Raw genomic sequence first — 222,342 nt, forward strand, 5'->3', positions numbered from 1 at the left:
GGAGGTCCAGGACCTCAAGCCGTCCGTGGACCCGGGCGGGTTCCCGAGCGGCTTCGACGTCGACCCGACGCACGTCTGGTACACCTCGTACCTCATCCGGAACCATCAGACGGCGTTCGACAGGGCTCCCAGGAATCTTCTGGACACGCTGGACGGTCACAAGCACGTGTGCGGGGTCGGCTCGGGCCCGGAGGCGTTCGAGCGGGCGTACGACGAGATCTCGGGCCGCTACCTGGACGTGTGGGCCGTCTCGGTGGTCGCCGTCGGCGGTGTCTCGACCGGCCTGACCATCACCGCGAACAACTACGTCCGGGCCGAGTACGCCTCCAATCCGGCCCTGGGTACGCCCACCAGCCTGAAGCCGGTCCCCGAAGTCATCCGGATCCCGCCGGACTACGGGAAGGCGCCGTTCCTCGGCTGGCGGACCGGTGGCGGCGACAACTTCGCCGAGAAGATCATCAACGAGGCCCTCGGAGCCATCGGCAGCGCCATCCAGTGGCTGATCCGAGAGGTGATGGACAAGGCCCTCAAGCACGGCAAGGTCGGCCAGATCACTCCGGGCGGCGACGACGTCGAACTGCCGCTGGTGGCTGCGGCCTGGCGGAAGGTCGCGCAGGACGCCGAGAAGTCCGGCGCAGACCTGGACGCGGCGATCGGCTACCTGAGGAACCCCGACGCGTCCGCGGTGGAGTGGCAGTCGGCGATGAAGCAGTTCACGTCCAGCCTGTGGGGGACCGCCTCCTGGGGCAAGGGCGCCGGGTCCCCCGTCGCACAGGGCTACGACTGGAAGCACCCTCCGCTCCACATGACCCGGCAGCCGGTGCTCCGGATCCTGGTCGACATCGCGAACAAGATCGCGGCGATCCTCGACTCGTTCGCGACGGCGGTGCGGGACGTCCGCAAGGTGATCGAGCACGAGTACATCGAGGCGGGCAAGGAGCTCGTGCAGTCGGACAGCGTCAAGAACTTCCTGAAGGACCTCGGCTCCCTCTTCACGGGCCCGGCCGGACTCGCCGAGAACTTCCTGGACAACCTGAACGAGACCGCGCTCAACGCGGGCGTGGACCGGTACAACAACAGGACCCACGAACTCGCCCGGCAGCTGAAGGAGCTCCGGCCCGTCCTGGACGAGGCCCAGCGGACCGTTCCCACCTTCCAGGCCGAGGAGGCCCGCGCGCAGTCCGTGGGCGCCCGCTCCATCGAGGGGTACGGGACGGAGCACAACTGGACGGTCCCGGGCGACCAGGCGACCAATCACCGGTACCCGATCGACCTGGCCAACCAGGAGGACATGAAGGTCGACAACCAGACCGCGCACGGCATCGACCGCCACGTGGGGCTCACCGCGGAGCAGTTGCAGCGGCGCATGCGGGACGCGAACCCGACCCCGCCGGCCGCCTCCTCGTTCTACGACCTCAACACCGCCCAGCAGTTCGTCCAGTCGGCGATCGACCGGCAGCAGGCGTTCATCGCGCAGAAGATCCTGGACGACCCGAACGCCGCGCTCCAGCCCTTCAAGGTCGACTTCTGGCCGCAGGTCACGGGCATGAGCGTCACCACCCCGAACGGCACGCCGGTTCCCGTACACAATGTGAAGGTCCGTCTTCAGCTCACCGACGACGGACGCCAGCCCCCGTTCATCGTCGTCACCGCCTTCCCGGACTCGCCCTAGCCCTGTCAGGAATCGCCCGTGCACCAGGTCCACTTCCGCTACGCGGCCGCGCGCACCCTCCTCGCGCCGTTCCTCTCCCGCGCCGGCGCCGGCATCCCCGGCGATCCGGCCGCGCGGGAGGCCGCCCTCCAGGCTCCGCTGCGGGTCCTGTACGACCGGTCGGAGCGCGGCGGCGTGACGGTGTACGAGGCGGCGGAGGAGGTACGGGCGCTGGCGGCGGCCGTCGCCGCGGGCGCGGCCGGTGCCCCGCGGGTCCCGGACGATCTCTGGGAGCTGGCCGCCCGGTCCGGCCCCGCCGGGGAACCGCAGGCGCTCAGGGACATCGCCGCGTACGTGGACACGTGGCAGGCCGCCATGAACCCGAAGCTCGCCGCCGCCGTGCCGACCGCCTGGGAGCTGGCCCAGCGGTTCCCGCAGCTGACCGGCATGCTCGACCTGTACTTCGGCCAGGACGGCGTGGCCCTGGAGGACGAGGACCTGTCCGACGAGGACGGCATCGGCCTGTACGTCGCCTACTGGCACAAACGCGGGACCTGCGCCTGGCGCCTGCCCCCCGTCGTCGCCGAATGCGCCGAAGCCCTCGCCCTCTTCCAGGACGACGTCACCCTCCGCCGCTTCTTCGCCGACGAGCTCGGTCTCGGCTCCGGCTCCCACACGTCCTGGTCCGCCTGGCTGGCGCTGATCTCCGAGGTCCTGACCACCCATCTGCGCCAGGAGCACGGGCCGTGCTCCTGGATCTCCGGCCGAGAGGGGCACTCCCCGTGCTGACACGTTCCGCCGCCTACCCGGACCGGGAGACCGCGCACTGGGCCACCCAGGCCGTCGTCACGCAGAACGAGCAGTCCGTGCACCGCTGGCTGACCCGTTCGGACCGCGCCCGGCTCACCGTCGAGGCGTACTGGCCGTCCCGTCCCGAGCCGGTCGGGCAGGTGCTGCTCCAGGGGGAGATGCTGGCCGGTCACGGGCCGGTGGACGTGCGGGCCGCCCGCGTGATCCTGAAGCGCGACCCGGAGCATCCGCTCGGGTTCACCGTGCACGCCACCTTCCCGATCCACCCGTGACAGGAGACCGCCTCCCATGCCGCTGACCCCGCTCCAGCACGACCCCCGGTACGGGGAGATGGACCAGGTGCTCCGCGCGTACGCCGGCCAGCGGGCCGACGACACCGAGGAGAAGCCGAGCGTCGCGCTGACCGCGTACCTGCGCCACACCTGGCACAGCAGGCCGTGGGCGGTCGGGATCGCCGAGAGCCAGCTGCGCGAGTACGCCCGGAATCCTCCGGGGCCGCTGCTGCTGCGGCTGGGCGAGGTGTACCCGCTGCCCGACCCGGGGCTCGCCGGGGCCGAGATCCAGACCTGGCTGCTGACCGTCGCCGGGCATCTGCGGCGCTGCCTTGCGGAGGGCGACATGCCGCCGCCCGGGGCGCCGGAGACCCGCTGGGAGTGGCAGGCCCGGTTCCCCGAGCTCGGGCAGTTGCTGGGCGGCTGGTTCTCGCAGGACCACGGCGTGGAGTTCGCGGACCACGAGGAGGCCCTGCGGGACTACCTGGAGGTCACGGACCGGGCGCTGGCGGCCCGGCTGTGCGGGGAGGTGTACGAGCTGCTGGCCCTGAGGCTGGACGAGGCCGACTACGCGTACGGGCTGTCCCTGCTGGGTCTGGAGATCGACCCGCCCGTCCCGTACACCCACGGCGCCTGGCTGGGGATCATCGCCGAGGAGGTCCTGCGCGGCGCCTAGCCGTGCCCGTCCTCCCGCCCGTCCTCCCGCCCGGCCTCCCTCACCCCGCCGCCGGTGCGACGTTCTGCGTGTGGTGGAACACGTTGTCCGGGTCGTACGTCCGCTTCACCTCGGCCAGCCGGTCGTAGTGTCCGCGGTACGTGGCCCGGACGCGCGCGTCGGGTTCGTCGGCGCCGAGGAAGTTGACGTACGCGCCGCCCATCGAGTGCGGGTGCAGCGCCTCCCAGTAGCCGACGGCCCAGTCGCGGATGCGGTCCGCGTCGGCGGGGTCCGCGCTGATGCCGCCGATCACGCCGGACCAGACCGCGTCGCGGTAGGCCCAGGCCGTGTCCATGGGGTCGGGCCGGTGGGCGGCGCCGTCGACCGGGTACATGTGCATGGTGGAGAGCTCGGTCGGGAGGTTCTCCAGGAAGGTGCGGTGCACGTCGATCGCGCCGTCGGTGACGCGGTCGAAGAAGTCGCCGCGCCAGTACCACTGGAGGCCCTTCGGGATCAGGTCGTCGAACATGGCCTGGAGGGCCGGGTACGGGATCGGGGTCGCGAAGTGGAAGGCGGGCGGGGCCGCTTCGGCGACCCCGGCGAAGGTCCGGGTCAGTCCCTCCTCGTCCTGCGGGCCCGTGGAGCACCACACCACGCCGCACATCTTCTTCCCGTGGATCTCCTCCGGGAACGGCGGCCCGGGCGCCACCGTCAGGATCGCGAAGAAGCCGTTCAGCGTCTCGGGCGCGGCCGGCAGGAACTCCCGGTACCAGCGCAGCACCGCCCCGATGTGCTCCGGCTCCCACAGCGTGACCGCGAGGCCCACGGTGTCCACCGGGTGCAGCCCGTACGTGAAGGAGGTGACCGTCCCGAAGTTTCCGCCGCCGCCGCGCAACGCCCAGTACAGGTCGGGGTGTTCGTCGGCCGACGCCGTCACGAACGAGCCGTCCGCCAGGACCACGTCGGCCGCGAGGAGGCTGTCGATCGTCAGCCCGTACGCCCGGGTCAGGTGCCCGTGCCCGCCGCCGAGGGTCAACCCGCCGACGCCGGTCGTCGACATGATCCCGGCCGGGACGCCGAGCCCGAAGCCGTGCCCCTCGTGGTCCAGGTCGCCGAGCTGACTGCCGCCGCCGACCCGGGCGGTCCGGGCCTCGGGATCCACCCGTACCCAGCGCATCGCCGACAGGTCGAGCACCAGCGAACCGTCGGCCACGCACAGGCCGCCGCCGCTGTGGCCGCCGCCGCGTACCGCCAGGTCCATGCCGCTCTCGCGGGCGTACCGGACCACCGCCCGTACGTCCGTCACGTCCGCGCACCGGGCGATCACGGCGGGACGTCGGTCGATCATCGCGTTGTAGATCGCGCGGGCCTCGTCGTATCCGGGGTCCTGCGGGCCGGTCACCTCGCCGCGCAACGCCTCGCGCAGGGTCTCCACAGCCGTACCGCCCATGACCACTCCTTCAGGGCACCCCTGTCGGCCGGCCGTGCTACCCCTTCAGTCTCCCCCTCGGCGTGGCAGCCCGCCTCCCGGGCCGCCGTCTCGGCATCCTTGCGCCATGACCGACAGCGAGGAAGCCGTCCGGACCTCCGCCCGCGGCTGGCTGACGCTCCAGCTGGCGGCCCTCGGCTTCGTGGGGGTGTGCGGGGCGCTGAAGGCCGGCGGCGGCTCCGGGTCCCCGGCGCCCCGGGGCGTGGAGGCGGTCGCGGGCGTCCTGGTCCTGCTCGCCCTGCTGCTCGCCGTCCTCGCGGTCTATCTCGTGGGCCGCACGGCCTGGCCGCACACGGCGGGCCCCGACGACCCGGCCCGCGCCGCCCGCCGCCTGCGCATCGGCCTGGTCCTGACCTTCGCGACGGTCCTGCTGACCGCGGTCGCCGCCACGAGCTCCTGGTGGCCGGCCCCGGACGCGGCGACGGGCCCGGCCGCCCCGGCGGCGGTCGAGGTGGAGGTGGGCACCTCCAGCGGCAGCCTGTGCGGTGAACTCGGCCGGGGCGGCGGCGCGTTGACCCTGATCGTGCGGGGCAGTCCGGTCGACGTGCCGCTCAGCTCCGTGACGTCGGTGACCCCGGTCGCCGGCTGCGGGAGCGCATGACCGCCGCGACGGACCGCGAGGCCATCACGGACCACCGCGAGCGGTCGGACAGCAGCGAGCCGACGCTGAGGAACGAGCCGACCGAGCCGATCGAGAAGGCCGATCCGACGGACCCGATGGACATGAAGGACCCGACCGACCCGATCGACAGGAACGAGCCCTTCGACCAGAGCGAGAGGAACGAGCTGCTGCCGGTGCGTCCGTTGCTTTCCTGGCATCCCATGGTCCGATCGTACGAGTACGGGGGCCGCCACGACGTGTGTCGCGACGGCCCCCGTACACGGGTGGACCCGGGTGGGGACCCTGTCTACTTCAGGGCGGCGAGGGCCGCGTCGTAGTTCGGCTCCTCGGCGATCTCGTTGACGAGCTCCACGTGGAGGACCTTGTCGTTCTCGTCGAGGACGACGACGGCGCGGGCGGTCAGGCCGGCCAGCGGGCCGTCGGCGAGGTCCACGCCGTAGTTGGTGTGGAACTCGCGGCCGCGGAGGGTGGAGAGGTTCTTGACGTTCTCCAGGCCCTCGGCGCCGCAGAAGCGGGCCTGGGCGAAGGGGAGGTCCGCGGAGATGCAGAGCACCACGGTGTTGTCGAGGCCGGCCGCCACGCTGTTGAACTGGCGCACCGAGCTCGCGCAGGTCGGGGTGTCGACGCTCGGGAAGATGTTGAGGACCTTGCGCTGACCGGCGAAGTCCTTGAGCGAACGGTCCGCGAGGCCCTCGCCGACCAGGTTGAACTGCGGGGCGTCGCCGCCCACGGCGGGCAGGTCGCCGTTGACCTGTACGGGGTTGCCCTTGAGCGTGACCTGCGCCATGCCTGATCTCCTTCGACGGGTTAAGCGGGTGATGCGGACGACGGTCCCGATCGTACTGCGCGTGGAATCCGCATCTCGCTGAATGGAACGTACGAGGCTCGCCCGTCTGTTCCGGAGACGGCTCCGGGGACGGCTCCGGGGACGGCTCCGGGGCCGCGTCAGGGGCGCGCGTATCCGGCCAGGAAGAGGTCCACGCCCGCCGTGATCTGCCGGGTCAGTTCGGCCTCGTCGACCTCGGTGTCCGGCGCGAAGGTGTGGACGAGCTGGGGCACGCCGACCGTCGTCGCCACGAGCTGCTGCACGGCGAGGTCCGGGTCGGGCGCGTGCAGGGCCCCGCGGGCGTGCAGCGCGGTGACCGCCTCGATCAGCGGGCCGTTGTACATGTCGTACGTGACCCGGTACCAGAGCTGGCCGAGCTGCGGGAAGCGGTCGATCTCGCCGATCACCAGGCGCCGCAGCGCCATGATGTCGGGGCGCAGCAGCGTACGGGCCCAGTCGGTCGTGAGCCGGACGAGCGCGGCGCGCAGGTCGGGGGCGTCGGCCAGACCGGCACCGGCGGGCTCCACGTCGGCGTACGTCCGGGGCAGCACGCCGCCGATGACGGCGAGGAACAGACGTTCCTTGCTGCCGAAGTGCTTGTAGATGGTCGCCTTGGAGACGCCGGACCGCTGGGTGATCGCGTCCATGGACGCCGCCGAGTACCCCTCGGCCAGGAACTCCGTCAGCGCGGCGTCGATGATCGCCCGGCGCTTGCGGGCGGCGGCGGAGGCGGGGTCGGGGAGGACCGGGATGCCGTACGCGTCGAGCACGGCGTGGAGTGCGGTGGCCGGGTCGGTCGGATCGGCCGGGTTCGTGGCGCCCATGCGGGTCCTTCGCGGGGTGACGTGGCGGGGCGGGGGGTCGCCGCCAGTATAGGAAGGGCGTGAACTGAACCGTTCGGTTCCGGCGGGCGGCCGCTCGGCGGGGGCGCGGTGCGCGGTGCGCCGTGCGCGGCTCAGGCCGCCGTCGCCGCCAGGGCCGGGCCGATCGCCACGCCCGCCAGGAACGCCAGGTTGAACAGGCCGATCCCCGGGCCCCGCCGCTCCTCGCCGAGTCCCCGGGTCGCGGCGCCGGTCAGGACGCCCTGGCCGCCCGCCGTCGCGAGGGCGCTCAGGGCGGAGCCGAGCAGGACCGCCGGCGGCCACGGGGCGAGGGCCGCGAGCAGCAGGGCCGTCGCCGAACCGGCGGCCAGCAGCGTCCCGGTCCTGCGCGTTCCGAGCCGGGGCGCGAGGCGGATCAGGAGCCAGGAGAGCAGCGCCCCGGTCAGGGCGGCGAGCGCGGCGACCGCGCCGGTCTGGACGGGGCTCCAGCCGGTCAGCGCGGAGAAGCGGTGCGGGGCGCCGTACAGCAGAGCGAAGTTGACCGTGGACAGCGCCAGCATCAGCCCGGCGGCGGGCCGGAAGCCCGGGGCGCGGAGGAGGCCGAGGAGGCGCCCGCCGGCGGGCGCCGTGCCGGTGCGGGGGGTCGCGGGGCCGGCCGACCGCAGGACCGGGAGGAGGACGAGGAGGCTCAGCAGCGGCAGGACGAGCGCCGCCTGCCAGCCCGCCGCCCGGGCCACCGCCGCGCCCGCGAAGAGGCCGAGCGTGCCGCCGAAGGCGCTGCCGATGGCGACGATCCCCGACGTACGGCCCGTACCGTCCCGGCCCGCGAGCTGGAAGGCGGCGACCGTGACCCCGGCGGCCCCCACGGCCTCGACCGCCCGCCCGGCCACGGCGAGCGGCAGCGACCCGGCGAGGAGCACGAGGCCCGCGCCCAGGGCGAGGAGCACCCCGGCGGCCCGGACGATCCCGGCGGGGCCGCGCCGTCCCGCAGTGGCGGAGAGCAGGGGCGTGCCCACCGCCATGCCGACGCCGAACACGGTCATCAGCCAGGCCGCCGGCCCGGCGGAGACCCCGAGCTCCCGCGCGGCGTCGGGGAGGACGAGGCTCGGCCCCGACACGCCCATCGAGGCGGGTGCGACGAACAGGGCGGGGAGGAGGGCGCCCCGGAACGGGCGCCGGAGCGGGCGCCGGAGGGCGCGGCGGGGGGTGCGGCCGGGGGTGGCGGCAGCGGCCGGGGCAGTGCCGCCGCCCCCGCTGGTCGTCACAGTGGTCCTCGTCCGTGTCGTCATACCGGCATCCGCCCCATCAGCCCGTTCGCGAAGTCCTTCTCCGCCTGCCGGAGTTCGGCGGCCGTGTTCATCACGAAGGGGCCGCTGCGGGCGACGGGCTCGCCGATCGGCTCGCCCGCGAGGACCAGGACCTCGGCCGCCGCGCCGGGGGCCTCGACGGTGACATGCTCGCCGTCCCGGTCGAGGAGCGCGAGGTGGCCGTCGGCGACGGTCTCGCCGGCGACGGTGGCGGTGCCGGTCAGCACGTACACCATCGCGTTGTGTCCGGCGGGTGCGGTGAACTCGGCGCGCCCGCCCGCCGCGAGGCGCGCGTGGACGACGAGGACGGGGGTGTGCGTCCCGAAGGGTCCGGTCACGCCGTGGCTGGTGCCGGCGAGGACGGTGAGTTCGGCGCCGTCGGGGGTGGTGACGGGCGGCAGGTCGGCGGCCTCGGCGTTCTGGCTGCGGGGCGGCAGCGACTTGAGGCGGGCCGGGAGGTTCACCCAGATCTGGAGCATGTGCTGCCGCCCGCCCGCGGCGAGGAACTCCTCGGTGGGCAGCGCCTCGTGGACGATCCCGGAGCCCGCGGTGAGCCACTGCACCCCGCCGCCCCGGACGACGGCGCGGTGGCCGCGCGAGTCGGCGTTGGCGATGTCGCCGTCGAGGACGTACTGGATCGTCTCGAAGCCGCGGTGGGGGTGCGGGGGAGCGCCCTTGGCCTCGCCGGGGGCGAGGTCGACAGGGCCGACCTGATCGACCATCAGGAAGGGGTCGACGAAGGGGAGTTCGGCGGTGGGGAAGGGGCGGCGTACGGGGAAGCCGGCGCCCTCGTAGGTGTGGAAGGGGCGGGCGATGCGGGTGACGGTGCGCTCGGTGGGGGCCATGCCAAGAATGAACTACACCATTCAGTTCACTGTCAAGACTGAACCGTTTGGTTTGAAGAAATGAACCGATCGGTTTAGCTTGTGGCTCATGACGACACCGGTCACCGCCACCTACATCGGCACCGCCACCGTCCTCCTCCGCATCGGCGGCCTCACCGTCCTGACCGATCCGGCCTTCGACCCGGCGCCCGCCGACTACCCCGCCGCCCGCCCGCTCCACCGCACCGCCGGCCCCGCCCTCACCGCCGACCGGCTGCCGCCCGTCGACCTGGTGCTGCTCTCCCACGACCAGCACGCCGACAACCTCGACCGCACCGGCCGCGAGGTCCTCGCCCGCGCCGCCCGCACCCTCACCACCCCGGAGGGCGCCGCGCGCCTCGGCGGCCGGACGGAGGGGCTCGCGCCCTGGGAGAGCCGCGAGCTCGCCGCCGGCGGCACCTCCGTACGGATCACCGCCACGCCCGCCCGGCACGGCCCGGAGGGCACCGAGCAGGCCACCGGCCCGGTCACCGGCTTCGTCGTCGAATACGACGGCGGCGCCCTCTACCTCTCCGGCGACACCGTCCGCCACGACGCGCTCGACGCGATCGGCGCACGCTTGCGCCTCGACACCGCCTTCCTCCACTTCGGCGACGCCCACTTCCCGTCCACCGGCGCCCGCGCCTTCTCGCTCAGCGCAGCCGAGGGCGCGGCCTACGCCCGCACCCTCGGCGCCCGCACGGTCGTCCCCCTCCACTTCGACTCCTGGGACCACCTCGCCGAGGACCCGGCCGCCATCACCGCCGCCTTCGCCGCCGACCCCCGGCTCGCGGGGACGCTGCGCTGGCTGAAGCCGGGGGCGGCGGAGCGACTGGCGTGACGGCACCGGGCCCCGGGCCCCGGGAACGCCGAAGGGCCGGACCGCGAGCGCGGTCCGGCCCTCCGTGAGCGGAGCCGGCGGGATCAGCCGGCAGGGGTCTATGGACGGGCCGTGCGCGCGAGCCGCCAGGTCCGCAGCCCGTCGGCGTCCGGCCCGAGTTCGGTGAAGCCGAGGCGGGCGGCGACGGCGCCGCTGGCGTGGTTGGCGGCGTCGTGCACGATCCGCAGCTCGCCGATGCCGGCGAGCCGGAAGCCCACCTGGACCATGGCCGCCGCGGCCCGGGTGGCGATCCCGCGCCCGGTGGCGGCGGGATGCAGCCAGTACCCGATCTCGTACGCGCCCTCGGGAGTGTCCTCGTGCCGGAACAGCCCGCAGGTCCCGACGAGCGCCCCGTCCGCGGCCACCACGTACGAGAACTGCTCACCCGCCTCCCACAGGTCCGCCCGCGCGGCCAGGAACTCGGCCGTGTGCGCCCGCGAGTGCTCCGCCGCCCACGGCATCCAGGGCCGCAGGTGCTCCAGCGACTCGTCGATGACCCGCACCCAGGTGTCGAGGTCGGCCTCGGGGTCGAAGGGCCGCAGGACGAGGTCGTCGTCGATGCGGATCAGGTCGGCGGGGACGTACGTGGACGCGAGGGTGCCTGCGGGCTGCGGGAGTTCCATACGCCGAGGCTCGTACGCGAAGGGCCGTGCGGGCAACGTGATTTCGCCGCGGTCGCGCCCGCCGTCCCGCCCGCCGTCGCGCCCGGCTCCGCTCGCTCCGCCGCGCGGCGGAGGCGGATCGTCCGCGCGCACGAGGTCCCCGTGCCGGGGTCCGCCCAGCATGGAGCCATGGCGAACAGGATCTCGACGGACGGCCGGGGGCCCGGCGCCCCGAGCCGGGCACCCCTTTCCCGGACCAGCGGACGGGCGGGCGGACGGCCGGGCGGGTGGCCGGGACTCGCCGCCGCGGGGTGGGGGCTCCTGTTCGCCGTGCCGAGCCTCGTCTGGGCGACGGGCTCCTCGTTCGGCGCGCGGACGACCGTGGCGCCGTCCCTGGTGAAGCTGGCCGAGGACCGGGTGGCCTGGTTCGTGGCCGTGCTCTGGCTGACCGGTCTCCTCAAGATCCTCGGCGCCGTCGTCGGCATCGGTCTGACCCGGCGCCGCGGCCGGTGGACCGGGCGTCTCCTGGCCCTCTCCGGAGCCGGGGCGGCGGTGCTGCTCGGCTGGCACGGCGCCGCCTTCGTCGTCCACGGGACGCTGGTCGAGACCGGCGCCCGCACCGTCCCGCCCGACCTGGCCGGGCTGACGCGCTGGTACCTCTTCCTGTGGGGCCCGTGGTTCGTCGCCGGCGGACTGGCCTTCGCCGCCGCGACCCTCCGGTACGTCCGCCGACTCGACCCGCGCGCCGGGACCCGCCGCCCGGCCGCGCTGGGAGCGTCGGGCGCGGCGCTCCTGTCCCTGCTGTCGACGGTCACGGGGATCGGCTGACCTCCCCCTCCCCCCGCCGCGTCAGCGCACCACGTCGAAGACCTGCTTCTGCAGCCCGTTGGCGTACGCCTCGTGCTCGACCAGCTTGAGCTTCTGCACGTCCTTGTCCGTGGTGCTGAACAGGCGCTTGCCCGCGCCCAGCAGCAGCGGGAAGACGAGGAGGTGGTAGCGGTCGATCAGGCCCGCGTCCGACAGGGCCTGGTTCAGGGAGGCGCTGCCGTGCACGATGATCGGTCCGCCCTCGGTCTCCTTCAGCGCGGCGACCTCGTCGAGGGTGCGCAGGATCGTCGTCTCGCCCCAGTTCGACACCAGGTCGCCGTCGGTGAGCGTCGTCGACACGACGTACTTCGGCATCTCCTTGTAGTCGGCGAAGTCCGCCATGTCCGGCCACACCCCGCTGAACGCCTCGTAGCTGGTCCGCCCCAGCAGCATCGCCGAAGCCTCCTGCTGCTCCCGGCCCTTGATCTCGAACGCCTCGGGCAGGAACTCCGTGTGCTTGAACGTCCAGCCGGAGTTCCGGTACCCGGGCTCACCGCCGGGCGCCTCGACGACGCCGTCGAGGGAGATGAAGGCGGTGGTGATGAGAGTGCGCATGGGAGTTCCTTCGGTCTTGTTCCTTGTCACCGGTGCGCGGGCGCGCCAGCCATGATCTATGACCGGAGTTCCCGTGAGAACTCATCGGTGGCGGCGCGCCCGGTACGTTCGGGAGTATGACGCTGCGTTCGGTGAACCGGTGGATCTGCGCCACGAGCCGGTGGACGCCCTGCTGGACCGGGTCGAGCGGTCGTTGGGCACCGACGTGGACCGCGGGAGTGCGGTGCGCAAGCGTCGGTCGGTCGGAGCTCGTACGGGCCGTGGCACGTGGGTGCGGATCGAGCGGCGGGGGCTCGACCGGATCGGAGTCCAGGGCGGGGACGGTACCGCGTCGGCGGCGGCCCTGTCCGGGATCGCCAAGCCGGCCTGGCTGGCCGGGGTGGCGTGGCGGGACGACACCGAGCCGGTGGTGTGGCGGGCGGACGAGACGGAGCTGCTCCCGGGTGCGCCGGTGGGCACCGCCGTGATCACGAAGGACCCGCGCCTGCCGGAGGCTTGGTGGGCCGCGATGAACGGCTCGCTGGACGCCCTGGCCGCGCAGCGCACCCACAGGATCGCGAGCCCGGACACCGAGTCCCTCACGCGGGAACTCGTCACCGCGACGATCCACGGCGTCTTCCCGGGCGTCGACACGGCCCTCGGGGAGTGGTGCCCGGCCCACGCGGACTTCAACTGGACGCTCTTCGTGGCCGCGAAGATCCTCGGCCCGTACGCCGACCCGGAAGACCCTCGGCTGAGGGCCGCCCGGGAGACGGCGGAGCGAGTGGCCGAGGAGCTTCAGGCCCGCTGACGGCGCTCCAGGAGGAGCCGCCGGTATTCCGAGACGATCCGGGCTTCGACCTCGCGGGCGAGGGCGGCGACCAGCTCTCGCAGATGGCCGGCGTCGTCCGTGACTCGCTGCGGTCGTGCGCGGTCGCCAGTTCCTCCACGCCGATCAGAAGCGCGGGACTGGTCCCCGTCGCCGGAGTGGACGCTGTGCCATCCTGCACTCTCCCCTCAGTCGCTCCCGCCCGGTCATGGCGGTGCCGTTGTCGCTGGACCGTGACGAGGCCATGGCGCGGCCGGGACGGGGCGTCGGCGGTCGGCGCGCGCACGGGCGGAGCGTCTGTGCGCGCATGCTCCGCCGACGCCACGGCCCTGCGCCCCACCGGCAGGAGCCCTCCCCCCACTCCCCTCCCCGCACGCGCCCCTCGGAAAAGTCCAGCAGCGGCCCGGAGGGGCGGGCGTCCAGCCGGTGCGCCGCGGTCGACGGACTGCCCGGCACCGGCCCCTGGGTCACTCGGCCGGTGCGCGGGCCGAAGGGCCCGGTCGCTCAGGTTCCGCCGGGTTTGCCCGTCGAGACCAGCAGGAGGACGGACGAGCCCGGTGCCACCGGTTCTGCGCCGCCCCGGGGCTGACTGCTGATCACCTGCCCGGCGGGAGCGTTCCAGTCCGTGTGCCGCATGATCGTGCAGCTCAGTCCGAGTCCGCGCAGCAGGCTTCCGGCCTGTTCGACCGGCATGCCGGCCAGGTCCGGCAGCGCGATGCCCGCTCCCGCGGTCTGCTCCTGCTCCTGTGTCGGAGTCGCATCGGCGCTTCCGCTCTTGGGGGTGCCGGTGGCGAGCGGGGGGCACGCCCCGTTCGCCGGTGGGGACAGGGACGGGGAGGCGCCGGGCGCGGGCGACACGGGCTTCAGCGCGAAGAACCCCACCGTGGCGCACGCCAGCACGCAGCACGCCGCAGCGGTGCCGAGGAGCGCCCGGCGGGGGCGGCTGCGGCTGACGGCTCGCTCGATCGCGGCCGCGTCGACGACCGGCGCCGTCGGCCCGTCGGCGAAGGAGGCCACCGCGGCACGCAGCTCGGCTTCGAAGCCCGGCTCGAACGGGGCCGGTCCGGACGACGTGTTCCTCACTTCGTACCTCCGAAAGCGGCCGACGGCGTGTGCGGCGCCTGGGCGCCCGATACGGAATCGCGCAGCTTGGCCAGGCCGCGGGCGAGCTGGGACCTCACCGCACTCGAAGAGATGTCCAGGACGTCGGCGACCTGCCGGGCGTCCAGATCGTGCAGGTAGTACAGGACCACCACGCTGCGCATGCCCATCGGCAGCCCGAGCAGTGCCTCGATCAGTTCCGCGCGCAGATCCACCTGCCCGAACCGGTCCCGGGGGTCGGCCGTCTCGGGCACCCCCGACAGCCCGGGGCGCTCGCCCCGGCGCGACAGCCGCCGCCAGCGGTCGTTGGCCAGGTTGACCAGCACTTTGCGCACGTACGCCTCCGGCGAGTCCGCCACCGCGACCTTCCGCCACTGTCGGCACGCCCGCTCCAGCGTCTCCTGCACCAGATCCTCGGCCACGTGCACGTCACCGGTCAGCGCATACGCGGTGCGGAACAACGCTCCCGACCGCTGTGCGACGAACTCCGTGAATCCGATGCCCGGACCGCTCCTGCGAAACCTCACCCGCCGACCTCCTCTCCTCGTCCCGTCCCGATCACTGCCCCCATGACGGCGGAACGGGGCCGGGTGCTGCACCGAGCCGCCGGCAGTGACGTGAATCACAGCCGGGACGGAAGGGTGTCCCAGGACCTCGCGCCGCTGCCGCCCGGGGTGCGGGCGGGGCCCGGCGAAGCGGAGGGCCGCCGGGCGGGCGGCCCGCAGTCGGCCGAGAAGAACGGGGGCGCCTCTTGCCGGATACTACGTTCGCCGACGTCGGCGACGCGCTCGGCACCAGCCGACAGGCCGCCGAGCAGCGCTTCGGTCATGTCCGCCACGGCAAGAAGGTGGCCGCGGTGATCTCGCGGCGGGACCGGGTTCGGGAGGACCCCGCCGACCCGCGCGGCGAAGTCGGCGACGCCGGGCAGTACGCGAGCGACCGGGGGATCCGGCCCATTGGCAAGAGGGTCCGTGCTGAGGCCCAGTACGCGATCGTGGCCGTGGACGGCCTCGTGCGCCGCGTCCACGAACTCGACCCGGACGGCTGGAGCGAGGTCGAGTCCAGCAAGTGGGAGTTCACCGCCGTCGGAAACCGCGAGCTGACGAAGGACGAGATCGACGCCGCGTACGAGGCCGGGAACCTGCCGTTGCGGCCTGGAGACGACTGCCCCACCCGCGCGGGACCGCATCGACCACCTGACCGGACAGCTGACAGTCAGGCGGACGAAGATCGGGGCGCGGTGGCGGCGACCTCATTGGCCACGCAGAAACGCTCAGGCAACCCGCGTTCAGCAGTAGGCAGTGGGGCGGGAATCGGGCAGGCGGGTGGCCCGGGGCGGACCGGCTGCTCAGCCGTACGCCTTGACCGCCGCGACGAACGGCGCCCAGGCGGCGGCCGTGACGACGAGGACGGGGCCGTCGGGGCGCTTGGAGTCGCGGACGGGGACGAGGCCGGGGGTGTCGTCCCGGACTTCGAGGCAGTCGCCGCCGGAGGTGTTGCTGTAGCTGCTCTTGCGCCAGTGCGCGAAGCCCTCTGCTACTTCGACGCACTCGCCACCGCTGCCGTTGCTGTAGCTGCTCTTGCGCCAGACGGCGGCGGTCAGATCAAGTGCGTTGCTGGCCATGTCGGTAGTCCTCAACTGCTTGTTCGATCAGGACGAGGGACGCCTCCGGCGACAAAGCGGCGGCCCTCAGCCGATCGTATGCCTTGCGGTACTGCCTCAGGAGGGACGGATCGTCGATTGTCTGACCGTGGTACGGCCCCTCCGTGTACATCAGCGGCGGCTCGTCCTCGAACTCCATGAACATCATCGACAGCTCCATGAAGGGCTGCGTCGGTGCGTTCCACGGGAGGATCTGCAAAGACACTCGGCCCCGCCGCACCAGGGCTGCGATGTGGTCGAGTTGCTGAGCCATCTCCTCAGTCGAGATCGTGGATTCGCGCACCACCGATTCGTGCATGATGACCCAGTACTCGGGCTTCTTCGGGTCGTCGAAGAGCTTCGCCCGCTCCATTCGGGCGTCGATCCTCGCCTGGACCTCCTCTGGGGTGTCCAGCGGTTCCGTGAAGCGGACAACGGCCCTCGCGTACGCCGGGGTCTGGAGCAAGCCCGGAATCAGCGCGTTGCTCCACCGCTCGATCACCAGCGCCCGCTTCTCCGCCTCAGCGATCGCCGCGAAGTACGCGGCGTGGGCACCCTGCTTCGCCTTGCGTACATCCTCGCACCGGCGCTCGAAGAAGCCGTCCGTCCTGAGTACCCGGTCCACGTGCCGGGCCAGGTCCATCGGCATACGGCGCTTGCCGTGCTCGATCTCGCTCAGGTAGGTCACTCCGAAGAAACTGCCCTCGACCAAGCCCTCCAGCGTCAGCCCCGCCTCCTCCCTCTTGAAGCGGAGCTCCTTCCCGTAGAACTGCGGGACGCTCGCCGAGCCGTCGATCTCCTTGCGCGCAGCCACCGTTGAGGACCGCCTTTCGCACCTTGCGTCGTGGAGCGGGAAACCCTTCCACGGTAGGGCTCGGCGCGGCAGCGTGTGAGGGGTTCGTCACGGCACGCAACGAAAGGCGGAACCCGCATGACCGACGACATCAGGCCCGACGTCGAAGCCCTCCGTACCGCTCTCGCAGCTCACGGCGTCGTCCTGCCCTCCCTGGGGGTGGATCCGGTGACGCTCGCGGGGCGGACGGTCCGGCCTCCGCTGGTCGCTCTGGGCAACTGCAACGTGGCGACCGCGCGCCAGCTGACGGAGGCGCTGCGGAAGGCGGCCGGCGGGTGACGCTGCCGTTCGCGGTCGAGGTGATCGCGGTCCCGAAGGCGGTGCCGGAGGTGCGCCGGATGGTGGAGGGGGACGATCTGCGGCTCTGTGTCAGTGAGTTGCTGACGAACGTCATCGTGCACGTGGGGGAGGGGACCCCGGTCACCGTACGGGTGGAGGCGACGCGGGAGGGGCGGACGCGGGTCGCGGTGACGGATCCGGATCCGCGGGTGTGGCCCGTACTGCGGGAGGTCGTGGACGGGGCCGAGTCGGGGCGGGGGCTCGGGATCGTGGAGGCGGTGGCGCTGCGGTGGGGCGTGGAGCAGGGGCCGTACGGGAAGACGGTGTGGTGCGAGCTGCCCGGCGTCCGGGACGGCCCCCGTGCCGGGGAGCGGCGGGTCTAGCCGTCCAGCTCCTCCGCGTACACCCACCAGCCGTCGCGGCGGACGCGGCCCTCGGGGGCGAGGTCGCCCTCGGCGTACTCGCCGCTGCCGGTCCGCTCGCCGTTCGGGCCGCGGAAGTGGCTGGTGTGGTGCAAGGTCCCGTCACAGGCTGCGCGCGGTGATGTCGCCGTACCCGGTGGTGGCGCGGATGCGCAGTTCGGCGGCGGCGCCGGCGGTGTTGGCGAGGGCGTTGCTGACGCGGCCGTAGCCGGTGCCGGCGTCGAGGGTCGCGGAGGCGCCGCGGGCGGCGGTGACCTCGATGTCGCCCTTCTCGGTGCGGAGTTCGACGGCGCCGCGGACGGCGCCGGTGACCTTGATGTCGCCGCGCATGGTGCGGATCTCGGCGGGGCCGTCGAGGCGGCCGACCAGGACGTCCCCGTCCATGACGCTCACCCGGGCGCTGGCGGCCTCGTCCAGCTTGACCTGGCCCTGGGCGGCTTCGAGGGCGACGTCGCCGAGGCGTCCGACGCCGCGCAGGTCGGCGGCGGCGGCCTTGGCCTCCACGCGGGAGCCGGCCGGGAGCTGGACGGTCACCTCGACGGCGCCGGAGTTGCCGAAGAGCTTGTTCTCCGGCTCGGGGGACTGGATCCGCAGGACGCCGTCGGCGAAGGCGACCTGGACGCGCTCGGCGGCCTTCACGTCGCGGCCCTTGGTGGGGTTGGCGGGGCGGATGTCGACGGTGGCGTCCTGGCGGTCGGCGGCGATGAGCTGGACGCGGCCGGCGGGGATGTCGAGGACGGCGGTGATCGGGGCGGTGGTGGCGAAGTTCAGCATGGTTCCTGCTCCTCTGGAGTGGCGTTCCCGGTGTCTTTCTGACATGGGAAACGCTACGTTGCGTTCGAGGAGTGCGCAACGGCAACGTTGCGTGGAATGGGTGTTAGTGCACGTCAGAGTGCTTAAATCGTTGCAACGGGCATGCCGGTAACGCAACAGCTCCCTTGCGGTGCGTTGCAATGGATGACTGGTGAACGCCCTCCTGGGGCTACCCGTCCTCGCGCAGCCCCAGGACGTACGTCGCCGTCAGGGCGACCGCCCGGTCCTCGTCCCGCGACAGCTCCGCGAGGGCCCGGGAGGCCGCCGCGCCGGGGACGTCCGCCAGGGCCTGCGTGAGGCGCTGACGCGCGGCCGGGGAGGTCGCCGGGTGGGCGAGACGGGTGACCAGGGCGGCGGCGATCCGGTCGGCGGCGATCCGGGCGGCGTGGTCCATACGCGCCGCCCCGCCCGATCCCGACGCCAGGGTGCTCAGCGCGTCGGCCGCGTCCGCGTCGTTGCGCTCCTCCACCACCATGTCGACGAGGGTCGGGATCGCCTCCGGCACCCCGCGTGCGCCGAGCGCCAGGGCCGCGTAGGCCCGGACCTCCGGGTCCGGGCCGGTGAGGGCGTCACGGAGCAGGGCCGTCGCCCCGGCGTCCGGGAGTTCGGCCAGGGCGCGGACGGCCCGCTTCCGTACCGTGGCGCGGGGGGAGCCGAGGCCCGCCGCGAGCAGCGGTGCCGTGCCCTCGCCGGTCCGGGCCAGGGCCCAGTGGAGGGCGCCCGAGACGATCGGGTCGGGCTCGGCCAGGACGGCCTCGACGAGGGCCTCCACCGGTACGGGGGTCTCCGCGGCGGCGGGCGCCGACGACAGGGCCGCGCTCTGGCGGGTGTCGGGGCTCTTGGAGGCCAGCGCCTGGAGGAGGGCGGTGATCCGCAGGACCTCCTCCCAGGCGGCCGGTTCCGCCGCGTCGATCCGGCGCAGCCGCGTCAGCAGCTCGGTCTCCGCCGCGATGCGCTCCCGGGTCTGCCGTACGAGGTCGGCCACCAGCTCCGCCGGGGCGAAGCCCGGGTCGTCGAGCGCGCGCCCGACCTCGCGCAGCGACAGTCCGAGCGAGCGCAGGCTCTCGATGTGGAAGACGCGCCGGATGTTCTCGTCGGAGTACTCGCGGTACCCGGAGCCACTGCGTCCGGTCGGGCGGACCAGGCCGAGGGACTCGTAGTGCCGGAGCATCCGGGCGCTGACCCCGGACCGCCGCGCGACCTCTCCGATCAGCACCGCCTACCGTCCTCCCTGGCCCTCCCCGCCGAGGGCCACGACGCGCTTCGCCTCCTCGACCGCGAACTCGAAGCCGGCCTCCGGGTCCCGCCACAGGACCTCCGTGGCGAGCGCGTGCGCCCGCACCTCCGGGTCGGGGTGCGCCGCCGCCGTGCCCAGCGCCGGCAGCATGGCCTCGCCGAGCGCGATCAGCGCCCGGCTCAGGCTCAGGCGCGTCTCGCGCGGCCCGCGTCCGAGCTGCGTCGCCAACCCTACGGCCAGCGCGGGCTCCTCACCTTCCGGTACGAGGACGACCGCGGCCCGCCAGGCGCTCCGGGCCACCTCGTCGTCCGGGTCGGAGAGCAGGGCCGGGGTGATCGCCGGCCAGGCCCGCCGGTCGCCGATCTTGGAGAGGGTGTGCAGGGCCTGGCTCCGGGCCTGGGCGCGGTCCGAGCGGACCTCGTCGACCAGCGCCGGGACCGTCGCCGCGGGCGTGTGCCGGGTGAGCGCCCAGGTCAGCATCTCGCGCACGGAGAAGTCGGGCTCGACCGCGCAACGGTCGACGAGGGTGCCGACGTCGGACGGTTCCGGGTCCGTGCCGACCGCCAGGGCCGTACGGAGCCGGACCGAGGGGTCGTCGTGCGCCAGCCCGCGCAGGGTGCGTGTCGTGGTCATGGGGGCCACCTCCTCGGCCACAGTGAAGGGCTTGTCACCGTGTCAAGGTCAAGGCCAAAGGGAGGCGGCCGGCAGGGGACGGTGAGGGCCGCAGGGGCCCGGCAAGACCCGGGGCCGGCCGGGGTCGGTCGGGGCCCCCGGCCCCCGCCCCCGGCTCAGTCGATGTGGACGATCTGGAACGCCTCCGCCATCCGCCCCACCGGCAGCCCGCCCGCCCGCGCGTGTTCGCTCAGCCAGTCGCGCAGCAGCCCGGCCAGGTCGTCGAAGTGGGCGGTCTGGGAGGTGTGGATGCGCAGGGCCTCGACCTTGCGGTCGAAGACGGGGGTGACGTCCACGTACTGGTTCGGGGTCGGGCCCGTCATCAGCCAGAGCTCGTGGACCGTCCACGGCTCCAGGCCCTCCTCCTTGAGGAGTTGCCGGTGGGCGAAGGGGTTGCGGGCCTCGGGGTAGATCGCGCGCAGACAGGCGTCGCCGACGGCGCGGTGGTCGGGGTGCAGGTCGGCCACGCGGGCCCAGTTGATCTCGGGGGACGGGATGATCGCGCGCTGCGGGCGCACCTCGCGGATGACCCGGCACAGGTCGCGGCGCAGGTCGACGGAGGCTTCGACGAAGCTGTCGGGGTAGCCGAGGAAGCGGACGTCGGCGACGCCGCTGAGTTTCGCCGAGTGGACCTGCTCGGCCCGGCGCAGGTCCGCCATGGCCTGGCGGGGGAGCGCCTCGTCGTAACCGCCCGCGCCGCCGTCGGTGACGATGCAGTAGGTGACGCGGGTGCCGCGTTCGATCCACTGCATCACGGTGCCGCTGACGCAGAACTCGATGTCGTCCGGGTGTGCCGCCACCACCAGCAGGGATTCCGGTGCGCTGCGGACGGTCGGGTCGGTCGTCGCGAAGTCCTCCATGGGGCCAGCCTCTTGGTGCGGCGGGGGCGTCGCAAGGCCAAGTCGTGGCGTGAACAGGACATGGCACTTACGCGCCATTCAAAAAGTTGGTAGATTCAAATCATTGGGTGTTCCACGTGGACAGAGACTGGTAGAGAGAGCCAGAGAGATCCGGAGGCGACCGGCCATGTGCAGGATTCTCGGCACCATCGCCGCGGGTGCGGCGCGACCCGACCCCGCCGAGCTCGCGGCGGTCTCGGGCCGGCAGCGGCACGGCGGCCCCGACGAGCACCAGATCCTCAGCGGTCCCGGCTGGTCGCTCGGCTGCGACCGGCTCGCCGTCACCGACCCCTGCGGCGGGCGGCAGCCCTACCGGCTGCCCCACCTGCCCGGGATCCTCGCCGTGCTCAACGGCGAGATCTACAACCACACCGAGCTGCGCCGCCGCCTCGCCGCGCGCGGCCACCGCTTCCCCGACCGCTGCGACGGCACGCTGCTGCCCGCGCTGTACGCCGAGTACGGGGCCGCCTTCGCCGAGCACCTCGACGGCATGTTCGCCGTCGCGATCCTCGACCTGCGCCCCGGCACCGCCCAACTCGTCCTCGCCGTCGACGACATGGGCATGAAGCCCATCCACCTCCACCACGACCCGTACGACGGCTCCACCCGCTTCGCCTCCGAGATCCCCGCGCTGCTCGCCTTCGAGGGCGTCCGGATCGCCCCGCGCGAGGACGCCCTCGACACCGTCCTCGCCACCCGCACCTCCTTCTCCGCGCGCACCGCCCTCGACGGCATCGACGTCCTGCCGCCCGGCGCGACCGCGCTCGTCCGGCCCGGCTGCGCCCCCGTCGTACGGCGCCGCCCCGCGCACGCCGCCCAGCCGCTCGGCGACACGCAGGACGTGCTGCGGCACGAGGTGCGCCGGCTCGCCACCGCCGACGTGCCCGTCTGCGCGGTCACCAGCGGCGGGCTCGACTCCGGGCTGATCACCGCGCTCGCCGCCGAGCACGCCCGCGAGACGGACGCGCCGCCGCTGCACACCTTCCACCTCACCTACCGGGGCAAGTGGCCCGACTCCGAGGCCGCGTACGCGCGTTCCGTCGCGCGGCGGGCCCGGACCGTGCACCACGAGGTCGTCGTCGACCCGGACGAGATCCCCTCGCTCCTCACCCGTACCGTCCGCCACCTGGGGCAGCCCAACGCGGACCCCATCGCCCTCTCCACGTACGCGCTGTTCCGCGCCGTCCGCGAGAGCGGCTTCACCGTCGCGCTCACCGGCGACGGCGCCGACGAGCTCTTCGGCGGGTACGACCGGATGCGGGCCGCGCTCGCCGCGCCGCCCGGCATCGACTGGGCCGGGGCGTACGCCGACGCGCTCTCCGCCGCGCCCCGGCTCCTGCGGGAGCACCTGTACACGTCCTCGTACGCCGCGTACATCGCCGACCACGGCTCGGCGGCCGACCGCATCGAGCAGGAACTGCGCTCGGCCGACGCCGCCGGGGGCGACCGGGTCACCGCGCTCAGCGCCTTCGAGACGCGGTGGCGGCTGCCCGCGTACCACCTGCGGCGGGTGGACCACCTGTCGATGGCCTGGGCCGTGGAGGCGCGCATGCCGTTCTGCCAGCCCGGGGTCGTCACGCACGCCCGCGCGCTCCCGGCGGCGGCCCGGCACGGCAAGCCGGCACTGTACGAGGCGGGGGACGACCTCCTGCCCGCCGCCGTCCTCAACCGCCCCAAGCAGCCCTTCACCCTGCCCGTCGCCGCCATGCTCGCCCCCGGCGGCCCCCTCCTGGACACCGTCCGCGAACTCCTCTCCCCGGCCCGCCTGGTGCTCGGCGGCAAGATCCGCGCGGACCGCGTCCAGAAGCTCCTCGAACGGCACCTGGAACGCCCCAACCAGCTCGCGGCGATGGCCCTGTGGGGCCTGGCCGTGCACGAACTGTGGACGGAGGTCGTGCAGGGCATGCGCATCCCGGTGGGCTGTGCGGCCTGAGGTGCCCGGCCGCCCCTGCGGGAGTGGCGGAGGCGCGCCGCCGGGGCACGAGGGGGCGGCGCCGGAGCGCGCCCGCGCCCACCCCCGTACCGTCCCCGTCACCGTCGTCCGCGCCGACGACGCCCCCGGGCCCACCCTCGTCGTCCGGCTCGACCACCTCCCCCCGGGCGCCCTCGCCCTCGGGCACGAACTGGCGGCGCTGCGCCGGGGGCTGCGGGGGACCCCGTACGCGGAGGTCAACAAGATCGCGGTGTACGGGGTCTCGTCCCGCCGCGGGGTCGACCTCGACTACCGGTTCGTGCAGGCGCTGCCCGGCGGGCGGTTCGACTTCCGTACGGGGTGCGGGCATTCGCTGCTCGGGTGCGTCGTCGCGGAGGGGCGCGACGGGCCCGTCACCGTGCGGGCCGTGACGACGGGCGACACCGTGCGGGTGGAGGCGGAGGAGGGCGGCGGGCGGGCGCTGTACTTCCTGCGGGCGCCCACCGCCGCCGGGACCCTGCCCACCGGCCGGCCCGTGGACGTGCTGCTCGGCGTGCCCGTCTCCCTCGTCCGGTACGGCAACCCGTACGTCTTCGTCGACGCACGCCACCTGGGCGCCGAGGAGGGCGCGGAGGCGGTCCTGCTGCGGCTCCGGGCCGAGGCCGCGCGGCTGCTCGGGTACGCCCCGCACTCGCCGCTGCCGAAGATCGCCGCGTTCCGCGACGAGCCCGGCGGGCTCTTCGTGCGGGCCCTCACCGTCGGCGGCTGGCACCCCCGCCTCGCCCTCACCGGCGCCGCCGCCCTCGCCGCCGCCGCGGCCCTCGACGGCACTGTCGTGCCGGGCGGCGCGGGCGGTACGGTCAGGACGCCCGGCGGTGTCGTCACCGTCTCCACCGGGCCCGACCGGGTCGGCGTGCACCACAAGCGGGCCCGGGTCCTCGACCGGCTCGAACTCCCCTGGCGTGTCCACGCAACGGCGTGAACGCGCACCCCCGTTGACGCGCGGTCCCCCGCGAACCTCTGTCACGCTGAATGACGACCGGCAATCGGTGGCACGCCCTATCGGATTCGTGTCCGTGCCGTGGTCCGTGCGTATCCGTGGCGTATCCGTGGGGAGAGCAGACACACATGAAATTCGAGAATCTGCGTGTCGTCGTGACCGGCGCGTCCCGCTATTTCGGCCGCGCCCTCGCTGTCGGATTCGCCCATCTCGGCGCCGAGGTCTATGTGTCGGCGCGCACCGTGGAGGCGGCCGAGCGCACCCGCTCCGAGGTCATGGGCTCGGCCCGTGACCGCATCCACGCCTTCGGCTGCGACCTGAGCCGCCCCGCCGAGATCCGCGAGTTCGCGGCCCGGGTCGGCGAGCGCACCGACCGGGTCGACCTCCTGGTCAACAACGGGGCCCGGTGGCTGGACGGCATGGACCTGGAGGCGGCCAGCGACGCCGAGATCGTCGAGACGATCGAGTCGACGGCCGGCGGCACCGTCCTGATGGTGAAGCACTTCCTGCCGCTGCTGCGCGGCTCGCTGCGCCCCGACATCGTGAACATGGTCGCCGTGCGCGACGCCGAGGGCGCCTCCGCGGGCGCCGCCCACGAGGCTTTCTGGGCGGCGAAGAGCGCGCAGGCCGGATTCGCCGACATCCTCTCCCGCCGGCTGCGGCCGTCCGGGGTGCGGGTGTTCTCGCTCTTCCCGCCGGACTTCTCGACCTCCGACCCGCGCTTCGCGGAATGGGACGGCTCGAATCCCGACGGAATAGCCCCCGACGAGAAGCTGACCACCCAGGCGCTCTTCGAATGCATCGTGTACGCCGTCGAGCAGCCCCGTGACTGCTTCATCCGCTCGTTCCACTTCGAACCCCGCTGACCGAAACCGCCGATCGCGCACCAGCCGACCGCGGTACCGCCGACCCGAACTCGCTGAAGCTCACCGCCCCACAGCGTCAAGGAGGTCCCATGAGCACCCCTGTCTGGATCACCGCGACCCCTCCGGCCACCCATGGCGAACTGCACATCGGACACCTCGCCGGCCCCTACGTCGCGGCCGACGTCCTCACCCGCTACCTGCGGGCCGAGGGCGAGCCGGTCCGGTTCACCACCGGTACCGCCGACCACGCCAGCTCGGTGGAGGTCAGAGCGCTGCGCCACAACCGCAAGCCGGAGGAGGTCGCCGAGGGCTACCGCGCGGCGATCACCGCGGACTGGCTGCGGTCCGGCGTCGAGTTCGACCACATCGTGCGGCCGCGCCGCGACAAGGGCTACGCACGCTGGGTGCAGGAGCTCTTCAGCCGCCTGTACGCGCAAGGGGTCATCGCCCCGCGCACCCGGCTGCTGCCGTACTGCGAGCCGTGCGAGCGGTGGCTGCACGGGGCGCACGTCACCGGCAGCTGCCCGCACTGCGGGGCCACCAGCGACGGCGGCATGTGCCACGAGTGCGCCCGCCCCAACGACGGCGGCGACCTCATCTCGCCGCGCTGCTCGCTCTGCGACACCCCGGCGCAGGCCAAGCGCTGCCGGCGGCTCTACGTACCCCTGGAGCCGTTCCGCGAGACCCTCGCCGAGTACTGGGCGGAGGCCGGCCTGCCGCCGCGCCTGGCCGCGCTGTGCGAGTCGCTGGTCGAGGACGGGCTGCCGGACATCGCCGTCGGGCACCCCGCCGACTGGGGCCTGCCGGTGCCGGTCGAGGGCTTCCCCGAGCACCGCATCGACGGCTGTTTCGAGGCCGCCGCCATGCACCTGTTCGGCTACGACACCAAGGGCCCGCTGCCCCGCCGCACCATCCACTTCTGCGGGTTCGGGCACGCCTTCTGCCACGCGGTGCTGCTGCCGGTGCTGCTCCTCGCGCAGGACGTGAAGCTGCCGCAGGAGTTCAACGTCAACGAGTCGTACATCGTGGAGGAGGGCGTCCGCGAGGGCAACGTGTGGGCGCTCGACCTGCTCACCGAGTACGGCTCCGACACGCTGCGCCGCCATGTCCTCCAGGCCCGCCCGACCGGCCGCCGCACCGTCTTCCAGCGCGACCGGCTCGCCGCCGCCCGCCTGGAGCTCGACGAGAACTGGAACAGCTGGCTGGCCCGGCTGTTCGCGTCCGTCCGCGAGGAGTGCGACGGGCTCGCCCCGCAGGCCATGCCGGGCGGCACCGGCTGGGAGATCCTGGAGCGGCGGCTGCACCGGGGCGTGGACGACCTGCGCGAGGCGTACGGCCCCGACGCCTTCGACCCGCGCCGCGCGGTGGCCGTGCTCGACGAGATGGTCCGCTCGGTGGCCGACTTCGGCCACGTCAACGCCCACGAGCGCTGCCGGCCCAGCAACTCCTGCCGCCATCTGCCGTCGCTCGCCGCCCAGTTGGCGGTGGCCTCCGCGCTGTCCGCGTGGTCGCGGCCGGTGATGCCGGAGGGCGCGGACCGGCTGGCGTCGGCGCTCCAGGTGGCGCCGGGACGCCCGGTCGACTGGTCGGCCCTGATCGCCCCGCTGCCGGGGACGCGGCTCGCGCCGCCCTCCGGTCCGGTCTACGGGTTCTGACGGACTCGCACCGGATTCCTGCGCCCACGACTACTAATCAGCTAAGTAACTCAGTAAACGAGTACGTGAGAAACACGAGCAACGCAGTCCCCATCCCCGCCGCGTGACCGTGCGCGCGACGCGCAGGGGCACGCGGCCCTCCCCACAGGAGCCCCCCGTGTCCCTGCGCGTCGCCATGCTCAGCGTCCACACTTCCCCGCTCCACCAGCCCGGAACCGGGGACGCCGGCGGAATGAACGTCTACATGGTCGAACTCTCCCGGGCCCTCGCCGAACAGGGCGTGGAGGTAGACCTGTTCACCCGCTGTCGCGGCGAGGGCCGGCCCGGCCTGGAGGACCTCGCGCCCGGCGTCCGGGTCCGGCACCTGCACGCGGGGCCGCGCCGGCCGCTGCCCAAGGAGGCCATGCCCGACCTGGTGGTGCCGTTCTCGCTGGCCCTGCTCAAGGAGCGGCGGCGCTACGACCTGGTCCACTCGCACTACTGGCTGTCGGGGCAGGCCGGGCGGATCGCCTCGTTCGGCTGGGGGATACCGCTGGTGCACACCGCGCACACGCTGGCCCTGGTGAAGAACGCGCACCTCTCCGACGGCGACCACCCCGAGCCCGAGCTGCGGATCCGCGGCGAGCGGCAGGTGGTGGGCGACGCCGACCGGCTGATCGCCAACACCACCGACGAGGCGGAGGCGCTGCGCTCCCTGTACGGGGCGGCGCCGCCGCGCACCGAGGTGGTCCGGCCGGGGGTGGACCTGCGCACCTTCGGGCCGGGCGCGGGCCGGGCGGCGGCCCGGGTGCGGCTGGGGCTCCCGGCCGACGCCTTCGTCCCGCTGTACGCGGGGAGAATCCAGCCGCTGAAGGGGCCCGACGTCCTGGTGCGGGCCGTCGCCGAGCTGCTGCGGATGGCGCCCGAGCTGCGCCGGCGGCTGCTGGTGCCGGTGGTGGGCGGGCACTCGGGGGCGGGCCGGGAGGGCTCGATGTGGCGGCTCGCGGAGGAGCTGGGGGTCGCGGACGTGCTCCAGGCCTGCCCTCCCGTACCGCAGGAGCGGCTGGCCGAGTGGTACCGGGCGGCGGACGTGCTCGTGGTGCCCTCGCGCTCGGAGTCCTTCGGGCTGGTGGCGCTGGAGGCGCAGGCCTGCGGGACGCCGGTGCTCGCGGCGGCGGTGGGCGGGCTGCCGACGGCGGTGTGGGACGGGGTGACCGGGATGCTCGTACGGGGTCACGACCCGGTGGAGTACGCCCGCCGGCTGCGGTGGCTCGCGGCGCACCCGCAGGCGCGGGTGTCGATGGGGGAGGCCGCGGTGCGGCACGCGCAGGGGATGAGCTGGCGCACCTCCGCCGCGCGGACGGTCGACGTCTACGAGGACGCGCTGGCGGGTCTGTCGCACCGGGCGGGCGGGGTGGGGCAAGGGCGGCGGCACGCCCCTGCCCCGACGGCCCCTCTCTCCTGGAGGAACGAGAAGGCCGTAGTTCAAGTCTAGCATCTCTTTTGGTCCGACCAAAGGTTAGGGAAGCTCCGGATGCTCCAATTCCGTTGCCGGGGCGGCGCATTGACGCACTCACGCCATGGCGGGTGCACGCACAGAACAACTATGGATTCGCTTCCAGGGGCGGAACAGAATAGAGATGTCTTCAGGGAACGCCCGGCGGCACGGGCCCCCAGAAGGCGGAATTCACATTCTCACTCCTGGAGGAATCATGTCCGCTCAGCAGAACACCGGTGTGCGCAAGACGGTCCGCCAGTTCACCCTCGCCCTGGTCGCGTGTCTGGCCGTCGCCGGAGGTGCGGCCGTGGCCACCGCCGAGGACGGCGCCGCCGCCCCGCAGCAGAACGCCGGCGTGACCAACGAGTGGCCCTTCGTGGACCCGACGCCCACCCCCACCCCGACCAACTGAGCTTCTGCCGGACACAATTCGGCAGCGAAAAGGCCCCGCAATCGACCTGCCACGATTGCGGGGCCTTTCCGTGTCCCCCATGCGTTCCGTTTCGCGGAATGTTCTTCCCTGTCAGTCCAGCCAGCCGAGCCGCACCGCGCGCACGCCGGCCTCGAAGCGGCTCGACGCCCCCAATTCCTGCATGAGTTCGGACAGCATGCGGCTCACCGTGCGCAGCGAGACGCCGAGGTTCCGGGCGATCTTCTCGTCCTTCATTCCGGTCGCCAGCATCTGGAGCGCGGCTCGCTGCTGCTCGGACAGGCCGTCGCCGCCGCGTTCCACGGAGGTCTCGTCGCCGTAGGGGGCGGCCGTGTGCCAGCAGTGCTCGTAGAGGCCCAGGTAGGAGCGGACGAGGGCGGAGCCGCGGGCCAGGATGGCGCCCTCGCGCCCGTCCTCGGGGCGGATCGGCAGCAGCGCGTACTGCTGGTCGGCGATCACCATGTTCATCGGCACCGACCGCGCGACCTTGATCTCCACGCCCATCTCGATCCGCATGCGCAGCAGTTCGGCGACGTCCGGCAGGTCGGCGTGGGCCCGGGAGTAGATGGCGCGGACCCGCACGCCGTTCTCCAGCTGCCGCCGGTCCCGGTCCAGAGTCCGCGCCTGCGCCTGGCGGCTCGGGCCGCCGGGGTGCATCGAGGCGGAGCTCTCCTGGATGACGTCGGTGATGTCCTCCAGCGTCTGCTGGATCCTGCGGTAGTCGGTGAGCGCCTCGACCTCGACCTCGGAGCCCGCCAGGGCGCTCGCCCGCAGGAAGGTGCCGGCCAGGGTCTCCAGGGTGCTGAACGCCCGGTCGGCCTCGGCCAGGTGCTCTCTCAGCCGGACCCGTTCCCGGTCCAGGAGACGCAGCAGGGCGATCTCCGGGGCGACGGACGCCACCGTGTCGGCGTCCGGACGCCAGGCGGCGTTGCGTACGTCGGTGACGGTGGCGTGGGTGCTGTTGGTCGGCACGATCAGGCCCAGCGCGATCAGTTCGGCCCGACATCGCTCGTACTCCTCGGGCGCGAACCCTAACGCGGCCGCGGTCTCGGTGAAGTGGGACGCCCCTCGCCTGCGCAGTTCCTGATAGAGAGTCACCAGTTGGCCGGTCGTCGTGCGGCCCTCCGTGCCGTCGCCCGTCGTGACCATGGCGAACCACCCCCCTATCGTCGCGAATCGATCGTCCCGACCGTCCAGGCTACGCGGTGTGTTTGTGCGTCTCGCCGTCCAGGAGGCCGAGGCGGGCGGCCTTCACCCCCGCCTCGAAGCGGCTGGCGGCGTCCAGTTCCTGCATGACCTCGGAGATCAGCCGGCTCACGGTGCGCAGCGAGACGCCCAGGTTGCGCGCGACCTGCTCGTCCTTGATCCCGGAGGCGAGCATCCGCAGCGCGGCCCGCTGCTGCTCGGACAGTCCGTCGCCGCCGTGCTCGGCGGGTTCCTCGTGGCCGTACGGGGTGGCGGCGTGCCAGCAGTACCCGTACAGGGCGCGGTAGGAGCGGACCAGGCCGGGGCCGCGGGCCAGGATGGCGGCCGACTCGGGGTCGTGCGGATCGGTGGGCAGCAGGGCGAAGTTGTCGTCGGCGAGGACCATGTTCATGGGGACGACGGGGGAGAGGCGGACCTCGACGCCGAGCGCGGTGCGCTCGGCGAGGTGCTGCACCATCTCCGGTACGGCGCCGACGCGTTGGCTGTACATGGCGTGGACGCGCACCCCGCGCGCCACCCTGCGGCGGTCCCATTCCAACTCCAGTGCCATCTCCTCGCGCCGGACCGCGCCGGTCAGCATGGAGTGGACCGATTCGCGGACCGTGTCCGTCAGTTCGGCCAGCTCGCGGCGGACCTGGGCCGGGTCGTCGACGATCTCGACCTCGACCTCGGAGCCGGGTTCGAGGCCGGCCCGCAGAAACGGTCCCGCGAGGGTTTCCAGGGTGGTGTGGGCGCGGCTGGTCTCGGCCAGCCGGTTCTCCAGCCGGTCGCGTTCGTGCTGGAGCAGGTGGAGCAGGGCGATGTCGGGGGCGACGACGACGGGGGCGGGCCGCTCGGGGGTGATGCGCCCGTGGTCGAGCAGCCCGAGGGCGATCAGCTCGTCACGGCAGCGCTCGCGCTCGGTGTCGGTCAGTTCGAGGCGGCGTGCGACGGCTTCGAAGGGGTCGGCCGGGGTGGCACGAAGCGCCTGGTAGAGAGTGAGGGCCTGGTCGCTTCCCGCTCGCGCTCCGGCGGCGTTTTTGGACACGGCGCAGCAGACTCCCCTCGGATCGCGCGGATCCCGTTGAAACGCCCCGCTCGACCCTGCCACACATTCGAACGCGACGCACGGTGTTCAAGCGTTTTCAGCGCGAACGGTGCTCTTTGTCGCAGTCGGGGCAAACGCCCTTGAAGACCACCTCGGCGTCGCTCATCCGCCACTGCGGCAGACTGCCGCGCGGCGGGGCGGGGGCGGTCGCGTCCACGTTCTCCACCCGGCCGCACTCGACGCACAGGGCGTGCTGGTGCGGCGGGCCGGACACCTCGAAGACGGCCGGCAGCCCGGGGCGGTCGAACTTGCTGACCAGGCCCGTCTCCTGGAAGTGCCGCAGCATCTCATACACGGCCTGGCTGGTCAGGGTGCCGAGCCGCTCACGGGCGGTCCCGGTGATCGCCTCGACGTCGAGATGGCCGCCGGCGGCGAGCACGGTGAGCACCTCCAGGCGCGGTCCGGTGACCCGCAGACCGACGTCGCGCAGGCGCTGGATCACCGCCTCGCGGCCCGTCAGCTCTTCCACGACTGCCATCTTCTCCGCCCGCAACCTGGTCGGCCCAAACCTTTGTGGGCATCGTACCTCTTGGCCGTCCTTGTCGTCAGTGGGTCGCCCCCGGGCGTACCCGGGGGGCCCGGTCAGTCCTCGGTCCGGCAGACCAGCAGCACGCTCTCGGTCCGCTCGTCGATGCGGTGCCGCCGCCGGCCCTCGATGTGCAGACCGGCCGAGTGCAGCTCGGCCGCGAGGTGCTCGCCGTCGACGATCCACTTGTCGGTGGTCAGCACGACCCGCTCGGTGGACAGCTTGCCGGTGCGGGCCGAGTAGTACGTGATCCGCTCGCTCATCGAGCGCAGGTCGAAGACCTGCCGGGCCACCACCCACTCGTCGATCCCGTCGAACCGCGGCACCTGGAAGGCCCAGGTGCGCTGCGGTTCCGCGATCAGCCCCGGTGCCAGGTGGGCCGTGTAGTCGAGCGCGAGCGCTCCGCCCGCCCCCAGGTGCGAGGCGATCTCGCGCAGCAGCCGGGGCCGTGCGCGGGGCGGTACGGCGGAGACCATCGCGCCGGCGAGCAGCGCCAGCCGGTAGTCGCCGTCGAGCCGCAGCTCGGTGAGGTCGGCCCGGGTGGTCACGATCAGCTCGGCGACCTGCGGGCCGATGCGCCGGGCCCAGGACTCGAGGCGTTCCAGTGCGGGGCCGTCCCGGTCCACGGCTTCCACGGCGAAGCCGTGCCGGGCGAAGGGGACGGCGAGCCGTCCGGCGCCGGAGCCGAGATCGAGGACGGGGCCGCCGGTGGAGCGGGCGAGACTGAGGTACCGGACGATGTCGGCGCTGTGCGGGCCGAGGAGCGCGTCGTAGAGCCAGACCGAGTCCTCGTCGCCGGGGGAGACCGTTTCGAGTCCGGGAAGGGTGTCGGACTTGACGCGGATGCCGGCGCCGGGGGCGGGCAGTTCGAGGGCGTCGAGGGCGTCGAGCGTCTCGACGGAGATGCCGGGGTGGCCGTATCGGGACGGCAGGACCGGCGCGAGCGCTGCGGGCACAGCGGGCAGGGAAGTGCCGCTCGGTGTGTGCATCGCTCCTCCAGGGGCTCGCTCGGTCCATGCCGTCCGGGCGAAGCTCCCGTGCCGCCGGGGCCGCGCCGCTGTGCTCCATCCTGACCGGGGTCGGAGGGGCGATTCCAGCGGATCCGGGGGCGTGAACACGCGATGGCGTGTGTCTGCCACGAACGCGTGGCCGAATGCGGGGGAGGAGGGGGGCTGCTGCGGCGTACGGAGCCGTCAGAGGGTGCGGTTCAGGCGGGTGGGGCTGAGGGGGGCGAAGCCGAGCCGGTCGAAGAAGGGCAGGGAGGGGTCCTGCTCGCTGGGCAGGGTGACCCGCTGCTCGGTGGCGCCGAAGGAGGTCATCCGTTCGCCGGCCGCCGCCAGGAGCGCCGTGCCCACGCCGCCGCGCCGGGCACCGGGGACGACGGCGAGCGCGTAGATCTCGCCCTCGCCCGGCATCGGCACCCCGCCGGCCGCGACGCCGATCACCGTGCCGTCCGCGCCGGTCGCCACCAGCCAGCCGAGCCAGCCGGGCGCACCGCCGGGAATTTCAATTTCCGCACGGATACGGGGAAGTGCGCATTGTGTGGAGACAAGGCGCCCGGTCGGCATTTCTCCGAGAATTTCCGTATAGCTACCCCGAATGGACTCGGCAAGCAGCCTGGATATCGTCGTCGCGTCCGCGGCGCCCGCCGCCCGCACGTCACCCAGCTGCATTGGTTCGTACCCTTCGACGTGCCCAGCTGAACGTCAACATACCCACAATAGCGGGGAATTCAGACGGCTGTGACCGATGTGAAATCTACGAATTCGCTTAGTATTTAATTGGGGAAGGAGCAGCAGGCGATGATCAGAGGCGAGACGGCCAGTCCGGCGGTCGCGATCGTGAGCATCCCGCGCAGTACCGGGTGCCCGGCACTGTGCGGGGTGAGGATGCGGCGCATGCGCAGCGCGGCCGAAGGACCGCCCGCCGCGAATGCCTCGCGCGGCGCCTTGCCGGAGGCAAGTGCGTAGAGCGCGGTGGCGAGCGCGTCGCGCGAACATCGGCGCAACGCCCGGTCGTCCGCGGCCATTTCGAGCAGCAGGGGCACCGCCGTGGCGCCGTGCCGGGCGAGCGGCAGATACGGGAACGCGGCGGCGAACGACTCGGTCGCGGCGACCAGGATGTGGTGCCGCCCGGAGATGTGGGCCCGCTCGTGCGCGAGCGCGGCGGCGAGCTGCGGGGGCGTGAGGGTGCGCAGCGCGCCGGACGAGACCACCACCCGGCGGGAGCGGCCCGGCAGGCAGTAGACGGCGGGGTGTTCGTGCTCCAGGATGGTCGCCCGCAGCTCCGGGTCGTACCGTCCGACGAGCCGCAGCGTCGCCGCGTGCCGCAGCCGCAGCCGCCGGGCCCGCAGCAGGGCGCGGGCGAAGCCGGCGACGGGCACGGCGATCAGGGCGGCGGCGATCGCGGCGGCGACGTACTCGCGCTCGTCGAGGTGGAGCAGCCGCTCGGCGGGCGGCATCTGGAGCGCGAACAGCGCGTCGCTCAGCCGGTGTCCGGTCCGGCTCGGCAGCATCAGCTGGGCGGAGAGCAGGGCCACGCTGGAGGCGAAGAGCGCCCCGCTCGCGGCCCACACGGCGAGCGCGAGCCGCGGCACCTGCTGCGCCCAGCGGGCCCGCACCAGCAGCCACGGCACCAGGAGGCCCGTACAGAGGGCGAGCCCGAGCGGGGGGAGGGTGTGGTGGTTCATCCGTCCTCGCCGTGGGCGCGCCGGGCGGTGCGCAGTGCCGCGTCGAGGGCGGCCATGTCCTCGTCGGAGATGGTCTCCACGAAGCGCAGCAGCGCGGCGGGCCGGTCCTGGCTGTCGCCGAGCGCGTCCTGCATGAGGCCGGCGGTGTACTCCTCGCGGCTGCGGACGGGCTCGTACAGCCAGGCCCGGCCCGACTTCTCGCGCCGCAGCCAGCCCTTGCGGTGGAGTATGTCGGCGACCGTCATCACCGTGGTGTAGGCGACGCGGCGCCCCAGATTGATGTCCTCGACGACCTCGCGGACCGTCGCGGGCCGCTGCCAGGCCCACAGTCGGTCCATGATCTCGGCCTCCAGCTCTCCCAGCCGGCGCACGTGCATCCCCTCCCGTCACGGGCGGCTCATCGTACGGGCCGCCTCCCCCGCACAGATATACCCCCCAGGGGTACGATGGCGGGATGACTACTCCGATACGGAACCGCCCGTGCGCGAAGGTCTGCGGAATCGAAGTCCCCGGCTCGGCGGAACTGGTGCTCCTCCGTCAGGTGCTCGGCCTGTGTGTTCGGCTGAGCGTCCGACTGTCCACCGGCTGCCCTTCGCACAAGGGCGGTTGACTCTCTCTTTACTTGTCCTGACGCCGACTGCGTCAGGTCCGGTTCGACGAAACGCGGCGGGATTCCGGCCCTGAGGGCCAGGATTCCCGCCGCGCTCGTGTCCGGTTCAGGCCCGGATCAGGTCCGGATCAGGCGGGCGATCGCCTTCGACGCCTCGCCGACCTTCACCTTGGCCTGGTCGCCGCCGGCCTCGATGGCCTCCGTGACGCAGCAGCTGAGGTGCTCGTCCAGGAGGGCGACCGCGCAGGACTGGAGCGCCGCGTTGATCGCGGAGACCTGGGTGAGGACGTCGATGCAGTAGACGTCCTCGTCCACCATCCGCTGCACCCCCCGGACCTGGCCCTCGATGCGCCTCAGGCGTCTGATGATGTCTTCCTTGTGCTGTCCGTAACCGGCCACGGCGGCCTCCTCGTCACATCACGGGCCGACGGCTACTTGTCGGCGGCTTGGAAACCACGCAGGCGGAGGCTGTTGCCCACGACGAAGACCGAGGAGAAGGCCATCGCCGCTCCGGCGATCATCGGGTTGAGCAGTCCGGCCGCGGCGAGCGGCAGGGCGGCCACGTTGTAGGCGAAGGCCCAGAACAGGTTCGAGCGGATGGTGCCGAGGGTCTTGCGGGAGAGCCGGATCGCGTCCGCCGCCGCCCGCAGGTCGCCCCGTACGAGGGTCAGGTCGCCGGCCTCGATGGCGGCGTCGGTGCCGGTGCCCATCGCGAGGCCGAGGTCGGCCTGGGCGAGCGCGGCGGCGTCGTTGACGCCGTCGCCGACCATGGCGACCGAACGGCCCTCGGCCTGGAGGCGCTTGACGACGTCGACCTTGTCCTGCGGCATGACCTCGGCGATCACCTCGGCGATGCCGACCTCGGCGGCGACGGCCTCGGCGACCGCCTTGTTGTCGCCGGTGAGCAGGATCGGGGTGAGGCCGAGGGCCTTGAGCCGGCGGATGGCCTCCGGGCTGGTCTCCTTGACCGCGTCGGCGACTTCCAGGACCGCGCGGGCCTCGCCGTCCCAGGCGACCGCGATGGCGGTCTTGCCGGCCTTCTCGGCGGCGTCCTTGGCGGCCTTGAGGGACGGGCTGAGCTCCATCGCCCACTCTTCGAGCAGCTTCTCGCGGCCGACGAGGACGGCGTGGCCGTCGACGACGCCCTGGACGCCGAGTCCGGGGATGTTGGCGAAGTCCTCGGGGGTGGGCAGGGTGCCGACGCGGGCGGCGGCGCCGCCGGCGACGGCCTGGGCGATCGGGTGCTCGGAGGAGTGCTCCAGGGCGCCCGCGAGGCGCAGGACGTCGTTCTCGTCGGTGCCGGCGGCGGTGTGGACCTTGATGAGGGTCATCCGGCCGGTGGTGACGGTGCCGGTCTTGTCGAGGACGATGGTGTCGACCTTGCGGGTGGTCTCCAGGACCTCCGGGCCCTTGATCAGGATGCCGAGCTGGGCGCCGCGGCCGGTGCCGACCATGAGGGCGGTCGGGGTGGCCAGGCCGAGGGCGCAGGGGCAGGCGATGATCAGGACGGCGACGGCGGCGGTGAACGCGGCGGTGAGTCCCTGGCCGGTGCCGAGCCAGAAGCCGAGGGTGCCGAGGGCGAGCGCGATGACGATCGGCACGAAGACGGCGGAGATCTTGTCGGCGAGGCGCTGGGCGGCGGCCTTGCCGTTCTGGGCGTCCTCGACCAGCTTGGCCATGCGGGCCAGCTGGGTGTCGGAGCCGACCCGGGTGGCCTCGACGACCAGGCGTCCGCCGGCGTTCAGGGTGGCGCCGGTGACGGAGTCGCCGGCCGAGACCTCGACCGGGACGGACTCGCCGGTGAGCATGGAGGCGTCGACGGCGGAGGAGCCCTCGACCACGGTGCCGTCGGTGGCGATCTTCTCGCCGGGGCGGACCAGGAAGCGGTCGCCGACCTGGAGGTCGGCGGTCGGTACGGTGACCTCCTGACCGTTCTTGAGAACGGTCACCTCCTTGGCGCCCAGCTGCATCAGCGCCTTGAGCGCGGCGCCGGCCTTGCGCTTCGAGCGGGCCTCGAAGTAGCGCCCGGCCAGGATGAAGGCGGTGACGCCGGCCGCGGCCTCCAGGTAGATGTTCCCGGCGCCGTCGGTGCGGGCGATCGTGAACTCGAAGGCGTGGGTCATCCCCGGGGTGCCGGCGGTGCCGAAGAACAGCGCCCACAGGGACCACAGGAACGCGGCGATGGTGCCGACCGAGATCAGCGTGTCCATGGTCGCGGCGCCGTGCTTGGCGTTGGTCCAGGCGGCCTTGTGGAAGGGCCAGGCGGCGTAGACGACGACCGGCGCGGTGAGCGTGAGGCTCAGCCACTGCCAGTACTCGATCTGGAGGGCCGGGACCATCGCCATCGCGATGGTCGGCACGGCGAGCGCGACGGCGGTGATCAGGCGCTGCTTGAGCGGGCGGAGCTCGGCGTCGGCGATCTCCTCGTCGGAGGGGCCCTCCGGGCCGCCGGTGGCGGCCGGGCGCTCGGGCTCCGGCTCCTTGGCGGAGTAGCCGGTGGCCTCGACGGTGGCGATCAGCGCGGCGACGTCGATGTCGGCGTCGAAGGTGACCTTCGCCTTCTCGGTCGCGTAGTTGACGGTGGCCTCGACCCCGTCCATGCGGTTGAGCTTCTTCTCGATGCGGGCCGCGCACGAGGCGCAGGTCATGCCGCCGATGGCGAGCTCGACCTGGGCGGTGCCCGGAGTGGTCGTTGTCATGAAACTGCTCCTCGGTGTGGCGAGTTCGGGGGCCGGGGCCCGGGCGTGGTGGTCGAGCCCCGGCGGCCGTTGTCGGCGCTGGGGGCGCCGGTCAGGCGCGGCCGGTCAGCTCGTAGCCCGCGTCGTCGATCGCGGCGGCGATCGCGGCGTCGTCGGGCTCGCCGCCGGTGGTGACGGTCACCCGGCCGGCGGCGATGTCGACGTCCACGGTGATGACGCCGTCGAGCGCGCTGACGGAGTTGGTGATGGCGGTCTTGCAGTGGCCGCAGGTCATGCCGGAGACGGCGTAGACGGTGGCGGTGGTGTCGGCGACGGCGGTGGCCGTCGAGATCTCGACGGTGTTGGTCGAGCAGCTGCCGTCAGGGGTGCAGCAGGAACCCATGGCTTCCTCCAGTTGATCTTCAAGATCTTCTTGATCTTCAGTTCGTCGGGCGAGTCGTGCCCCGAGGGGTACCGAGATACCCTCGGGGGGTATCGCTCTCCCTCCATATATACCCCCCTTGGGTATCCGACGCAAGCGTGGGCCCGACTTGACTTGATACCCCCCAGGGGTATGGTGAAGTGCAATGAAGATGAGGCTCACGCGTCGGATCACGTCGATCGCGTCGATCACGTCAGATCACGGCAGGTCACGTCAGATCGGATCGGCGCCTGCTGGAGCCCACGCCGCCCATGCACGTACGGGAGAGCAGCCATGAACACCGGAGTGAAGATCACCGCCTTTGCCGCCGCGCTCGCCGCGACCTTCGGGACCGCGTACGGGGTGGGCAAGGGCGTCGGCCCGATCGGCGAGGCCGCGAAGCCCGGCCACGGGGAGCACGCGGCGACCGCGCCCGAGAAGCCGGAGTCGGGCGGCGGCGGGCACGCGGGCCACGAGGAGGGCGCCGCCGCGGGCGCGGCGAGCGCCCCCGCGGCGGGCGGCCTCCAGGTCTCCGAGGGCGGCTACACCCTCGCCCTGGACACCCCGTCCCCGGCGGTCGGCGCGAGCACCCTGCGCTTCTCGATCAAGGACGCGAACGGCCGGAAGGTCACCGCGTTCACCACGGAACACGGCAAGGAGCTGCACTTCATCGTCGCCTCGCGCGACCTGAACGTCTTCCGCCACCTGCACCCGGTCAAGGGCGCCGACGGCACCTGGACGGTCCGGGCGGACCTGCCGGCGGCCGGCGGCTACAAGGCGTTCGCCGACTTCAAGCCCGCGGTGAAGGGCGCGAAGGGCGTCACGCTCGGCGCGGACCTGTCCGTACCCGGCGCGTACGCCCCGCGCCCGATGCCGCCGGTCACGCCCACGGCGAACGTGGACGGCTACCAGGTGCGGCTCGCCGGGACGCTCGACCCGGGCAAGGCGGGTGAGCTGCGCCTCATCGTGACCAAGGCCGGCAAGCCCGTCACGAACCTGGAGCCCTACCTGGGGGCGTACGGCCACCTGGTCGCCCTCCGTGACGGCGACCTGGCCTACCTGCACGTACACCCGAACGAGGGCGGCCCGGGCCCCGACGTGTCCTTCACGGCGACGGCCCCGAGCTCGGGCACGTACCGCCTGTTCCTGGACTTCCAGCACGAGGGCAAGGTCCGCACGGCCGCCTTCACGGTCCGCGCGGGAGCGGCGTCCGCGCCGGCCTCGGCCCCGGCGGGCGCGACTCAGTCCCCGGCGCACGATGCGGGAGGCCACTCCCACGGCTAGTCTGGTCATTGGACTAGACCTGTAAGCCGTGGGATCCCAGGAGGAATGGGCTCGATGAGCAACCGTGCAGTGCTGGAGGTGATCGCCCTCGACGAGGAGGACGCGGTCGCTGCCCAGGCCGGTGGGGCGGACCGCCTCGAACTGGTCACCGACATGGCGGCGGACGGGCTCACCCCGTCCACGACCGGCTTCGCGGCGATCCGCGCCGCCGTGGACATCCCGCTGCGCGTGATGCTCAGACTCACCGACGGCTTCGCGGCCGGGGACGCCGAGCGGGTCGACGCCCTGGTGGCGCGCGCGACGGAGCTCCGCGCGGCGGGCGCCGACGAGTTCGTCCTGGGCTTCCTCACCCCGTCCGGCGACCCCGACCTGGTCGCCGTCGAGCGCCTGGTCGCCGTCCTGGACGGCTGCCGCTGGACCTTCCACCGGGCGATCGACCGCGCCGCCGACCGCGACGCCCTGCGCAAGCAGCTCGCGGACCTCCCGGGCCTCGACACCTACCTGACCGCGGGCGCGGCCACCGGCGTCGACGACGGCCTCGCCACCCTGAAGGCGGAGGCGGCCCGCGCCGGCGAACCCGGCTACGAGCCCCAGATCCTCGTCGGCGGCGGCCTCCGCCTCGACCACCTCCCGACCCTCCGGGCCGCCGGCCTCGACGCCTTCCACATCGGCGGCGCGGCCCGCCCGTCCGGCTGGACGGCCCCGGTCTCGGAGCAGGCGGTACGGGCCTGGCGCGAGGCGCTGGACCAGGCGTGACGCGGCGGGGGAGCCCCCGGACCCGGACCCGGGGCTCCCCCCGCCTACGCCGCCAGCCGCAAGGTGAACCCGCAGGGCAGCACCTGCGTGAACCGATCGGCCCCGCGGGCGTACGTGAACCGGCACGCGGAGGGCTCCCCGAGCACCTCACCCGTCACCCGGACCTTGACCGCCGGATAGACACGACTCACCTCGCCCGGCTCCAGCCGGACGGGCCGCCCCGACCGGTCGGCGTAGCGGCCGCTCGGAAACTCGGGGCCGCCGTCCCGCACCATCAGGAACGGCGCACCGGTCTCCTCGGCGTCGAACGCCGCGTACCGCTCGGCCCGCAGCCCGGCCGGCAGGTCGAGCACCCGGACATCGAGCACCTCGACGTCCGCACCCGACCGGTTCCGCACGACGGGCAACAGGACCCACCAGGCCTCACCGACCCGCGCGTGATCGAACCCGGCCTCGTGCACGGCCCCGTCGAGGGCGTTCCCTTCGAGCGGCCGAGAGCCGCCGTCGAGAGCGGAGTAGGAGCCGAACGTCAGCAGCAGAGCCAAAACGGACCTGCTGACGAGCGCCGAAGAGCCACGCACGATTCCCCCCACGGATTCGAGTAAAAGCCGCCAAGTTGCCTGGTCAGGGCAGCGATGACGCCATTACACGCAGACGCGGGGAGCCGGTCAACCCTCAGCCGGGGGAATCCCCCCGACTTGATCGACATCTGAGCTCGACGGAAGCGGGGCACCCCTGGCGCTTCCGGCGCAACACCTCAGGCCACGGCCGCGCCCCGCTCTCTGCACTCGGCGCACAGGGCATCGGGATCATGGCTGCGGACCGCCCGTTCGCACCCGTCGCAGGTGACCAGCGGCGGCGGGGCCGCCGGCCGTGGCGGGGCGACGGGCAGAGGCGGCGGGAGCATGGCGTCGAGCCGGTACGCGAGGAAGCGGGCCGGATGGTGGATGGGCACGTGCCCGGGCGGAAGCGCGGCGGTGAGCGTCCGCACGACCTGCTCGCCCCCGACTCCGCGCCCGAGCCACGTCTCGACCCCGGGCGCGAGCTCTTGGACGTCCCGCCAGGACAGCAACAGACGGCCGTCGACGGCCCGCAGCCGCGTGAGGAGCCCGACGGCGGGCGAGGAGGGATCGAGCGCCTCGGGCACGGCCGGAGCGGCCACCCGTTCCGCGACCACGGGCACGTCGTCCGCGCCCGCCTCCGGCGGCTTCACCGCCTCCGCGCGGGCCCCGGGCCGGTCGTACGCGATCACACGGGTGGCGAACCGCCCACCCCCGAGGGTCACCCGACGCCGCTCCAAGTACCCGGCCGCGACCAGCTCGTTGAGCGCCCGCCGCACCGTGATCTCGCCCTCGCGGAACCGCAGGGTGAGCCGCTTGACGGTGACGTCGGCCCCGTCGGGCAGCGACTGGATGTAGACGGCCAGCCCGACGGCGGCGGCGGACAGGTCCGGGTGCTGGGCGAGGTGGTTCCCCACGACGGTGAACCGCTCCCGGTGCCGGTGCCGCACATGGATCACCCCGGAGGGCGGCGCGTCGGCGGGGATCGCGAAGGGAACGGGATACGCGGAACGGGCCGCGTTAGACTGCGGGTCAGCCATCGGGAAGCGTCTTCTTCCAGATCGGTAGGCCCTCGTCAGGATTGCCGTCCTGCCGGGGGCCGAGTTGCATATGCCAGTTGTCGCGGCCGACCGTACCCCACCCGTCCGCCTTCCGGACACTTCTTCACCCGAACGTGTGGCGGGCCCAGTTGGGGGACGGAGGGGGCGGTTCGGAAGGTCCTTCCCGGAGTACTTACAGGGCGTCGAGCCCCGCCGGGGCGTGGCGGGGCGCGCCCCGGAGCGAGGGGGCGTCCGCCCGGCCAGGGGTGGCTTCCTGAGGAATCCCGGCCCCTGGTCGGTGTCGGTCCAGCAGAGTGGGAGCGTGCGACCGAGAGCAACCGACTCTACGGATGGAGTGGTCATGGCCTTACGGTTCGTCGGGAAAGATCCGGAGTCCGGGGATCACGGGTGTCCGGCCGTGTGGGTGGACGACGAGACGCACGACGTCGTCATTCAGGGGGCGAGCGCAGATCGGGCGACGCTCGCCCGGACGGCCGAGGACAGCCTGCTGCCTTCCCATGAAGGAGTGGTGCGATTGCCGGCGCGCATGATTCCGCTGCTGAGGGAGGCACTCGATGGCGCAAAGCCTCAGTAGCTTCGCCGACTTGATCAGGTCGGCGGCTCACTCGGCCGTACACCTCGAACTTCGGGACTCGTACTGGATCGACTACGAGGACGAGGCTCTCGCGAAGTGGCGGGAAGGCCACAGGCTCGACCCGGACGACCGCGCGTCGTGGTGGCGTCCCTGGCTCGACCTCGTCCAAGAGGTCACGGCCAAGGGCGTGGCCGTGCGCAGGGCGCGTGTCGTGTCGGAACCTCCGAGCGAGTACACCCGCTTCCTCCACTCGTTCACGTTCACCAACGTGGCGGCCGGTGAGGAGATCAGATGGCTCTCTCGGCGCGACGCCAGTGATCTCGCCTTGCCAGGCAACGATTTCTGGCTGTTCGACGGTCGGTTGGTCCAGTTCAACGTCTTCGACGGCGAGGGCAGATGGGTCCACACCGACGAGAGCGAGGCCGTTGACGTGACGCGGCTGTGCGGGGCCGCGTTCGACGCGGTCTGGGAGCGCGCCACCCCACACGGCTCATACGAACTCTGAGCGGACCCGGTACCCCGACCCATGCCCAGACCCATGCCCCGAACACCGCTCTCGACCGCTCGGGTCGCCCGCCAGGCCGTAGGAGCTCGTCGCGGTCGAGACGCTGACGGCGGAGATCAGCATCGAGTCGCCGGATGAAATCCGCACGTACCTCAGAGCGTTCCGTGAACTCGGGCGGCTGGCCGTGCACGGACCGGACGCACGAGCCCTGATCGACAAGGCGATCGACTCTTTCCGCTGATCGTGTGCAGCCACGTGCAACCGCGTGCAACCGCGTGGACCCGGCCTTCCCGGGCTCGAGACCGAGGTCACCGACCTCCACGCCATGGCCGACATCCTCCGCCGCCTCGGCCTCACCGAGGTCCGCTACCAGGAGAACTACCGCGAGGAGTGGCGCCTGGGCGAGGTCGCCTTCGACTTCGACACCTGGCCCGACCTCCCCACCTTCCTGGAGATCGAAGGCCCCGACGAGGCATCCGTCCGCCAGGCCGCCGACCTCCTCGACCTCGACGACACCGAAGCCCGCTTCGGCAGCGTCGACGAGATCTACAAGAGCGAGGCCGGCCGCGACATCCTCGCCGAGCCCACACTCCTCTTCCAGGCCGCCGAGAGGCCCTGACCCCCGCCCCGCGCATGCGATCTTCCCCCGCCCGGCGCAGGCTGAAGGTGTGGCGGGTGGGGTCCGCCCCGTTCCGCCGCGGCATCGTGACAGGGGAGTCAGGAGAGCCAGGAAGGGACGGTCCGGTGGTCATGGCGCATTCAACTACCTATCCGGCACCCGATATCGCTTCGCTGAACATCCGCATCGCCTACCGTGACGAGCACCCTTCCGAGGAGCTGCGCGAAGCGGCCGAGCGTACCGTCGGGGCGCTCGTCCTGCGGCACATGGAGGCGACGCGGCTCCGGCGGGAGGCCGAGGCCGTGATCGCCGAGGCGGCGGCCGCGTACGCCGCGCCCGCCGTGCGGCTCGTCGAGCCCGATCCCGCGGCGGCCGAAGTCCTGCGCAAGGTACGGCTCCTGGACGGGTCCATGGACTCGTTCGAGCGGTACGCCGCACCCGAGCCGAAGGTGCCCGAGGCCCCGGCCGGGGCCCGGCAGCTCCCGCCGTACCACTACACCTGGAGCTGGCACGACACGAACGGCTACGCCCCCTACGGCGTGCTCACCAACCTCAGCACCGGCGGGCTCGGCCTGGACGCCCGCTCCGGTTCCGCGCCCGGCGGCGCGAACGGGTTCGTCAACGCCCACGCCGGGTTCGGTCTCGGCATCGCCACCGACCACGACGTGATGGCGCGGGGCGTGTCCTTCCGCAGGATGCGGTACACGTACACGCTGGCCTCCCTCGGCGCCGGCGGCAACGCCACCTCCGAGGGCGGCATGGAGTTCACCGCCTTCGAGGACGGCAACCTCCTCCGCGCCACCGACCTCAACCTGGACAAGCTCTGGCGCAGCCGGGTGAGCTCCACCATCCTCGACCCGTACGAGTCGGACAGCGGGGGCGAGGGGCCCTACGCGGTCGACCGGCCCCTGGAGCTGTTCTTCCCGATGCGGCCCGGGCACGGCTACACGTTCAACGTCGGCGGCTGGGTCTCCAGCGACTACCACTCCGGCGCGGGCCAGGCCGGGGCGCAGGCGTTCATGCAAGGGGATGTGCTGGCTCTGACCGTGTGGAAGTAGGGAGTGGGGAAGTGGGAAGGGAGTAGGGGGAATTGCGTGGCGGGTCGGGGTGGGGCGTCGTTAGCCTCGCGTCATGTCCGACGCCAGTTCCGACGCCTCCTCCGACGCCACCTCCGATGCCAGTGCTGATGGCGGCCCCGGAGTCCTCCCCGACGCCGCCCTCGTGCGTCGCCTCGTCCGTGCGCAGTTCCCCCGGTGGGGCGGTCTGTCTGTGCGGCAGGTCGAGTCCGCCGGGACCGACAACGCGATGTTCCGGCTCGGGGACGGGCTCGTCGTGCGGCTGCCCAAGGCCGCTTGGGCGCGGGGGCAGGTCGAGAAGGAGCAGCGGTGGCTGCCGCGGCTCGCCGGGTGTCTGCCGTTGCCCGTGCCCGTGCCCGTCGGGCTCGGGGTGCCGGGGGAGGGGTTCGGGCAGCCCTGGTCCGTGTACGAGTGGCTCGACGGCGAGGACGCGTTCCGGGCGCCGATCGGTGATCTCGGGCACGCGGCCGTCGAGTTGGGGCGCTTCGGGTTCGCCCTGCGCGCGGTCGACGCCACGGGTGGGCCGCAGTCGTTCCGGGGCGGGCCGGTCACCGCGTGGGAGGACGGCGCCATGGGACCGGCGATCCGCGCGCTCGGGGCCGACGGCACCCTCGACGCCGGGGCCGTCTCCGCCGCCTGGGACGCGGTGCTGCGGCTGCCGCAGTGGGACCGCGCGCCCGTGTGGGTGCACGGCGACCTGCTCCCCGGCAACCTCCTCACCCGCGACGGGCGGCTCAGCGCCGTCATCGACTTCGGCGGGCTCGGGGTCGGCGACCCCGCCTGCGACATGATGGCCGCCTGGACGCTCCTCACCCCCGAGACGCGTCCGCTGTTCCGCGAGGCCGCCCGCGTCGACGACGCGACCTGGGCGCGAGGCCGGGGGTGGGCGCTGTGCTGGGGCGTGGTGACGGAGCAGTACTACCGGGTCACCAACCCCGTCCTCGCCGCCGTCGCCCGCCGGGCGTGGTCGCAGGCGCTGCCGGAGTTCGCCGGCTAGCCCTGGTCGGCCAACTGCTGCGGCAGGTGCGTCGCGTGAAGGATCGTCAGGCCGGACACCGCACGCGTCAGCGCCACGTACAGGCGGCGCAGGCCCGTGCGTTCGTCGGGCTCGCCGTCCACCACGGCCGACGGTTCGTCCAGGACCACGTAGTCGTACTCCAGGCCCTTCGCCAGCGACGCCGGGACCAGCGTCAGGCGCGAGTCGGCGGTGGTCTCCTCGCCGGGGGAGAGGTACGGGAGGCCCGCCGCCGTCAGGGCCTCGGCCAGCGGCGCGATGCGGGCGTCCGCCGCGATCAGGCCGATCGAGCCCTCGTGGGCCAGCGACGCGAGGCACGCCGCGACGACGGCCGCGTCCAGGTCGTCCGGCCCGTCCACCCGCCGGATCTCCAGCGAGCCGGGGTTCTCCCGTACGGACTCGACCGGGGCGAGCCCCGGCGACATGTGGGGGAGCAGCCGGGAGGCGTACGCGATGACCTCGCGCGGCACGCGGAAGCCGGCCGTCAGCTCCTCCACGTGCGCCTCCGGCTTGCCCAGGTGCTCCAGGGCCTGCGCCCAGCTCGCGGTGGCCCACGGGGTGGTGCCCTGCGCCAGGTCGCCGAGGACGGTCGCCGAACCGGTCGTGCAGCGGCGCCCCACCGCCCGGTACTGCATGGGGGACAGGTCCTGCGCCTCGTCGAGGACGACGTGGCCCAGCGAGTGGGTGCGCTCCACCAGGTCCCTCGCCTCGTCGATGAGGACCGCGTCCGCCGCCGACCACTTCGCCGACTTCACGCTGCGGGCGGGCTTCGCCCACAGCAGCAGCTTCTGCTCATCGTCGGTCAGGACGCCCTCGGCGTGCTCGGCCAGGAATTCCGGGTCGCCCAGCAGGCGCAGCACCAGCTTCGCCGGGTCGACCGCCGGCCAGCACTCCTTGACGACGGCCTTGACCGCCGGGGTGCGCGCGACGGTGTTCTGCACCCGGTCGTCGGGGGCCTCGCCGGCCTCCTCCATGCGGACCAGGACGGCGTGCGCGATGCGCTGCGGCAGGGCGTCGTGGGCCGCCCCGTACCGGATGTCCCGGTCGAGGAGCTCGCGGACCATCTCCGCCAGCTCGTACGCGGGCACCCGCCAGCGGCGCGAGCCGCGTACGACCATCAGCGGCTCGGTGGGGAGGGTGACGTGCGAGCGCACGGCGCGGCGCAGCACCTCGGCCATCCGGGCGTCGCCCTTGACGACGGCGGTCGCGGCCTCGTCCGTGCCGCGCACCTCGACGTGGGCGACGAGGTCGTCCACGGTCGCCTGCTGCACCTCCAGCTCGCCGAGGGCGGGCAGCACCTGCTCGATGTACTGGAGGAAGGAGCGGTTCGGCCCGATGACGAGGGTGCCGGTGCGGGCGAGGCGCTCCCGGTGCGCGTACAGCAGGTAGGCGACCCGGTGCAGGCCGACGGCGGTCTTTCCGGTGCCGGGGCCGCCCTGCACGCAGACCGTGCCGGACAGGTCGGAGCGGACGATCTCGTCCTGCTCGGGCTGGATCGTCGCGACGATGTCCCGCATCGGGCCGACGCGCGGGCGCTCGATCTCGGTCTGGAGCAGCCGGCTGGTGCGTTCGAGCTCCGCCGGGTCGGACAGGTGCTCGTCCTCGTACGCGGTGAGCTCGCCGCCCGTGTACCCGAAGCGGCGGCGCAGTCCGACGTCCTGCGGGTCCTTCTTGGACGCCTGGTAGTACGGCTGGGAGACCGGCGCGCGCCAGTCGATGACCATCGGGTCGCCGACGGCGTCGTGGACGTGGCGGCGGCCGATGTAGAAGCGCTGGCCCTCCTGCGTGGTGTGCAGGTAGTCGAGGCGGCCGAAGAAGAGCGGGGTGTCGGCGAGGTCGGCGAGGGCCTTGACGCGGTCCTCGATCTGCCGGGTCAGGATGACGGCGTTGACCCAGTTCGCGGTGACGTCCTTGATGTCGAGCGACTCCACGTCCTCGCGCATGGCGCGCAGCGCGGCGCGGGAGTCGGCGAGGTGGGAGCGTTCCCGGGAGAGCGGGTCGTCCACGGCGCGGGAGTCGTCTGTGGCGGACGTTACGGACACGGTGGAGCCTCCGGGTCGGATGCGCGGACACGCCGGCGCGCGCCGATGCGCGGGTGACGCATGGTGACGCGCGGTGACGCGCTTGCGCGGATGCACGGACACGTGGCCGCCGGTTTCCGACCGGACGGCGGCGCTCCCGGGGGGAGACGGGGAAGCTGGCGAGTGTACGCCTCCGTGGCGGTCCGGGGCGAATGGATTCTTTACCGGGATCCGACCTCGCGGGGGCTCTGTGGGGGACCCGTAGGAGCCCCGTGGGAGGCCCGTGGGGGACCCGTAGGGGATGGGGTCCGACTCGCGGGGGACCCCGGTTCCACCCCAGGGCCGATGTGTTCCTAATGTCCGGATTCCATCATGGATACATGACCGCCACGACCCTCACCCCCGCGCCCACCGCCCCCAGCCTGCACCGTGCCCGCCGCGCGGCCACCGCGCCGCTGCGCGCGATACGCGCCTTCGGCGGCGCGCTCGTCGCCGTCGTCGTGCTCGGGGTGCACGACGGGGAGGCGGGCGTCCGGGACCCCCGCCCCGCCCACCAGGCCTGAGCCGCCCCCGCCCCCCCCGGCCCCGTCGCGTCATCTCGGAGCGCCACGCGCCGAGATGATCTAATTGGCGCTCAAGGAGACACGGGGGGTGTGCTCCCCGCGAGGCGTCATCGGCCGGCGTGCGCGCTCCCCCACGACGTACACGACGTACGAAAAACGGGGGACATGTTGAGCTCGATACGACGCCGGCTGATCGGCGGACTCGCCCTGGCGTTCACCTTCCTCATCGGCATGGCGGCCACGCCGGCGTCGGCGGTGGACGTCCCGAGGCTCACCAACGGCTCCAGCGGCCTGTGCCTGGAGACCTACGGGGAGTCGAAGGGCAACGGCGCGCTCGCCACCCAGTGGGGATGCGGTGGCGGCGCGCACCAGGTCTGGTACTTCGACCAGCAGTTCCCCGAGAACCGCTGGCGGCTGATCAACAAGAACTCGGGCAAGTGCCTGGAGATCGCCGGCTGGCGCACGAACGACGGCGCCGCCGCCGGGCAGTGGGACTGCACCGGTGGTGACAACCAGCTGTGGTACGCGATCGACTACCCCGGTGACGGGACCGGGGCCATGGCCCTCGTCAACGTCAACAGCGGCAAGTGCCTGGAGATCGGCGGCTGGAGCTCGACGTGGGGCGCGACCGCGAACCAGTGGACCTGCCACAAGGGCGCCAACCAGCTCTGGGGCGGCGTCCCGCGCTGGTAGCGGACCGGGCGGACCCGCCGGACCTGCCGGACCTGCCGGACCCGGCAGACCCGCCGGAGTCGGCAGACCCGCCGGCCCCGCCGGACCCGCCGGACCCGCCGGCCCCGCCGGACCCGCCGGATCAGAAAGGGCGGCCCCGTTCCCGGGGCCGCCCTTTCCCGTTCCCCGACCCTCAGGGCGCCAGCAGCTCGCTCGCGTCGAGGATCCGGTACGCGTAGCCCTGCTCCGCGAGGAAGCGCTGTCGGTGCGCCGCGAAGTCCTGGTCGATCGTGTCGCGGGCGACGACCGAGTAGAAGTGCGCCTGGTGCCCGTCGGCCTTCGGGCGGAGCACCCGGCCGAGGCGCTGGGCCTCCTCCTGCCGGGAGCCGAACGTGCCCGAGACCTGGATGGCGACCGTCGCCTCCGGCAGGTCGATCGAGAAGTTCGCCACCTTCGACACCACGAGCACGCTGATCTCGCCGTTGCGGAACGCGTCGAACAGCTTCTCGCGCTGCGCGTTCGACGTCTCGCCCTTGATCACCGGGGCGTTCAGGTGCTCGCCGAGCTCGTCCAGCTGGTCGATGTACTGCCCGATGACGAGGATCTGCTGCCCGGCGAACTTCTTCACCAGCGCCTCGGTCACCTTCCGCTTCGTCGCCGTCGTCGCGCAGAAGCGGTACTTCTCCTCCGCCTCCGCCGTCGCGTACGCGAGCCGCTCCGCGTCGGTCAGGTCGACCCGGACCTCCACGCAGTCGGCGGGCGCGATGTAGCCCTGCGCCTCGATCTCCTTCCACGGCGCGTCGAAGCGCTTCGGCCCGATCAGCGAGAAGACGTCGGACTCGCGCCCGTCCTCGCGTACCAGCGTCGCGGTGAGACCCAGCCGCCGCCGGGCCTGGAGGTCGGCGGTGAACTTGAAGACGGGGGCCGGCAGCAGGTGCACCTCGTCGTAGACGATGAGGCCCCAGTCGCGGGAGTCGAAGAGCTCCAGGTGGGGGTAGACGCCCTTACGGCGGGTGGTGAGCACCTGGTACGTGGCGATGGTGACCGGCCGGATCTCCTTGCGGGTCCCGCTGTACTCGCCGATCTCGTCCTCGGTCAGCGAGGTCCGCTTCACCAGCTCGTGCTTCCACTGCCGGGCCGAGACCGTGTTCGTCACCAGGATCAGGGTGGTCGCCTTGGCCTTGGCCATGGCACCCGCTCCGACCAGCGTCTTTCCCGCCCCGCAGGGCAGTACGACGACGCCGGAGCCGCCGTGCCAGAAGCCCTCGACGGCCTGCTGCTGGTACGGGCGCAGCGCCCAGCCGTCCTCGGCGAGGTCGATCCGGTGCGCCTCGCCGTCGACGTAACCGGCGAGGTCCTCGGCGGGCCAGCCCAGCTTGAGCAGGGTCTGCTTGATCTGGCCGCGCTCGGAGGGGTGCACGGCCACCGTGTCGGGGTCGAGCCGCTCCCCGACCAGCGGCTGCACCTTCTTGGAGCGGAGGATCTCCTCCAGGACGGGCCGGTCGGTGGTGGTGAGCACCAGCCCGTGGGTGGGGTGCTTGGAGAGCGTGAGCCGCCCGTAGCGCGCCATGGTCTCGGCGATGTCGACGAGCAGCGCGTGCGGCACCGGGTACCGCGAGTACTCCACGAGCGCGTCCACGACCTGCTCGGCGTCGTGTCCGGCGGCCCGCGCGTTCCACAGCCCGAGGGGCGTCACCCGGTACGTGTGGATGTGCTCGGGCGCCCGCTCCAGCTCGGCGAACGGCGCGATGACCCGGCGGCAGGCCTCGGCCTGCTCGTGGTCGACCTCCAGCAAGAGCGTCTTGTCACTCTGGACGATGAGTGGACCGTTCACGTGTCGTCGTTCCCTTCCGAGCGGCCGAACGTGGCCAAACATCCAGTCTGCCCGACCGGCGCGGGAATGGTCAGCCCGCAGTAGTCCGGGCCAGCGCGTTGTTGCCGATCGAGTTGTGGACGGTGAAGCTCACCGCGTCCGGGCGGTAGCGGTCGTCGGACCATTCGACGGGGCGGCCGTCGTGGGTGGTGGTCACGCGGCGGACGCGCAGGAGGGGGCTCGTGCGGCGGACGGTGAGGAGGCCGGCGTCGTGGGCGCCGGCGGCGATGGCGTCGATGACGTGCTCGCCGTGGGCGAAGACCAGGCCCGTGTCCTCGTACAGGCGCTGGGTGACCGAGGCGCAGCCGGGGTCGATGGCCTCGACGGCGGGGGAGATCCAGTCGGCGTACACGCTCCGCTCGACGAGGACGGGCTCGCCGTCCAGGCCGCGGAGCCGGAGCACGTTGAGGAGCGGGGTGCCCTCGGGGAGGTGGAGGCGGCCGGCGTCCTCGGCGGTGGCGGGGCGGTACTCCTGGGTGACGACCCGGCCGGTCGCCGTGCGGCCCATGGCCTGGGCCCACTGGGCGAAGCTGCGCAGCTCGGCGAAGCTCTGGCTGCGGCGGCCAGCCAGGACGACCCGGCGGGCGCCCTGGCGGGAGCCGATCAGGCCCTCGGCGGTGAGGGCGGCGAGGGCCTGGCGGACGGTGCCGCGGGAGGCGTCGTAGCGGGCGGCGAGCTCGGCCTCCGTGGGGAGCCGGCCGCCGACCGCGTACTCCTCGCGGTCGATGGCCCGGCGCAGCTCCTCCGCGATCCGTTCGTGCCGTGTCGTCGGCATGGGTCCCCCTTCGCGCGTCGAGTGTGGTTCTCAGTGCGCAGCCGTACCAGCGTAGTTGAGCGGGTAAGTGGCTGGAAAACGCTGCCAATGTGCAGGGAATGGCGGGCGCCCGTTCCTCTTTTGTTCATGTTCACGACACGGACGACCGGCGTACTGGGGCCAACTTGTCCATACAAGTTGATCACCTCTCCCCTGGATCGACGCTCCCCTGGAGATGCCGTGCCCGTCCCCACGCCCTCGCTGAGCCTCCCGAGAACCGCCGCGCTCGGCGGCTCCCTCGCCCTCGTCGCCGCGCTCGCCCTCACCGCCTGCGGCGCGGCTCCCGAGAACGCCGCCACCCCCGACGGCAAGAACGCCGCCACCGCGACCTCCGCCGCCGACCTCGGCGGCCTGGACGCGCTGGTGAAGGCGGCCAAGAAGGAGGGCGCGCTGCACGCCATCGCGCTGCCCCGCGACTGGGCCAACTACGGCGCCCTCATCGACGGTTTCCAGCAGAAGTACGGCATCAAGGTCGAGGTCGAGAACCCGGACGCCTCCAGCCAGGACGAGGTCAACGCCGTCACCTCCCGCAAGGGCCAGGACCGCGCCCCCGACGTCCTGGACCTCGGCAGCTCCTTCGCGCTCAGCGCCGCCCAGCAGGGCCTCCTCGCCCCGTACAAGGTCGCCGCCTGGAACGACATCCCCGAGGGCCAGAAGGACCCGAAGGCCCGCTGGTACAACGACTACGGCGGCTACGTCTCCATCGGCTGCGACGCCAAGCGCGTGAAGAACTGCCCCACCACCTTCAAGGACCTCCTCAAGCCCGAGTACAAGGGTCAGGTCGCCCTCAACGGCAACCCCACCAAGTCCGGTTCCGCGTTCGGCGGCGTCTACGCGGCGGCCCTCGCCCAGGGCGGCTCCTTCGACGACATCCAGCCCGGCCTCGACTTCTTCGCCGCGCTGAAGAAGAACGGCAACTACACCCCCGTCGAGTCCACCCCGGCCACCGTCGAGAAGGGCGAGACGCCCATCAGCATCGACTGGGACTACCTCAACGCCGGCTACGCCGAGGAGTTCAAGTCCAAGGGCCCGGACTGGAAGGTCGCCGTCCCCACCGACGGCCGCTACGCCATGTACTACTCGCAGGCGATCAACAAGGACGCCCCGCACCCCGCCGCCGCCCGCCTGTGGCAGGAGTACCTCTACAGCGCCGAGGGCCAGAACCTCTGGCTCAAGGGCTTCGCCCGGCCCGTCCTGATGCCCGCCATGGACAAGGCCGGCACCCTCGACGCGCAGGCCGCCCTCAAGCTGCCCGCCGTCTCCGGCATCCCGTCCTTCCCGACCGAGACCCAGCAGGCCAAGGCCAAGACGGTCCTCGCCCAGGGCTGGGGCAAGGCCGTCTCCGGATGACGAGCACGCCGACCGAGTCCCCCGCTTCCCGGACCACCTCCGGGAAGCGGCGGGGCCGCACCCCCGGCGCCGGGCCCGCCGCCCGGCCGCGCCGCCGCCTCCGCGCCCCCGCCTGGCTCGCCGCCGTCCCGCTGCTCGCCTTCACCGCCCTCGCCTTCGGCGTCCCCGCGCTCGCCATGCTCGGCGGCGCGTTCACCGTCGACGACCCGGCCGGCGGCCCCGCCTCGTACGGCACGCAGAACCTGACCACCTCCCTCCAGGGCGCCTACCTCACCGCCCTGCTCGGCAGCGTCAAGCTCTCCGGCACCGCCGCCGTCCTCGCCGCCCTGCTCGGACTCCCGCTCGCCCAGGCCGTGGTGACCTCCCGCTCCCGCGCGCTGCGCGAGGCCGTCCTCACCGCCTCCGGCGTGCTCGCCAACTTCGGCGGCGTCCCGCTCGCCTTCGCCTTCGTCGCCACCCTCGGCAACGCGGGCGTCCTCACCCGCCGGTTCGGCCTCGCCGACCACGGGTGGAGCCTGTACAGCTTCTGGGGCCTGGTCCTCGTCTACCTGTACTTCCTCATCCCCCTGATGGTGCTCACCATCACCCCCGCCCTGGACGGCCTGCGCACCCAGTGGCGCGAGGCCGCCCGCAGCAACGGCGCCACCACCGCCCAGTACTGGCGCCACGTCGCCCTGCCGGTCCTGCTGCCCAGCCTGCTCGGCGGGTTCGTGCTGCTCTTCGGCAGCGCCTTCGCCGCGTACGCCACGGCCGCCGCGATGGTCGGCAGCGCCGTCCCGCTCGTCACCCTGCAGATCTCCGACGCCCTCTCCGGCAACGTCCTCGTCGGCCAGGAGAACGTGGCGCTCGCCCTCAGCCTCGACATGGTCGTCGTCGCCGGTCTCGTCATGGCCGTCTACCTGCCCCTGCAACGCCGGAGCTCCCGATGGCTCGCCTGAACCCCGCCCCCCACTGGCGCCGCTGGGTCCTCGGCCTCGCCGGGCTCTACTTCCTGGTGCCGCTGGCCGCCTCCGTCGTCTTCACCGTCGACGTACCCGGCCAGGGCTTCACCCTCGACGCCTACACGCAGATCATCGGCACCGAGGGCTTCACCACCAGCCTGCTGCTCTCCCTCGGCCTCGCCGCCGTCACCATCGCCGTCGTCCTGCTCCTCGTGGTGCCCGCCATGGTCGCCCTGCGGCTCGGCGCGCCCCGGCTGCGGCCGCTCGTCGAGACGGTCTGCTCGCTGCCCCTGGTCGTCCCGCCGATCGCCTTCGTCGCCGGCCTCGGCACCGTCCTGAAGTGGGGCCCCGAGCACCTCGCCCGCACCCCCCTCTTCCAGACCTTCGTCGCCCTGCAGAACCCGGACTTCCCCGTCGTCCTGGTCCTCGCGTACGTCGTGATGGCGCTGCCCTTCACCTACCGCGCCCTCGACGCGGGCCTGCGCGCCGTCGACGTCCGCACCCTCGTCGAGGCCGCCCGCAGCTGCGGCGCCGGCCCCGTCCGCGCCCTGGTCACCGCGGTGCTGCCGAACCTGCGCGGCGCGCTGATGAACGCGGCCTTCCTCGCCCTGGCCCTGGTCCTCGGCGAGTACACCGTCGCCCAGCTGCTCGGCTTCCGGCCCTTCGCCGTGTGGATCGTGAACATCTCCGGCTCCCAGGCCCAGATGTCCGTGGCCGTCTCCGTCCTCAGCCTCCTCGTCACCTGGGTGCTGCTCCTGGCCCTCGCCGGGGCCGGCGGCCGCGCGCCCGGCGCCCGCCGCACCCGTACCGCCAAGGGATAACCATGACCGTCACCCCCACCGACGCCACGCCCGCACCCGCGACGTCCGCCACCACCGAGGCCGCCACCGTCGAATTCCGGGGCCTGCGCAGGCAGTTCGGGCCGACCACCGCCCTCGACGGGCTCGACCTGACCGTGCGGCCCGGCGAACTGCTCGCCCTGCTCGGCCCCTCCGGCTGCGGCAAGACCACCGCCCTGCGCATGCTCGCCGGCTTCGAGACCCCCGACTCCGGCGCCGTCCTCGTCGACGGCCGGGACCTCACCCACGTGCCGGCCCACCGGCGCGACGCCGGCATGGTCTTCCAGTCGTACAGCCTCTTCCCCCACCTCGACTGCGTCGACAACGTGGCCTTCGGCCTCCGCATGCGCAAGACCGCCAAGGCCGAACGGCGCCGGCAGGCCGCCGAACTCCTCGAACTCGTCGGCCTCGGCGACAAGGGCGCCCGCTTCCCGCACCAGCTCTCCGGCGGCCAGCAGCAGCGCGTCGCCCTCGCCCGCGCCCTCGCGCTGCGCCCCCGCGTCCTGCTCCTCGACGAGCCGCTGTCCGCGCTCGACGCCAAGGTGCGGCTCACGCTCCGCGAGGAGATCCGCCGCATCCAGTCCGAACTCGGCATCACCACCCTCTTCGTGACGCACGACCAGGAGGAGGCGCTGTCCATGGCCGACCGGGTCGCCGTCATGCGAGCAGGCCGCCTCGAACAGTGCGCCGCCCCCGCCGAGCTGTACGGGCGCCCCGCGACCGCCTTCGTCGCCGAGTTCGTCGGCACCATGAGCCGCATCCCCGGCCGCCTCGACGGCACCACGGTCGAGGTCCTCGGCCGCCGCCTCCCCGTCGACGGCGAGGCGCCCGCGACGGCCGACGTCGACGTCCTCGTACGTCCCGAAGACCTCAAGGTCACCACGGACGGCGCCTGTTCGGCCCGGATCGTGGCGACGGCCTTCCTCGGCGCGACGACCCGGCTCACCGTCCGGCTCGCCGACGCCACCGAGGTCAAGGCCGACCTGCCCACCCACGAGGCCGCCGCCCTCGCCGCCGGGGACGCCGTCACCGTGACCCCGCGCGAGCGCCCCGTCCTCGTCGCGGCGCGCGCCGCCTGAGACCGCGGCCCGCGCGACAACTGGACCGGTGGCGCGGGCCGCCCCCCCCGTACGACGACGTGTGCGACGACGTGTACGACGACGTGTGCGACGCCGTGTACGACGTCGTGAAAGAGAAAGCAACCAGCGTGACCATCGAACACCCCCTGCACGCCGTCCTGTTCGACATGGACGGCACGCTCGTCGACACCGAGGGCCTGTGGTGGGAGGCGGTGGAACAGGTGGCGGGCCGCCCGCTGACCGACGCCGACCGCCCGGACGTCCTCGGCCGCCCGGTCGAGCACACGGCGGCCTGGCTGGCGGCCACCAACCCCGCCACCAACCCCGCCACCCCCGCCCCCGCCGACGCGCTCGCGGCCGAGCTGCACCGGGAGTTCGCCGAGCGGGTACGGGCCGGGGTCGAGCCCCGCCCCGGCGCCCTCGCGCTGCTCACCGCGCTCGCCCACGACGGGGTGCCGACCGCCCTGGTCACGGCCTCGCCCCGGACCGTCGCCGACACCGTGCTCGACGCCCTCGCGGCGCTCGGCGCCCCGGAGTTCGCCGTCTCGGTCACCGCGGACGACACCGAGCGCACCAAACCCGAACCCGAGCCGTACCTCGCCGCCTGCCACGCCCTCGGTGTCGCCCCCGCGCACTGCGTGGCCGTCGAGGACACCCCCACCGGCGTCGCCTCGGCGGAGGCCGCGGGCTGCCCGGTGCTCGCCGTCCCGTCGGTCGCCCCGATCGGACCGGCGCCCGGCCGGACGGTGCGGCACAGCCTGACGGGCGTGACACCGGAGCTGCTGCGGTCCCTCACGACCCCGATGCCGTAGGGCCGTGCCGGAAGGCCGACCCCCGGCCGACCCGCGGCCGACCCGCGGGTCCGAGGGGCTGTGGACACCCGCCGCGGCCTCAGGCCTCCCCGTCCTCCAGCTCCGCCACGCCCGTGATCCGGTGCAGCGGATACGTCCGCACCTCGTCGGCCGTGTGGTCGTACCCGGTCACGAAGCCGCCCTCGACCCGGACCGGCGCGATGACCCGCTGGCTGGCGGCGCCCTCCGCGTTGACGTAGCCGATCCACACGGCCGAGCCGGTGAGGGCGGCGGCCTGCACGGTGGCCAGGGTCTCGGCGGCCGAGGTGCGGGGGAGCGCGCCCGCCGCGAGCGGGGTGGACGGCTCCTTGCGGACCACCGTGGCGGCCCGGTCGCCCGCCCGGATGGCCCGTACCGCCGCCGTGAGCAGCGTCGCGTCCGGGGCGGGCGGGCCGTCCGGGACGGGCGCCGGGGCGGTGCGGGGCGGGGTGCGGTAGGCGTCGGCCCGGGTGATCAGGACGTCGCCCTCGGCGGACTCCGCCGCCGGCGCGTACCCCATCGCCCGCAGCCCCTCCAGGAGCGCCTTCGGATCGGCCTGGGCGGCCAGCACGGTCGGCGCGAGCCGGCGCAGCCGCAGCGGCGCCGAGCGCCGGTCCGCGAGGATCTCGCCGAGCACGGCGTCGTCGTCGCAGCGCACGTACGCGGAGGCGGCGCCGATCCGCAGGTGCCCGTGCTTCCGCGCCACGTCGTCGATCAGGTACGAGAGGGGCTGCGGCACCGGCGTGCGCGAGTGCGCGGTCAGGAAGTCCTGGAGGTCGGACGCGCTGCGCCCGGCGTCCAGCGCCCGCCGCACCGAGCCGGGCGTGAAGCGGTAGACGGTCGCGCCGCCCTTCGACTCCACGTCGGCGAGGACCGAGAGCACCTCCGCGAGCGGCCGGCGCAGCGGCCCGGGGGCGACGGCCGTCAGGTCGGCCTGGAGCAGCACGTGGTCGACGGCCTCGGGCAGCAGCGGCGCGAGCAGGGTCGCGGCCCGCGAGGCGGCGACGGACGGCTCGCAGTCGCCCGGGTGCGCGGTGTCGGGGGCGGCCTCGGCGAGCGGCAGGTTGAGCAGCGCGCGGGCGGGCGAGGCGAGCGCGCCCCGGCCGGTGACGCCGAGGAGTTCGGCCTCGTCCAGGGTCCATTCGGCGATCCGGGCGCGCAGGTCCGCGCCGGCGCCGCCCTCGGTGCCGGGCGCGGGCTCGGTGCCCGGTCCGCCGGAGCCGCCCCGCAGCGGCCGGTCCCAGCGCAGCCGGGCGAGCACCGAGGCGCGGTCGGCGGCGGCGCCCGGCGGGAGGGTCGCCTGGAGGTCGAGGACCCGGTGGCGGACCTCGGGGGCGGCGGCCCGGTCCAGGCCGGGGCCGAAGGTGGCGAGGGCGCGGCCCTTGCCGTCGAGGGTGCCGACGAGGCCGGAGGTGCGGGTGGCGGCCAGCCAGGGGACGACGAGCGCGACCCAGCGTTCGGCGGGCGGCAGGTCGAGCCAGTCGTCGTAGGCGGGGGTCGGCGCGTACCGCTCGTCGGCCTCGCCGTCCGAGGCGAGCAGCCCGGCCGCGTACAGCAGCTCCAGCCAGAACGCGGCGAGCGGTTCGGGAGTGTCGAGGGCGGTCGCGGTGCGCTTGAGGTCGCGCACGGCCAGGCCGCCGGCCCGCAGCACCGGGGGGCCGCCCTGGTCCCAGGACTTCAGCAGCTCCTCGGCGGTCGCGAGGGCGGTGTACGCCTGGCCGGCCGCCGCGCCGTCCACCACCTGTGGACGGTACTCGCGGGCCGTCGCCACCGCCGGCGCCACCGGCTCCGGCACCCGGTGCGCCCGCCCGCCGCGCAGGTGCAGCGCCGCCTCCCGGGGCAGCACCACCGTCCGCGTGGACACCGGCAGCAGCAGCCCCCGGTCGCGCAGCCAGCGCACCGGCGGCGTCGGGGTCGCCGTCACCTCGCCGTACGGCGGGCCCCACACCAGCCGGTCGAGCACCGTCAGGGCCTCGGGCGGCGCGGTGTCGAGCAGCGCCGCCATCCTCGTACGGTCCGTGAAGAGCCCGGCCAGCGCAGTGACGGCCGACACCGGGTCGTGCGTCGCGGGCAGCCCGGCCGCCGCGATGATCTCCTGGAGCCGCCCCGGCGACATGCCGGAGGTCGCCTCCGCGACCGTCGGGCCGAGCCCGGTCGGCGAGGGGTGCTGCGCCGACGGGGCGAGCAGCTCCCGCGCGGTCCGCACCAGCCGCAGCCGCTCGTCGTCGCCCCACACCAGGGCCTGTTCGCGCAGCACCCCGACCGCGCGGGGCAGCGCCGCCTCGATCTCCGGGTCGTCGGCGTCGCCGGTCAGCAGGGCGAGCAGCACGGGGTACGGGGCGGGGTCCGGCGCCACGGCCAGCGCCTCGGCGGTCTGGAGCGCGAACCGGTCGAGCCGCTCCAGGGCCCGGACCACGGATCCGCGGGTGCCGGCCCGGGTGGCCAGCTGCGTCAGGTCGTTGGGCACCGGCGCGAGTAGGTCGGGGCGGGCCCGCAGCAGTGCCGCGATCCCCCCGTCCGCACCGGCGCGCAGCGCCTCCGCGAGGGTGCGCGGCGCCGCGCCGACACCTGTTGCCTCGGGCACGTGCGCCTCCCGGTCCAGCTCACCGATCCCCATCCGCACCACGTTAGCCCCTGCGCAGGCGCTACCGTCATGCCGTGGGGATCGAGAACGACCAGTTGGTCTTCGACTATCTGAGCCGCGTCGGCGACCTGGCCCAGCAGCGCAGGATGCCGGCCGCGGAACGCCGCGAGCTGGTCACGGGCCTGCGCGACGAGATCGAACGCCGTCGCACGGTGAAGGGGGAGCCGGTGCGGGGGATCCTCGGCGACCTGGGCACCCCGGACGAGGTGGTCGGCGCGCCGCCGGGCCGCGTCCCCGGTCCGCGCGAGGGCGGCCCGGCCGACGCTCCGGCGAAGGAGCCGGCCGACACCGCCGTCCCGGGTCCCCGCGAGCCGGACTGGTGGCGCGGGGACGACGGCGCGGCGGGCGATGTCGTCGACGCCATGGACGCCCCGGCGGCCCTCGGCTTCTACGGCGGCGTGGAGATCCCGGAACTCCTGAAGCCACCGGTGGATGACGAGGACGGGGCCGACGACGACGAGGGCGGGGACGAAGCCGTCGCGGAGGAGCGGGGCACGCTCCGGCGTCGCCTCTCCTTCCGCCTCGGCAGCCCGCTCCTCCTGGTCGCCGCCCTCCTCCTGCTGGCCGGCGCGGCCGGCGGCTGGCTGCTCCCGCTCGCCGCGGGCTGGCTCCTCGCCTACTTCTCCCGCGAGCGGCGTGCCGCCGTCCTCGTCCTCCCGGGCCTGGCCGCGACCGGCGGCGCCGTCTGGCTGTGGGGGCGTCTCGCGGGCCGCTGGGGCGAGGCCGTCCCGGCGGGCGGCGAGGCGATGGGCGCGGCGCTCTCGGACACCTGGCCCTGGACGCTGCGGGCGGCGGCCGTCGCGTCGGGGGTGTATCTGCTGTGGCGGTCGCGACGCGGGTGACGGGTGCGACGGGTGCGACAGATGTGACCAGTGGACCGGCTCAGGGCGCGTCCGGGTGCACCACGGCGGCGAACGGGATCGCGGCGTCGGCCGTCACGGTGAACAGGTCGAACCTGCGGTTCTCCCGCTCCGTCTCGGCGTCACTGATGAACCCCTGCCCCTTGAACGTGGAGATGGACGCGTCGTAGTTGGAGTCGTCCGGGCCCAGTCCCCACCACGCGGTCACGTAGCGGGGCTTGCGGGTGACGTTGATCAGGTTGTTGGTGTAGCGCACCGGCGAGTGGTACGTCAGGAACTCCCCGCCGCAGTCCTTCGGATCGCAGTGGAGGAAGGCGTCCTTGTCCCAGGAGTGCTCCGCGACGCTGAAGGTGTCGAGGTCGATCCTCCCGCGGTCCATCCGCATGACCGTGATGTTCAGGTCGGCGTCGATCATGTCGAACGTCGACGCCTTCGGGATCTCGACCATCTTGTCCTCGCTGTACTCCTCGCCCGGCTCGTAGTAGCTGCCGGGCCCGGTGAAGGGGCCGACGCCGAGGGCGGTGTACGAGACGGAGCCGAGGTGCAGCGAGGCGTCGCCCTGCCGCTCCGACCCCGTCTCCAGCGCGTTCCTGCGGTCCCTCAGCTCCTTGCTCTTCTCGACGTACTTCCCGCTGCGCCCGTAGACGTTCCAGCCGTCGGCGAGGATGTAGAGCGGCACCGGTCCGGTGTTCTTCAGCCGGAGCGTCACCGGGAGCAGGTGGACCGGGTTGGTGAGGTCCGTCCGGGGCTCCCCGAACCGCACCCAGATCGTCAGGTTCGCCGGTGCGGCGGTGGGCTGGTAGACGGAGGAGTACGCCAGGTTCACCGCGGCGAGCAGCGCGGTGGCCGTCACGCCGGCCGCGATCTTCGTCGGGTGCGGGAGGCCGCGCCACACCTTCTCCCGGACGCACACCCACAGCGCCCACAGTGACCAGGCGAAGAGCGGGAAGAAGGCCATCACGTACGGCGTGTACTCCAGCTCCTGGAACCACAGGAAGACCAGCAGGGTGCTGACGGTCAGCGCGATGAGCACGCCCACCAGGACGAGCGCCCCGGAGACCTTCAGGCCGCGCTTGCCCCAGTAGTCCACGGCCGCGACGGCCGCCGCGACCTCGGTCACGCCCCCGAGGATGAACAGGAACCCGGAGATCCGCCCCGCGAAGGTCAGCGCGTCGAAGGCGTCCGGGATGCCAATGGAGGTGAGCAGCGCCCAGCCGCCCACCAGGCCCACCACCATCAGGCCCATCGTCGTCCGGCGGAGCCCGGTGCGGTCGGGCCACACCTCGCTCCCGCCGCCGTGCCAGCTCACGAGCGTCCGGTCGTCCAGGTCGACGTCCTCGGGATACCCGTGGCGGCGCAGCAGGCGCCGCAGTTCTCGCGGAGACCAGGCGCTGCCCGCCGTCTCACCGCCGATGCGCACCTCGCGCAGCCCTCGGGAGTTGGCCGGCTGCACCGTGACCTTGGTCCGGCGTTCCATACCCCCCAGCGTCCCGGCCGGCCGAGCCCTCCGCAGCCGGTGCTGGCCCGTTGGAGCGATTGCGGCTCGGGACGCCCCTTGTGGACCCGAACGGGTGGGAATGGCGGTTCGCCTGGCGAGCGGTGAGGCGTTCTGCCTAGGCTGCCTCGGCATGAAGGGGTGGCCGTCAGGGCCGCTTCGCGGTGATGGGGCGCGGGAGAACAACCGGTGGACCACTACGGCAACAAGTCCGGCAAATTGGTGCGGGACCGGATTCCGCAGATCATCCGCGAGGACGGGGCCGAGCCGGTCACGTACACCGCGGGGCCGCGGGAGTACCGCGACCGGCTGCGGGACAAGCTCTGCGAGGAGGCCGCCGAGGTTCTGGAGGCCGACGACGAGAAGGCGCCGGAGGAACTCGCGGACGTCCTGGAGGTCGTGCACGCGCTCGCCGCGGACCTGGGGATCGACACCGCCCAGCTGGAGAAGATCCGCGAGGCCAAGGCGAGTGAGCGCGGCGGCTTCGCGGAGCGCATCGTCTGGACCGGCAATCGCTGACCGCTTCGGCGAGAGGCCGGTACACGGTTTCGTGCACCACGTCGTACGCGACCGGGGACGTTGGATGGGTGCGCAACCTCGTGCACCACGTCGCGGACGGCCGGGGACGTTCGCCCGTACGTTCTTAGGCCGCCGGTTTGGTCAGGACCACATGGCAGACCCCCGGCAGCGGCAGCACCGGGGCTGCGTCGGCGGGCAGGAGCCCGGCCTGGCGGGCCAGCGCGGTGATCTCGCCGGGGGCGATGCCGCGCTGGAAGGTTCCCTTGGACCGGCTGGACCAGAACCCGTCGTGATGGACGCTCCAGCTGCCGTCCGCGGCGGCCTTGGTGATCTCTTCCGGTGAGCGGGTGACGACCACGAGATGCCCGCCGGGGCGCGCGAAGGACGCCGCGTCCTTGAGGGCCTGGATCCGCTGCCAGGGGTCTGGCAGCACGTTGAGGACGAACATCGAGGTGACCAGGTCGAAGCCGCTGTGTTCGGGGCGGGGCCAGCCGAAGTCCTCGTGCGGGTCGAAGCCCTCGGCGGCCAGGTTCACCGAGCGGTAGTGGGCGACGTCGGCGCCGCGGCCGCAGCCGTGGTCCAGGACGCTCTTGATGCCGAGCGGGCCGGTCAGGTGCCCGGTCACCGCCCGGGAGGCCGGGGAGGGCGCCTGGCGGCTCATCGCAGTCCTATGGGGCTGATACTCCCGCCGGGCCGGGTCGGCGGCCGGCCTGCCGCCGGTCAGGTCGCTCAGCGCGAAGAGCACGTCGTCCGGCTCGGCCGCCTGTAGGGACAGGGGCAGATCGATCAGCAGCGCGGAGTGGTCGGTGAACGCGGCCGGGCCGCTTCGCACCGAGGAGTCCACGGTGACGGTGGTGGTCCCCGTCAGATGGCCGCTGAGCAGGGCGAGATCGCAGCGGAAGCGGCTGGGCCGGCCGTTGAAGACCCGCTCGAAGGTGAAGACGGGCACCTTCCCGGCGGTGGTGTCGTCCAGGTTCGCGGCCTGCGTCAGCTGCTGCAGAGCGCGTCGTTCGGCCTCGGTGGTGAGGGTGCTGGTCTCCTCGCCGAACAGGCCGTCCTCGGGGCGGGGGGCGAGGTTGAAGTCCCCGCAGACCAGCAGGGGGCGCCCCTGCTCGGCGGTCGCCATTGCGGCGAGTCCGGCCAGCTGGGCGGCCCGGGAGGCACCGGCATAGGCATCGAGATGCACTTGGAGGACGGCAAGCCATTCCAGCTCGACCCGCTGGACCCACGGGGCCGGACAGGTCACGGCCGGCGGGGCCAGGTCCTCGCTGATCCAGGCGGCCAGATGCCCGTCCCCGCCGGCGAAGACGTAGCCGCCCAGTGTCGGTGGCGTCCGCTCGGCGGGCTTGAACGGCTCCTGGGCGAGCACGATCTTCACGCCGTGCTCGCGGAGCCAGGCGGCGAGGTTCGCGCGGGCGCCGGAGGCGCCGAGTCGCTTGTTGAGGTTGACCGAGGCCAGCAGCACGAGGGTCCTCCAGGGTCACAGGGGCAGGGGCCTGCCGGAGGCGGCCTCGTCGCGGAAGGCCTCCCACAGGATGTTCAGCGGGTGAGAGGCGTCGTACGTCTCGCGTTCGCCCTTGCGGGCGAAGACGCCGGAGACCAGCTGGAGCATGGGGTCGAAGTCGTCGGCGAAGTCGATGAGCCGGAACTCCTCGCTGGTGGGCAGGCGTCCGTCGACGGCGGCCTCGCCGAGGGAGCGGGCACACAGCATGCACCCATAGGTCATGCGGGACCGCAGCAGGGCGAGTCCGTAATAGATGTCGTCGATCTCGGCGGCGATCTGCAACTGCGAGCGGAAGTCCGGGCCGTACCAGCGCTCGACGAAGTCGGTGATCACCCCGTGTGAGGGGATGACCAGCGGCAGGCTCCGCAGCCGGTCGATCCCGACGGTCCGGGCGGCGAGTTCGCGCACCGGCAGGTTCGTCAGCAGGACCAGGCCCTCGCGATGCCACTCGAGGAAGTCGTACTCGGGGGCGACCCGGTCGGCGGCGGCGTCGGCAGCGAGTCCGCCGCACAGCAGGTCGACCTGGTTGGAGTCCAGGCGCTTCCAGAAGTCGCGGGTCCGCACATGCACGACCTTCAGCTCGATCTCCCGCTCCAGCAGCTGCGGGGCCACCCGCTCCCACACCCGCCCCAGAAAGCCGAGGGTGAACTCGGTGGTCCCCACCGTCAGCGTCGAGCCGAGCCGGCGGCGGGAGTCGGCAATGCCCTGCAGCCAGTCGGCGAAGGTCGCCCGTCCTCGCTCGACGACCTCCAGCCCGGTCGGGGTGAACAGGAAGTCCCGGCCCCGCCCCTGTTTGACCACCAGCAACTCGCCGGTCAGGGACTGGAAGTTGCGATTGAGGATGTCCAACTGCTTCTGAACGCTGGACTGCTCACGCCCGAGGACCTTCGCCGCGGCCAGTGCGGTCCCCGCCTCCCGCACGACGATCAGCGTCCTCAACTGGTCCCAGGTCAGGTCCAGAAGGGCGGGGGAACACGAGATCAGATCGGCGCGGAAACCCTCCGGACCCGGCACCTTCAACGGCCCGGACGGCAATGACGGCACCATGACGTCCCCTCCCTGACGCGGCTTCATCCAGCTTGCACTGTCCGCACGGCCAGCAGAACTGAACTTCTCCGCATTTCACCCCGAGAAAACCTTTAAATGTCCAACCGGACATATAGAAAACGCGGAGTATCCCGGGGAACATTTCAGCAGCCGCCTTCGATCCGAAAGGCGAGGATCACAGCGCTGCCTGAATCCGGGGGTGAGCCATGCTCTCAGTCGAGTCGATCAACCGGCTGATCAAACAGAACGCTCTGGAATGGCCCGGCCAACTCCGCGGAGACGGACTCCTGTTGACGCTCGGCTCGCCGCTGCAGCCGCTGACCGCGCCGAGCGCGCAGGTCATCGACCTGGCCGACCAGGCGAGCATCGACGACCTCTACGGCGAGCCGGTCACCGACTGGACGAGCTACGAGATGATGCCCGGCGAGATGTTGCTGGGCTCGGTCGAACAGCCCCTGCGGCTCGGCGCCGGACTGATGGGCATGATCGGCGGGCTGAGCCACCTGGCCCGCGTCGGCCTGGCCGTCCACGTCACCAGCCCGTTCGTGCTGCCCGGCTGGAACGGGCACCTGACGCTGGAGCTGGTCAACGTCGGCCCCGCCGTCCTGCGGCTGCACCACGGCATGCCGCTGGGACGCCTGCTCGTCTTCGCCCTGGACGGCCCCCGGCCCGACGACAGGGCACCCCACCCCTTCTACGGCCGTGAGGCCGACCTGAAGAGCCGATACGCCGACGAGTTCCCCACCGACCCGAATCCGAGGTGACCGTGATGGACTGCCAGTTCTGCACCGAGTTCGCCGCACCCGAGAGCACGCCCCGGATCATCACCGAGACCGACGGCGGCTGGGTGCTGCTGCCGACCATCGGCGCCCTCACCCCGGGCTACTGCCTGTTCATGCCGCTTGAGCACCTGGACGCCGCCGCCGACGTCACCCCCGCCGACCTCCAGCGCGTCGCCGAGGAGACCGAGGGTATGCGCGCGCTCATCCAGGCCCGCTACGGGCCGGTGATCCTGGCCGAACACGGGCCGCGTGACTGTGAACCGGGCGCCTCCTGCTGCAGCCATTGCCACCTGCACCTGATCCCCGTCCCCGACCCGGACGAGATCACCGCCGCCTACGAGAAGGTCGGCGGGCCGGGCCTGCGGCTCACCTCCATGACCGGCCTCCCCGCGGCTGCGGACGGCTCCTACCTCTACCTCTCCCCGCGGCCCGGCGAGCACTACTACTGGCCCTCGGCGGGCTTCGCCCGGCAGTTCGTACGCCGCGTCAGCGCGGACCAGCTCGGCATCGGCGACTCCTACGACTGGCGAGATCACCCCTTCGCCGAGAACCGCCGGCGCACCTTCGCCGAGCTGACCGCCGACCTGCGCCTCGCGGACGCCGCCTGAGCAAGGAGAGGAAGGGGACGGAGCGATGGCGAAACCCCTGCCCTGCCCGCTCCATGCGCTGACCGCCGCCGAGCTGGCGGCGGCGGCCAAGGACCGGCGCTGGCCGAAGTGGCAGACCATGGCCCTGCTGCACTCGCTGAAACTGCCCGTGCTCAACGCCTGCGTCATCCCGCCCGGCCACAGCGCGGCCGCCGTTCGCACCGCCGCCCACGTCCTGGCCGCCGCCACCGGCACCCAGACGCTGATGATCCGCTCGGACGGCGGGGTGGAGAAGAAGCGGTACTACCGAGGCGGCAACACCTTCGGACTCGAGGAGATCGGGCCGAGGGCAGCCGCTCTGCTGGCGGACGGACGGGCGGTGATCCTCGCCGAGCCCACCAACCGCTTCACCAACCGACTCACCGTCCTGGTCCGCATGGACCGGCCCGGCCCCGGCCGCCCCGGGTCGCTGACCCTGGAGGCCCTCGGGCCCGGCTACGACGTCGCGGACCTGACCCGCGGGCAGATCCCGCCGCAGGTCACCGCCCACCTCGACGACATCGACTTCGACCACTACCAGCCGCCCCGCTGGCACGAGTGGAAGATCACCGGGGACCAGTGCCCCGGCGGCGAGGACGCCCGCCGCACCCGCCGCCTGGAGCGGCTCGCCGCCCAGACCCTCACCGACGGCGGCCACCTCGACGGCGAGGCCGGCGCCGAGCACGCCGAGACCTGGCTGCGACAGCGCGGCCACCTGCACCTGTTCGCCCCGCAGTCCACCCGCGAGGCCCTGGCCGAGCGCGCCCACCGGCTCTTCGCCGACGCCTTCGTCCTCGCGAGGTCCCAGCCGAACCGGAACTGGCACTGCCTGGCCACCGCGTTCTCCGTCCTCGCCGAGCCCCGCACCGTCTACTGGGACCTGGTCGACGGCGAACACAAGTACGCCGCGACGGCACCGGCCGCCGCCCGACAGCAGGAGCGGGCCGCATGAGCACCGAACCGATCTACCTCGACCACCAGGCCACCACCCCGCTGGACGGGCGCGTCCTGGAGGCGATGCTGCCGTTCCTCACCCGTGAGTACGGCAACCCCTCCAGCCCGCACACCTTCGGACGCACCGCCGCCAAGGCCGTTCGCACCGCCCGCCGCCAGGTCTCCGACCTGGTCGGCGCGAAGAACGAGCTGGAGATCGTCTTCACCTCCGGCGCCACCGAGGCCAACCACCTCGCGATCGTCGGCGCCGCCCTTGCCGCCCGCCCGCGCGGCGGGCACATCGTCACCACCGCGATCGAGCACAAGGCCGTCCTCGCCGCCTGCCGGCGACTGGTCGACCACCACGACTTCACCCTCACCCGCGTCGGCGTCGACCGGCACGGCCGCGTCCACCCCGCCGACATCGCCGCCGCCCTCACCCCGCACACGGTGCTCGTCTCGGTCATGCACGCCAACAACGAGATCGGCACCCTGCAACGGCTCGCGGCCATCGCCGAGATCACTGCCCCGCGCGGCATCGTCCTGCACACCGATGCCGCCCAGAGCGCCGGCTACGGGCTCCTCGACGTCACCGAACTCGGCGTCGACCTCGCGTCTTTGTCCGCCCACAAACTCCACGGCCCCAAGGGCATCGGCGCCCTCTACATCCGCGGCGGCACCCGCATCACCGCCCAGCAGACCGGCGGCGGACAAGAACGCGGACTGCGGGCCGGCACCCCCAACGTCCCCGCCATCGTCGGCTTCGGCAGCGCCGCCCACCTCATCGCCACCGACGCCGTCCCGCCCCCGACCCGCACCAGGGCCCTGCGCGACCAGCTCCAGGACCGCCTTCTGTCCGCGATCCCCGGCGCCACCGTCAACGGGCACCCGCACCGACGGCTGCCCGGGAACCTCAGCCTCACCCTCCCCGGCATCGAGGCCGCCGACCTCCTCGACCGCCTCCCCGGCATCGCCGCCTCCACCGGCTCGGCCTGCAACACCGGAAGCGGAGAGCCCTCCCACGTCCTCACCGCGATCGGCCTCACCCGCGACCAGGCCCGCGCGACCCTCCGGCTCAGCCTCGACCGCACCACCACCGACACCGACATCGACCGGGCCGCCGACCTCATCACCCGCACCGCACACACCCTGGTGCCGGCGATCGCCGACGCGGCCTGACCCGCCGCCCGACCCAGACCGCCCGCGCAGGCGCCCATCTCCAGACCCGCTGGAGAACGGAGCCCGTCGGAGCTAGGCGCTCTCCGTCACCGTCGCCCCCCAAGGCGCCCCCGGCACCACCAGCGGTGAGCCCGTCACCGGGTCCGGGACCACCACCGAGTCCAGGCCGAAGACCTCTCGTACGAGCTCGGCGGTGACGACCTCGCCCGGGGTGCCCTCGGCGACCACGCGGCCCGCCTTCATCGCGACCAGGTGGTCGGCGTACCGGGCGGCCTGGTTCAGGTCGTGCAGGACGAGGACGACCGTGCGTCCGCGGACCTGGTTGAGGCGTCGGACCAGGTCGAGGACCTCGACCTGGTGGGCGATGTCGAGGTAGGTGGTGGGCTCGTCGAGGAGGAGCAGGTCGGTCTCCTGGGCGAGGGCCATCGCGATCCACACGCGCTGGCGCTGCCCGCCGGACAGCTCGTCCACCGAGCGCTGGGCGAGGGAGGCGACGTCGGTGCGTTCCATCGCGTCGACGACGGCCCGCTCGTCCTCCTCGGACCACTGCTTCCACCACGCCTGGTGCGGCTGCCGGCCGCGTGCGACGAGGTCGCCGACGGTGATCGCCTCGGGGGCGACGGGGGTCTGCGGGAGCAGGCCGATGGACTGGGCGATCCGCTTGGTGGGGATCCTCGCGAGCTCCTCGCCGTCGAGCAGGACGGCCCCGCCCTTCGGCTTGAGGAGCCGTCCGAGCGCCCGCAGCGTCGTGGACTTGCCGCACGCGTTGGGGCCGACGATGACGGTGACCCGGCCGTCCGGGATCGCCAGGTCCAGCTCGTGGACGACGGTCCGCTCCTCGTACGCGAGGGTCAGCTCCCGCGCGGCCAGCCTGCTCACGATCTGCCTCCTATTCCACGGCTGCGCATGATCAGCCAGATCAGGTACGGGGCGCCGACCGCCGCCGTGAGGACGCCCACCGGCAGTTCGACGGGGGAGAAGAGCCGCCGGCCCAGCAGGTCGGCGGCGACGACGACCAGTGCGCCCATGAGCGCCGAGCCCAGGAGCGGGATCTGCGCCGTACGGGTGGTCCGGCGGGCGATCTGCGGGGCGAGCAGCGCCACGAAGTCGACCGGTCCGGCGACGCCCGTCGCGACCGACGCCAGGATGACGCCGACCGCCACGAGCCCGAGCCGGACCCGGCCGAGCCGCACCCCGAGCGCGGTCGCCGTGTCGTCGTCGAGCGCGACCGTCCGCTGGGCGCGGGCCGCCCACAGCACGGCCGGCAGCATCACGAGCAGGGTCACGCGCAGCGGCAGCGACTCGTCCCAGCCGCGCCCGTTGAGCGAGCCGGTCATCCAGATCTGCGCCTGCTGGGCGACCAGGTAGTCGCCCTTGGTCATGAACAGGGTGGTCAGCGAGCGCAGCGCGATGGCGAAGCCGATGCCGATGAGCACGAAGCGGGTGGCGTGCAGTCCGCCGCGCCAGGCGAAGACGTACACGAGCGCGGCGGCCAGCACCCCGCCGGCGATCGAGAGGTACGGCAGGACGGTGTACGAGGCGAGCCCGAAGGTCATCGCCGCCACGGTCACGGCGCCCGCGCCCTGGCTGATGCCGATGATGTCGGGGCTGGCGAGCGGGTTGCGGGCGACGGTCTGGATGAGGGCGCCCGCGACCCCGAACGCGGCGCCGACCATGAGGCCGGTGGCGAGCCGGGGCAGCCGCAGGTCCTCGACGACGAACGCGGCGGGCGTGCGCTCCCCGGTGAGGATCCGCAGGACCTCGGAGGGCGCGACGAAGCGTTCGCCGACGCAGAGGTACGCGACGCAGACGGCGGCCAGGAGGACGAGGAGCCCGCCGGCGACGAGCGCGGAGCGCCGGTGCACCAGGAAGGACGCGCGCCCGGCGCGTACGAGTCCGTACCCGGCGGGGCGGACGGAGCCGGGGCGGCCGGCCGGTCGGGAGAGGGTGCTCACGCGGGCACCGCCTTGCGCCGGACCAGGGTCACCAGGAACGGCACGCCGATCAGGGCCGTCATCACGCCCGCCGGGACCTCGCCCGGCGGGAAGAGGATCCGGCCCAGGACGTCCGAGACCAGCAGCATCACCGGTCCGATGAGCGCCGCCATCGGCAGCACCCAGCGGTGGTCGCTGCCGACGACCGCGCGGGCGATGTGCGGGACGGCGAGGCCGACGAAGGCGATCGGCCCGGCGGCGGCGACGGCGGCGCCGGTCAGCACGGTCGCGCCGAGCCCGCCGACGATCCGCACGGTCGCGACCCGCTGCCCGAGCCCCTTGGCGACGTCCTCGCCGAGCGCGAGGGCGTCCAGACCGCGGGCGACGGAGACCACGAGGACGGCGCCGAGCAGCAGGAAGGGCCAGATCTGGGCGACGATCTGGGCGTCCCGGCCGTCGAGCGAGCCGATCTGCCAGAACCGGAACTCGTCGAGGGCGGACGCCTTCGTGGTGAGGACGCCGGTCGTCACGGAGAGCAGCAGCGCGTTGATCGCGGCCCCGCCGAGCGCGAGTTTCACCGGGGTCGCGCCGCCGCGCCCCCGGGAGGCGACGGCGTACACGGCGACGGAGGCGAGGGCGGCGCCCGCGAAGGCGAACCACACGTATCCGGTGAGCGAGTGCACGCCGGCGAAGGCGATGGCGAGGACGACGCCGACGGAGGCGCCCTGGCTGATGCCGAGGATGCCGGGGTCGGCGATCGGGTTGCGGGTGATGCCCTGGAGGGCGGTCCCGGCGAGGGCGAGCGCGGCGCCGACCATGAGGCCGATCAGGGTGCGGGGCACCCGCAGCTGCCGGACGACCTCGGCGTCGGGGCTGGTGGCGCCGTGCAGCAGCGCGTCGACGACGGTGGACGGGGGGATGGCGCGGGCGCCGACCGCGAGGCTCAGCAGGATCGCGAGCAGCAGGGCGGCGACGGCCGCGCTGGTCGCGACGGCGCGCCGGGTACGTGGGCCGGTCATGTACACCCATCAGAGGGACGAGGTTCGGTAAGGCTTGGCTAAGTCTAGACAGCCGGCGCATTCGAACACCCGGGCACAATGACCCTTATGACGACGACGCGTGCGCAGCGCCCCCTGAGCCCCCTGACCGTGGGCTTCGACCTCGATCTGACCCTGCTCGACACCCGTCCCGGCATCAGGGCCGCGTTCGAGGCGTTCTCGGCCGCCACCGGCGTCCCGATCGACGCCGACCTGGTCGTCAGCCGGCTCGGACCGCCGCTGGAGCAGGAGCTCGCGCACTGGTTCCCGCAGGAGCGGGTGCCGGAGATGGCGGCCCTCTACCGGGAGTTCTACGGCGTCCACGCGATCGAGCCGACGGTGCCGATGCCGGGCGCGATGGATGCGATTCAAGCCGTTCGCGAGGCCGGTGGCCGGACCATCGTGGTGACCGCCAAGAACGAGCCGCAGGCCAAGCGGCACTTCGCCCACCTGGGCATCGAGCCCGACGCCGTCGTCGGCGGGCTCTTCGCCGAGGGCAAGGCGGAGGCGCTGCGCGCCCACGGCGCGGGGGTGTACGTCGGCGATCACGTCGGCGATGTGCGCGGGGCGGCGACCGCCGGCGCGTTCTCGGTCGCCGTGGCGACCGGCCCGTGCGCCCCCGAGGAGCTGAAGGCGGCCGGCGCGGACGTCGTCCTCGCCGACCTGACGGACTTCCGTACCTGGTGGGAGGGCTACCGGGGCTGAACCGTCGCGGCCTGGACCGCGCGGGCCCGGCGCCGCTGGACGGTGATCGAGCGGAGCACTCCGGCGCCGGCGACGAGGAATCCGACGCCCATCAGCATGGAGACGAGGTAGGCGACGGTCGGGAACGGCTCCGTTCCGAGGAACAGCGGAGCCACCGTGACCAGCGTCGCCACCGCTCCGACGATGAAGACGATCGCGCCGGCGCGGACCAGGCCGTCGCCCGGCGCGCTGTCGTCCGTGGGCGCCGCGGCGGCCGAGGGGGTTTCACTACGCATTCGGCCAGGGTAGTTCCCAGGCGCGGACAACAGTCCGGCGACGTCTTGTCACCGGGCCCGATCCCATTAGCCTTGGTGCCGGCGGGTCCGCGATCAGTGACTCGCCGTATTTCTTTCCGAGCCGGGATCCCGGCGCCCCCATCGAGTACGAGGACGAGGACGGACGTGCCTACCGGCAAGGTCAAATGGTTCAACAGCGAGAAGGGCTTCGGCTTTCTCTCCCGCGACGACGGCGGCGACGTCTTCGTGCACTCGTCGGTGCTCCCGGACGGCGTCGACGCCCTGAAGCCGGGCCAGCGCGTCGAGTTCGGTGTGGTCGCCGGGCAGCGCGGTGACCAGGCTCTCTCGGTGACGGTCCTCGACCCGACCCCGTCCGTCGCCGCGGCGCAGCGCCGTAAGCCCGACGAACTGGCGTCCATCGTCCAGGACCTCACCACGCTCCTGGAGAACATCACGCCGATGCTGGAGCGCGGGCGCTACCCGGAGAAGGTGCACGGCGCGAAGATCGCCGGCCTGCTCCGGGCCGTCGCCGACCAGCTGGACGTCTGAGCCCCCCCGCTAGGGGAAACGCAGCGCGTCCGGGCCGAGGGGCGGTACGAGCCCCTCGGCCGCGGCGCGCGTGAGCAGCCCGCGGACCGCCGCGTAGCCGGTCTCGCCGAGGTCCGCGGTGAACTCGTTGACGTAGAGACCGATGTGCTGATCGGCCACCTTCGGGTCCATCTCCTGCGCGTGCTCGAGTACGTACGGGCGGGAGACGGACGGGTCGTCCCAGGCCGTCCGGACCGAGGCCCGCGCCGCATCGGCGAGCAGCCGCAGGGTCTCCTCGCCGAGCGACCGCTTGGCGATGATGGCGCCCAGCGGGATGGGCAGCCCGGTGGTCCCCTCCCAGTACTCGCCCAGGTCGGCGAGCGCGTGCAGGCCGTAGTTCTTGTACGTGAAGCGGGCCTCGTGGATGACGAGCCCCGCGTCGACCTTGCCGTCGCGCACGGCGGGCATGATCTCGTGGAACGGCAGCACCACGACCTCGCCGACCCCGCCGGGGACGAGGTCCGCCGCCCACAGCCGGAACAGCAGATAGGCCGTCGACCGCTCGCTCGGCACGGCGACCGTCTTCCCGGCCAGTCCCGCGGGGCCTTCGGCCTGGGAGGTACCCCCGGCCCCCGGCTCCCGGGTCAGCACCAGCGGCCCGCAGCCGCGCCCCAGGGCGCCGCCGCAGGGCAGCAGGGCGTATTCGTCCAGGACCCAGGGCAGCACCGCGTACGACACCTTCAGGACGTCGTACGGGGCCTCGCCGTCCGCGGCCCAGCCGTTGGTGAGATCGATGTCGGCGAAGGTCACGTCCAGGCGCGGCGCGCCGGGGACCCGTCCGTGCGCCCAGGCGTCGAAGACGAAGGTGTCGTTCGGGCAGGGCGAGTAGGCGATCTTCAGCTTGGTCACGACGGGGACTCCGACTCCACGGGGGTGGGAACGGGGGTGGGAACGCGGGTGGGAACGGGGTCGTCCCCGGCGGCTGTCTCCGGGGCGGCCCCGGTGCCGGTGCGGGTGCCGGTGCTGGACCTGGTGTCGGTGCCGGCGGCCTCGACCACGTCCGGGAAGACCTCCCGGTCGAGCAGGCCGAAGGCGTCGCGCAGCGCGGCCAGCGCCTCCCCGATGCGCCAGGCGGCGCGGTCGCGCGGGCCGACGGCGTTGGACACGGCCCGGACCTCGACGACCGGCAGGCCGTACGCGGCGGCGGCCTCGGCGACCCCGAAGCCCTCCATCGCCTCGGCGACGGCCCCGGGGTGACGTGCCGCCAGCTCCGCGGCCCGCTCGGCGGTGCCGGTGACCGTGGAGACGGTCAGGACGGGCCCGACGGCGCACGGCCGCCCGCCGTCCGCGAGCGCGCCGGAGATCCGCGCGACGAGCTCCCCGGCGACCGGGTGCGCCGAACGGCCGAAGCCGAGCGCGTCGACGGGCAGGTACCCCTCGGGGGTCTGTGCCCCCAGGTCGGCGCCGACGACGGCGTCCGCCACCACGACCGCCCCGAGCGGGGCGTGCGGGGCGAAACCCCCGGCGATCCCGGCCGACACGACGAGCGCGTACGGGGCGGGCGCACAGGCCAGGGCCGTCGCCGTCGCGGCCGCCGCGGCGGCCGGACCGACGCCCGCGACGAGCACGTCGGCCCGCGCGTGGCGGCGCAGCGTGAAGCCGCCGGGCAGCGAGGACTTGTCCTCGCCCGGACCGGCGGACGCGAGACCGCCGGCGACGGAGTCGGCCTCCGCCGCCACGGCGGTCACGATGAGGATCCGGTGGATCAGGACTTCTTCTTCAGCTCGAAGTGCCAGATGCCGGTCACGGTCTTGCCGGTGTTCTGGACGATCGTGACCTGGGTCTTGTTCGTCGCCTCGCCGGACTGGCTGGAGAAGAAGGCGCTGGCCGGAATGGTCCGGTACGTCTTCTTGTACGGCTCCGGCTCGGCCTGCTGGCCGCCCAGGAAGATCGTCCAGCCGTTCTCGGCGATCTCCGGGTCGACACCGAACCGGATCTTGTCGTCGGACTCGACGCTGATGGACTTCTCGGCCTTCTTGTTGAGGCAGGCCGCGATCTGCGACTCCTTGAGGGGGTCGCCGTCGTTGTAGCAGGCCGCCTCGGAGTTCACCGACTCGGTCCCGACCGTCACGGTCGCGAGCGGCGTCGGCTTGTCGCAGGCGGAGAGGACGAGGAGCCCGGCGGAGACGGCCCCGATGGCCACGACGGCCCGGCGGCGCTTGCGGGTGAGGAACGCAACGGTCATGGGCCGAAGGCTATCGGGCCGCCGCGCCCACGCCACGCGGGGGTACGGCGTGCCGCCGCCGGAGCGACCCGTTGTAGGGATTCGTCCCACCTCGCGGGCCCACCTCGCGGGCCCACCGCACGGGCCCACCTCGCGGGCCCACCGCACGGGCCCACCTCGCGGGCCCACCGCACGGGCCCACCGCACGGGCCCGCCCCGCCGGCTAGGCCGCCCGCGCCTTCGCCGCCCCGCCCCGCCCCTTCTGCCGCCGTGCGGCGGCGAGCAGGCCCCGTACGGACAGCGCGGCCCCCACCGCCAGGATCCCGGCGGCCACCGCCATCCCCAGCGTCCCGTTCAGCGGCAGCGCGATGCCGATGCCGCCGCCCACCACCCACGCCATCTGCAGCGCCGTCTCCGAACGGGCGAAGGCCGAGGTGCGGACGAGTTCCGGCACGTCGCGCTGGATCAGGGCGTCCAGGGACAGCTTCGACAGGGCCTGGGTCAGGCCGGCGACCGCGCCGAGGACCGCGACCATCAGGCCGCCGAAGAAGACCGCCGTGCAGATCGCGGTGGCCAGGACCGCCGACACCATGGTGGCGATGATCACCTCGGGCCCGTGTCCGCGGTCCCGCAGCAGGGAGCCCATCGCCGTCCCGCACGCGTTGCCGACGCCCGCCGCCACGCCGACGATCCCCAGGGAGACGGCGGCGCTCTGCCCCGACAGCGGGTGCACGCGCAGCAGGAACGCCAGGAAGAAGATCAGGAAACCCGACAGCATCCGCTGCGAGGCGTTCGCCTGGAGCCCGTGCAGGACGGACGGGCCGACCGTCCGCAGACTCGGCCTCTTCTCGCCGTGCGTCAGCAGGTGGGCCCGCCGTTCACCCTTCGCCGAGTCGACCTTGGGCGGCATCCGCAGCGCCCAGAACGTGCCGAGCAGGAACAGCGCGCACGCCCCGTACAGCGGCCAGGCCGGGCCGATCAGCTGGAGCCCGGCGCCGATCGGCGCGGCGATGCCGGTGGCGAGCAGCCCGGCGAGCGTCACCCGGGAGTTCGCCTTCACGAGGGAGAAGTCCGGTGGCAGCAGCCGGGGCACGACGGCGCTGCGGACCACCCCGTACGCCTTCGAGGCCACGAGCACGCCGAGCGCCGCCGGATAGAGCTGGATCCCGCCGGTGGCGACCGCCGCGGACATGGCGATGGCCAGCACCGCCCGGGTCAGCATCGCCCCGGCCATGGCGGCGCGCCGGCCGTGCGGGACGCGGTCCAGGAGCGGGCCGATGACGGGGGCGAGAAGAGTGAAGGGCAGCATCGTGATGCCCAGGTAGAGCGCGACACGGCCGCGCGCCTCGTCCGTGGGCACCGCGAAGAAGACCGTGGTGGCGAGCGCGACGGTGATCATGACGTCGCCGGCGCCGTTCACGGCGTGCAGCTCGATCAGTTTGCCCAGGCCGGACTCGCCCGCGCCGTGGGCGTGGGTGGCTCGCCGGATGCCCCTGGCCGTACCGGTGAAGGGCAGGTGGAGGGCGCGCCCGACCTTCCGGCCCGCTCGGCTGAGCGGCCCGGCATGATCGTGGGATCGTGCGGAAGACCGTGCGGCTGCCACTCCGTCATAGTGCCCCACGCGCCCCTTCCGCGAACCGTGGCGCGGCCCGGATGACGTCCGCGATGCGGGCCGTTTGGTACGGGCAGGTGGGCGGCGGGCGGCGGAGAGGGTAGCGTGCGTAGCGCGTCACCGGCGGATGTTCTCGGCCGCGCGCCTCTTCGGCATCCCGCAGAATGGATGGCGATAGGTGTGCCCGAGACGCGCGAGTCATGTCGGGCGTGGACGTCGATGCGGCCCTCTGGTCCGCTCCGCCCACGACCCGGGACTTCGCTCCCGCTCCTCGGCCGGCGCACCCGTGAGACGGCGTAGGAGAGAAGCGAGACCTGTGAGTGCTGCGACGACGCGAACCCCGCGTACCCCGCGAGCCACGCGTACCCCCGACCGCCTCTGCGTCGAGGCCGTAGAGCTCGCCCGCGAGGCCGCCGAGGAGGCGGCCGCCCCCGGCATCGTCGGCGAGCACGTCGAGGCGATCGCCGAGGGCGACCGGGTCGTCACGCACTTCTTCGAGTGCAAGGAGCCCGGTTACCGGGGCTGGCGGTGGGCCGTGACGGTCACCCGCGCCTCCCGCGCGAAGAACGTCACGCTGGACGAGACCGTCCTGCTGCCCGGCTCCGACGCCCTCCTGGCGCCCGAGTGGGTGCCGTGGAGCGAGCGGCTGCGGCCCGGCGACATGGGCCCCGGCGACCTGCTCCCCACCGAGCAGGACGACCCGCGCCTGGAGCCCGGCTACTCCGGCGAGGACGCGCCGCCGCCGAACTCGGCCGTCTCCGAGGAGCTGGCCGAGCACCTGGACGTCGAGGACGCGGAGATCGTGTCCCGTACGCCGTCCCGGGGCGCGATCTCGGCGGTCGCCGAGGAGCTCGGGATGCGGCGCGCCCGCGTCCTGTCCCGGTACGGCCTGCACGTCGCGGCCGACCGCTGGGACGAGGCGTTCGGCCCGAAGACTCCGATGGCCCAGGCGGCGCCCGCCACCTGCGTCTCCTGCGCCTTCCTGGTGCCGATGGCCGGGTCGCTGAAGCAGGCGTTCGGCGTGTGCGCCAACGAGTTCTCGCCGGCCGACGGCCGGGTCGTCTCCCTGTCGTACGGCTGCGGCGGCCACTCGGAGGCGGCGGTCATGCCGAAGCCCCCGCGCCCGGCCCCCCCGGTCCTGGACTCGATGGCCACCGACGCCTTCCCCCTCCGCCCCGCCAAGGACTCGGGCTCCACGTCCGAGCCCGACACGAGCTCGGACGACCTGGGCCACTCCTGACCGACGGGTCGGTGCGGGCCGGTGCGGGCTGGTGCCGGTGCGGGCCGCGGGGGGCGTGACCGTGCCCCCGCACGCCCCCGCTCCCTGACGTGCCCCCGCGCCGAGCGTGCCGCGGGGCGCGGTACCTTCGGGCCCCGGCCAGTTGCCCGTCACGGAGAGTGGAGTCAGACGTGAGCGTCAGCGTCAGGACGTCGACCGACGGAACCGACCCCTTCGGTACCGCACGGCTCCGCAGAGGCGTGCTCGACGTGTGGGGCGCGGGACCCGCCAGGTTCCGGGAGGACGCCAACGCCGAGGAGGACCTGGTCCTCGGGGGCTACCGGGACCGGCTCGTCGTCGAGCTGGCCCAGAACGCCGCCGACGCCGCCGGCCGCGCCGGTGTCACCGGCCGGCTGCGGCTCACGCTGCACCCGGCGGACAGCGACGGCCCCGCCGTCCTCGCCGCCGCCAACACGGGCGCCCCGCTGGACGCCACCGGCGTGGAGAGCCTGTCCACCCTCCGCGCGTCCGCGAAGCGGACCGAGCACGACACCACGTCCGTGGGACGGTTCGGCGTCGGATTCGCCGCCGTCCTCGCGGTCTCCGACGAGCCCGCCGTGCTCGGCCGGCACGGCGGCGTCCGCTGGTCCCTCGCCGAGGCCCGCGAGCTCGCCGCGGACGCCGCCCGGCACAGTCCCGGCCTCGGCGACGAACTGCGCCGCCGCGACGGCCACGTACCGCTGCTGCGGCTCCCGTTGCCCGCCGAGGGCACCGCCCCCGACGGCTACGACACCGTCGTCGTGCTGCCGCTGCGGGACTCCGCCGCCGTCGACCTCGCCGAACGCCTGCTCGACTCGATCGACGACGCCCTGCTGCTCGCCCTCCCCGGTCTCACCGAGGTCCTCGTCGAGACGGCGGCCGGTGTCCGGTCACTCGTACGGAGCGAGGGCGACGGGTACGTGCACATCACCGACTCCGCCGACTCCGCCGACCGCGCCGCCGGCACCCACCGGTGGCGGACCGTCAGTCACGCCGGCCCCCTCGACCCGGCCCTCCTCAAGGACCGGCCCGTCGAGGAGCGGCTGCGCCCGCACTGGTCGGTCACCTGGGCCGTCCCCGTGGACGGGGAGGGCGCCCCGCGCTACCCGCGCACGGCCGGCGTCGTGCACGCCCCCACCCCCACCGACGAGCCGCTCGGCATCCCCGCCCTGCTCATCGCCTCGTTCCCGCTGGACACCGCCCGCCGGCACCCGGCGCCCGGACCGCTCACCGACTTCCTGGTGGAACGGGCCGGCGACGCCTACGCCGAACTCCTCGCCGGATGGCAGCCGGTGACCCCCGCCACCCTCGACCTCGTGCCCGGCCCGCTCGGCAAGGGCCCCCTCGACGGCGCGCTGCGCGCCGCCGTCCTGGACCGGCTGCCCCGGGTCGCCTTCCTCGCCCCCGCCACCGCCTCCGAGGACCTGCCCGCGCTGCGCCCGATCGAGGCGGAGGTCGTGGAGGGAGCCGGTGCCGAGACGGTCGAGGTGCTGGCCGAGGTCTTCCCGACGCTGCTCCCGGCCGGCCTGGAGCGGCGCGTCGAGCTGCGCACGCTGGGCGTCGGCCGGGTGCCGCTGACCGAGGCCGTCGACCGGCTCGCCGGCGTCGACCGGGCCCCGTCCTGGTGGTGGCGCCTGTACGACTCGCTGGCCGGCGTCGACCCGGACCGGCTGACCGGCCTCCCGGTGCCGCTGGCCGCGCCGGAGGCGCCCGAGGAGCGGCCCGACCCGTACCCGGACGAGCTCGGCGACGCCGCCCCGCAGCCCGCCCGGGTCCGCACCACCATCGGCCCCCGGCAGGTCCTCCTGCCGCAGGAGCGCACCCCGGCCGAGCTGACCCGGCTCGGCCTGAAGGTGGCGCACCCGGAGGCCGCCCACCCGCTCCTGGAGAAGCTGGGCGCGCTCCCCGCCACGCCCCGGGCCGTGCTGACGACCCCGCAGGTCCGGGCGGCCGTCGCCGCCTCCCTGGACGCGGGGGAGATCTGGGACGAGGACGCCGACGCCCTGGACGCGGAGGAGCTCGCCGAGACGGTCCTCGCGCTCGTCCGGGACGCGGACCTGGCCCCCGGCGACGAGCCGTGGCTCGGGGCGCTCGCACTGCCCGACGAGGACGGCGAGACCGCCCCGGCCGGGGAGCTGGTCATGCCCGGCTCGGCCTTCGCCGCCGTGATGCGGGAGGGCGAACTGGCCCTGGTCGACCAGGAGCTGGCCGACCGTTGGGGCGAGCAGCCGCTCGCCGCCTGCGGGGTGCTCGCCGGCTTCACCCTCGTACGCGCCGCCGACCTGGTCCTCGACCCGGACGAACTGGAGCCCCGTGAGGGTGACTTCGCCGAGCCCGACGACGCCGGCCTGCTGGACGCCGTCGACGTGTGGTGCGAGGACGTCCTGGACCGCCTGCCCGAGACCCCGGTGCCGCCGGTCGCCACCGAGATCGTCGCGGTGCGCGACCTCGACCTGGTCGACGACGACGCCTGGCCGCAAGCCCTCGCCCTGCTCGCCCGCCCGCCGCTGCGGGACGCGCTGACCCAGCCGGTGCGGGTGCTGCTGCCGGACGGCACCACGGAGACCGTCCGCTCGTACACCGCCTGGTGGCTGCGCGACCACCCCGTCCTCGACGGGCGGCGCCCCGCCGGCCTGCGCGCCGCGGGCACGGACCCGCTCCTGATCGGCCTGTACGACCCGGCCGACGCGACCGGCTTCGAGGACGAACAGGTCCTGCGCGCCCTGGGCGTACGGACCTCGGTCCCGCTGCTCCTGGACGAGCCCGGCGGCGCCGCCGAGCTCCTGGCCCGCCTGGCCGACCCGTCACGCGAGGTGTCGGGCGCCCAGCTCCACGCCCTGTACACGGCCCTGGCCGACCTCGACCCGGAGCAGGTCACCCTCCCCGACGAGCTGCGCGCGGTCGTGGACGGCGCCCTGGTGGTGGTCGACGCGGCCGACGCGCTGGTCGCCGACGCCCCCGACCTGCTGCCGCTGGCCGCGGGCCTGCCGCTGCTGCCGGTCGCCCCGGCCCGGGCGGCCGAACTGGCCGAGCTGTTCCAGGTGCGCCGGCTCAGCGAGGCGGTCGACGCCGAGGTCACGACGGTCGGCGAGGAGCACGAGGTCCCCCCGGCGGTGCACGCGCTGCTCGGCCCGGCGACCCCCGCCACCTACGTCGAGCACGAGGAACTGCGCGCCGCCGACACGGAACTCGACTGGCGCCGCACCCCCGACGGCGCCATCCACGCCGCCACCCTGGAGGGCGTCGCCGCGGGCCTCGCCTGGGCGGCGGGGCAGTGGCCCCGCCGCTTCGAGGTGGCGGCCCTCCTGGAGGACCCGTCGCGGACGGCGGAGCTCGCGAGGGACCGCTGGTTCGACTGATCGGTCGATCGGCTGATCAGTTGTACTTGGCGGCGACGCTCACCTGGGTGTCGCCGCCCGCGCCCTCCAGCCGCCACCGCATGTACTTGCCGCCGGGGTTGAAGCCGACCGACACCCAGTGGCCCGGGACGACGAGCCCACTCCACTGCTCGACCCAGAAGCACTCGTGTCCGCCGATGCAGAACGGCCCGACACAGATGCACTCCCAGTAGTCGACGAAGAAGTTGCCGTTGCGCGATCCTTCCGAACCGACCGCGGCGATCCCGGTTCCGCTGCCGACGGACCAGCCCGTCGAGCAGAGCGCCCAGTCCCATGCCTGCACGCAGGCCTGGGAGCCGTTGCAGAACGTGTCCTTGAACCACTGCTGTTCGCCCGTGGTGCGCACCGCCGGCTCGTCGTAGCCGGTCCGTTCGCCACCGGACTGGATGCCCGCCTCCGGCGGCGCGTCGCTCTTCCCCTGGCTCGCGGGGGTCTGGTCGACGGAACGGCCGCCCTCCACGATCGCCTGCGCTCCGGAGGGGAACTCCAGGATCTGGAAGGCGTGGTCGTCGCCGAGGTCCATCGTGGTGCTGACGCGAGGGGGGAGCCCCCGCCTGATGTTCGTCGTGGTCATCTCGGGGTCCTCCCTCTGGAACGAGGAACGCGCGGTGGGCGCGCCCCTGCCGAGGCGAGTGTGCTGAGGGACGAACGCGGGCCGCGGGTGAGGTCCGATCCGCGGGCCTCACCCCCTGTGACCCCGCGTGTACCCAGTCTTTCACGGGGGGCGCGGCCTGTCGTGCCGGGCGAACGGGGTTCAGGCCGGGAACCTGCGCCCCACCCACCGCCAGGTGAACTCCAGGACCGCCGAGGCCGCCGCCGCGATGGCGACCGCCGTCCACGGCATCGTCACGCCGACCAGCTTCAGGGCGAAGAAGTTCTGCAGCCAGGGGACGACGAGGACGAGGAGGAAGGCGCCGCCCATGGTGGCGACCAGGGCGATCCGCCACCACGTGTAGGGGCGGGCGATGATCGCCAGGACCCACATGGAGACCAGGAAGAGGGTGAGGGTGGCCGCGCTGGTCTCGGCGTCGAGGGCGTCGGGGCCGGTGTAGTAGTGGCGGGCGATCAGGTACGTGACGAAGGTGGCGACGCCCGCGATCACGCCGGAGGGGATCGCGTACCGCATCACCCGGCGCACGAAGTGCGGCTGCGCGCGCTCCTTGTTCGGGGCGAGGGCCAGGAAGAAGGCGGGGATGCCGATGGTCAGCGTGGACAGCAGGGTGAGGTGCCGGGGCAGGAACGGGTACTCGACCTGGAAGCAGACCACCAGGACCGCGAGGAGCACGGAGTAGACGGTCTTCGTGAGGAAGAGCGTCGCGACCCGGGTGATGTTGCCGATGACCCGGCGGCCCTCGGCGACCACCGACGGGAGCGTGGAGAAGGAGTTGTTGAGGAGGACGATCTGGGCGACGGCCCGGGTGGCCTCGGAGCCGGAGCCCATGGAGACGCCGATGTCGGCGTCCTTGAGGGCGAGCACGTCGTTGACGCCGTCGCCGGTCATGGCGACGGTGTGGCCGCGGGACTGGAGGGCGGCGACCATGTCGCGCTTCTGCTGCGGGGTGACCCGGCCGAAGACGGCGTTGGCGTCGAGGACCTCCGCCATGGCCTCCGGCTCGGTGGGCAGGGTGCGGGCGTCGACGGTGGTGGCGGCGCCGGGCAGGCCCAGCTTGCCGGCGACGGCGCCGACGGAGACGGCGTTGTCGCCGGAGATGACCTTGGTGGCGACGCTCTGGTCGGCGAAGTAGGCGAGGGTGTCGGCGGCGTCGGGCCGCAGCCGCTGTTCGAGGACGACGAGCGCGGTCGCGCGGGCGCCCTCGGCGACCTGGGGGGAGTCGAGCTCGGCGGCGGCGCGGGCCAGCAGCAGGACCCGCAGGCCCTGCTCGTTGAGCCGGTCGACCTCGCCCAGGGCCGGGTCGCCGGGCCGGAGCAGCACGTCGGGGGCGCCGAGCAGCCAGGTGGAGTTCTCGCCGTCGCCCTCGCTGAAGGCGGCGCCGCTGTACTTGCGGGCGGAGGAGAAGGGCAGCGACTCGGTGCAGCGCCAGGCCACGGAGTCCGGGTAGGCGTCGATGATGGCCTGGAGGGAGGCGTTGGGGCGCGGGTCGGACTCGCCGAGGGCGCCGAGCACCTTGCGCACGTAGCTCTCGTCGGCGCCGTCCAGGAGCCGCAGGTCGGTGACGTCCATGCCGCCCTCGGTGAGGGTGCCGGTCTTGTCGAGGCAGACGACGTCGACCCGGGCGAGGCCCTCGATGGCGGGGAGCTCCTGCACGAGGCACTGTTTGCGGCCGAGCCGGATCACGCCGATCGCGAAGGCGACGGAGGTGAGCAGGACCAGACCCTCGGGGATCATCGGGACGATGCCGCCGACCGTGCGGGCGATGGAGTCCTTGACGTCGTTGTTCTTGACGACGAGCTGGCTGATGATCAGCCCGATCGCGGTGGGGACCATCATCCACGTCACGTACTTGAGGATCGTGGAGATGCCGGTGCGCAGCTCGGAGTGGACCAGGGTGAAGCGGGACGCCTCCTCGGCGAGCTGGGCGGCGTAGGCCTCGCGGCCGACCTTGGTGGCGGTGAAGGCGCCGCCGCCGGCGACGACGAAGGAGCCGGACATCATCCGGTCGCCGGGCTTCTTCACGACCGGGTCGGCCTCGCCGGTGAGCAGCGACTCGTCGACCTCCAGGCTGTCGGCCTCGGCGACCTCGCCGTCGACGACGACCTTGTCGCCGGGGCCGAGCTCGATGAGGTCGCCGAGGACGATCTCGGAGGTGGAGATCTCGGTGGCGGCGCCGTCGCGGCGGACGGTCGGTTTGGCCTCGCCGATGACGGCGAGGCCGTCGAGGGTCTTCTTGGCGCGGAGTTCCTGGACGATGCCGATGCCGGTGTTGGCGATGATCACGAAGCCGAAGAGGCTGTCCTGGATCGGCGCGACGAAGAGCATGATCACCCACAGCACGCCGATGATCGCGTTGAAGCGGGTGAAGACGTTGGCGCGGACGATGTCGGGGGTGGAGCGGGAGCTGCGCAGCGGGACGTCGTTGACCTCGCCGCGGGCGACGCGTTCGGCGACCTCGGCGCTGGTCAGGCCGGTGGGGCGGTGCACGACGGGTGGTCCCGCCGCCGCTCCGGTGCCCCCGCCGTCGGTGTCGATCTTCGCCCGCTGAGTCATGGTTTCGACGGTACGGCGGGAAAGGGGTGGACACCCGCCGAGAGGTCCGAAGATCAGACCGGGGGAGGAGGGGAATGGTCCCCTGGGATTACGCGGCGGGGTGCGCGTCCGGGCCGGCCGCCGCCTGCGCCGCCGCGTGGCGCTTGATGGCCGCGTCCCGCTTCCGTACGTACCAGATGCCGATCAGGCCGAGGCCGGCGCCGGCCAGGCAGGTCCACACCCACCACGCGAGGTCCCGGTCGGCGAACCAGCCGTAGAAGGGGACCTGGACGAGGAACAGGACGAACCAGAGGATCGTGCCGCCGGTGATGGTGGCGACGACCGGTCCCTCAAGGGGTTCGGGTGCCTCGTGCTTCGCTGTCCACTTCGCCATGGAGATCAGTCTAGGTGGCCCGATTGCGTATCTACGCGCGGAGATGGACGCTCGCTCGTTCATGTGTTCATACTGAAACGGTTTGCCTCTGGCGGGTTCCCTTCGTATGAACCGCCAAAAAGGACTTCTCTGAACCTCCGAAGAGGAACCCCATGAGCACCACGGCCCCCGCCAAGGCCATGCCCCCGGAGACCCCCCAAGGGCCCGTCTCCGGTCTCGACCGCTACTTCAAGATCTCCGAGCGCGGCTCCACCGTCGCCCGCGAGGTCCGCGGCGGTCTCGCCACCTTCTTCGCGATGGCGTACATCATCGTGCTGAACCCGATCATCCTGGGCAGCGCGAAGGACATGTACGGCCACCAGCTCGACGGCGGCCAGCTGGTCACCGCCACGGTGCTGACCGCGGCCTTCTCGACCCTGCTGATGGGCGTCATCGGCAACGTGCCGATCGCCCTGGCGGCCGGTCTCGGCGTCAACACGGTCGTCGCGCTCCAGCTCGCGCCCAAGATGTCCTGGCCGGACGCCATGGGCATGGTCGTGCTCGCCGGTCTCGTCGTGATGCTGCTGGTCGCCACCGGTCTGCGCGAGCGCGTCATGAACGCCGTACCGGTCGGCCTGCGCAAGGGCATCGCGATCGGCATCGGCCTGTTCATCATGCTGATCGGCCTCGTCGACTCGGGCTTCGTCTCCCGGATCCCCGACGCCGCGCACACCACCGTGCCGCTCCAGCTCGGCTCGAACGGGCACCTCATGGGCTGGCCGGTGCTGGTCTTCGTCCTGGGCACCCTGCTGACCCTGGCCCTGATCATCCGCAAGGTGCCGGGCGCGATCCTCATCTCGATCATCGTGATGACGATCGTCGCCATGGTGATCAACGCCGTCGCCGACATCCCGTCCTGGGGTCTGACCACCCCGGAGTGGCCCGGCAACCCGGTCGCCTCGCCCGACTTCGGCCTGGTCGGCCAGGTCAGCCTCTTCGGCGGCTTCTCCAAGGTCGGCGTCCTGACCGGAATCCTCTTCGTCTTCACGGTCCTGCTGTCCTGCTTCTTCGACGCCATGGGCACGATCCTCGGCGTCGGCGACGAGGCCAAGCTGATGGACAAGGACGGCAACTTCCCCGGCATCAACAAGGTCCTGCTGGTCGACGGCCTCGCCGTCGCCTCCGGCGGTGCCACCTCGTCCTCCGCCACCACCTGCTTCGTGGAGTCCACGGCGGGCGTCGGCGAGGGCGCGCGCACGGGTCTGGCCTCGGTGGTGACCGGTGCGCTGTTCTCGGTCGCGCTGTTCCTCACGCCGCTGGCGACGATGGTCCCCTCGCAGGCGGCGACCCCCGCCCTGCTGGCGGTGGGCTTCCTGATCCTGGCCGGTTCGATCAAGGACATCGACTGGACCGACTACACGATCGCCGTGCCGGCCTTCTTGGCGATGGTGATGATGCCGTTCACGTACTCGATCACCAACGGCATCGGCATCGGCTTCATCTCGTTCAGCGTGCTGCGTCTGGCGGCCGGCCGCGGCCGTGAGGTCCCGGTGGCCATGTACGTCGTGTCGGCGGTCTTCGTCTTCTACTACGCGATGCCGGCACTCGGCCTGATGTGAGGCGCGGGGGCGGCTGGCGCGGCCGGCTCATCGGCCCCCGCCTCCTTCCCGTAGAACCTCTCGGTCTCGTCGACGGCGGTCTTGAACCGCTCGTCGAAATCCTCGCGAATGAGCGTCCGGACGACATAGTCCTGGACGCTCATTCCGCGTTTGGCGGCGTGCCCGCGGAGCCGTTCGAGCAGCTCTCCGTCGACGCGCAGGCTGAACACGGTCGATTCCATGCCGGACAGGGTCGCGCCACGGAAGGCCCCCGTGCGTCACTTTCCGGAGTGCTCTCACTCGTTCGGGTGACGGTTGGCGGCTACACGTTTTCGATTGGTCTTTAGGAAGAGTAATGAGTTACGCTAAGGACCATGCCTGACCTGTCCCACGGCACCGCCGACGACGTCGCGGCCGTGAACGCGCTCCGCAGTTCCGTGATGCGGCTGAGCCGACGCCTGAAGCACCAGCGCGTCGACGAATCGCTGAGCCCCACCGAGATGTCGGTGCTCGGCACCCTGTCGCTCTGCCGCTCCGCCACCCCCGGCGAGCTGGCCCGCAAGGAGCACGTCCAGCCGCCGTCGATGACCCGCATCGTCGCGCTGCTCGAAGCCAAGGGACTGGTCCGGCTGGAGCCGCACCCCGACGACCGCCGGCAGAAGGTGGTCCGCCAGACCGAGCAGGCCGAGGCCATGCTCGACGAGTCCCGCCGCAAGCGGAACGCCTGGCTGGCCTCCCTCGCCGAGGGTCTGGACGAGGACGAATGGGCCAAGCTGCGCGCGGCCGCCCCGGTCCTGGAGAAGCTCGCCCATCTCTGACCCCGCAGCCGAGGAGGCGACGCACTTTGAGTACGGGACCCGGAGCAGACTCCGCACCCGTCCATAAACCCGATACCTACGCGCACCCGCGCACCCGCCGAAGCAGGGAAAAGGACACCCGCAAGGACACCCGCAAGGGCACCTTCTCCTCGCTCTCGATCCGGAACTACCGGCTGTTCTTCACCGGAGCGATCGTCTCCAACACCGGTACGTGGATGGCCCGGATCACCCAGGACTGGCTGGTCCTGAGCCTCACCGGCTCCGCCGCGGCCGTCGGCGTCACGACGGCCCTGCAGTTCCTGCCGATGCTGCTGTTCGGGCTGTACGGCGGCGTCATCGCCGACCGCTGCCCCAAGCGGCGCCTGCTGATGATCAGCCAGGCGGCGCTCGGCCTCTGCGGCCTCGCCCTCGCCGTCCTCACCCTCTCCGGACAGGTCCAGGTCTGGCACGTCTACCTGGTCGCCTTCCTGCTCGGCATGGTCACCGTGGTCGACAACCCGGCCCGGCAGGCCTTCGTCTCCGAGATGGTCGGACCCGAGCAGCTGCGCAACGCGGTCTCGCTGAACTCGGCGAACTTCCAGTCCGCCCGGCTCGTCGGCCCCGCCGTCGCGGGTGTCCTGATCGCCGGCGTCGGCAGCGGCTGGGCCTTCCTCATCAACGGCCTCTCCTTCCTGGCCCCGCTCGTCGCGCTCTGGCTGATGCGGCCGGGCGAGCTCCACAAGGTGGAGCGCGCCCCGCGCGGCAAGGGACAGCTCCGCGAGGGCCTGCGGTACGTGGCGGGACGGCCGGACCTCATCTGGCCGATCGTCCTCGTCGGCTTCATCGGCACCTTCGGGTTCAACTTCCCGATCTGGCTGACGGCCTTCTCCAGCGAGGTCTTCCACGTCGGAGCGGGCGCGTACGGCTTCCTCAACACGCTGATGGCGGCCGGCTCCCTCGCGGGCGCCCTGCTCGCGGCGCGCCGGGGCTCCACCCGGCTGAGGATGCTGGTCATCGCGGCGGGCGTCTTCGGCGCCCTGGAGATCGCCGCCGCCCTCTCGCCGTCGTTCTGGCTGTTCGCGCTGCTCCTGGTGCCGATCGGCATGATCGGCCTCACGGTGAACATCACCGCGAACTCGGCCGTCCAGATGGCGACGGACCCGGTCATGCGGGGCCGGGTGATGAGCCTCTACATGATGGTCTTCGCCGGCGGCACCCCGATCGGCGCCCCGCTGCTCGGCTGGATCACCGACACGTACGGCGCCCGCGTCGGCTTCGCGGCCGGCGGCCTGGTCTCCCTGGCCGCGGCGGCCGTCATCGGCCTGGTCCTGGCCCGCGTCGGCGGCCTCAAGGTCGCCATGGGCTGGCACCACGGCCACCCGCGGGTCCGCTTCGTACCGCGGGAGAGGCTGGTGGCGGCGGCGTAGCTACGCCCCCGTTGTGGGCAATCGTTCCGCTGGGCTGGGGGTCCCCCCGGACGAAGTCTGGGGGAGGGTGGGCACAACGGACGGCGCCCCGTGCCGGGCCTAGGCTCTCCGAGCCTGTGACCCGCCACGGGGCGCCGGCCTCCGCTCACACCCGCCGTTCCAGCACCTGCCCCGGCCAGTCGCCGACCGCGAAGGTCTCCGTCCGCGTGAACCCCTGGCGCTCGTAGTACGCGACCAGCCGCCCCTCGCTGCCCGCGAAGCAGTCCACCCGCAGCAGCGACACCCCCTGGCGCCGCGTCTCCTCCGCCGCGTGCGCGAGGAGCGCCGCGCCCACCCCGTACCCGTGGAAGCGCCCGTCGGTGGCGAGGAAGCGGACGTACTGCTCCGGCTCCCCGGCGGGCGCCACGTACTGCCCCGGGTGCGGGGTCAGGGTCAGCGTCCCGGCCGGCACCCCGTCGATCTCGGCTATCCACGGGACGCCCTCGCCGGCGACCCGCTCGACCAGCTCCACCGTCTTCGGGCGGGAGCTGAACGGCTCGGTGCCCCACTGGGCGGTGATGCCCTTGCCGTTGAGCCAGCCGACGGCGCTGTCGAGGATCGTGAGCATCGCGGGGACGTCCGCCGCCCCGCCCTTCCTGATCGTGATCGCGGTGTCCATCCCGCAGAGGCTAGTCCCCGCGCGTTCCCTGCCACACTCGCCGTATGAGGCTTTTCGCCGCCGTCGTGCCGCCGCCCGCGCAGCTCGCCGAGCTCGCCGCCGAGGTCGACCTGCTCGCCGGGCTGCCCGGCGCCGGCGGGCTGCGCTGGACCTCGCGGCCCGGCTGGCACTTCACGCTGGCGTTCATGGGCGAGGTCGACGAGGCGCTGCTGCCGGACCTGCGCGCCCGCCTCGGCCGGGCCGCGCACCGCACGGCGCCCTTCCCGCTCCGGCTGCACCGGGGCGGGCACTTCGGGCGGGCGGTGCTGTGGGCGGGCGCGGCGGGCGACCTGGACGAGCTGCGGCTGCTCGCCGAGCGCGCGGACGCGGCGGCCCGGCGGGCGGGCGTCCCGATGGACGAGCACCGCCGCTACCAGGCCCACCTGACGGTCGCCCGCTCCCGCACCGACCTGGACCTGCGGCCCTTCGTCGCCGCCCTGGCGGCCTTCGAGGGGACCCGCTGGGAGGTCGGGGAGCTGGCGCTGGTGCGCAGTAACCTGCCGGCCGGCGGCGTGCCGGGCGAGCAGCCGCGGTACGAGACGCTGGACACATGGGCGCTGGGCGGGGCGGCGAACGGGCGGGGGCGGGACAGCGGGCCGGCCGGTCCGGGTTAATCTCGGAGGGTGGACCCGAAGACCCGAAACCGGATCATGGCCGGCGTGCTCGTACTGATGTTCGCGATCATCGCGGTGGCCTCCGTGGTGAGCTGACCCGCCGCGGCGCGGAGCCCCGGCGCGCCCCGGAAGTCCCTTGCTTCGAGCGCACTCGAAGGCGTTGGCTTGGCGTCCATGGAGTACACGCAGCTCGGACGCACGGGACTCAAGGTCAGCCGACTCGTCCTCGGCACGATGAACTTCGGACCGCAGACGGACGAAGCCACCAGTCACGCGATCATGGACGCCGCGCTCGACGCGGGGCTCAACTTCTTCGACACCGCCAACGTCTACGGCTGGGGTGACGACAAGGGCCGCACCGAGGAGATCATCGGTTCCTGGTTCGCCAAGGACCCGGCCCACCGCGACAAGGTGGTCCTCGCCACCAAGGTCTACGGGAACATGGGCCCCGACGGCGCGGCCTGGCCCAACCACGACAAGCTGTCCGCGGCGAACATCCGCCGGGCCGTCGACGCGAGCCTGAAGCGCCTCGGCACGGACCACATCGACGTCTACCAGTTCCATCACGTGGACCGCCTGACCCCCTTCGAGGAGATCTGGCAGGCGATCGACGTCCTCGTCCAGCAGGGCAAGATCCTGTACGCGGGCTCGTCCAACTTCCCCGGCTACAAGATCGCCCAGGCCAACGAGACGGCCGCCCGGCGCGGGACGCTCGGCCTGGTCAGCGAGCAGTGCCTGTACAACCTCTACGAGCGGCGCGCCGAGATGGAGGTCGTCCCGGCCGCGCAGGAGTACGGCCTGGGCGTCATCCCCTGGTCGCCGCTGCACGGCGGACTGCTCGGCGGCGTCATCCGCAAGGAGTCCGAGGGCGTCCGGCGCACCAGCGGCCGGGCCGCCGAGGTGCTCGCCGACCCGGCGGCGCGCGCCCGCCTCCAGGCGTACGAGGACCTGCTCGCCAAGCACGACGCCGACCCCGGCGAGACGGCCCTGGCCTGGCTCCTCACCCGCCCCGGTGTGACCGGCCCGATCATCGGCCCGCGCACCCCGGAGCAGCTCGCGGGCGCCCTGCGGGCCCTGGACGTGACGCTGGGCGAGGAGCTCCTGACCGGCCTGGACGAGGTCTTCCCGGGCCCGGGCCCGTCGCCGGAGGCCTTCGCCTGGTGACCTCGCCCCGGGGGCCCGTCGGGCCCCCGGGGTCTCAGGCGCCGCCCAGCCAGCTCGTCGCGTCGAGCCGGGAGGTGGTGCCCGGGGGGACGACCGTGCGCAGGGCGTTCTCCAGGTCGCGGACGCGGTCGCGGCCGAGGCGGGCGGCCCATTCGGCGCGGAGGGCGTCGAAGACGGCGGCGGAGCGGGTGAGGGCGTCGATGCCGCGGGGTGTGAGGCGGACCAGTTTGCGGCGGGCGTCGTCGGGGTCGTCGGTGCGTTCGGCGTAGCCGAGGGCGAGGAGGCGGTCGACGGTCTTGCCGGCGGCCTGCTTGGAGACGCCGAGGCGGCGCCCGATGTCGCTGGCGGTGGAACCGCCGGGGCCGATCGCCTGGAGGGCGTAGCCGTGCGCCGGGCGCAGGTCGGGGTGGCCCTGGCGGGCGAGTTCGGCGTGGACGCGGTCGATGAGGGTGCGGAAGCCGGCGAAGAGGAGCAGGGGCAGCTCGAAGCCCGGCGGGTCGGGGACGGTCCGGGGAACCCCCTTGCGCGAATCGACAACCTGGTTTACGTTTTCCTCATCGACATGGTCAACCATGTTGTCCATCGTACCGGGGGAGTCACCATGCCGCAGGACCTGTCCCGCCGTACCGCCGACGCCGTCGCCCTCCTCAAGGAGTCGCCGCACCTCCTCGACGGTTTCCTCAAGCTCAGCGAGATCTTCGAGTCGACCACCCTCGACCCGCACTCCCGCGAGACCGTCGTCCTCGCCGTCGCCGCCCGCAACCAGTGCCATCTGTGCGTCGACATGCACGAGGCGAAGTTCGCGGCCCTCGGCCCGGCCGCCGCACCCGAACGGCTCGACGCCGTACGCCGGTTCACCCTCCAGGTGCTGGCCGCCTCGGGCGCGGTGTCCGACGCCGAGCTGGAGGCGTTCCTCGCCCACGGCTACACCCGTCAGAACGCGCTGGAGGTCGTCCTCGGCATAGGGACGTACACGGTCTCCACCTTCGCCAACCGCCTGACGAGAGCGGCCTGATGCCCGTCCGGTGGCGACTGGACGGGTACGGACCGGCCCGGTAGGGACTAGCCGGGTACGGACCGGCCCCGGTACGGGCCGCCCAGCCCCCACGCCTGGTGCATCGCGTCGGCGAAGGCCGCCGCCAGCTTGTGCTCGCCCGTGGGGCCCGGGTGGGTCCCGTCGTAGGTGTCCGTGTGGATGTCGTACGACTCCGGCACCGAGCCGAGCAGCAGCGGCGAGGCCGCCGACTCCAGGTCCGCGACGGTCTTGGCGAGCAGCTCGTTGAAGCGGGCGCACTCGGCGGCGAAGGCCGGCTCGGCCTCGGCCCGCACGTTCGGGATGACCGGCAGGAGCACGGCCCTGACCCGGGGGTTCGCCGCGCGGGCGGCGGCCAGGAAGGCGCGGACGTTGTCCGCCGTCTGGTCGCTGTTCGTGTAGAAACCCAGGTCGATCAGGCCCAGGGAGATCAGCAGCACGTCCGCGCCGGTCGCCGTCACCGTCGGGCCGATCAGCGGCGCCATGTGCAGCCAGCCCTCGCCCCAGCCGGCCAGATGGCGGCGGGCCCCGGCCGGGAACAGCGGATCGGCGTACGCGTACGACACGGCCGCGTCGGCCCCGGTCTCGTACAGCGCGGTACGCGGGCCGACGATCTCGTACGCCCCGGGCAGGACGGTCTCCAGGTGCTGCCACATGCGGTGGCGCCAGGTGAAGTCGCCGGCGCGCCCGATGGTCATGCTGTCGCCGACGAACAGAAAACGCATGGCGACCATCATCACCGACCGGCGGCGGGCCCTGCGACGTGATCCCCGACACCCGGACCGCCGTGGCAGGCTGGAGCCCATGCGACCTGCTCTGTGCGCTCTCGGAACGGCGGCCCTCGTCCTGCTCTCGGCGGTTCCCGCCGCGGCGGCGGACGCCGACCGCGACTTCACCATCGAGGACCCGCGGATCACCGAGTCCAGCGGCCTCGCCGCCAGCCGCGCGCACCCCGGTATCTACTGGACGCACAACGACCAGGACGCCCCGCTGATCTACGGGGTGGACTCCCGCACCGGCGAGACGGTGGCGACCCTCACCATGAAGGGCGTCGGCACCCCCCGCGACATGGAGGGCATCTCCGTCGGCCCGGACGGCGACATCTACGTCGGCGACATCGGCGACAACCTCGACGGCTCCTGGGACCACGTCTGGATCTACCGCTTCCCCGAGCCGAAGGAGCTGAAGGACCAGACCGTCCGGGCCACCCAGTACGACGTGAAGTACGCCGACGGGGCCCGCAACGCCGAGGCGCTGATGGTGCATCCGAAGACCGGCCGGGTCTACATCGCCAGCAAGAACGAGGACGGCGGCGGCCTCTACCAGGGCCCCGAACGGCTCACCACCTCCGGCACCAACGTCTTCCGCCGCGTCGACGAGGTCCCCTGGGTGACCGACGGCGCCTTCTCCCCGTCCGGCGACCGGCTCGTGCTGCGCGGCTACTTCACGGCCAAGGAGTACGCCTGGAAGGACGGGCGCCTCGGTGACGGGGGCACCGCCGTCGGCGCCCCCTTCCAGGGCCAGGCGGAGTCCGTGACGTACACGCCGGACGGCTCCGCCCTCATGTTCGGCTCGGAGGGGAAGAAGAGCCGGGTGATCCGGGTGGACCGCCCCGGCGGTGCCGAAAGCCCCTCGGGGAAGCCCTCCGGCAGCTCGGGCGGCTCCCCCGACTCCCCGTCCGCCGCCCCCGCCGAGGGCGGCACCGGCAACGCGACCCTCGGCTTCCTCGTCCTCGCCGGCGCCACCGTCCTCGTGCTCGGCGTCAAGCGCCTGCTGCGGAAGGACTGAGCCGGGGCCCGGACGGGCGGCGGGTCAGCAGGGGCTGACGTACCAGACCCAGCGCCAGTCGGCCGAGGCGTCGTAGTCGAGACCGCCGTCCGAGGTCCAGCGGACGATCTTGTCCCGGTCGTAGAACCGCGCGTACAGGGTCGAGCGCTGGTGGTTGATCCACGAGCCGGTCGTGTTCCAGGTGATGCGGAACAGGTTGTTGCAGGTGAACATGTCGAACCGGTCGCCCGTGAAGTTCTCGTACATGTAGGCGCACACGTACGAGTAGCGGCAGCCGGCGATCGGGTCCTCCGGGCCGTCCGGGACCGCCGTCGCGTCGAGGTCGCGGGCCGTCCGCTCGCCCGGCAGGGCGAGCACCAGCTCGCCGCCGGGCAGGGCGATCGTGTTGGCACCGGTCTGGGTGCCCCCGGAGCGCGCCAGGTAGCCGTCGACCCGCTTCTGGAGCGCCCTGGCCTGCGCGGCGTCCAGCCCGGCACCCGCCGCCTGCGCGGCGAACTCCGCGCGCGGTCCGGCGGCGCGGGCCCCGTCGGCGGCGCCCGCGCTGCCCGGGGTGGCCACGAACGCCAGGAGGGCCACGACGAGGGCGGCGAGGATCCTGCCCGGCCCGCCGGACCGTAAGATTCCGTGCTTCGTCACTGTGTTGCCCTTCCGCTCCCCACACCTCGGCACGGTGCCGGCCACCACTGTGCGGGGGCCGGCGCGGCGCCGGCATGGGCGAGGGGCGCCGAAAAGCTGTGCGGCGCGCGCAAACGGGCGGGCGGATTCCGGCGGACGCGCGAGGGCCCGGCGTCGGACGAATCCGGCGCCGGGCCCTCGGGTGGTGCGGGTGCCGTGGGTTACAGCTTCTCGATCACGTAGTCGACGCAGGCCGTCAGGGCCCGCACGTCCGCCGGGTCGATCGCCGGGAACATCGCGATGCGGAGCTGGTTGCGGCCCAGCTTGCGGTACGGCTCGGTGTCGATGATGCCGTTGGCGCGCAGCACCTTGGCGACGGCCGCCGCGTCGATCTCGTCCGCGAAGTCGATCGTGCCGATGACCTGCGAACGCTTCGCCGGGTCGGTGACGAACGGGGTCGCGTACTTGGACTCCTCGGCCCAGCCGTACAGGGCGTCCGAGGACTCCTTCGTACGGGCCACGGCCCAGTCCAGACCGCCCTGGCCGTTGATCCACTTCAGCTGCTCGTTGAGCAGGAAGAGGGTCGCGAGCGCCGGGGTGTTGTACGTCTGGTTCTTCAGCGAGTTGTCGATCGCGGTCGGCAGGCTGAAGAACTCCGGGATGTGCCGCCCCGAGGCGTGGACGCGCTGGGCGCGCTCCAGCGCGGCGGGGGAGAAGGCCGCCAGCCACAGACCGCCGTCGGCCGCGAAGGACTTCTGCGGGGCGAAGTAGTAGACGTCCGTCTCGGCGATGTCGACGGGCAGACCGCCGGCGCCGGAGGTCGCGTCGACCAGGACGAGCGCACCCTCGTCGGCGCCCGCGACCCGCTTCAGCGGGGCGGCGACACCGGTGGAGGTCTCGTTGTGGGTGTAGGCGTAGACGTCGACGCCCGCCTCGGCCACCGGCTCCGGGTGGGTGCCCGGGTCGGCGGAGATCACGGTCGGCTCGGCCAGCCACGGGGCCAGCTTCGCGGCCTTCGCGAACTTCGAGGAGAACTCGCCGAAGGTGAGGTGCTGCGACTTGTTCTCGATCAGACCGTGGGTCGCGACGTCCCAGAAGGCGGTCGAACCGCCGTTGCCCAGGATCACCTCGTAGCCCTCGGGCAGCGAGAACAGGTCACTGATGCCGGTACGCACCTCGCCGACCAGGTCCTTGACCCGGGCCTGGCGGTGGGACGTACCGAGGTAGGAGGTGCCGGTGGCGGCCAGGGCGTCCAGCGCCTCCGTCCGCACCTTGGAGGGGCCCGCGCCGAAACGGCCATCGGCGGGCTTGATGTCAGCGGGAATCTGGATATCGGCCACGAGGCGGAGCGTATCGGGTCGACGCGGACGAGGTTGAGGCATGTCCGCCCGATGAGACAAGGACTGAGACACTCTGTGGTCGTGGGATCACACGAACGAACGGCACCGGAACTGGCCGACGCCCTGCGCGCGGCGGTCGCCGGCGAGGTCGACTTCACGACCACCGCCCGCGCCCTGACCTCGATGGACGCCTCCAACTACCGGCGGGTCCCGCTCGGCGTCGTCGCCCCCAGGGACGCCGACGACGTGGCCGCGGCGCTCGCCGTCTGCCGCACCTACGGGGTACCCGTCGTCCCCCGGGGAGGGGGCACGTCCATCGCCGGACAGGCCACCGGAACGGGTGTCGTGCTCGACCTCACCCGGCACCTGCGCGGGCTCGTCTCCCTCGACCCCGAGGCGCGCACCGCCGTCGTCCAGCCCGGCCTCGTCCTCGACCGGCTGCGCGAGGCGGCCCGCCCGCACGGGCTGACCTTCGGCCCCGACCCGTCCACGCACAGCCGCTGCACGCTCGGCGGAATGATCGGCAACAACGCCTGCGGATCGCACTCGGTGGCCTGGGGCACGACCGCCGACAACGTCCGCCGTCTCGACGTCCTCACCTACGGCGGCGAACGGCTCCGCGCCGGCCGGGACTGGCAGGGCGCGCCCGCCGGACTGCGCGAGCTGATCGGGCGCAACCTGGCGCCCCTGCGCACCGGTTACCCCGACGGCCTGCCCCGCCGGATCTCCGGCTACGCCCTGGACGCGCTGCTGCCCGAGCGGGGCGCGGACGTGGCCCGCCTGCTGTGCGGCAGCGAGGGCACGCTGGGGGTGGTCACCGAGGCCGAGCTGCGGTTGGTCCCGCTCCCCGCGGAACCGGCCCTCCTCGTGCTCGGCTACCCCGACGAGGGCGCGGCGGCGGACGCGGCGGCGGGGCTGCTGCCGTACGGGCCGCTGACCGTGGAGGGCATGGCCGCCGACCTCGTGCGCGGCGGGTCCGCCGGGCTGCCCCGGGGCGGCGCCTGGCTGTTCGTCGAGGTCGACGGCACCCCGGCCGCCGCCGCGCTGGCCCGGGCGGCGGACGCCCTGGACTCCCTGCTGGTCGCCGACCCCGCCGGGCAGCGGGCACTGTGGCGGATCCGGGAGGACGCGGCGGGGACGGCGACCCGGATGCCGGACGGCGGGGAGGCGTGGCCCGGCTGGGAGGACTGCGCGGTGCCGCCCGCGCGGCTCGGCGCGTACCTGCGCGCGTTCCGCTCGCTGCTGGGGGAGTTCGGCCTGCGGGGCACCCCGTACGGGCACTTCGGCGACGGCTGCGTCCACGTCCGCGTCGACTTCGACCTCTACACGGGGGACGGCGTACGGCACTTCCGGCGCTTCTCCGAGGCGGTGGCCGAGCTCGTCGTCGCGCACGGCGGCTCCCTCTCGGGCGAACACGGCGACGGCAAGGCGCGCGCCGAACTGCTGCCGCGCATGTACGGGGAGGAGCTCGTCGGCCTGTTCGGCGCGGTCAAGGACCTGTGGGACCCGGCGGGCGGCCTCAACCCCGGCATGCTGGTGCGCCCCGAGCCGCTGGACTCCGGGCTGCGCTTCCCGAAGCTGCCCGTGGTGGGCCTCGGCCGCGAGGTCGCCCGCTGCGTCGGAGTCGCCAAGTGCCGCACGGAAGGCCCGAGTTCGGGCTCGGACGTGATGTGCCCCTCGTACCGGGCGACCGGGGAGGAGCGGCACTCCACGCGCGGCCGGGCCCGGCTGCTCCACGAGATGGCGCTCGGCGAGATCATCACGGACGGCGCCCGTTCGGAGGAGGTCCGCGAGGCGCTCGACCTGTGCCTGTCCTGCAAGGGCTGCCGCAGCGACTGCCCGGCGGGCGTCGACATGGCCGCGTACAAGGCGCGGTTCCTGGCGGAGCACTACGCGGGACGCCCCTGGGCGCGGCCCCGCTCCCACTGGACGATGGGCGGCCTGCCGCGCCTCCTCGACCACGTCGGCCCCGCCCTCAACGCGGCGATGCGGCTGCCCTTCGCGGCCCGGCTCGCGGGCGTCACACCGGAACGGGCCCTGCCGAGGGCGGCGCGCGAATCGTTCACCTCCTGGTTCGGCGACCGCGCCTCGGACCGGGCCCCGGCGCTCACCCTGTGGCCGGACACGTTCACCGACCACCTCGCCCCGCACGCCGGCCGCGCCGCCGTCCGCGTCCTGGAGGACGCCGGACTGGGCGTCACCCTGCCGCCCGGCCGGGTCTGCTGCGGCCTGACCTATGTGTCGACGGGCCGCCTGGACGCGGCCCGCAAGGTGATGCGCAGGACGCTGGACGTGCTGGCCGGGGAGGGGGCTGGGCTCGCCGTCCCCGGTCCCGTCGTCGTCCTGGAGCCCTCCTGCGCGGCCACCCTCCGCTCCGACCTCCCCGAACTCCTCCCGGACGACCCGCGCGCCGCCCTCCTCGCCGCCTCCGTCCGCACCTTCGCCGAGGCCCTGGAGGAGCTGGCCCCCGACTGGACCCCGCCCCGGATCGCCCGCCCGGTCACCGGCCAGACGCACTGCCACCACCACGCGGTCCTGGGCGACGCGGCCGACCGCAGACTGCGCGAACGGGCCGGCCTGGCGGGCGAGCTGGCGGGCGGGTGCTGCGGGCTCGCCGGTAACTTCGGCTTCGAACCGGGCCACGAACGGGTCTCCGCCGCCTGCGCCGAGGAGCGGCTGCTGCCCGCCCTGCGCGCCGCCCCGCCGCACGCGGTCGTCCTCGCGGACGGCTTCTCCTGCCGCACCCAGATCGCCCACACGGCCCCGGACCGGCACGCCGTGCACACGGCGGAGATCCTCGCGGAGGCGCTGGAGGAAGGCACCCCCTAAGGGCCGCCCGTCCCTTCTCCCGGCCCTTCCCCCGTCCCTTCCGCCGGTCCTTCCCGTCCCTCCCGCGCGATCTCCCGCGCCAGCTCCGCCAGCGCCCCCACCGCCGGGTGCCGGTCGGCCTCCCGCCAGGCCAGCAGGACCGGCACCGGCGGGGTGTCGGTCAGGGGGCGGTAGGCGACGCCAGGGTGGGGGTGGAGGGTGGCCGTCGAGGCGGAGGTGACGCCGATGCCCCGGCCGGCGGCGATCGTGGTGAGCCAGTCGTCGGTGTTGGCGACGGTCAGGGTGGTGCGGGGGCGGGCGCCGGCCGGCCACAGGTCGAGGGTGGTCGTGCCCGAGACCGGGTTCAGGATCGCGGTCTCGGCCGCCAGGTCCGCCAGGGTCAGCGAGGGGCGCGCGGCCAGCGGGCCGTCCGCCGGGACCGCCGCGACCCGCTCCTCGGTGAGCAGCTCCTCGGTCGCCAGGCCCGGGATCCCGACCGGCCCGCGCAGCAGCGCCGCGTCGACCTCGCCGCGCAGGAGGCCGGCGGTGCGGTCGTCGATGCGGAGGAGTTCGAGCGGGGTGCCGGGGTGCGCGGCCTGCCAGCGGCGCAGCAGGGGGGTCGTGTACGGGCCGAAGGCCGACCAGGCGTGGCCCAGGCGCAGCGGGCGGCGCCGGAGGAGATCCGGGTCGACGGCCGCGTCGAAGGCGGTGACCGCGGCGGTGGCCCGGTCGTGGAAGCTCCGCCCCTCGGGGGTGAGCGCGAGGTGGTGGGTGCTGCGGTCGACGAGCCGGGCGCCGAGGTGCCGTTCGAGGGCGGCGAGGGTGCGGGAGACGGCCGGCTGGGTGAGGTGCAGGCGGGTGGCGGCAGCGGTGAGGGTGCCTTCCTCCGCGATGGCGAGGAAGCAGCGGAGGTGGCGGAGCTCGATGTTCGTCCGGCTCATGTCTTCGGAGCATAACCGCAGACCAATCGGCATTTCACATGCCACGCGGAGGCTCCTAGCGTGAAGGTTGGAGCCTCGGGGGTCGGTCCATTACTCTGGACTGGTTGGTTCAGAGTAGTGAACTCTTGATCGTTTTCAGTGCAAGGAGCGCGCCGGTGGACAGCCCGGTCAAGGACATAGCCGCCGGTCCCCTGGTCACCGGCACCCCCGGCCCCGCCCCGGCCCCGGGGCCCGCCGCCCGTACCCCCCGTGCCCCCCGGGGCACCCGGCTCGGGCCCGTCGCGCTCGTCGTCGCGGGCGGCCTCTCCGTACAGTTCGGCTCGGCCGTCGCCGTGCTCCTCATGCCCCGGGCCGGCGCCCTCGGCGTCGTCACGCTGCGGCTCGTGCTCGCCGCGGCCGTCCTGCTGATCGTCTGCCGGCCCAGGCTCCGCGGCCACAGCCGCGCCGACTGGGGCACCGTGGTCGCCTTCGGCGCCGCCATGTCCGGCATGAACATCCTGTTCTACCTGGCCATCGACCGGATCCCGCTCGGCGCCGCCGTCACCCTCGAAGTGCTCGGCCCGCTCGCCCTCTCCGTCATCGCCTCCCGCCGGCTGTCCAACCTGCTCTGGGCGGGCCTCGCCCTCGCCGGAGTCGTCCTGCTCAGCGGCGGCGGCTTCGACCGGCTCGACCCGGCCGGTGCCTGCTTCGCCCTCGCCGCGGGCGCGATGTGGGCCACGTACATCGTCTTCAGCGCCCGCACCGGCCGCCGCTTCCCGCAGGCCGACGGCCTCGCCCTCGCGATGGCGGTCGGCGCGGTCATCAGCCTGCCGTTCGGGATCGTCGAGGCCGGCGACCGGCTCCTCGTGCCGTCGACCGTCGGGCTCGGCCTCGGCGTCGCCCTGATGTCCTCGGTCCTCCCGTACACGCTGGAACTGCTCGCCCTGCGCCGCCTGCCCGCCCCGACCTTCGCCATCCTCATGAGCCTGGAACCGGCGATCGCCGCCACCGCGGGCTTCCTCGTCCTGCACCAGGCCCTCGGCGTGACGGACGCGCTCGCCATCGCCCTGGTCATCGCCGCGAGCATGGGCGCGGTCCGCACCCAGGTGAAGCGGGCGGCCGGTCCGGCCTGATCCTGTCGACCTGCGCGAAGGCCCGTGGGCGGTTTCCTGGCCACGGGCCTTCGCGCGGGACGGGGGCGTGGCACCGGCCCGCCGTCGCGTCAGCGCCGCCCAGCACCCGCCCGGCGGTTCCGGAGCAGCAGGAGACCCGCGCCGGCGGCCGCCGCCGCGGTGCCGGCCAGGGCGGCCAGCGGACCCGCGCCCGTGTTCGCCAGCCCGCCGCCGTCGCCCGCCGGGGGCGGCGTGGTGGTGGCGGTGGCGGTGGCGGACGGCGCGGGGGTGGAGGTCGACGGCTGCGCGGTCGGGGCCGGCGTCGAGGTCGGCGTCGAGGTCGGCGTCGGCTTCGTCGTGCGCGTCGGCGTCGGCTTCGGACCCGTGGCCTTCTCGACCTTGAACGTGGCGATGGCGCGGTCGTTGGCGTCGTTCGGGTCGAGCGGGCTGGTGGAATGGCTCCGGGCCTCGACCTTGTACGTCGTCCCGGCGGCCTTCGCGGGGAACGTCCAGGTGAAGGGGTACCTGAGGGTGCCGCCCGGAGCCAGCTCCCGGAAGTGGTCGCAGGTCAGCGTGGCGGGGTCGGCCCAGCAGGACGAGTCGTAGCCGCCCGGCCAGGGGTCGTCGACGTAGAGCCGCAGGGCCTCGAACGGGACGGGGCCCGGGCCGTGGTTGGTCACCACGACCTCGGTCCGCACCGTCTTCCCGGGGTGGACGGGACCCGGCGGGAGCTTCCACTCCACGCTCAGGTCGCCGGGGGTGCGGACCTCGACCTTCCGGGTCGCCGTGTTGTTCTCCGGCTTGCTGTCGACCGCGTCGCCGATGTCGGCGGTCACGGTGAACGGCAGTTCCGTGCCCGGCGCCACGTCCTTGCCGACCTGGACGTACACGGTCTCCGCGGCCCAGTCCGCGCCCTCGGCCCGCGGTGACACGCACGTGACGCTGCGGCCGTCCGCCGCCGGGGCGCACGTGGGGTCGGACGGGGCGCTCGCGCCGTCCAGCCGCAGGAACGTGACACCGGCGGGCAGCGCGAACGTGAACCCCAGCTTCCCCGCCGTGCCCGACCTGACCTTGACGGAGGGCTGCACCTGGATCGTCCCGCCCGGGCGGGCCAGCGACTGCCGGAGCGTGACCCCCGCCTCGACGTCCAACGGGCCCGGGGCGGGGGCCGCGAGGGCGGTGCCGGGCAGGGCGAGGAGCAGCGCCGCCGCCACTCCGGCTCCCGCGAGGCCTCGCGCGCGTACGTCTTCGAACAGCATGGGGTGCTCCGTCTCTCCTGCCGCATGGGCCACAAGCCACCGCGGGAATGCGAACAGTCGGACGATTCCGTGGGGTGGAAGGTTGTACGGCGGCGGTCCGGAGCACCCCGGCCGGCCTGCCCCTATGCCTCCCGCACCGCGTCCACGATCACCATCCGCCGCACCCGCCGGGCCGGCAGGACCGAGGCCGCGACGCCCGTGAGGACGGTGGCCGCGAGGATCCCGAGGATCGTCAGGGCGGTGCCGCCGGAGGAGGCGAGGACGTCCAGCGGGGAGACCCGGGCGCCCATCACCGAGCGGGCGGCGAGGGTGCCGTAGACGACGCCCAGGAGGGTGCCCGCGAGGGCGCCGGAGAGGGCGAGCAGCACGGACTCCAGGGTCAGCATGCGGCGCAGCTGGTCGCCCGCGAGGCCGATCGCGCGGAGCATGCCGAACTCGCGGGTGCGCTCCTCCACCGTGAGCATCAGGGTGGCCGCGACGCCCAGCGCGGCGATGCACATCGAGAAGCCGAGCAGCACGGTGACCACCAGCATCAGGCGGTCCAGCATCGAGCGGACCATGGCCGCGTCGGAGCCGGTGTCCGCGATCCGGATGTCGGGGTGGGCGGCGAGCGCGCGGTCCACGGCGGCGCGGGCCTCGTCGTGGCTTGTGCCGTCGGCCGGGTTCACCAGGACCGTCGAGGTGTGCGCGGCGTCGCCGGGGGCGAGCCGGTCGAGGGTGGCGCCGTTGACGTACACCGTGGCCTCGGGGAAGAGCGCGAGCGGCAGGGCGCCGCCGCCGTCGACGACGGTCAGCCGGGTGCCGCCGGCGGGGGCCGCCGGGGCGCCCCGCACCGTCAGGCTCCCGCCCCGTCCGGCGAAGGCCAGCGCCTCGCCGTCCTTCAGGGCGCGGGCCGCCGCCACGCCCTCCGCGTCGGGGTTGAGGGCGGCCGGGTCCGCCGTGGCGACGACGGTGCGCTGCCCGTCGACGGTCAGGGTGGCGGTACGGACGGGGGCGACGGTGAGGCCGGGGGCGGCGCGCAGCGCGGTGACGGCGTCGGCCGGGACCCGGTCGGCGTCGCTGTCGAGGGCGAACACGGCCGGCATCCGGCTCGCGAGCATCTCCTCCAGGCCGCCCTTGGTGACGCCGATCGCGGTCACCGCCGACACGGCGACCGTCACGCCGACGAGCATCGCCGAGGCGGCGGCGCCGGTGCGGCCCGCGTTGGCGCGCAGCTGCTGGACGGAGAGCCGGCCGACGGTGCCGAAGGGGCGGCGCAGGGCCAGGCCGAGGAGGCCGACGATCGGCGGCAGCACGTACCGCGCGTACCGCAGGACCGCGAAGAAGGTGAGGATCGCGCCGAGGGTCACCGCGAGCAGCGAGACGGGCGAGCCGCCGAACGCGCCGAGGGCGAGGAGGCCCGCGCCGGCGACGAGCATGAGGACCGAGACGGTCTCGCGCAGGGCGCGGCTGCCGGGCTCGGGCAGGGTGGCCGCGCCGCTGGCGGCGAGCGCCGCGACGGGCGGTACGGCGGAGGCGGCCCGGGCGGGCTTGCGCACGGCCCACAGGGTGAGCAGGACGCCGAAGAGTCCGCCGAGGACGAAGGTCCAGCGGCCCGGCATCAGGGAGATGTGGAGCGGGCCGAGGTCGGCGAGTCCGTTCAGGAGGGCGGTGCCGAGGGCGCAGGCGCCCGCGCCGGCGGCGAGTCCGGCGCCGGAGGCGAGCACGCCGAGCATCAGGCCCTGGCGGCGGATGATCCGCCGCACCTGGTCGCGGTCGGTGCCGATGCAGCGCAGCAGGGCCAGCTGGCGGGCGCGCTGGGCGAGGACGACGGAGAAGGTGTTGGTGACGACCATCCGCGCGACGGCCATCGCGATGAGCACGAAGGAGAGGGCGGCGGTGAGCACGACCGCGTACATCGTCCGGCCGCTCTGCACGGCCTCGTCGACGGCCCCGGCGTGGGTGCGGGCGGTGATGCCGCCGCCGAGCTCCTTCCTGACCTCCTTCGCGACGGACGGCGCGTCGGCGCCGGGGCGGACGGCCAGGTCGAGGTGGGTGGCGTGCAGGCCGGTGGCGTACGTCGCGGCCCGCGCGTGCGGGACGCCGATCGCCGGCTGGGAGCCGAGGGCCTGGGAGGCGGAGGTGTCGAGCAGGCCGGTGAGGCGTACGTCGGCGGTGCCGCCGGCGGCCTTGGTGAGCCGCACGGTGTCGCCGACGCCGGCGCCGACGCGGGCCGCGCTGTCCCGGTCGAGGACGATCTCGCCCGCGCGCTCGGGCCAGCTGCCGCTGTCGAGGCGCTGCCAGCGCAGGGCCGGGTCGGCGGCGACGGAGGTCACCAGGGCCCGGTCGTCGAGCGGCCGGCCGGTCGCGGTGAGGATGTTGGCGTGCCCGACGAGGCGTTCGGCGACACCGCTGACCTGCGGGACCTTCGCCGCGCGGGCGGCCGTGCCGGCGGGCAGCGGGGCGCCGTCGCGGGCGGCGACCTGGACGGGCGCGGTGCCGACGTCGGCCGCCGCCGACTGCTCGTAGGACTGGACGAGCGCGCCCGCCCCGCCGACCGACAGGACCAGGAAGGCCACGCCGACGGCGACGGCGGCGCCCGTGAGGAGCAGCTGGCGCAGCTGGGCGCGGAAGTCCTTGACGGTGAAGCGCAGCAGGGACGAGGGCGAGGACGGGGGCGACGACGACATGCCGTCCACGCTAGGAGCGGGAGGCGGTGGTTCTCGGCCCCACCAGGCACGATTCGGGGTCATCCCGGAGGCTGCCGCGGCGGCCCCGGCGCGTACCTCCGGAGAAGGAGAAAGGGTCGTCCTAAAATCATGCAAGCGTGCTTGATTGTTTCCTCGGGCCCTGCCATGCTCCTCCGCAACACGCCCGTGTGCACGTCCACGGCACCCGCCGTGCGCCCGCCGCGCACGCGCCCGTGACCGTCGATCCCCGAGGGGAGCGTCCCGTGTCCGACCCCGTCACCGTGCTCGACGACCTGAACGCCGAGAGCGAGGAAGTCGACTCGCTCGTACGGGAGTTGAGGCCCGAGCGCTGGGCCGCGCCGACTCCGGCGGCCGGCTGGACGGTCGCCCACCAGATCGCCCACCTCGCCTGGACCGACCGGGCCGCGCTGCTCGCCGCCACCGACCCCGCGGCCTTCGCCGCCGAGGCCGCCGAGGCCCTCGCCTCGCCCGGCACCTTCGTCGACGAGGGCGCCGAGAAGGGCGCGGCCCTGCCGCCCGCCGAGCTCCTCGCCGGCTGGCGGGACGGCCGCGAACGCCTCCTGCGGGTCCTGCGCGAGGCCCCGCCCGGCGCCCGCTTCCCCTGGTACGGGCCGCCCATGAGCGCCCTCTCGCTCGCCACCGCCCGGCTCATGGAGACCTGGGCGCACGGCCAGGACATCGCCGACGCCCTCGGCGTCGTGCGCGCGCCCACGGCGCGGCTGCGGCACGTGGCCTGGATCGGGCTGCGCGCCCGCGACTACGCCTACCTGGTCCGCGGCCTCACCCCGCCCGCCGAGCCCTTCCGCCTCGAACTCGTCTCACCCGAGGGTGAGTTGTGGGCGTACGGCCCCGAGGGCGCCACCCAGATCGTCCGGGGCCCCGCCCTCGACTTCTGCCTGCTCGTCACACAGCGGGTGCACCACGCGGACACGGCCCTCGTCCCGCTCGGAGCGGAAGCGGCCCACTGGCTCACGATCGCCCAGGCCTTCGCCGGCCCGGCCGGCCAGGGCCGTCCACCGAAGGCCGGCCCGGAGAGCGGCGGGACGGGAGGCGGCGGGACGGCGGCGGGCGGCACCGGGGAGGGTGCGTCGTGAGCCGGGTCCTCCGGATCGGCAACGCCTCCGGCTTCTACGGCGACCGCTTCGACGCGGTCCGCGAGATGCTCACGGGGGGAGGCGCGGACGGCGGGCTCGACGTCCTCACCGGCGACTACCTCGCCGAGCTGACCATGCTGATCCTCGGCCGCGACCTCCTCAAGGACCCCTCCACCGGCTACGCCAGGACCTTCCTCCGCCAGATGGAGGAGGGCCTCGGGCTCGCCCACGAACGCGGGGTGCGGATCGTCGCCAACGCGGGCGGGCTCAACCCGGCCGGACTCGCCGACGCCCTGCGCGCGCTGGCCGGACGGCTCGGCGTCCCGGTCCGCGTCGCCCACGTCGAGGGCGACCGGCTGCCCGCCCGGGACGGCGTCCTCGCCGCCAACGCCTACCTCGGCGGCGCCGGGATCGCCGCCTGCCTCGACGCGGGCGCCGATGTCGTCGTCACCGGCCGGGTCACCGACGCCGCCCTGGTCACCGGGCCCGCGCAGTGGTTCTTCGGCTGGGGCCCCGAGGAGTACGACCGGCTCGCGGGCGCCGTCGTCGCCGGGCACGTCCTGGAGTGCGGGACCCAGGCCACCGGCGGCAACTACGCCTTCTTCACCGGCCACGACCCGAAGCTGCTGCGCCGCCCCGGCTTCCCGCTCGCCGAACTGCGCGAGGACGGCAGCGCGGTGATCACCAAGCACCCCGGCACCGGCGGCCTCGTCGACACCGGGACCGTCACCGCGCAGCTCCTGTACGAGACGGGCGGCGCGCGGTACGCGGGCCCCGACGTCACCGCGCGGCTCGACACCGTCCGGCTCACCCAGGAGGGCCCGGACCGGGTCCGGATCGACGGGGTGCGCGGCGAGGCGCCGCCCCCCACGCTCAAGGCCGGGCTCTGTCGGCTCGGCGGCTTCCGCAACGAGGTCGTGTTCGTGCTCACCGGCCTCGACGTCGAGGCCAAGGCGGAGCTGGTCCGCGACCAGATCGAGGACGCCCTCGCCCGCGGGCCGAAGCCGGCGCCCGCACAGGTCCGTTGGGAGCTGGCCAGGACCGACCGGGCCGACGCCGGAACCGAGGAGACCGCGAGCGCCCTGCTGCGGCTGGTGGTCCGCGACCCGGACCCCGAGGCCGTCGGCCGGACCCTGTCGGGCGCGGCGATCGAGCTGGCCCTCGCCAGCTACCCCGGCTTCCACGTCACCGCGCCGCCCGGGAAGGGTGCCCCCTACGGGGTGTTCGAGACCGCGTACGTCCCCGCCGGGGAGGTCCCGCACACGGCGGTGCTGCCCGACGGGAGCCGGGTCGCCGTGCCCGTACCGCCCGGGAGCCGGGTCCTCGCTCCCGTACCGGCGCCGCCGCTGCCCGAACCGCTCCCGCCGGGGCCCACCCGGCGGGCGCCGCTCGGCCTTGTCGCCGGGGCGCGCAGCGGCGACAAGGGCGGGGACGCGAACGTCGGCGTGTGGGTCCGGGACGACCGGGCCTGGCGCTGGCTCGCGCACACCCTCACCGTCGACCTCTTCCGGCAGCTGCTTCCGGAGACGGAGGAACTGACGGTCGAGCGGCATCTCCTGCCCGGACTCCGGGCCCTCAACTTCACCGTGACCGGGCTGCTCGGCGAGGGCGTCGCCTCGCAGGCCCGGTTCGACCCGCAGGCCAAGGGACTCGGCGAATGGCTCCGCTCCCGGCACGTGGACCTACCGGAGGAACTGCTGTGACCGTCCTCGCCTCCGCCCTCGACACCGGCGGACCCGACTACGCGCTGCACCGCTCGGCCATGCTGGAGAAGCTGGCCGCGCTCGACACCGAGCACGCCAAGGCCATCGCGGGCGGCGGCGAGAAGTACGTCGCACGGCACCGCAAGCGCGGCAAGCTGCTCGCCCGCGAGCGGATCGAGCTGCTCGTCGACCCGGACACCCCGTTCCTGGAGCTGTCCCCGCTCGCCGCCTGGGGCAGCGACTACCCGCTGGGCGCCTCGCTGATCACCGGCATCGGGACGATCGAGGGCGTCGAGTGTCTGATCACCGCCAACGACCCGACCGTGCGCGGCGGCGCCTCCAACCCCTGGACGATGAAGAAGGCGCTGCGGGCCAACGAGATCGCCTTCGCCAACCGGCTGCCGGTGGTCTCGCTCGTGGAGTCCGGCGGCGCGGACCTCCCCTCCCAGAAGGAGATCTTCATCCCGGGCGGGGCGCTCTTCCGCGACCTCACCCGGCTGTCCGCGGCCGGCATCCCCACCGTCGCGGTCGTCTTCGGCAACTCGACGGCCGGCGGGGCGTACGTCCCCGGCATGTCCGACCACACTGTGATGATCAAGGAGCGGTCGAAGGTCTTCCTCGGCGGGCCGCCGCTGGTGAAGATGGCGACCGGCGAGGAGAGCGACGACGAGTCGCTCGGCGGGGCCGAGATGCACGCCCGGGTCTCCGGGCTCGCCGACCACTACGCCGTCGACGAGGCCGACGCCCTGCGCCAGGCCCGCCGCGTCGTCGCCCGCCTCAACCACCGCAAGGCGCACCCGGACCCGCTCCCGGCGGCGCCCCCGAAGTACGACGAGGAGGAGCTCCTCGGCATCGTCCCCGGCGACCTGAAGACCCCCTTCGACCCGCGCGAGGTGATCGCCCGGATCGTCGACGGCTCCGACTTCGACGAGTTCAAGCCGCTGTACGGGCCGAGCCTGGTGACCGGCTGGGCCGAGCTGCACGGCTACCCGGTCGGCGTCCTCGCCAACGCGCAGGGCGTCCTCTTCTCCGCCGAGTCGCAGAAGGCGGCGCAGTTCATCCAGCTCGCCAACCAGCGGGACATCCCGCTGCTGTTCCTGCACAACACCACCGGCTACATGGTCGGCAAGGAGTACGAGCAGGGCGGCATCATCAAGCACGGCGCCATGATGATCAACGCGGTGGCGAACTCGAAGGTCCCGCACCTCTCCGTCCTCATGGGGGCGTCGTACGGCGCCGGGCACTACGGCATGTGCGGCCGGGCCTACGACCCGCGCTTCCTCTTCGCCTGGCCGAGCGCCAAGTCGGCCGTCATGGGCCCGCAGCAGCTCGCGGGCGTCCTCTCCATCGTGGCGCGCGCCTCGGCGGAGGCGAAGGGACAGCCGTACGACGACGAACAGGACGCCGGCATGCGGGCCTTCGTCGAGGCGCAGATCGAGGCGGAGTCGCTGCCGATGTTCCTCTCCGGGCGGCTGTACGACGACGGGGTCATCGACCCGCGGGACACCCGCACGGTCCTCGGGCTCTGCCTCTCCGCCATCCACAACGCACCGGTCGAGGGCGCGCGCGGCGGCTTCGGCGTCTTCCGAATGTGAGGCCCATCGTGATCACGACAGTTCTGGTGGCGAACCGCGGCGAGATCGCCTGCCGGGTCTTCCGCACCTGCCGCGAGCAGGGCATCGCGACCGTCGCGGTGTACTCCGACCCGGACGCCGGCGCCCTGCACGTACGGGAGGCCGACGCGGCCGTGCGGCTGCCGGGCGCGACGCCCGCCGAGACGTACCTGCGTGGCGACCTCGTGGTGAAGGCGGCGCTCGCGGCGGGCGCGGACGCCGTCCACCCCGGATACGGATTCCTCTCCGAGAACAAGGAGTTCGCGGAGGCGGTGATCGAGGCCGGCCTGATCTGGATCGGCCCGCCGCCCGCCGCGATCGAGGCGATGGCCTCCAAGACCCGCGCCAAGGAACTCCTCGGCATCCCGCCGCTCGCCGCCGCCGACGTCACCGGGGCCGAGCTGCCCGTCCTGGTGAAGGCGGCGGCCGGCGGCGGCGGACGCGGCATGCGCGTCGTCCGCGAACTGGACGCCCTCCCGGCCGCGTTGAAGGCGGCCTCGGCGGAAGCGCTGAGCGCCTTCGGCGACGGCGAGGTGTTCGTCGAGCCCTACGTCGAGGACGGGCGGCACGTCGAGGTGCAGATCCTCGCCGACGCGCACGGCACCGTCTGGACGCTCGGCACCCGCGACTGCTCGCTCCAGCGCCGGCACCAGAAGGTGATCGAGGAGGCCCCCGCGCCCGGACTCCCGGCGGCGTTGCTCGACTCCCTGTACGCCGCCTCCGCCTCCGCCTCCCGGTCCGTCGGCTACGTGGGCGCGGGCACCGTCGAGTTCCTGGTCGCCGAGGGCCCCCAAGCTCTCGGCTCCGCTCAAGCAGGGGGGACCTTCGTCGCGCACTTCCTGGAGATGAACACCCGCCTCCAGGTCGAGCACCCGGTCACCGAGGAGATCCACGGCCTCGACCTGGTCGCCCTCCAGCTCGCGGTCGCCGAGGGCACCCCGCTCCCGCCCGAACCGCCCGCGCCCCGGGGCCACGCCATCGAGGCCCGCCTCTACGCGGAGGACCCGGCGGGCGGCTGGACCCCGCAGACCGGCCTGCTGCACGCGCTGGAGTTCGAGGAGCCGGGAGCGCCGGGAGCGCCGGGAGCGCCGGGAGCGGGCGGGGCGTACGGGACGCCCGGAGCGCCCGGAGCGCACGCCGGTATGCCCGGGGCGCCCGGCGGCTCCTCCGGCGAGGCCCTGGCCCGCACCCGGGTCCGCGTTGACACCGGATACGTCTCCGGCGACACCGTCGGCGTCCACTACGACGCCATGCTCGCCAAGGTCGTCGTCCACGCCGCCACCCGCGCCGAGGCCGCCCGCCGGCTGGCCCACGTCCTGGAACGGGCCCGCGTCCACGGCCCCGCCACCAACCGGGACCTGCTCGTCGCCTCGCTCCGGCACCCCGACTTCGCCGACCCGGCCCGCCTCGGCACCGGCTTCTACGAGCGGCACCTGACCGCCCTGACCGAGCCGCCCGCCGGGGAGGAGCAGGCCGCCGTGGCGGCGGCGCTCGCGGCGGCGGCCGGCGGCCGGAGCCGCTTCGGCGGCGGCTGGCGCAATGTGCGCGCGCAGGACGAGACCCGCACCTACGCGGGGCACGACAGCCACGAGGTCCGCTACCGCCCGGCCCGTACCGGCGGCTACGAGGTGACCTCCCCGCCGGGGATCCGCGCGGTGGCCGTCGCGCCCGACCGGGTGAGCCTCGAAGTCGACGGCGTCGTACGCCACTTCGGCGTCGCCCGGCACGGCGACACGGTCTTCGTCGGCCGCCACCGGCTCACCGCCGCGCCCCGCTTCCCCGACCCGCGCGAGCAGACCGCCCCCGGCTCCCTGCTCGCCCCCATGCCCGGCACCGTCGTCCGGGTCGCCGAGGGCCTCGCCGTCGGCGACCCGGTCGAGGCCGGGCAGCCCCTGCTCTGGCTGGAGGCCATGAAGATGGAACACCGGGTCGTCGCACCCGCCTCCGGCACGCTCACCGCCCTGCACGCCGCCCCCGGCCGCCAGGTCGAGGTCGGCGCCCTGCTCGGCGTCGTACAGCCCCTCGACGTACCGACCGAAGCCCAGGAGGACCAGACCGCATGAGCAGCATCATCGAGTCCCCGGAGCACACCGCTCTCCGCGCCGCTGTCTCCGCCCTCGGCCACCGGCACGGCCCCGGCTTCGACCGGGCGAGCCTGTGGGCCGAGGCCGGCAAGCTGGGCTACCTGGGCGTCAACCTGCCCGAGGAGTACGGCGGCGGGGGCGGCGGCATGGCCGAGCTGTCCATCGTCCTGGAGGAGGCGGGCGCGGCCGGCGCGCCGCTCCTGATGATGGTGGTCTCGCCCGCCATCTGCGGCACGGTCATCGCCCGCTTCGGCACCGAGGAGCAGAAGCGCGAGTGGCTGCCCGGCCTGGCCGACGGCAGCCGCACGATGGCCTTCGGCATCACCGAGCCCGACGCGGGCTCCAACTCCCACCGCATCACCACCACCGCCACCCGCACCGAGGACGGCTGGGTCCTCAACGGGCGGAAGGTCTTCGTCTCCGGCGTCGACATCGCCGACGCCACCCTGATCGTCGGCCGTACCTCGGACGCCCGCACGGGCACCCTCAAGGCCTGCCTGTTCATCGTGCCGCGCGACACCCCCGGGTTCGAGCGGCGGCAGATCGAGATGGAACTCGCCGCCGACGAGAAGCAGTTCGAGCTGGTCCTGGACGACGTGCACCTGCCGGCCGACGCGCTCGTCGGCGACGAGGACGCGGGCCTGCTCCAGCTCTTCGCCGGGCTCAACCCCGAACGGATCATGACGGCCGCGTTCGCGATCGGCATGGGCCGCTTCGCCCTCGCGCAGGCGGTGAAGTACGCCAAGGAGCGGCAGGTGTGGAAGGCGCCGATCGGCTCCCACCAGGCCATCGCCCACCCCCTCGCGCAGGCCCACATCGAGCTGGAGCTGGCCCGCCTGATGATGCGGAAGGCCGCCGCGCTGTACGACGCGGGCGACGACATGGGCGCGGGAGAGGCCGCGAACATGGCCAAGTACGCCGCCGCCGAAGCCTGTGTGCGGGCCGTCGACCAGTCCGTGCACACCCTGGGCGGCAACGGCCTCACCAAGGAGTTCGGCCTCGCCCGGCTGATCACGGCCGCCCGGGTGGCCCGGATCGCCCCGGTCAGCCGCGAGATGATCCTCAACTTCGTGTCCCACCAGTCCCTGGGTCTCCCCAAGTCGTACTGATCCGGGCCATCCTGTCCGTTCCCCGGCACCGTCCACCCACCGATCAGGGGGCCCGTACGCATGGTGTTCCACAGCGAGTTCGCGGAAGTTCCGGCCGTCTCCCTCCCCATCCACGACGCCGTCCTCGGGCGGGCCGCCGAGTTCGGGGACCTGCCCGCGCTGGTCGACGGGACGGCCGGCGAGGGTGGGCTGACGCTCACCTACGGCCAGGTCGACGCCTTCCACCGGCGGGTGGCCGCCGGTCTCGCGGAGGCCGGCCTCCGCCAGGGGGACGTGCTCGCCCTGCACAGCCCCAACACCGTGCTGTTCCCGGTCGCCTTCTACGCCGCCACGCGCGCCGGGGCGGCCGTGACCACCGTGCACCCGCTGGCCACGCCGGAGGAGTTCGCCAAACAGCTCCGCGACTCCTCCGCGCGGTGGATCGTCACCGTGTCGCCGCTGCTCGCGACGGCCCGGGCGGCGGCCGAACTCGCGGGCGGCGTCGAGGAGATCCTGGTCTGCGACACCGCCGACGACTGCCGCTCGCTCCAGTCCTTCCTCGGCTCGACCGCGCCCGAGCCGGTCCTCGCCGTCGACCCGGACACGGACCTCGCCGCCCTCCCGTACTCCTCCGGCACCACCGGCGTCCCCAAGGGCGTGATGCTCACCCACGCCTCCGTCGCCACCAACCTCGCCCAGCTCGAACCGCTGATGCCGATGGGGCCGGGTGACCGAATTCTTGCGGTTTTGCCCTTTTTTCATGTGTACGGGCTCACTGCTCTGATGAACGCCCCGCTGCGGCGCGGCGCCACCGTCGTGGTGCTGCCCCGCTTCGAGCTCGACGGCTTCCTCGCCGCCATCGAGAAGCACCGCATCAACGCCCTGTACGTGGCCCCGCCGATCGTCCTCGCGCTCGCCAAGCACCCGGCGGTCGCCGACTACGACCTGTCCTCGCTGCGCTACATCGTCTCCTCCGCCGCCCCGCTGGACGCGGCCCTCGCCGACGCCTGCTCGGCCCGGCTCGGGCTGCCGCCGATCCGCCAGGCGTACGGCATGACGGAGATGTCCCCGGCCACCCACCTCGTCCCGCTCGCCGCCGAGAACCCGCCGCCCGGCACCGTCGGGAAGCTGCTGCCGTCCACCGAGATGCGGCTCGTCGCCCTCGACGACCCGGCGCGCGACGCCGGACCGGGGGAGGAGGGCGAGATCGTCTTCCGGGGCCCGCAGGTCATGAAGGGCTACCTGGGCCGGCCCGAGGCCACCGCCGCCATGATCGACGCGGACGGGTGGCTGCACAGCGGGGACGTCGGACGGGTCGACGGGGACGGCTGGCTGTACGTCGTCGACCGGGTCAAGGAACTCATCAAGTACAAGGGGTTCCAGGTCGCCCCGGCCGAACTGGAGGCCCTGCTGCTCACCCACGAGGGCATCGCGGACGCGGCCGTCATCGGGGTGCCCGACGAGGACGGCAGCGAGATCCCCAAGGCGTTCGTCGTACGCCAGCCCGCCGCGCGGGACCTGACCGGCGAGGACGTGGCCGCCTACGTGGCCGAGCGGGTCGCCCCGTACAAGAAGATCCGCCGGGTGGAGTTCATCGAGACGGTGCCGAGGGCAGCGTCGGGGAAGATCCTCCGCCGAGAGCTGCGCGAGCCGAGAGAACCGAGGGACCGCACATGAGCCTGATCGACGTCGCCACCGACCGGGGCATCACCACGCTCGCCCTGGACTCCCCGGCCACCCGCAACGCGCTGTCCGCGCCGCTCGTCGCCGAGCTCGCCGACGCGCTCAGCGGCTGCGGCAAGGACCCGGCGGTCCGGGCCGTCGTGCTCACCCACACCGGATCCACCTTCAGCGCGGGCGCCGACCTGAAGGCCCCGCCCGGGCCGTACGTCTTCGTCGACCTGCTGCGACAGATAGTGGAGCTCCCCAAACCGGTCGTCGGCGTCGTCGACGGCCACGCCCGCGCGGGGGGCCTCGGCCTGCTCGGCGCCTGCGACATCGTGGTGGCGTCGGAGACCTCGGACTTCGCGCTCACCGAGGTACGGATCGGGGTCGCGCCCGCCGTGATCTCGCTGACCCTGCTCCCCAGGCTGGACCCGCGCGCGGCCGCCCGCTACTACCTGACCGGCGAGCGCTTCGGCACCGACCGGGCCCGGGACATGGGCCTGGTGACGGCCGGCACGGACGAGCTCGACGGCATCCTCGACGGGCTGCGCGGCGCCTCCCCGCAGGGGCTGAAGGCGTCGAAGCGGCTGGTCACGGCTAGAGTCCTGGAAGCCTTCGAGCGGGACGCGGAGGAGCTGGTCCAGCTGTCCGCGTCGCTGTTCGCCTCGGCCGAGGCACGCGAAGGGATGACGGCCTTCCTCGAACGACGGGACCCAGCATGGCGGCTCTGACCGGCCCGAAGCAGGACCGGAGCCGCGCCACCCGGCAGCGGCTCCTGGAGGCCGCGGTGTCCTGCCTCGCCGAACACGGCTGGGCGGGCTCCACCGTGTCGGTCGTCGCCGAACGGGCCGGCGTCTCGCGCGGCGCCGCCCAGCACCACTTCCCGACCCGGGAGGACCTGTTCACGGCGGCGGTCGAGTACGTCGCCGAGGAACGCTCCCAGGCCCTGCGCGAGCTCCCCGCGGTCGGGCGCCAGGAGGCCGTCGCGGCCCTCGTCGGCCTCTTCACCGGCCCCCTCTTCCGCGCCGCCCTGCACCTGTGGGTGGCCGCCGCCGACGAGGCCCAGCTGCGCGCCCGCGTCACCGAACTCGAAGCCCGCGTGGGCCGCGAGTCCCACCGCATCGCCGTCGAACTCCTCGGCGCCGACGAGTCCCGCCCCGGCGTCCGCGAATCCGTCCAGGGCCTCCTCGACATGGCCCGCGGCCTCGGCCTCGCCACCCTCCTCACCGACGACCGGGCCCGCCGGGAACGGGTCGTCGCCCAGTGGGCACGGCTGCTGGACGAGGCGCTGGGCTGAGGACGGGGTGGGGGCGGGGGCGGGGACGCGTCCGCCCCCAGGCCGGGGCCGGGTCCGCCGGGCCGAGGTCGGGGCCGGGTCCGCCGGGCCGCGTCCCGGCCGGCGGTGATCCCGTGAGGTTCCTCCCCGTCCGCCCGTGACGCGGGCCACAGCCACCCCCGCGCCCCCGCAGTACGCTGGTCGCATGCTTTCGCTCGTACGTCGCCGCCACGTGGATCTGCTCCGCGTCGCGAGCATGGGCTGTCCGGGTCGTCACTGACCCCAGGCCCCACCCCTCCGCCCGGCACGGAACGACACGGCACGACCTGCCACGCATCCGTGTCCCGGGCGCCGTACACCCCCGCGGACGCACACCATGAGTTACACCTCGCAGCTCCCCATCGTCGACCTCTCCGCCGCCGACCGAGGCCCGCAGGCCCGTCGGCTGCTCCACGCGCAGCTCCACTCCGCCGCCCATGACGTGGGTTTCTTCCAGCTCGTCGGGCACGGCGTGACCGAGGCCGAGACGCGGGCCCTGACCGGCGCCATGCGGGCCTTCTTCGCGTTGCCGGAGGCGGACCGGCTCGCCCTGGACACCACCCACTCGCCGCACTTCCGCGGCTACACCCGGATCGGCGACGAGCGCACCGGCGGCGCCCGCGACTGGCGCGACCAGCTGGACATCGGGGCCGAGCGGCCCGCGCACCTGCCGGGCCCGCACGAGCCCGCGTACTGGTGGCTCCAGGGCCCCAACCAGTGGCCGGCGAACCTGCCGGAACTGCGGCTCGCCGCGCTGAACTGGATCGAGCGGCTCAGCGGCGTCGCCGAGCGGCTGCTGCACGAGCTGCTGGCCTCGATCGGCGCCGCGCCCGACTTCTACGACGACGCGTTCGGCCCGCGCGCCCACCCGCACCTGAAGCTGGTCCGCTACCCGGGCAGCAGCGGCGAGGGCGACGACCAGGGCGTCGGCGCGCACAAGGACTACGGGTTCCTGACGCTGCTGCTCCAGGACCAGGTGGGCGGGCTCCAGGTGGAGCGGGAGGACGGCGTCTTCCACGACGTGCCGCCGCTGCCGGGCGCGTTCGTCGTCAACCTCGGCGAGCTCCTGGAGGTGGCGACGGACGGCTATCTGGTCGCCACCAACCACCGGGTGGTCTCGCCCCCCGGCGCGACGGAACGGTTCTCCGTCCCGTTCTTCTACAACCCGCGGCTCGACGCCCGGATCGCCCCGCTCCCGTTCCCGTACGCCGGGGCGGCGCCCGGGATCACGACCGACCCGGCGAACCCGCTGTTCGCCGAGTACGGCCGTAACGAGCTGAAGGGCAAGCTGCGCGCCCATCCGCTGGCGGCGGCCCGCCACCACGCGGACCTGCTGCTGGCCCAGGATCAGCCGGCGATGTCCTCGTAGCCCTCGATCTCGCGCGGGTCGCGCTGACCGGGGCCCGTGTACAGCGCGGAGGGGCGCACGAGGCGGCCGGTGCGCTTCTGCTCCAGGATGTGCGCCGACCAGCCGGCCGTGCGGGCACAGGTGAACATCGAGGTGAACATGTGCGCCGGCACCTCGGCGAAGTCCAGCACGATCGCCGCCCAGAACTCGACGTTGGTGGCGAGGACGCGGTCGGGGCGCCGGTTGTGCAGCTCCTCCAGGGCGGCCTTCTCCAGCGCCTCGGCGACCTCGAAGCGCGGCGCGGCGAGCTCCTTGGCCGTGCGGCGCAGGACGCGGGCGCGCGGGTCCTCGGCGCGGTAGACGCGGTGGCCGAAGCCCATCAGCCGCTCGCCCTTGTCGAGGGCCTGCTTCACGTACGCGGTGGCGTCGCCGGTCCGCTCGATCTCCTCGATCATGCCGAGCACGCGGGACGGCGCGCCGCCGTGCAGCGGGCCGGACATGGCGCCGACCGCACCCGACAGGGCCGCGGCCACGTCGGCGCCGGTGGAGGCGATGACCCGGGCGGTGAAGGTGGAGGCGTTCATGCCGTGCTCGGCGGCGGAGGTCCAGTACGCGTCGACGGCCTTGACGTGCTTCGGGTCGGGCTCGCCCCGCCAGCGGACCATGAAGCGCTCGACGACGGTCTCGGCCTTGTCGATCTCGCTCTGCGGGACCATCGGCAGCCCCTGGCCGCGGGCCGACTGGGCCACGTACGACAGGGCCATGACGGCGGCGCGGGCGAGGTCGTCGCGGGCCTGCTCGGCGGAGATGTCCAGGAGCGGTTTCAGACCCCAGACCGGCGCGAGCATCGCGAGGGCGGACTGCACGTCGACGCGGATGTCGCCGGAGTGCACCGGGATGGGGAAGGGCTCGGCGGCCGGCAGGCCGGGGTTGAACGCGCCGTCGACCAGCAGACCCCAGACGTTGCCGAAGGAGACGTGACCGACCAGGTCCTCGATGTCGACCCCGCGGTACCGGAGGGCGCCGCCCTCCTTGTCGGGCTCGGCGATCTCCGTCTCGAACGCGACGACTCCTTCGAGCCCCGGTACGAAGTCAGACATGAGGCGGCTCCTCTATAGCGACGTGTGCGGTGCATGCGCTGTGCGGGACGCATGCCTGCCTGATCGATGATCAATCATTAGGTCGGGCCGGGTTGGCGGGACATAACAGTGATCCAGCCCATGAGTCTGTACGGTTCCGATGATGCGGGGAAGCGTGACATCCGGCACACTGCGCCGAACCGGCGATGAAGGATTAACGGCCCGTGGTGCCGGGCAGACTCGGGCGCTACGGCAGGATGGCCCCGTGACCGACGCTCTCGATCCCGCCGACATGCGCGAGCAGTACCGCACCATGGAGTTGACCGTGGCGGACCTCGCACCCGAACCGATCGAACAGTTCTCGCGCTGGTTCAAGGAGACCACCGCGACGCCGGCGATCCACGAGCCGAACGCGATGGTCGTCTCCACCGCCACCCCCGACGGCCGCCCGTCCTCGCGCACCGTGCTGCTCAAGCACTACGACGGGGCGGGTTTCGTGTTCTTCACCAACTACGGCTCCCGCAAGGGCCGGGAGCTGGCGGAGAACCCGTACGTCTCGCTGCTCTTCCCCTGGCACCCGATGGCCCGCCAGGTCATCGTCACCGGCCGCGCGGTGCGCGTCGGACGCGACGAGACGGTGGCGTACTTCCGCACCCGCCCGCACGGCTCGCAGCTGGGCGCGTGGGCGAGCCGGCAGTCCTCGGTGATCGGCTCGCGGGCCGAACTGCTGGCCCGGTACGAGGAGCTGGCCGCCCGCTACCCGGAAGGCGAGCAGGTGCCGGTGCCGCCGGAGTGGGGCGGTCTGCGGGTGGTGCCGGAGACGGTGGAGTTCTGGCAGGGCCACGAGAACCGGCTGCACGACCGCCTGCGGTACGTGCGCGAGGCCGGCGAGGGCGACGCGACCTGGCAGGTGGAGCGCCTCTCGCCGTGACGGCGGGCGCCCCTGGAAACCAGGAGATCTGGGGAACCAGGAGATCTGGGGAACCAGGAGATCTGGGGAACCTGGGGACCCTGAAAACACAGACGACCCGTGGGCCTTGGTCCCGTCCGCTGCAGTTCGGACGGAAGCCGGCCGGACTTACCGGCGGCCCACGGGTCGGGTGACTGCGTTGTCTTCGGCAGAAGGCCTGCCGAGGTGCACAAGAGTGCGACGGCAGGCCTTAGCCCGCAGTCACCTCACGAGTCCGAAAAGAAATCATGTTTTCGGATCACCTCCTTTCACGTGTGGCTTCACCCTAGGAAGCCCCGCGCTCCCGCTCAACCTATTTTCGGGAACGGGATTTTCGGGAACGGGCTGTGTCCTGGGTCACGTTTCCAGTTGAATGGGGCAGGGGGTGTCGGATGAGTGCTTCGACGGGTTCTGCCAGCGACACGGCGCGGGTTCCCGGGGTGCCGGGGGCGGACCTGCTGGCCGCCCTGCTCGACGGGATGGACGCGGCGCTGTGCGCCCTGGACGCCGACGGGACCGTCACCCACTGGAACCGCGAGGCCGAGCGGATCCTCGGCTGGCCGGCCGCGGAGGCCGTCGGACGGCACGGCTTCGACGGCTGGGCCGCCCGCAGCGCCGACGCCGAGGAGACCCTGGCCCGGCTGATGCGGGCGATGACCGCGCCCGGCCGCCAGGTCCACGAGTTCGCGCTGTTACGCAAGGACGGCGGGCGGGTCCTGGTCCGCACCCAGACGGCGGGCGTGCGCGGGGCCGACGGCGCCCCGGCCGGGGTGTACTGCGCGTTCAGCGAGGTGCACGTCCAGGTCGACCTGGAGCGGTCGATCGCCCTGAGCGAGGCCCTGTTCTCGGACGCCTCCTGGGGTGTCGTCCTGGTCGACGTGGACCTGCGCCCCGCCGTCGTCAACGCGTACGCGGCCCGCGCCCTCGGCACCGCCCGCACCACGCTCCTCGGGCGCCCGCTGGGCGAGATCGTCACCCAGGGCGTCGAGCAGCTGGAGTCCGCCCTCCAGCACGTGCTCGCCGCCCAGGCGCCGCCCGAGCCGACCGACCTGTGGGTGACCCTGCGCGGCCCGCGCGGCGAGCGCCGCCGCTGCTGGCGCTCCGGCTTCGTCCGGCTCGCCTCCCCGCTCGCCGAGGGGCCGGAGCCGGTCCCCCTGGGCGTCGGCTGGCTCTTCCAGGACGTCACCGACGCCCGCCTCGCCGAACAGGACGCGGACCGGCTGCGCTTCCGCTGGAGCCAGCTGCACCGCGCGGGCGCGGCGGCGGCGGAGTGCGAGACCCCGACGGAGGCCGCCGCGACCCTCCTGGACTTCGCCCTGGCCGGCTTCGCCGACCACGTCCTGATCGACCGCGTCCTCCCCGACGGCCGCCTCGTCCGCACCCTCGCCACCCCGTCCGGAGCCCCCGGCCCGGTCACCCCGACGGCGAGCGGCGGGATCCCGCTCCCCTACGCCGCCTCCCACCCCGCCGTCCAGTCCTCCGCCCGCGCGGGCTGCACCCGCGCGAGCGCCGCCCCCGACACCCCGGACTGGTCCACCGACCGCCTCTGGCCCCCCGGCATGACCCACGCCCTCTGCGTCCCCCTCCGCGCCCGCGCCCGCACCCTGGGCGTCGCCACCTTCCTCCGCTCCGCCTCCCGCCCCGCCTTCGAGCGCGACGACGCGGTCTACGCGGAGACGGTCGCGGGGCGGGTGGCGGCGGCGCTGGACGCGGCGGGCTGATCTGGCCTTCGGGCCTGTCGGACGACTGTGCGATCATCGCTCGTACTTTTGCGATGTCACCGCTCCGGGGGGAACGGAATGCTCCACAGCGTGCTTTCACGTGCGCGCACGGTCCCGCTCGCTCTCTCACTCCTGCTGTCCCTCCTGACCGCCCTGCTGCTCCCCACCGGGACGGCCTGGGCGGCGCCCGCGGAGACGGCGGACACGGAGGCGTGCGCGGTCCTGCCACTGACCGGCTTCGGCTCCGCCGAGCAGGCTCACCCGGTCCCCGTGCTGCAGCCCGGGGCCACGGCCTGCTTCACCGTCACCACCGACACGCCGGGCCTGCACCGGATCATCGTGGGGGACACGGCTTTCGGCCTCCGGACCGAGGTCCTGGACGGCGGGACGGCCGTCCAGTGCGTCGACGCCACCCACGGGCTGAGCGCGATGTCCTGCCGGCTCCCGCACTCGGGCACGTACACGTTGAAGCTGCTCAACCCGGTCTGGGAGGAGCCGGCCGAAGGCTATGTCGCGGTCGTCCCCCTCGCCACCATGGAGGGCTGTCTGCCGGCGGCCGGTACCGCGTGGGACCTGCCGCCGGTGACGGGTGTCGTCGCCCATCGCTCGCAGGTCGTCTGCAGGCCGTTCGACGCGAGGCCGGGGGAGCGGGTCAGGGTCCAGAGCACCGGCCTGACCGGCGGCGTGGAGTGGATCACCGACGAGACCGGCGCACTCCTGTGCGACCTGAGCCAGGCATGCCTCCTGCCCGGTGACGGACCGTACCGGCTGCTGGCGCATCCCGAGCGCACCGGGCCGCAGTTCCTCCCGGCGACCTACGAGACGACCGTCCGCCGCTACTCCGACCCGGTCCCGTGCGCGACGGTGCCGGTCGGTCCGTACGGCTCCGCGCCGGCGCCGCAGCAGTCGTCCGCACCGTGCAAGACGTTCACCGTCCCGGCCGACGGCACGTACTACGTCCTGCCGGGGACGACGTCGTCCTCGGGAACCGTCGTCTACGACCGCGCCGGCGTCCTGCGTTGCTCCTGGACCGATCGATGCGCGCTGACCGCGCCAGGGCCCTACACCGTCTTCACGGACCGGCCCACACTGGTTCTCGACGCGACCTCGACGGAGGGCTGCGCGCAAGGAGTGGCGGGGGTCAACAGCGGCTCGCTCGCCGAGCTCGGTGAACGGGACTGCTTCGTGCTGCCCTTCCCGGCGGGCGCCCGCATCGCGGCGGTCGCGGACAAGGTCGCGCCGTTCCCCGACGCGATCCGCGTGGTCGACGCGACCGGCGCGGACGTGTGCCGCGAGGACACCGCCGAGGCGGGCACCTGCACGCTCTCCGGGCAGGCGCCGTTCCGGCTGCTCGTCGACGCGCCGATGAGCGTCTGGGATCCCCCGTACGCGGCCCGCCCCTACACGGTCCGGGTGTACCGCACCGACGGCCCGGGCTCCTGCCCCGTCCTGCCGGCCGGGGACTTCACGCCCACGGGCGCCTCGGTCCGGCTGGACACGGGCGAGCAGACGTCGTTCTGCCTGTCGATCCCGGCCGCCGACCACTCGGCGGCGGAGATCCTCCACGTCGACCAGATCTCGGGCGGTTCGTCGTCGCTCTCGTCCACCGTCTTCGACGAGCGGGGGCAGAAGGTCTGCGAACTGCGCCGACGGCACGACGCGTGGCAGGCCTGCTCCCTCGCGCCGGGCACGGCGTACACGGTCCTCGCGGTCGGCGCGTCGGGCGCGGGCGAGTTCCGTGTCAGCAGGAAGGACGTCACCGCGACCGCACGAGGGTGTGACGTCACCCCCGCCACGGCCGTGGGGAGCCCCGCGTACACGGGCACGCTCCCGCCGCCGGGCACGCTGCTGTGCCGGCGGGTGACCACCGAGGCCCCGGGCGACACCCTGTTCCTGGGGCTGCGCGACGGCGGCGACAACGCCTCGAAGGCCGCCTTCCGCTCCGACGGCCGCCAGGCCTGCGGCCTCTCGCGCTCGGGCTGTTCGGTGCGCGGCGCGACGAGCTACCAGACGCTGATCGAGGTGACGGGGTACGCGACCACACCCCCGTCGTCGTACCGCTTCGAGGCCCAGCGGGTGGCGACCGCCGCCGGCGCCGCTCCGGAGTGCGTGAAGGCGGCGGACATCGCCTACGGCTACGGTCCGGTCACCGGAGTTCTCGACGAGCGGCGCACGGCCGTGTGCGTGGCGCTGCCGACCTACGCCAAGGACAGCCTCCGGACGAAGGTCGTCGAGACGGAGGGCGGCTTCTACCCGCCCGTCCCGCTGCTGATCGCCCTGGGCCAGGGGGGCGTCGTCTGCCAGGGCCCGAACGAGGACACCTGCACCGTCTTCGGCACCGAGGGCACCGCGCAGCCCACCGTGCTGTTCCTCGGGCTGCCTGAGAAGGCGTCCTACAGCGCGTTCTCCGCCGAGGCGGGCTGCACCCTGACCGTCTGCGGCGGCGCGTCCGTCTCCTTCGGCACGGTGACACCGCCCTTCGGCGGGAGCGGCACCAAGGCACGGGTGACACTGACGGGTACGGCGCTGAAGGCCGGTCACACGCTGCGGATCGGTTATCCGTCGGGTACGACGGCCGAGAGCACGACCGTGTCCGTGGCGGCCGACCGGCGTTCGCTGGTCGCCGAGTTCGACCTGACCGGCGCGCCGGTCGGCGCCTGGCCGCTCTCGGCGGTGGACGGGGAGCAGACGACCCCGCTGGGCACGTTCACGGTCGTCAAGGCCTCAGCCGTGGGCCTCGGCAGCTTCAAGGCCCTCGGCTCCACCCGGCTCATGGACACCCGGTCGGGTCTCGGCGTGCGCCAGGGCAAGGTGGGACCGGACGGTACGGTCACCCTCCAGGTGGCCGGCGCGGGCAGGGTTCCGGCCACGGGGGTGAGCGCCGTCGTGCTCAACGTCACCGTGACCGCGCCCACCGCCGGCGGCTTCGTCTCCGTCCACCCGGCCGGGACGGCCCGTACCGCCGCCTCGAACCTCAACTTCAAGGCCGGGCAGACGATCTCCAACCTGGTCGTCGTGCCCGTCGTGAACGGCAAGGTGAGCTTCTACAACAGGGCCGGGTCCACCGACCTGCTCGCCGACGTGGCCGGCTACTACGTCACGGACGGCACGGGAGGCACGTACGAGCCGGTCACGCCGACGCGTCTGATGGACACGAGGTCGGGACTGGGGGTGCGCAAGGGGAAGGTCGGGCCCGGACACGGCGGAATGGTCCTGCTCCAGGTCACCGGCCGGGGCGGGGTTCCCGCGACCGGGGTGAGCGCCGTGGTGCTCAACGTGACGGCGACTGCGGGCACGTCCGGGAGCTTCGTCTCGGTGCTCCCGCGCGGCAGCCTCCCCGACTCCACTTCGAACCTCAACTTCAGCGCCGGGCAGACCCTCCCGAACCTGGTGGTCACGAAGGTCGGCGCCGACGGGAAGGTGGTCTTCTACAACCACCTGGGCTCCGTGGACCTGCTCGCGGACGTCGCCGGTTACTACACCACCGGACCCTCCGGTTCGGCTTACCACCCGATGACTCCGAACCGGCTGATGGACACCCGGTCCGGCCTCGGCGCCCCGAAGGCCAAGGTCGGCGCCGGCCGGACCGTCACCCTTCAGGTGGCGGGCACCCACGGCATCCCCGCGACCGGAGTCACGGCCGTCGTGGTCAACGTGACGGCCGTCGCGCCGACGGCGGCGGGCTTCGTCTCCGTCTTCCCGGACGGGACGGCCCGCACCTCCGCGTCGAACCTGAACTTCACCGCCGGGACGACGATCCCCAACCTGGTCGTCGTGCCCGTGGTGAACGGGAAGGTGAGTTTCTACAACCACGCGGGGTCCGTGGACCTGCTGGCGGACGTCGCCGGGTACTACGTCTCGTAGGAGACGCGCGGGACCTGACGGACACGACGAGGGGGCGGTGGCGAGGATTCGCCACCGCCCCCTCGTGCGGGTCCGCGCCGTGATCAGTGCCGGAAGAAGATCCGGTCCCCGTACTCCGTCATCACGCGCCCGTTCCACTCGTGGCCGCCGTCCACGTTGCCCGAGCGGAGCAGGGGCGGCTCGATGCCGCGGCGGACCAGTTCCTCGGCGGCGGCGGCCATGGTGGCCTGCATGAGGGCGCTGGTGACGACGGTGGAGGCGGGGGCGAAGGGGGCCTCGATGCCCTCGTGGGTGAGTTCGGCGTCGCCGATGGCGATCTTGGAGTCGAGGACCACGTCGCAGTGGTCCTTCAGGTACGTCCCCGAGACGTGCCGCGACTTCGTCTCCGTCGCGTACGCCACGGAGGTGACCCCGATGACGGTGAGGCCGAGGGCGCGGGCGTTCATCGCCATCTCGACCGGCAGGGCGTTGCGGCCGGACAGCGAGATGATGATCAGGACGTCGCCGGCCCGCGCGGGGGAGGAGTCCAGGACGGCGCCGGCCAGGCCGTCGACGCGTTCGAGCGCGGAACCCAGGGTCGCGGGCATCACGTCGACGCCGACGACGCCCGGCACGGCCAGCAGGTTCATCAGAGCCAGGCCGCCCGCGCGGTAGACGACGTCCTGGGCCGCGAGCGAGGAGTGGCCCGCGCCGAAGGCGAAGAGCCGGTTGCCCGAGGCCACCGCCCCGGCGATGGCCGTCCCGGCCGCTGAGATGGCGTCCGCCTCTTCGTCCCGCACCTTCTGGAGCAGGCCGATCGCGGCGTCGAAGAACTGTCCGGCCAGCTTGCTCTCGCCCATGGCGGCGGCTCCTTCTCGTCGTGGTCGCCGATCACGGTGCGGTCTGGACCATTGCTCTGTCAATACCGCCTCACCCCTGTGCGCCCCGGTTGTCCGCGCGATGCGTCAGAATTGGGGCAGGGCCAGCGCACGACTCATCGAGGGGCACGTATGTCCGGACTGATCGACACCACGGAGATGTATCTCCGCACCATCCTTGAGCTCGAAGAGGAAGGTGTGGTCCCCATGCGCGCCCGGATCGCCGAGCGGCTGGACCAGAGCGGTCCGACCGTGAGCCAGACCGTGGCCCGCATGGAGCGGGACGGCCTGGTGGCCGTCGCCAGCGACCGGCACCTGGAGCTCACCGAGGAGGGCCGCCGCCTGGCCACCCGCGTCATGCGCAAGCACCGGCTCGCCGAGTGCCTGCTCGTCGACGTGATCGGCCTGGAGTGGGAGCAGGTCCACGCGGAGGCGTGCCGCTGGGAGCACGTGATGAGCGAGGCCGTGGAGCGCCGCGTCCTGGAGCTGCTGCGCCACCCGACGGAGTCGCCGTACGGCAACCCGATCCCGGGCCTGGAGGAGCTGGGCGAGAAGGCCGAGGCGGAGTCCTTCCTGGACGACTCGATGGTCTCGCTGGCCGACCTGGACGCCGGCGGCGAGGGCAAGACGGTGATCGTCCGCCGGATCGGCGAGCCCATCCAGACGGACGCCCAGCTGATGTACACGCTGCGCCGTGCGGGCGTGCAGCCGGGTTCGGTGGTCTCCGTGACCGAGTCCCCCGGCGGCGTCCTGGTGGGCAGCAGCGGCGAGGCGGCCGAGCTCGACGCCGAGGTCGCCGCACACGTCTTCGTCGCCAAGCGCTGACCGCCGAGAGTTGACTGCCGGGAGCTGACCGCCGAGAGCTGACCGCCCAAGCGCCGACCGCCGGGCGCTGACCGCCTGGGGTCGGGACCCGACCGTCGGGCGCCGACCGCCCAGCGTCGACCGTCGGACCCCGACCGCCAACCCCCGACCGCCAACCCCCGACCGCCGACCGCCGACCTCATCCGCCCCTCTCGTCACCCCCGCGTTCCTCTCCGTCCCGTACGGGGCCCGGTTTACGGCGGAATCGCCACGCCCGCGCCCTCGCCCGTGCCACGCTGGGGGGATGAGGGCCGTCCTTCATGCGTATCGCGCCAGCGCGACAGAAAGCCCCGGCGCCCTGAGGCGCCGGGGCCTGTCCTCCCCTGTCCTGACCCGGAGCCCCGAGCTCCCAGGGTCAGTCCCCACGGACCGATTTCCCCGAGCGGTCCGCCTCCCGCTGAAGATCTCCCCTCGGCCGCGTCCGTCAATCCTTGAGCGCCGTCACTCGAACGAGGGGTGTTGAGCGGCAGGAGCCCATTTTCGAATACAGGTTCGATAGTCTGGCGCAGTTCCAAGGGAGAAGAGGGGGTGCCGAGCAGCATGGTGCGACGACTCGACGTCACCGGGGCCGACGGCGTACGGCTGGCGGCCTGGGACTTCACGGAGGAGACCGCCCCGGGGGCGGTCGACGGCTCCGGCGTCTTACTCCTGCACGGGCTCATGGGCCACGCCGCCCACTGGACCCACGCCGCCTGCCGGCTGGGCCGGCGCCACCGCACCGTCGCCCTCGACCAGCGCGGCCACGGGCACAGCGAGAAGCCCGCGGCGGGCCCCTTCACGCGCGAGGCGTACGTCGCCGACGCGGCGGCCGTCGTCGAGCGGCTCGGCCTCGGCCCCGTCACCCTCGTCGGGCACTCCATGGGCGCCCTCACCGCCTGGCAGCTCGCCGCCGAGCGCCCCGACCTCGTCCGCGCCCTCGTCATCTGCGACATGCGCGCCTCCGCCCTGGGCGCGGCCTCCCAGCGCGAGTGGCAGGACTGGTTCCGCGGCTGGCCCGTCCCCTTCGCCTCGCTGGACGCCGTCCGGCAGTGGTTCGGCGACGCGGACCCCTGGGTGGAGCGCCCGCACCCGGCCCGGGGCGAGTTCTTCGCCGAGGTGATGGCCGAGCGGCCGGACGGCTGGCGCCCCGTCTTCGACCCGGCCCAGATGCTCACCTCCCGCGAGACCTGGGTCCACGACGCCCACTGGGAGTCCCTCGCCCAGGTCCGCTGCCCCACCCTCGTCGTCCGCGGCCTCGACGGCGAGTTGGGCCGGGCCGAGGCGCAGGAGATGGTCCGGGTCCTGCCCCGAGGGGCGTACGCGGAGATCCCCGACGCCGGGCACCTCCTCCACTACGAGCACGCCGACGCCTGGTGGGAGACCGTCGAGCCCTTCCTGGAGGGCGTTCTGACGTCCCGGCAGGCACCGGCACGGGGTCTGCCCGGCCCGCCGGGTCTATAAGATCACCGGCGGCGCCGATCGGGCGTCCGTGATGCCAGCGACGTCGGACCCGGAGGTCCCCTTGCAGCTCGCCCGCCGTACGGTCCTGCTCGCGGCCGGGGCCGCGTCCGCCGCCCTCGCCGTCGCCGCCCCCGGCACGGCCGCGGCGGCCGGACCGCTGCCCCCGGCCGGCCCCCGCACGGGCGACAACCCGGTCGTGCGGGAGAACCTGGCGGAGGGCTCCGACCAGTGGGGCGTCGGCAGCCGCGAGACCTGCGGGGTCGACGCCCGCCGGCCCGAGATCCAGGGGTACGCGACCGCCGCCTCCGTCGAGCCCGGCCAGGACCTCGCCCTGCGCGTGTCGGCGCGCGCCGACCGCACCTGCACGGTCGAGGTCTACCGCCTCGGCCACTACGGCGGCGACCGCGCCCGCCACCTGCTCACCGCCGAGGACGTCCCGGCCGACGGCCGCACCTGGAGGACGCGGGTCCCCGCGAGCTGGATCTCCGGGCTCTTCCTCGCCGTCCTCACCACGCCCGACGGGCACCGCGCCTACACGCCCTTCGTGGTCCGCGAGCCCGCCCGCCGCTCCGACGTCCTGGCCGTCGTCCCGCTGAGCTACGCCGGCCGGCGCCCGTACCCGGGCCTCGGCATGCCCGCGACCCTCGGTACGGACGCCAGCACGGCCCGCTGGCTGGAGGAGGCCGGGTACGACGTCACGTACGCGACCGAGGAGGACGTCCGCAAGGGCAGGGTCCGCCCGGCCCGTTACGCGGCCGTCGTCCACCCCTCGGCGACCGCCCTGCCCCGCCCGCTCGCGCTGGCCGAGCCCGGCCACACCGACGAGCGGACCCGGAGCGAGGCCGCCGCGCTCCTCGACGGCCTGCTCCGGTAGCGGCGTCGGGCTTGGTACGGGAGGGCGTCAGCAGACCCAGAAGCTGACGTCCGCCCCGACCCAGCCCACCAGCGTGCGCTCGTCCCAGATGGTCACCTTGCCGTCCGCGGCGACCTCGAAGCGCACCGCCATCGTGTCGCCGGTGACGGCGCCGCCGGTGACCACGCCGAGCAGCCGCTGCGTGCGGTTCGGGCGGACCCGGGGCGGCAGCGTGAACAGCACCTCGCCCTGGGCCCAGGCCGTGGCGTCGGCCTTCGACATCGAGAAGTGCAGGTGCACCTGGTCGCCGGCGATCCGGTACTGGGGCACGTAGTTGGCGCTGTTCGGGGTGTAGAGCGCGGTGTCGTACGGGACCTCGACCCACGGGTTGGTCCCCGGGTGCGGGAAGCGGGCCACGTTCAGCTGGCGCACCCCGTTCGGCTTCCCGGCGATCCCGAACGCCAGGGTGTCCTCGTACACGCATATGCCCTCGGGCTCGCGGTTGGCGATGCCGGGGAAGGCGGTGATGCTCCGCGACTGGAGCACGGTGCCGGAGGCCCAGTCCGTGCACGTCACCTCGAAGTTGTCGACGTTCTGGTCGCCGTACAGGTGGTAGAGCTGGTCGCCCAGGCTCGTGAAGCCCTGGAGGGTCTTCCCCGACGCCTCGAAGGTCGTCGACCGGACCCGCTGGAACATCCCGGTGGCGGCGAGCCCCAGGTCGTAGGCGTCGACGCCGCCGACCGCCGTCGGCGAGGCCACGTTGTTCGACTGCCAGCGGAAGACCAGCTGGTTCCGGGTCGGGTCGATCGACGCCGAGACCCGGAACACGCCCGTGCGCGGGGTGCGGACGACGGCCGCGTCGGACGCGTCGGCGGTGCCGTTCGGCACGTACGGGACGCGGGCGAGGGCCGTGGCCCAGCCGCCGTTCGGCACGGCGCCGGTCCACAGGTGGATCCCGGCGGCCGTCCGCTCGACGCACAGCCCGGTGCCGTGCCCGGACCGGCCGATGTACATCTTGTCGACGATCGCCCCGTCCACGCTCAGCCGGGTGACCGTGACCCGGTCCATGTCCTCGGGCGTGCCGTCGGGCTGGCACACGTACCAGAGCTGGTCGACGGTCTCCCAGAACACCGACTGCGCGACGCTGACCGACGAGGCGAGGGTGGCGCCGACCAGCAGCGGGGGCGTGACGGCGGAAGCGAGCTTGATCAATTGACGTCTCCTCAAGAGCGGCAGGAAGCCCCGAGCATCGCATGATCACCACGGGGGCGTCCCGGAGAGCTCCGCCCGCCGCCGGCGGCCGAAAAGCGCACGGGCGAACCGGCCATTCCGCTCACCCTCCGTTGACCGATGGTCACGTGATCGCAAAGCATTGCGTGTCCATGCCAGCAACGGAGATCGAGGTATCACGTGTCGGGCATACGTCGCAGACGTTCCTACGCCGTCGGCATCGCCGCCGCGGCCGCCCTGCTCCTGTTCCCCACCGCCGCCCAGGCCGTCGAGGCCCCCGAGGCGCCGTCCGCGAGGGCCGCGGCCCAGCCGGCCAAGGCGGTCGAGCACAAGGTCCCGCAGACCGCCGCGGCCCGGACGGCGGAGTACTGGACGCCCGAGCGGATGGCGAAGGCCGTCCCGGCCGAGCCGGTCGGACGTACGGCGGTGGACGGCGGCCGGACCGCTCCGGCGCCGCAGAGGCCGACCGGTCCGGCGAGGACCGGCTCCGACCCGGTGGCGGGCCACGCGGCCGCGGCCGGCGCCTTCCGGGCGACGGTCTCCGCGACCCAGGTCGTCGGCAAGGTCTTCTTCACCGGCTCGGACGGCAAGGACTACGTCTGTTCCGGCTCGGCCGTGAACAGCACCAACAAGAACATGGTGTTCACCGCCGGGCACTGCGTCCACGGCGGCCCCGGCCAGTCGTGGAACTCCAACTGGCAGTTCGTGCCGTACTACGACCACGGCAGCCGTCCCTACGGCACCTGGTGGGCCGAGACCCTCGTCGCGTTCAACGGCTGGACCAACGACGGGAACTTCGGCTACGACCTCGGCATCGTCATCACCTCGCCCAACTCCAGCGGTGAACTGGTCAACGCCGTGGGCGGCATGGGGCTCCAGTGGAACCAGTCCAAGGACCGCTTCGTGACGGCCATGGGCTACCCGCAGGCCCCGCCCTTCGACGGCGAGTGGCAGTACTTCTGCGCCGCGACCAGCTCCCAGCGCAGCTGGTGGACCACCGACCAGATCAAGATCCCGTGCAACATGACCGGCGGATCGAGCGGCGGTCCCTGGATCTTCGGCAAGGACGACGGCGTCTACTACAGCGGCTGGGTCAACGGCGTGAACAGCAACGTCGACGACCGGGACCACCCGACGGAGATGCGCTCGCCGTACTTCGCCGGCTGGGTCGGCGACGCGTTCAACACCTACTCCTCGTACTGATGACCCGGACCGTACGCGACGGGCGCGGCCTGCTCGCCGCCGCGCTGCTGCTGGGCCTGCTCGCCGCGTGCGGGCCGGACTCGGGCTCCCCCGGGGACGGCCGGACCCACTCCGTGGATCCGAGCGGCAACCACGTCATCGAGAGCGGCGAGCCGAACATGCCCGAGGACCCCTGAGGGGCGGGGGCCGGTCCCACCAGGGGCCGGCCCCCTTCCCGTACCGGGAGGCGGGAGGTCAGAACGCGAAGACCGTCCGCTCACCGGTCCTGACCCGCAGCTCGCACGTGTTCCCGTAGCGCGCCGTCCAGTCGACCCGCTTGCCCCGCCAGACTCCGGAGCCCGTGACCACGACCGGGTCCCACTCGCGGGTACAGGGGCGCTGCCCCGGTGAGGCGCCCGACAGCCGGGACAGGTCGCCGCCCACCGCGGCCAGCTCCGAACAGGCCTCCGCCGGGGCCGGGTGGGTGCCGCCGGGCGTGGGGGAGCAGACCAGGGTGACCGCGCGGTCGACCGTGGCGGTGGCGGCGTGTTCGCCCTTGCCGACGGTGAGGACGAGCGCCGAGGGCGGGTAGAGCCCGGCGGGCGCGGCGTCGGCTTCGCTGGTGATCGCTGTGGCGACGAGGGCGAGGCCGGTGGTGGTGGCGAGCGCGGTGGCGCCCAGGGTCCGGTAGTAACGCACGGGGGTGTCCCTTCGCGTGTGGGTGCGGATACGGACGGGAGTCTTGTCGACGCGGAGGGTGATCGCACACCTGCTCACCGCTTTCCGGCCGTACGTGCGAACTACGGTCTACCGACCGGTAGTTCGGGCAGCTCGGAGCGGGTGTGCGGCGCTCCGGCGGGGTCCTTGATCGACTCGGGCGGGGTGGCCGTTCAACCGAGAACGACCCCCTGGCCTGCGACGATCCCGAAAATGTTCCGAGTTGGAGCATTCTCGCCCGAGTTCGATCGACCGGAACCCTCCGTTCAGAGCCCCGCGCGGCGCCGTGACAGCTCCCGGAATGTGATCCGGGCCACAACGTGTCACAGGATCGGGCCCCCCGGTGTCTTGAGGCCGAACCACCACGACGGAGGAGAGACACCATGAACGCGCACACCGGCACCAGCACCCACGTGGTCGTCATCGGCGGCGGCTACGCCGGCGTCATGGCCGCCAACCGCCTCACCGGGCGCGAGGGCGTCACCGTCACCCTCGTCAACCCGCGCCCGTCCTTCGTCCACCGGATCCGCCTGCACCAGCTGGTCGGCGGCACCGGCGAGGCCGTCGTCGCCTACCGGGACGTGCTGGCCGAGCGGGTCCGGCTGGTGGTCGACACCGCGACCCGGATCGACGCGGCCGGACGCGGCGTGGACCTGGCGGGCGGCGGGACCCTCTCGTACGACTACCTGGTCTACGCCGTGGGCAGCGGCAGCGCCGACCCGCGGGTGACCGGGGCCGCCGAGTTCGCGTACCCGATCGGCACCCTGGAGGAGGCGGAGCGGCTGCGCCCGGTCCTCGACGCCGCTCCCGCCACCGCCCCCGTCGTCGTGGTCGGCGCCGGCCCCACCGGCATCGAGACCGCCGCCGAACTGGCCGGGGCCGGCCGCGCGGTGACCCTGGTCTGCGGCGGCGTGCTCGGCCCGTACCTGCACGGCCGGGGCCGCCGCTCGGTCGCCGCGCGCCTGGCCCGGCTGGGAGTGACCGTGCTCGACGGACCCGGCACGAAGGTGACCGCCGTGCGCGCCGACGCCGTCGAGCTCGCCGACGGGCGCGCACCGGCCGCCGCGGTGACGATCTGGACCGTGGGCTTCGGTGTGCCGGACCTGGCCGCGCGCAGCGGGCTGAGCACCGACGCCCTGGGCCGCCTGCTCACCGACGAGACCCTGACCAGCGTCGACGACGACCGCGTCATCGCGGCCGGCGACTCGGCGGCCCCCTCGGGCCTGCCGCTGCGGATGAGCTGCCAGGCCGCGATGCCGATGGGCGCGCGCGCCGCCGACACGGTCCTCAGCCGGATCGAGGACGCCCGGCCGGAGACCCTCGGCCGGCCGTTCGCCGCCCAGTGCATCAGCCTCGGCCGGGCCGACGGCATCTTCCAGTTCGCCGACCGCGCGGACCAGGCGGTGTGGTTCAAGGTCGACGGGCGCCTGGGCGCGAAGCTGAAGGAGACCGTCTGCACGGTCGTCGTGAAGCACCTGGCCGACGAGGGGGCGAAGCCCGGCGCGTACGCGCTGCACCGCGGCAAGGCGGGCGCCGCCGCGCGCGCCACGCAGCTCCAGGGCGCGCGCGACGAGACCCCCGCGACCGCCGGACGAGCGGGCTAGCGCGCATGTGGCCCTGGGACCAGGATGTGATCATGAACGATCAAGCGGCCGACCTCGCGACCGACGCCTTCGTCGCCCACCGCAACCTGCTCTTCACCGTCGCCTACGAGATGCTCGGCTCGGCCGCCGACGCCGAGGACGTGCTCCAGGAGACGTGGCTGCGCTGGAGCGAGGTCGACCTCGACCGGGTCGAGGACCGGCGGGCCTACCTGGTCCGGATCACCACCCGGCAGGCGCTCAACCGGCTGCGCTCCATGAAGCGCCGCCGGGAGGCGTACGTCGGCCAGTGGCTGCCCGAGCCGCTGCTCACCACGCCGGACGTGGCCGAGGACGTCGAGCTCGCCGAGAGCGTGTCGATGGCGCTGATGCTGGTCCTGGAGACGCTGTCGCCGACCGAGCGCGCCGTCTTCGTGCTGCGCGAGGTCTTCGAGGTCGAGTACGACGAGATCGCGGCGGCCGTCGACAAGACCCCCGCCGCCGTCCGGCAGATCGCCCACCGGGCCCGCAAGCACGTCGACGCGCGCCGCCCCCGCACGACGGTCACCCCGCGCGAGGCCCGCGCGGTCCTGGAGTCCTTCCAGCGGGCGCTGGAGAGCCGCGACCCGCGGCAGCTCCTCGACGTCCTCGCCCCGGACGTCGTCGTGCTGAGCGACGGCGGCGGCATCCGGCAGGCCGCGGTCCGCCCGATCGTCGGCGCCGACAAGTTCACCCGCCTCTACCTCGGCGGCTCCGCCAAGGCCGGGGTCACGGTCACCTGCGAGCCCGTCACGCTCAACGGCAACCCGGCGCTCCTCGTCCTGGCGGACGGCGAGATCGACGGCATCATGGCGGCCCACGTCGAGGACGGGCACATCACCGGCCTCTACTACGTCCGCAACCCGCACAAGCTCACCCGCGTCGGCGCGGAGACCGCACTCACCCGCTGACCCGCCCCCGGCCGCGACCCCGCGGCCCCCTGGCCACACGGCCACACGGCCACACGGCCACACGGCCACCCGGCCACACGAAAGGGCCGGGCTCCCCTCACGGGAGCCCGGCCCTTCGCCGTCGGGCGCGTACGCCCCGGGGATCAGCCCTTGCTGACCGCCGCCAGGATCTCCGGCAGCCGCTTCGACACGCGCGGCGCCGCCAGCTTCACGCCGGCCCAGGCGATCAGCGCGCCGTACAGCGCGCCGACCGGCAGCAGCAGCCACAGCAGGTCCTCGTGGTCCTCGAAGTGGAGGAAGAGCGTCAGGCCGATCACCGGCGCGCACAGCACCGCGGCGGAGACCATGCCGCCGAAGATCGACATCCAGGCGAGCCCGCCCTGTCCCGGCGCCACGTTCTTGTACGCGCTGTCCTGCGGGATCGAGTACGGGAAGGTCGCCGAGGCCACCGCGCCCGTCGCCATCATCGCGCCGAGCAGCGCCAGGGCCACGCCCAGCGCCTCCGGCAGCTTGTGCCAGGAGTCCAGCATCGCGGCCGTCACCGCCGTCACCAGCACCGTGTACGGCACGGTGATGGCCAGCAGCGCGAGCGCCCGGGCCCGCAGTTCGGCGTACGCGTCGGCCTTCGTCGCGATGGTCTGCGCGACCATCCAGAACGCGGACGTGTCCTGGCCGAACTGGTTGTACATCTGGATGCCGAGCATGCCCGAGGCGAAGCAGGCGAAATAGATACTGCCGGTTCCCTGCAACGCGTTGAAGACCGGGACGATCGCACCGATCGCGAGCGAGGTCACCCACGCCGCCTTCGTCTTCGGGTCACGCCAGATGTAGCGCAGGCTGCGCTCCATCACCGCGCCCGTGCGCCCGCCCGGCAGGATCCGGCCCAGCCGGCCGGAGGACGCCTTGTCCTTGGCGCCCGAGTCCGAGGCCGCGCCGATCGTGGAGCCGTCCGGCTCGACCATCAGGCGCACCAGGCTCCGCTGCCACCAGTGGACCAGGCCCACCAGCGCGGCGGCGGTGATCAGCAGCTTCACCGCGGCCACCGCGTAGTCGCCCCGGCCCGCGGCGTCCACCGCGGAGATCGCGGAGGCCGGCGGCAGCCAGCCCACGACCTCGGCGGCGGGCTCGACCGCGCTCAGACCGCCGGCCTGACTGAGCCGCTGGGCGCCGAAGTTGACCAGCTGCATGCCGACCGCGATCACCAGACCGGACAGGACGGCGAGGTCCCGGCCCTTGCGGGAGGTGAGGAGGCGTACGTTCGCCGCCGCCACCGAGCGCGAGAGCGCCACGCACACCAGCACCACCAGCGGCACCGCGAGGACGGCGAAGAGCGTGCCGGCCGCGCCGTGCGCGAGCGCGACGGCCGCGCCGACGCTCACGCACAGCGTGAACGCCGGGCCGATGCCGACCAGCGAGGCCACCAGCAGCGCCCGGACCAGCGGCCGGGGCCGCAGCGGCAGCATCACGAGCCGCGAGGGGTCGAGGGTCTCGTCCCCGCTCGGCACGAACAGCGGCATGACCGTCCAGGCGAGCGCCAGGATCCCGGCCAGCAGGACGGTCACGGTGGGCGCGTTGACGCTGCCCCGCATGAGGACGAAGCCGAGCAGCGTCACGGCGGCGAAGACCGCGGCGAACACGACCGAGATGATGTAGGCGGCGGTCCGGCCGCCCGACTGTTTCAGGCCGTTCTTGAGGAGCGCCAGCTTGAGCCGTACGAAGACGGCGGTCAGCGACGGGGCGGGCGGAGTGGCGGTGGTCATCGGCCCGAACCGCCCAGCCAGTCCAGGGACTCGCCGGTGTCCCGCCCGTTCGCGCCGACCAGCTCCAGGAACGCGGCCTGCAGCGAGGGCGCTTCGCCCCGCACCTGCTCCAGCGGGCCCTGCGCGCGGATCTGGCCCGCGGCCATCACGGCGACCCAGTCGCACAGCGACTCCACCAGCTCCATGACGTGGCTGGAGAAGACGACGGTGGCGCCCGAGGCGGTGTACCGCTCCAGGACGCCGCGGATGGTCTGCGCCGAGACCGGGTCGACGCCCTCGAACGGCTCGTCCAGGAAGAGGACTTCCGGGTTGTGCAGCAGAGCCGCCGCGAGGCCGATCTTCTTGCGCATGCCGGTCGAGTAGTCGACGACCAGCTTGTGCTGCGAACCGGCCAGGTCGAGCACGTCGAGCAGCTGGGCGGCGCGCTTGTCGACCTCGGCGCCGGGCAGTCCGCGCAGCCGGCCGCTGTACGCGAGGAGTTCGCGTCCGGAGAGGCGCTCGAACATGCGCAGCCCCTCGGGCAGGATGCCGATCCTCGCCTTGACCTCGGCGACCGACTCGGCGTCGGCCCAGACGTCGTGGCCGGCGACCAGGATGCGTCCGTGGTCGGGGCGGAGCAGCCCGGTGATCATCGAGAGGGTGGTGGTCTTGCCGGCGCCGTTGGGGCCCACGAGACCGATGAACTTGCCCGCGGGCAGGACCAGATCGATCCCGTTCACCGCGATCTGCTGGCCGAAACGCTTCCACAGCCCCTCGACACGAACAGCGGGCACCGCACCGGATTCCGGCGCACCGCCCGCTGTTTCGAACACTCCGTCAAATGCCTGGTCAGGCATCATGTTGCGTCAACCCTTCGATGGTCCCCGTCTGACGGGCACCACCTTACGGCCGTACCTGATTCGGCCATATGGTCCTTGGACCCCAAGGCCGGAGCTCAGGCCCTGCGCCCCCGCGCGTCCGCCGCCTCGCGTCCGCACGCGTACGCCAGCGCGCTGATCAGCTCCTCCGCGTCCGGCAGCCAGCGGTTGGCCGCCGTGGGCTTGCGGGCCCACTGCACCGCCCCGAATCCGCCGACCCGGGTCGGCGGTGCCGCCACGAAGTGCCCCTCGCCGCGCGTCGTGAGATCGATCGAGGCGGGCATCCAGCCCAGCTTGCGCACCAGGTCCGGCACCTTGGCCGCGGCGCCCGGGAGCACGAAGAAGAACATCCGGCGGTCGGGCGTGCAGGTCACCGGGCCGAGCGTCAGCTCCATCCGCTCCATGCGGGCCAGCGCGAGGAATCCGGCCGAATCGGACACCTCCAGGGCGTCGAAGGTGCGGCCGGTGGGCAGCAGGATCGAGGCCCTGGGCTGCTTCGACCACATCCGCCGGGCCCCGACGGCGCTGCCGGTCGCCTGCGTCGACCAGTCGGGCCGCGCGGGGTGCGCGCCGGGCGAGGCGCACGCCTCCGTGCCGCAGGAGCAGCGCTCCCGGCCCTCGACCGCCTCCAGCCAGGTCCCGGGGAACACGTCCCAGTGCCGCTCTTCCGCGTACCGCACGGCGCTGTCCAGCAGCGGTTCGCCTCGCTGCTTGGGGATCTGCGCGGCCTCCGTGACTCCCATGGTCTCTTCCACGTCGAACTCAACTCCCGCCGTCACCTGGGGTTACGGGCGGGCCGTCGAGCGGTGTGGAGCATCGATCCTGCATGCGGGGCGCACGGTTGCACGGGCGGGGGCGCGCGTGGGGCAGGAGAGCGTTGGTCGGGTAGGACAGGAGGAGGGGGGCGTCGGTCCCGGCTGCCCGTGGGCGGCTCCGACCGACGTGTCCGGGTTTCGCGTGTTCACATCGGCATTGACCGGATATCTGCCGGGCATTGATCAGTCCTGTTGATCAACCGGATCAACTCGGTTCGGTTCGGGTCGACTCGAACCGGCCCGCACCGCGGATCACCGCACGGCCTCAGGGGGTAGTCATCATGGCAGCCAGGCCACTCGTCGCCCGTCAGCCCAACGAACGGCTGCAGGCGCTCATCCAGGAGGCCGCGTGCTCCAACGCCGGTCTCGCCCGCAGGGTCAACATGGTCGGCGCGGAGCGCGGCCTGGACCTGCGGTACGACAAGACCTCGGTGGCGCGGTGGCTGCGCGGGCAGCAGCCGCGCGGCCGGGCCCCGGGCGTCATCGCGGAGGCGCTCGGGCGCAAGCTGGGCCGCACCGTCACGATCGACGAGGTGGGCATGGCCAACGGCCGCAACCTCTCGTCGGGCGTCGGCCTCCAGTTCGCGCCGACCGTCCTCGGCGCCATCGAGCAGGTCTGCGAGCTGTGGCGCAGCGACGTGGGCCGGCGGGACTTCCTGTCCGGCTCCGCCGTCGCCGCCTCCGCGCTCGTGGAGCCCAGCCGCGACTGGCTCATCACCGGCGCCGACACCCAGGTGGCGCGGGCCGCCGGGGCGCGGGTCGGGTTCTCGGACGTCGCGGCGGTACGGGCGATGACCGCGGCGCTCGTCGACCTCGACCGGCGCTTCGGCAGCGGGCACGTGCGCCCGGTGGTCGTCCACTACCTCAACAGCGTGGTGTCGGGGATGCTCTCCGGCTCCTACCGGGAGGCCGTCGGGCGGGAGCTGTTCGCGGCGGTCGCCCGGCTGACCGAGCTCGCCGGGTACATGGCCGTGGACACCGGCCAGCCGGGCCTCGCGCAGCGCTACTACATCCAGGCCCTCCGCCTCGCGCAGGCCGCGGGCGACCGGGCCTACGGCGGCTACGTGCTGGCCGCGTCGATGAGCCACCTCGCCGCCCAGCTCGGCAACCCGCGCGAGATCGCCCAGCTGGCGCGGGCCGCGCAGGAGGGCGCGCGGGGGCAGGTGACGCCGCGCGCGGAGGCGATGTTCCTGGCGGCGGAGGCCCGCGGGCACGCGCTCCTGGGCGACGGGTCCTCCTTCGAACTGGTCGCGGGGCGCGCGAGGGAGGTGCTGGAGCGGGCCGACCCGGAGTCGGGCGACGACCCGGACTGGATCGCGCACTTCGACGGGGCCTACCTCGCGGACGAGCTGGCGCACGGGCACCGGGACCTCGGTCACGCGCGGGAGGCGGCCAAGGCGGCCCGGGAGTCGCTGGCCGGGCACCCGGAGACCCGGGCCAGGCGGCGCGCGATCGGGCTCGCGCTGCTCGCCGCGGCGCAGGTCCAGCAGCGGGAGGTCGAGCAGGCCTGCCAGACGGGCACCCGGGCCCTGGAACTGCTCACGACGCTGCGCTCCACCCGGGGCATGGAGTACCTGGACGACCTGCGGGACCGCCTGGATCCGTACGCGGGGGAGGCGGTGGTGCGGGAGTTCGGGGCGAGGCTGGAGCTGCACGCGGCGTAGGGGCGCCGTGCGGTTCCCGGGGGCGTCCTACGTCACACCTCTGTCACACGTGTGTGCGGGGCGCTGGGCGCACCCGGTAGCGTGGGCCGACGGTTCCGTAGGTACGCAGGTCCATCAGCAGGCATCAGTAGGAGTCCCGGTGACGCACAGCGGACAGGGGCCGGAGCAGCACTATCCGGCCGCTCAGCCCCTCCCCCCTGAGGTGACCCCTGGCGGCTCCTCGGACGCCCAGGCGACGCAGTACCTGCCGCCGGTCCCGGCCCAGCCGCCGGTGGCCCCGCAGGCCGGCTACGGCTACCCGCCCGCGCCGCAGCACCAGCAGCAGCCGTACCAGCAGTCCCCGCAGCACCAGCAGTCCCCGCAGCACCAGCAGTCCCCGCAGCACCAGCAGCACCAGCAGCCCGAGCAGTCCCAGCCGGGCTACGGCTATCCGCCGGCGCCGCAGCAGCACCAGCCCCCGCAGCACCAGCAGCCTCAGCCCGGCTACGGCTACCCGCCCGTGCCGCCGCAGCAGCACCAGCCGTACCAGCAGCCGCAGCAGCCCGAGCAGTCCCAGCCGGGCTACGGCTATCCGCCCGCGCCGGCGTCCGCCGACGCGCAGGCCACGCAGTTCCTGCCGCCGGTGGTGGCCGACTCCCAGGCGACGCAGCTGATCCCGCCGGTCGCCCCCGGCCCCGTCGCCCCGGGCCCGGACATGCAGGCGACCCAGTACATCGCGCCCGTACCGCCCCAGCAGACGCCCCCACAGGCCCCGCAGCCCCCGCACGGCGGCCCGCAGGTCCCCGGGGAGCGCCCGCCGCTCGCCGACTTCGACAACCTGTTCCGCAGCGAGACCCCGCAGCAGGCTCCCGCGCAGCCGGTCGTGCAGCGCCGGCAGCCCTCGGTGCAGCTGCACCAGCAGCCGCAGCAGCAGTACCAGCCGCCGCAGCCGCCCCCGCAGCACCAGCAGCAGCCCCCGCAGCAGTACGGCTTCCAGGAGGCGTACTACGAGGAACAGGGGTACGAGGAGCCCGAGCCGCGCCGTCGCAAGTCGCCGGTCGCGCTGATCGCCGCCGTCGTCGCGGGCTGCGCGGTCGTCGGTCTCGGCGCGGGCGCGCTGCTCAGCGGTGGGGACTCCGACGACAAGAAGGACCAGAAGGGCAGCCAGAACGTGGCCGCCGGCTCCTCCGCGCCGTCCACCGACGGCGGCGCGACCGAGAAGGCCGCCGACCCGGCCGAGGCGCAGGCCAAGGCGCTCGACAAGCTGCTCGCCGACAGCAACAACAGCCGTGACGCGGTGATCCGTTCCGTCGAGGCGATCAAGACCTGCTCCGACCTGGACCAGGCCGCCGGTGACCTGCGGGGCGCCGCCGAGCAGCGCCGCGGGCTCGTCACCCGGCTCCAGGCCCTGTCCGTGGACAAGGTGCCGGACAGCTCGGCGCTCACCGCGGCCCTCACCAAGGCCTGGCAGGCGTCTGCCTCCGCCGACGACCACTACGCGGCCTGGGCGGACCAGGCGAAGAGCAAGAAGGTCTGCAAGGGCGGCCACGCCCGCTCGACCTCCCAGACCATCGAGGCCAACAAGAAGAGCGGCGAGGCCAGCACGGCCAAGCGCGAGGCGGCCGGGCTGTGGAACCCGACCGCCGAGAAGTACGGACTGACGAAGCGCAGCCAGACGCAGCTGTAGGGGCTACGGCGCCGTCAGCACGGTCTCGCCGACGTCGACGAAGCCGGGCTTCTGCGCCACGAGCCGCCCCTGGCGGACCACCTGGAACGTCACGTCGTGGTTGACGATCCGGGGGAAGCCGGGGGCGCCGAGCAGGTCGTCGTACCGCCAGCGCAGCGCCGGGGTCAGGCCGCCGGTGTCGATCCGTACGCCGTTGTCGAGCGCGTGCGAGAGCTGGACGGCGGTCACCTTGTCGCTGTCGAGGGACTCCACGACCTGCTTGAGGACGGTGTACGCGATCCAGGTGGTCTGCACGCCCGCGTCCGAGGGGTCGACCCGGTTGTCGACGAAGGCGTGCTCCTGGATCACCTTGCGCATCGGCGCCCAGCTCTTGTTGTCGGCGTCCGGGTACCAGCCGGTGACGAAGGCGCCCTCGAAGGGGCTGTGCGCGCCGCCGGAGCGGTCGATGAGGGGCTGTCCGACGCTGCCGAGCACGGAGGAGATCCGCACGCCGCTCCTCCCGCCCTTCTCCTCCTCCTCGGGCAGGCGGCGGAAGGAGTCGAAGAAGGTCTGGGTGCGCTCGCCGAGGACGGCGGTGACGCAGCCGCCCTCGTCCCCGGCGCGGGTGCGGGCCCGGTCGGCCTGCTGGGTGTACTCGGCGGCGTCCTCGACGGCCGGGATGTCGACGGCCTTGCGGTGACTGGCCTTGCGCAGGCCGGAGTTGAGCAGGTCGGGCAGCTTGTCGCCGGCGATCGTGTCGGGGCGGACCAGCGAGACCTTGCGGCAGCCGGCCGCGAGCTGCATGCCGTGGCCGGCGATGAGGGAGGCCTGGCCGCCGTTGACGGGGTACGAGAGCGGGGAGGTGAACTCGTCCTCCGAGATGCCGTAGCCGCCGATGTACGGGATGCCGGCGGCCTCCAGCGGGGCCATGAAGGCGCGCCCGTTCTGGCTGTACGAGCCGACGACGGCGACGGCGCCCTCGCGGACGGCGCGCCGGGCGCAGGCGGCGGCGCCGGCGGAGGTGTTCTGCTCGTTGCAGGTCAGGACGCGCAGCTCGTGCCCGTCGAGACCGCCTTGGCTGTTGACCCAGCGGGCGAAGGTCTGGGCCATCGCGGGCATGCCGGGCATGTTGGTGGCTCGGGTCTGGTCCGGAGCCCAGGTCATGACGGTGACGGGCTCCCTGGAGCCCCCCGTGGCCCCAGGGAGTACGCCGCAGCCGGTGAGCAGCGACGCACCTGCCGCCGCTGTCGTGACGTACGCGAGGAGTGAGGTGAGTCGCCTACCGGTCATGGGCATGCACAATTCCGTCCCACGGGTAACGCGGGAGTGAGCGCGCTTCAACGCTGGGTGACGTCAAGGTGAATTGCGGGGGTCGACCGGGCCCGGAAAGGGCGCTGTCAGTGGGTGACCGTACGATCGAACGATGTCCGGTACCACCTCCCCTTCGGTGAACTCTTCCCGTCGCGGCCGTCGCTCCTCCACCATGGGCGACATGCCTCTCAACGACATGCCGTGGTGGCGCTGGCGCAGCAACGTGCGCTCGGCGCTGCACATGCTTTCGGATCCGGGGTTCCACGAGACGACCTGGCTGGCCGGCCAGGAGGGGTACGGCGACGTCACCGACGCCGTCTACCGCCTGGTCGAGGACACCTGGCTGGACAACTGGTCCGCCGAGAAGTACGTGGGAACGATCTTCCGCGACTCCGGCGAGGCCGCCCTCGTGGACGTGGCCGTGCTGCGGGTGCTGCGGATCATGCACCAGGTCGGCCCGGACGCGCCGGTCTCCGCGTATCTGGAGCACCACGGGTGGCCGGAGGCGGTACGGGCCGCCCGCGAGGCACACGTACGGATGGCGACGGCGGACGGCGAGGACCCCGAGGTGCCCCCGCGTTCCCTGGAGATCCTGCGCATCATGACCCGTTCCGCCTGACGGACGGCGGCGCGGGACGGTCCGCCCGGTGTGGCAGGCTGGGCCAATGACCGACCAGTACGTCCTGACTCTCTCCTGCCCCGACAAGCAGGGCATCGTGCACGCCGTGTCGAGCTATCTCTTCATCACGGGATGCAACATCGAGGACAGTCAGCAGTTCGGGGACCGTGACAGCGGTCTCTTCTTCATGCGGGTCCACTTCTCGGCGGAGGCGCCGGTCACGGTCGAGAAGCTGCGGGCCAGCTTCGCCGCGGTGGGCGACGCGTTCGCGATGGACTGGCAGATCAACCGGGCCGACGAGCGGATGCGCGTCGTGCTGATGGTGTCGAAGTTCGGCCACTGCCTGAACGACCTGCTGTTCCGCTCGCGGATCGGCGCGCTGCCGGTCGAGATCGTGGCGGTCGTCTCCAACCACACGGACTTCGCGGAGCTGGTCGGCTCGTACGGCGTCCCGTTCCGGCACATCCCGGTCACCAAGGACACCAAGGCGGAGGCCGAGGCCGAGCTGCTCGCCCTGGTGGACGAGGAGAACGTCGAGCTGGTCGTCCTCGCCCGCTACATGCAGGTCCTCTCCGACGACCTGTGCAAGCGGCTCTCCGGGCGGATCATCAACATCCACCACTCCTTCCTCCCCAGCTTCAAGGGCGCCAAGCCCTACCACCAGGCGCACGCGCGCGGGGTGAAGCTGATCGGTGCCACCGCGCACTACGTGACGGCCGACCTCGACGAGGGCCCGATCATCGAGCAGGAGGTCGAGCGGGTCGGCCACGAGGTGACCCCCGACCAGCTGGTGGCGACCGGCCGCGACGTGGAGTGCCAGGCGCTGGCCCGGGCCGTGAAGTGGCACGCCGAGCGCCGCATCCTGCTCAACGGGCGCCGCACGGTCGTCTTCGCCTAGCCCCGGCGGCCGACGGCGCCCCGTCCGGGACCCGCGGCGGCCCGCTACATCCGGCTCAGGGAGGCCGCCGCGCACAGCACGTCGCGGATCGCCTCCCGGTCGCCGTCCTGCCCCGCCGCGGCCTCCTCCGGCGGGACGTGCCCGGCGACCAGCTGGAAGAACTCGACGCCGTCCATCGCCACCTGGGCCACCGCGCGCTCGCGGGTGCCGAGCGCGGCGGGCGAGTCCAGGGCGATGAACCAGTGCCCGCCGCCCGCGCCCTCGATCTCCAGGTGGAGGGAGCGGCCGGGCGAGCCGGCCGTGACCAGTTCGCGGGCCGGGGCCGCCAGGCCGGTGCGGCGGCGTCCGGCGAGGGTCGCGGGCAGCAGCCGGGCCGCGAGGTCGATCATGCCGTGCATGTGCGCGCCGCTGGGCGGCTCGTACGGGTAGTCCACCGCCCGCGCGATGTCCCCGGCGTGCACCCAGCACTCGAAGGCCCGCTCCAGGAGCGAGTCCCGCAGCGGCAGCGCGAAGTCCCCGTAGGTCACCGTCAGGTCGGCGACCCCGCGGCCCGCGAAGGACGCGGTGCGGATGAGGGTGTGGCTCTGCTCCCGCCAGGGCTCGCGGATCGCGCGGGTCGGCGGCCGGTCCGCGCTGTTCCAGTACGCCTCCGTCCGCTCGGTCGGCGTCAGTTCGCCCGCGCCGCCGGCACCCAGCGGGTCGTCGAGACCGAGCGAGGCGGCCACCAGGCCGTCCACGGCGAGGAGGTGCCCGATCACCCCGGCCACGGTCGTCTTCCGGTGCACCCGCCGCTCGTCCTCGAACCACTTCAGGCGCACCGGCGCGTGCCACTCCGGCTCGCCGATGTCGCGCAGCAGCGCGTCGAGCCGGGCGGTCTCCGCGTCGTACGGCCCGGCCCAGGCGGGCACGGGGATACGGGCCGGGCGCCGGCCCAGACAGCCCTCCAGGACCCGCGAGCGCAACAGCGGGTCGAGGTCCAGGTCGCGTTCGGAGTGCAGCAGCCCGACCGCGTCCCGCAGCCGCAGCGCCTCGTCGGCGCAGGGCGCGCACTCGGTGAGGTGGTCCTCGACGGCCTGCGTCTCCTCCGCCGAACAGGCGGACAGCGCCCAGGCCCCGAGCAGGGATTTCAGCACCCGGTGGGGGAGCGGCTCCGGGGCCGGGTCCGGAGCGGGCTCCGGGGCCGCGGCCGAGAGGTCCGCGTGGTCGTCCGCCGCCCATCTGGGCCCCGGTATCCGCGGGGCGCGGGCGGTCTCCTCGGGGTCGCCGTCCGCCCCGCTCACAGCGGACGCCCGTAGGAGCCGGGTGGCGGGGAGCCCTCGATCGAGCGGGTGTTGGCGGTGGAGAGCAGCTGGAGGCCGAGCCGCAGCCTGCGCCGCGCCTCGTCCTCGGTGACGCCCAGGTCGGCGGCGGTCTGCCGGTAGTCCCGGCGCTGGAAGTAGGCCAGCTCCAGGGCCTGCCGCAGCGGCGTCGGCATCGAGGTGACGATGAAGTCGGCGCGGGCCGCGACCGAGGCCCGGCGCACCTTCTGCTCCAGCTCCTCGGCCGAGCCCTCGCCGCGCTCCGCGTAGGCCGTCGCCTCGGACTGGCGCAGCCGGTGCACGGCCTGCCGCTGGGTGAGCCGGGCGACCCAGGCGCGCATGTTGCCCTGCTTGGGGTCGTAGGAGTCGGGGTTCTCCCAGATGTAGCCGAAGACCTCGCGGGTGATCTGGTCGGCCGCGTCGTCGTCGTCGAGGACCCGGTGGGCCAGGCTGTGCACGAGGGAGGCGAAGCGGTCGTACAGCTCGCCGAGGGCCGCCGCCTCGCCGCGCGCGAGGCGCTGCTGCATCCTGCGGTCCCAGCGCGGTGGTGTGTCCTTCGCCATCCGAAGCCCTCCCGACGGCCCGGCCCTCCTGACCCGGGTTCTCCCCCAAAGTAGTGGGCCGGGACCCGGCGCACTCCTCTTTGCCGCAAGTGCGCCCTTGACGGCTGACCCGGTGGTAAGGAATGGGGCAACCTGGCCGCCGGGGGTTTCGCGGCGCCCCGACTGGGCAGCGGGAGGGACACAGGAAGCACTGCCTCCGTTTGAAAGGCGCCGCTCGTGACGATCCGGGTCGACGAGGACGAGCAGAATCCATGGACCGTGCTGCGCATCAGCGGCGAACTCGACCTGGTGACCTCGCCGCTGATCCGCAGACGCGTCCACGACGCCGTGGCGGGCGGCCGGCACGACGTGGTCCTCGACCTGTCCGAGGTCCGCTTCTGCGACTCCAGCGGCGTCGGCGTGCTGGTCGCCGCCCGGCGCCTGATGCGCTCCTGCGGCGGACGCCTCCGGCTGATCCTGCCGGCCCGCGGCGCCGAGGACGGCGCCCACGTCAACCGGGTGCTCGCCGCCCTGGGCGTACGCCGCCTCTTCGAGGTGTACGAGGACCTCCCCGCCGCCCTCGACGAGACGGCCGCCCCGCTGAGGCCCGTCGCCCGGGCCTCCTAGGCGGTCGGCGCGCCCCTCTCGGTGAGGGCCCCGTCGGCCAGCCGCAGCCACCGTTCCACCCCGATCTCCCGCAGGAACCGCTCGTCGTGGCTGATCACGACGAAGGCGCCCCGGTAGGCGTTCAGGGCGCTCTCCAGCTGGCCCGTGCTGACGAGGTCGAGGTTGTTGGTCGGCTCGTCGAGGAGCAGGAGGTGCGGGGCCGGTTCGGCGTACAGGACGCAGGCCAGGGTGGCGCGCAGGCGTTCGCCGCCGGACAGGTCGGCCACCGGCAGGTGGGCGCCGGCGCCGCGGAAGAGGAAGCGGGCGAGCAGGTTCATCCGCTCGGCCTCCGGGCGGTGCGGCGCGAAGTCGGCGAAGTTCTCGGCGACGCTGCGCCGCGGGTCCAGCAGGTCCAGGCGCTGGGAGAGGACGGCGATCCGCCCGTCGGCCCGCTTGAGCGCGCCGCCGTCGGGGTCGAGGTCGCCGCCGAGCAGGCGCAGCAGGGTGCTCTTGCCCGCTCCGTTCGGGCCGGTGAGCGCGATGCGTTCGGGGCCCCGGACGGTGAGGTCGACGCCCGGTTCGGCGAAGACGGGCCGGTCGCCGAGCCGGGCCTGGAGCCGCTCGCCGACGAACAGGGTGCGGCCGGCGGGGACGTCGGTGTCGGGCAGGTCGAGGGTGAGGCGCTGCTCGTCCCGCACGGCGCGCCCCGCCTCGTCGAGGCGGGCCTGGGCGTCGCCGACCCGGGTGGCGTGGGTCTGCCCGGAGCGGCCGGCCGACTCCTGCGCGGAGCGCTTCAGGTTGCCGGCGACGATCCGGGGCAGGCCGGCGTTCTTCAGGTTGCGGGCGGCGTTGCTCTGGCGCCGCTCGGCGCGTTCGCGGGCCTGCTGCATCTCCCGCTTCTCCCGCTTCAGCTCCTGCTCGGCGCTGCGCACGTTCTTCTCGGCGACCTCCCGCTCGGCCCGCACGGCCTCCTCGTAGGCGGTGAAGTCGCCGCCGTACAGGCGCAGTTCCCCGCGGTCGAGTTCGGCGATCCGCTCCATCCGGTCGAGCAGGGCGCGGTCGTGGCTGACGAGCAGCAGGCAGCCGTTGAAGTCGGTGAGGACCTCGTACAGGCGGTGCCGGGCGGTCAGGTCGAGGTTGTTGGTGGGTTCGTCGAGGAGGAGCACGTCGGGCCGCTTCAGGAGCTGTCCGGCGAGCCCGAGGGAGACGGCCTGGCCGCCGCTGAGCGTGCCGAGCCGCCGGTCGAGGGCGAGCTCGCCGAGGCCGAGGCGGTCGAGCTGGGCGCGGGTGCGTTCCTCGATGTCCCAGTCGTCGCCGATGGCGGTGAAGTGCTCCTCGGCCACGTCGCCGGACTCGACGGCGTCGATGGCCCGGATCACCGCGTCGACGCCGAGCACCTCGGCCACGGTGAGGTCGCCGGTCAGCGGCAGGCTCTGCGGGAGGTAGCCGAGGGTGCCGTCCACGGTCACCGTGCCCGCGCGGGGTCGCAGGACGCCGGCGATCAGCTTGAGCAGGGTGCTCTTGCCGGAGCCGTTGGGGGCCACCAGACCGGTGCGTCCGGCGCCGACGGCGAAGGACAGGTCGGTGAAGACCGGGGTGTCGTCCGGCCAGGAGAAGGAGAGGTGGGAGCCGACGATGGCGGCAGAAGACATGGAGGTGACCTCGTACGTGAAGGAGGCGAGGGCAGGACGGAGCACTGCCCTGGCGGGGGGAACGGAGAAGGGGACGACTGGGGGGCCACTGGGGCGGCGCTCACACGCGCCCTCCGGTGGCCGGCTCACATCCGGGACTCACCCGGAGATGTCGTCGTCACCCGCCATGTCCGCCGCGCTCCTCTTCGTACGGTCGATGTCCGTTCCAGGCTAACAGGACGCCTTTCCTCCGGCAGGGATTTACGGCCTGCCGGAGGGCGGGCCTCCGCTCAGGCGTACCGCTCGCGCAGCTGGTACTTGAGGACCTTGCGCAGGGTCTCGTTCCTGGGCAGGGCGTCCACCAGCTCCAGTTGTTCGGGCAGTTTGAAGACCGAGAGGCCGGCCGTGCGGAGGAAGGCCGTGACCGCCTCCAGGGTGAGCGGTTCGGCGCCCTCGGGCTGTTCGATCACCGCGCAGACGCGTTCGCCGCGTTCGGCGTCGGGCAGGCCGATGACGGCGGCGTCGCCGACGCCGGGGTGCTCGTGGAGGAGGTCCTCGATCTCCTTGGCCGAGATGTTCTCACCCTTGCGGATGATGATGTCCTTGGTGCGGCCGGTGAGGACGAGGTGGCCGCTCTCCGTGAGGTAGCCGACGTCGCCGGTGATGAGGAAGCCGTCCTCGTCGAAGGCGCCGGCGGTCTGGGCCGGGTCCAGGTAGCCGCGGCAGACGGCCTCGCCGCGCAGCCGGACCTCGCCGTCGGCGGTGACGCGTATCTCCATGCCGGCGGGCGGGCGGCCCTCGGTGGTGGCCAGGTTCTCGGGGGTGTCGCCGGGATCGCCCATGGTGATCATGGGGACCTCCGTCATGCCGTACCCGTGGGTGAGCTGGCAGCCCATCTCGCGGACGACCGCGTGGTAGATCTCCGGCGGTTTCGGGGCGCCGCCGCCCGCGAGGAGCCGCAGGGTGGGGATGACCGGCTCGCCCGGCTGCTTGCGCTGCTCGGTGAGGAACATCGAGTAGAAGGCGGTGGACCCGCCGGCGACCGTCACGCCGTGCTTGCGGTACTCCTCCAGGGCCTCCGGCAGCGCGAACTGTTCGAACATGACCGCCGGGAACCCGTAGAGCAGCAGCATCACCGTGTAGTCGGGGCCCGCGATGTGCGCGTACGGGAAGGCCATCGAGCCCACGTCGGCGTCGCTGAGGTGCAGGGCGTGGGCCAGGCAGGAGCCGCCGGCGAGGAGGGAGCGGTCGGTGTGCAGGACGCCCTTCGGGTCGGAGGTGGTGCCGGAGGTCCAGTAGATCCAGCGCACGTCGGTGCCCGAGGCGGGCGGCGGCGGGAGCACGGCCGGGTCGCCGTCGGGCAGGTCGTCGTAGGTCTCCAGGATGCCGCGCGCGCCGAGCCGCCGGGCCATCTCCGTGTGGTCGAATCCGCGCCAGACGCCGGGGACGGCGAAGTACTCGGCGCGGGACTCGCGCAGCGCGAAGCCGACCTCCTTGTCCCGGTAGAAGGGGATCACCGGGGTCTGCACGGCGCCGAGCCGGGCCAGCGCGAACGAGAGCACGGCCGTCTCGATCCGGGTCGGCAGCTGCCAGGCGACGACGGACCCGGGCCGCACCCCCTCCCCGTACAGTCCGGCCGCGCAGCGCTCGGCGCGGTCGCGCAGCTCCCCGAAGGTCAGGGTGCGGTCGCCCTGGAGCAGGACGGGCCGGTCGGGGGTCAGCTCGGCGCGGCGTTCGACGAGCTCCCAGAGCGTGCGGGACTCGCCCAGGGCGTGTGCGGTCTCGTTCATCCCGTACTCCTCATGGCTGACGTTCCGTCAGATGGTGCGGTGAGCGTAGAGGTCCGGCGCTTGTCGGTCCAGGGGTGCGGGGCTAGCCTGACCCCATCGGATCTGACGGGTCATCAGAAATGGGAGAGGGTCCATGACGGAACTGCCCCGCATCATCAGCGTCGACGACCACGTGATCGAGCCGGCCCACCTCTTCGAGACCTGGCTGCCGGCGAAGTACCGCGACCGCGGGCCCAAGGCCCTCACCGCCGGGATCGGCGAGCTCGCCTACGTCGCCGGGAAGTACCAGATCACGATGGACCCCGACGGACCGCCCACCGACTGGTGGATCTACGAGGACCTCAAGTTCCCGTACAAGCGCAACATCGCCGCCGTCGGCTTCGACCGCGACGACATGACCCTGGAGGGCATCACCCGCGCGGAGATGCGCCGCGGCTGCTGGGACCCCAAGGCACGCCTCGCCGACATGGACCTCAACCACGTCGAGGCCTCGCTCTGCTTCCCCACCTTCCCCCGCTTCTGCGGGCAGACCTTCGCCGAGGCCCACGACAAGGAGGTCGCCCTCGCCTGCGTCCGCGCCTACAACGACTGGATGGTCGAGGAGTGGTGCGGCGACAGCGGCGGCCGGCTCATCCCGCTGTGCATCATCCCGCTCTGGGACATCGGCCTCGCCGTCGCCGAGATCCGGCGCAACGCCGCCCGCGGGGTCAAGGCCGTCACCTTCTCGGAGATCCCCACCCACCTCGGACTGCCGTCCATCCACTCCGGCTACTGGGACCCGTTCTTCGCCGTCTGCCAGGAGACCGGCACGGTCGTGAACATGCACATCGGCTCCAGCAGCCAGATGCCGGCCGCCTCCCCGGACGCCCCGCCCGCCGTCCAGGCGTCCCTCTCCTTCAACAACGCGATGGCGTCGATGATGGACTTCCTCTTCTCCGGCGTCCTGGTGCGCTTCCCCCGCCTCAAGCTGGCCTACAGCGAGGGCCAGATGGGCTGGATCCCGTACGCCCTGGAGCGCGCCGACGACGTGTGGGAGGAGCACCGCGCCTGGGGCGGGGTCCGCGACCTGATCCCCGAGCCGCCCTCCACGTACTACTACCGGCAGATCTTCTGCTGCTTCTTCCGCGACAAGCACGGCATCGCCTCGCTCGACGTCGTCGGCCGCGACAACGCCACCTTCGAGACCGACTACCCGCACGTCGACTCCACGTTCCCGCACACCAAGGACGTCGCCCTCGACCACGTCAAGGGCCTCGACGACGAGACCGTCTACAAGCTCATGCGCGGCAACGCCATCCGCATGCTCGACCTCGGAATCGTCTGATGGAGCTGGCCTACACGGACGAGGAGGAGGAGTTCCGGGCCCGGCTGCGGGAATGGCTCGCCGCCGCGCTGCCCGGCCTGCCGCCCAAGCCCGACCCGCTCGACTGGCCGGCCCGCCGCGCCTACGACTGCGGCTGGCAGCGCCGCCTCCACGACGCCGGGTACGGGCACGTCCACTGGGACGCCTCCCCGACCCAGCGCCTGATCTTCCTGGAGGAGACCGAACGCGCCGGCGCCCCCTACGTCGGCGCCAACTTCGTCGGCCTCCTCCACGCCGGACCCACCATCGCCGCCGAGGGCACCCCCGAACAGCGCGACCGCTGGCTCGGCCCCGTCCTGCGCGGCGACGAGGTCTGGTGCCAGGGCTTCAGCGAGCCCGACGCCGGCTCCGACCTCGCCGCCCTGCGCACCCGGGCGGTCCGCGACGGGGACGCCTACGTCGTCACCGGCCAGAAGATCTGGACCTCCCACGCCGAGGCCGCCGACTGGTGCGAACTCCTCGTCCGCACCGACCCGGACGCCCCCAAGCACCGGGGCATCAGCTGGCTCGCGATGCCCATGGACGCCCCCGGGATCACCGTCCGGCCGCTGCGCACCCTCGCCGGGTCCACCGAGTTCGCCGAGATGTTCCTCGACGAGGTGCGGATCCCGGTCGCCAACCGGGTCGGCGAGGAGAACGACGGCTGGCGGGTCACCATGGTCACCCTCTCCTTCGAACGCGGCACCGCCTTCGTCGGCGAGGTCGTCGCCTGCCGCCGCGTCCTCGGCGAACTCGCCCGCACCGCCCGGAAGAACGGCACCTGGGACGACCCCGTCCTGCGCCGCCGCCTCGGCCGCCTCGGCGCCGAGTTCCAGGCCCTGTGGCGGCTCACCCAGTGGAACGTCAGCGAGGCCCAGGCGAGCGGCGGCGTCCCCGGCACCGGCGGCTCCGTCTTCAAGCTGCGCTACTCGCACGCCCGCCAGGAGCTGTACGACACGGCCGCCGCCGTCCTCGGACCCGAGGCGCTCGACCTGGCCCGCGAGTGGAACCAGGACCGGCTCTCCTCGCTCTCGTACACGATCGCCGCCGGCACCTCGCAGATCCAGCAGAACATCGTCGCCGAGCGCATCCTCGGCCTGCCGAAGGGCCGGTGAAGCCGTCCATGGACTTCCGACTCACCGAGGACCAGCGGGCACTCAGGCGAGGCGTACGGGAGCTGCTCGACCGCCGCTTCGGCCGGGACGCGCTGCGCGCCGCGGTCGACGGCGGGGGCCCGGCCGGGGCCGTGCTCGACCGGGGGCTGTGGCGCGAGCTCGGCGCGGCCGGGTTCTTCGCGCTCCGGCTCCCCGAGGCGGCCGGCGGCGTCGGCCTCGGCCTCCCGGAGGCGGTGCTCCTCTTCGAGGAGGCGGGACGGGCGCTGCTGCCGGGGCCGCTGATCGCGACGCACCTGGCGGCGGGGGAGGTGCCGGGCGCCGAGGACGGGTCCGTCGTGGTCACCGCGGTCGACCCGAGCGGGCTCGTCGAGTGGCTGGACGCCGCCGACGTGGTGTTGGGGGACGCCGCGGGCGCCGTGCCGGTGCGGAGCGTCGACCCGTTGACGCCCCTGCACCGGGCGGGGACGGCGGCGGCCCCCGCCGCCGTCCACGAGGTCTCCCTCCTCACCGCCGCCGAGCAGCTCGGCTCCGCCGCCCGCACCACCGAGCTGGCCGTCGCCCACGCCCGCACCCGGGAGCAGTTCGGGCAGCCGATCGGCGGCTTCCAGGCCGTCAAGCACCTGTGCGCGCAGATGCTCGTACGAACGGAAGTAGCCCGGGTCGCCGTCTACGCCGCCGCCGTCACGGGCGATCCGGTCGAGATCGCGGGGGCCCGGCTGCTCGCCGACGAGGCGGCGACCGCGTGCGCCCGGGACTGCCTCCAGGTGCACGGCGGCATGGGCTTCACCTGGGAGGCCGATGTGCACCTGCACCTGAAACGGGCCTGGGTGCGGGCCGAGCGGGGACTCTCGGGGGCGGCGGCGGAGGAGCTGGTCGCGGGCGCGCTGTAGCCGGGACGTCACACAGCGTCGATACCTTGTTGTGTCCTTCGGCGGGGTCGTCACATACCGGAGTCGGCCCCCGGCTCCGGTACGCTCCGTGGGATGCGAGTGCTTGTGGGCCCGGATCGCACCGGTGCCGCCCCCGGGGCGGTACCGCGGTCGGGAATGCCCGCCGCTCGCACCCCGTGGCGGCTTCGTGCGCGCCCCTGTTCGACTCCCTGCGGCGTGCGTCGCACAGTATGGACCATGCGTACTCCTTCGCGCTGGAATATGCCCGAAGCGCTTGTTGCGGTGACTGTACGTCAACCATGCTGTCCCACAAGGGAATCACGTTCCGTTAGGTCGTCGAGGACGCCGGTTCGGATGGTGTGAACGGTGCAGGTGCTTCAGGTTCAGTTGGAGGTCGGAGCCGATCCGGCCGAGGTGGGACGCGCCCGGCGGTGGGCCCGGTCGCGGCTGGCGGGGTCGGGGATAGGGGACGACGAGCCGCTGGCGGACACGCTGGTGCTGCTCATCTCCGAACTCGTCACCAACGCGGTGGTCCACACGGGCTGCCCGGCCGTCCTGCGGATGCTGTTCGGCAGGGGCGGGGTGCGGGTCGAGGTCGCCGACACGAGCGAACGCCCGCCGAAGCCCCGGCACGCGGAGGGCGAGGACACCAACGGGCGGGGCCTGGAGCTGGTCGACGGGCTCGCCGACCGGTGGGGCTGGCAGCGCGAGGGCGCGGGCAAGAGCATCTGGTGCGAGGTGGACCGGGCTCCGGCCGTGGGTCCCGTCGCGCAGGGCTCACCCGCCCGGGTGCACTGTTGACGGTTCGTGGCGAATTGATCACTCTTGGGTGAGCGATTCGTACGGCGAGGGGAGTCGAGGGGCGTCATGCCCCTCGACCGGCGCGGGTCGTGACGGGTGGCGGCGTTCGTGCCGTGCTCGGGGCGCGCGCGAGTGCGCCGCCACCCCGCCGTCCCGCGCGGGCCCGGGTCGCCGCGCCCGGTCCGGCGGCCCCGGTTCAGTGGCCCCGGTTCAGAGCACGGCGACCGGTGCCACGGGCGTGCCGGTGCCGCCCACGAAGGGCTCGGGCATCGCCGAGAGCAGGAACGCGTACCGCCGCTCCTGTGCACAGGCTGTGGACAGTTCCTCCAGATTCCAGTTCTGCCCCTGGAGCATGCCCATCTCGACCAGGTCGAGGGCGTGCACGGGCAGCCACAGGTTCTCGATCTCCGGCGGGAAGATCTCGAAGGTGAGCGTGTCGTTGGCGACCGCCGCCACGTCCCGCGCGTGGAACCACTCGGGCGTCCGCACCGACAGGCCCGGTGACGGGAACGCGTACCCGTGCCGGTCCCCGGCCAGATACGCCTGGATCTGCCCGGTCCGTACGAGCACGATGTCGCCCGCGCGTACGGTGACCCCGCCGAACTCCGCCGCCTCGTCGAGGTCCTCCGGCGTGACCGCGTGGTCGCCCGGCAGCCGGTCCACGCCCTTCGCGGCGGCCACGTCGAGCAGCACCCCGCGGCTCACCAGGTGCCGGGCGGTGTGGATGCCGCTGAACTGCGAGCGCCCGTGCGGGGTGATGGAGTCCGCGGGCCGCCCGTTGTAGATCCGCCCCGAGTGCGAGACATGGGTGAGCGCGTCCCAGTGGGTGCCGGCCTGCAGGCCGAGGGTCACGGCGTCGTCGCTGGTGGCGACCGTGCCGGGGCCGAAGAGCTCCTGGTTGATCTGGACCATGACGTGCAGCGGGTTGACCCGGCCGGGGATCATGCCGGTCTGCACGCCGTCCTGTTCGAGGGCGACGGCCAGCGGCACGCGGCGGCCGGTGCGGACGGTGGCGGCGGCCTCGCGGACCACCTCGTCGGTGATCAGGTTGAGGGTGCCGATCTCGTCGTCCCGGCCCCAACGGCCCCAGTTGTTGACGCGCTTGGCGATCTCGTGGAATTCGGGCGGAAGAGCGCTGGGCGAAGACATCGGGCCTCCGGGGTCTTGTTTTCCGGTATCTGACGGGCCGTAGAATCCTGACGACGACAGAATCTAACGGGTCGTCAGAAACCGCGGGAAGGGGCCGGGCGTGGGGAACTTCTTGGCAGGGAAGGTCGTCGCCGTGACGGGCGCGGGGCGGGGGATCGGCCGCGCGGTCGCCCTCGCCTGCGCGGCGGAGGGCGCGAAGGTGGTCGTCAACGACTACGGGGTCTCCATCGAGGGCGGCGAGCCGACCAGCGAGGTCGCCGAGTCCGTCGTCAAGGAGATCGAGGCGGCCGGCGGCGCGGCCGTCGCCGTCGCCGACGACATCTCGACCATGGCGGGCGGGCAGCGGATCGTCGACGTGGCGCTCGCCGAGTACGGGCACCTCGACGGCGTCGTGTGCGTGGCCGGCATCCTGCGCGAGCGGATGCTCTTCAACATGTCCGAGGAGGAGTGGGACCCCGTCGTCGCCACCCACCTCAAGGGCACCTTCACCGTCTTCCGGGCCGCCTCCGCGGTCATGCGCCGCCAGGGCGGCGGCACCCTCATCGGCTTCACCAGCGGCAACCACCAGGGCTCCGTCGCGCAGGCCAACTACTCGGCGGCCAAGGGCGGCATCATCTCCCTGGTCCGCTCGGCGGCGCTCGGCCTCCACAAGTACGGCGTCACGGCCAACGCGGTCGCGCCGGTCGCCCGCACCCGGATGTCGGCCAACGTGCCGATGGAGCTCAAGGAGATCGGCGAGCCGGAGGACGTGGCCGCGCTCGTCGTCTACCTGCTCTCCGAGCGGGCCAGGGCCGAGAAGATCACCGGCCAGGTCTACACGATCGCCGGCCCCAAGATCGCCGTCTGGGCCCAGCCCCGCGAGCTGCGCGCCGGCTACGCGGAGGGCGGCGCCTGGACCCCGGAGCGGATCGCCGACTTCCTCCCGGGCACCGTCGGCACCGACCCGATGCCGATGCTTCAGCAGCTGGAGGAGATGGCGCGCGCCGCCGCGGCCAAGGACCGCCCCAACTCCCGTAAGGAGAACGGATCATGAGGGGGGTCGTCTTCGACGGGAAGCAGGTCCGGGTCGTCGACGACCTGGAGGTGCGCGACCCCGGGCCCGGCGAGGTGCTGGTCGGCATCGCGGCGGCCGGGCTGTGCCACAGCGACCTCTCGGTCGTCGACGGCACGATCCCCTTCCCCGTGCCCGTCGTCCTCGGCCACGAGGGCGCCGGGATCGTCGAGGCCGTCGGCGCCGGCGTCACCCACGTCGTGCCGGGCGACCACGTGGCCCTGTCCACCCTCGCCAACTGCGGGGCCTGCGCCGAGTGCGACCGGGGGCGTCCGACGATGTGCCGCAAGGCCATCGGGATGCCGGGGCAGCCGTTCTCCCGCGACGGGCAGCCGCTGTTCCAGTTCGCGTCGAACTCCTCCTTCGCGGAGAAGACCGTCGTCAAGGCCGTCCAGGCCGTGAAGATCCCCACCGGGATCCCGCTGACCTCCGCCGCCCTCATGGGCTGCGGCGTCCTCACCGGCGTCGGCGCCGTCCTCAACCGGGCCAGGGTCGACCGCGGCGAGACCGTCGTCGTCATCGGCACCGGCGGCATCGGCCTCAACGTCCTCCAGGGCGCCCGGATCGCGGGCGCCACCACGATCGTCGCCGTCGACACCAACCCGGCGAAGGAACCGGTGGCCCGCGACTTCGGCGCCACCCACTTCCTCACCTCGACGGACGCGGTGCGGGAGATCCTGCCCACCGGCGCGGACCACGTCTTCGAGTGCGTGGGCCACACCGGCCTGGTGCGCACCGCGATCGACCTGCTCGACCGGCACGGCCAGGCCGTCCTGCTCGGCATGACCGCCCCGAAGGCCGAGGCGAGCTTCCTGCCGGCCGCGATGTTCCTGGACAAGTCGATCCTGGGCTGCCGCTACGGCTCCTCCCGCCCCCAGAAGGACATCGCCCTCTACGCCGACCTCTACCTCTCCGGCCGCCTCCTCCTCGACGAGCTGGTCACGGCGACGTACCCGGTGGAGGAGTTCGCACGGGCGGTGGAGGACGCGGAGCAGGGGAAGGTGGCGCGGGGGGTGCTGACCTTCTGACCGGCGGGCCCGCCTCCCGGCCGTCCCGCGCGGTCAGCCCACGGCCCCCGCCGCCCGGAAGGTGCGCCGGTAGGCCGTGGGGGTCACGCCGATGGCCGTCTGGAGGTGCACCCGCAGGGACTGGGCGGTGCCGAAGCCGGAGTCGTGGGCGATCTGGTCGACCGGGAGGCCGGTGGACTCCAGGAGGTGACGGGCGCGTTCGACGCGTTGCTGGGTCAGCCACTGGCCCGGGCTGACGCCGACCTCCTCGCGGAAGCGGCGGGTGAAGGTGCGCACGCTCATCGACTCCCGGACCGCCAGGTCCCGCAGCTGGATCGGCTCGTGGAGGTGGGCGAGGGCCCAGGCGCGGGCCGCGGTCGTGGTCGAGGTCCCGGTCTCCGGCACCGGCCGCGCGATGTACTGGGCCTGCCCGCCGTCCCGGTGCGGGGGCACGACCGTGCGCCGGGCCACGTCGTTGGCGACGCCGGTGCCGTGGTCGCGGCGCACGATGTGCAGGCACAGGTCGATCCCGGCGGCGACCCCGGCCGAGGTCAGCACGTCGCCGTCGTCCACGAAGAGGACGTCCGCGTCGACCCGCACCCGGGGGAAGCGGCGCTGGAAGTGCTCGGCGGAGGCCCAGTGGGTGGTGGCCGGGCGCCCGTCGAGGTAGCCGGCGGCGGCCAGCACGTACCCGCCGGTGCAGATGGCGACCAGCCGGGTGCCGGGCCGGACGTGCGCGAGCGCCGCCGCGAGCTCGGGGGTCAGGCGGCCCTCGTCGTGGACGGGGCCGAGCTCGTACGAGGCGGGGACGACGACCGTGTCGGCGGTGGCGAGGATCTCGGGGCCGTGCTCGACGTGCACCGAGAAGTCGGCGTCGGTCCGCACCGGCCCGGCGGCCGTCGCGCAGGTGACGATCTCGTACAGCGGCCGTCCCTCGGGGTCCTTGGCGCGGCCGAAGATCCGGTGCGGGATGCCCAGTTCGAAGGGGAGCAGTCCGGGCAGCGCGAGGACGGCGACCCGGTGCGGACGCGTGCTGTTCACAGTCGGCTCGACCTCCGAAATACAGTGGTGGTCCAGACCACTCCACTGATACGTCTGTGTGCTCGTGACGGACAACACGTACAAGTCTGAGGCCGACGGGCGGATTCCCGCTCCCGTCGAGCCGCCCGCACCCGCCGAGGCCCTCCCCGCCCCCACCGGGCCGCCCGCTCTCTGGAACCGTAACTTCCGGCTCTTCTTCGTCGCCCGCGCGGTCGCCGTGTTCGGCGAGGGGATGGTCCCGGTCGCCTTCGCCGCCGGACTCATCGGCGCAGGTCACTCCGGCTCCACCGTCGGCTACGCGCTCGGTCTGTGGACCGCGTCCTTCGCCGTCTTCGTGCTCTTCGGGGGCGTCCTCGCCGACCGTTTCACCGCGCGGCGCATGATGATCCTCGCCGACCTGCTGCGGCTGCCCGGCGCCGTGCTGCTCGGGGTCACCTTCGCGCTCGGCAGCCCGCCGCTGTGGGCCGTGTACGCGCTGTCGGCGGTCAGCGGCATCGGCGCCGCCCTGTTCCAGCCGGGCGTCGCGTCCACGATCCCGCGCATCGCGCCCGACGTGCAGCGGGCGAACGCGGTGCTCCGGGTCGTCGAGGCGCTGATGACCATGGCGGGCCCGGCCGCCGCCGGTCTGCTCGTCGCCCTGTGGAACGCCGGCGCGGCCTTCGCCGTCAACGGCGCCGCCTTCGCGGTCAGCGCCGTCTGCTTCACCCTGCTGCGGATCGCGCCGGTCCCCTCCGACGGGATCGCGCGCGGCTCGATGGGCGCCGAACTCGCGCTCGGCTGGCGCGAGTTCCGGTCCCGCAGCTGGCTGTGGGGGGTCATCGCGATCTGGACGGTGTACGGGCTGACCGTCGCGGGCCCGATGGTGCCGCTCACCGCGAGCCTGGTGACCGGGCAGCACGGCTCGGCGACGTACGGCGTGCTGATGGCCGTCAACGGCGCGGGCAGCGCCGTCGGCGGCCTGCTCGCGCTGCGGCTCCGCCCGGTCCGCCCGCTGGCCGCGGGCGCGGTCGCGCTGCTCGGTCTCCCGGTGAACCTGCTGCTGCTCGGCACCGACGCGGCCGTGCCGCTCCTGTACGCCGGCCAGTTCGTCGGCGGCGCGGCCTTCGCCTTCTGGCTGGTGATGTGGTCGACGGCGGTCCAGACGCACGTCCCGCAGGACGCGCTGAACCGGATGCACGCGTACGACGTGGCCGGATCCCTGCTGATGATGGGCGTCGGCCGGACCCTGTCGGGCCCGGTGGCCGCGGTGGTCGGCACGGAGCGGGTGCTGCTGGCCGGGGCGGGGATCGCGGTGCTGGTGGTGACGGCGCTGCTGGTGGTGCGCCCGATCAGGACGCTGCCGAGGCTGTAGGAGGGGGAAGGGGGTCGGGGGTGTGGCCCGGCGGGTGTGGCCCGTGGGCGTGGCCCGAGGCGGCGGCCCGTGGACGTGGCCCGAGGCGGCGGCCCGGCGGTGTGGCCCGATCTGTTGGAAACGCGTCCTCCGGGCCAATGGTGGCGAGGATCCGTCGGCCGGATCCTGTATGACGTGACCCAGTCAACCGACACAGCCGCGACCGCACCGTCCCCCGAGTCCCCCGAGTCCCCCTCGTCCCCCGAGCCCCCCGCCCGCCCTCGCCCCACCCCCCGCGTGCACCGCGCCTGGTTCGTCGCGGCCGTCACCTTCGTCACGATCATCGGGGCGGCGGCCTTCGCCTCGCTGCCGGGCCTGCTCGTCGAGCCGCTGCACGGCGAGTTCCGGTGGTCGCGCGGCACGATCGGCTTCGCGGTCTCCGTGAACCTCGCGCTGTACGGCCTGACGGCGCCGTTCGCGGCGGCGTTGATGGACCGCTTCGGCATCCGGAAGGTCGTCGCGGTCGCCCTGACGGTCATCGCGGCCGGCTCCGTCCTCACCGTGTGGATGACGGCTGCCTGGCAGCTGGTCCTGTTCTGGGGCGTCCTCGTCGGCCTCGGCAGCGGCTCCATGGCGCTGGCGTTCGCCGCGACGGTCACCAACCGCTGGTTCGTCGCGCGCCGCGGCCTGGTCACCGGCATCCTGACCGCGGCCGGCGCCTCGGGCCAGCTGGTCTTCCTGCCGCTGCTGTCCTGGCTGGTCGAGCACCACGGCTGGCGCCCCGCCGCCGTCACGGTCGCGCTGGCCGCGCTCGTGGTGGTGCCCTTCGTCTGGCTGCTGCTGCGCGACCACCCGGCGGACGTGGGCCTCGCCCCGTACGGCGGGGAGTACGCGGCCAAGCCCGCCCCGGTCACCGGCGCGGCCCGCCGGGCGCTCACCGTCCTGTTCAAGGCGGCCCGCACGGGCCCCTTCTGGCTCCTGGCCGGCACCTTCGCGATCTGCGGCGCCTCCACCAACGGCCTGGTGAAGACCCACTTCGTGCCCGCCGCCCACGACCACGGCATGCCGGTGACCGCGGCGGCCGGACTGCTCGCCGTGATCGGCGTCTTCGACGTGGTCGGCACGGTCGCCTCGGGCTGGTTCACCGACCGCTTCGAGGCCCGCCGCCTCCTCGCCGTCTACTACGCCCTGCGCGGCGTCTCCCTGCTGTTCCTGCCGATGCTGCTGGCCCCGGCCGTGCACCCGCCGATGCTCTTCTTCATCGTCTTCTACGGCCTCGACTGGGTCGCCACGGTCCCGCCGACCATCGCCCTGTGCCGCGAGCACTACGGCGAGGACAGCGCCATCGTCTTCGGCTGGGTCCTCGCCTCCCACCAGGTCGGCGCCGCCGTCGTCGCCTTCGCCGGCGGGGTCGCCCGCGACGTCTTCGGCTCCTACGACATCGTCTGGTACGCCTCCGGCGCCCTGTGCGCGGCGGCGGCCCTGATGGCCCTGGTGATCCGGCGCCGGCCCCTGGCGGCTACGAGCTGAACCGCCCGAACCGCCCGCGGTGGAACAGCAGCGGGTCGGCCGTGCCGTCCGTGGCGCCGAGGGACTCGACGCGGCCGACCACGATCAGGTGGTCGCCGCCGGTGTGCACGGTGGTGATCGCGCAGTCGAGCCAGGCCGGGGCGTCCGGGAGGCGCGGGGAGCCGGTGGCCGGGGCGGGGGTCCAGGGGACGCCGGCGAACTTGTCGGCGCCGCTCACCGCGAAGGAGCGGCACAGCCCGCCCTGGTCGGCGCCGAGGATGTTGACGCAGAAGGTGCCGGCGCGGGCGATCCGGGGCCAGGTCGTCGAGGTGCGGGCGACCATGAAGGCGATCAGCGGCGGGTCGAGCGAGAGCGACGCGAAGGACTGGCAGGCGAAGCCCGTCGGCCCTTCCGCGTCCAGGGCCGTCACGATCGTGACCCCGCTCGCGAAGTGCCCGAGCACGCGCCGGAACTCGGCGGGGTCGACCGGAAGGCGTTCGTCGTCCCGTACGGCGCGCAGCACGGGGCGGGGCAGGGGTTCCACGGCCGTGGGCGCACCGGCCGACCTGAGGTATCGGACGGCGGTGGCCGCCATCCCAGCGTGTCCCATCACGCCGCCCATTGAAGCTGACGGGGCGTCAGATGAGAAGCCCCGTGGCTCAGTCGGCCTCGCCCACCGCCGCCTCGTAGGCGAGCAGGGTGTCCACGAAGAGGCGCCGCTGCTCCGCGGTCAGCGGGGCGAGGGCAGCGCGCCAGGCCGTGGCGCCCGGGGCCAGCCAGGCGGTGATGGCCGGGGTGTGGGCGTCGGTGATCCGGACGATCCGGCGGCGCCGGTCCCGCTCGTCCTCGCGCCGCTCCAGGACGCCCTTCCGGCTCAGGTCGCCCACGAGCAGGCTGACCGTGGTCGGCGCGACCTCCAGCCGGGCGGCGAGCTCGTTGACGGACATCGCCCCGTCGAAGAGGAGCAGGGCGAGCAGGGAGAGGTGGCGCGGGGCCAGGTCGAGGGAGCGCAGCGGCTCGGGTACGGGGATCCGCTTGGCCCGGCCGACCAGGCGGGGCATGAGCAGCAGCAGCTCGCGGACGGTGTCGTCGGCGTTCTCGGGCATGCGGCGGCGGTCTCCCTCATTTACCTTTGAATGCAAAGGTGTTTTACTGGCAAAGCTAAACCCCCTGCATCGTACGGAGGTTGGTCCGCCATGCCCCACTTCACCGTGCACATCCGCGAGGAGACCCTCGACGGCACCGTCGAGGCCCCCCTGATCCGCGCCCTCACCGACGCCGTCGGCTCCGTCTTCGGCGCCGGTTTCGCCCGCCTAGTCGGCGTCGACCTGATCGGCGTCCCGCAGCACCGCCGAGGCGTCGGCGGCGTTCCCAGCGACGCGCACGGACCGCACGTCACCCTCAGCATGCGCGAGGCCGCCTACCACCTCGCGGAGGTCCCCGACGCCCCCGCCCGCCTCGTCGCCGCCACGACCGACGCCCTCGCCGGTGTGCTCGGCGAGGGCGTGCGCGGACAGGTGATCGTCACGATCGCGGGCGTCCCGGACGGGCGTACGGGCGTGGCGGGCGCGGTCGCGTAGACCCCGGTCGGGCTCAGAAGTCGAGCACCTGGACGGAGTCGCTGTAATAGAGCGTGACGAAGGCGTGGTGGCCGTCGCGCGTCAGCACGATGCTGCTCGGGCCGGGGCCGGTGGGGACGGTGTCGACCACGGCGTTCGTACCGGTGTCGATCACGGACACGCCGTTCGACAGCTGGTTGACGACGTAGGCACGCCGCCCGTCGGCGCTCACGACGACGGCCGCCGGCCCCTCGCCCACGGCGATGGGACTGCCGATCACCTTGCCGGTCGTGGCGTCGACGACCTGCACCGTGCCGAACCGGTCCGTGACGTAGAGGTGCCGGCCGTCCGGTGTCACCGCGAGCCCGGTGGGGAGGTTGTCGATGTCGTACCGGCCGACGACCTTGCCGGTGGCCGTGTCGATGACCGACACGGAGCCGGGATCCCCGAAGCCGGCGACGTAGACGCGCCGGCCGTCCGGCGAGATCGCCAGGTCGACGGGGTTGCGGCCGAGCTTGATCTCGTCCGTGCGCGTGCCGGTCACCGTGTCGATCACGGCCACCGAGCCCGACCACGTGTCGGCGACGTAGGCGTGCCGGCCGTCGGGGGTGATCGCGATGCTGACCGGGACCTCGCCGACGCCGATGGTGTCGGTCCTCTTCCCGGTCGACGTGCTGTAGACGTTCACGGCTCCGTTGACGGAGAACGTCGTGTCGTCGGTGACGTAGGCGTGGCGTCCGTCGGGGGTGATCGCCACGTCGCCGGCGTCCTTGCTGACGCCGAAGCCGCCGACCACCGTCCTGGTGCTCGTGTCGATCACCGCGAGCCGGCCCGTTTCGGTGACCACGACATAGACGTGCCGGCCGTCCGGCGCCAGCGCGATGCCGTCCGGGGATTCGCCGACCTGGACGGTGGTGGGGGGAGCGGGCGCCGTGTCCGGTGCCGCCGTCGCCGGTGCCACCAGCGCACCCGCCAGAGCGAGCAGCGCGGCCAGCGCGAAACGGACGACACGGAAAGTGAGGATGCTCATGACGGAGTCTCCTGGCCCCTCTTCCAGGATGACGCCTTCTGCCGTGCCCGCAACCGCAGTTAGGAATCCGCCCCCGGCCTCACCGCCCCCGGCCTCACCGCCCCTCGTACGTCGGCGTCCGGCGTTCCACGAAGGCCGCCACCCCCTCCTGGGCGTCCCGCGTGGTCATGCAGAGCTCCTGGGCGTCCGCCTCCGCCGCGAAGGCGGTCGACCGGTCGGCGTCCACCGACGCGTTCACCAGGCGCTTGGTGAGGGCGAGGGCGCGGGTCGGGCCCTGGGCCAGGCGTTCGGCCCATTCCCGGGCCGTCTTCTCCAGGTCCTCCGCCGGGACCACCCGGTTGACCAGGCCCATCGCCCGCGCCTCGGCCGCCGGGACGGCGTCGCCGAAGAACATCAGCTCCTTCGCGCGCTGCGGGCCGATCAGGCGGGTCAGCAGGTACGCCCCGCCCCCGTCGGGCACGATGCCGCGCCGGGCGAACACCTCCACGAACTTCGCCGGTTCGGCGGCCAGGACGAGGTCGCAGGCGAAGGCCAGGTGGGCGCCGATCCCGGCGGCGGTTCCGTTGACCGCCGCGATCACCGGCTTCTCGCAGTCCATGACGGCCGCGATGAAGCGCTGGGCGCCTCCGCGGATCAGGCGCGCCACGTCGCCCTGGACTCGCTCCCCGGCGGCGGACGGTCCGCCGCGCAGGTCGGCGCCCGCGCAGAAGCCGCGGCCGGTGGCGGTGATCACCACCGCCCGGACCTCCGGGTCGGCGGAGGCGTCCGCGAGGAGCGCGATGATCCGTTCCCGTTGGTCCCAGGTGACCGCGTTCATGGCCTCGGGGCGGTTGAGCGTGATCCACGAGACGCCGTTCTCGACGGCGTGCAGGACGTCCGACATGGTTTCCCCCTCCGGAGGGCGGCTAGCGGCACACCGCGAGTGCGTCCAGGGCCACGGCCCCTTGCCCCCGCGGCAGCACCATCAACGGGTTGATGTCCAACTCGGCCAGGTCGCCGTCGAGTTCGAGGGCCATCCGCTGCACCCGCAGCACCACCTCCACCAGCGCGTCCACGTCGGCCGGCGGTGCCCCCCGTACCCCGTCGAGCAGGGCCCGCCCGCGCAGTTCGCCGAGCATGTCCCGGGCCTCCCGCTCGCCGAACGGGGGCACCCGTACCGCCGCGTCGTTGAGGACCTCCACCAGGACGCCGCCGAGCCCGACCGTGACGGTCGGCCCGAAGAGCGGGTCGCGGGTCACGCCCACCACCATCTCCACCCCGCGCGGCACCATCTGGCAGACCAGGACGCCGTCCAGTTCGATGCCCTCGAAGCGGGCGATGTCGGTGAGTTCGCGGTACGTGTCGCGGATCTGGCTGGCCGAGGTCAGTCCGACCTTCACCAGGCCCAGCTCCGTCTTGTGGGCGAGCTGCGGGCCGGAGGCCTTCATGACGACCGGGTAGCCGACCAGGCCGGCCGCCCGGACGGCCGCCGCCGCGCTGGTCACCAGCTGCTCGCGCGGCACCCGGATCCCGTACGCCCGCAGCAGCTGCTTCGCCGCGTGCTCGCTCAGCCGGTGGCCGGGCCGCATGAGGGCCTGCGCCTTGCGGAAGGAGGGGGACGGGGTGCGCGGGGCCTCGTCGAAGGGGGAGCGGTAGCCGGTGGTGAAGCGGTGGTGGTCGAGGTACGCCTTCACGGCGCCGATGCAGTTGCCGAAGGTGCGGAAGGTGGCGACCCGCGAGGAGCCGAGCAGGGTCGTGCGGTAGGCGTCCTCGGTGCCGACGGGCGACCCCCACACCACGCACACCAGCTTGTCGGTCTGTTCGGCCGCGTCCACGAGGTCCTGCGCCAGCTTGTCGCTCATCGGCGGGAACGGCCCGGTGATGGGACAGATCAGCACCCCGACCTCGGGGTCGGCGAGGATCGCGTCGATGATCTTCCGGCCGCGCCAGTCGCCCACCGGGTGTCCGCCGTTGTCGATGGGGTTGGCGACGCTCAGGTACTCCGGGATCCACTGGTGCAGCTCGTCCTGCTTCGCCTCGGACAGGGTCGGCAGGCCGAGTCCGGCGGCCGTCGCCAGGTCGGAGAAGTGGGCGCCGGTGCCGCCGGAGATCGAGTAGACGACGACGCCGTCCGCGACCGGCTTGCGGGCGCGGGCGAGCAGCGCGGCGGTGTCCTGGAGCTGGTCGAGCCCGTCGACCCGGATCACGCCGAACTGGCGCATGGCCGCGTCGACGACCTGGTCCGCGCCGGTCAGCTTGCCGGTGTGCGAGGCGGCCATCCTGGCCCCGGCCTCGGTGCGGCCGACCTTGACGGCGACGACCGGCACCCCGCGCCGGGCGGCCTGGTCGGCGGCGAGCAGGAAGGAGCGCCCGTCCTTGAGCCCCTCCACGTAACAGGCGATGGCGCCGACCTCGGGCCGGTGCGCGAAGTACGAGAGGAAGTCGGCGGTCTCCAGGTCGGCCTCGTTGCCGGTGGGCGCCCAGTGGGAGAGCCGGACGCCCAGTTCCTGCATGGTGAAGACGGGCCGGCCCTGGTGTCCTGACTGGGTGATGAGCGCGACGGCGGGTCCGTCCAGGTCCTCGCGGAAGCGCTCGAAGGCGTTGAGGTTGGTGTTGGGGCCGAGCAGCCGCAGTCCGGAGCGGCCGACGGCGGCGGCGAGGCGTTCCTGCGCGGCGGCGCCCGCCTCGCCGGTCTCGGCGAAGCCGGAGGCGAAGGCGACGGCGAACCGCACCTTGGCCTCGGCCAGTTGCTCGATGACCGGCAGCGGGTCGGCGACCAGGAGGACGGCGAGGTCGACGGGGACGCCGAGGGTGCCGAGCTCGGCGACCGAGGGCACGCAGTCGATGCCGAAGACGGAGGTGCGGGTCGGGTGCACCGGCACCAGCCGGGCGCCGACGCGGCCGGCCCAGTCGAGGAGCTGGCGGGTGATCCCGGTGTTGGGCCGCCCCTCGGCGTCGGAGGCCCCGACGACGGCGACCACCTCGGGCCGGAAGAACCGGTCGAGCTCGGGCACGGGCGCGTGCAGGGGCCGCCCGCTGACGTCCCTGTCGCCCTCGACGGCGGTGACGCCGTGCACCGCGACCCGGGTGGGCTGCTCGCCGCAGGCGACGACGCGTGCGCGGAGGTCCGTGGTGAAGGTGCCGTGAGTCGATCCAAGCATCGTGGTAGCTCCGCCCGTCCGTTACCTCTTCCCTGACGCATAGTCAGATTACAGAACTGACGGGGAGTCAGGAATGGCCGTGCAGCGACCTCTCGTGGGCGGATCCCGTGAAGGGAGCGCCTAACCGGTCGCTCGCCCCGCCCGCGCGCCCCGCTCCTTCCGCCCCGCCCGCTCCGTCCGGGCGCCCCGCGCCCGGGTCCTGGCGATCCGCCGGGCGATCCGCTCCGCGTCGAGCGCCATCTCCCGGAACATCCCGCTGATCGGATTCGTGAACCCGGTGAAGTAGAGCCCCGGCGCCCCCTCCGGGCACCTCGCCCCCGTGGTCACCGGCCGCCCCCGCCCGTCGAGCACGCCGAGGTGTCCGAGCAGCGGCTCCAGGGCCCGCTCGTACCCGGTGGCGGCGATCACCGCGTCCGGGGTGATCCGCGAGCCGTCGGCGAGCACGACCTCGGCGCCGTCGAAGGAGTCCACGGCCGCGACCGGCTCCACCTTCCCCGCCCTGACGGCGGCGACGAGCCCCACGTCCTGGACCGGGATCGCGCCCTGGCGCACCCGGGAGTAGAGCCCGCCCTCGGGCCGGGGTATCCCGTACGCGGAGAGGTCGGCGGTCATGAACCGCCCGAGCAGCCCCGTGGCCCGGTCCACCAGGCCCACCGGGAGGCGCCGCACGAGGATGCCGTTGCGCTGGCTGGGCCAGCCGGCCGTGGAGCGCCGGACGATGTACGGGGCGGTGCGCACCGCGAGCCGGACCCGGGCGGCGCCGCCCTCGGCGAGGTCCGCCGCGATCTCGGCGCCGGTGTTGCCGACGCCGACGACGAGGACGTCCCGGCCCTCGTACGGCGCGGGGTTGCGGTAGGCGCTCGCGTGGAGGAGTTCCCTCTCGCGGCGGTACGTGCCGAGGCCGGGCCAGTCCGGGACGCGGGGCGTGTGGTTGAAGCCGGTGGCGACGACCACGGCGGAGCCGACCAGTCGCCGCCCGCCGGTGGCGTGCAGCACCCACTCCCCGTCCTGCCGCTCCACCCGGTCGACCTCGACCCCGGTCACGATCTCCAGGTCGTGCACCTCGGCGTACTTCTCCAGGTAGCGCACCACGTCCGCGCGGGCCACCCAGCGCCCGAAGGAGCGCGGGATCTTCAGACCGGGCAGGGCGGAGAGCCGGCGGGTGGTGTGCAGCCGCAGCCGGTCGTAGTGGCCGCGCCAGGAGGCGCCGACGGCGTCCGCCTTCTCCAGGACGACGGCCCGTACGCCCTGCTCGCGCAGGGCGGCGGCGACGGCGAGTCCGCCGGGTCCGCCGCCGATGACGTAGACGGGGTGGCGAGGGGGGGTGGTCATGAACGCTGAGCGTAATGACGCGTACACGCGATGGGTCTCGGTCAAGAGGGGGTTCGGTTGCGAATCGATCACGCGTGCAGAGGTCTTGCGGAGACCCGAGCCGATCCGCTGAACTGACGCCCTGTCAGATTTCATTTCCCGAAGGGCGGCGGGCACATGCAGACGATCTGGCTCACGGGCGCCGAATGGCTCGCCGTCCTCCGCATCGGCCTCGGCCTGTGGTGGCTGGAGAGCTGGCGGCACAAGGACAAGAAGGGCTGGTTCGAGCGCGGCACCGGCATCGCGTGGGCGGCGGACGTGGCGGGCAAGCACAAGTGGCCGCCCGTGAAGAAGGGCTTCGACGCCGTCGTCGCCCCGCACCCCAAGCTCATGGCGTACGTGGTCGTCTACGCCGAACTCGCCCTGGGCCTCGGCCTGGTCACCGGCCTCCTCACCCCGGTCGCCCTGATCGGGGGCCTGCTCCTCAACCTCCTCTACCTCACCCTGATGATCCACGACTGGGCCGAGCAGGGGCAGAACGCGATGATGGCGCTGATCTCCCTGGTCGCCCTCCTCGCCATGTCCTGGCAGACCTGGTCCCTCGACCACGCGATCGGACTCTTCTGATGACGGCCACCCCGGATGTCGACGCCTTCACCCGCGCCTACTGGGACGCCGCGGCCGAGGGCCGCCTCCTGCTGCGCCACTGCACCGCCTGCGACCGCGCCCACCACTACCCGCGCGAGTTCTGCCCGCACTGCTGGAGCGAGTCCGTCGAATGGCGCCCGTCCCCGGGCCACGCCACCCTCTACACCTGGTCCGTCGTCCACCGCAACGACCTCCCGCCCTTCGGCGACCGCGTCCCGTACGTGGCCGCGGTCGTCGACCTGGCGGAGGGCCCCCGCATGATGACGGAGCTCGTCGACTGCGAGGAGGCCGACCTGCGCGTCGACATGCCCCTGGAGGTCACCTTCCGCCCGGAGGGCGAGGTCCGGGTCCCGGTGTTCAGACCCCGACGGGCCGGCTGATCCGCTCCACCGGGATCCACAGCTGGGAGTCCGTCGGCGTGCCGATCTCCACCGGCATCGTGCGCAGCAGCTCCGGGCCCGGGCGGCTCGCGTACGGGTTGGACGGGAACCACTGGGTGAAGACGTCCCGCCACAGTTCCTGGAGGGCGCTCGGGTAGGGCCCGTGGTCGTCGAAGACCGCCCAGGTGCCGGCCGGCACGTCGAGCGTGTCGAGCTCCTCGGCGGTCGCCTCGGGGCCGGCCGCCACGCCGATCCAGTAGTCCAGTTCGGTGCCCTCCTCCCGGCTGTCGGACAGGTGGACCGCCGCCGACAGGACCCCTTCGGGCTCCCCGGAGGCCAGCTCCTTCATCCGGGTGATCGCCTGCTGGTCCAGGCTCGCCACGTGTGCCGCGGCGGCCGCGTTGACCCCCTCGTGGACGAGCGGGATCCGGGCCTTCTTGCCGACCACCCGGAACGCTTCCTTCTCCACGATCCGATACCTCATGGTGCTACTCCCTTCGACGACGACCCGGAAGGACATCCGCGGCTGCGCGGTCAGCGTCGCCCCGGTGCGCCGGGCCTCGCCCGGCCCGATGCCGTGCACCGAGCGGAACGCCCGGGCGAACGCCTCCCCCGAGCCGTAGCCGTACCGCACCGCGACGTCGAGCAGCGTCCGCTCCCCGTCCAGCACCTCGGCCCCGGCCAGCGTCATGCGCCGGCGCCGTACGTACACGGAGAGCGGCAGCCCGGCGAGCGCCGAGAACAGGCGCCGGAAGTGGTACTCCGACGTCATCGCGATCCGGGCCGCCTCGGCGACGTCGAGCTCGCGGTCGAGCCGCGTCTCGATGTGGTCGAGCGCCTGGTTCAGCCGGTCCAGCACCGTGGGGGTGTCCTTCCTTCTTGACGTCTCCACCGTAGGAAGGACCAGTGTCCCCGGACCCGACAAACGGTGCCCGGAAAGGTCGGGCGGGCACCGCCCCCGGCCGCGCCGGGCGGGCACGCTTGCGCTTGCCGCAGCGTCAACTCCTACGGTCGTGGTGTGGGGGCCGGAGACGCCGGCCCCGGCGGCGGAAGGACACCACCATGGCCTGGTCGATCGCGGACGTGGCCCGGATGTCGGGAGTGACCTCCCGGACCCTGCGCCACTACGACGAGATCGGCCTGCTGCCCGCCGCGTGGACCGGGTCCAACGGGCACCGCCACTACGAGCGGGACGACCTGCTGCGCCTGCAGCAGATCCTGCTCATGCGGGAGCTCGGCCTGGGCCTGAAGGAGATCCGCGCGGTCCTGGACCGTCAGGTCGACCGGGTGGCCGTCCTGCGCGAGCACCACGAACGGCTGCTCGCGGAACGCGCCCGTCTCGGCACCCTCGCCCGGACGGTCGCCCGCACCATCACCGAACTGGAGGAGGACGCCCCCATGGCGCAGATCAACCGGCCCGAGAACCTCTTCGAGGGCTTCGAGCCCGACCCCGAGATGGACGCCGAGGTCCAGGAGCGCTGGCCCGAGGCGTACGAGGAGTCCCGGCAGGCGTCGGCGGGCATGACCGAGGCGGACATCGAGCGCTGGCAGCGCGAGGTCACCGCCCAGATGATCCGTTTCGCCGAGTTCATGGCCGCCGGCACCCCCGTCGACGACCCCGCCGTCCAGGCCGAGGTCGACGCCCACTACCGGAACGTCAGCCGTTTCTGGAAGCCGACGGCGGAGGCGTACAAGGGCATGGCCCTCATGTACGTGGAGGACCCGAGGTTCCGCGAGAACTTCGACCGGATCGCGGCCGGCCTCGCCGCGTACCAGCGCGACGCGATGGGCGTGTACGCGGACACGCGCCTGAGCTGACCGGAAAGCGGAGGCGGCGGCCCGGCCGCGCGGGCACAATCGCCGCCATGCGCATCGTCATCACCACCGCCGGATCCCGGGGCGACGTCGCCCCCTTCACCGGCCTCGGCCGCCGCCTCCAGGACGCCGGCCACCAGGTCGCCGTCCTCGCGCACGCCTCCTTCGAGGGGCTGATCGGCGGCTGCGGGCTCGGCTTCCGGCCCATGCCGGGCGACCCGGAGCAGCTGATCCGGGACTGGTCCCGGGCCGCCTCGCGGGACGAGGTCCAGGCTCTGACCAGGGCGTACGCGGACGGTCTCGCCGACGGTGTCGCGGCGGCCGTCGAGGGCGGGGACCCGGACCTGCTGCTCACCGCCTTCGGCCCGGCGGCGCTCGCCATGGCGGCCGGTGAGGCGCACGGCATCCCCGTCGTCGGAACCTACCTCACCCCGTCGTTCGCCACCGCCCGCTTCCCGCTCCCCAACGCCCGCGATACGGGGGACGGCGGCCCGGCAGCCCGCCTGGCGGCCGGCCAGGACGTGCTGCGGCGCGCGGAGGGGGTCTTCGCGGGGGCGGTACGGCGGCTGCGGACCCGGTTCGGGCTGCCGGAGCGGACGGCGGGGAGCGGCGAGCTCCGGCCGGTGTTCCACGGCTACAGCCCACTGGTCCTGCCCCGCCCCGACGACTGGCCGTCCGGCGTCGAGGTGTCGGGCTACTGGTGGCCCGCCCGCCCCGTCGGCTGGCGTCCCCCGGCGGAGCTGGCGGACTTCCTCGCGGCCGGCCCGCCCCCGGTCTTCCTCGGCTTCGGCAGCATGCTGCCCGGCGAGGGGGAGCGGCTCGGCGGCCTGGTGGCGGAGGCGGTGCGGAAGGCGGGCGTCCGCGCGGTGGTGCAGGCGGGCTGGGCCGGGCTGGGCGGCTTCGGTCCGGACGTCCTGCCCATCGGCGACGTCCCGCACGACTGGCTGTTCCCCCGCACCGCGGCCGTCGTCCACCACGCGGGCGCCGGGACCACCGGCGCCGGGCTGCGGGCCGGGGTGCCCGCCGTCCCCGTCCCCGTCATGGCCGACCAGCCGTTCTGGGCGGACCTGCTGTACGAGCTCGGCGTCGCACCCCGCCCGGTCCCGTTCGCGGAGCTCACCGCCGCCCGCCTCGCCGACGCGATCACGACCGCCGTGACCGAACCGTCCCACAAGCGGCGTGCGGCGGAACTCGCGGCCGGGATCGGCGCCGAGGACGGCGTGGCGGGGCTGCTCGCCCATCTCCGCACCGTCCCCGGGTGCCGTGGCTGAGCGTCAGCCTTCGAGGAGGGAGATGCGGATGGCGCGCTCGACGTGCCGGGCGGCGTTCTCGTGTCCCGCCGCGTTCGGGTGCACCAGGGTGGCGCGCTTGTTGTAGAGGGCGCAGTTCAGCGGCGTGCCCTGGACCTTGGCGGGCCAGTAGTCGGGGGCGTCGCCGCAGACGCCTTCGACCCACTTGGTGCCGGCGGGCTGGCAGGCGTCGTGGCCGACGCTGGAGGAGTAGACGTCGACGTAGCGGTCGCCGAAGAAGCCCGTGACGTTCTGGATCACGGTGTTCAGCTTCTTGAGGACGTCGTCACGGAGCCAGTCGATGTCGCCGTGGTTGACCGGGCCGAGCTCGGTGTAGAGGAGCCGGTTGCAGGAGCTCGCCTGCTCCGGCAGGACCGCCGGGTAACCGACCGTGATCACCTTGGCGTTGGGCGCGGCCTCGTGCACGTGGGCCAGCATCTCGATGTACTCGTCCTGGACCCGGGCCAGCTTGTCCTCGATGCTCTCCTCCCCCTCGGGAGGATTGATGTAGTGCTCGCGGCAGGTCCTGTTGAGGGCGCCGTCGGTGAGGCACCGCATCAGCATGCCGCCGAAGGGCAGGCTGTTGCCGCCGATGCCGATCGTGACGACGTCGGTGCCCTCGTTGAGGCCGGCCCGCTTGATCTGCGTGTCCACCTCCGGCCACCCGTCGGCGGGGGCCTGGACCGGGCTGATCGGCTTCTGCCGCGTCTGGGCGATGTCCTTGATGACGGCGTTGCCGCAGCTGAAGTTGGTCAGGTGGACGGACCTGCCGGGCGGGAACGCGTCGAGCTCCCTCCGGACGAGGTCGGGGTAGGCGTCGCTGGTGCGGTCGCAGCCGTCCCGCGACGCGCTGCCGAGCGGGGGCTGCGGCTGCCCGACGAAGATGCCGGCCGTGTACGAGTCGCCCAGCGCGGCCCACTCGTACGGGTCGGCCGCTGCACCGGCCGAGGCGGCCGGTGCGAGGGCGGACGCCGTCAGCGCGAGGCCGACGGCCAGGGCGCGGGCGCGCAGGCGGGAGACAGGGTGTCGCATGGATCCTCCGGGATCGTGGAAGACGCCCGGGGCCGAGGGCGACACCGGGCGGGGCACCTCGGCCAAGATCATCCAGGCTGTTCGCCCGCCTTGCCCCGGATTGAGACCCTCTTCCACGAACGAGCTAAATGGTCACACTGGTCGCACTTTTCGCCTCCGCGTCCCCGTCCAGCGTCGGGTAGTCCGTGTATCCGGCGGCCCCGCCCGTGTACATCAGGTATTGCTCCCGTACGGCGTTCAGCGGAGCCCCCGCGCGCATCCGGCCCACCAGGTCCGGGTTGGCGAGGAAGGAGCGCCCGAGGGAGATCAGGTCCGCCCCGGCGGCCAGCAGCCGCTCGCCCGCCGCCCGGCCGCCGTCGGCCGGCAGCGGGCCGCCCCAGCCGAGCGCCGGGTTGGCGATCAGCGCGCCCGGCCAGAGCTTCCGGATCTCCTGGAACAGCGGCTGCTCCGGGTCGGCGAACACCACGTGCAGATAGGCGGGTTCCCGCTCCGCCAGCGCGGCGACGAGCGCCGGGTACAGCTCCTCGGTGTCGCCCTCCTCGATGCCGTTGACGCCGACCCCGGGGGAGATTCGCACACCGACCCGCTCCGGGCCGATCGCCTCCGCGACCGCCGTCACGACCTCGACCACGAAACGGATCCGGTTCTCGACCGTGCCGCCGTACTCGTCGGTCCGCAGGTTCGTGTTCTTCGCCAGGAACTGGTGCAGCAGGTAGCCGTTGGCCGCGTGCACCTCCACCCCCTCGAAGCCCGCGTCGACGGCCCGCCGAGCGGCGGCGGCGAAGTCCGCCACGGTCGCCCGGATCTCCTCCACGGTCAGCTCGCGCGGCACGACGGAAGGCCGCGGCCCGTCGGCGGTGTGGATGTGCTCCGGCAGCGCCACCGCCGACGGCGCGACCGGCACCGCCCCGCCCGTGTCGGGGTGCCCGACCCGCCCGCCGTGCTGGAGCTGCACGAACATCCGCCCGCCCGCGTCCCGCACGCCGTCCGTCACCCGCCGCCACCCCGCCACATGGGCGTCCGTGTACAGAGCAGGGATGTTCGCGTACGTCTGGCCGACGGCGCTCGGCGTCGTCGCCTCCGCGATGATCAGACCGGCCGTGGCGCGCTGCGCGTAGTACGTGGCCATCAGCGGCGTCGGGACCCCGTCGGCAGCCGCGCGGTTCCGCGTCAGCGGCGCCATGACCAGCCGGTTGGCGAGGGGGAGGGGGCCGAGGCGGGTGGCTTCGAAGAGGCGGGATCCGCTCGTGTTCTGCGTCATGCCGGTACCGTAGATCCTGACATCAATGTCAGATTCAAGCGTGAACGAGGCGTACGGGGGCGGCAGATGAGGATCGGTGAGCTCGCGCGGCGGGCCGGGGTGAGCGAGCGCTCCCTGCGCTACTACGAGGAGCAGGGCCTGCTGCGCTCCGAGCGCACCCCCGGCGGCCACCGCGCCTACGGGGACTGGGCCGTCGACCGCGTCATCCGCATCCAGGCGCTGTACGCGGCCGGGCTCGGCAGCAAGAAGATCGCGATGCTCTTGCCCTGCATGCGGGACATCGACGGCGGCCCGACCGAGCACACCACCGCCGGACTCGTCGACGAGCTGATCGTCGAGCGCGACCGCATCGACCGCATGATCCTCGACCTCGTCCGCTCCCGTGACGTCCTGGACGAGGTCATCGACGCGGCGACCGTCAGGGTCTGACGCCCGCCCGCGCCAGGATCTCCGGCGCCGCCTCGGCGAGCGTCGCGAAATGCCGCTGCGAACCCTCGGCGGGCGTCGCGGTGTTGACGGTCCAGACCGTCATCCCGGCCGCCCGCCCCGACCGCACGCCCGACGGGGCGTCCTCGATCACCAGACACTCGGCCGGGTCCGCGCCCAGCAGCTCGGCGGCCCGCAGATACGGCACGGGCGACGGCTTGCCCTCGCTCACCGAGGCCGCGTCCACCAGCAGCTCCGGCACCGGCAGCCCGGTCCGCCCGAACCGCCCGCGCACCCGGTGCGCGTAGTTCGACGTCACCAGACCCCACCGGCCCTCCGGCAGCGCGCCCAGCAGTCCGGCGGCCCCGTCGAACGCCGCGTACGTCCCCGACCGCACGTCCTCGTCCTCCAGCGCGTGCAGCAGCGCCAGGCACGCGTCCGGGTCCGCCCCCGGCGCCACCGCCGCGAACGTCTCCACCGGCCGCGTCCGCAGCGCCACCGCGTACACCTCGTCCCCGTCGAGCCCGTACCGCGCGGCCCATGCGTGCCAGACGCGCCGCTGGTTGGCGACGGCGTCCATGAGGGTGCCGTCCACGTCGAAGAGAACGAAGTCCTTGCTGGTCACGCGCCCGATGCTACGACCACGAACGCGGCCCAGGAGGCGGGGGTGACGGCGAGCTGGGGGCCGTGGGGGTTCTTGGAGTCGCGGACGTGGACCGTGGTGGGGTGAGCGGCCACCTCTACGCACTCGCCGCCTTCGGCACTGCTGTAGCTGGACTTGCGCCAGTCGTAGGCGACTTCGATGCAGTTGCCGCCCTCGGAGCTGCTGTAGCTGCTCTTGAACCAGGCCAGACCCGTGGTGTTCATAGTTCTCCCAGCAGTTTTTCGATCCAGTCCAGGGACTCACGAGGAGAGAGAGCCCGCGCCCGGATGATCCCATAGCGCTCGGCGTACTGGCGCACGAGTTCGGGGTCGGTGATCAGTCTGGCATGACCGTAGATCTCGGTGTACGCGACCTCCCGCCGCCCCCTGGGGGTGAGGAGAGTGAACGCCCCGTCCAGGTAGGGGTGTTCCGGGATGTCCTGGGGCATGATCTGGAGTTCCACGGTCCGGAGTCGAGCCACATCCAGGATGCGGTGGAGCTGCTCGCGGTGGACCTCCGGACCGCCGAACGGGCGAAGAAGAACGGCGGCTTCTAGGACGAAGCTGACCGTCGGCATGGGCCACTTGTCCAGGATCGCCTGGCGAGAGATGCGGTCCGCGACGCGCTTCTCGATCGTCTCCTCGTCCAGCATGGGGCGCCGGTTTTCGAACAGGAAGCGCGAGTACGACGGTGTCTGCAGGATGCCCGGTACCGCCTGCACCTCGTAGTAGTGCAGAGCGACGGCCTCCGCCTCGGCCTTGGCGAAGTCCTGGAACCAATCCGGATGCCGTACCCGCGCCCGCGCCAGCGCCTCCCGTACGTCATCGATCGCCGCGATCAGGATCCCGTCCGCGCTCAGCACCGGATCGGCCCGCATCAGGAAGTCCGGCTGCGGCGTCCGTACCCCCCGCTCCACCGACGAGACCAGATCCTCACTACAGTGCGTCGCCTCCGCGAGCTCCGCCTGGCTCATGCCCGCGTTCTTGCGGAGCACCTTGATGATTTTCCCCAGCGCCTTGAACAAGTACGCCGTACCGTCTACTTCGGAGGGCCTTTCCGGCCGCTCCTCCTTCTCCACCGACATCCGTACCGCCCTCTTGGCGTGCTAGTACCGCTACTCAGCGTCGTGGTGTCGCCCCTGGTGAGCGTAGGGCTGTGGGCCCACGCTGGGGGCCATGAAGACGGAAAAGACCTCCGCGACCACCCCAACCGGTGAGTCGGGTGGCGAGTTCGCGCAACGCTTCTCGGCAACGCGCCGGGGCGCACGCCTGGCGCGTCTGCTGGCGGTGCAGCAGTTGCTCGACTGGGGCGTGACGAGGACCGACGCGGCGGAGCTGGTGGTGGCCGAGTTGGCGAGCAACGCGGTGACGCATGGGCGCGTGTCGGGGCGGGACTTCGAGTTACGGCTGACGCTGGCCGTGGACCACGTGCGGGTGGAGGTGTCGGACGCCCGGGGCGAACGCGAGCCGGCGCCCGACCCGTACCCCGACGAGCACGGCTACGGGCTGCACCTGGTGGGCGCGCTGGCGACGGCGTGGGGGGTGAAGAGCCGCACCGTCGGCAAGACGGTGTGGGCGACGGTCGACACCTGAGGCGGAAGCGGTGACGTTTCTGTGGTGAAAGCGCTACGCCTGGAGAGTGAGTAAAGCGAGGCTATGGGGATCTTCCCCGAACTCTCAGGAAATCATCTGGTTTTGGCAAAGGGACGCCGTGTCGCGTTGTGGCGTCCCCAGGCCCCTTTCGTGTTCCCCGAGAACCCCGAGACGACCAGGAGTCAGGCGTTGACCAGCTACGGAAACCGACTGCGCCAACAGATCACCGAACCCGGCACGACGCCCCTGATCGGCGTGTACGACATGTACTCGGCGTCGGTCGCCGCCGACCACTACGACGGGATGTTCGTGTCCGGGTTCGGCTTCGCCGCCTCGTACTACGGGCTGCCGGACATCGGGTTCATCGCGTGGCCGGACATGGTCGCCTTCGTGGAGCGGCTGCGCGGCGCGTTCCCGAAGCAGCACCTGCTGGTGGACATCGACGACGGCTACGTGGACCCCGAGGTGGCCTGCCACGTCGTCGAGCGGCTGGAGCGGATCGGGGCGTCCGGGGTCATCCTGGAGGACCAGAAGCGGCCCCGGCGGTGCGGACACGCGGACGGGAAGCAGGTGCTGCCGCTGGACGAGTACCTGACCAAGCTGGAGATGGTGCTGGCGACCCGGCGGGACCTGGTCGTGGTGGCCCGTACGGACGCCACGGACGAGGAGGACATCCTGAACCGGGCGAAGAGCCTCGCCGCCACCGACGCGGACGTCGTCCTCGTCGACGGCGTACGGAGCGTGGAGTGGATCCAGCGCATCCGCGAGGTCGTCGGCGACAAGCCGCTGCTCTTCAACCAGATCGCCGGCGGCAAGTCCCCCCGGCTGTCGCTCGGCGAGCTCTCCGAGCTGGGCGTCGACGTGGCGATCTACAGCACCCCCTGCCTGTTCGCCGCGCACCGGGCCATGGACTCGGCCCTCTCCGAGCTGAAGCGCGCCGACGGACGGCTCCCCACCTTCGACGCCGTCGAGGGGATCGGCGTCGCCGCCTCCACCCGGCTCCTGGAGCGGAACATCGCCCGCCACCACGACGCTCCCGAGCGGGTGGGCGTGTGATCCCCCGCCCGCGCGGGGCACGTCCGGCCAGGGTGCTCGGTCTGGCCGCCGTCCTCCTCGCGGCGGCCGCCGCGCCCGCCGCCGCGGGCGGCAGCCTGGTCACCGTCATCGACAACTCCCAGGCCGACTCGATCCTGGAGGTCGACCGGGCCGCCAACTTCCAGTACGGCAGCAGCGGCACCGTCGGCAGCGACCACGACGGCAGCGCGGTCGACGCGATCCAGGCCCTGATGGGAGCGGTCGGCACCCCCGACGGCGACTGACGGCGACCGGCGGCCACCGGCGGCGACCCGCGACAGCCGACGGCAGCCGGCGGCACGCGAACGGCCGGGCACCTCCCTCGTGGTGTCCGGCCGTTCCGTCGCGTCGTGCGGGCTCAGTCCTCCGTCAGGTCCGGCTTGCCGTCCTCGCCGACCTCGACCGGCTCCGGCCCGTCCGCGAGGTGGTGCGTGACGGCGGAGGCGGAGGCGTCGGCGGCGGGAGCCGCGGGGGCCGCGGGGGCCGCGGGGGTGGCGGCGTGCGCCGACTGGGCGACCAGGCCGAAGGCCGCGCCGGTCAGGGTCACGGCGGCGGCGATCGCGCGGGGGATCGAGGTGAGGTTCATGCCCGGCCAACGGACACCGGACCCCATCGGTCACGGAACGTGACCCTGGAGAGGGAAGAGCGCGCGGCGGCGGTGCGCGCGCCGTCAGCGCCGTTCGACCATTCCGCGCACGTAGGACGCCTGCCCGGCATGCTGGTTGTCGTCCGTGAGCACGCTGACCAGCCGGACACCCAGGGTCACCGCCGGATCCCAGCGGGTGTCGACGATCCGGTCGAGCTCCGCGTTGGTGACCGAGCCGACGTGGGCGAGCGTGTGGAGGTGGACGGCGTCGTAGTAGGCGAGGAGCAGGGTCCCGGGGACGCGGACGGCGGCGACCTGCTCCCGGGTGTGCCCGTAGCCGGTGTCCGCCTCGGGGAAGGGCAGGGCGAAACGGGTCGCCCAGCCCTCGCTGTGCCAGATCTGCTCCGTGCCGAACGCGTCGGCGACGTGGTCGTCCTGGATGCGGGTCAGGTGCCACACGAGCCAGGCGATCGAGTTGGCGTCGGCGTCGACCCGTACGGTCAGATCGTCCTCCGACAGGCCCTCGACGGCCTGGTGCACGGTCTCCTGGATCCGGGCGAACGCGTCAAGGAGCAGGTCGGCGCTTTTCATGGGGCCAGACTTCCGGTCCGGCGGCGTCCGTCCCGGCCCCGACCGGCGCCGGACGGGCGGAATTCACCCGGACGGCGCCCGGCCGGACCACGTCAGGGCGCGCAGCCCGCCGCCTTCCGCGCCGCCGGGAACCAGGCGCCCATGAGGCGGGTCAGCGCCGCCTTGCGGGCCGCCGGGTCGCCGCCCTTCGTGGAGAAGCGTTCCACCGAGGCGACGAACACCTGCTGCCGGCCGCCCACCGCGCACTTCTGCGCGGCGCCCACGAGGGTGTCGACGGCCCGGCCCTCGTCCCCGATCGGCACCGGCGTGCCGTGCGGCATCTGCCAGTCCCAGGTGGCCCGGTAGTCCCGCGTCGGCGGCTGCGTCGCGCTCTGCAGGCTCAGGACCTGCCGGCCGTCCACCTCCACCCCGCACCGGCCGTCCACCCCCGAGGTGGCCACCGTGCCGCCCGGCACGAGGACCGGCCGCAGCACGTCCGCGGCGACCGGCACCCCGCACAGCGCCGCCGGAAGCTCCGGCTGCTTCGGCTCCGCCCCCTTCGCGCAGCCCGCCGCCGCGAGCGCGGCCAGCAGCACCAGGGCCGCCGGCGTCCCTCGCCTCACTGATCGCCCGCCAGTCCCTTGGCGCGGTTGTTGCCGTTCAGGGCGGACAGGTTGATCTCGTTCTCCAGGGTGTACGCGTTGTTGGCGCTGCTCGGGTTGGCCTTCGCCCACTCCTCCGCCAGGGTCCGCAGCTGGTTCTCCCGGAACATGAACGTCTTGCCGTTCTGCTCCTGGATGCCCTTGTCGATGCGCGCCTGCTCGTCCAGCTGCCACTGGTAGGCCAGGGCGTCCACGCCGCGCTGGGCCAGGTCACCCACCTTCGGGATGAAGTTCACCGCCCCGCCGAAGCCGTGGTACAGCCACTTGGCCTTCCACGACGGGTCCTCCTTGTCGGTCTTCAGGGCCTGGTAGCGGGCCTCTTCGAGGAAGCCGACCGTGGCGCCGCCGCGCTGGAGGGTCTCCTTCGGGTCGCTCGGGTGGTCCGTGGTGATGTCGTTGAGGATCTCCCGGTTCATGGCGTCGTTCAGGACGCCGTACGCGTCCTGGTCCCGGGAGATCTGCTTCGTGACCTCCAAGAGCTGCTTGCGGTCCAGCTGGCGCGGGTCGGCGTCGTCGGACAGCGAGCTCGCCGTGTAGTGCACGGAGTCGCTGTGCCGGGACAGCACCTTCGCCATGTCGTCACGCAGCTCGGACGGCATGTCGTCGCCGCGCTCCGACAGGTACTGCAGCGAGCGGTCCAGGACCTGCCGGTGCTCCGGGGTGAGGTCGACCTGCGGGGAGGTCGGGTCGTTCGGGTTCGTGCCGGTCGCGGCGGCGGCCAGCGCGGCGCCGGTCGCGTCCCAGGCCGAGTTGCCGTCCTTGCGGAGGTGCGGGGTGTCGTCGAAGGTGTGCCGGTCGCCGAGCACGTACTTCGCGTTGTCGTTCGGCTCGGTGGTGCTGAAGAACTGGGTGGCCGCGTCCGGGCTGGCGGCCAGCGCCTTCATGAAGCCGGTCATCGGGTCGCGCCCGAAGTCCTCGCCGATGAAGTTCGTCATCGGCAGGGTCGCGGGGCCGCCGGTCCAGTAGCGGTCCGGCAGCTTCATCTCCTTCTCCTTGGCGACGAGCGCGTTGCCGTACTCGTTGAGGAAGCGGTCGTCCCAGTCGCCGGTGCGCAGCAGATTGCTGATCAGCTGGAAGCCGTGGATGTCGCCGGCCCGGGTGTGGATCTTCGCGTCGCCCAGCTTCACCATGTCGTTCTCCCACGTGCGCATCGCGGGGCTGTCCGACTGGGTCGCGCCGGCCAGGACCAGCGACAGGTTCTGCTGGAACTCGCCCATCTGGTCGAAGCGGGCGCGCATGAGGCCGCCGCCGTCGGACGGGTCGGAGAGGTCCGCCCAGAAGTCGAGGACCCCGCGCGGACCGAGCACGGTGGCCAGCTTCTCCTGGAACAGCCGGTCGTCCTTGTACGCCGCCAGATCCCGGTTGAGCTGGTCGAACTCCGCGGGCGTCAGGTCGTCGCCCTTGGTCTTGAGGAGGTTCGCGATCCGCTCGGCCTCCTTCATCGCCAGCGCGGCCCGGTCCCGGTCGTAGTAGGCGGCGTCCGAGAAGCCGAACGGGGTCTGGCCGACCAGCATCGGCAGCGCCGCCGCCGCGGTCGTGTCGCTCTCGGTGGCCTGCTGGAGGATCTTCTGCACCTCGTCGCGCAGACCGATCGCGTCCGCCTCCGTGTGCCCCGGCACCGTGGTGCCCTTGGCGGCCCGGTCCGGGTGGATGTTCATGGTGACGGTGAAGCCGCCGCCGCCCGAGCCGATCACCGTCAGGTTCCGGGCGAGCGCCTGGGTGAGGGTGTCCTCCAGCTGCTTCTTGAAGCCCTGGAGCTCGCCGAGGGTGTCGCGCAGGATGGCGGTGATGCTGGCCGCCTGGGTGGCGGCGTCGCCGAACTCCCTGGCCGTCTTGCCGATGAAGTCGCGCGTGACGGTGGCGTTCACGCCCTTCCAGTCGGCCTTCCGCGCCTTCCCGCCGAGGTCGTCACGGGCGTCCGCCTCCAGCTCCCGCAGCTTCTTCACCATCGCGTCCCAGTCGCCGACGGCCGTCCCCAGCTTCGAGAAGTCGGCGGACCTGAGTGCCTCGAAGTCCATCAGTGGCCCGTCCTCTCCTCGAAGCCCTTGTCGAGCTGCTCGTACTTGAACCGGGTGGCGATCCACTGCTCGTCGTCCGCGTGCGTCTTCCGCGTGTACTCCAGGTGGTTGGAGATGTGGGCGCACGCGTCGAGCAGCGTGTCCACCTGCTCCCGCCACTTGTCGGCCACGGTGGTGAGGGCCGCGCCGAGCGCGAACTGGGCCGCCATCGCCGTGCCCGCCTCCCGCGTGCTGACGTTCGCGTGGCCGCCCTCGGCGGCGAGCCGCGTGTGCAGCGTGAAGGCGGCGTCGCCGACGGCCGCCAGGTCCGTCTGCCCGACGCGCAGATCCCCGTCCTGCGACGGGCCGTTGTCCCCGTCGACGTCGACATGGGCGAGCCGCATCGCCGCCCGGTCCTCCTGCGCGGCCGACCTGATGCCGGCCCATTCGTCCTCGAATGACACAAGACCCCCGTGGTTTCAAGTACCGGTGTACGGCGTGCGGTCGCACGGCGTACCGACGTGAGCGGACCGAGCCTATTGCGGTCGGGAACGTTGCCTCAGCCGGCCCTCTCGTAGTGATAGCCCTCGCCGTGGGCGGGTCCCACGTCATGCCGCAGACCCGTCGGGGTGGCGAGTGCGAAGTAGGAGGGATCGGCGTTCTGGCAGAGGCTGTGCGAGCGGGCCCGGTCGATGACCCCGGTCCCGAGGTTGATCCGGCTGCCGCCGTCGGAGATCGAGCTCAGCTTCGCGACGTACTCGCAGTGGAACCCGCTCTGCGAGTCGCTGACCATCTTGGCGGCGATCTGGCCGGGGGCGACCCGGTAGATGTACACGGTCCCCGGCTGGTCGATGTTGAACTGGGCCGTGTACTTCCAGGTGCCGACGAAGGCCGACGGGACGCGGTTGTCGGTGGTGGCCGGGGGCTTCGGCTTCGGCTTGGGGGCGGTGGTGGCGGGCGGCCTGGACGTCGTGCCGCCGGACGAGCCGCCGGAGCCGCTGGTCGAGGACCCGCCGCCGCCGGTGGGGCCCGTACCGCCGGAGGAGCCGCCCACGGCCCCGCCCGCGGCCCCGCCCGCGCCGCCGCCGCCCGCACCGCCGGAGACCGAACCGCCGCCGACGGCCCCGCCCGCGCCCGCGCCCGCCGCACCCGCCGCGCCCGCGCCGCCCGCGTCGGCCACGCCCGGCGGGGGCACGGCCTTCGTCGGGGCCGGACCGCCGCTGCTCGGCCCCGCCGACGGGGCCCCGCTCGACGGACCGCCCGAGGCGGTGGCGGGAGGCGCGCTGCTGCTCGTGCCGGGCGCGCCCTGGACGTCCCGCTGGGCCGGGTCGTTGTCGATGAGCCGGACGACGGTGCCGCTGATCCCGAGGACCACGAAGACGGCGGCCACGACGGCCCAGACCCGCGACGCGCGGCGCGGCTCGCGGGCGGCGGGCACGGGCGTGGCCGGCGGGGGAGCGGCGTCCGCGCCGGCCTGCGGGCGCAGCCCGAGCGTCCCGGTGTCGGACGCCCCGGCAGCCGCCTCCTTGGCCTCCTGGGCCTCCCTGGCCTCCTGGGCCAGCTCCTCGGACAGCGCCTCCACATCGAGCAGCCGCGCCGCCTGCCGCGCCAGCCGCGCGACGAGCACGGCCGGCAGCCAGGCACCGCCCGAGAGGGCGTCCTCCCAGGGCGCGGGGGCGGGCTTGGGCGGCGTGGCGGCCCCGGGCGCCTGGGCGGCGTCGGCACCTCCGGCGTCCCCGGCCTCTCCGGCGGCCTGGGCGGCTCCGGCCTTTCCGTCCGCCGCGCCCTCCCCGGCCTCCTGGCCCTCCCCGTCCCCGCCGGTCAGCGCGGGGTCGGCGAGGAGGGTCTCGATGCCGGGGCGGCCCGTCGGGTCCTTGATGAGGCAGCGGCCGACGAAGGCGCGCAGCGGCTCGGACGCGATGCGGTCGAGTTCCGGTTCGGCCTCCACGATCTGGAACATGATCGCGTGCTGGTTGCTGGCCCCGTGGCCGAACGGCAGGCGCCCGGTGGCCGCGTACATCAGGACGCAGCCGAGCGCGAAGACGTCGGCGGCCGGGCCCAGGGACTCGCCCCGGACCTGCTCGGGCGCCATGAACCCGGGGGAGCCCACCACCATGCCGGTGCTGGTCAGCAGCGACTCGACGGAGGGCTCCAGGGCGCGCGCGATGCCGAAGTCGATGACCTTGGGGCCCTCGACGGTGAGCATCACGTTGGACGGCTTGAGGTCGCGGTGCAGGATCCCCGCCCCGTGGATGCCCTGGAGCGCGCGGAGCAGCCCGCCGGCCAGCGCGAGGAGCGAGTCGGCGGGCAGCGGGCCGTGTTCCCGTACGACCTGCTCCAGGGAGGGCCCCGGGACGAACCCGGTGGCCACCCACGGGCGTTCGGCCTCGGGGTCGGCGTCGAGGACCGGCGCGGTGAAGTGCTCGCCGACCTTCCGTACCGCCTCGATCTCGCGCCGGAAGCGCGCCCGGAACTGCGGGTCCTGGGCGTGCTCCTCGTGCACGACCTTCACGGCCACGGTCCGGCCGCCCTCGGAGCGGGCCAGGAACACCCGGCCCATGCCGCCGGAGCCGAGCCGCCCGAGGAGCCGGTACGGCCCGATCAGCCGCGGATCGCCGACGGCGAGCGGCTCCATGCCGCTGCCGCCCTTGTCGCGCTTGCCCTTCTCGCCGCTCATGCCGGTCTGACTCCCCCTGGTCGTGACGCTGCCCCGTGGTCCGCCGAACGCGCTCAGATTAGATGAGTACGCGTCAAGTGGACGCCTCGGGCGCCCACTTGGTTTCCAGGGGCACCGATCGTCACGTTTTCCTTACGCGAACCAGCCCTGCACGTCGGCGATCAGGTGCACGGTGCCGGAGTGGTTGTAGAAGGTCACCTTGCCGTCGACGACGGGGACGACGACCATGTTCGGCACGGTCTGCCCGGCCCGGAAGTTCAGGCTGGACGCGCTGGTGCGCGGCTGCCCGGACGGGTGGACCGAGACGAAGCCGGTCCGCGTCGGCTGGGTCGCGGTGACGTTGAGGACGACGGCCTTGATCCCCGCCGGGACCATGCCGACGCCCGCGACCGGCAGCGTCACGGACTGGCCGGGCCCGACGGTGCCCTTGCGGACGCCCTTGCCGGTGCGGGTGTCCATGAAGCGGCGGTTCGTCATGCCGGTGAAGGTGGTGCCCGCACCGCTCGTGTAGTAGCCGACGACGTCGCCGACGAGGTCCAGCGAGCCGAACCGGTTGGTGAAGGCGACCTTGCCGCCGACGACCGGGACGATCACCGTGCCGGCGACGGTCCGGCCCGCCGGGACGTTCACGCTGGACGTGTTCGGGCGGGCGGTGCCGTCCGGGTAGGCGGTGACGAAGGTCGACGAGGTGGCGTTGGTCGCCGTCACGTTCATGACGACGGCCGTGACCCCGTCCGCCGGGACGCCCCGGGCACCGGTCACCTGGAGCCGGGCCGTACCGCCGGGGCCGATCTTGGCCCGGGGCACGCCGGTGCCGGAGCGGGTGTCCATGAAGCGGGTCGGCGTGAGCGGCCGGAAGCCGGAGCCGGGGGTGCCGGCGGCGCTTCCGGTGTCCTCGGTGTAGTAGCCGGAGACGTCGGCCACCAGGTCGGACGTGCCGGCGGTGTTGGCGAAGATCCGTACCTTGCCGTCGACGACGGGGACGACCACGAGGTTGGAGGTGGTCTGCCCGGCGGTGAAGTTGAGCTGTGAGCCGGTCGAGTAGTCGTCGAGGGACGGCGTCACCATGAGGTCGCCGGGCTTGGCGGCGTTGGTGACGGTCATGTTCAGCACGACGCTCGTGACCCCGTGGGCCGGGACCCCGCCGACGCCCCCGACCTGGAGGTCGACGTTCTTCCACGGCCGGATCTTGGCCTTGGGCGCGCCGAGGCCGGTGCGGGTGTCCAGGATCCGCTGGGGCGGAAGCGGCAGGTAGCGGCCGGGCAGCGTGGTCAGGACGGTGTTCCTGGCATCGAACGTGCCGTACGCCTCGGGCACGGGGACGAAGGCGTCGCCCTTCCAGGGGGCGACCAGGAGGCGGTAGCCGTACGTGGTCGGGGCGACCCCGCGGCCCGCGTCGTCCCGGCCGTTCCACCGGGTGCTGACGAGGGCGGCGGGGCCGCCCTCACCGGCGAGCGTCCGCACCAGCTTCCCGGAGTAGCGGTTGCGGATCTCCACCTTCCACTGCGCGACCGGGCGGGAGAGCCGCCACCGGGCGTCCCAGGTGCGGCTCTCCACGGACGTGGACTCGATGTTGAGGTAGGGGTCGACGGTGGCGTGCGTCAGGGTGACGTCCTGCGGGGCGACGCCGGTGGGCACGACGTGGATCCGGCCGCGCTCGTCCACGTACGCGACACCGCCGCCGTACTTGTCGACCGCCCAGTCCTTCCAGCGGCCCGAGCCGGGGTGGAGCACGGGGACGTCGGCGAGGGCGCTGGTCCTGCCGGTGCGCGCGTCGGTCAGCATCAGCTTCCCGGCCGCGTTGTCGCGCCGCACGAGGAACCCTTCGCCGAGCACGGCCTCGCCCACCGGGACGGACACGTTCGTGGCCCCCCACCGGTTGAACACCCCGGCCTTGCCCTCGGGCCCGCAGGCCCAGTAGATCCAGGTCCGCACGGCCTGGAGCTCGGTGGGCGCGCATCCGGTGCCCAGGTCGACGTCGGCGCTGTTCCACTTCCCGACGAGGTCGTACGGCTTGAGCTTGCCGGGGGTCGCGGCGGGCGTCCAGAGGGTGGTGCCCCAGACCGCGGCGGCGGCACGGGGCTGGGTGATCAGCACCTTCGCCCCGTCCCCGGGGCGCTCGCCCAGGTCGCCGACGTACTGCTTGTCCTCGTGCTCGGTGATCACGAAGCGGCCGGCGGCGTCGGCCAGCCGGGTCGCGGACGGGAAGGTCACCCGGCGTGCGGTGCCGTCGCCGGCGGGCGAGACCGCGGAGCTGCCGTGGAGATAGGCGCTCCGTCCGTCGCCGAGACCCCGCAGCCCTTCCGCGCCGGAGGACTCGCCCAGCCGCCGCACCGTGGCCGGGGCGTCGACGTCCGCCTCGTACAGGCCCGCCGTCGGACCGCTGTCGGCGAGATAGTGCACCCGGCCGCCGGCGACGTCGAGCCCGGAGTAGCCCGCGGGCAGCCGCGGCAGGTCGCGCACCTCGGCGATCCGCGGCTCCCCGCGCTCGTCGAGGGTGATCCGGTGCACGCCCCAGTCGCTCGCGCCGCTGCCGCCGACGGCGACGACGCCGCCGTCGCGGGCCAGGGTCAGCGGGCCCGTCGCGGCGGGCAGCAGCTCACGCGCGGTTCCGCCGCCGACGGGGACGGCGTACAGCGTGCCGCCCACGGCCCCTTCGAGCCCGGAGCGCAGCTCGCGGTGCGTGAGGATCCAGTCGCCGATCACCGCGTGCCGTCCCCACGAGGCCTCGTGCGGGCCGGCCGGCGGCAGCGGTGTGGTCACCGGCGCCGCCGCGGGGTCGTCCCGGCGGACGGTCCGGACCTCGGCGCTACCGGCGGGCACCACGACCCGGCCGGCGCCCAGGCCCGTGTAGGCGTCGCGCGCGTCGAGGGTGGGGGTGAGCGTGGCGGTCGCGTAGTCCAGGAGGTACGAGGTGTCCGCCCCGCCGGGCGTCGCCCGGGCGTTCAGGAGGGCCCCTCGGGTGTCCTGGACGCGGACCCGCAGCTCGGTGGCCCCGCCGAGACCGGTCACCGGCCGCTCGGTGACCTTCCCGTCGGCCGAGGTGCGCAGGAACAGCCCGGTGATCCGGCCGTCGGCCGCCTTCGCGGACGTGAGGATGGTGTCGGCGTTGTACGCGCTGGTCCACTCCTGGCCCGAGGGCACGGACACCTGGACCTTCGCGCCCGTGGCGAGGTCGTCGATCAGGACCCTGTCGCCGTCGGTGGACGTGTACGCGGCCGCCTGGAGACCGGAGTGGGCGGTGTCCGTGGTGGAGTCGCGCGGGGTGTCGGTGCCCGTGGCGTAGTCCGTCCAGACCGGGCCGCCCTTCTCCGGACGGTGCAGGAACCCGGTGGCACCGGCGCTGAGGACGGTGTCGCCCCGCGGCGCGAACCGCCCCGGATCCGGGAACACCACCCCCTCGGTGGACGGCAGCGGGTCCGGGTCCTCGGCGGTGGCGACGCCGGTCAGGCCGGTCGTGGCGGCCAGGACCGTGGCGGTGGCGAGTGCGGCGCGCGAGAGCGCGCGCGGAGTGTGACGCATGGATGGATCCCCTCCTCGAACGCGGGAGGAGACCACGCCCGGCCGCGTCCACGCGCCGCCGAGCCCCCCGGTCACCCCCCGGATCGGGTGATCCTAATCGAACGGTTTCGCGAGATCCCGGATAAACCGGGGCGGGCCGTGCGCCGGAACGGCAGGAGCCCCGCTCGTGCGCTCGTCGCGCACGGAGCGGGGCTCCTTGGGTACAGCTCTAGAGGATCGCGATCGTCGACCCGGGGGTCCTTAGACCGGGGTGACGTTCTCCGCCTGCGGGCCCTTGGGGCCCTGGGTGACGTCGAAGTTCACCTGCTGGTTCTCCTCGAGGGAGCGGAAACCAGCGGCGTTGATCGCGGAGTAGTGGACGAAGACATCCGGGCCGCCGCCTTCCTGGGCAATAAAGCCGAAGCCCTTTTCAGCGTTGAACCACTTCACGGTTCCGGTAGCCATGAGCCCTCCTATGGGCCAAAGGGTCGCCCTGCTCCAGAACCTGCAACCAAGTCTGAAAACTACAAAAGCCTGCGGGTTACATGCTCCGCAGGCTCTGTACTGCAAGGGAAACCAAACTGCAACTTGCGTTGAGCGTAGCACGCAGCGTGGTCGAAGCGGTAGAGGGAAAGATCACGTCACCCGCATGTTTGACGCGCCTTCGATGTGCTGACGCGGAAGCCCCTCAGGGGTTCGGACTGATGTCCGACGCGAGCCCGACACGAGCCCCTTCCGTGCCCCGGCGACGTCCACCGTACGAGACGGGGCTAGCCTCGCGATGTGGACAATGCAACCGATGACCACCAGCGCAGCCGGCCCCGGGTCGGGCACATCCAGTTCCTGAACTGCCTGCCCCTCTACTGGGGCCTGGCACGCACCGGAACGCTCCTCGATCTGGAGCTGACGAAGGACTCCCCGGAGAAGCTCAGCGAGCAGCTGGTGCGGGGCGACCTCGACATCGGCCCGATCACCCTCGTCGAGTACCTCCGCAACGCGGACGACCTGGTCGCCCTGCCGGACATCGCCGTCGGCTGCGACGGGCCCGTGATGTCCTGCGTGATCGTCTCGCAGCGGCCCCTGGACCAGCTGGACGGGGCGCGGGTGGCGCTCGGCTCCACCTCGCGCACCTCCGTGCGCCTGGCGCAGCTGCTGCTGGCCGAGCGGTACGGCGTGCGGCCGGACTACTACACGTGTCCGCCGGACCTCGGCCTGATGATGCAGGAGGCGGACGCGGCCGTACTGATCGGCGACGCCGCGCTGCGGGCCTCCCTGCACGAGGCGCCGCGGCTGGGGCTCCAGGTCCACGACCTGGGGATGATGTGGAAGGACTGGACGGGGCTGCCGTTCGTCTTCGCCGTGTGGGCGGCCCGCAAGGACTTCCTGGCCCGCGAGCCGGAGACCGTCCGCGACGTGCACCGGGCCTTCCTGGCCTCCCGCGACCTCTCCTTGGAGGAGGTCGCGAAGGTGGCCGAGCAGGCGGCCCGCTGGGAGGCGTTCGACGCGGAGCTCCTGGAGCGGTACTTCCGGACCCTCGACTTCCGCTTCGGGCCCGAGCAGCTCGCCGGCGTCCGCGAGTTCGCCCGCAGGACCGGCCCGACGACCGGTTTCCCCGCGGACGTACGCGTGGAACTGCTCGAACCGGCCCGCTAGGGCCCCGGGCTCCCCGGCGCTACGACGAGGGGGCGGTGGCGGGGCCCGCGATCGGGCCCTGCATCTGGCGGCTCAGCCAGGCGATCGACCCCTCGTCCATGCCCCGGATGTAGCTCAGCGCGTTGTGCCCGCCGTTCTGGATGATCTCCAGGTGGGACTTGATCGGGCCCTTCGTGTACTGCTTGATGAAGGCCCGCACCTTCGGGGAGAGGCGGGTCTCCTTGGTGCCCAGCTGGAACGCCAGGAAGAGCTCGTTGTCCTTGGTGTCCGGCTTCCGGCCGAGCGCCGCGGCCAGCCGGCCCGGGTCGTTCGCCCGGCGCTCCCGCTCGTGCCCCTGCCACAGCGGGGAGTCCGGGACCAGGTCCGGCCCGGAGGCGATGACGCCCTTGAACTTGTCCGGCTTCTGGAGCACCGACTTCAGGCCCACGAAGCCGCCCGAGGACGAGCCCATGAAGGCCCAGCCGTCCCGCGACTTGAAGGTACGGAAATTGGCCCGGACGAAATCCGGCACGTCCTCGGTCAGCCACGTGCCCATTCGCGGCTGGTCCGGAATATCACTGCCGTCGTAATAGTGCTTGTCGTCCGGGTTGAGGACGGGCATCACCACGATGAACGGCAGGCTCTTTCCCTCCTCGGACCAGCGCGCGATGCTCGACTGGAGTTTGAGGTCGGTGCCCATCCAGTAATTCGTCGGATAGCCGACGCCGCCGGGCAGCGAGATCAGGACCGGAAAGCCGCTGTTCGCGTACTTCGGGTCGAAATACTGCTTCGGCGCCCACACCCACACCTTGCCGGTGAAGCCGGACTTCGCGCCCTGGAGCTCGGTGACCCCGATCTTCGTGCCGTCCTCGACGGTGTTGGCGTCGGTGAACTCCGCCCGGGGCCCGGTGGGGAAGACGGTGACGGGGGCGTGGTTCCCCTTCGTCCCCCCGTTCTTCCCGCCCGGCGTGTGCACGGCGGCCTGCTGGGGCTTGCCGTTGTGGGGGGTGTCGAAGGAGACCGGGTCGCCCTTGTCCGAGGAGCAGCCGGCGACCGCGGCCAGCGTGGTCCCGAGGGCGAGGGCGGCCGCGAGGCTGCGGTGGAGGCGGCGGGGACGTGTCATGACGGGGTCTCCGAGTGCGTTTCGGGTCATACGGCGGATTCCGGAAGAGGAGAGGGATCCGGGACCCGATCGGTTGGCTCGGGACCGGCACGAATCCGGCCGGAGGTGCTGGCGTAGGCTGGCGCGGTCCGTCCAGTACGCGCCCGCCCGCGCGTGCGCAGCCTCCGAAAGGGACACCCGGTGACCGAGAAGGCCGCACTCCAGTCCGTTCTCGACCGTGCCGCCGCCGGTGGCCGGATCACCCCCGAGGAGGCGCTCGACCTGTACCGATCGGCGCCGCTGCACGCCCTCGGCGCCGCCGCCGACGCCGTGCGCCGCCGGCGTTACGCGGGGACCGAGCACATCGCCACGTACATCATCGAGCGCAACATCAACTACACGAACGTCTGTGTGACGGCGTGCAAGTTCTGCGCGTTCTACGCGGCCCCCAAGGACACCAAGAAGGGCTGGACCCGCGACCTCGACGACATCCTGCGCCGCTGCGCGGAGACCGTGGAGCTCGGCGGCACCCAGATCATGTTCCAGGGCGGCCACCACCCCGACTTCGGCGTCGAGTACTACGAGCAGCACTTCGCCGCGATCAAGGCCGGGTACCCGCAGCTGGTCATCCACTCCCTCGGCGCCTCCGAGGTCGAGCACATGGCCCGCATCTCCAAGGTCTCCGTCGAGGAGGCCATCACCCGCATCCACGCGGCCGGCCTGGACTCCTTCGCGGGCGCCGGCGCCGAGCTGCTCCCGGAGCGCCCCCGCAAGGCCATCGCCCCGCTCAAGGAGAGCGGCGAGCGCTGGCTGGAGATCATGGGGATCGCCCACGGGCTGGGCGTCGAGTCCACCTCCACGATGCTCATGGGCACCGGCGAGACCAACGCCGAGCGCATCGAGCACCTGCGGATGATCCGCGACCTCCAGGACCGCACCGGCGGCTTCCGCGCCTTCATCCCCTACACGTACCAGCCCGAGAACAACCACCTGAAGGGCCGTACGCAGGCGACCCTCTTCGAGTACCTGCGCATGATCGCCATCGCGCGCCTCTTCCTCGACAACGTGGCGCACATCCAGGGCTCGTGGCTCACCACGGGCAAGGAGATCGGGCAGCTCACCCTGCACTACGGCGCCGACGACCTCGGCTCGATCATGCTGGAGGAGAACGTCGTCTCCTCGGCCGGCGCCAAGCACCGCTCCAACCTGCGCGAGATGATCGACATGATCCGCACCGCGGACCGCGTCCCCGCGCAGCGCTCGACCACCTACGAGCACCTGGTCGTCCACGACGACCCGGCGAACGACCCGGTCGACGAGCGCGTGGCCTCCCACATCTCGTCCATCGCGATCGAGGGCGGCACGGCCCACCCCGAGCTGAAGCTCCTCGACGCCAACTGAGAACGGCACCGATGCTGACGCTGCACGCCGCCGACGCCTCACCCGAGTTCGCCGTCCTCGTCGACGGCCCGCTCGTCGCGGCCGTCGGCACGTACGAGGAACTCGCCGACGCCAACCAGGACGCCCGGCTGCGCCGCTGGCCCGGCATCCTCACCCCCGGGCTGCTCAACCCGTACGGCCCCGAGCTGCTCGAAGCGACCTACCACCCGGACCCGCGCGAGGCCGAGACCTTCGGCACCGAGCCGATCATGGGGGAGCGGGCGCACGAGATCTTCGAGGCGAACCCGGCCCGCCGGGGCGCCTCCGCGCGCCGCGGGGTGCAGCGGCTGCTCGCGCACGGCACGGTCGCCGTCGGCGGGGAGCTCCGCGGCCGGGGCGCGCAGGACGCGGTGCGCCGGGCCGGGCTCGCCGTGGGGCAGCGCCCGCCGAACCTGCCGGGGCCGCCGTCCCTCGCGCCGAGGCCGATGGTGCTGCTGCCGCGGCTCACGCCGGGCGGCCCGGCCCGCTTCGCCGTGTTCGACGTGCCCGACCGGGCGGCGCTCGTCCGTCTGGGGCCCGCCACCTGCGTGGCCACGGTCATCGCGGGCCGTCTGGTCTACCGGGCCCGCTGACCGCCGTGGCCGCCGCCCCCTGCGACAATGCGGGCGTAACGTCGGCCCCCAGGCCCACCGCACGAACCAAGCCCGCAGTACGAACCAAGTGAGGCGAACGCCAGTGACCCGCGCCACCCTGGACAAGCAGCCGCACGAAGTCGCCTCGATGTTCGACGACGTGGCGGCGAACTACGACCTCACCAACGACGTCCTGTCGCTCGGCCAGGACCGGCGCTGGCGCAAGGAGGTCGCCAAGGCGGTCGACGCGCGGCCCGCCCAGAAGATCCTGGACCTGGCCGCCGGCACCGCGACCTCCTCGCAGCCGTTCGCGCGCGCCGGGGCGTACGTGGTGCCCTGCGACTTCTCCCTGGGGATGCTGCGGGTCGGCAAGAACAACCACCCGTGGATGCCGTTCACCGCGGGCGACGGCACGAAGCTGCCGTTCCGCGACGACGTCTTCGACGCCGTCACCATCTCCTTCGGGCTGCGCAACATCCAGGACACCGACCAGGCGCTGCGCGAGCTGTACCGGGTGACGAAGCCCGGCGGCCGGGTCGTCATCTGCGAGTTCTCGCACGCCACCTGGGCGCCGTTCCGCACGGTGTACGAGGAGTACCTGATGCGCGCGCTGCCGCCGGTGGCGCGGGCCGTCTCCTCCAACCCCGACGCGTACGTGTACCTCGCCGAGTCCATCCGCTCCTGGCCCGACCAGCCGGCCCTCGCGGGCATGATGCAGAAGGCCGGCTGGTCCAAGGTGGCCTGGCGGAACCTGACCGGCGGGATCGTCGCGATGCACCGCGGGTTCAAGGACGCGTAGCGGCCGGAGCGGCCCTGACGGCCCGGCGGGCTACGGCTTGGCGTACATGCCGTAGCCGCCGACGCCCGCGTACACGGCGTCCGCCACCTTCCGGTGCACCTTCACGCCGCCCACGGTGTCCGTGGGCGGCGTGAGCAGCTGGGTGCCCGCCATGAGGGTGGTCGAGCCGCCGCCGTCGAGGTTGAGGGCGTCGACCAGAGCGAGCTCCTTGGAGTCGAGGAGCGCGGCGAAGGTGCGCAGGTAGTCGCCGTCCTCGCCGTCCTTCGCGGTGAGGGTGACGAGCACCGGGTTGCCCTTGATGTTCGTGGCGAGCGAGGTGCGCGAGTCCGTGCAGATGAGGATCGCGGGGTCCTTGCCCGGCTTCGTCGTGTCGGAGCACGAGTTGGGCAGCTCGGCGGGGATCGAACCGCTCGTCAGGAGCCGGTGGAACGAGCTCACCACGTCGACGGAGGCGTCCAGCGGGATGTCCCGGCCGAGCGTCACGTCGCGCAGCTTCTGCTCGACGGAGGCCCGGTCGTCGCGGACCAGGCGGGTGCGCAGCCAGTCGGCGCCGCTGCCGATCCCCTGGAGGACCCGGCCGCCGGCCGGGACGGTGGTGCCGCCGCGGCCCGGGTGGGCGTCGGTGACGACGCCGTTCGCGTCGAGGACGACCTCGAACCCGGGGTCGGAGGTGGCCGGGACGGTGGGGTCGATGCCCGGCTTGGGCGTGGGCGTCCCGTAGTCGTCGGTGAACAGGACGATCTCGTCGGGGTCGGTGTAGACGGACGGGCTGACGGTCACCCGGGTGTCCTCGGCGTCCCGCGCGCAGTGCGCGACCCGGCCGGGGCTGCGGTTCACGTCGTCGAGGCGGATGCTCTCGCCGGTCGGCCCGGTCAGCTTCAGGTCGGTCAGCAGCTTGGTGATGTACGGGATGCCGTACTGGATCACCGCTCCGTTGCTGCCCTGCCCGCCGGTCCAGCAACTGGCGCTGTGCAGCACGCCGTCGGTGGCCGTGGCGCTGGTGTGCACCGCGTTCCGCTCGGTGGTCCCGGCCGCGGCGGGCTCCAGCTGGAACAGGCCGCCGTTGGTGCCCGCGTACGGGTGTCGGGCGGCGACGGAGGAGACCGTGGCCAGCTGGTCGGGGAGCGCCTCGGGGGCGGCGTCGGTGCGGCCGACGGTGCTGCCGAGGGTGAGCGCGGACAGGGCCGGGTCGATCTCGACGACCTGGAGGACGCGGGGCGCGGTCCGGTTGTCGAGGTTCCGCTCGGTCCACGTGGTGCGGGTGACGCCGGCGGCGACGGTGACCGGGTCGGACTTGGTCCAGTTGAGGGCGAGCGGGCTGGGCGGCTCCTCGGCGGCGGGCGCGGCCGTGGCCGAGGTGGTCAGGGTGAGGGCGGCGGCGACGGCGGCGAGGGCCGCCAGGGGGCGCTGGTTCCTGGTCACTGGCACTCCGAGGTTCCGTTGACGAGCTCGTGCGAGCGGAAGGTGCCGGTGTACGGGGCGGGCACGGTGGTGCTGTCGCCGCGCAGCACGACGTACGCGCCGTACTTCCTCTGGTCGACCGGGTCGGTCCAGGTGCCGGAGTAGGTGGGCTCCGGGTAGAAGCAGACGTGCTTGCGGGTGCGGTTGAACACCGACTTGGGCGCCGTCTCGGGGCCGTAGCTGTCGCCGTAGTTCTTGGTCGCGGGGTCGGTCGCGGGGAGGTGGACGGTCATCGCGCCGCGCCCGCGGTCCTCGGTGAAGGTGCAGACCCGGTTGTCGGGGCAGCGCTCGTAGCCGGTGAAGCAGTGGGCGCGGGACGGGACCAGCTTGTGGGAGCTGATGGTGCCGTTGAAGTACGGGTCGGTCGCGTACTCGTCGGAGTTGCCCGGCTTGATGGTCTGGAGCCGCCCGCCGTAGTGCGCGTCGACGTAGACGCAGCTCCACAGCGCCGTGTTGTTCTTCGCGGAGAGCGTCCTGCCGTCCCAGGCTGCGTCGTAGCCCTCCAGGCTCTGCGCGGCGCTGAAGTCGCGGCGCTCGCCGGTGCCGCCGGTGCCGCCGTACAGGCAGAGCGTGTCGGCGGGGCAGTCGTCGAAGGGGGCGGGCTCGGCACTGGCGGGCAGTACCAGGAACGCCGCGCTGAGCAGGGCGAGGACCGCTGTGACCAGCGAGCCCCGTCGTATGTGTGTGCGAGTAAGGGTCACGGGGAGTGATCATGCAGTGAGGGGTAGCCCTCCGGCCAGTCCTTTCCGGTCCCCCATAGACTGCCCCGGTACGTCCGTACCGCCCTCCACCGTCGAGTCTCCGGGAGAATCCGCCGTGACCGAGCAGCCCCTCTCCGAGCACAGCGCAGACGTGATCGTCGTCGGGGCCGGCCCGGCCGGCTCGACCACCGCGTACTACCTGGCCAAGGCCGGACTCGACGTCCTGCTCCTGGAGAAGACCGCGTTCCCGCGCGAGAAGGTCTGCGGCGACGGCCTCACCCCGCGCGCGACCAAGCAGCTCGTCGCCATGGGCATCGACATCTCCGAAGAGGCCGGCTGGCTCCGCAACAAGGGCCTGCGGATCATCGGCGGCGGCGTCCGGCTCCAGCTCGACTGGCCCGACCTGGCCTCCTACCCGGACTACGGACTGGTCCGCAAGCGCGACGACTTCGACGAGCAGCTCGCCCGCCAGGCCCAGAAGGCCGGCGCCCGGCTCTACGAGCGCTGCAACGTCGGCGCCCCGATCGTCGACGACCGCACCGGCCGGATCACCGGCGTCCACGCCAAGCTGGGCGAGGACAAGCGCGAAGTCACCTTCCACGCCCCGCTGGTCGTCGCCGCCGACGGCAACTCCACCCGGCTGTCCCTCGCGATGGGCCTGCACCGGCGCGAGGACCGCCCGATGGGCGTCGCCGTGCGCACGTACTTCACCAGCCCGCGGCACGAGGACGACTACCTGGAGTCCTGGCTGGAGCTGTGGGACCGGCGCGGCGCGCAGGACCGGCTGCTGCCCGGCTACGGCTGGATCTTCGGCATGGGCGACGGCACCTCCAACGTCGGCCTCGGCATCCTCGACTCCTCCTCCGCCTTCAAGGAGCTCGACTGGCGCGAGGTCCTCAAGGCCTGGTGCGCCTCGATGCCCGAGGAGTGGGGCTTCACCCCGGACAACATGACCACGCCCATCCGCGGCGCCGCCCTGCCGATGGCCTTCAACCGTCAGCCGCACTACACCAAGGGCCTGCTGCTCGTCGGCGACGCCGGCGGCCTGGTCAACCCGTTCAACGGCGAGGGCATCGCGTACGCCATGGAGTCCGGCCAGATCGCGGCCGACGTCATCGTCCAGGCGCACGCCCGGGCCACCCCCGCCCAGCGCGAACTGGCCCTGCACAACTACCCGAAGATCCTCAAGGACACCTACGGCGGCTACTACACGCTGGGCCGCGCCTTCGTGAAGCTCATCGGCAACCCGAAGATCATGAAGATCGCGACCCAGCGCGGCCTGAGCCACCCGCTCCTGATGAAGTTCACGCTGAAGATGCTCGCCAACCTCACCGACCCGACCGGCGGCGACGCGATGGACCGCATCATCAACGGGCTCTCGAAGGTGGCCCCGAAGGCGTGAACGAGCGCCGGTAGGCGGTCGGGGAGACCCCGACCGTCCGGGTGAAATGGCGGCGCAGGTTCGCCGCCGAGCCCAGGCCGCTCTGCTCGCCGATCCGCTCCACGGGCAGGTCCGTCGCCTCCAGGAGCGTCTGCGCGCGCGCCACCCGCTGCTCCAGGAGCCACTGGAGCGGGGTGGTTCCGTGCACCTCGCGCACCCTGCGGTGGAAGGTGCGCGCGCTCATCCGCGCCCGGCGGGCCAGCCGGTCCACCGTCAGCGGCTCGTCCAGCCGCTCCAGGGCCCACTGGAGCGCCGGGCCGAGGGTGTCCGCCTCGGCGGCGGCCGGGAGCGGCGCCCCGACGGACTGGGGCCGGTCGCCGGAGCGGTGCGGCGCCACGACCAGACGGTCGGCGAGCGCGCCCGCGACGGCCGCCCCGAGGTCCTTGCGCACCAGGTGCAGGCACAGGTCCAGGCCGGCCGCGGCGCCCGCGCCGGTCAGCACCCGCCCCTCGTCGGTGTAGAGCACCGACGGGTCCACCGTCACCCGCGGGTGACGGGCGGCCAGCTCCGCCGCGTACGCCCGGTGCAGGGTGGCCCGGCGCCCGTCGAGCAGCCCGGCGGCGGCCAGCGCGAACGCGCCGCTGCACATCGACACCGTCCGCGCCCCGGCGTCCGCCGCCGCGCGCACCGCGGCGACCAGCTCCGGGGGCAGCTCCTGGCGTCCCTCGACCACCGCGTCCGGCACCGACGGCACGACCACGGTGTCCGCGCCGGCCAGGGCGTCCAGGCCGTGCGTCCCGTACGGGGCCGGTCCGACCACCCGCAGCTCGTACCAGGGCTCGTCGGTCAGGTCCGTGTGCGGCATCCCGAACACCATCGACACGGTGGACAGTTCGTACAGGTCGTACGGGGAGATCCGGCCCCGCTCGTCGGGGACGAGGACGACGGCGATCGTTCCAGCGCTCATGCGGACGACCGTACGCGAGGGGACCGACACCGTGGCAGGAACCGTGCGCAGGGCGTCGGTTCCGCCGCTGTCGGCGCCGTCCCCGCGCTGCGAGCGTGGAGCCATGAGCACGAAGCGCACTCCAGTGACCGTCATCGGCCTCGGGCAGATGGGCGCCGCCCTCGCGGGCGCCTTCCTCGACGCCGGCCACCCCACCACCGTCTTCAACCGCACCCCCGGCAAGGCCGCCCCGCTCGTCGGGCGCGGCGCCGTCCTCGCCGCCACCGTCGCCGAGGCGGTCGCGGCGGGCGAACTCGTCGTGGTCTGCGTCCTCGACTACCCCGCCGTCCGCTCGCTCCTGGGCCCCGTCGCCGCGGAACTGCGCGGCCGGACCGTGGTCAACCTGACCTCCGGCTCGCCCGAGCAGGCCCGCGAGGAGGCCGCCTGGGCCGCCGGGCACGGCATCGGCTACCTGGACGGCGGCATCATGACCACGCCGCCCGGCATCGGCGACCGCTCCAACATGGTGCTCTACGCGGGCGGTCCGGGCCTGCTGGCGAAGCACCGGGAGGTCCTGGAGCTCCTCGCCGACCCGGTGGACCTGGGCGAGGACGCGGGGCTCGCCTCGCTCTACGACGCCGGTGTGCTGGGCCTGATGTGGTCGATCTTCGGCGGCTGGCTGCACGCCACCGCGGTCACCGGGGCCGACGGGGTGTCCGCCAGGGAGTTCACGGCGGTGGCGGTGCGCTCGCTGAGCACCATGGCCTGGTTCATGACGACGTACGCCGAGCAGATCGACGCGGGGGAGTACCCCGGCGACGACGCGACCCTCGACGTGCACGTGGCGTCGGTCGCGCATCTGCTGCACGCCGGTGAGGCGCGCGGCGTCGACGGCCGGCTGCCCCGGCTGCACCTGGAGATGATGAAGGAGATGGTGGCGGCCGGACACGGCGGGGACAGCTACGCCCGGATGATCGAGATATTCCGGAAGTAACGTCCGGAAAGGTACAGAACGAAGGGCCGTCGCTCCCCCGAGGAGTGACGGCCCTTCACGCGTGCGGTGGTGCGATCAGAGGATGCGCACGGCGCCGGACGGGGTGTCCCAGTCGAGGGAGCGCTCGACGACACCGGTCGACGGGTTCTGCGCGCCGACGTACTTGCCGCCGCCGACGTAGATGGCGACGTGGTACGAGCCGCTGCGGCTGCCCCAGTAGAGGATGTCGCCCGGCTGGAGGTTGCTCAGCGAGACGGAGGTGCCGCGGCTCGACTGGTCGCCGGAGATGCGCGGCAGGTCGATGCCGGCCTGGCGGTAGGCGGCCTGGACGAGGCCCGAGCAGTCCCACGAGTTGGGGCCGGTGCCGCCCATGACGTAGGCGTCGCCGATCTGGGCGCGGGCGAAGGCCACGATCGCGGCGGCGGAGCCGGTGGCGACCTGCGTGGTCTCGCCGGAGGAGCGGCCGCTGACGGCGTCGGAGGAGCCGGACGAGGACTTCGCGGAGAGCTGGGTGCGGCTCTCGCTGCGGGAGGCGCGCTCCTGGGCCTCGGCGCGGGCCTTCTCGGCCTTCTCCGCCTCGGCCTTGCGGTCGGCCTCGGCCTTGGCCTTCTTGGCCTGGGCGGCGGCCTTCTTGAGGGCGGCGTCCTCCTGGGCGGCGAGGCTCTGGTCGAGGGCCTCCTGCTGGGTCGCCTCGGCGGAGGCGGAGACAGCGCTGGCGAGGTCGGCGTCGAGGGAGCCCAGGGTGGGCATCTCGAGGGTCGTCTCGGTCACCGTCTCGGCGTTCGCCGGGGCAGCGGCGCCGGCCACCGCGAGGGTGCTGAAGACGCCACCGGCAACTCCGGCGCGGAACGCCATCTTCGAGCCGCTGCGGCGGGGCTTCCGGTGGCTGGGTATGTGAGCGGTGTGGGACATGGGTACAACCGCTATCAGGGCTTCACGGTTCCCTTCAAGAAACGTGGGTTGCGCCACAGTTACGTTCGGAACCCTTGAATCCGCTTCTCTGGCGCCCTTATTGACGCCGTAACGGGCAAAACGGGCACGCTCCAATCGGGCCTTGATCATGTGTTTTCAATGAAAAGTCCGAATTGCCCGTCACTTACCACCTCTTCACCTCGATGGCCAAGCCCCGTTCTTCGCGGCTGGTTCCCGATGTGGCGCAGGTCACATCCGGCCTCGTGAACGCGTGCACACGTCCACCGCGGTACGCCGGACCCCTCGACCGGGCGATGGCCGGTTCCTTTATCACCCGTACGCGTCTCGCTGCCAATTTGCTTGTATCGCCCAACTCTTGATAGAGCGCCACCCCCTCCGACCAGCGATTTCCGGTCCGGATGTCACATCTGGTGATCACCTGGGCGCTTCGAGTGGCAAGATCACCGCTCATCCGACTTCATGATCCTTCGTCAGGTGGTGGAGATCACAAAGTCCTTGCTGTACCCCGTGTCGCAGATCACAGAGGGGCGGGCTTAAGATGCGGGGCAGTCGGGCTTGTGAACTGCCTCACATGGGAGCGATCTTCCGTGCCGGGGCTCGGCCCGACCGTGCGGTCCAACGGTCAAGGACGACTGGAAGGAGCGAGGAGCGTGAATGCGTACGCGCCCGTCCTCGTGCTCGGTGCCCTGGGTGCGGGGTTTGCGATCTTCTCCGTGGTCATGGCCACGCTAATCGGGCCAAAGCGGTACAACAGGGCAAAACTTGAGGCCTACGAGTGCGGCATCGAACCGACGCCCACTCCGGCCGGAGGCGGCCGCTTCCCGATCAAGTACTACCTGACGGCGATGCTCTTCATCGTCTTCGACATCGAGATCGTCTTCCTCTACCCCTGGGCCGTCACCTTCGACGCCCTGGGGCTTTTCGGGCTCGTGGAGATGCTGCTCTTCGTGCTCACCGTCTTCGTCGCCTACGCCTACGTGTGGCGGCGCGGCGGCCTGGAATGGGACTGAGGGGCTGAGGAGCACCCATGGGACTCGAAGAGAAGCTGCCCAGCGGTTTTCTGCTGACCACCGTCGAACAGGCCGCGGGCTGGGTCCGGAAGGCCTCCGTCTTCCCCGCGACCTTCGGCCTCGCCTGCTGCGCCATCGAGATGATGACGACCGGCGCCGGGCGGTACGACCTGGCCCGCTTCGGCATGGAGGTCTTCCGCGGCTCACCGCGTCAGGCCGACCTGATGATCGTGGCCGGCCGCGTCAGCCAGAAGATGGCGCCCGTCCTGCGGCAGGTCTACGACCAGATGCCGAACCCCAAGTGGGTCATCTCCATGGGGGTTTGCGCGTCTTCGGGCGGAATGTTCAACAATTACGCGATTGTGCAGGGCGTTGACCACATTGTTCCGGTTGACATCTATTTGCCGGGTTGCCCGCCGCGCCCGGAGATGCTGATGGACGCGATCCTCAAACTCCACCAGAAGATCCAGGGCTCCAAGCTGGGCGTGAACGCCCAGGAAGCGGCCCGCGAGGCGGAGGAGGCGGCGCTCAAGGCGCTGCCGACCATCGAGATGAAGGGTCTGCTCCGGTGAGCGACGAAACCCCGAACCCCGAGAAGGAGCTCAGCGCGCAGAACCTTCCGGGACAGCGCGGCGAGCACGGCGAGGAGGTCCGCGTCCAGCGCGGCATGTTCGGCGCGAACAACGGCGGCGACACCTCCGGCTACGGCGGCCTGGTCCGCTCGGTACGCCTGCCGGGACCCGCCTCCCGCCCGTACGGCGGCTGGTTCGACGAGGTCGCCGACGAACTCGAAGGCGCCCTGGAGGAGCAGGGACTCCTCCCGGAGAACGCCATCGAGAGGACGGTCGTCGACCGCGGCGAGCTCACCTTCCACATCGAGCGCGAACACCTGGTCCGGGTCGCCCGCACCCTGCGCGACGACCCCGCCCTGCGCTTCGAGCTGTGCACCGGCGTCTCCGGCGTCCACTACCCGGGCGACAAGGGCCGCGAGCTGCACGCCGTCTACCACCTGCGCTCGCTCACCCACGGCCGGCTGCTGCGCCTGGAGGTCTCCGCCCCCGAGGGCGACCCGCGCATCCCGTCGCTGGTCCCGGTCTACCCGACCAACGACTGGCACGAGCGCGAGACGTACGACTTCTTCGGCATCGTCTTCGACGGCCACCCCGCGCTGACCCGGATCATGATGCCGGACGACTGGCCGGGCCACCCGCAGCGCAAGGACTACCCCCTCGGCGGCATCGCCGTCGAGTACAAGGGCGCCCAGATCCCGGCTCCGGACCAGCGGAGGTCGTACTCGTGACCAGCCCCAACGCGTCGACCGCACGCGAGACCACGGAGGGGACCGTCTACACGGTCACCGGCGGCGACTGGGACGAGGTCGTCCAGTCCGCCGCCAAGGCCGACGACGAGCGCATCGTCGTCAACATGGGCCCCCAGCACCCGTCCACCCACGGCGTGCTCCGGCTCATCCTGGAGATCGACGGCGAGACCGTCACCGAGGCCCGCTGCGGCATCGGCTACCTCCACACCGGCATCGAGAAGAACCTCGAATACCGGACCTGGACGCAGGGCACCACCTTCGTCACGCGCATGGACTACCTCACCTCGTTCTACAACGAGACGGCGTACTGCCTCGGCGTGGAGAAACTGCTCGGCATCACCGACGCCATCCCGGACCGGGCGAGCGTCATCCGGGTGCTCCTCATGGAGCTCAACCGGCTCTCCTCGCACCTGGTCTGCATCGCCACCGGCGGCATGGAGCTCGGCGCCACCACGATCATGATCTACGGCTTCCGGGACCGCGAACTGATCCTGGACCTGTACGAGCTGATCACCGGCCTGCGCATGAACCACGCGTTCATCCGCCCCGGCGGCCTCGCCCAGGACCTCCCGCCCGGCGCCGTCGACGCCGTGCGCGAGTTCGTGAAGACCATGAAGAAGAACCTGCCGGAGTACGACAAGCTCGCCACCGGCAACCCCATCTTCAAGGCCCGCATGCAGGACGTCGGCTACCTCGACCTCACCGGCTGCATGGCCCTCGGCGCCACCGGACCGATCCTGCGCTCCGCGGGCCTCCCGCACGACCTGCGCAAGACCGACCCGTACTGCGGCTACGAGAACTACGACTTCGAGGTCCCCACCGCCGACAGCTGCGACTCCTACGGACGCTTCCTCGTCCGCCTGGAGGAGATGCGCCAGTCGCTGCGGATCGTCGAGCAGTGCCTGGACCGGTTGGAGCCCGGCCCGGTCATGGTCGGCGACAAGAAGATCGCCTGGCCCGCCCAGCTGGCCCTCGGCCCGGACGGACTCGGCAACTCCCTCGACCACATCAAGAAGATCATGGGCACCTCCATGGAGGCCCTGATCCACCACTTCAAGCTGGTCACCGAGGGCTTCCGGGTCCCCGCCGGACAGGCCTACGCGGCCGTCGAGTCGCCCAAGGGCGAACTCGGCGTGCACGTCGTCTCCGACGGCGGCACCCGCCCCTACCGGGTCCACTTCCGCGACCCGTCCTTCACCAACCTCCAGGCCATGGCCGCGATGTGCGAAGGCGGCCAGGTCGCCGACGTCATCGTCGCCGTCGCGTCCATCGACCCCGTGATGGGAGGCGTCGACCGATGACGGACGGACACACCAGTCTCGGGATGCCCCAACTGCCCGCGCCCGACTACCCCGCCGAGGTCCGCGCCCGGCTGGAACAGGACGCGAAGGCGATCATCGACCGCTACCCGGGGTCCCGCTCCGCGCTCCTGCCGATGCTGCACCTCGTGCAGTCGGAGGAAGGCCATGTCACCCGCACCGGCATGCGCTTCTGCGCCGAACTCCTCGGCCTGACCACCGCCGAGGTCACCGCGGTCGCCACCTTCTACACGATGTACCGGCGCAAGCCCTCCGGCGACTACCAGGTCGGCGTCTGCACCAACACGCTCTGCGCGGTCATGGGCGGCGACGCCATCTTCGAGGAGCTCAAGGAGCACCTCGGCGTCGGCAACGACGAGACCACCCCCGACGGCAAGGTCACCCTCGAACACATCGAGTGCAACGCGGCCTGCGACTTCGCGCCCGTCGTGATGGTCAACTGGGAGTTCTTCGACAACCAGACGCCCGACTCCGCCAAGCGGCTCGTCGACGACCTGCTGGCCGGGCGCCCCGTCGCCCCCACCCGCGGCGCGCCGCTGTGCACGTTCAAGGAGACCGCGCGGATCCTCGCGGGTTTCCCCGACGAGCGCGAGGGCGCCGTCGAGGCCACCGGCGGAGCCGGCCCCGCCTCGCTCGTCGGCCTGCGCCTGGCCAAGGGGGAGACCCCCCAGCGCCGGATCGTCCACCCGCGTGGCGAGGCGGCCCGTGAGGAGGGGGAGTGATGACCTTGGCAGCCGAGATCAACAACAGCAGCCCCGAGAAGCTGCTGTCGCCCGTCCTGTCGGCGTTCTGGGACCAGCCCGATTCCTGGACCCTGGACACCTACCGACGGCACGAGGGCTACGAGGGCCTGCGCAAGGCGCTCGCGATGTCGCCCGACGACCTCATCGCGTACGTCAAGGAGTCCGGCCTGCGCGGCCGCGGCGGCGCAGGCTTCCCCACCGGGATGAAGTGGCAGTTCATCCCGCAGGGCGACGGCAAGCCGCACTACCTCGTCGTCAACGCCGACGAGTCCGAGCCGGGCACCTGCAAGGACATCCCGCTCCTCTTCGCCAACCCGCACTCCCTCATCGAGGGAATGATCATCGCCTGCTACGCGATCCGCTCCGAGCACGCGTTCATCTACCTGCGCGGCGAGGTCGTCCCCGTCCTGCGCCGCCTGCACGAGGCGGTCCGCGAGGCGTACGAGGCCGGCTACCTCGGCCGGGACATCCTCGGCAGCGGCCTGAACCTCGACATCACCGTGCACGCCGGCGCCGGCGCGTACATCTGCGGCGAGGAGACCGCGCTGCTCGACTCGCTCGAAGGGCGCCGCGGCCAGCCCCGGCTGCGTCCCCCCTTCCCCGCGGTCGCCGGTCTGTACGCCTGCCCCACTGTGGTGAACAACGTCGAATCCATCGCCTCGGTTCCCGCGATCCTGAACAAGGGCAAGGACTGGTTCACCTCCATGGGGACCGAGAAGTCCCCCGGCTTCACGCTCTACTCGCTCAGCGGGCACGTCACCTCGCCCGGCCAGTACGAGGCCCCGCTCGGCATCACCCTGCGCCAGCTCCTCGACATGAGCGGCGGGATGCGCGCCGGCCACCGGCTCAAGTTCTGGACCCCCGGCGGCTCCTCCACCCCGATGTTCACCGAGGAGCACCTCGACGTCCCGCTCGACTACGAGGGCGTCGGCGCCGCCGGATCCATGCTCGGCACCAAGGCCCTCCAGTGCTTCGACGAGACCACCTGCGTGGTCCGGGCCGTCACCCGCTGGACCGAGTTCTACGCCCACGAGTCCTGCGGCAAGTGCACCCCCTGCCGCGAGGGCACCTACTGGCTCGTCCAGCTGCTCCGCGACATCGAGGCCGGCAAGGGCGTGATGAGCGACCTCGACAAGCTCAACGACATCGCCGACAACATCAACGGCAAGTCGTTCTGCGCCCTCGGCGACGGCGCCGCCTCGCCGATCTTCTCCTCGCTGAAGTACTTCCGCGACGAGTACGAGCAGCACATCACGGGCCAGGGCTGCCCCTTCGACCCCGCCAAGTCCACCGCCTGGGCGGACAAGCACCGGGAGGTGAACGCATGACAGTCACCACGTCCGCCCCCTCCGGGGGTGGTGCGGCGGTCCCGCCGGAGGACCTCGTCACGCTGACCATCGACGGCATCGAGATCTCCGTCCCCAAGGGGACCCTGGTGATCCGGGCCGCCGAGCAGCTCGGCATCGAGATCCCCCGCTTCTGCGACCACCCGCTCCTCGACCCGGCCGGCGCCTGCCGCCAGTGCATCGTCGAGGTCGAGGGCCAGCGCAAGCCCATGGCGTCCTGCACCATCACCTGCACCGACGGCATGGTGGTCCGCTCCCAGCTGACCTCGCCGGTCGCCGAGAAGGCCCAGCACGGCGTGATGGAGCTGCTGCTCATCAACCACCCGCTGGACTGCCCGGTCTGCGACAAGGGCGGCGAGTGCCCGCTGCAGAACCAGGCCATGTCCCACGGGCAGGCCGAGTCCCGCTTCGAGGGGAAGAAGCGGACCTACGAGAAGCCGGTCAACATCTCCACCCAGGTGCTGCTCGACCGCGAGCGCTGCGTGCTCTGCGCGCGCTGCACCCGCTTCTCCAACCAGGTCGCCGGCGACCCCATGATCGAACTGGTCGAGCGCGGCGCGCTCCAGCAGGTCGGCACCGGCGAGGGCGACCCCTTCGAGTCGTACTTCTCCGGCAACACCATCCAGATCTGCCCGGTCGGCGCGCTGACCTCGGCCGCCTACCGCTTCCGCTCCCGCCCCTTCGACCTGGTGTCGACGCCGAGCGTCTGCGAGCACTGCGCGGGCGGCTGCGCGACCCGCACCGACCACCGCCGCGGCAAGGTCATGCGGCGGCTCGCCGCCGAGGACCCCGAGGTCAACGAGGAGTGGGTCTGCGACAAGGGGCGGTTCGGCTTCCGGTACGCGCAGCAGCGCGACCGGCTCACCACCCCGCTGGTCCGCAACCCCGAGACCGGCGTCCTGGAGGCGGCCTCCTGGCCCGAGGCGCTCGACGCCGCGGCCCGCGGGCTCGTGCGCGGGCGCACCGGCGTCCTGGCCGGCGGCCGGCTGACCGTCGAGGACGCCTACGCCTACGCCAAGTTCGCCCGGGTCGCCCTCGACACCAACGACGTCGACTTCCGGGCCCGCGTCCACTCCGGCGAGGAGGCCGACTTCCTGGCCTCCGCCGTCGCCGGCCGCGGCCGTGACCTGGACGGCACGGGTGTCACGTACACCTCGCTGGAAGCCGCGCCCGCCGTGCTCCTCGTCGGCCTGGAGTCCGAGGAGGAGGCCCCCGGCGTCTTCCTGCGGCTGCGCAAGGCGTGGAAGAAGAAGGGCCAGCGGACCTACGCGGTCGCCGCGTTCGCCACCCGCGGCCTGGAGAAGACCGGCGGCACCCTGCTCGCCGCCGCCCCCGGCACCGAGACCGAGTGGCTCGACGCCCTCACCTCCCGGGTCGGGCTCTCCGCCGACGGACTCGCCGCCGCCGAGGCGCTGCGCCAGGACGGTGCCGTCATCGCCGTCGGCGAGCGGCTCGCCGGAGTGCCCGGGGCGCTCACCGCCGCCCTGCGGACCGCCGCCGCCACCGGCGCGACGCTGGTGTGGATCCCGCGCCGGGCCGGAGAGCGCGGCGCCGTCGAGGCGGGCGCCATCCCGGCGCTGCTGCCCGGCGGCCGGCCGGTCACCGACCCGCGCGCCCGGGAGGAGGTCGCCGAGGTCTGGGGCGTCCGCGAACTCCCGCACGGCTACGGCCGCGACACCGGCCAGATCGTCGAGGCCGCCGCCACCGGCGAACTCGGCGCGCTGCTCGTCGGCGGCGTCGACGTCGACGACCTGCCGGACCCGGCCCGCGCCCGCGAGGCCCTCGACGCGGCCTTCGTGGTCTCGCTCGAACTGCGGCCCGGCGCCGTCACCGAACGCGCCGACGTGGTCCTGCCGGTCGCCGCGGTCGCCGAGAAGCCCGGCACCTTCCTCAACTGGGAAGGCCGCGCCCGGCTCTTCGAGGCCGCGCTCAAGCCGGAGCAGATGACCCGGACGCTGCCGCCCGCCGACGCCCGCGTGCTCCACATGCTGGCCGACGCCCTGGACGCCCACCTCGCGCTGCCGGACCTGCGGTCCGTACGGCGCGAGCTGGACCGGCTCGGCGGCTGGACCGGCGAGCGCGCCACCGAGCCCGCCGAGCCCGGCCAGTCCGCCGCCCGCCCGGGCGACGGCGAGGCCGTCCTCGCCGGGCACCGGCTGCTGCTCGACCTCGGGCGGCTCCAGGAGGGCGACACGGCGCTGGCCGGCACCCGGCACGCCGCCGTCGCCCGGCTCTCCGCCGCCACCGCCGCCGCCACCGGCGTCAAGGACGGCGACTCCCTCGAAGTCACCGGGCCCGCGGGCGCGGTCCGCTTCCCCCTCCAGGTGACCGAGATGCCCGACCGGGTGGTCTGGCTCCCGCTGAACTCGGCCGGTCACGGCGTCCTCGCCGGCACCGGCTCCCGCCCCGGCGACCTGGTCCGCATCGGACCGGCCACCCTCACGGAGGTGGAGGCATGAACACGCTGCTCGCCGCCGAAGACCTGTCCATGTTCGGGCGCGACCCCTGGTGGCTCGTCCTCGTCAAGGCCGTCTTCTGCTTCGCGTTCCTGATGGTGACCGTGCTCTTCTCCATCGTGTGGGAGCGCAAGGTCGTCGCCTGGATGCAGCTGCGCATCGGCCCCAACCGGCACGGCCCCTGGGGCATGCTCCAGTCGCTCGCCGACGGCATCAAGCTGATGCTGAAGGAAGACCTGATCGTCAAGCGGGCCGACAAGGTCGTCTACGTCCTGGCCCCGGTCATCGCCGCCATCCCCGCCTTCATGGCCATCGCCGTGATCCCCTTCGGGCCGGCCGGCAACGAGGTGTCGATCTTCGGCCAGCGCACCACGATGCAGCTCACCGACCTGCCGATCGCGATGCTCTACATCCTCGCGGTCGCCTCCGTCGGCATCTACGGCATCGTGCTCGCCGGCTGGTCCTCCGGCTCCACGTACCCGCTGCTCGGCGGACTCCGCTCGGCCGCGCAGATGATCTCGTACGAGATCGCCATGGGCGCCGCGTTCGCCTCCGTCTTCCTCTACTCCGGGTCGATGTCGACCTCGACGATCGTGGAGGCGCAGGCCGACCGCTGGTACATCGTGCTGCTGCCGGTCTCCTTCATCATCTACATCGTCACCATGGTGGGCGAGACCAACCGCGCCCCCTTCGACATGCCGGAGTCCGAGGGCGACCTGGTCGGCGGCTTCAACACCGAGTACTCGTCCATCAAGTTCGCGCTCTTCATGCTCGCCGAGTACGTGAACATGGTGACCGTCTCGGCCGTCTCCGTGACCCTGTTCCTGGGCGGCTGGCGCGCCCCCTGGCCGATCTCCGGCTTCTGGGAGGGCGCCAACCACGGCTGGTGGCCGATGCTCTGGTTCGTCCTCAAGGTCCAGCTGCTGCTCTTCTTCTTCATCTGGCTGCGCGGCACGCTGCCCCGCGTCCGCTACGACCAGCTGATGAAGCTGGGCTGGAAGGTGCTCCTGCCGGTCTCCGTGGTCTGGCTGATGCTGGTCGCCACCGTCCGGGCGCTGCGCAACGAGAACTACGACTTCCAGACCATCGTGCTGTACGTCGCCGGGGCCGTCCTCGGAGTCCTGCTGCTCTCCTTCGTCTTCGACGTCTTCCGCGACAAGAAGGGCAAGGCGGCGGCGGACGCGGAGGCCGCGGAGACCGGCGCGTTCGACCCGATGGCGGGCGGCTTCCCCGTACCGCCCAAGCCGGGACAGTCCCTGCCGCCCGTGCCGCGGCGCCGGCCCCGCCAGGAGCGGGAGCTGATCGTCAGCGGCGGCGCCGATACCGCTACCGCGACTGAGGGAAAGGAGACGGACGGTGTCTGATTTCCAGAATCCGGTGGCCGGCTTCGGCGTGACCTTCAAGGCCATGTTCAAGAAGCGGCTGACCGAGCAGTACCCGGAGCAGCCGAAGACGACGGCGCCCCGCTTCCACGGCCGGCACCAGCTCAACCGTCACCCCGACGGCCTGGAGAAGTGCGTCGGCTGCGAGCTGTGCGCCTGGGCCTGCCCCGCCGACGCCATCTACGTGGAGGGCGCCGACAACACCGAGGAGGAGCGCTACTCCCCGGGCGAGCGCTACGGCCGCGTCTACCAGATCAACTACGCCCGCTGCATCCTGTGCGGGCTGTGCATCGAGGCGTGCCCCACCCGCGCGCTGACGATGACCAACGAGTTCGAACTGGCCGACTCCTCCCGCGAGAACCTGATCTACACCAAGGAGCAGCTGCTCGCGGGCCTCGAAGAGACCATGGTCGACACCCCGCACGCCATCTTCCCGGGCATGGACGAGCAGGACTACTACCGGGGCCTGGTCACCGAGGCCGCGCCCGGCACCGTCCCGCAGGTCGCCGTGTCCAAGGGCGAGAAGGGCGAGCCGGAGGGGGCGGACGCATGAGCGTGACACTCGCCTCGTACGCGACCTCCACGGGTGAGGCCCTCCAGTTCTGGGTGCTCGGCACGATCGCCGTCGTCGGCGCCCTGTGCACGATCCTGATGAGGCGGGCCGTGCACTCCGCGCTCTGCCTCGCCGGCACCATGATCATCCTGGCGGTCTTCTACCTCGCCAACGGCGCCTACTTCCTCGGCATCGTCCAGATCGTCGTCTACACCGGCGCGATCATGATGCTCTTCCTCTTCGTCGTCATGCTGGTCGGTGTCACCGCCGCGGACTCGCTGAAGGAGACCATCAAGGGCCAGCGCTGGTGGGCCGCCCTGTGCGGACTCGGCTTCGGCGTCCTGCTGTTCGCCGGCATCGGCCACGCCTCGCTCACCGAGTTCAACGGCCTGGGCACCGCCAACACCGCCTCCGGCGGCAACGTCGAGGGCCTCGCCGCCCTCATCTTCACCAAGTACGTGTTCGCCTTCGAGATCACCGGCGCGCTGCTCATCACCGCCGCCCTCGGCGCGATGGTCCTCACCCACCGCGAGCGCACCGAACGCGCCCACACCCAGCGCGAGCTGGCCGAGCAGCGCGTGCGCGAGGGCAAGCACCTCCCGCCGCTGCCCGCCCCCGGCGTCTACGCCCGGCACAACGCGGTGGACATCGCCGGCCTGCTGCCGGACGGCACCCCGGCCGAGCTGAGCGTCATGCAGACGCTGCGCAAGCGCGGCCAGATCCGGGACGTCTCCAGCGAGGCGCTCGCCGACCTCAAGGCCCTCGAACAGCGCTCCGAGGAGCGGCTGGGCCGGGACGCAGAGGAGGCTTCGCGGTGAATCCCGTCAACTACCTGTACCTCTCCGCGCTGTTGTTCACCATCGGCGCGGTGGGCGTACTCATCCGGCGCAACGCGATCGTGCTCTTCATGTGCGTCGAGCTGATGCTCAACGCCTGCAACCTCGCGTTCGTCACCTTCTCCCGCATGCACGGCAACCTCGACGGCCAGATCATCGCCTTCTTCACGATGGTCGTGGCCGCCGCGGAGGTCGTCGTCGGACTCGCGATCATCGTGTCCGTCTTCCGAGCCCGCCATTCGGCCTCGGTCGACGACGCCAGCCTGATGAAGCTGTGAGGGGCTGACCGTGGACAACCTCATTGCGCTGCTCGTCGCGGCGCCCCTGCTCGGAGCCGCCGTCCTGCTGTGCGGCGGCCGGCGGCTCGACAAGGCCGGGCACTGGCTCGGCACCGTGCTCGCCGCCGTCTCCTTCGGCATCGGCGTGGTCCTCTTCGCCGACATGCTCTCCAAGAGCGCCGACGACCGGGCCCTGCACCAGACCCTGTACACCTGGATCCCGGTCGAGGGCTTCCAGGCGGACATCGCCTTCCAGCTCGACCAGCTGTCGATGACCTTCGTGCTCCTCATCACCGGGGTCGGCACGCTCATCCACGTCTACTCGATCGGGTACATGGAGCACGACGAGCGGCGCCGCCGCTTCTTCGGCTACCTCAACCTGTTCGTCGCGGCGATGCTGCTGCTGGTCCTCGCCGACAACTACCTGCTGCTCTACTTCGGCTGGGAGGGCGTCGGCCTCGCCTCGTACCTCCTGATCGGCTTCTGGCAGCACAAGCCCAGCGCGGCCACCGCCGCCAAGAAGGCCTTCCTGGTCAACCGGGTCGGCGACATGGGCCTGTCGATCGCGATCATGCTGATGTTCACCACCTTCGGGACATTCGCCTTCGGGCCGGTCCTGGAGTCGGCCGGCGAGGCGTCCGAGGGCAAGCTCACCGCGATCGGCCTGATGCTGCTCCTCGCGGCCTGCGGCAAGTCCGCCCAGGTGCCGCTGCAGTCCTGGCTCGGCGACGCGATGGAGGGCCCGACCCCGGTCTCGGCCCTCATCCACGCCGCGACCATGGTCACCGCGGGCGTCTACCTGATCGTCCGCTCCGCCGACATCTTCAACGGCGCCCCCGACGCCCAGCTCGTCGTCACCGTGGTCGGCGCCGTCACGCTCCTCTTCGGTGCGATCGTCGGTTGCGCCAAGGACGACATCAAGAAGGCGCTGGCCGGCTCGACGATGTCGCAGATCGGCTACATGATCCTGGCGGCCGGCCTCGGCCCCATCGGCTACGCCTTCGCGATCATGCACCTGGTGACGCACGGCTTCTTCAAGGCCGGGCTCTTCCTCGGCGCCGGTTCGGTCATGCACGGCATGAACGACGAGGTGGACATGCGCCACTACGGCGGCCTGCGGAAGTACATGCCGGTCACCTTCGTCACCTTCGGCCTCGGCTACCTCGCGATCATCGGCTTCCCCGGCCTGTCCGGCTTCTTCTCCAAGGACAAGATCATCGAGGCGGCCTTCGCCAAGGGCGGCACCGAGGGCTGGATCCTCGGCGCGGTCACCCTGCTGGGCGCCGCCATCACCGCGTACTACATGACCCGCGTGATGTTCATGACCTTCTTCGGCGAGAAGCGCTGGCAGCCCGACGAGAAGGGCGAGCTGCCGCACCCGCACGAGTCGCCCAAGTCCATGACCGTCCCGATGGTCCTGCTCGCCTTCGGCTCGGTCTTCGCCGGCGGGATCTTCGGGATCGGCGACCGCTTCGTGAAGTGGCTGGAGCCCGTCACCTCCTTCGAGCACGGGCACCCGCCGATCAGCGCCGGGGCGATCACCGCCGCGACCGTCGCCGTGATGGTCCTGGGCGTCGGCCTCGCCTACCTCCAGTACGGACGCCGGCCGGTCCCGGTCGTCGCCCCGCGCGGCTCGCTGCTCACCCGGGCCGCCCGCCGCGACCTCCTCCAGGACGACTTCAACCACGTCGTCTTCGTCCGGGGCGGCACGCACCTCACCCGCTCCCTGGTCTACGTCGACCACAGCCTCGTCGACGGCGTCGTCAACGGCACCGCGGCCTCGGTCGGCGGTCTGTCCGGCCGGCTCCGCAAGCTGCAGAACGGCTACGCCCGGTCGTACGCGGTCTCCATGTTCGGAGGTACGGCGGTGCTCATCGCCGCGACCCTGCTGATGAGGGCGGTGTAATTCCGATGTCCTTCCCGCTCCTTACGGTGACGGCAGCGGTGCCGGCGGTCGGTGCGATCCTCACCGCCGCCGTGCCCGCGGCCCGCCGTACCGCCGCCAAGTGGCTCGCGCTGCTGGTCTCGCTCGCCACCCTGGTGCTCGCCGCCGTCGTCTTCGTACGGTTCGAGCCCGGCGGCGACCGCTACCAGCTCGTCGAATCGCACGCCTGGATCAAGGACTTCGGCGTCCGCTACGAGCTCGGCGTGGACGGCATCGGGGTGGCGCTCATCGCGCTCACCGCGCTGCTCATCCCCTTCATCGTCCTCGCCGGCTGGCACGACGCCGACCCCCTGGAGACCTCCTCCACGCGGTGGCGGCCCACCCAGGGCTTCTTCGCCCTGATCCTCATGGTCGAGGCGATGGTGATCCTCTCCTTCGAGGCCACCGACGTCTTCCTCTTCTACATCCTGTTCGAAGCCATGCTCATCCCGATGTACTTCCTCATCGGCGGCTTCGGCGACCGCGCCCACGCGGGCTCCGACGAGAACGCGGCGGCCCAGCGCTCGTACGCGGCCGTCAAGTTCCTGCTCTACAACCTGGTCGGCGGCCTGATCATGCTGGCCGCGGTCATCGGCCTCTACGTCGTCGCCGGCAACTTCTCCCTCACGGAGATCGCCGAGGCGCGGGCCAACGGCTCGCTGGAGATGGCGACCAGCACCGAGCGGTGGCTGTTCCTCGGCTTCTTCTTCGCCTTCGCGGTGAAGGCCCCGCTGTGGCCGCTGCACACCTGGCTGCCGAACGCGATGGGGGAGGCCACCGCCCCGGTCGCCGTCCTCATCACCGCCGTCGTCGACAAGGTCGGCACCTTCGCGATGCTCCGCTTCTGCCTCGGGCTCTTCCCGGAGGCGTCGAAGTGGGCCACCCCGGTGATCGTCACCCTCGCGCTGATCAGCATCGTGTACGGGGCGCTGCTCGCCGTCGGCCAGCGGGACATCAAGCGCCTGGTCGCCTACGCGTCGATCTCGCACTTCGGCTTCATCGTCATGGGCATCTTCGCGATGACCAGCCAGGGCCAGTCCGGCGCCACGCTCTACATGGTCAACCACGGCATCTCGACCGCCGCGCTGATGCTGGTCGCCGGCTTCCTGATCTCCCGGCGCGGCTCGCGGCTCATCGCCGACTACGGCGGCGTGCAGAAGGTGGCCCCGGTGCTCGCCGGGACCTTCCTGATCGGCGGCCTCGCCACCCTGTCGCTGCCCGGACTCGCCCCGTTCGTCAGTGAGTTCCTGGTCCTCGTCGGCACCTTCTCGCGCTACCCGGTGGCCGGGATCGTCGCCACCACCGGCATCGTCCTCGCCGCGCTGTACGTCCTCGTCCTCTACCAGCGGACGATGACGGGCCCGGTGAAGGAGGAGGTCCGCGAGCTGCCGGACCTGCGGGTGCGCGAGCTCGCCGTGGTCGTCCCGCTGATCGCCGTACTGATCTTCCTCGGGGTCTTCCCCAAGCCGCTCACGGACGTCGTCAACCCGGCGGTCCAGCACACCATGTCCGATGTCCAGCAGAAGGACCCGAGCCCCGAAGTGGAGGCGGCCAAGTGAGCACCCCGGCTGTCCACACCCTGTGGACGACGGCCGCCGAGCCGATCAACAAGATCCCGGCACCCCACATCGAGTACACGCAGCTGTCGCCCGTGCTCATCGTGGTCGGCGCGGCGGTCGTCAGCGTCCTCGTCGAGGCCTTCGTGCCGCGCAGGGGCCGTCACTACACGCAGGTGTTCCTGAGCGTCCTGGCGCTCGTCGCCGCGTTCGCCGCGGTCGTCGGCCTCGCCGCCGGCGGCTACGGCTCCACCAAGGCGCACCTCGCCGCGATGGGCGCCATCGCCGTCGACGGGCCCGCGCTGTTCCTCCAGGGCACCATCCTGCTCGCCTCGGTCGTCGCGATCCTCACCTTCGCCGAGCGCAGGCTCGACCCGGCCGACCACGGCCACCGGGTCGACTCCTTCGCCGCCGAGGCCGCCGCGGTCCCCGGCAGCGAGCAGGAGCGGGCGGCCGTGAAGGCCGGCTTCACCACCACCGAGGTGTTCCCGCTCGCCCTGTTCGCGGTCGCCGGCATGCTGGTCTTCCCGGCCGCCAACGACCTGCTGACCCTGTTCATCGCGCTGGAGGTCTTCTCCCTCCCGCTCTACCTGCTGTGCGCGGTCGCCCGCCGCAAGCGCCTCCTCTCGCAGGAGGCCGCGGTCAAGTACTTCCTGCTCGGCGCCTTCTCCTCGGCGTTCCTGCTCTTCGGGATCGCCCTGCTCTACGGCTACGCGGGCTCCGTCTCGTACGCCGCGATCGCCGACGTCGTCGACGGCGACGTCGCCGGGATCGACCCGGCGCTCGCCGACACCATGGGCAACGACGTCCTGCTGCTCATCGGCTTCGCCCTGGTGCTGATGGGGCTGCTGTTCAAGGTCGGCGCCGTCCCGTTCCACATGTGGACCCCGGACGTCTACCAGGGCGCCCCGACCCCCGTCACCGGCTTCATGGCCGCCGCGACGAAGGTCGCCGCGTTCGGCGCGATGCTCCGCCTGCTGTACGTGGTGCTGCCGGGCCTCACCTGGGACTGGCGGCCGGTCATGTGGGCCGTCGCCATCGTCACCATGCTGGGCGGTGCGATCGTCGCCATCACCCAGACCGACATCAAGCGGCTGCTCGCGTACTCCTCGGTCGCCCACGCCGGGTTCATCCTGGCCGGTGTCATCGCGGCCACGCCCAGCGGCGTCTCCTCGGTCCTGTTCTACCTGGGCGCCTACTCCTTCGTGACGATCGGCGCCTTCGCCGTGGTCACCCTGGTGCGGGACGCGGGCGGCGAGGCCACCCACCTGTCCAAGTGGGCCGGTCTGGGCCGCCGTTCGCCGCTGGTCGCGGCGGTCTTCGCGGTCTTCCTGCTCGCCTTTGCCGGCATCCCGCTGACCTCCGGCTTCTCCGGGAAGTTCGCCGTCTTCAAGGCGGCGGCGGACGGCGGCGCGGGCGCCCTGGTCGTGGTCGGTGTGATCTCCTCCGCGATCGCCGCGTTCTTCTACATCCGGGTGATCGTGCTGATGTTCTTCAGCGAGCCGAAGGCGGACGGCCCCACGGTCGCCGTGCCCTCGGGCCTCACCTCGGTGGCGATCACCGCCGGTGTGGTCGTGACGCTGGTGCTCGGCTTCGCGCCGCAGTACTTCCTGGACCTGGCGAACCAGGCGAGCGTGTTCGTGCGCTAGCCGCCCCACCCGGTCCCGAAGGGCCCGGCCACCGCCTCGCGCGGCGGCCGGGCCCTTCGGCGTCCGCCGGGGTGGCCCGCGGCGTCCGCCGGGGCTGGCCCGCCGAAGGGCGCTGTGTCATCGTGAACGACCGAATTGGTCTCGACCAGTTGAGGGAGGCCGCACGATGGCATTACCCCTGCACCGCCTGGAGGTCCGCCTCCCCGAAGCCGTCCCCTTCGCCGCCGGCAGCTTCGACACCATCGGCCCCATGTCCAGGGCCGCGTTCCCGCACCGCCACACCTTCTACGAGTTCGTCCACGTCACCCGGGGCACCGGCACCCACGTCGTCGACCTGGCCCGCTGGGAACTGCGCCCGCCGCACCTCGGCCTGATCCTGCCCGGCCAGGTCCACCACTGGGAGAACGCCCGCGACCTCGACGGCACCGTCGTCCTGTTCACCCCCGAGTTCCTGCTCGACCACCCCGCCGACCGGGACCTGCTGCGCCGCCTCGGCGAACACCCCTGGCTCCGCCTCGACCCCGCCGAACACGCCCACATCAGCCGCCTGATGACCGAACTCACCGAGGAGTACGGGCAGGTCGACGCCGGCTTCGCCTCCGTCCTGCGCTCCCTCCTGCACGTCCTGCTGGTCCGCACGGCCCGCCTCGGCGCCCGCGCGCCCGTCCGTCGCCGCCCGCCGCCGCCCGGGCGGCACGCGGTGGTCGCCGAGGAGTTCGCCCGGCTGGCCGCCCGGACCGGGGCCGAGGGCGTCCGGTCGGTACGGGAGTGCGCCGAGCGGCTCGGGGTCACCCCCGGCTACCTCACCGAGGCGGTACGGGCCGCACTCGGCCGCACCCCGGCCGGAATGCTGCGGGAGGCGCGTACCCAGGAAGCCCAACGCCTGCTCGCCCGCACCGACTTGTCCGTCCGGCAGATCGCGGCCAGGACCGGCTTCGACGACCCCGCGTACTTCAGCCGGTTCTTCCGCCGGGAGACCGGGATGAGCCCCGGGGACTTCCGAAAGCACCACGACCGCCGTGTTCCGTCCCTCGAAGCGGGCCCCGGCCCGGCCTAGGTTTCTGGACGATCGTTCAGCCCCCCACCCGAGGAGCAGGCATGGACAGCGAGACCAGCAGCACCGGCCACGTCACGCGGAAGGCCGTGCTGCGCGCGGCGATCGCCGCCGGCATGGCCGTCCCCACGGTGCTCATGGGCGTCCCCGCGCTCGCCCGCACGCTCACCGACGGCACCGTCGCGCCGGCCCTGACGCCGGAGTGCGACGACGGCGACCACCCCACCGTCCAGCAGATAGAGGGCCCCTACTTCAAGCCCAACTCCCCCCTGCGGTCCAGCCTGTTGGAGGCGGGCACGCAGGGCGTGCGGCTCACCGTCAGCGGCTACGTCTTCGGGCGGGCCTGCCTGCCGGTGTCCGGGGCGCTGCTCGACTTCTGGCAGGCCGACACCAACGGCGGGTACGACAACACGGGCTTCCGCTTCCGGGGGCACCAGTTCACCGGCGCGGACGGCTCGTTCAAGCTCACCACGATCGTGCCGGGGCTCTACCCGGGCCGCACACGGCACCTCCACGTCAAGGTGCAGGCCCCGGGCCGGCCGATCCTGACCACCCAGCTGTACTTCCCGGGGGAGCCGCGCAACAACACGGACTCGATCTTCGACGCGCGGCTGCTGATGAACGTGCGGGACGCGGGCGGCGCCAAGGAGGCGGCCTTCGACTTCGTCCTCGACGTGCCGCAGACCCCCAACCCGACGCCCACGCCGACCCCGACGCCGACGACCCCCGGGGGCACCTGGGCCGTCGGGACCGCCTACCGGGCGGGGGACGCGGTCACCTACGCCGGGCGGGGCTATGTGTGCCTCCAGGCCCACATAGCCCAGCCCGGCTGGGAGCCGCCGACGGTGCCCGCTCTGTGGCGGGCCGCCTGAGCGGCTCCTGAGGGGCCCCTCAGGGGCCCCTGGGAGGACGTCAGCCCGCGTTCGGCGCGATCCGGCCCGTGACCTCGCCGAGCGCGATCCGGGTGCCGTCCGCGCCGGGCGCCCAGGCGGTCAGCGTGACCTCGTCGCCGTCCTCCAGGAACGTCCGCTTGCCGAAGGGCAGTTCGAGGACGTCGCGGCCGTTCCAGGTGAGTTCGAGGAGCGAGCCCCGCTGGCCGACCTCGGGTCCGGAGACCGTGCCGGAGCCGTAGAGGTCGCCGGTGCGCAGGGAGGCGCCGTTCACCGTCATGTGGGCCAGCTGCTGGGCGGCGGTCCAGTACATGGTGGAGAACGGCGGCTCGGCCACCACCTCGCCGTTGATCGTCACGGTGATCCGCAGGTCGAAGCCGCCGGGCTCCTCCTCGGCCGCGTCGTCCAGGTACGGCTGGAGCGCGAACTCGCGGGCCGGCGGTGCGACCCGGGCGGCGTCCAGGGCCTCCAGGGGGGTCACCCAGGCGGAGACGGAGGTCTGGAACGACTTCCCGAGGAACGGGCCGAGCGGCACGTACTCCCAGGCCTGGATGTCGCGGGCCGACCAGTCGTTCAGCAGCGTCAGACCGAAGACGTGCTCGCGGAAGTCGCCGAGCGCGACCGGTTCGCCGAGCGTGGACGGGGTGCCGACGAGGAAGCCGACCTCCGCCTCGATGTCCAGCTTCACGGACGGCCCGAAGACCGGCGCCGGGTCGGCGGGCGCCTTGCGCTGACCGGCCGGGCGGACCACGTCGGTGCCGGAGACCACGACGGTGCCGGCCCGCCCGTGGTAGCCGATCGGCAGGTGCTTCCAGTTCGGGGTGAGCGCGTCGCCGTCGGGGCGGAAGATGTGGCCGACGTTGGTGGCGTGGTGCTCGCTCGCGTAGAAGTCGACGTAGTCCGCGACCTCGTACGGCAGGTGCAGGGTCACCGCGTCCAGCGGGTGCAGCAGCGGCTCCACGACCGGCCGGTGCGCGGGCACGGTCAGCCAGCCGGTGAGCGCGCGGCGCACGTCGCGCCAGGCGGTGCGGCCGGCGGCGAGCAGCGGGTTCAGGCTCGGCTGGGCGAGCAGCGCGGCGTACGGCGACCCGAGCGCGTGCGCGGCGGCCCCCGCGTCGAGCACGTGCCCGCCGATCCGGACACCGAGGCGGCGCCGGCCGGGCTCGTCGGCGGTGCTGAAGACGCCGTACGGAAGGTTGTGCGGGCCGAAGGGATCGCCCTCGGCCAGGTCGAGCGGGCTCTGCTCGGGCATCGGTGCTTGCCTCGCTTTCCAGGTGTGTGGGGGACACGTTACGGGGCGGGCGGCGAGGCGCGGATGACATGTGTCACACGGAAAGAGGGGCCTCCGTGGGCAACTGTCCCGGTTCAGGCGGTTTGCCTTTCCTGTGGGTCCGCTGTGTCGAGGTGAACGTGTTCAGACCCCTGTTCCGACGGCGGATTCCAGCCATACGATCACGGGGACGTCGCGCCGCGTGAGTTCCCCGCGGGCGCGGTCCCACCACTCGTTCCACACTCGCCCGACCAGCAGGGACAAGGTCCATCTTGAAGATCCGTCGCATCCTCGCGACCGCCGTGGCCGCCGCCGTGACCACCCCGGTCGTCTTCCTCTCCGCCGCCCCCGCCTTCGCGGACACCAAGCCCGGCACCGCCGCCGAGGCGCGCAACAAGAAGCCCACGCTGGACGAGCTCCGCCTCGCGGTCACCAAGGCGCAGGCCGAGTACGACGCGGCCGTCGTCGCCGACTCGGACGCCCAGCGGGCCATGGACGAGTTCGTCAAGCCGACCAACCCGCTGGCCATCACCGCCGCCACCGCGCGGAAGGCCTCCGCCGAGGCGGGCGCCGCCAAGGTCCTCGCCGACGAGGCGCTGACCAAGGCCAAGGACGCCCAGGCCAAGCTGCCCGCCGACGCGCCGCAGGCGGACAAGGACGCGGCCCAGAAGGCCGTGGACGACGCCCAGAAGGCCGCCGACGAGGCGAAGACCACCGCCGACACCAAGGCCGCCGCCTACACGGCCGCCGACAAGGCGTACGACGACGCGGCCGTCGAGCTCTCCCGCAAGATCAACAAGGCCCAGAACGCCAAGAAGGACGCCCTCAAGGCGCTCGACGCGGCCAAGGCCGACCTGAAGGCGGCCGAGGAGGAGGAGCCGGGCGAGGACGAGTGCGCGGACGACAAGAACGTCGTCGCCACCCTCACGGGTCCGGCCAAGGTCACGGCCGGCACCAGCGCCGTCTTCAACCTGCGGGTGACCAACAAGGGCAAGGTCGCCTTCGACGAGTTCGACGGTGACGCGGTCGCGTACTCCCTCGACGGCTTCCCGAACGAGACCTTCGACATGGCCTGGTCCTCGGCGAACAGCCCGAAGTGGCAGACGATCGACCTCGACTCGGACGTCTACGAGGGCTTCTCCAGCCTCGCCGCGATCAAGCCGGGCGCTTCCTTCGACTTCAAGCTGAAGGTCACCGTCGACGCCAAGGCCAAGGCCGGCGACGCGGAGATCCTCGGTGGCGGCCGCTACATGAACAAGGACGGCGCCTGCGGGTACGCCCCTGAGCCCGCGTCCGCCGAGTTCACCGTCGTCAAGCCCGCCAAGCCCGCCCCCGGCAAGGACACCGGCAAGGGCAACGGCGGCAACGGGAACACCACCGAGCAGGGCGGCTCGTCGAAGACGCCGGTCACCAACGGCACCTCCGGCTCCACCGGCGGCACCCTCGCCAAGACCGGTTCGAGCGACACCACCCTGCCGATCGCCCTCACGGGCGGCGCGGCCGTGGTGCTCGGCGCGGGCGCGATGGTGCTCGTGCGGCGCCGCAAGGCGGGCGCGGACGCGTAAGCGGATCCGTACGGCATGAACAGGGTCCCGATTCCGTCATGCGCGGGATCGGGGCCCTCTTTTCTTTCGAAGGGAACCTTGATGAAGCTCCGTCGCATTCTCGCCACCGCCGTAGCCGCGGCGGCCATGACCGCACCCGTCGCGGTCCTTGCCGCCGCCCCCGCGGTCGCGGCCACGGACGTCCGGCAGGAGGCGAAGCCGACCGTCGAGGAGCTGCGGCTCGCGGTGACGAAGGCGCAGGCGGCGTACGACGCCGCGGTGCTCAACGACGCCGAGGTCCAGAAGAGGGTGCTGGCCGCCCTCAAGTCGCTGTATCGGGGCGGCGACCATCCGCTCGCCGTCGCCTCCGACGCGGCGGACAAGGCGGCCAAGGCCGCCGCCGCCGCGAAGACCGAGGCGGACGCCAAGCTGGACAAGGCGCGGGCCGACCAGGACGCGCTGCCCGACGACGCGACCCCCGAGCAGGAGGACGCGGCACAGAAGGCCGTGGACGACGCGCAGAAGGCGGTCGACGAGGCCGTGGCCGCGAAGACCGAGGCGGACGCGGAGGCCGCGCGCGCGGACGACGAAAGGGTGGACGCGATGGTCGCCGCCGCGCGCGAGGCCGGGGTGGCCCGCTCGGCGAGGGAGGACGCCCTGAAGGCCCTCGACGCCGCCAAGAAGGCGCTCGACGACGCGGAGAAGGCGACGGGGGGGAAGGAGTGCGCGCGGGACGACGTGCTCGCCGTCGCGCTGACGGGCCCGAAGTCGATCAAGGCCGGCGGCAGCGGTGTCTTCACCTACCGCGTCACCAACACGGGCGAGCGCACCCTGGACAAGGTCACGTCCAGCGCCTTCGCCTTCGGCTGGGAGAAGATCGAGCAGGACTGGCGGCACGTGCACCTCGCCTGGTCCTCGGCGGACAGCCCGAAGTGGCAGACCGGCGGGAAGGGCTACGCGAACCTCTCCGCCGCGCTGAAGCCCGGGGGCTCCGTCGACTTCAAGCTCAAGGTGAGCGTGGACGCCGACAGCAAGTCCACCAAGGGCGAGCTGGTCGTCGACCCGACCCGCTACACCGACGCGACCGGCGGTTGCGGCCTCTCGAAGGACGGCGGCTACCGGCAGTTCACCATCACCCACAAGCCCGGCAAGCCGAACCCGGGCGAGAGCTCCGGCGGCTCCACGACGGGCGGCGGCACGGGTGGCTCCACCGGCGGCACGGGCGGTTCCACCGGCTCCGCCACGGGCGGCGCCACCGGCTCGGCGACCGGCGGCGGCCTCGCCACCACCGGTTCGAGCGACGCCACGATGCCGATCGCCCTGGCGGGCGGCGCGGCCGTGGTGCTCGGCGCGGGCGCGATGGTGCTCGTGCGGCGCCGCAAGGCGGGCGCGGACGCGTAAGGGGGGACGGACGGCGGGCCGGCGGTCTTCGGGCCGTCACCCCGCCGTCCGCGGGATCTCCCGCTCCCACGTCCGGTGGAACACCACCTCCCCGCCCTCCTTGCAGATCACCTCGTTCGACGTCAGGAACGCGTCCGCGTCGCAGCTGATCTCGGAGCGGGTGTCGATCGTGACGTCCCAGGCCAGCTCCGGGCGGTGCAGGCGGATCGACCAGTCGGAGCGGGTGCGGGCGGTCAGGGGGCCGGATTCGGCGATCGTGTAGGTCTCCAGGGCGTCCTCGGTGAACTGGAGGCCGTCCGGGTAGACGCGGGTGCCGCCGTAGCGCGGGTCGACCTCCAGGCGCCATTCGCCCTTGGCCACGTCCCGGACGACCAGGCGTTCGGGGCGGGGCTCCTCCAGGGTGGCGGGGTAGCTGACGCCGAGGGGTTCGGACTGTTCGGGGGCGGCGAAGACGACGGCGTCCACCGTGGGGGCGCGGACCGGCAGGGTGAGGGCGGAGCCGGCCGGGTCGAGGGTGAAGCCGGCGGCGTCGGGCTGGGGCCAGATCCAGGGCCAGTACGTGGAGGAGACGGCCAGTCGGACGCGGTGGCCGGGCGGGAAGGTGTGGCCGATCGAGTTGAGCTCGAAGGTGACGTCCTCCCATTCGCCGACCTGCGCCTCCACCGCGCGGTCGCGGCCGTAGCGGGCGGAGAGGTTGAGGACGCCCCGGGTGACCAGGGTGGAGGAGCCGTCGGGGGCGACGTCGCAGAGCCGGGCGATGACCTGGCCGGTGGGGGCGTCGGACAGCAGGCGCAGGCCGACGGAGGGCCGGCCGAGGATCTCGATGGGGCCGCCTCCCGAGGTGGCGTCCGGTACGAGGAAGTCGAAGCAGGCCGAGTGGGCGTCCTCCTGGCGCTGGTCGGGCGGCAGGTCGG

General features: G+C 73.0%; 210 protein-coding genes and 3 pseudogenes (2 of these 213 running past the window's edge). 115 read left to right on the top strand and 98 right to left on the bottom strand.

The genetic code is table 11. From position 1 onward, the window contains the following. The 4 genes in view from AB0Q96_RS01015 to AB0Q96_RS01030 are tightly spaced (at most 18 nt apart) and all read left to right on the top strand, a layout consistent with a single transcriptional unit that may run on beyond the window. Window positions 1-1,672, top strand: partial view of an RNase A-like domain-containing protein gene (locus AB0Q96_RS01015; RefSeq protein ID WP_365320903.1) — the 3' portion only. It extends 173 nt beyond the left edge of the window; 1,672 of the gene's 1,845 nt are visible here — the last part of the coding sequence; its start codon lies off the left edge, out of view; it ends in the stop codon at window positions 1,670-1,672. Between the two features lie 18 nt (window positions 1,673-1,690). Beyond that, the gene (locus AB0Q96_RS01020) at window positions 1,691-2,440 is read left to right on the top strand and encodes a hypothetical protein (RefSeq protein ID WP_365320904.1); all 750 of its coding nucleotides are present in this window, start codon (window positions 1,691-1,693) and stop codon (window positions 2,438-2,440) included. After that, window positions 2,434-2,733 (top strand): RNase A-like domain-containing protein, encoded by a 300-nt coding sequence (locus tag AB0Q96_RS01025; RefSeq protein ID WP_365320905.1) that lies wholly within the window; start codon window positions 2,434-2,436, stop codon window positions 2,731-2,733. Before AB0Q96_RS01020 ends, AB0Q96_RS01025 begins: the two co-directional genes overlap by 7 nt. A 16-nt stretch (window positions 2,734-2,749) precedes the next feature. Beyond that, a complete protein-coding gene (locus AB0Q96_RS01030) occupies window positions 2,750-3,409 on the top strand; it encodes a contact-dependent growth inhibition system immunity protein (RefSeq protein ID WP_365320906.1) in 660 nt (219 codons plus the stop codon). A 40-nt stretch (window positions 3,410-3,449) separates the two neighbouring features. On the opposite strand, the gene AB0Q96_RS01035 is transcribed toward AB0Q96_RS01030, so the two are convergent. After that, complete coding sequence (locus AB0Q96_RS01035; protein WP_365320907.1) at window positions 3,450-4,838, bottom strand: FAD-binding oxidoreductase; 1,389 nt, start codon at window positions 4,836-4,838, stop codon at window positions 3,450-3,452. A gap of 106 nt (window positions 4,839-4,944) precedes the next feature. Here AB0Q96_RS01035 and AB0Q96_RS01040 point away from each other — a divergent pair, with 106 nt between their 5' ends. Then, entirely contained in the window at window positions 4,945-5,478 is a 534-nt protein-coding gene (locus AB0Q96_RS01040) for a hypothetical protein (protein ID WP_365320908.1), read from the top strand. Here AB0Q96_RS01040 and AB0Q96_RS01045 read toward each other — a convergent pair. The 5 genes from AB0Q96_RS01045 to AB0Q96_RS01065 form a co-directional block, all read right to left on the bottom strand. Next, the gene (locus tag AB0Q96_RS01045; protein ID WP_365320909.1) at window positions 5,429-5,701 is read right to left on the bottom strand and encodes a hypothetical protein; all 273 of its coding nucleotides are present in this window, start codon (window positions 5,699-5,701) and stop codon (window positions 5,429-5,431) included. The genes AB0Q96_RS01040 and AB0Q96_RS01045 overlap by 50 nt on opposite strands. Before the next feature lie 84 nt (window positions 5,702-5,785). Beyond that, window positions 5,786-6,286, bottom strand: coding sequence for a thiol peroxidase (tpx, locus tag AB0Q96_RS01050; protein WP_365320910.1), 501 nt, complete (start codon window positions 6,284-6,286; stop codon window positions 5,786-5,788). A 158-nt stretch (window positions 6,287-6,444) separates the two neighbouring features. Next, window positions 6,445-7,149 carry a TetR/AcrR family transcriptional regulator gene (locus AB0Q96_RS01055; RefSeq protein ID WP_365320911.1) on the bottom strand — a complete coding sequence of 235 codons (705 nt, stop codon included), beginning with the start codon at window positions 7,147-7,149 and terminating at the stop codon, window positions 6,445-6,447. Window positions 7,150-7,280: 131 nt separating this feature from the next. Continuing rightward, entirely contained in the window at window positions 7,281-8,411 is a 1,131-nt protein-coding gene (locus AB0Q96_RS01060) for an MFS transporter (protein ID WP_365320912.1), read from the bottom strand. A gap of 20 nt (window positions 8,412-8,431) precedes the next feature. Continuing rightward, window positions 8,432-9,298, bottom strand: coding sequence for a pirin family protein (locus AB0Q96_RS01065; RefSeq protein ID WP_365320913.1), 867 nt, complete (start codon window positions 9,296-9,298; stop codon window positions 8,432-8,434). Between the two features lie 88 nt (window positions 9,299-9,386). Between AB0Q96_RS01065 and AB0Q96_RS01070 the strand changes: the two genes are divergently transcribed. Beyond that, the gene (locus AB0Q96_RS01070) at window positions 9,387-10,157 is read left to right on the top strand and encodes an MBL fold metallo-hydrolase (RefSeq protein WP_365320914.1); all 771 of its coding nucleotides are present in this window, start codon (window positions 9,387-9,389) and stop codon (window positions 10,155-10,157) included. 98 nt (window positions 10,158-10,255) lie between these two features. Here the strand turns inward: AB0Q96_RS01070 and AB0Q96_RS01075 are convergent, their stop codons facing one another. Further along, on the bottom strand, window positions 10,256-10,819 hold the full coding sequence (locus AB0Q96_RS01075) for a GNAT family N-acetyltransferase (protein ID WP_365320915.1): 564 nt from the start codon (window positions 10,817-10,819) through the stop codon (window positions 10,256-10,258). A gap of 168 nt (window positions 10,820-10,987) precedes the next feature. Here AB0Q96_RS01075 and AB0Q96_RS01080 point away from each other — a divergent pair, with 168 nt between their 5' ends. Beyond that, window positions 10,988-11,626, top strand: a complete 639-nt coding sequence (locus tag AB0Q96_RS01080) for a DUF3995 domain-containing protein (RefSeq protein WP_365320916.1) — start codon at window positions 10,988-10,990, stop codon at window positions 11,624-11,626. Between the two features lie 21 nt (window positions 11,627-11,647). Here the strand turns inward: AB0Q96_RS01080 and AB0Q96_RS01085 are convergent, their stop codons facing one another. Continuing rightward, on the bottom strand, window positions 11,648-12,220 hold the full coding sequence (locus AB0Q96_RS01085; RefSeq protein WP_365320917.1) for a dihydrofolate reductase family protein: 573 nt from the start codon (window positions 12,218-12,220) through the stop codon (window positions 11,648-11,650). 139 nt (window positions 12,221-12,359) lie between these two features. Between AB0Q96_RS01085 and AB0Q96_RS01090 the strand changes: the two genes are divergently transcribed. Then, window positions 12,360-13,010 carry a hypothetical protein gene (locus AB0Q96_RS01090; RefSeq protein ID WP_365320918.1) on the top strand — a complete coding sequence of 217 codons (651 nt, stop codon included), beginning with the start codon at window positions 12,360-12,362 and terminating at the stop codon, window positions 13,008-13,010. 522 nt (window positions 13,011-13,532) lie between these two features. On the opposite strand, the gene AB0Q96_RS01095 is transcribed toward AB0Q96_RS01090, so the two are convergent. The 5 genes from AB0Q96_RS01095 to AB0Q96_RS01115 form a co-directional block, all read right to left on the bottom strand. Beyond that, window positions 13,533-14,111 carry a PASTA domain-containing protein gene (locus AB0Q96_RS01095; protein ID WP_365320919.1) on the bottom strand — a complete coding sequence of 193 codons (579 nt, stop codon included), beginning with the start codon at window positions 14,109-14,111 and terminating at the stop codon, window positions 13,533-13,535. Continuing rightward, window positions 14,108-14,629 (bottom strand): SigE family RNA polymerase sigma factor, encoded by a 522-nt coding sequence (locus tag AB0Q96_RS01100; RefSeq protein WP_073785247.1) that lies wholly within the window; start codon window positions 14,627-14,629, stop codon window positions 14,108-14,110. The genes AB0Q96_RS01095 and AB0Q96_RS01100 overlap by 4 nt, the downstream gene beginning before the upstream one ends. A gap of 122 nt (window positions 14,630-14,751) precedes the next feature. After that, complete coding sequence (locus AB0Q96_RS01105) at window positions 14,752-14,958, bottom strand: hypothetical protein (protein ID WP_365320920.1); 207 nt, start codon at window positions 14,956-14,958, stop codon at window positions 14,752-14,754. A gap of 519 nt (window positions 14,959-15,477) precedes the next feature. Next, entirely contained in the window at window positions 15,478-15,753 is a 276-nt protein-coding gene (locus tag AB0Q96_RS01110) for a DUF397 domain-containing protein (protein ID WP_365320921.1), read from the bottom strand. Beyond that, window positions 15,734-16,585 carry a helix-turn-helix transcriptional regulator gene (locus AB0Q96_RS01115; protein ID WP_365320922.1) on the bottom strand — a complete coding sequence of 284 codons (852 nt, stop codon included), beginning with the start codon at window positions 16,583-16,585 and terminating at the stop codon, window positions 15,734-15,736. Before AB0Q96_RS01115 ends, AB0Q96_RS01110 begins: the two co-directional genes overlap by 20 nt. Window positions 16,586-16,702: 117 nt before the next feature. On the opposite strand from AB0Q96_RS01115, the gene AB0Q96_RS01120 reads away from it, so the two are divergent. After that, entirely contained in the window at window positions 16,703-16,903 is a 201-nt protein-coding gene (locus AB0Q96_RS01120) for a hypothetical protein (protein WP_365320923.1), read from the top strand. Continuing rightward, a complete protein-coding gene (locus AB0Q96_RS01125; protein ID WP_365320924.1) occupies window positions 16,900-17,286 on the top strand; it encodes an ATP-binding protein in 387 nt (128 codons plus the stop codon). The genes AB0Q96_RS01120 and AB0Q96_RS01125 overlap by 4 nt, the downstream gene beginning before the upstream one ends. Here AB0Q96_RS01125 and AB0Q96_RS01130 read toward each other — a convergent pair. The 5 genes from AB0Q96_RS01130 to AB0Q96_RS01150 form a co-directional block, all read right to left on the bottom strand. After that, on the bottom strand, window positions 17,283-17,420 hold the full coding sequence (locus tag AB0Q96_RS01130) for a hypothetical protein (protein WP_365320925.1): 138 nt from the start codon (window positions 17,418-17,420) through the stop codon (window positions 17,283-17,285). The two genes, AB0Q96_RS01125 and AB0Q96_RS01130, sit on opposite strands and share 4 nt — an antisense overlap. Before the next feature lie 7 nt (window positions 17,421-17,427). Continuing rightward, window positions 17,428-18,099: a DUF4097 family beta strand repeat-containing protein gene (locus AB0Q96_RS01135; protein ID WP_365320926.1), complete on the bottom strand. Its 672-nt coding sequence runs from the start codon at window positions 18,097-18,099 to the stop codon at window positions 17,428-17,430. A gap of 208 nt (window positions 18,100-18,307) precedes the next feature. Continuing rightward, a complete protein-coding gene (locus tag AB0Q96_RS01140; protein ID WP_365320927.1) occupies window positions 18,308-19,354 on the bottom strand; it encodes a HEAT repeat domain-containing protein in 1,047 nt (348 codons plus the stop codon). Between the two features lie 3 nt (window positions 19,355-19,357). Continuing rightward, on the bottom strand, window positions 19,358-20,008 hold the full coding sequence (locus AB0Q96_RS01145) for a HEAT repeat domain-containing protein (RefSeq protein WP_365320928.1): 651 nt from the start codon (window positions 20,006-20,008) through the stop codon (window positions 19,358-19,360). Window positions 20,009-20,163: 155 nt separating this feature from the next. Beyond that, window positions 20,164-20,907: a PIG-L deacetylase family protein gene (locus AB0Q96_RS01150; RefSeq protein ID WP_365320929.1), complete on the bottom strand. Its 744-nt coding sequence runs from the start codon at window positions 20,905-20,907 to the stop codon at window positions 20,164-20,166. A 166-nt stretch (window positions 20,908-21,073) separates the two neighbouring features. Between AB0Q96_RS01150 and asnB the strand changes: the two genes are divergently transcribed. The 6 genes from asnB (at window position 21,074) to AB0Q96_RS01180 (ending at window position 28,268) form a co-directional block, all read left to right on the top strand. Next, window positions 21,074-22,879 (top strand): asparagine synthase (glutamine-hydrolyzing), encoded by a 1,806-nt coding sequence (gene asnB / locus AB0Q96_RS01155; protein WP_365320930.1) that lies wholly within the window; start codon window positions 21,074-21,076, stop codon window positions 22,877-22,879. Then, the gene (locus tag AB0Q96_RS01160) at window positions 22,869-23,840 is read left to right on the top strand and encodes a hypothetical protein (RefSeq protein ID WP_365320931.1); all 972 of its coding nucleotides are present in this window, start codon (window positions 22,869-22,871) and stop codon (window positions 23,838-23,840) included. The genes asnB and AB0Q96_RS01160 overlap by 11 nt, the downstream gene beginning before the upstream one ends. 146 nt (window positions 23,841-23,986) lie before the next feature. Then, complete coding sequence (locus AB0Q96_RS01165) at window positions 23,987-24,724, top strand: SDR family oxidoreductase (protein WP_365320932.1); 738 nt, start codon at window positions 23,987-23,989, stop codon at window positions 24,722-24,724. 89 nt (window positions 24,725-24,813) lie between these two features. After that, the gene (locus AB0Q96_RS01170; protein WP_365320933.1) at window positions 24,814-26,379 is read left to right on the top strand and encodes a class I tRNA ligase family protein; all 1,566 of its coding nucleotides are present in this window, start codon (window positions 24,814-24,816) and stop codon (window positions 26,377-26,379) included. A 175-nt stretch (window positions 26,380-26,554) separates the two neighbouring features. Beyond that, entirely contained in the window at window positions 26,555-27,853 is a 1,299-nt protein-coding gene (gene mshA / locus AB0Q96_RS01175; RefSeq protein ID WP_365321176.1) for a D-inositol-3-phosphate glycosyltransferase, read from the top strand. Window positions 27,854-28,070: 217 nt separating this feature from the next. Next, on the top strand, window positions 28,071-28,268 hold the full coding sequence (locus AB0Q96_RS01180; protein WP_365320934.1) for a hypothetical protein: 198 nt from the start codon (window positions 28,071-28,073) through the stop codon (window positions 28,266-28,268). A 111-nt stretch (window positions 28,269-28,379) separates the two neighbouring features. Here AB0Q96_RS01180 and AB0Q96_RS01185 read toward each other — a convergent pair whose 3' ends face one another. The 10 genes from AB0Q96_RS01185 to AB0Q96_RS01230 all read right to left on the bottom strand — a co-directional run bounded on the left by AB0Q96_RS01185 (window position 28,380) and on the right by AB0Q96_RS01230 (window position 37,485). After that, on the bottom strand, window positions 28,380-29,435 hold the full coding sequence (locus AB0Q96_RS01185) for a helix-turn-helix domain-containing protein (RefSeq protein ID WP_365320935.1): 1,056 nt from the start codon (window positions 29,433-29,435) through the stop codon (window positions 28,380-28,382). A gap of 49 nt (window positions 29,436-29,484) precedes the next feature. After that, on the bottom strand, window positions 29,485-30,519 hold the full coding sequence (locus AB0Q96_RS01190) for a helix-turn-helix domain-containing protein (RefSeq protein WP_365320936.1): 1,035 nt from the start codon (window positions 30,517-30,519) through the stop codon (window positions 29,485-29,487). A 97-nt stretch (window positions 30,520-30,616) separates the two neighbouring features. Next, window positions 30,617-31,057, bottom strand: a complete 441-nt coding sequence (locus AB0Q96_RS01195) for a transcriptional repressor (protein WP_365320937.1) — start codon at window positions 31,055-31,057, stop codon at window positions 30,617-30,619. Between the two features lie 104 nt (window positions 31,058-31,161). Continuing rightward, complete coding sequence (locus AB0Q96_RS01200) at window positions 31,162-32,061, bottom strand: class I SAM-dependent methyltransferase (protein ID WP_365320938.1); 900 nt, start codon at window positions 32,059-32,061, stop codon at window positions 31,162-31,164. Between the two features lie 237 nt (window positions 32,062-32,298). Further along, window positions 32,299-32,673 carry a GNAT family N-acetyltransferase gene (locus AB0Q96_RS01205; protein ID WP_365320939.1) on the bottom strand — a complete coding sequence of 125 codons (375 nt, stop codon included), beginning with the start codon at window positions 32,671-32,673 and terminating at the stop codon, window positions 32,299-32,301. Window positions 32,674-32,882: 209 nt separating this feature from the next. Continuing rightward, window positions 32,883-33,794, bottom strand: coding sequence for a M56 family metallopeptidase (locus tag AB0Q96_RS01210; protein ID WP_365320940.1), 912 nt, complete (start codon window positions 33,792-33,794; stop codon window positions 32,883-32,885). Then, window positions 33,791-34,165: a BlaI/MecI/CopY family transcriptional regulator gene (locus AB0Q96_RS01215; protein WP_351656911.1), complete on the bottom strand. Its 375-nt coding sequence runs from the start codon at window positions 34,163-34,165 to the stop codon at window positions 33,791-33,793. Before AB0Q96_RS01215 ends, AB0Q96_RS01210 begins: the two co-directional genes overlap by 4 nt. A 356-nt stretch (window positions 34,166-34,521) precedes the next feature. Then, on the bottom strand, window positions 34,522-34,803 hold the full coding sequence (locus AB0Q96_RS01220) for a metal-sensitive transcriptional regulator (protein WP_046906527.1): 282 nt from the start codon (window positions 34,801-34,803) through the stop codon (window positions 34,522-34,524). Window positions 34,804-34,835: 32 nt separating this feature from the next. Continuing rightward, the gene (locus AB0Q96_RS01225; protein ID WP_365320941.1) at window positions 34,836-37,103 is read right to left on the bottom strand and encodes a heavy metal translocating P-type ATPase; all 2,268 of its coding nucleotides are present in this window, start codon (window positions 37,101-37,103) and stop codon (window positions 34,836-34,838) included. A gap of 91 nt (window positions 37,104-37,194) precedes the next feature. Continuing rightward, window positions 37,195-37,485 carry a cation transporter gene (locus AB0Q96_RS01230; protein ID WP_365320942.1) on the bottom strand — a complete coding sequence of 97 codons (291 nt, stop codon included), beginning with the start codon at window positions 37,483-37,485 and terminating at the stop codon, window positions 37,195-37,197. A gap of 312 nt (window positions 37,486-37,797) precedes the next feature. On the opposite strand from AB0Q96_RS01230, the gene AB0Q96_RS01235 reads away from it, so the two are divergent. Further along, window positions 37,798-38,787 carry a hypothetical protein gene (locus AB0Q96_RS01235; RefSeq protein WP_365320943.1) on the top strand — a complete coding sequence of 330 codons (990 nt, stop codon included), beginning with the start codon at window positions 37,798-37,800 and terminating at the stop codon, window positions 38,785-38,787. A 54-nt stretch (window positions 38,788-38,841) separates the two neighbouring features. Then, a complete protein-coding gene (locus AB0Q96_RS01240; protein WP_365320944.1) occupies window positions 38,842-39,543 on the top strand; it encodes a copper homeostasis protein CutC in 702 nt (233 codons plus the stop codon). Window positions 39,544-39,587: 44 nt separating this feature from the next. On the opposite strand, the gene AB0Q96_RS01245 is transcribed toward AB0Q96_RS01240, so the two are convergent. Continuing rightward, window positions 39,588-40,088 carry a hypothetical protein gene (locus AB0Q96_RS01245; protein ID WP_365320945.1) on the bottom strand — a complete coding sequence of 167 codons (501 nt, stop codon included), beginning with the start codon at window positions 40,086-40,088 and terminating at the stop codon, window positions 39,588-39,590. Window positions 40,089-40,300: 212 nt separating this feature from the next. Then, window positions 40,301-41,143: a hypothetical protein gene (locus tag AB0Q96_RS01250; RefSeq protein WP_365320946.1), complete on the bottom strand. Its 843-nt coding sequence runs from the start codon at window positions 41,141-41,143 to the stop codon at window positions 40,301-40,303. A 361-nt stretch (window positions 41,144-41,504) separates the two neighbouring features. Between AB0Q96_RS01250 and AB0Q96_RS01255 the strand changes: the two genes are divergently transcribed. The 5 genes and pseudogenes from AB0Q96_RS01255 (at window position 41,505) to AB0Q96_RS01275 (ending at window position 44,935) form a co-directional block, all read left to right on the top strand. Next, complete coding sequence (locus AB0Q96_RS01255; protein WP_365320947.1) at window positions 41,505-41,738, top strand: hypothetical protein; 234 nt, start codon at window positions 41,505-41,507, stop codon at window positions 41,736-41,738. Next, a complete protein-coding gene (locus AB0Q96_RS01260) occupies window positions 41,719-42,243 on the top strand; it encodes a DUF6879 family protein (protein ID WP_365320948.1) in 525 nt (174 codons plus the stop codon). The genes AB0Q96_RS01255 and AB0Q96_RS01260 overlap by 20 nt, the downstream gene beginning before the upstream one ends. Window positions 42,244-42,538: 295 nt before the next feature. Then, window positions 42,539-42,862: pseudogene (locus AB0Q96_RS01265) on the top strand (adenylyl cyclase); the annotation flags it as partial. Between the two features lie 131 nt (window positions 42,863-42,993). After that, complete coding sequence (locus AB0Q96_RS01270; protein WP_365320949.1) at window positions 42,994-43,920, top strand: hypothetical protein; 927 nt, start codon at window positions 42,994-42,996, stop codon at window positions 43,918-43,920. Window positions 43,921-43,993: 73 nt separating this feature from the next. Beyond that, the gene (locus tag AB0Q96_RS01275; RefSeq protein WP_365320950.1) at window positions 43,994-44,935 is read left to right on the top strand and encodes an aminoglycoside phosphotransferase family protein; all 942 of its coding nucleotides are present in this window, start codon (window positions 43,994-43,996) and stop codon (window positions 44,933-44,935) included. On the opposite strand, the gene AB0Q96_RS01280 is transcribed toward AB0Q96_RS01275, so the two are convergent. Next, window positions 44,932-46,995: a UvrD-helicase domain-containing protein gene (locus AB0Q96_RS01280; protein ID WP_365320951.1), complete on the bottom strand. Its 2,064-nt coding sequence runs from the start codon at window positions 46,993-46,995 to the stop codon at window positions 44,932-44,934. The two genes, AB0Q96_RS01275 and AB0Q96_RS01280, sit on opposite strands and share 4 nt — an antisense overlap. Window positions 46,996-47,354: 359 nt before the next feature. On the opposite strand from AB0Q96_RS01280, the gene AB0Q96_RS01285 reads away from it, so the two are divergent. Together AB0Q96_RS01285 and AB0Q96_RS01290 are read left to right on the top strand one after the other, a co-directional pair. After that, a complete protein-coding gene (locus AB0Q96_RS01285; protein WP_365320952.1) occupies window positions 47,355-47,537 on the top strand; it encodes a hypothetical protein in 183 nt (60 codons plus the stop codon). A 165-nt stretch (window positions 47,538-47,702) separates the two neighbouring features. Beyond that, window positions 47,703-48,230 carry an RICIN domain-containing protein gene (locus AB0Q96_RS01290; RefSeq protein ID WP_365320953.1) on the top strand — a complete coding sequence of 176 codons (528 nt, stop codon included), beginning with the start codon at window positions 47,703-47,705 and terminating at the stop codon, window positions 48,228-48,230. A gap of 172 nt (window positions 48,231-48,402) precedes the next feature. Here AB0Q96_RS01290 and AB0Q96_RS01295 read toward each other — a convergent pair whose 3' ends face one another. Next, on the bottom strand, window positions 48,403-50,043 hold the full coding sequence (locus AB0Q96_RS01295) for a DNA repair helicase XPB (protein WP_365320954.1): 1,641 nt from the start codon (window positions 50,041-50,043) through the stop codon (window positions 48,403-48,405). Window positions 50,044-50,113: 70 nt separating this feature from the next. Continuing rightward, window positions 50,114-50,857 (bottom strand): GntR family transcriptional regulator, encoded by a 744-nt coding sequence (locus AB0Q96_RS01300; protein WP_365320955.1) that lies wholly within the window; start codon window positions 50,855-50,857, stop codon window positions 50,114-50,116. Window positions 50,858-51,076: 219 nt separating this feature from the next. Here AB0Q96_RS01300 and AB0Q96_RS01305 point away from each other — a divergent pair, with 219 nt between their 5' ends. From AB0Q96_RS01305 to AB0Q96_RS01325, 5 genes and pseudogenes are all read left to right on the top strand, one after another. Next, window positions 51,077-52,246 carry an extracellular solute-binding protein gene (locus tag AB0Q96_RS01305; protein WP_365320956.1) on the top strand — a complete coding sequence of 390 codons (1,170 nt, stop codon included), beginning with the start codon at window positions 51,077-51,079 and terminating at the stop codon, window positions 52,244-52,246. After that, on the top strand, window positions 52,243-53,184 hold the full coding sequence (locus AB0Q96_RS01310; protein ID WP_365320957.1) for an ABC transporter permease subunit: 942 nt from the start codon (window positions 52,243-52,245) through the stop codon (window positions 53,182-53,184). Before AB0Q96_RS01305 ends, AB0Q96_RS01310 begins: the two co-directional genes overlap by 4 nt. Then, window positions 53,172-54,008 (top strand): ABC transporter permease subunit, encoded by an 837-nt coding sequence (locus tag AB0Q96_RS01315; RefSeq protein WP_365320958.1) that lies wholly within the window; start codon window positions 53,172-53,174, stop codon window positions 54,006-54,008. Before AB0Q96_RS01310 ends, AB0Q96_RS01315 begins: the two co-directional genes overlap by 13 nt. A gap of 2 nt (window positions 54,009-54,010) precedes the next feature. Beyond that, window positions 54,011-55,105 carry an ABC transporter ATP-binding protein gene (locus tag AB0Q96_RS01320; RefSeq protein WP_365320959.1) on the top strand — a complete coding sequence of 365 codons (1,095 nt, stop codon included), beginning with the start codon at window positions 54,011-54,013 and terminating at the stop codon, window positions 55,103-55,105. Window positions 55,106-55,233: 128 nt separating this feature from the next. Beyond that, window positions 55,234-55,899: pseudogene (locus tag AB0Q96_RS01325) on the top strand (HAD family phosphatase); the annotation flags it as partial. Between the two features lie 97 nt (window positions 55,900-55,996). On the opposite strand, the gene AB0Q96_RS01330 reads toward AB0Q96_RS01325, so the two are convergent. Then, window positions 55,997-58,552 carry a helicase C-terminal domain-containing protein gene (locus AB0Q96_RS01330; RefSeq protein ID WP_365320960.1) on the bottom strand — a complete coding sequence of 852 codons (2,556 nt, stop codon included), beginning with the start codon at window positions 58,550-58,552 and terminating at the stop codon, window positions 55,997-55,999. A 41-nt stretch (window positions 58,553-58,593) separates the two neighbouring features. Here AB0Q96_RS01330 and AB0Q96_RS01335 point away from each other — a divergent pair, with 41 nt between their 5' ends. Then, on the top strand, window positions 58,594-59,421 hold the full coding sequence (locus AB0Q96_RS01335; RefSeq protein ID WP_365320961.1) for a hypothetical protein: 828 nt from the start codon (window positions 58,594-58,596) through the stop codon (window positions 59,419-59,421). A gap of 40 nt (window positions 59,422-59,461) precedes the next feature. Here AB0Q96_RS01335 and AB0Q96_RS01340 read toward each other — a convergent pair whose 3' ends face one another. Beyond that, window positions 59,462-60,916, bottom strand: coding sequence for a hypothetical protein (locus tag AB0Q96_RS01340; RefSeq protein WP_365320962.1), 1,455 nt, complete (start codon window positions 60,914-60,916; stop codon window positions 59,462-59,464). 207 nt (window positions 60,917-61,123) lie between these two features. Between AB0Q96_RS01340 and AB0Q96_RS01345 the strand changes: the two genes are divergently transcribed. Further along, window positions 61,124-61,453: a nucleoside triphosphate pyrophosphohydrolase gene (locus AB0Q96_RS01345; protein ID WP_365320963.1), complete on the top strand. Its 330-nt coding sequence runs from the start codon at window positions 61,124-61,126 to the stop codon at window positions 61,451-61,453. A 124-nt stretch (window positions 61,454-61,577) separates the two neighbouring features. On the opposite strand, the gene AB0Q96_RS01350 is transcribed toward AB0Q96_RS01345, so the two are convergent. Both AB0Q96_RS01350 and AB0Q96_RS01355 read right to left on the bottom strand, forming a co-directional pair. Further along, window positions 61,578-62,918 carry an endonuclease/exonuclease/phosphatase family protein gene (locus AB0Q96_RS01350; RefSeq protein WP_365320964.1) on the bottom strand — a complete coding sequence of 447 codons (1,341 nt, stop codon included), beginning with the start codon at window positions 62,916-62,918 and terminating at the stop codon, window positions 61,578-61,580. A 15-nt stretch (window positions 62,919-62,933) separates the two neighbouring features. Continuing rightward, the gene (locus AB0Q96_RS01355) at window positions 62,934-64,004 is read right to left on the bottom strand and encodes a LysR family transcriptional regulator (protein WP_365320965.1); all 1,071 of its coding nucleotides are present in this window, start codon (window positions 64,002-64,004) and stop codon (window positions 62,934-62,936) included. Between the two features lie 206 nt (window positions 64,005-64,210). On the opposite strand from AB0Q96_RS01355, the gene AB0Q96_RS01360 reads away from it, so the two are divergent. From AB0Q96_RS01360 to AB0Q96_RS01375, 4 genes are read left to right on the top strand one after another with little or no spacing between them, the layout of a single operon-like run. Then, window positions 64,211-64,768: a hypothetical protein gene (locus tag AB0Q96_RS01360; protein ID WP_365320966.1), complete on the top strand. Its 558-nt coding sequence runs from the start codon at window positions 64,211-64,213 to the stop codon at window positions 64,766-64,768. A 5-nt stretch (window positions 64,769-64,773) separates the two neighbouring features. Further along, window positions 64,774-65,394 (top strand): hypothetical protein, encoded by a 621-nt coding sequence (locus AB0Q96_RS01365; RefSeq protein WP_365320967.1) that lies wholly within the window; start codon window positions 64,774-64,776, stop codon window positions 65,392-65,394. Window positions 65,395-65,419: 25 nt separating this feature from the next. After that, window positions 65,420-66,364, top strand: coding sequence for a hypothetical protein (locus tag AB0Q96_RS01370; protein WP_365320968.1), 945 nt, complete (start codon window positions 65,420-65,422; stop codon window positions 66,362-66,364). Continuing rightward, window positions 66,361-67,524, top strand: coding sequence for a cysteine desulfurase family protein (locus AB0Q96_RS01375; protein WP_365320969.1), 1,164 nt, complete (start codon window positions 66,361-66,363; stop codon window positions 67,522-67,524). Before AB0Q96_RS01370 ends, AB0Q96_RS01375 begins: the two co-directional genes overlap by 4 nt. A gap of 72 nt (window positions 67,525-67,596) precedes the next feature. On the opposite strand, the gene AB0Q96_RS01380 is transcribed toward AB0Q96_RS01375, so the two are convergent. From AB0Q96_RS01380 to AB0Q96_RS01390, 3 genes are read right to left on the bottom strand one after another with little or no spacing between them, the layout of a single operon-like run. Beyond that, on the bottom strand, window positions 67,597-68,403 hold the full coding sequence (locus AB0Q96_RS01380) for an ABC transporter ATP-binding protein (protein ID WP_365320970.1): 807 nt from the start codon (window positions 68,401-68,403) through the stop codon (window positions 67,597-67,599). Further along, window positions 68,400-69,479 (bottom strand): iron chelate uptake ABC transporter family permease subunit, encoded by a 1,080-nt coding sequence (locus AB0Q96_RS01385; RefSeq protein WP_365320971.1) that lies wholly within the window; start codon window positions 69,477-69,479, stop codon window positions 68,400-68,402. The genes AB0Q96_RS01380 and AB0Q96_RS01385 overlap by 4 nt, the downstream gene beginning before the upstream one ends. Continuing rightward, window positions 69,476-70,477 carry an iron chelate uptake ABC transporter family permease subunit gene (locus AB0Q96_RS01390; protein ID WP_365320972.1) on the bottom strand — a complete coding sequence of 334 codons (1,002 nt, stop codon included), beginning with the start codon at window positions 70,475-70,477 and terminating at the stop codon, window positions 69,476-69,478. The genes AB0Q96_RS01385 and AB0Q96_RS01390 overlap by 4 nt, the downstream gene beginning before the upstream one ends. 87 nt (window positions 70,478-70,564) lie before the next feature. Here AB0Q96_RS01390 and AB0Q96_RS01395 point away from each other — a divergent pair, with 87 nt between their 5' ends. Next, complete coding sequence (locus AB0Q96_RS01395) at window positions 70,565-71,200, top strand: HAD family hydrolase (protein WP_365320973.1); 636 nt, start codon at window positions 70,565-70,567, stop codon at window positions 71,198-71,200. On the opposite strand, the gene AB0Q96_RS01400 is transcribed toward AB0Q96_RS01395, so the two are convergent. Continuing rightward, the gene (locus AB0Q96_RS01400; RefSeq protein WP_365320974.1) at window positions 71,188-71,475 is read right to left on the bottom strand and encodes a hypothetical protein; all 288 of its coding nucleotides are present in this window, start codon (window positions 71,473-71,475) and stop codon (window positions 71,188-71,190) included. The genes AB0Q96_RS01395 and AB0Q96_RS01400 overlap by 13 nt on opposite strands. A gap of 165 nt (window positions 71,476-71,640) precedes the next feature. Here AB0Q96_RS01400 and AB0Q96_RS01405 point away from each other — a divergent pair, with 165 nt between their 5' ends. Then, the gene (locus AB0Q96_RS01405; RefSeq protein ID WP_132912020.1) at window positions 71,641-72,024 is read left to right on the top strand and encodes a cold-shock protein; all 384 of its coding nucleotides are present in this window, start codon (window positions 71,641-71,643) and stop codon (window positions 72,022-72,024) included. A 9-nt stretch (window positions 72,025-72,033) separates the two neighbouring features. On the opposite strand, the gene AB0Q96_RS01410 is transcribed toward AB0Q96_RS01405, so the two are convergent. From AB0Q96_RS01410 to AB0Q96_RS01425, 4 genes and pseudogenes are all read right to left on the bottom strand, one after another. After that, on the bottom strand, window positions 72,034-72,912 hold the full coding sequence (locus AB0Q96_RS01410; RefSeq protein WP_365320975.1) for a 1,4-dihydroxy-6-naphthoate synthase: 879 nt from the start codon (window positions 72,910-72,912) through the stop codon (window positions 72,034-72,036). A 170-nt stretch (window positions 72,913-73,082) separates the two neighbouring features. Beyond that, window positions 73,083-73,772: pseudogene (locus AB0Q96_RS01415) on the bottom strand (futalosine hydrolase); the annotation flags it as partial. Continuing rightward, entirely contained in the window at window positions 73,769-74,248 is a 480-nt protein-coding gene (locus AB0Q96_RS01420; RefSeq protein WP_365320976.1) for a DUF2771 domain-containing protein, read from the bottom strand. The pseudogene AB0Q96_RS01415 and the gene AB0Q96_RS01420, both read right to left, overlap by 4 nt. Window positions 74,249-74,450: 202 nt before the next feature. Beyond that, window positions 74,451-75,830, bottom strand: coding sequence for an MFS transporter (locus AB0Q96_RS01425; protein WP_365320977.1), 1,380 nt, complete (start codon window positions 75,828-75,830; stop codon window positions 74,451-74,453). Window positions 75,831-76,155: 325 nt separating this feature from the next. On the opposite strand from AB0Q96_RS01425, the gene AB0Q96_RS01430 reads away from it, so the two are divergent. Together AB0Q96_RS01430 and AB0Q96_RS01435 are read left to right on the top strand one after the other, a co-directional pair. After that, the gene (locus AB0Q96_RS01430; RefSeq protein ID WP_365320978.1) at window positions 76,156-77,079 is read left to right on the top strand and encodes a DUF3027 domain-containing protein; all 924 of its coding nucleotides are present in this window, start codon (window positions 76,156-76,158) and stop codon (window positions 77,077-77,079) included. Window positions 77,080-77,237: 158 nt separating this feature from the next. Next, entirely contained in the window at window positions 77,238-80,456 is a 3,219-nt protein-coding gene (locus tag AB0Q96_RS01435; RefSeq protein ID WP_365320979.1) for a molecular chaperone Hsp90, read from the top strand. 16 nt (window positions 80,457-80,472) lie between these two features. On the opposite strand, the gene AB0Q96_RS01440 is transcribed toward AB0Q96_RS01435, so the two are convergent. The 3 genes from AB0Q96_RS01440 to AB0Q96_RS01450 all read right to left on the bottom strand — a co-directional run bounded on the left by AB0Q96_RS01440 (window position 80,473) and on the right by AB0Q96_RS01450 (window position 84,034). Next, a complete protein-coding gene (locus tag AB0Q96_RS01440; RefSeq protein WP_365320980.1) occupies window positions 80,473-81,069 on the bottom strand; it encodes a hypothetical protein in 597 nt (198 codons plus the stop codon). A gap of 180 nt (window positions 81,070-81,249) precedes the next feature. Further along, window positions 81,250-83,661 (bottom strand): HAD-IC family P-type ATPase, encoded by a 2,412-nt coding sequence (locus tag AB0Q96_RS01445; protein WP_365320981.1) that lies wholly within the window; start codon window positions 83,659-83,661, stop codon window positions 81,250-81,252. Window positions 83,662-83,749: 88 nt separating this feature from the next. Continuing rightward, complete coding sequence (locus AB0Q96_RS01450) at window positions 83,750-84,034, bottom strand: DUF2530 domain-containing protein (RefSeq protein ID WP_365320982.1); 285 nt, start codon at window positions 84,032-84,034, stop codon at window positions 83,750-83,752. Window positions 84,035-84,213: 179 nt separating this feature from the next. Between AB0Q96_RS01450 and AB0Q96_RS01455 the strand changes: the two genes are divergently transcribed. After that, window positions 84,214-85,632: an NCS2 family permease gene (locus AB0Q96_RS01455; RefSeq protein WP_365321177.1), complete on the top strand. Its 1,419-nt coding sequence runs from the start codon at window positions 84,214-84,216 to the stop codon at window positions 85,630-85,632. Here the strand turns inward: AB0Q96_RS01455 and AB0Q96_RS01460 are convergent. Next, the gene (locus AB0Q96_RS01460; protein WP_365320983.1) at window positions 85,602-85,853 is read right to left on the bottom strand and encodes a hypothetical protein; all 252 of its coding nucleotides are present in this window, start codon (window positions 85,851-85,853) and stop codon (window positions 85,602-85,604) included. The genes AB0Q96_RS01455 and AB0Q96_RS01460 overlap by 31 nt on opposite strands. A 132-nt stretch (window positions 85,854-85,985) precedes the next feature. On the opposite strand from AB0Q96_RS01460, the gene AB0Q96_RS01465 reads away from it, so the two are divergent. Both AB0Q96_RS01465 and AB0Q96_RS01470 read left to right on the top strand, forming a co-directional pair. Further along, a complete protein-coding gene (locus AB0Q96_RS01465) occupies window positions 85,986-86,429 on the top strand; it encodes a MarR family transcriptional regulator (protein WP_365320984.1) in 444 nt (147 codons plus the stop codon). 26 nt (window positions 86,430-86,455) lie between these two features. After that, window positions 86,456-87,835, top strand: coding sequence for an MFS transporter (locus tag AB0Q96_RS01470; protein ID WP_365320985.1), 1,380 nt, complete (start codon window positions 86,456-86,458; stop codon window positions 87,833-87,835). Window positions 87,836-87,980: 145 nt separating this feature from the next. Here the strand turns inward: AB0Q96_RS01470 and AB0Q96_RS01475 are convergent, their stop codons facing one another. Further along, complete coding sequence (locus AB0Q96_RS01475; RefSeq protein ID WP_365320986.1) at window positions 87,981-88,493, bottom strand: GNAT family N-acetyltransferase; 513 nt, start codon at window positions 88,491-88,493, stop codon at window positions 87,981-87,983. Window positions 88,494-88,537: 44 nt separating this feature from the next. Here AB0Q96_RS01475 and thpR point away from each other — a divergent pair, with 44 nt between their 5' ends. Together thpR and AB0Q96_RS01485 are read left to right on the top strand one after the other, a co-directional pair. After that, window positions 88,538-89,146, top strand: coding sequence for an RNA 2',3'-cyclic phosphodiesterase (gene thpR, locus AB0Q96_RS01480; protein ID WP_365320987.1), 609 nt, complete (start codon window positions 88,538-88,540; stop codon window positions 89,144-89,146). A 174-nt stretch (window positions 89,147-89,320) separates the two neighbouring features. After that, window positions 89,321-90,310: an aldo/keto reductase gene (locus AB0Q96_RS01485; RefSeq protein WP_365320988.1), complete on the top strand. Its 990-nt coding sequence runs from the start codon at window positions 89,321-89,323 to the stop codon at window positions 90,308-90,310. A 34-nt stretch (window positions 90,311-90,344) separates the two neighbouring features. On the opposite strand, the gene AB0Q96_RS01490 is transcribed toward AB0Q96_RS01485, so the two are convergent. Further along, a complete protein-coding gene (locus AB0Q96_RS01490) occupies window positions 90,345-90,893 on the bottom strand; it encodes a MarR family winged helix-turn-helix transcriptional regulator (RefSeq protein WP_365320989.1) in 549 nt (182 codons plus the stop codon). A gap of 18 nt (window positions 90,894-90,911) precedes the next feature. On the opposite strand from AB0Q96_RS01490, the gene AB0Q96_RS01495 reads away from it, so the two are divergent. Beyond that, window positions 90,912-91,325 carry a carboxymuconolactone decarboxylase family protein gene (locus AB0Q96_RS01495; RefSeq protein WP_365320990.1) on the top strand — a complete coding sequence of 138 codons (414 nt, stop codon included), beginning with the start codon at window positions 90,912-90,914 and terminating at the stop codon, window positions 91,323-91,325. 47 nt (window positions 91,326-91,372) lie between these two features. Here the strand turns inward: AB0Q96_RS01495 and AB0Q96_RS01500 are convergent, their stop codons facing one another. Next, window positions 91,373-92,068, bottom strand: coding sequence for a GDSL-type esterase/lipase family protein (locus AB0Q96_RS01500; protein WP_365320991.1), 696 nt, complete (start codon window positions 92,066-92,068; stop codon window positions 91,373-91,375). A 79-nt stretch (window positions 92,069-92,147) separates the two neighbouring features. Between AB0Q96_RS01500 and AB0Q96_RS01505 the strand changes: the two genes are divergently transcribed. Beyond that, window positions 92,148-93,131 (top strand): WD40 repeat domain-containing protein, encoded by a 984-nt coding sequence (locus tag AB0Q96_RS01505; RefSeq protein ID WP_365320992.1) that lies wholly within the window; start codon window positions 92,148-92,150, stop codon window positions 93,129-93,131. 24 nt (window positions 93,132-93,155) lie between these two features. Here the strand turns inward: AB0Q96_RS01505 and AB0Q96_RS01510 are convergent, their stop codons facing one another. Together AB0Q96_RS01510 and serC are read right to left on the bottom strand one after the other, a co-directional pair. Then, window positions 93,156-93,767 (bottom strand): hypothetical protein, encoded by a 612-nt coding sequence (locus AB0Q96_RS01510; protein ID WP_365320993.1) that lies wholly within the window; start codon window positions 93,765-93,767, stop codon window positions 93,156-93,158. A 200-nt stretch (window positions 93,768-93,967) separates the two neighbouring features. Continuing rightward, window positions 93,968-95,086 carry a phosphoserine transaminase gene (gene serC, locus AB0Q96_RS01515; RefSeq protein WP_329422935.1) on the bottom strand — a complete coding sequence of 373 codons (1,119 nt, stop codon included), beginning with the start codon at window positions 95,084-95,086 and terminating at the stop codon, window positions 93,968-93,970. A gap of 51 nt (window positions 95,087-95,137) precedes the next feature. Here serC and AB0Q96_RS01520 point away from each other — a divergent pair, with 51 nt between their 5' ends. Continuing rightward, complete coding sequence (locus tag AB0Q96_RS01520; protein WP_365320994.1) at window positions 95,138-97,915, top strand: FAD-binding and (Fe-S)-binding domain-containing protein; 2,778 nt, start codon at window positions 95,138-95,140, stop codon at window positions 97,913-97,915. On the opposite strand, the gene AB0Q96_RS01525 is transcribed toward AB0Q96_RS01520, so the two are convergent. Continuing rightward, window positions 97,912-98,835 (bottom strand): LysR family transcriptional regulator, encoded by a 924-nt coding sequence (locus AB0Q96_RS01525; RefSeq protein ID WP_365320995.1) that lies wholly within the window; start codon window positions 98,833-98,835, stop codon window positions 97,912-97,914. The two genes, AB0Q96_RS01520 and AB0Q96_RS01525, sit on opposite strands and share 4 nt — an antisense overlap. A 155-nt stretch (window positions 98,836-98,990) precedes the next feature. Here AB0Q96_RS01525 and AB0Q96_RS01530 point away from each other — a divergent pair, with 155 nt between their 5' ends. Further along, window positions 98,991-99,947 carry an EamA family transporter gene (locus tag AB0Q96_RS01530; RefSeq protein WP_365320996.1) on the top strand — a complete coding sequence of 319 codons (957 nt, stop codon included), beginning with the start codon at window positions 98,991-98,993 and terminating at the stop codon, window positions 99,945-99,947. A gap of 89 nt (window positions 99,948-100,036) precedes the next feature. Here AB0Q96_RS01530 and AB0Q96_RS01535 read toward each other — a convergent pair whose 3' ends face one another. Then, the gene (locus tag AB0Q96_RS01535) at window positions 100,037-101,185 is read right to left on the bottom strand and encodes a hypothetical protein (protein WP_365320997.1); all 1,149 of its coding nucleotides are present in this window, start codon (window positions 101,183-101,185) and stop codon (window positions 100,037-100,039) included. Window positions 101,186-101,307: 122 nt separating this feature from the next. Continuing rightward, window positions 101,308-103,854 carry an ABC transporter permease gene (locus AB0Q96_RS01540; protein WP_365320998.1) on the bottom strand — a complete coding sequence of 849 codons (2,547 nt, stop codon included), beginning with the start codon at window positions 103,852-103,854 and terminating at the stop codon, window positions 101,308-101,310. A gap of 263 nt (window positions 103,855-104,117) precedes the next feature. Between AB0Q96_RS01540 and AB0Q96_RS01545 the strand changes: the two genes are divergently transcribed. The 10 genes from AB0Q96_RS01545 (at window position 104,118) to AB0Q96_RS01590 (ending at window position 115,806) form a co-directional block, all read left to right on the top strand. After that, window positions 104,118-104,969, top strand: coding sequence for a TIGR03084 family metal-binding protein (locus tag AB0Q96_RS01545; RefSeq protein ID WP_365320999.1), 852 nt, complete (start codon window positions 104,118-104,120; stop codon window positions 104,967-104,969). After that, window positions 104,966-106,672, top strand: a complete 1,707-nt coding sequence (locus AB0Q96_RS01550; protein ID WP_365321000.1) for an acyclic terpene utilization AtuA family protein — start codon at window positions 104,966-104,968, stop codon at window positions 106,670-106,672. Before AB0Q96_RS01545 ends, AB0Q96_RS01550 begins: the two co-directional genes overlap by 4 nt. Beyond that, window positions 106,669-108,267 carry a carboxyl transferase domain-containing protein gene (locus tag AB0Q96_RS01555; protein WP_365321001.1) on the top strand — a complete coding sequence of 533 codons (1,599 nt, stop codon included), beginning with the start codon at window positions 106,669-106,671 and terminating at the stop codon, window positions 108,265-108,267. Before AB0Q96_RS01550 ends, AB0Q96_RS01555 begins: the two co-directional genes overlap by 4 nt. 8 nt (window positions 108,268-108,275) lie before the next feature. Continuing rightward, the gene (locus tag AB0Q96_RS01560; protein WP_365321002.1) at window positions 108,276-110,348 is read left to right on the top strand and encodes a biotin carboxylase N-terminal domain-containing protein; all 2,073 of its coding nucleotides are present in this window, start codon (window positions 108,276-108,278) and stop codon (window positions 110,346-110,348) included. Continuing rightward, complete coding sequence (locus AB0Q96_RS01565) at window positions 110,345-111,478, top strand: acyl-CoA dehydrogenase (RefSeq protein WP_365321003.1); 1,134 nt, start codon at window positions 110,345-110,347, stop codon at window positions 111,476-111,478. Before AB0Q96_RS01560 ends, AB0Q96_RS01565 begins: the two co-directional genes overlap by 4 nt. Window positions 111,479-111,538: 60 nt before the next feature. Next, window positions 111,539-113,134, top strand: a complete 1,596-nt coding sequence (locus tag AB0Q96_RS01570) for a 4-coumarate--CoA ligase family protein (protein WP_365321004.1) — start codon at window positions 111,539-111,541, stop codon at window positions 113,132-113,134. Further along, window positions 113,131-113,853: an enoyl-CoA hydratase family protein gene (locus AB0Q96_RS01575; RefSeq protein ID WP_365321005.1), complete on the top strand. Its 723-nt coding sequence runs from the start codon at window positions 113,131-113,133 to the stop codon at window positions 113,851-113,853. The genes AB0Q96_RS01570 and AB0Q96_RS01575 overlap by 4 nt, the downstream gene beginning before the upstream one ends. Next, the gene (locus AB0Q96_RS01580; protein ID WP_365321006.1) at window positions 113,841-114,419 is read left to right on the top strand and encodes a TetR/AcrR family transcriptional regulator; all 579 of its coding nucleotides are present in this window, start codon (window positions 113,841-113,843) and stop codon (window positions 114,417-114,419) included. The genes AB0Q96_RS01575 and AB0Q96_RS01580 overlap by 13 nt, the downstream gene beginning before the upstream one ends. 184 nt (window positions 114,420-114,603) lie before the next feature. Continuing rightward, entirely contained in the window at window positions 114,604-114,678 is a 75-nt protein-coding gene (locus AB0Q96_RS01585) for a putative leader peptide (RefSeq protein WP_361166367.1), read from the top strand. A 96-nt stretch (window positions 114,679-114,774) separates the two neighbouring features. Continuing rightward, complete coding sequence (locus AB0Q96_RS01590; RefSeq protein WP_365321007.1) at window positions 114,775-115,806, top strand: 2-oxoglutarate and iron-dependent oxygenase domain-containing protein; 1,032 nt, start codon at window positions 114,775-114,777, stop codon at window positions 115,804-115,806. Here the strand turns inward: AB0Q96_RS01590 and AB0Q96_RS01595 are convergent. Then, window positions 115,785-116,885 (bottom strand): citrate synthase 2, encoded by a 1,101-nt coding sequence (locus AB0Q96_RS01595; RefSeq protein WP_365321008.1) that lies wholly within the window; start codon window positions 116,883-116,885, stop codon window positions 115,785-115,787. The genes AB0Q96_RS01590 and AB0Q96_RS01595 overlap by 22 nt on opposite strands. Window positions 116,886-117,156: 271 nt before the next feature. Between AB0Q96_RS01595 and pdxH the strand changes: the two genes are divergently transcribed. The 3 genes from pdxH (at window position 117,157) to AB0Q96_RS01610 (ending at window position 123,398) form a co-directional block, all read left to right on the top strand. Next, the gene (gene pdxH, locus AB0Q96_RS01600) at window positions 117,157-117,795 is read left to right on the top strand and encodes a pyridoxamine 5'-phosphate oxidase (protein ID WP_365321178.1); all 639 of its coding nucleotides are present in this window, start codon (window positions 117,157-117,159) and stop codon (window positions 117,793-117,795) included. Between the two features lie 410 nt (window positions 117,796-118,205). Next, window positions 118,206-119,534, top strand: coding sequence for a PAS domain-containing protein (locus AB0Q96_RS01605; protein WP_365321009.1), 1,329 nt, complete (start codon window positions 118,206-118,208; stop codon window positions 119,532-119,534). 90 nt (window positions 119,535-119,624) lie between these two features. Beyond that, a complete protein-coding gene (locus AB0Q96_RS01610) occupies window positions 119,625-123,398 on the top strand; it encodes a hypothetical protein (RefSeq protein WP_365321010.1) in 3,774 nt (1,257 codons plus the stop codon). Window positions 123,399-123,481: 83 nt separating this feature from the next. On the opposite strand, the gene AB0Q96_RS01615 is transcribed toward AB0Q96_RS01610, so the two are convergent. Beyond that, window positions 123,482-124,237, bottom strand: a complete 756-nt coding sequence (locus AB0Q96_RS01615) for an SIS domain-containing protein (RefSeq protein WP_365321011.1) — start codon at window positions 124,235-124,237, stop codon at window positions 123,482-123,484. A gap of 150 nt (window positions 124,238-124,387) precedes the next feature. Here AB0Q96_RS01615 and AB0Q96_RS01620 point away from each other — a divergent pair, with 150 nt between their 5' ends. The 3 genes from AB0Q96_RS01620 to AB0Q96_RS01630 all read left to right on the top strand — a co-directional run bounded on the left by AB0Q96_RS01620 (window position 124,388) and on the right by AB0Q96_RS01630 (window position 127,433). Continuing rightward, the gene (locus AB0Q96_RS01620; protein WP_361165524.1) at window positions 124,388-125,080 is read left to right on the top strand and encodes a metal-dependent transcriptional regulator; all 693 of its coding nucleotides are present in this window, start codon (window positions 124,388-124,390) and stop codon (window positions 125,078-125,080) included. Window positions 125,081-125,659: 579 nt separating this feature from the next. Next, window positions 125,660-126,559, top strand: coding sequence for an alpha/beta hydrolase (locus tag AB0Q96_RS01625; RefSeq protein ID WP_365321012.1), 900 nt, complete (start codon window positions 125,660-125,662; stop codon window positions 126,557-126,559). A 31-nt stretch (window positions 126,560-126,590) separates the two neighbouring features. Next, on the top strand, window positions 126,591-127,433 hold the full coding sequence (locus tag AB0Q96_RS01630; RefSeq protein ID WP_365321013.1) for a N,N-dimethylformamidase beta subunit family domain-containing protein: 843 nt from the start codon (window positions 126,591-126,593) through the stop codon (window positions 127,431-127,433). Window positions 127,434-127,460: 27 nt separating this feature from the next. On the opposite strand, the gene AB0Q96_RS01635 is transcribed toward AB0Q96_RS01630, so the two are convergent. Continuing rightward, window positions 127,461-128,624: a hypothetical protein gene (locus tag AB0Q96_RS01635; protein ID WP_365321014.1), complete on the bottom strand. Its 1,164-nt coding sequence runs from the start codon at window positions 128,622-128,624 to the stop codon at window positions 127,461-127,463. 198 nt (window positions 128,625-128,822) lie between these two features. Here AB0Q96_RS01635 and AB0Q96_RS01640 point away from each other — a divergent pair, with 198 nt between their 5' ends. Together AB0Q96_RS01640 and AB0Q96_RS01645 are read left to right on the top strand one after the other, a co-directional pair. Beyond that, a complete protein-coding gene (locus tag AB0Q96_RS01640) occupies window positions 128,823-129,845 on the top strand; it encodes a trypsin-like peptidase domain-containing protein (RefSeq protein WP_365321015.1) in 1,023 nt (340 codons plus the stop codon). Continuing rightward, on the top strand, window positions 129,845-130,021 hold the full coding sequence (locus AB0Q96_RS01645; protein ID WP_365321016.1) for a hypothetical protein: 177 nt from the start codon (window positions 129,845-129,847) through the stop codon (window positions 130,019-130,021). Before AB0Q96_RS01640 ends, AB0Q96_RS01645 begins: the two co-directional genes overlap by 1 nt. Before the next feature lie 58 nt (window positions 130,022-130,079). On the opposite strand, the gene AB0Q96_RS01650 is transcribed toward AB0Q96_RS01645, so the two are convergent. Next, on the bottom strand, window positions 130,080-130,451 hold the full coding sequence (locus AB0Q96_RS01650; RefSeq protein WP_365321179.1) for a subtilase-type protease inhibitor: 372 nt from the start codon (window positions 130,449-130,451) through the stop codon (window positions 130,080-130,082). Window positions 130,452-130,924: 473 nt separating this feature from the next. Between AB0Q96_RS01650 and AB0Q96_RS01655 the strand changes: the two genes are divergently transcribed. After that, a complete protein-coding gene (locus AB0Q96_RS01655; RefSeq protein WP_365321017.1) occupies window positions 130,925-132,145 on the top strand; it encodes an FAD-dependent oxidoreductase in 1,221 nt (406 codons plus the stop codon). A gap of 32 nt (window positions 132,146-132,177) precedes the next feature. Further along, window positions 132,178-133,071 carry an RNA polymerase sigma-70 factor gene (locus tag AB0Q96_RS01660; RefSeq protein ID WP_365321018.1) on the top strand — a complete coding sequence of 298 codons (894 nt, stop codon included), beginning with the start codon at window positions 132,178-132,180 and terminating at the stop codon, window positions 133,069-133,071. Window positions 133,072-133,214: 143 nt separating this feature from the next. Here AB0Q96_RS01660 and AB0Q96_RS01665 read toward each other — a convergent pair whose 3' ends face one another. The 3 genes from AB0Q96_RS01665 to AB0Q96_RS01675 form a co-directional block, all read right to left on the bottom strand. Next, a complete protein-coding gene (locus AB0Q96_RS01665; RefSeq protein WP_365321019.1) occupies window positions 133,215-134,831 on the bottom strand; it encodes a transporter in 1,617 nt (538 codons plus the stop codon). Beyond that, entirely contained in the window at window positions 134,828-135,667 is an 840-nt protein-coding gene (locus AB0Q96_RS01670; RefSeq protein WP_365321020.1) for an ABC transporter ATP-binding protein, read from the bottom strand. Before AB0Q96_RS01670 ends, AB0Q96_RS01665 begins: the two co-directional genes overlap by 4 nt. A gap of 98 nt (window positions 135,668-135,765) precedes the next feature. Beyond that, window positions 135,766-136,431: a bifunctional DNA primase/polymerase gene (locus AB0Q96_RS01675; RefSeq protein WP_365321021.1), complete on the bottom strand. Its 666-nt coding sequence runs from the start codon at window positions 136,429-136,431 to the stop codon at window positions 135,766-135,768. A 353-nt stretch (window positions 136,432-136,784) separates the two neighbouring features. On the opposite strand from AB0Q96_RS01675, the gene AB0Q96_RS01680 reads away from it, so the two are divergent. Next, window positions 136,785-138,167, top strand: coding sequence for a transcriptional regulator (locus AB0Q96_RS01680; RefSeq protein WP_365321022.1), 1,383 nt, complete (start codon window positions 136,785-136,787; stop codon window positions 138,165-138,167). Between the two features lie 139 nt (window positions 138,168-138,306). Then, window positions 138,307-139,833 (top strand): hypothetical protein, encoded by a 1,527-nt coding sequence (locus AB0Q96_RS01685; RefSeq protein ID WP_365321023.1) that lies wholly within the window; start codon window positions 138,307-138,309, stop codon window positions 139,831-139,833. A gap of 3 nt (window positions 139,834-139,836) precedes the next feature. Here the strand turns inward: AB0Q96_RS01685 and AB0Q96_RS01690 are convergent, their stop codons facing one another. Then, entirely contained in the window at window positions 139,837-141,102 is a 1,266-nt protein-coding gene (locus AB0Q96_RS01690) for an ABC transporter substrate-binding protein (protein WP_365321024.1), read from the bottom strand. 193 nt (window positions 141,103-141,295) lie between these two features. Between AB0Q96_RS01690 and AB0Q96_RS01695 the strand changes: the two genes are divergently transcribed. Both AB0Q96_RS01695 and purU read left to right on the top strand, forming a co-directional pair. Continuing rightward, a complete protein-coding gene (locus tag AB0Q96_RS01695) occupies window positions 141,296-141,742 on the top strand; it encodes a hypothetical protein (RefSeq protein WP_365321180.1) in 447 nt (148 codons plus the stop codon). Between the two features lie 46 nt (window positions 141,743-141,788). After that, complete coding sequence (gene purU / locus AB0Q96_RS01700; protein ID WP_365321025.1) at window positions 141,789-142,640, top strand: formyltetrahydrofolate deformylase; 852 nt, start codon at window positions 141,789-141,791, stop codon at window positions 142,638-142,640. A gap of 44 nt (window positions 142,641-142,684) precedes the next feature. On the opposite strand, the gene AB0Q96_RS01705 is transcribed toward purU, so the two are convergent. After that, on the bottom strand, window positions 142,685-143,920 hold the full coding sequence (locus tag AB0Q96_RS01705; RefSeq protein WP_365321026.1) for a zf-HC2 domain-containing protein: 1,236 nt from the start codon (window positions 143,918-143,920) through the stop codon (window positions 142,685-142,687). Further along, window positions 143,917-144,501, bottom strand: coding sequence for a sigma-70 family RNA polymerase sigma factor (locus AB0Q96_RS01710; RefSeq protein WP_365321027.1), 585 nt, complete (start codon window positions 144,499-144,501; stop codon window positions 143,917-143,919). Before AB0Q96_RS01710 ends, AB0Q96_RS01705 begins: the two co-directional genes overlap by 4 nt. 216 nt (window positions 144,502-144,717) lie before the next feature. Between AB0Q96_RS01710 and AB0Q96_RS01715 the strand changes: the two genes are divergently transcribed. Next, a complete protein-coding gene (locus tag AB0Q96_RS01715; protein ID WP_365321028.1) occupies window positions 144,718-145,107 on the top strand; it encodes an STAS domain-containing protein in 390 nt (129 codons plus the stop codon). On the opposite strand, the gene AB0Q96_RS01720 is transcribed toward AB0Q96_RS01715, so the two are convergent. Next, window positions 145,104-146,738: an ABC-F family ATP-binding cassette domain-containing protein gene (locus AB0Q96_RS01720; protein WP_365321029.1), complete on the bottom strand. Its 1,635-nt coding sequence runs from the start codon at window positions 146,736-146,738 to the stop codon at window positions 145,104-145,106. The two genes, AB0Q96_RS01715 and AB0Q96_RS01720, sit on opposite strands and share 4 nt — an antisense overlap. A gap of 269 nt (window positions 146,739-147,007) precedes the next feature. Then, window positions 147,008-148,507: an AMP-binding protein gene (locus tag AB0Q96_RS01725; RefSeq protein ID WP_365321030.1), complete on the bottom strand. Its 1,500-nt coding sequence runs from the start codon at window positions 148,505-148,507 to the stop codon at window positions 147,008-147,010. Between the two features lie 133 nt (window positions 148,508-148,640). On the opposite strand from AB0Q96_RS01725, the gene AB0Q96_RS01730 reads away from it, so the two are divergent. From AB0Q96_RS01730 to AB0Q96_RS01745, 4 genes are all read left to right on the top strand, one after another. After that, window positions 148,641-149,831, top strand: coding sequence for an amidohydrolase family protein (locus AB0Q96_RS01730; RefSeq protein WP_365321031.1), 1,191 nt, complete (start codon window positions 148,641-148,643; stop codon window positions 149,829-149,831). After that, on the top strand, window positions 149,831-150,964 hold the full coding sequence (locus tag AB0Q96_RS01735) for an acyl-CoA dehydrogenase (RefSeq protein WP_365321032.1): 1,134 nt from the start codon (window positions 149,831-149,833) through the stop codon (window positions 150,962-150,964). The genes AB0Q96_RS01730 and AB0Q96_RS01735 overlap by 1 nt, the downstream gene beginning before the upstream one ends. A gap of 8 nt (window positions 150,965-150,972) precedes the next feature. Next, window positions 150,973-151,854, top strand: a complete 882-nt coding sequence (locus tag AB0Q96_RS01740) for an acyl-CoA dehydrogenase family protein (protein ID WP_365321033.1) — start codon at window positions 150,973-150,975, stop codon at window positions 151,852-151,854. Window positions 151,855-152,220: 366 nt separating this feature from the next. Beyond that, window positions 152,221-152,655: an ATP-binding protein gene (locus tag AB0Q96_RS01745; RefSeq protein ID WP_365321034.1), complete on the top strand. Its 435-nt coding sequence runs from the start codon at window positions 152,221-152,223 to the stop codon at window positions 152,653-152,655. 210 nt (window positions 152,656-152,865) lie between these two features. Here the strand turns inward: AB0Q96_RS01745 and AB0Q96_RS01750 are convergent, their stop codons facing one another. Next, entirely contained in the window at window positions 152,866-153,804 is a 939-nt protein-coding gene (locus tag AB0Q96_RS01750) for a cyclase family protein (protein WP_365321035.1), read from the bottom strand. A gap of 100 nt (window positions 153,805-153,904) precedes the next feature. Here AB0Q96_RS01750 and AB0Q96_RS01755 point away from each other — a divergent pair, with 100 nt between their 5' ends. Both AB0Q96_RS01755 and AB0Q96_RS01760 read left to right on the top strand, forming a co-directional pair. Next, window positions 153,905-154,837, top strand: a complete 933-nt coding sequence (locus AB0Q96_RS01755; RefSeq protein ID WP_365321036.1) for an SDR family oxidoreductase — start codon at window positions 153,905-153,907, stop codon at window positions 154,835-154,837. Then, on the top strand, window positions 154,834-155,883 hold the full coding sequence (locus tag AB0Q96_RS01760; protein ID WP_365321037.1) for a Zn-dependent alcohol dehydrogenase: 1,050 nt from the start codon (window positions 154,834-154,836) through the stop codon (window positions 155,881-155,883). Before AB0Q96_RS01755 ends, AB0Q96_RS01760 begins: the two co-directional genes overlap by 4 nt. A 33-nt stretch (window positions 155,884-155,916) precedes the next feature. Here the strand turns inward: AB0Q96_RS01760 and AB0Q96_RS01765 are convergent, their stop codons facing one another. Beyond that, window positions 155,917-156,903 carry a helix-turn-helix domain-containing protein gene (locus tag AB0Q96_RS01765; RefSeq protein WP_365321038.1) on the bottom strand — a complete coding sequence of 329 codons (987 nt, stop codon included), beginning with the start codon at window positions 156,901-156,903 and terminating at the stop codon, window positions 155,917-155,919. 58 nt (window positions 156,904-156,961) lie between these two features. Here AB0Q96_RS01765 and AB0Q96_RS01770 point away from each other — a divergent pair, with 58 nt between their 5' ends. Continuing rightward, window positions 156,962-158,254, top strand: coding sequence for an MFS transporter (locus AB0Q96_RS01770; protein WP_365321039.1), 1,293 nt, complete (start codon window positions 156,962-156,964; stop codon window positions 158,252-158,254). 276 nt (window positions 158,255-158,530) lie between these two features. Continuing rightward, a complete protein-coding gene (locus AB0Q96_RS01775; protein ID WP_365321181.1) occupies window positions 158,531-159,763 on the top strand; it encodes an MFS transporter in 1,233 nt (410 codons plus the stop codon). Here the strand turns inward: AB0Q96_RS01775 and AB0Q96_RS01780 are convergent. Both AB0Q96_RS01780 and AB0Q96_RS01785 read right to left on the bottom strand, forming a co-directional pair. Beyond that, the gene (locus AB0Q96_RS01780; protein ID WP_365321182.1) at window positions 159,753-160,337 is read right to left on the bottom strand and encodes a flavin reductase family protein; all 585 of its coding nucleotides are present in this window, start codon (window positions 160,335-160,337) and stop codon (window positions 159,753-159,755) included. The two genes, AB0Q96_RS01775 and AB0Q96_RS01780, sit on opposite strands and share 11 nt — an antisense overlap. 64 nt (window positions 160,338-160,401) lie before the next feature. Next, on the bottom strand, window positions 160,402-160,848 hold the full coding sequence (locus AB0Q96_RS01785) for a MarR family transcriptional regulator (protein WP_365321040.1): 447 nt from the start codon (window positions 160,846-160,848) through the stop codon (window positions 160,402-160,404). Window positions 160,849-160,938: 90 nt separating this feature from the next. Between AB0Q96_RS01785 and AB0Q96_RS01790 the strand changes: the two genes are divergently transcribed. Then, the gene (locus AB0Q96_RS01790) at window positions 160,939-161,322 is read left to right on the top strand and encodes a hypothetical protein (protein ID WP_365321041.1); all 384 of its coding nucleotides are present in this window, start codon (window positions 160,939-160,941) and stop codon (window positions 161,320-161,322) included. Window positions 161,323-161,335: 13 nt separating this feature from the next. Here AB0Q96_RS01790 and AB0Q96_RS01795 read toward each other — a convergent pair whose 3' ends face one another. From AB0Q96_RS01795 to AB0Q96_RS01810, 4 genes are all read right to left on the bottom strand, one after another. Then, window positions 161,336-162,331 (bottom strand): YncE family protein, encoded by a 996-nt coding sequence (locus tag AB0Q96_RS01795; protein WP_365321042.1) that lies wholly within the window; start codon window positions 162,329-162,331, stop codon window positions 161,336-161,338. 94 nt (window positions 162,332-162,425) lie between these two features. Next, on the bottom strand, window positions 162,426-163,214 hold the full coding sequence (locus tag AB0Q96_RS01800) for an enoyl-CoA hydratase-related protein (protein ID WP_365321043.1): 789 nt from the start codon (window positions 163,212-163,214) through the stop codon (window positions 162,426-162,428). Window positions 163,215-163,236: 22 nt separating this feature from the next. Further along, a complete protein-coding gene (locus tag AB0Q96_RS01805; RefSeq protein WP_365321044.1) occupies window positions 163,237-165,471 on the bottom strand; it encodes an acetate--CoA ligase family protein in 2,235 nt (744 codons plus the stop codon). Window positions 165,472-165,591: 120 nt separating this feature from the next. Next, entirely contained in the window at window positions 165,592-166,803 is a 1,212-nt protein-coding gene (locus AB0Q96_RS01810) for an NAD(P)/FAD-dependent oxidoreductase (protein WP_365321045.1), read from the bottom strand. 156 nt (window positions 166,804-166,959) lie between these two features. On the opposite strand from AB0Q96_RS01810, the gene AB0Q96_RS01815 reads away from it, so the two are divergent. After that, window positions 166,960-167,409, top strand: coding sequence for a DoxX family membrane protein (locus AB0Q96_RS01815; protein WP_365321046.1), 450 nt, complete (start codon window positions 166,960-166,962; stop codon window positions 167,407-167,409). Next, entirely contained in the window at window positions 167,409-167,810 is a 402-nt protein-coding gene (locus AB0Q96_RS01820) for a Zn-ribbon domain-containing OB-fold protein (protein ID WP_365321047.1), read from the top strand. The genes AB0Q96_RS01815 and AB0Q96_RS01820 overlap by 1 nt, the downstream gene beginning before the upstream one ends. Here AB0Q96_RS01820 and AB0Q96_RS01825 read toward each other — a convergent pair. Beyond that, window positions 167,788-168,669 carry an AraC family transcriptional regulator gene (locus AB0Q96_RS01825; RefSeq protein ID WP_365321048.1) on the bottom strand — a complete coding sequence of 294 codons (882 nt, stop codon included), beginning with the start codon at window positions 168,667-168,669 and terminating at the stop codon, window positions 167,788-167,790. The two genes, AB0Q96_RS01820 and AB0Q96_RS01825, sit on opposite strands and share 23 nt — an antisense overlap. 203 nt (window positions 168,670-168,872) lie before the next feature. Here AB0Q96_RS01825 and AB0Q96_RS01830 point away from each other — a divergent pair, with 203 nt between their 5' ends. Both AB0Q96_RS01830 and AB0Q96_RS01835 read left to right on the top strand, forming a co-directional pair. After that, window positions 168,873-169,628 (top strand): MerR family transcriptional regulator, encoded by a 756-nt coding sequence (locus AB0Q96_RS01830; protein ID WP_365321049.1) that lies wholly within the window; start codon window positions 168,873-168,875, stop codon window positions 169,626-169,628. A gap of 47 nt (window positions 169,629-169,675) precedes the next feature. Then, window positions 169,676-170,896: a glycosyltransferase gene (locus AB0Q96_RS01835; RefSeq protein WP_365321050.1), complete on the top strand. Its 1,221-nt coding sequence runs from the start codon at window positions 169,676-169,678 to the stop codon at window positions 170,894-170,896. A 3-nt stretch (window positions 170,897-170,899) separates the two neighbouring features. Here the strand turns inward: AB0Q96_RS01835 and AB0Q96_RS01840 are convergent, their stop codons facing one another. Together AB0Q96_RS01840 and AB0Q96_RS01845 are read right to left on the bottom strand one after the other, a co-directional pair. Next, on the bottom strand, window positions 170,900-171,946 hold the full coding sequence (locus AB0Q96_RS01840) for an SGNH/GDSL hydrolase family protein (protein WP_365321051.1): 1,047 nt from the start codon (window positions 171,944-171,946) through the stop codon (window positions 170,900-170,902). Window positions 171,947-172,070: 124 nt separating this feature from the next. After that, entirely contained in the window at window positions 172,071-173,207 is a 1,137-nt protein-coding gene (locus tag AB0Q96_RS01845; RefSeq protein WP_365321052.1) for an alkene reductase, read from the bottom strand. 66 nt (window positions 173,208-173,273) lie between these two features. Here AB0Q96_RS01845 and AB0Q96_RS01850 point away from each other — a divergent pair, with 66 nt between their 5' ends. Continuing rightward, the gene (locus AB0Q96_RS01850; RefSeq protein WP_365321053.1) at window positions 173,274-173,636 is read left to right on the top strand and encodes a MerR family transcriptional regulator; all 363 of its coding nucleotides are present in this window, start codon (window positions 173,274-173,276) and stop codon (window positions 173,634-173,636) included. Here the strand turns inward: AB0Q96_RS01850 and AB0Q96_RS01855 are convergent. The 3 genes from AB0Q96_RS01855 to AB0Q96_RS01865 are packed head-to-tail and all read right to left on the bottom strand — an operon-like array spanning window position 173,626 to window position 175,360. Continuing rightward, a complete protein-coding gene (locus AB0Q96_RS01855) occupies window positions 173,626-174,258 on the bottom strand; it encodes an HAD-IA family hydrolase (protein ID WP_365321054.1) in 633 nt (210 codons plus the stop codon). The two genes, AB0Q96_RS01850 and AB0Q96_RS01855, sit on opposite strands and share 11 nt — an antisense overlap. Beyond that, window positions 174,255-174,500, bottom strand: a complete 246-nt coding sequence (locus AB0Q96_RS01860; RefSeq protein WP_365321055.1) for a DUF397 domain-containing protein — start codon at window positions 174,498-174,500, stop codon at window positions 174,255-174,257. The genes AB0Q96_RS01855 and AB0Q96_RS01860 overlap by 4 nt, the downstream gene beginning before the upstream one ends. Next, window positions 174,497-175,360, bottom strand: coding sequence for a helix-turn-helix transcriptional regulator (locus AB0Q96_RS01865; protein ID WP_365321056.1), 864 nt, complete (start codon window positions 175,358-175,360; stop codon window positions 174,497-174,499). Before AB0Q96_RS01865 ends, AB0Q96_RS01860 begins: the two co-directional genes overlap by 4 nt. 91 nt (window positions 175,361-175,451) lie before the next feature. Between AB0Q96_RS01865 and AB0Q96_RS01870 the strand changes: the two genes are divergently transcribed. The 3 genes from AB0Q96_RS01870 (at window position 175,452) to AB0Q96_RS01880 (ending at window position 177,187) form a co-directional block, all read left to right on the top strand. Continuing rightward, the gene (locus AB0Q96_RS01870; protein WP_365321057.1) at window positions 175,452-175,868 is read left to right on the top strand and encodes an ATP-binding protein; all 417 of its coding nucleotides are present in this window, start codon (window positions 175,452-175,454) and stop codon (window positions 175,866-175,868) included. Between the two features lie 189 nt (window positions 175,869-176,057). Then, on the top strand, window positions 176,058-176,924 hold the full coding sequence (locus tag AB0Q96_RS01875) for an isocitrate lyase/phosphoenolpyruvate mutase family protein (RefSeq protein ID WP_365321058.1): 867 nt from the start codon (window positions 176,058-176,060) through the stop codon (window positions 176,922-176,924). Beyond that, window positions 176,921-177,187, top strand: coding sequence for a hypothetical protein (locus AB0Q96_RS01880; protein WP_365321059.1), 267 nt, complete (start codon window positions 176,921-176,923; stop codon window positions 177,185-177,187). The genes AB0Q96_RS01875 and AB0Q96_RS01880 overlap by 4 nt, the downstream gene beginning before the upstream one ends. A gap of 113 nt (window positions 177,188-177,300) precedes the next feature. Here AB0Q96_RS01880 and AB0Q96_RS01885 read toward each other — a convergent pair whose 3' ends face one another. From AB0Q96_RS01885 to AB0Q96_RS01920, 8 genes are all read right to left on the bottom strand, one after another. After that, window positions 177,301-177,528 carry a hypothetical protein gene (locus AB0Q96_RS01885; RefSeq protein WP_365321060.1) on the bottom strand — a complete coding sequence of 76 codons (228 nt, stop codon included), beginning with the start codon at window positions 177,526-177,528 and terminating at the stop codon, window positions 177,301-177,303. 84 nt (window positions 177,529-177,612) lie between these two features. Next, window positions 177,613-178,119 carry a DUF664 domain-containing protein gene (locus AB0Q96_RS01890; protein ID WP_365321061.1) on the bottom strand — a complete coding sequence of 169 codons (507 nt, stop codon included), beginning with the start codon at window positions 178,117-178,119 and terminating at the stop codon, window positions 177,613-177,615. A gap of 92 nt (window positions 178,120-178,211) precedes the next feature. Continuing rightward, on the bottom strand, window positions 178,212-178,721 hold the full coding sequence (locus AB0Q96_RS01895) for a hypothetical protein (RefSeq protein ID WP_365321062.1): 510 nt from the start codon (window positions 178,719-178,721) through the stop codon (window positions 178,212-178,214). Next, on the bottom strand, window positions 178,718-180,778 hold the full coding sequence (locus AB0Q96_RS01900; RefSeq protein ID WP_365321063.1) for a DUF6571 family protein: 2,061 nt from the start codon (window positions 180,776-180,778) through the stop codon (window positions 178,718-178,720). The genes AB0Q96_RS01895 and AB0Q96_RS01900 overlap by 4 nt, the downstream gene beginning before the upstream one ends. Further along, window positions 180,778-181,221, bottom strand: coding sequence for a hypothetical protein (locus AB0Q96_RS01905; protein WP_365321064.1), 444 nt, complete (start codon window positions 181,219-181,221; stop codon window positions 180,778-180,780). Before AB0Q96_RS01905 ends, AB0Q96_RS01900 begins: the two co-directional genes overlap by 1 nt. A gap of 95 nt (window positions 181,222-181,316) precedes the next feature. Further along, window positions 181,317-183,434 carry a serine/threonine-protein kinase gene (locus tag AB0Q96_RS01910; RefSeq protein ID WP_365321065.1) on the bottom strand — a complete coding sequence of 706 codons (2,118 nt, stop codon included), beginning with the start codon at window positions 183,432-183,434 and terminating at the stop codon, window positions 181,317-181,319. 132 nt (window positions 183,435-183,566) lie between these two features. Next, on the bottom strand, window positions 183,567-186,956 hold the full coding sequence (locus AB0Q96_RS01915; protein WP_365321066.1) for a hypothetical protein: 3,390 nt from the start codon (window positions 186,954-186,956) through the stop codon (window positions 183,567-183,569). Window positions 186,957-187,196: 240 nt separating this feature from the next. Then, window positions 187,197-187,400 (bottom strand): cold-shock protein, encoded by a 204-nt coding sequence (locus AB0Q96_RS01920; protein WP_351648532.1) that lies wholly within the window; start codon window positions 187,398-187,400, stop codon window positions 187,197-187,199. Window positions 187,401-187,718: 318 nt separating this feature from the next. Between AB0Q96_RS01920 and AB0Q96_RS01925 the strand changes: the two genes are divergently transcribed. After that, window positions 187,719-188,588 (top strand): menaquinone biosynthesis protein, encoded by an 870-nt coding sequence (locus tag AB0Q96_RS01925; RefSeq protein ID WP_365321067.1) that lies wholly within the window; start codon window positions 187,719-187,721, stop codon window positions 188,586-188,588. A gap of 19 nt (window positions 188,589-188,607) precedes the next feature. On the opposite strand, the gene AB0Q96_RS01930 is transcribed toward AB0Q96_RS01925, so the two are convergent. After that, the gene (locus AB0Q96_RS01930; RefSeq protein ID WP_365321068.1) at window positions 188,608-189,690 is read right to left on the bottom strand and encodes an alpha/beta hydrolase-fold protein; all 1,083 of its coding nucleotides are present in this window, start codon (window positions 189,688-189,690) and stop codon (window positions 188,608-188,610) included. A gap of 180 nt (window positions 189,691-189,870) precedes the next feature. On the opposite strand from AB0Q96_RS01930, the gene mqnC reads away from it, so the two are divergent. From mqnC to AB0Q96_RS01945, 3 genes are all read left to right on the top strand, one after another. Beyond that, window positions 189,871-191,070 (top strand): cyclic dehypoxanthinyl futalosine synthase, encoded by a 1,200-nt coding sequence (gene mqnC, locus AB0Q96_RS01935; protein ID WP_365321069.1) that lies wholly within the window; start codon window positions 189,871-189,873, stop codon window positions 191,068-191,070. Between the two features lie 11 nt (window positions 191,071-191,081). Then, the gene (locus AB0Q96_RS01940) at window positions 191,082-191,681 is read left to right on the top strand and encodes a hypothetical protein (RefSeq protein WP_365321070.1); all 600 of its coding nucleotides are present in this window, start codon (window positions 191,082-191,084) and stop codon (window positions 191,679-191,681) included. 103 nt (window positions 191,682-191,784) lie between these two features. Further along, window positions 191,785-192,480: a demethylmenaquinone methyltransferase gene (locus tag AB0Q96_RS01945; protein WP_365321071.1), complete on the top strand. Its 696-nt coding sequence runs from the start codon at window positions 191,785-191,787 to the stop codon at window positions 192,478-192,480. A 30-nt stretch (window positions 192,481-192,510) separates the two neighbouring features. Here the strand turns inward: AB0Q96_RS01945 and AB0Q96_RS01950 are convergent, their stop codons facing one another. Beyond that, a complete protein-coding gene (locus tag AB0Q96_RS01950) occupies window positions 192,511-193,902 on the bottom strand; it encodes a phosphodiester glycosidase family protein (RefSeq protein WP_365321072.1) in 1,392 nt (463 codons plus the stop codon). Continuing rightward, a complete protein-coding gene (locus AB0Q96_RS01955) occupies window positions 193,899-194,642 on the bottom strand; it encodes a peptidase inhibitor family I36 protein (RefSeq protein WP_365321073.1) in 744 nt (247 codons plus the stop codon). The genes AB0Q96_RS01950 and AB0Q96_RS01955 overlap by 4 nt, the downstream gene beginning before the upstream one ends. 115 nt (window positions 194,643-194,757) lie before the next feature. Between AB0Q96_RS01955 and AB0Q96_RS01960 the strand changes: the two genes are divergently transcribed. Further along, on the top strand, window positions 194,758-196,044 hold the full coding sequence (locus AB0Q96_RS01960) for a geranylgeranyl reductase family protein (protein ID WP_365321074.1): 1,287 nt from the start codon (window positions 194,758-194,760) through the stop codon (window positions 196,042-196,044). Here the strand turns inward: AB0Q96_RS01960 and AB0Q96_RS01965 are convergent. Beyond that, entirely contained in the window at window positions 196,010-196,990 is a 981-nt protein-coding gene (locus tag AB0Q96_RS01965; protein ID WP_365321075.1) for a helix-turn-helix domain-containing protein, read from the bottom strand. The two genes, AB0Q96_RS01960 and AB0Q96_RS01965, sit on opposite strands and share 35 nt — an antisense overlap. Before the next feature lie 103 nt (window positions 196,991-197,093). Here AB0Q96_RS01965 and AB0Q96_RS01970 point away from each other — a divergent pair, with 103 nt between their 5' ends. Beyond that, window positions 197,094-197,963, top strand: a complete 870-nt coding sequence (locus tag AB0Q96_RS01970; protein ID WP_365321076.1) for an NAD(P)-binding domain-containing protein — start codon at window positions 197,094-197,096, stop codon at window positions 197,961-197,963. A 75-nt stretch (window positions 197,964-198,038) separates the two neighbouring features. On the opposite strand, the gene AB0Q96_RS01975 is transcribed toward AB0Q96_RS01970, so the two are convergent. After that, window positions 198,039-198,875 carry a C40 family peptidase gene (locus AB0Q96_RS01975; RefSeq protein ID WP_365321077.1) on the bottom strand — a complete coding sequence of 279 codons (837 nt, stop codon included), beginning with the start codon at window positions 198,873-198,875 and terminating at the stop codon, window positions 198,039-198,041. A gap of 671 nt (window positions 198,876-199,546) precedes the next feature. Here AB0Q96_RS01975 and AB0Q96_RS01980 point away from each other — a divergent pair. The 16 genes from AB0Q96_RS01980 (at window position 199,547) to AB0Q96_RS02055 (ending at window position 217,195) form a co-directional block, all read left to right on the top strand. Beyond that, window positions 199,547-199,906 carry an NADH-quinone oxidoreductase subunit A gene (locus AB0Q96_RS01980; RefSeq protein WP_019888619.1) on the top strand — a complete coding sequence of 120 codons (360 nt, stop codon included), beginning with the start codon at window positions 199,547-199,549 and terminating at the stop codon, window positions 199,904-199,906. A 17-nt stretch (window positions 199,907-199,923) separates the two neighbouring features. Then, the gene (locus AB0Q96_RS01985) at window positions 199,924-200,478 is read left to right on the top strand and encodes an NADH-quinone oxidoreductase subunit B family protein (RefSeq protein ID WP_046908830.1); all 555 of its coding nucleotides are present in this window, start codon (window positions 199,924-199,926) and stop codon (window positions 200,476-200,478) included. Beyond that, window positions 200,475-201,206: an NADH-quinone oxidoreductase subunit C gene (locus tag AB0Q96_RS01990; RefSeq protein WP_365321078.1), complete on the top strand. Its 732-nt coding sequence runs from the start codon at window positions 200,475-200,477 to the stop codon at window positions 201,204-201,206. The genes AB0Q96_RS01985 and AB0Q96_RS01990 overlap by 4 nt, the downstream gene beginning before the upstream one ends. Further along, the gene (locus tag AB0Q96_RS01995) at window positions 201,203-202,528 is read left to right on the top strand and encodes an NADH-quinone oxidoreductase subunit D (RefSeq protein ID WP_365321079.1); all 1,326 of its coding nucleotides are present in this window, start codon (window positions 201,203-201,205) and stop codon (window positions 202,526-202,528) included. Before AB0Q96_RS01990 ends, AB0Q96_RS01995 begins: the two co-directional genes overlap by 4 nt. Beyond that, window positions 202,525-203,268 carry an NADH-quinone oxidoreductase subunit NuoE gene (nuoE, locus tag AB0Q96_RS02000; protein WP_365321080.1) on the top strand — a complete coding sequence of 248 codons (744 nt, stop codon included), beginning with the start codon at window positions 202,525-202,527 and terminating at the stop codon, window positions 203,266-203,268. The genes AB0Q96_RS01995 and nuoE overlap by 4 nt, the downstream gene beginning before the upstream one ends. After that, window positions 203,268-204,617 carry an NADH-quinone oxidoreductase subunit NuoF gene (gene nuoF, locus AB0Q96_RS02005; protein WP_365321081.1) on the top strand — a complete coding sequence of 450 codons (1,350 nt, stop codon included), beginning with the start codon at window positions 203,268-203,270 and terminating at the stop codon, window positions 204,615-204,617. The genes nuoE and nuoF overlap by 1 nt, the downstream gene beginning before the upstream one ends. Then, on the top strand, window positions 204,614-207,094 hold the full coding sequence (locus AB0Q96_RS02010; RefSeq protein WP_365321082.1) for an NADH-quinone oxidoreductase subunit G: 2,481 nt from the start codon (window positions 204,614-204,616) through the stop codon (window positions 207,092-207,094). The genes nuoF and AB0Q96_RS02010 overlap by 4 nt, the downstream gene beginning before the upstream one ends. Beyond that, on the top strand, window positions 207,091-208,455 hold the full coding sequence (nuoH, locus tag AB0Q96_RS02015) for an NADH-quinone oxidoreductase subunit NuoH (RefSeq protein ID WP_365321083.1): 1,365 nt from the start codon (window positions 207,091-207,093) through the stop codon (window positions 208,453-208,455). Before AB0Q96_RS02010 ends, nuoH begins: the two co-directional genes overlap by 4 nt. Beyond that, entirely contained in the window at window positions 208,448-209,026 is a 579-nt protein-coding gene (nuoI, locus tag AB0Q96_RS02020; protein ID WP_365321084.1) for an NADH-quinone oxidoreductase subunit NuoI, read from the top strand. The genes nuoH and nuoI overlap by 8 nt, the downstream gene beginning before the upstream one ends. Further along, the gene (locus AB0Q96_RS02025; RefSeq protein ID WP_365321085.1) at window positions 209,023-209,844 is read left to right on the top strand and encodes an NADH-quinone oxidoreductase subunit J; all 822 of its coding nucleotides are present in this window, start codon (window positions 209,023-209,025) and stop codon (window positions 209,842-209,844) included. The genes nuoI and AB0Q96_RS02025 overlap by 4 nt, the downstream gene beginning before the upstream one ends. Then, window positions 209,841-210,140 (top strand): NADH-quinone oxidoreductase subunit NuoK, encoded by a 300-nt coding sequence (gene nuoK / locus AB0Q96_RS02030; protein WP_046908839.1) that lies wholly within the window; start codon window positions 209,841-209,843, stop codon window positions 210,138-210,140. Before AB0Q96_RS02025 ends, nuoK begins: the two co-directional genes overlap by 4 nt. Before the next feature lie 10 nt (window positions 210,141-210,150). Continuing rightward, window positions 210,151-212,046, top strand: a complete 1,896-nt coding sequence (nuoL, locus tag AB0Q96_RS02035; protein ID WP_365321086.1) for an NADH-quinone oxidoreductase subunit L — start codon at window positions 210,151-210,153, stop codon at window positions 212,044-212,046. Between the two features lie 5 nt (window positions 212,047-212,051). Further along, window positions 212,052-213,623 (top strand): NADH-quinone oxidoreductase subunit M, encoded by a 1,572-nt coding sequence (locus AB0Q96_RS02040; protein WP_365321087.1) that lies wholly within the window; start codon window positions 212,052-212,054, stop codon window positions 213,621-213,623. Then, window positions 213,620-215,269 carry an NADH-quinone oxidoreductase subunit NuoN gene (gene nuoN, locus AB0Q96_RS02045; protein WP_365321088.1) on the top strand — a complete coding sequence of 550 codons (1,650 nt, stop codon included), beginning with the start codon at window positions 213,620-213,622 and terminating at the stop codon, window positions 215,267-215,269. The genes AB0Q96_RS02040 and nuoN overlap by 4 nt, the downstream gene beginning before the upstream one ends. Window positions 215,270-215,435: 166 nt before the next feature. After that, window positions 215,436-216,326, top strand: a complete 891-nt coding sequence (locus tag AB0Q96_RS02050) for an AraC family transcriptional regulator (protein ID WP_365321089.1) — start codon at window positions 215,436-215,438, stop codon at window positions 216,324-216,326. Window positions 216,327-216,367: 41 nt separating this feature from the next. Beyond that, complete coding sequence (locus AB0Q96_RS02055) at window positions 216,368-217,195, top strand: carbohydrate-binding protein (protein ID WP_365321090.1); 828 nt, start codon at window positions 216,368-216,370, stop codon at window positions 217,193-217,195. 40 nt (window positions 217,196-217,235) lie between these two features. Here AB0Q96_RS02055 and fahA read toward each other — a convergent pair whose 3' ends face one another. Beyond that, the gene (gene fahA / locus AB0Q96_RS02060) at window positions 217,236-218,465 is read right to left on the bottom strand and encodes a fumarylacetoacetase (RefSeq protein ID WP_365321091.1); all 1,230 of its coding nucleotides are present in this window, start codon (window positions 218,463-218,465) and stop codon (window positions 217,236-217,238) included. A 290-nt stretch (window positions 218,466-218,755) separates the two neighbouring features. On the opposite strand from fahA, the gene AB0Q96_RS02065 reads away from it, so the two are divergent. Then, on the top strand, window positions 218,756-220,048 hold the full coding sequence (locus AB0Q96_RS02065) for a cell envelope integrity protein TolA (RefSeq protein WP_365321092.1): 1,293 nt from the start codon (window positions 218,756-218,758) through the stop codon (window positions 220,046-220,048). Window positions 220,049-220,129: 81 nt separating this feature from the next. After that, a complete protein-coding gene (locus AB0Q96_RS02070) occupies window positions 220,130-221,428 on the top strand; it encodes an LPXTG cell wall anchor domain-containing protein (protein ID WP_365321093.1) in 1,299 nt (432 codons plus the stop codon). A 36-nt stretch (window positions 221,429-221,464) separates the two neighbouring features. Here the strand turns inward: AB0Q96_RS02070 and AB0Q96_RS02075 are convergent, their stop codons facing one another. Further along, window positions 221,465-222,342, bottom strand: the end of a protein-coding gene (locus AB0Q96_RS02075) for a CocE/NonD family hydrolase (RefSeq protein ID WP_365321094.1). The gene runs 1,141 nt beyond the window's last position; the window shows 878 of its 2,019 coding nt (coding positions 1,142-2,019); its start codon lies beyond the right edge, outside the window — the gene reads right to left on this strand; it ends in the stop codon at window positions 221,465-221,467.

This window comes from Streptomyces sp. NPDC093111, from assembly GCF_040683955.1.
Taxonomy (GTDB): Bacteria; Actinomycetota; Actinomycetes; order Streptomycetales; family Streptomycetaceae; genus Streptomyces.

What these genes read in the sequence shown, in the direction of transcription:
- AB0Q96_RS01030 (WP_365320906.1), top strand. Translation starts at nt 2,750, where the DNA reads ATGCCGCTGACCCCGCTCCAGCACGACCCCCGGTACGGGGAGATGGAC.
- AB0Q96_RS01035 (WP_365320907.1), bottom strand. Translation starts at nt 4,838, where the DNA reads ATGGGCGGTACGGCTGTGGAGACCCTGCGCGAGGCGTTGCGCGGCGAG.
- AB0Q96_RS01040 (WP_365320908.1), top strand. Translation starts at nt 4,945, where the DNA reads ATGACCGACAGCGAGGAAGCCGTCCGGACCTCCGCCCGCGGCTGGCTG.
- AB0Q96_RS01045 (WP_365320909.1), bottom strand. Translation starts at nt 5,701, where the DNA reads ATGGGATGCCAGGAAAGCAACGGACGCACCGGCAGCAGCTCGTTCCTC.
- tpx (WP_365320910.1), bottom strand. Translation starts at nt 6,286, where the DNA reads ATGGCGCAGGTCACGCTCAAGGGCAACCCCGTACAGGTCAACGGCGAC.
- AB0Q96_RS01055 (WP_365320911.1), bottom strand. Translation starts at nt 7,149, where the DNA reads ATGGGCGCCACGAACCCGGCCGATCCGACCGACCCGGCCACCGCACTC.
- AB0Q96_RS01065 (WP_365320913.1), bottom strand. Translation starts at nt 9,298, where the DNA reads ATGGCCCCCACCGAGCGCACCGTCACCCGCATCGCCCGCCCCTTCCAC.
- AB0Q96_RS01070 (WP_365320914.1), top strand. Translation starts at nt 9,387, where the DNA reads ATGACGACACCGGTCACCGCCACCTACATCGGCACCGCCACCGTCCTC.
- AB0Q96_RS01075 (WP_365320915.1), bottom strand. Translation starts at nt 10,819, where the DNA reads ATGGAACTCCCGCAGCCCGCAGGCACCCTCGCGTCCACGTACGTCCCC.
- AB0Q96_RS01080 (WP_365320916.1), top strand. Translation starts at nt 10,988, where the DNA reads ATGGCGAACAGGATCTCGACGGACGGCCGGGGGCCCGGCGCCCCGAGC.
- AB0Q96_RS01085 (WP_365320917.1), bottom strand. Translation starts at nt 12,220, where the DNA reads ATGCGCACTCTCATCACCACCGCCTTCATCTCCCTCGACGGCGTCGTC.
- AB0Q96_RS01105 (WP_365320920.1), bottom strand. Translation starts at nt 14,958, where the DNA reads ATGACCGAAGCGCTGCTCGGCGGCCTGTCGGCTGGTGCCGAGCGCGTC.
- AB0Q96_RS01110 (WP_365320921.1), bottom strand. Translation starts at nt 15,753, where the DNA reads ATGGCCAGCAACGCACTTGATCTGACCGCCGCCGTCTGGCGCAAGAGC.
- AB0Q96_RS01120 (WP_365320923.1), top strand. Translation starts at nt 16,703, where the DNA reads ATGACCGACGACATCAGGCCCGACGTCGAAGCCCTCCGTACCGCTCTC.
- AB0Q96_RS01135 (WP_365320926.1), bottom strand. Translation starts at nt 18,099, where the DNA reads ATGCTGAACTTCGCCACCACCGCCCCGATCACCGCCGTCCTCGACATC.
- AB0Q96_RS01145 (WP_365320928.1), bottom strand. Translation starts at nt 20,008, where the DNA reads ATGACCACGACACGCACCCTGCGCGGGCTGGCGCACGACGACCCCTCG.
- AB0Q96_RS01150 (WP_365320929.1), bottom strand. Translation starts at nt 20,907, where the DNA reads ATGGAGGACTTCGCGACGACCGACCCGACCGTCCGCAGCGCACCGGAA.
- asnB (WP_365320930.1), top strand. Translation starts at nt 21,074, where the DNA reads ATGTGCAGGATTCTCGGCACCATCGCCGCGGGTGCGGCGCGACCCGAC.
- AB0Q96_RS01165 (WP_365320932.1), top strand. Translation starts at nt 23,987, where the DNA reads ATGAAATTCGAGAATCTGCGTGTCGTCGTGACCGGCGCGTCCCGCTAT.
- AB0Q96_RS01170 (WP_365320933.1), top strand. Translation starts at nt 24,814, where the DNA reads ATGAGCACCCCTGTCTGGATCACCGCGACCCCTCCGGCCACCCATGGC.
- mshA (WP_365321176.1), top strand. Translation starts at nt 26,555, where the DNA reads ATGCTCAGCGTCCACACTTCCCCGCTCCACCAGCCCGGAACCGGGGAC.
- AB0Q96_RS01180 (WP_365320934.1), top strand. Translation starts at nt 28,071, where the DNA reads ATGTCCGCTCAGCAGAACACCGGTGTGCGCAAGACGGTCCGCCAGTTC.
- AB0Q96_RS01185 (WP_365320935.1), bottom strand. Translation starts at nt 29,435, where the DNA reads ATGGTCACGACGGGCGACGGCACGGAGGGCCGCACGACGACCGGCCAA.
- AB0Q96_RS01195 (WP_365320937.1), bottom strand. Translation starts at nt 31,057, where the DNA reads ATGGCAGTCGTGGAAGAGCTGACGGGCCGCGAGGCGGTGATCCAGCGC.
- AB0Q96_RS01205 (WP_365320939.1), bottom strand. Translation starts at nt 32,673, where the DNA reads ATGCCGACCGGGCGCCTTGTCTCCACACAATGCGCACTTCCCCGTATC.
- AB0Q96_RS01210 (WP_365320940.1), bottom strand. Translation starts at nt 33,794, where the DNA reads ATGAACCACCACACCCTCCCCCCGCTCGGGCTCGCCCTCTGTACGGGC.
- AB0Q96_RS01225 (WP_365320941.1), bottom strand. Translation starts at nt 37,103, where the DNA reads ATGACAACGACCACTCCGGGCACCGCCCAGGTCGAGCTCGCCATCGGC.
- AB0Q96_RS01230 (WP_365320942.1), bottom strand. Translation starts at nt 37,485, where the DNA reads ATGGGTTCCTGCTGCACCCCTGACGGCAGCTGCTCGACCAACACCGTC.
- AB0Q96_RS01235 (WP_365320943.1), top strand. Translation starts at nt 37,798, where the DNA reads ATGAACACCGGAGTGAAGATCACCGCCTTTGCCGCCGCGCTCGCCGCG.
- AB0Q96_RS01240 (WP_365320944.1), top strand. Translation starts at nt 38,842, where the DNA reads ATGAGCAACCGTGCAGTGCTGGAGGTGATCGCCCTCGACGAGGAGGAC.
- AB0Q96_RS01250 (WP_365320946.1), bottom strand. Translation starts at nt 41,143, where the DNA reads ATGGCTGACCCGCAGTCTAACGCGGCCCGTTCCGCGTATCCCGTTCCC.
- AB0Q96_RS01255 (WP_365320947.1), top strand. Translation starts at nt 41,505, where the DNA reads ATGGCCTTACGGTTCGTCGGGAAAGATCCGGAGTCCGGGGATCACGGG.
- AB0Q96_RS01260 (WP_365320948.1), top strand. Translation starts at nt 41,719, where the DNA reads ATGGCGCAAAGCCTCAGTAGCTTCGCCGACTTGATCAGGTCGGCGGCT.
- AB0Q96_RS01270 (WP_365320949.1), top strand. Translation starts at nt 42,994, where the DNA reads ATGGCGCATTCAACTACCTATCCGGCACCCGATATCGCTTCGCTGAAC.
- AB0Q96_RS01275 (WP_365320950.1), top strand. Translation starts at nt 43,994, where the DNA reads ATGTCCGACGCCAGTTCCGACGCCTCCTCCGACGCCACCTCCGATGCC.
- AB0Q96_RS01285 (WP_365320952.1), top strand. Translation starts at nt 47,355, where the DNA reads ATGACCGCCACGACCCTCACCCCCGCGCCCACCGCCCCCAGCCTGCAC.
- AB0Q96_RS01290 (WP_365320953.1), top strand. Translation starts at nt 47,703, where the DNA reads ATGTTGAGCTCGATACGACGCCGGCTGATCGGCGGACTCGCCCTGGCG.
- AB0Q96_RS01300 (WP_365320955.1), bottom strand. Translation starts at nt 50,857, where the DNA reads ATGCCGACGACACGGCACGAACGGATCGCGGAGGAGCTGCGCCGGGCC.
- AB0Q96_RS01310 (WP_365320957.1), top strand. Translation starts at nt 52,243, where the DNA reads ATGACGAGCACGCCGACCGAGTCCCCCGCTTCCCGGACCACCTCCGGG.
- AB0Q96_RS01315 (WP_365320958.1), top strand. Translation starts at nt 53,172, where the DNA reads ATGGCTCGCCTGAACCCCGCCCCCCACTGGCGCCGCTGGGTCCTCGGC.
- AB0Q96_RS01320 (WP_365320959.1), top strand. Translation starts at nt 54,011, where the DNA reads ATGACCGTCACCCCCACCGACGCCACGCCCGCACCCGCGACGTCCGCC.
- AB0Q96_RS01330 (WP_365320960.1), bottom strand. Translation starts at nt 58,552, where the DNA reads ATGGGGATCGGTGAGCTGGACCGGGAGGCGCACGTGCCCGAGGCAACA.
- AB0Q96_RS01340 (WP_365320962.1), bottom strand. Translation starts at nt 60,916, where the DNA reads ATGGAACGCCGGACCAAGGTCACGGTGCAGCCGGCCAACTCCCGAGGG.
- AB0Q96_RS01355 (WP_365320965.1), bottom strand. Translation starts at nt 64,004, where the DNA reads ATGGTGCCGTCATTGCCGTCCGGGCCGTTGAAGGTGCCGGGTCCGGAG.
- AB0Q96_RS01360 (WP_365320966.1), top strand. Translation starts at nt 64,211, where the DNA reads ATGCTCTCAGTCGAGTCGATCAACCGGCTGATCAAACAGAACGCTCTG.
- AB0Q96_RS01365 (WP_365320967.1), top strand. Translation starts at nt 64,774, where the DNA reads ATGGACTGCCAGTTCTGCACCGAGTTCGCCGCACCCGAGAGCACGCCC.
- AB0Q96_RS01370 (WP_365320968.1), top strand. Translation starts at nt 65,420, where the DNA reads ATGGCGAAACCCCTGCCCTGCCCGCTCCATGCGCTGACCGCCGCCGAG.
- AB0Q96_RS01375 (WP_365320969.1), top strand. Translation starts at nt 66,361, where the DNA reads ATGAGCACCGAACCGATCTACCTCGACCACCAGGCCACCACCCCGCTG.
- AB0Q96_RS01390 (WP_365320972.1), bottom strand. Translation starts at nt 70,477, where the DNA reads ATGACCGGCCCACGTACCCGGCGCGCCGTCGCGACCAGCGCGGCCGTC.
- AB0Q96_RS01395 (WP_365320973.1), top strand. Translation starts at nt 70,565, where the DNA reads ATGACGACGACGCGTGCGCAGCGCCCCCTGAGCCCCCTGACCGTGGGC.
- AB0Q96_RS01400 (WP_365320974.1), bottom strand. Translation starts at nt 71,475, where the DNA reads ATGCGTAGTGAAACCCCCTCGGCCGCCGCGGCGCCCACGGACGACAGC.
- AB0Q96_RS01420 (WP_365320976.1), bottom strand. Translation starts at nt 74,248, where the DNA reads ATGACCGTTGCGTTCCTCACCCGCAAGCGCCGCCGGGCCGTCGTGGCC.
- AB0Q96_RS01440 (WP_365320980.1), bottom strand. Translation starts at nt 81,069, where the DNA reads ATGACCACGACGAACATCAGGCGGGGGCTCCCCCCTCGCGTCAGCACC.
- AB0Q96_RS01445 (WP_365320981.1), bottom strand. Translation starts at nt 83,661, where the DNA reads ATGACTCAGCGGGCGAAGATCGACACCGACGGCGGGGGCACCGGAGCG.
- AB0Q96_RS01450 (WP_365320982.1), bottom strand. Translation starts at nt 84,034, where the DNA reads ATGGCGAAGTGGACAGCGAAGCACGAGGCACCCGAACCCCTTGAGGGA.
- AB0Q96_RS01455 (WP_365321177.1), top strand. Translation starts at nt 84,214, where the DNA reads ATGCCCCCGGAGACCCCCCAAGGGCCCGTCTCCGGTCTCGACCGCTAC.
- AB0Q96_RS01460 (WP_365320983.1), bottom strand. Translation starts at nt 85,853, where the DNA reads ATGGAATCGACCGTGTTCAGCCTGCGCGTCGACGGAGAGCTGCTCGAA.
- AB0Q96_RS01465 (WP_365320984.1), top strand. Translation starts at nt 85,986, where the DNA reads ATGCCTGACCTGTCCCACGGCACCGCCGACGACGTCGCGGCCGTGAAC.
- AB0Q96_RS01475 (WP_365320986.1), bottom strand. Translation starts at nt 88,493, where the DNA reads ATGGACACCGCGATCACGATCAGGAAGGGCGGGGCGGCGGACGTCCCC.
- thpR (WP_365320987.1), top strand. Translation starts at nt 88,538, where the DNA reads ATGAGGCTTTTCGCCGCCGTCGTGCCGCCGCCCGCGCAGCTCGCCGAG.
- AB0Q96_RS01485 (WP_365320988.1), top strand. Translation starts at nt 89,321, where the DNA reads ATGGAGTACACGCAGCTCGGACGCACGGGACTCAAGGTCAGCCGACTC.
- AB0Q96_RS01490 (WP_365320989.1), bottom strand. Translation starts at nt 90,893, where the DNA reads ATGGACAACATGGTTGACCATGTCGATGAGGAAAACGTAAACCAGGTT.
- AB0Q96_RS01495 (WP_365320990.1), top strand. Translation starts at nt 90,912, where the DNA reads ATGCCGCAGGACCTGTCCCGCCGTACCGCCGACGCCGTCGCCCTCCTC.
- AB0Q96_RS01500 (WP_365320991.1), bottom strand. Translation starts at nt 92,068, where the DNA reads ATGCGTTTTCTGTTCGTCGGCGACAGCATGACCATCGGGCGCGCCGGC.
- AB0Q96_RS01505 (WP_365320992.1), top strand. Translation starts at nt 92,148, where the DNA reads ATGCGACCTGCTCTGTGCGCTCTCGGAACGGCGGCCCTCGTCCTGCTC.
- AB0Q96_RS01520 (WP_365320994.1), top strand. Translation starts at nt 95,138, where the DNA reads ATGAGACAAGGACTGAGACACTCTGTGGTCGTGGGATCACACGAACGA.
- AB0Q96_RS01525 (WP_365320995.1), bottom strand. Translation starts at nt 98,835, where the DNA reads ATGAGCCGGACGAACATCGAGCTCCGCCACCTCCGCTGCTTCCTCGCC.
- AB0Q96_RS01535 (WP_365320997.1), bottom strand. Translation starts at nt 101,185, where the DNA reads ATGCTGTTCGAAGACGTACGCGCGCGAGGCCTCGCGGGAGCCGGAGTG.
- AB0Q96_RS01540 (WP_365320998.1), bottom strand. Translation starts at nt 103,854, where the DNA reads ATGTCGTCGTCGCCCCCGTCCTCGCCCTCGTCCCTGCTGCGCTTCACC.
- AB0Q96_RS01565 (WP_365321003.1), top strand. Translation starts at nt 110,345, where the DNA reads ATGAGCAGCATCATCGAGTCCCCGGAGCACACCGCTCTCCGCGCCGCT.
- AB0Q96_RS01570 (WP_365321004.1), top strand. Translation starts at nt 111,539, where the DNA reads ATGGTGTTCCACAGCGAGTTCGCGGAAGTTCCGGCCGTCTCCCTCCCC.
- AB0Q96_RS01575 (WP_365321005.1), top strand. Translation starts at nt 113,131, where the DNA reads ATGAGCCTGATCGACGTCGCCACCGACCGGGGCATCACCACGCTCGCC.
- AB0Q96_RS01580 (WP_365321006.1), top strand. Translation starts at nt 113,841, where the DNA reads ATGGCGGCTCTGACCGGCCCGAAGCAGGACCGGAGCCGCGCCACCCGG.
- AB0Q96_RS01590 (WP_365321007.1), top strand. Translation starts at nt 114,775, where the DNA reads ATGAGTTACACCTCGCAGCTCCCCATCGTCGACCTCTCCGCCGCCGAC.
- AB0Q96_RS01595 (WP_365321008.1), bottom strand. Translation starts at nt 116,885, where the DNA reads ATGTCTGACTTCGTACCGGGGCTCGAAGGAGTCGTCGCGTTCGAGACG.
- pdxH (WP_365321178.1), top strand. Translation starts at nt 117,157, where the DNA reads ATGCGCGAGCAGTACCGCACCATGGAGTTGACCGTGGCGGACCTCGCA.
- AB0Q96_RS01605 (WP_365321009.1), top strand. Translation starts at nt 118,206, where the DNA reads ATGAGTGCTTCGACGGGTTCTGCCAGCGACACGGCGCGGGTTCCCGGG.
- AB0Q96_RS01615 (WP_365321011.1), bottom strand. Translation starts at nt 124,237, where the DNA reads ATGGGCGAGAGCAAGCTGGCCGGACAGTTCTTCGACGCCGCGATCGGC.
- AB0Q96_RS01620 (WP_361165524.1), top strand. Translation starts at nt 124,388, where the DNA reads ATGTCCGGACTGATCGACACCACGGAGATGTATCTCCGCACCATCCTT.
- AB0Q96_RS01625 (WP_365321012.1), top strand. Translation starts at nt 125,660, where the DNA reads ATGGTGCGACGACTCGACGTCACCGGGGCCGACGGCGTACGGCTGGCG.
- AB0Q96_RS01630 (WP_365321013.1), top strand. Translation starts at nt 126,591, where the DNA reads ATGCCAGCGACGTCGGACCCGGAGGTCCCCTTGCAGCTCGCCCGCCGT.
- AB0Q96_RS01645 (WP_365321016.1), top strand. Translation starts at nt 129,845, where the DNA reads ATGACCCGGACCGTACGCGACGGGCGCGGCCTGCTCGCCGCCGCGCTG.
- AB0Q96_RS01655 (WP_365321017.1), top strand. Translation starts at nt 130,925, where the DNA reads ATGAACGCGCACACCGGCACCAGCACCCACGTGGTCGTCATCGGCGGC.
- AB0Q96_RS01660 (WP_365321018.1), top strand. Translation starts at nt 132,178, where the DNA reads ATGAACGATCAAGCGGCCGACCTCGCGACCGACGCCTTCGTCGCCCAC.
- AB0Q96_RS01665 (WP_365321019.1), bottom strand. Translation starts at nt 134,831, where the DNA reads ATGACCACCGCCACTCCGCCCGCCCCGTCGCTGACCGCCGTCTTCGTA.
- AB0Q96_RS01670 (WP_365321020.1), bottom strand. Translation starts at nt 135,667, where the DNA reads ATGCCTGACCAGGCATTTGACGGAGTGTTCGAAACAGCGGGCGGTGCG.
- AB0Q96_RS01675 (WP_365321021.1), bottom strand. Translation starts at nt 136,431, where the DNA reads ATGGGAGTCACGGAGGCCGCGCAGATCCCCAAGCAGCGAGGCGAACCG.
- AB0Q96_RS01680 (WP_365321022.1), top strand. Translation starts at nt 136,785, where the DNA reads ATGGCAGCCAGGCCACTCGTCGCCCGTCAGCCCAACGAACGGCTGCAG.
- AB0Q96_RS01690 (WP_365321024.1), bottom strand. Translation starts at nt 141,102, where the DNA reads ATGACCGGTAGGCGACTCACCTCACTCCTCGCGTACGTCACGACAGCG.
- AB0Q96_RS01695 (WP_365321180.1), top strand. Translation starts at nt 141,296, where the DNA reads ATGGGCGACATGCCTCTCAACGACATGCCGTGGTGGCGCTGGCGCAGC.
- purU (WP_365321025.1), top strand. Translation starts at nt 141,789, where the DNA reads ATGACCGACCAGTACGTCCTGACTCTCTCCTGCCCCGACAAGCAGGGC.
- AB0Q96_RS01710 (WP_365321027.1), bottom strand. Translation starts at nt 144,501, where the DNA reads ATGGCGAAGGACACACCACCGCGCTGGGACCGCAGGATGCAGCAGCGC.
- AB0Q96_RS01720 (WP_365321029.1), bottom strand. Translation starts at nt 146,738, where the DNA reads ATGTCTTCTGCCGCCATCGTCGGCTCCCACCTCTCCTTCTCCTGGCCG.
- AB0Q96_RS01725 (WP_365321030.1), bottom strand. Translation starts at nt 148,507, where the DNA reads ATGAACGAGACCGCACACGCCCTGGGCGAGTCCCGCACGCTCTGGGAG.
- AB0Q96_RS01730 (WP_365321031.1), top strand. Translation starts at nt 148,641, where the DNA reads ATGACGGAACTGCCCCGCATCATCAGCGTCGACGACCACGTGATCGAG.
- AB0Q96_RS01735 (WP_365321032.1), top strand. Translation starts at nt 149,831, where the DNA reads ATGGAGCTGGCCTACACGGACGAGGAGGAGGAGTTCCGGGCCCGGCTG.
- AB0Q96_RS01740 (WP_365321033.1), top strand. Translation starts at nt 150,973, where the DNA reads ATGGACTTCCGACTCACCGAGGACCAGCGGGCACTCAGGCGAGGCGTA.
- AB0Q96_RS01750 (WP_365321035.1), bottom strand. Translation starts at nt 153,804, where the DNA reads ATGTCTTCGCCCAGCGCTCTTCCGCCCGAATTCCACGAGATCGCCAAG.
- AB0Q96_RS01760 (WP_365321037.1), top strand. Translation starts at nt 154,834, where the DNA reads ATGAGGGGGGTCGTCTTCGACGGGAAGCAGGTCCGGGTCGTCGACGAC.
- AB0Q96_RS01780 (WP_365321182.1), bottom strand. Translation starts at nt 160,337, where the DNA reads ATGGCGGCCACCGCCGTCCGATACCTCAGGTCGGCCGGTGCGCCCACG.
- AB0Q96_RS01785 (WP_365321040.1), bottom strand. Translation starts at nt 160,848, where the DNA reads ATGCCCGAGAACGCCGACGACACCGTCCGCGAGCTGCTGCTGCTCATG.
- AB0Q96_RS01790 (WP_365321041.1), top strand. Translation starts at nt 160,939, where the DNA reads ATGCCCCACTTCACCGTGCACATCCGCGAGGAGACCCTCGACGGCACC.
- AB0Q96_RS01795 (WP_365321042.1), bottom strand. Translation starts at nt 162,331, where the DNA reads ATGAGCATCCTCACTTTCCGTGTCGTCCGTTTCGCGCTGGCCGCGCTG.
- AB0Q96_RS01800 (WP_365321043.1), bottom strand. Translation starts at nt 163,214, where the DNA reads ATGTCGGACGTCCTGCACGCCGTCGAGAACGGCGTCTCGTGGATCACG.
- AB0Q96_RS01805 (WP_365321044.1), bottom strand. Translation starts at nt 165,471, where the DNA reads ATGCTTGGATCGACTCACGGCACCTTCACCACGGACCTCCGCGCACGC.
- AB0Q96_RS01810 (WP_365321045.1), bottom strand. Translation starts at nt 166,803, where the DNA reads ATGACCACCCCCCCTCGCCACCCCGTCTACGTCATCGGCGGCGGACCC.
- AB0Q96_RS01815 (WP_365321046.1), top strand. Translation starts at nt 166,960, where the DNA reads ATGCAGACGATCTGGCTCACGGGCGCCGAATGGCTCGCCGTCCTCCGC.
- AB0Q96_RS01820 (WP_365321047.1), top strand. Translation starts at nt 167,409, where the DNA reads ATGACGGCCACCCCGGATGTCGACGCCTTCACCCGCGCCTACTGGGAC.
- AB0Q96_RS01830 (WP_365321049.1), top strand. Translation starts at nt 168,873, where the DNA reads ATGGCCTGGTCGATCGCGGACGTGGCCCGGATGTCGGGAGTGACCTCC.
- AB0Q96_RS01835 (WP_365321050.1), top strand. Translation starts at nt 169,676, where the DNA reads ATGCGCATCGTCATCACCACCGCCGGATCCCGGGGCGACGTCGCCCCC.
- AB0Q96_RS01840 (WP_365321051.1), bottom strand. Translation starts at nt 171,946, where the DNA reads ATGCGACACCCTGTCTCCCGCCTGCGCGCCCGCGCCCTGGCCGTCGGC.
- AB0Q96_RS01845 (WP_365321052.1), bottom strand. Translation starts at nt 173,207, where the DNA reads ATGACGCAGAACACGAGCGGATCCCGCCTCTTCGAAGCCACCCGCCTC.
- AB0Q96_RS01850 (WP_365321053.1), top strand. Translation starts at nt 173,274, where the DNA reads ATGAGGATCGGTGAGCTCGCGCGGCGGGCCGGGGTGAGCGAGCGCTCC.
- AB0Q96_RS01860 (WP_365321055.1), bottom strand. Translation starts at nt 174,500, where the DNA reads ATGAACACCACGGGTCTGGCCTGGTTCAAGAGCAGCTACAGCAGCTCC.
- AB0Q96_RS01865 (WP_365321056.1), bottom strand. Translation starts at nt 175,360, where the DNA reads ATGTCGGTGGAGAAGGAGGAGCGGCCGGAAAGGCCCTCCGAAGTAGAC.
- AB0Q96_RS01870 (WP_365321057.1), top strand. Translation starts at nt 175,452, where the DNA reads ATGAAGACGGAAAAGACCTCCGCGACCACCCCAACCGGTGAGTCGGGT.
- AB0Q96_RS01885 (WP_365321060.1), bottom strand. Translation starts at nt 177,528, where the DNA reads ATGAACCTCACCTCGATCCCCCGCGCGATCGCCGCCGCCGTGACCCTG.
- AB0Q96_RS01890 (WP_365321061.1), bottom strand. Translation starts at nt 178,119, where the DNA reads ATGAAAAGCGCCGACCTGCTCCTTGACGCGTTCGCCCGGATCCAGGAG.
- AB0Q96_RS01900 (WP_365321063.1), bottom strand. Translation starts at nt 180,778, where the DNA reads ATGGACTTCGAGGCACTCAGGTCCGCCGACTTCTCGAAGCTGGGGACG.
- AB0Q96_RS01910 (WP_365321065.1), bottom strand. Translation starts at nt 183,434, where the DNA reads ATGAGCGGCGAGAAGGGCAAGCGCGACAAGGGCGGCAGCGGCATGGAG.
- AB0Q96_RS01915 (WP_365321066.1), bottom strand. Translation starts at nt 186,956, where the DNA reads ATGCGTCACACTCCGCGCGCGCTCTCGCGCGCCGCACTCGCCACCGCC.
- AB0Q96_RS01920 (WP_351648532.1), bottom strand. Translation starts at nt 187,400, where the DNA reads ATGGCTACCGGAACCGTGAAGTGGTTCAACGCTGAAAAGGGCTTCGGC.
- AB0Q96_RS01930 (WP_365321068.1), bottom strand. Translation starts at nt 189,690, where the DNA reads ATGACACGTCCCCGCCGCCTCCACCGCAGCCTCGCGGCCGCCCTCGCC.
- AB0Q96_RS01940 (WP_365321070.1), top strand. Translation starts at nt 191,082, where the DNA reads ATGCTGACGCTGCACGCCGCCGACGCCTCACCCGAGTTCGCCGTCCTC.
- AB0Q96_RS01965 (WP_365321075.1), bottom strand. Translation starts at nt 196,990, where the DNA reads ATGAGCGCTGGAACGATCGCCGTCGTCCTCGTCCCCGACGAGCGGGGC.
- AB0Q96_RS01970 (WP_365321076.1), top strand. Translation starts at nt 197,094, where the DNA reads ATGAGCACGAAGCGCACTCCAGTGACCGTCATCGGCCTCGGGCAGATG.
- AB0Q96_RS01975 (WP_365321077.1), bottom strand. Translation starts at nt 198,875, where the DNA reads ATGTCCCACACCGCTCACATACCCAGCCACCGGAAGCCCCGCCGCAGC.
- AB0Q96_RS01985 (WP_046908830.1), top strand. Translation starts at nt 199,924, where the DNA reads ATGGGACTCGAAGAGAAGCTGCCCAGCGGTTTTCTGCTGACCACCGTC.
- nuoE (WP_365321080.1), top strand. Translation starts at nt 202,525, where the DNA reads ATGACGGACGGACACACCAGTCTCGGGATGCCCCAACTGCCCGCGCCC.
- nuoF (WP_365321081.1), top strand. Translation starts at nt 203,268, where the DNA reads ATGACCTTGGCAGCCGAGATCAACAACAGCAGCCCCGAGAAGCTGCTG.
- AB0Q96_RS02010 (WP_365321082.1), top strand. Translation starts at nt 204,614, where the DNA reads ATGACAGTCACCACGTCCGCCCCCTCCGGGGGTGGTGCGGCGGTCCCG.
- nuoH (WP_365321083.1), top strand. Translation starts at nt 207,091, where the DNA reads ATGAACACGCTGCTCGCCGCCGAAGACCTGTCCATGTTCGGGCGCGAC.
- AB0Q96_RS02025 (WP_365321085.1), top strand. Translation starts at nt 209,023, where the DNA reads ATGAGCGTGACACTCGCCTCGTACGCGACCTCCACGGGTGAGGCCCTC.
- AB0Q96_RS02040 (WP_365321087.1), top strand. Translation starts at nt 212,052, where the DNA reads ATGTCCTTCCCGCTCCTTACGGTGACGGCAGCGGTGCCGGCGGTCGGT.
- AB0Q96_RS02050 (WP_365321089.1), top strand. Translation starts at nt 215,436, where the DNA reads ATGGCATTACCCCTGCACCGCCTGGAGGTCCGCCTCCCCGAAGCCGTC.
- AB0Q96_RS02055 (WP_365321090.1), top strand. Translation starts at nt 216,368, where the DNA reads ATGGACAGCGAGACCAGCAGCACCGGCCACGTCACGCGGAAGGCCGTG.
- fahA (WP_365321091.1), bottom strand. Translation starts at nt 218,465, where the DNA reads ATGCCCGAGCAGAGCCCGCTCGACCTGGCCGAGGGCGATCCCTTCGGC.
- AB0Q96_RS02070 (WP_365321093.1), top strand. Translation starts at nt 220,130, where the DNA reads ATGAAGCTCCGTCGCATTCTCGCCACCGCCGTAGCCGCGGCGGCCATG.